The organism is Gluconobacter frateurii, from assembly GCF_002723955.1.
Classification (GTDB): domain Bacteria; phylum Pseudomonadota; class Alphaproteobacteria; order Acetobacterales; family Acetobacteraceae; genus Gluconobacter; species Gluconobacter frateurii.
Genome location: NZ_BEWN01000003.1, coordinates 1 through 230686 on the forward strand (window position 1 = coordinate 1; position 230686 = coordinate 230686).

At 55.8% G+C, this 230686-nt stretch carries 201 protein-coding genes, 4 tRNA genes and 1 riboswitch (1 of these 206 cut by a window edge); of the genes, 102 read left to right on the top strand and 103 right to left on the bottom strand.

Annotated features, from left to right (window positions below; all coding sequences use genetic code 11):
- Positions 1–428: MFS transporter (locus GFR01_RS08770; RefSeq protein WP_145994564.1), on the bottom strand; the 428-nt coding region annotated here is incomplete at its 3' end.
- 406 nt (positions 429–834) lie between these two features.
- Here GFR01_RS08770 and GFR01_RS08775 point away from each other — a divergent pair.
- Positions 835–2280, top strand: coding sequence for a sensor domain-containing diguanylate cyclase (locus GFR01_RS08775; protein ID WP_099182150.1), 1446 nt, complete (start codon positions 835–837; stop codon positions 2278–2280).
- A gap of 18 nt (positions 2281–2298) precedes the next feature.
- Here GFR01_RS08775 and GFR01_RS08780 read toward each other — a convergent pair whose 3' ends face one another.
- From GFR01_RS08780 to GFR01_RS08790, 3 genes are all read right to left on the bottom strand, one after another.
- Positions 2299–2913: a YitT family protein gene (locus GFR01_RS08780; protein ID WP_063903616.1), complete on the bottom strand. Its 615-nt coding sequence runs from the start codon at positions 2911–2913 to the stop codon at positions 2299–2301.
- 274 nt (positions 2914–3187) lie between these two features.
- A complete protein-coding gene (locus GFR01_RS08785) occupies positions 3188–3409 on the bottom strand; it encodes a hypothetical protein (RefSeq protein WP_176579573.1) in 222 nt (73 codons plus the stop codon).
- 258 nt (positions 3410–3667) lie between these two features.
- Positions 3668–3742: transfer RNA gene (locus GFR01_RS08790), tRNA-Val, on the bottom strand.
- A gap of 122 nt (positions 3743–3864) precedes the next feature.
- On the opposite strand from GFR01_RS08790, the gene GFR01_RS08795 reads away from it, so the two are divergent.
- Positions 3865–4989 carry an acyltransferase family protein gene (locus tag GFR01_RS08795; protein ID WP_244902220.1) on the top strand — a complete coding sequence of 375 codons (1125 nt, stop codon included), beginning with the start codon at positions 3865–3867 and terminating at the stop codon, positions 4987–4989.
- Here GFR01_RS08795 and GFR01_RS08800 read toward each other — a convergent pair.
- On the bottom strand, positions 4971–6845 hold the full coding sequence (locus GFR01_RS08800) for a hypothetical protein (RefSeq protein WP_099182153.1): 1875 nt from the start codon (positions 6843–6845) through the stop codon (positions 4971–4973). The two genes, GFR01_RS08795 and GFR01_RS08800, sit on opposite strands and share 19 nt — an antisense overlap.
- An 11-nt stretch (positions 6846–6856) precedes the next feature.
- Positions 6857–7789: a mitochondrial fission ELM1 family protein gene (locus GFR01_RS08805; protein ID WP_099182463.1), complete on the bottom strand. Its 933-nt coding sequence runs from the start codon at positions 7787–7789 to the stop codon at positions 6857–6859.
- Between GFR01_RS08805 and GFR01_RS08810 the strand changes: the two genes are divergently transcribed.
- Complete coding sequence (locus GFR01_RS08810) at positions 7773–9026, top strand: DEAD/DEAH box helicase (RefSeq protein ID WP_099182464.1); 1254 nt, start codon at positions 7773–7775, stop codon at positions 9024–9026. The genes GFR01_RS08805 and GFR01_RS08810 overlap by 17 nt on opposite strands.
- On the opposite strand, the gene GFR01_RS08815 is transcribed toward GFR01_RS08810, so the two are convergent.
- Both GFR01_RS08815 and GFR01_RS08820 read right to left on the bottom strand, forming a co-directional pair.
- On the bottom strand, positions 9023–10090 hold the full coding sequence (locus GFR01_RS08815; RefSeq protein WP_063903621.1) for a glycosyltransferase: 1068 nt from the start codon (positions 10088–10090) through the stop codon (positions 9023–9025). The two genes, GFR01_RS08810 and GFR01_RS08815, sit on opposite strands and share 4 nt — an antisense overlap.
- Entirely contained in the window at positions 10081–11286 is a 1206-nt protein-coding gene (locus tag GFR01_RS08820; RefSeq protein ID WP_099182154.1) for a glycosyltransferase family 4 protein, read from the bottom strand. The genes GFR01_RS08815 and GFR01_RS08820 overlap by 10 nt, the downstream gene beginning before the upstream one ends.
- Before the next feature lie 150 nt (positions 11287–11436).
- Between GFR01_RS08820 and argE the strand changes: the two genes are divergently transcribed.
- Both argE and GFR01_RS08830 read left to right on the top strand, forming a co-directional pair.
- On the top strand, positions 11437–12630 hold the full coding sequence (gene argE, locus GFR01_RS08825; RefSeq protein WP_244902222.1) for an acetylornithine deacetylase: 1194 nt from the start codon (positions 11437–11439) through the stop codon (positions 12628–12630).
- The gene (locus tag GFR01_RS08830) at positions 12627–13676 is read left to right on the top strand and encodes a M14 family metallopeptidase (RefSeq protein WP_099182156.1); all 1050 of its coding nucleotides are present in this window, start codon (positions 12627–12629) and stop codon (positions 13674–13676) included. The genes argE and GFR01_RS08830 overlap by 4 nt, the downstream gene beginning before the upstream one ends.
- Here GFR01_RS08830 and glyA read toward each other — a convergent pair.
- Positions 13673–14977: a serine hydroxymethyltransferase gene (glyA, locus tag GFR01_RS08835; RefSeq protein WP_099182157.1), complete on the bottom strand. Its 1305-nt coding sequence runs from the start codon at positions 14975–14977 to the stop codon at positions 13673–13675. The genes GFR01_RS08830 and glyA overlap by 4 nt on opposite strands.
- A gap of 92 nt (positions 14978–15069) precedes the next feature.
- On the opposite strand from glyA, the gene GFR01_RS08840 reads away from it, so the two are divergent.
- Genes GFR01_RS08840 through GFR01_RS08850 form a run of 3 tightly spaced genes read left to right on the top strand, consistent with a single transcriptional unit; the run spans position 15070 to position 17895 of the window.
- Complete coding sequence (locus GFR01_RS08840; protein ID WP_099182158.1) at positions 15070–16512, top strand: APC family permease; 1443 nt, start codon at positions 15070–15072, stop codon at positions 16510–16512.
- 16 nt (positions 16513–16528) lie between these two features.
- Positions 16529–17527: a porphobilinogen synthase gene (hemB, locus tag GFR01_RS08845; protein WP_167384232.1), complete on the top strand. Its 999-nt coding sequence runs from the start codon at positions 16529–16531 to the stop codon at positions 17525–17527.
- Between the two features lie 56 nt (positions 17528–17583).
- Positions 17584–17895, top strand: coding sequence for a YraN family protein (locus GFR01_RS08850; protein ID WP_264780570.1), 312 nt, complete (start codon positions 17584–17586; stop codon positions 17893–17895).
- Positions 17896–17898: 3 nt separating this feature from the next.
- Here GFR01_RS08850 and GFR01_RS08855 read toward each other — a convergent pair whose 3' ends face one another.
- The 9 genes from GFR01_RS08855 to purB form a co-directional block, all read right to left on the bottom strand.
- The gene (locus GFR01_RS08855; RefSeq protein ID WP_099182161.1) at positions 17899–18198 is read right to left on the bottom strand and encodes a hypothetical protein; all 300 of its coding nucleotides are present in this window, start codon (positions 18196–18198) and stop codon (positions 17899–17901) included.
- A gap of 191 nt (positions 18199–18389) precedes the next feature.
- Positions 18390–18725, bottom strand: a complete 336-nt coding sequence (gene grxD, locus GFR01_RS08860; RefSeq protein ID WP_007281919.1) for a Grx4 family monothiol glutaredoxin — start codon at positions 18723–18725, stop codon at positions 18390–18392.
- 90 nt (positions 18726–18815) lie between these two features.
- A complete protein-coding gene (locus GFR01_RS08865) occupies positions 18816–19046 on the bottom strand; it encodes a BolA family protein (RefSeq protein WP_015074089.1) in 231 nt (76 codons plus the stop codon).
- Positions 19047–19049: 3 nt separating this feature from the next.
- On the bottom strand, positions 19050–21254 hold the full coding sequence (gene purL / locus GFR01_RS08870; RefSeq protein WP_099182162.1) for a phosphoribosylformylglycinamidine synthase subunit PurL: 2205 nt from the start codon (positions 21252–21254) through the stop codon (positions 19050–19052).
- Positions 21251–21952: a phosphoribosylformylglycinamidine synthase subunit PurQ gene (gene purQ, locus GFR01_RS08875; protein WP_099182163.1), complete on the bottom strand. Its 702-nt coding sequence runs from the start codon at positions 21950–21952 to the stop codon at positions 21251–21253. Before purQ ends, purL begins: the two co-directional genes overlap by 4 nt.
- A complete protein-coding gene (locus GFR01_RS08880; protein WP_099182164.1) occupies positions 21949–22350 on the bottom strand; it encodes a Rap1a/Tai family immunity protein in 402 nt (133 codons plus the stop codon). The genes purQ and GFR01_RS08880 overlap by 4 nt, the downstream gene beginning before the upstream one ends.
- Positions 22347–22589, bottom strand: coding sequence for a phosphoribosylformylglycinamidine synthase subunit PurS (gene purS, locus GFR01_RS08885; RefSeq protein ID WP_099182165.1), 243 nt, complete (start codon positions 22587–22589; stop codon positions 22347–22349). The genes GFR01_RS08880 and purS overlap by 4 nt, the downstream gene beginning before the upstream one ends.
- On the bottom strand, positions 22586–23350 hold the full coding sequence (gene purC / locus GFR01_RS08890) for a phosphoribosylaminoimidazolesuccinocarboxamide synthase (protein WP_010501729.1): 765 nt from the start codon (positions 23348–23350) through the stop codon (positions 22586–22588). Before purC ends, purS begins: the two co-directional genes overlap by 4 nt.
- A 143-nt stretch (positions 23351–23493) precedes the next feature.
- The gene (gene purB / locus GFR01_RS08895) at positions 23494–24825 is read right to left on the bottom strand and encodes an adenylosuccinate lyase (RefSeq protein WP_063903633.1); all 1332 of its coding nucleotides are present in this window, start codon (positions 24823–24825) and stop codon (positions 23494–23496) included.
- A gap of 89 nt (positions 24826–24914) precedes the next feature.
- On the opposite strand from purB, the gene GFR01_RS08900 reads away from it, so the two are divergent.
- Genes GFR01_RS08900 through GFR01_RS08910 form a run of 3 tightly spaced genes read left to right on the top strand, consistent with a single transcriptional unit; the run spans position 24915 to position 27847 of the window.
- Positions 24915–25517 (top strand): YjbE family putative metal transport protein, encoded by a 603-nt coding sequence (locus tag GFR01_RS08900; RefSeq protein WP_099182166.1) that lies wholly within the window; start codon positions 24915–24917, stop codon positions 25515–25517.
- A complete protein-coding gene (locus tag GFR01_RS08905; protein ID WP_099182167.1) occupies positions 25498–27375 on the top strand; it encodes a lytic transglycosylase domain-containing protein in 1878 nt (625 codons plus the stop codon). The genes GFR01_RS08900 and GFR01_RS08905 overlap by 20 nt, the downstream gene beginning before the upstream one ends.
- Positions 27362–27847 (top strand): CinA family protein, encoded by a 486-nt coding sequence (locus tag GFR01_RS08910; protein WP_099182168.1) that lies wholly within the window; start codon positions 27362–27364, stop codon positions 27845–27847. The genes GFR01_RS08905 and GFR01_RS08910 overlap by 14 nt, the downstream gene beginning before the upstream one ends.
- A gap of 60 nt (positions 27848–27907) precedes the next feature.
- On the opposite strand, the gene GFR01_RS08915 is transcribed toward GFR01_RS08910, so the two are convergent.
- From GFR01_RS08915 to GFR01_RS08970, 12 genes are all read right to left on the bottom strand, one after another.
- Complete coding sequence (locus GFR01_RS08915; RefSeq protein ID WP_099182169.1) at positions 27908–28231, bottom strand: hypothetical protein; 324 nt, start codon at positions 28229–28231, stop codon at positions 27908–27910.
- Positions 28232–28324: 93 nt separating this feature from the next.
- The gene (locus tag GFR01_RS08920) at positions 28325–28795 is read right to left on the bottom strand and encodes a type II toxin-antitoxin system RatA family toxin (RefSeq protein ID WP_099182170.1); all 471 of its coding nucleotides are present in this window, start codon (positions 28793–28795) and stop codon (positions 28325–28327) included.
- Positions 28795–29763, bottom strand: coding sequence for a lipoyl synthase (gene lipA / locus GFR01_RS08925; protein ID WP_063903639.1), 969 nt, complete (start codon positions 29761–29763; stop codon positions 28795–28797). Before lipA ends, GFR01_RS08920 begins: the two co-directional genes overlap by 1 nt.
- A 5-nt stretch (positions 29764–29768) precedes the next feature.
- Entirely contained in the window at positions 29769–31175 is a 1407-nt protein-coding gene (lpdA, locus tag GFR01_RS08930) for a dihydrolipoyl dehydrogenase (RefSeq protein WP_099182171.1), read from the bottom strand.
- Positions 31176–31178: 3 nt separating this feature from the next.
- Positions 31179–32408: a pyruvate dehydrogenase complex dihydrolipoamide acetyltransferase gene (locus GFR01_RS08935; RefSeq protein ID WP_099182172.1), complete on the bottom strand. Its 1230-nt coding sequence runs from the start codon at positions 32406–32408 to the stop codon at positions 31179–31181.
- A gap of 6 nt (positions 32409–32414) precedes the next feature.
- A complete protein-coding gene (locus tag GFR01_RS08940; protein ID WP_099182173.1) occupies positions 32415–33782 on the bottom strand; it encodes a pyruvate dehydrogenase complex E1 component subunit beta in 1368 nt (455 codons plus the stop codon).
- Positions 33783–33787: 5 nt separating this feature from the next.
- Positions 33788–34792, bottom strand: a complete 1005-nt coding sequence (gene pdhA / locus GFR01_RS08945) for a pyruvate dehydrogenase (acetyl-transferring) E1 component subunit alpha (RefSeq protein ID WP_063903643.1) — start codon at positions 34790–34792, stop codon at positions 33788–33790.
- 170 nt (positions 34793–34962) lie between these two features.
- Positions 34963–35886 (bottom strand): indole-3-glycerol phosphate synthase TrpC, encoded by a 924-nt coding sequence (gene trpC, locus GFR01_RS08950; protein WP_034880261.1) that lies wholly within the window; start codon positions 35884–35886, stop codon positions 34963–34965.
- Positions 35883–36974, bottom strand: a complete 1092-nt coding sequence (trpD, locus tag GFR01_RS08955) for an anthranilate phosphoribosyltransferase (protein WP_099182174.1) — start codon at positions 36972–36974, stop codon at positions 35883–35885. The genes trpC and trpD overlap by 4 nt, the downstream gene beginning before the upstream one ends.
- Entirely contained in the window at positions 36971–37567 is a 597-nt protein-coding gene (locus tag GFR01_RS08960; protein ID WP_099182175.1) for an anthranilate synthase component II, read from the bottom strand. The genes trpD and GFR01_RS08960 overlap by 4 nt, the downstream gene beginning before the upstream one ends.
- A gap of 48 nt (positions 37568–37615) precedes the next feature.
- Positions 37616–39028 (bottom strand): anthranilate synthase component I, encoded by a 1413-nt coding sequence (gene trpE, locus GFR01_RS08965; protein WP_099182176.1) that lies wholly within the window; start codon positions 39026–39028, stop codon positions 37616–37618.
- Positions 39028–40965, bottom strand: a complete 1938-nt coding sequence (locus tag GFR01_RS08970) for a peptidylprolyl isomerase (protein ID WP_099182177.1) — start codon at positions 40963–40965, stop codon at positions 39028–39030. The genes trpE and GFR01_RS08970 overlap by 1 nt, the downstream gene beginning before the upstream one ends.
- A gap of 123 nt (positions 40966–41088) precedes the next feature.
- Between GFR01_RS08970 and tpiA the strand changes: the two genes are divergently transcribed.
- The 4 genes from tpiA to kdsA all read left to right on the top strand — a co-directional run bounded on the left by tpiA (position 41089) and on the right by kdsA (position 44751).
- On the top strand, positions 41089–41889 hold the full coding sequence (tpiA, locus tag GFR01_RS08975) for a triose-phosphate isomerase (RefSeq protein ID WP_099182178.1): 801 nt from the start codon (positions 41089–41091) through the stop codon (positions 41887–41889).
- Positions 41886–42236 (top strand): preprotein translocase subunit SecG, encoded by a 351-nt coding sequence (gene secG / locus GFR01_RS08980; protein WP_061510564.1) that lies wholly within the window; start codon positions 41886–41888, stop codon positions 42234–42236. Before tpiA ends, secG begins: the two co-directional genes overlap by 4 nt.
- Positions 42237–42298: 62 nt before the next feature.
- On the top strand, positions 42299–43930 hold the full coding sequence (locus GFR01_RS08985; protein WP_099182179.1) for a CTP synthase: 1632 nt from the start codon (positions 42299–42301) through the stop codon (positions 43928–43930).
- Positions 43927–44751 (top strand): 3-deoxy-8-phosphooctulonate synthase, encoded by an 825-nt coding sequence (gene kdsA / locus GFR01_RS08990; RefSeq protein WP_099182180.1) that lies wholly within the window; start codon positions 43927–43929, stop codon positions 44749–44751. Before GFR01_RS08985 ends, kdsA begins: the two co-directional genes overlap by 4 nt.
- Here the strand turns inward: kdsA and GFR01_RS08995 are convergent.
- Positions 44739–45308, bottom strand: coding sequence for a DUF3429 domain-containing protein (locus GFR01_RS08995; protein WP_244902224.1), 570 nt, complete (start codon positions 45306–45308; stop codon positions 44739–44741). The two genes, kdsA and GFR01_RS08995, sit on opposite strands and share 13 nt — an antisense overlap.
- 17 nt (positions 45309–45325) lie before the next feature.
- Between GFR01_RS08995 and eno the strand changes: the two genes are divergently transcribed.
- Positions 45326–46606 carry a phosphopyruvate hydratase gene (gene eno, locus GFR01_RS09000; RefSeq protein WP_099182181.1) on the top strand — a complete coding sequence of 427 codons (1281 nt, stop codon included), beginning with the start codon at positions 45326–45328 and terminating at the stop codon, positions 46604–46606.
- A 138-nt stretch (positions 46607–46744) separates the two neighbouring features.
- Positions 46745–47074 carry an FtsB family cell division protein gene (locus tag GFR01_RS09005; RefSeq protein WP_099182182.1) on the top strand — a complete coding sequence of 110 codons (330 nt, stop codon included), beginning with the start codon at positions 46745–46747 and terminating at the stop codon, positions 47072–47074.
- Positions 47075–47191: 117 nt separating this feature from the next.
- Here the strand turns inward: GFR01_RS09005 and rpmG are convergent, their stop codons facing one another.
- Entirely contained in the window at positions 47192–47359 is a 168-nt protein-coding gene (rpmG, locus tag GFR01_RS09010; RefSeq protein ID WP_007281888.1) for a 50S ribosomal protein L33, read from the bottom strand.
- A 307-nt stretch (positions 47360–47666) separates the two neighbouring features.
- On the opposite strand from rpmG, the gene lexA reads away from it, so the two are divergent.
- Positions 47667–48392 (top strand): transcriptional repressor LexA, encoded by a 726-nt coding sequence (gene lexA, locus GFR01_RS09015; RefSeq protein ID WP_167384243.1) that lies wholly within the window; start codon positions 47667–47669, stop codon positions 48390–48392.
- A 53-nt stretch (positions 48393–48445) separates the two neighbouring features.
- Here lexA and GFR01_RS09020 read toward each other — a convergent pair whose 3' ends face one another.
- From GFR01_RS09020 to GFR01_RS09035, 4 genes are all read right to left on the bottom strand, one after another.
- Entirely contained in the window at positions 48446–49051 is a 606-nt protein-coding gene (locus GFR01_RS09020) for a hypothetical protein (protein ID WP_099182184.1), read from the bottom strand.
- Positions 49052–49152: 101 nt separating this feature from the next.
- Positions 49153–49755 (bottom strand): CDP-diacylglycerol--glycerol-3-phosphate 3-phosphatidyltransferase, encoded by a 603-nt coding sequence (pgsA, locus tag GFR01_RS09025; RefSeq protein ID WP_099182185.1) that lies wholly within the window; start codon positions 49753–49755, stop codon positions 49153–49155.
- Between the two features lie 108 nt (positions 49756–49863).
- Positions 49864–51747: an excinuclease ABC subunit UvrC gene (gene uvrC, locus GFR01_RS09030; RefSeq protein WP_174694698.1), complete on the bottom strand. Its 1884-nt coding sequence runs from the start codon at positions 51745–51747 to the stop codon at positions 49864–49866.
- Positions 51748–52098: 351 nt separating this feature from the next.
- Complete coding sequence (locus GFR01_RS09035; protein WP_099182187.1) at positions 52099–53106, bottom strand: dipeptidase; 1008 nt, start codon at positions 53104–53106, stop codon at positions 52099–52101.
- A gap of 80 nt (positions 53107–53186) precedes the next feature.
- On the opposite strand from GFR01_RS09035, the gene GFR01_RS09040 reads away from it, so the two are divergent.
- Positions 53187–53984, top strand: coding sequence for an exodeoxyribonuclease III (locus tag GFR01_RS09040; RefSeq protein WP_174694699.1), 798 nt, complete (start codon positions 53187–53189; stop codon positions 53982–53984).
- A 17-nt stretch (positions 53985–54001) separates the two neighbouring features.
- Here the strand turns inward: GFR01_RS09040 and GFR01_RS09045 are convergent, their stop codons facing one another.
- Positions 54002–54736: a response regulator transcription factor gene (locus tag GFR01_RS09045; RefSeq protein ID WP_063903658.1), complete on the bottom strand. Its 735-nt coding sequence runs from the start codon at positions 54734–54736 to the stop codon at positions 54002–54004.
- Positions 54737–54891: 155 nt separating this feature from the next.
- Between GFR01_RS09045 and GFR01_RS09050 the strand changes: the two genes are divergently transcribed.
- A complete protein-coding gene (locus tag GFR01_RS09050; protein ID WP_063903659.1) occupies positions 54892–55401 on the top strand; it encodes a L,D-transpeptidase family protein in 510 nt (169 codons plus the stop codon).
- Here GFR01_RS09050 and GFR01_RS09055 read toward each other — a convergent pair.
- Positions 55398–57221 (bottom strand): cation:proton antiporter, encoded by a 1824-nt coding sequence (locus tag GFR01_RS09055; protein WP_099182188.1) that lies wholly within the window; start codon positions 57219–57221, stop codon positions 55398–55400. The genes GFR01_RS09050 and GFR01_RS09055 overlap by 4 nt on opposite strands.
- A gap of 98 nt (positions 57222–57319) precedes the next feature.
- On the opposite strand from GFR01_RS09055, the gene GFR01_RS09060 reads away from it, so the two are divergent.
- Positions 57320–57844 (top strand): GNAT family N-acetyltransferase, encoded by a 525-nt coding sequence (locus GFR01_RS09060; protein WP_099182189.1) that lies wholly within the window; start codon positions 57320–57322, stop codon positions 57842–57844.
- On the opposite strand, the gene GFR01_RS09065 is transcribed toward GFR01_RS09060, so the two are convergent.
- The 3 genes from GFR01_RS09065 to GFR01_RS09075 form a co-directional block, all read right to left on the bottom strand.
- The gene (locus GFR01_RS09065) at positions 57792–59120 is read right to left on the bottom strand and encodes an RsmB/NOP family class I SAM-dependent RNA methyltransferase (RefSeq protein WP_099182190.1); all 1329 of its coding nucleotides are present in this window, start codon (positions 59118–59120) and stop codon (positions 57792–57794) included. The genes GFR01_RS09060 and GFR01_RS09065 overlap by 53 nt on opposite strands.
- Positions 59121–59176: 56 nt before the next feature.
- Positions 59177–60670: an IMP dehydrogenase gene (guaB, locus tag GFR01_RS09070; RefSeq protein ID WP_099182191.1), complete on the bottom strand. Its 1494-nt coding sequence runs from the start codon at positions 60668–60670 to the stop codon at positions 59177–59179.
- 149 nt (positions 60671–60819) lie between these two features.
- A tRNA-Gln gene (locus GFR01_RS09075) sits at positions 60820–60893 on the bottom strand.
- Positions 60894–61050: 157 nt separating this feature from the next.
- Between GFR01_RS09075 and GFR01_RS09080 the strand changes: the two genes are divergently transcribed.
- From GFR01_RS09080 to GFR01_RS09090, 3 genes are all read left to right on the top strand, one after another.
- The gene (locus GFR01_RS09080) at positions 61051–62175 is read left to right on the top strand and encodes a Ppx/GppA phosphatase family protein (RefSeq protein WP_099182192.1); all 1125 of its coding nucleotides are present in this window, start codon (positions 61051–61053) and stop codon (positions 62173–62175) included.
- Positions 62172–62972, top strand: a complete 801-nt coding sequence (locus GFR01_RS09085) for an RlmE family RNA methyltransferase (RefSeq protein ID WP_063903664.1) — start codon at positions 62172–62174, stop codon at positions 62970–62972. The genes GFR01_RS09080 and GFR01_RS09085 overlap by 4 nt, the downstream gene beginning before the upstream one ends.
- An 83-nt stretch (positions 62973–63055) precedes the next feature.
- Entirely contained in the window at positions 63056–64417 is a 1362-nt protein-coding gene (locus GFR01_RS09090; RefSeq protein WP_099182193.1) for a sodium:solute symporter family transporter, read from the top strand.
- Here the strand turns inward: GFR01_RS09090 and GFR01_RS09095 are convergent.
- The 4 genes from GFR01_RS09095 to hpnD all read right to left on the bottom strand — a co-directional run bounded on the left by GFR01_RS09095 (position 64385) and on the right by hpnD (position 69254).
- Positions 64385–65017: a nucleoside phosphorylase-I family protein gene (locus tag GFR01_RS09095; protein WP_099182194.1), complete on the bottom strand. Its 633-nt coding sequence runs from the start codon at positions 65015–65017 to the stop codon at positions 64385–64387. The two genes, GFR01_RS09090 and GFR01_RS09095, sit on opposite strands and share 33 nt — an antisense overlap.
- Positions 65017–67005 (bottom strand): squalene--hopene cyclase, encoded by a 1989-nt coding sequence (gene shc / locus GFR01_RS09100; RefSeq protein ID WP_099182195.1) that lies wholly within the window; start codon positions 67003–67005, stop codon positions 65017–65019. Before shc ends, GFR01_RS09095 begins: the two co-directional genes overlap by 1 nt.
- 73 nt (positions 67006–67078) lie before the next feature.
- Positions 67079–68374 (bottom strand): hydroxysqualene dehydroxylase HpnE, encoded by a 1296-nt coding sequence (hpnE, locus tag GFR01_RS09105; RefSeq protein ID WP_099182196.1) that lies wholly within the window; start codon positions 68372–68374, stop codon positions 67079–67081.
- Between the two features lie 4 nt (positions 68375–68378).
- The gene (gene hpnD, locus GFR01_RS09110) at positions 68379–69254 is read right to left on the bottom strand and encodes a presqualene diphosphate synthase HpnD (RefSeq protein ID WP_099182197.1); all 876 of its coding nucleotides are present in this window, start codon (positions 69252–69254) and stop codon (positions 68379–68381) included.
- Positions 69255–69390: 136 nt separating this feature from the next.
- Between hpnD and GFR01_RS09115 the strand changes: the two genes are divergently transcribed.
- Together GFR01_RS09115 and GFR01_RS09120 are read left to right on the top strand one after the other, a co-directional pair.
- A complete protein-coding gene (locus GFR01_RS09115; protein WP_099182198.1) occupies positions 69391–69834 on the top strand; it encodes a cupin domain-containing protein in 444 nt (147 codons plus the stop codon).
- 83 nt (positions 69835–69917) lie between these two features.
- A complete protein-coding gene (locus tag GFR01_RS09120; protein ID WP_099182199.1) occupies positions 69918–71093 on the top strand; it encodes a pyridoxal phosphate-dependent aminotransferase in 1176 nt (391 codons plus the stop codon).
- Between the two features lie 41 nt (positions 71094–71134).
- On the opposite strand, the gene hpnC is transcribed toward GFR01_RS09120, so the two are convergent.
- From hpnC to hpnA, 3 genes are read right to left on the bottom strand one after another with little or no spacing between them, the layout of a single operon-like run.
- The gene (gene hpnC / locus GFR01_RS09125; RefSeq protein WP_099182200.1) at positions 71135–71995 is read right to left on the bottom strand and encodes a squalene synthase HpnC; all 861 of its coding nucleotides are present in this window, start codon (positions 71993–71995) and stop codon (positions 71135–71137) included.
- Positions 71992–73134 (bottom strand): glycosyltransferase, encoded by a 1143-nt coding sequence (locus GFR01_RS09130; RefSeq protein ID WP_099182201.1) that lies wholly within the window; start codon positions 73132–73134, stop codon positions 71992–71994. Before GFR01_RS09130 ends, hpnC begins: the two co-directional genes overlap by 4 nt.
- On the bottom strand, positions 73134–74129 hold the full coding sequence (gene hpnA, locus GFR01_RS09135; protein WP_063903674.1) for a hopanoid-associated sugar epimerase: 996 nt from the start codon (positions 74127–74129) through the stop codon (positions 73134–73136). Before hpnA ends, GFR01_RS09130 begins: the two co-directional genes overlap by 1 nt.
- Positions 74130–74267: 138 nt before the next feature.
- Here hpnA and GFR01_RS09140 point away from each other — a divergent pair, with 138 nt between their 5' ends.
- Both GFR01_RS09140 and GFR01_RS09145 read left to right on the top strand, forming a co-directional pair.
- A complete protein-coding gene (locus tag GFR01_RS09140) occupies positions 74268–75434 on the top strand; it encodes a lysylphosphatidylglycerol synthase domain-containing protein (protein ID WP_063903675.1) in 1167 nt (388 codons plus the stop codon).
- Positions 75434–76312 carry a prephenate dehydrogenase/arogenate dehydrogenase family protein gene (locus GFR01_RS09145; RefSeq protein WP_099182202.1) on the top strand — a complete coding sequence of 293 codons (879 nt, stop codon included), beginning with the start codon at positions 75434–75436 and terminating at the stop codon, positions 76310–76312. Before GFR01_RS09140 ends, GFR01_RS09145 begins: the two co-directional genes overlap by 1 nt.
- Positions 76313–76366: 54 nt before the next feature.
- On the opposite strand, the gene pyk is transcribed toward GFR01_RS09145, so the two are convergent.
- The 4 genes from pyk to GFR01_RS09165 all read right to left on the bottom strand — a co-directional run bounded on the left by pyk (position 76367) and on the right by GFR01_RS09165 (position 79985).
- Positions 76367–77797: a pyruvate kinase gene (pyk, locus tag GFR01_RS09150; protein ID WP_099182203.1), complete on the bottom strand. Its 1431-nt coding sequence runs from the start codon at positions 77795–77797 to the stop codon at positions 76367–76369.
- A 25-nt stretch (positions 77798–77822) separates the two neighbouring features.
- Positions 77823–78758 (bottom strand): SH3 domain-containing protein, encoded by a 936-nt coding sequence (locus GFR01_RS09155; RefSeq protein WP_174694700.1) that lies wholly within the window; start codon positions 78756–78758, stop codon positions 77823–77825.
- 79 nt (positions 78759–78837) lie between these two features.
- A complete protein-coding gene (locus GFR01_RS09160) occupies positions 78838–79215 on the bottom strand; it encodes a DsrE family protein (protein ID WP_099182204.1) in 378 nt (125 codons plus the stop codon).
- Positions 79212–79985, bottom strand: a complete 774-nt coding sequence (locus GFR01_RS09165) for a HesA/MoeB/ThiF family protein (RefSeq protein ID WP_099182467.1) — start codon at positions 79983–79985, stop codon at positions 79212–79214. Before GFR01_RS09165 ends, GFR01_RS09160 begins: the two co-directional genes overlap by 4 nt.
- A 99-nt stretch (positions 79986–80084) precedes the next feature.
- Here GFR01_RS09165 and GFR01_RS15960 point away from each other — a divergent pair, with 99 nt between their 5' ends.
- Together GFR01_RS15960 and GFR01_RS15965 are read left to right on the top strand one after the other, a co-directional pair.
- Positions 80085–80252 carry a DUF2939 domain-containing protein gene (locus GFR01_RS15960; protein WP_244902225.1) on the top strand — a complete coding sequence of 56 codons (168 nt, stop codon included), beginning with the start codon at positions 80085–80087 and terminating at the stop codon, positions 80250–80252.
- Positions 80253–80393: 141 nt separating this feature from the next.
- Positions 80394–80615, top strand: coding sequence for a hypothetical protein (locus GFR01_RS15965; RefSeq protein WP_244902226.1), 222 nt, complete (start codon positions 80394–80396; stop codon positions 80613–80615).
- Positions 80616–80623: 8 nt separating this feature from the next.
- Here GFR01_RS15965 and GFR01_RS09175 read toward each other — a convergent pair whose 3' ends face one another.
- On the bottom strand, positions 80624–80848 hold the full coding sequence (locus GFR01_RS09175; protein WP_007281855.1) for a DUF3126 family protein: 225 nt from the start codon (positions 80846–80848) through the stop codon (positions 80624–80626).
- 188 nt (positions 80849–81036) lie between these two features.
- On the opposite strand from GFR01_RS09175, the gene GFR01_RS09180 reads away from it, so the two are divergent.
- On the top strand, positions 81037–81636 hold the full coding sequence (locus GFR01_RS09180; RefSeq protein ID WP_174694701.1) for a hypothetical protein: 600 nt from the start codon (positions 81037–81039) through the stop codon (positions 81634–81636).
- A gap of 32 nt (positions 81637–81668) precedes the next feature.
- Here the strand turns inward: GFR01_RS09180 and GFR01_RS09185 are convergent, their stop codons facing one another.
- The 5 genes from GFR01_RS09185 to GFR01_RS09205 are packed head-to-tail and all read right to left on the bottom strand — an operon-like array spanning position 81669 to position 88604.
- Positions 81669–82370, bottom strand: a complete 702-nt coding sequence (locus GFR01_RS09185; protein ID WP_099182205.1) for a pyridoxine 5'-phosphate synthase — start codon at positions 82368–82370, stop codon at positions 81669–81671.
- Positions 82367–83365: a 4-hydroxythreonine-4-phosphate dehydrogenase PdxA gene (gene pdxA / locus GFR01_RS09190; RefSeq protein ID WP_099182469.1), complete on the bottom strand. Its 999-nt coding sequence runs from the start codon at positions 83363–83365 to the stop codon at positions 82367–82369. Before pdxA ends, GFR01_RS09185 begins: the two co-directional genes overlap by 4 nt.
- Position 83366: 1 nt before the next feature.
- Positions 83367–84785 carry a M20/M25/M40 family metallo-hydrolase gene (locus GFR01_RS09195; RefSeq protein WP_099182206.1) on the bottom strand — a complete coding sequence of 473 codons (1419 nt, stop codon included), beginning with the start codon at positions 84783–84785 and terminating at the stop codon, positions 83367–83369.
- Positions 84786–84789: 4 nt separating this feature from the next.
- Positions 84790–87996, bottom strand: coding sequence for a glycosyltransferase (locus GFR01_RS09200; RefSeq protein WP_099182207.1), 3207 nt, complete (start codon positions 87994–87996; stop codon positions 84790–84792).
- 47 nt (positions 87997–88043) lie between these two features.
- Positions 88044–88604: a protein-export chaperone SecB gene (locus GFR01_RS09205; protein WP_099182208.1), complete on the bottom strand. Its 561-nt coding sequence runs from the start codon at positions 88602–88604 to the stop codon at positions 88044–88046.
- A 536-nt stretch (positions 88605–89140) separates the two neighbouring features.
- Here GFR01_RS09205 and GFR01_RS09215 point away from each other — a divergent pair.
- From GFR01_RS09215 to GFR01_RS09240, 5 genes are all read left to right on the top strand, one after another.
- The gene (locus tag GFR01_RS09215) at positions 89141–89476 is read left to right on the top strand and encodes a lipopolysaccharide assembly protein LapA domain-containing protein (RefSeq protein ID WP_063903685.1); all 336 of its coding nucleotides are present in this window, start codon (positions 89141–89143) and stop codon (positions 89474–89476) included.
- An 8-nt stretch (positions 89477–89484) separates the two neighbouring features.
- Positions 89485–90195 carry an orotidine-5'-phosphate decarboxylase gene (gene pyrF, locus GFR01_RS09220; protein ID WP_099182209.1) on the top strand — a complete coding sequence of 237 codons (711 nt, stop codon included), beginning with the start codon at positions 89485–89487 and terminating at the stop codon, positions 90193–90195.
- On the top strand, positions 90192–90827 hold the full coding sequence (locus GFR01_RS09225) for a phosphoribosylanthranilate isomerase (RefSeq protein WP_099182210.1): 636 nt from the start codon (positions 90192–90194) through the stop codon (positions 90825–90827). Before pyrF ends, GFR01_RS09225 begins: the two co-directional genes overlap by 4 nt.
- A 40-nt stretch (positions 90828–90867) precedes the next feature.
- Positions 90868–90958, top strand: a tRNA-Ser gene (locus GFR01_RS09230).
- Positions 90959–91529: 571 nt separating this feature from the next.
- Positions 91530–92990 carry a PepSY-associated TM helix domain-containing protein gene (locus tag GFR01_RS09240; RefSeq protein ID WP_099182211.1) on the top strand — a complete coding sequence of 487 codons (1461 nt, stop codon included), beginning with the start codon at positions 91530–91532 and terminating at the stop codon, positions 92988–92990.
- A gap of 1191 nt (positions 92991–94181) precedes the next feature.
- Here GFR01_RS09240 and GFR01_RS09255 read toward each other — a convergent pair.
- From GFR01_RS09255 to GFR01_RS09265, 3 genes are all read right to left on the bottom strand, one after another.
- The gene (locus GFR01_RS09255) at positions 94182–95357 is read right to left on the bottom strand and encodes a serine hydrolase domain-containing protein (RefSeq protein ID WP_099182213.1); all 1176 of its coding nucleotides are present in this window, start codon (positions 95355–95357) and stop codon (positions 94182–94184) included.
- 97 nt (positions 95358–95454) lie between these two features.
- Positions 95455–96828, bottom strand: a complete 1374-nt coding sequence (locus GFR01_RS09260; protein ID WP_167384233.1) for a methyl-accepting chemotaxis protein — start codon at positions 96826–96828, stop codon at positions 95455–95457.
- Positions 96829–96987: 159 nt separating this feature from the next.
- On the bottom strand, positions 96988–97752 hold the full coding sequence (locus GFR01_RS09265; protein WP_099182215.1) for a GntR family transcriptional regulator: 765 nt from the start codon (positions 97750–97752) through the stop codon (positions 96988–96990).
- Between the two features lie 176 nt (positions 97753–97928).
- Here GFR01_RS09265 and GFR01_RS09270 point away from each other — a divergent pair, with 176 nt between their 5' ends.
- The 8 genes from GFR01_RS09270 to GFR01_RS09305 all read left to right on the top strand — a co-directional run bounded on the left by GFR01_RS09270 (position 97929) and on the right by GFR01_RS09305 (position 108193).
- Positions 97929–100280 (top strand): TonB-dependent receptor, encoded by a 2352-nt coding sequence (locus tag GFR01_RS09270; RefSeq protein WP_099182216.1) that lies wholly within the window; start codon positions 97929–97931, stop codon positions 100278–100280.
- Between the two features lie 5 nt (positions 100281–100285).
- Positions 100286–101638, top strand: coding sequence for an NCS2 family permease (locus tag GFR01_RS09275; protein ID WP_099182217.1), 1353 nt, complete (start codon positions 100286–100288; stop codon positions 101636–101638).
- 11 nt (positions 101639–101649) lie between these two features.
- On the top strand, positions 101650–102726 hold the full coding sequence (locus tag GFR01_RS09280) for a nucleoside hydrolase (protein ID WP_099182218.1): 1077 nt from the start codon (positions 101650–101652) through the stop codon (positions 102724–102726).
- On the top strand, positions 102719–104494 hold the full coding sequence (locus GFR01_RS09285) for an adenine deaminase (RefSeq protein WP_099182219.1): 1776 nt from the start codon (positions 102719–102721) through the stop codon (positions 104492–104494). The genes GFR01_RS09280 and GFR01_RS09285 overlap by 8 nt, the downstream gene beginning before the upstream one ends.
- Entirely contained in the window at positions 104494–105756 is a 1263-nt protein-coding gene (locus tag GFR01_RS09290; RefSeq protein ID WP_099182220.1) for an amidohydrolase, read from the top strand. The genes GFR01_RS09285 and GFR01_RS09290 overlap by 1 nt, the downstream gene beginning before the upstream one ends.
- Positions 105753–106412: a phosphoribosyltransferase gene (locus GFR01_RS09295; RefSeq protein ID WP_099182221.1), complete on the top strand. Its 660-nt coding sequence runs from the start codon at positions 105753–105755 to the stop codon at positions 106410–106412. The genes GFR01_RS09290 and GFR01_RS09295 overlap by 4 nt, the downstream gene beginning before the upstream one ends.
- A 115-nt stretch (positions 106413–106527) precedes the next feature.
- Positions 106528–107253 carry an IclR family transcriptional regulator gene (locus tag GFR01_RS09300; RefSeq protein WP_099182222.1) on the top strand — a complete coding sequence of 242 codons (726 nt, stop codon included), beginning with the start codon at positions 106528–106530 and terminating at the stop codon, positions 107251–107253.
- Between the two features lie 154 nt (positions 107254–107407).
- Positions 107408–108193: an SDR family NAD(P)-dependent oxidoreductase gene (locus GFR01_RS09305; protein WP_063903701.1), complete on the top strand. Its 786-nt coding sequence runs from the start codon at positions 107408–107410 to the stop codon at positions 108191–108193.
- A 17-nt stretch (positions 108194–108210) separates the two neighbouring features.
- Here the strand turns inward: GFR01_RS09305 and GFR01_RS09310 are convergent, their stop codons facing one another.
- On the bottom strand, positions 108211–109095 hold the full coding sequence (locus GFR01_RS09310) for a DNA/RNA non-specific endonuclease (protein ID WP_099182223.1): 885 nt from the start codon (positions 109093–109095) through the stop codon (positions 108211–108213).
- Between the two features lie 117 nt (positions 109096–109212).
- Positions 109213–110490: an MFS transporter gene (locus tag GFR01_RS09315; RefSeq protein ID WP_099182224.1), complete on the bottom strand. Its 1278-nt coding sequence runs from the start codon at positions 110488–110490 to the stop codon at positions 109213–109215.
- Positions 110491–110943: 453 nt separating this feature from the next.
- Here GFR01_RS09315 and GFR01_RS09320 point away from each other — a divergent pair, with 453 nt between their 5' ends.
- The 7 genes from GFR01_RS09320 (at position 110944) to GFR01_RS09355 (ending at position 122480) form a co-directional block, all read left to right on the top strand.
- Positions 110944–112236: an NAD(P)/FAD-dependent oxidoreductase gene (locus tag GFR01_RS09320; protein ID WP_063903704.1), complete on the top strand. Its 1293-nt coding sequence runs from the start codon at positions 110944–110946 to the stop codon at positions 112234–112236.
- A 373-nt stretch (positions 112237–112609) separates the two neighbouring features.
- Positions 112610–113281: a DUF3313 domain-containing protein gene (locus tag GFR01_RS09325; RefSeq protein WP_264780571.1), complete on the top strand. Its 672-nt coding sequence runs from the start codon at positions 112610–112612 to the stop codon at positions 113279–113281.
- Between the two features lie 430 nt (positions 113282–113711).
- Complete coding sequence (locus tag GFR01_RS09330; RefSeq protein WP_244902228.1) at positions 113712–114548, top strand: SDR family NAD(P)-dependent oxidoreductase; 837 nt, start codon at positions 113712–113714, stop codon at positions 114546–114548.
- Positions 114549–115057: 509 nt separating this feature from the next.
- Positions 115058–116452, top strand: coding sequence for a DUF2252 domain-containing protein (locus tag GFR01_RS09340; protein ID WP_099182225.1), 1395 nt, complete (start codon positions 115058–115060; stop codon positions 116450–116452).
- A gap of 106 nt (positions 116453–116558) precedes the next feature.
- Entirely contained in the window at positions 116559–117437 is an 879-nt protein-coding gene (purU, locus tag GFR01_RS09345) for a formyltetrahydrofolate deformylase (RefSeq protein ID WP_099182226.1), read from the top strand.
- A 109-nt stretch (positions 117438–117546) separates the two neighbouring features.
- Positions 117547–118773 carry an exonuclease SbcCD subunit D C-terminal domain-containing protein gene (locus tag GFR01_RS09350; RefSeq protein WP_099182227.1) on the top strand — a complete coding sequence of 409 codons (1227 nt, stop codon included), beginning with the start codon at positions 117547–117549 and terminating at the stop codon, positions 118771–118773.
- Positions 118773–122480 (top strand): AAA family ATPase, encoded by a 3708-nt coding sequence (locus tag GFR01_RS09355; protein ID WP_099182228.1) that lies wholly within the window; start codon positions 118773–118775, stop codon positions 122478–122480. Before GFR01_RS09350 ends, GFR01_RS09355 begins: the two co-directional genes overlap by 1 nt.
- Positions 122481–122499: 19 nt before the next feature.
- On the opposite strand, the gene GFR01_RS09360 is transcribed toward GFR01_RS09355, so the two are convergent.
- Positions 122500–122584: transfer RNA gene (locus GFR01_RS09360), tRNA-Leu, on the bottom strand.
- Between the two features lie 147 nt (positions 122585–122731).
- Complete coding sequence (locus GFR01_RS09365; protein ID WP_099182229.1) at positions 122732–123514, bottom strand: class I SAM-dependent methyltransferase; 783 nt, start codon at positions 123512–123514, stop codon at positions 122732–122734.
- 182 nt (positions 123515–123696) lie between these two features.
- On the opposite strand from GFR01_RS09365, the gene ypfJ reads away from it, so the two are divergent.
- From ypfJ to GFR01_RS09385, 4 genes are all read left to right on the top strand, one after another.
- The gene (ypfJ, locus tag GFR01_RS09370) at positions 123697–124557 is read left to right on the top strand and encodes a KPN_02809 family neutral zinc metallopeptidase (protein ID WP_099182230.1); all 861 of its coding nucleotides are present in this window, start codon (positions 123697–123699) and stop codon (positions 124555–124557) included.
- A gap of 130 nt (positions 124558–124687) precedes the next feature.
- The gene (locus GFR01_RS09375) at positions 124688–125206 is read left to right on the top strand and encodes a hypothetical protein (protein WP_244902229.1); all 519 of its coding nucleotides are present in this window, start codon (positions 124688–124690) and stop codon (positions 125204–125206) included.
- Positions 125203–126102 (top strand): cytochrome-c peroxidase, encoded by a 900-nt coding sequence (locus GFR01_RS09380; protein ID WP_099182232.1) that lies wholly within the window; start codon positions 125203–125205, stop codon positions 126100–126102. The genes GFR01_RS09375 and GFR01_RS09380 overlap by 4 nt, the downstream gene beginning before the upstream one ends.
- A 50-nt stretch (positions 126103–126152) precedes the next feature.
- Positions 126153–126611, top strand: coding sequence for a c-type cytochrome (locus tag GFR01_RS09385; protein ID WP_099182233.1), 459 nt, complete (start codon positions 126153–126155; stop codon positions 126609–126611).
- Between the two features lie 258 nt (positions 126612–126869).
- Here GFR01_RS09385 and zigA read toward each other — a convergent pair whose 3' ends face one another.
- The gene (zigA, locus tag GFR01_RS09390) at positions 126870–128069 is read right to left on the bottom strand and encodes a zinc metallochaperone GTPase ZigA (RefSeq protein WP_099182234.1); all 1200 of its coding nucleotides are present in this window, start codon (positions 128067–128069) and stop codon (positions 126870–126872) included.
- A gap of 96 nt (positions 128070–128165) precedes the next feature.
- On the opposite strand from zigA, the gene GFR01_RS09395 reads away from it, so the two are divergent.
- The 3 genes from GFR01_RS09395 (at position 128166) to GFR01_RS09405 (ending at position 131556) form a co-directional block, all read left to right on the top strand.
- Positions 128166–128780: a DUF1826 domain-containing protein gene (locus tag GFR01_RS09395; RefSeq protein WP_099182235.1), complete on the top strand. Its 615-nt coding sequence runs from the start codon at positions 128166–128168 to the stop codon at positions 128778–128780.
- Between the two features lie 4 nt (positions 128781–128784).
- Complete coding sequence (locus GFR01_RS09400) at positions 128785–129351, top strand: hypothetical protein (protein ID WP_099182236.1); 567 nt, start codon at positions 128785–128787, stop codon at positions 129349–129351.
- Between the two features lie 111 nt (positions 129352–129462).
- A complete protein-coding gene (locus tag GFR01_RS09405) occupies positions 129463–131556 on the top strand; it encodes a phosphocholine-specific phospholipase C (protein WP_099182237.1) in 2094 nt (697 codons plus the stop codon).
- Positions 131557–131606: 50 nt separating this feature from the next.
- Here GFR01_RS09405 and nadC read toward each other — a convergent pair whose 3' ends face one another.
- The 7 genes from nadC to GFR01_RS09440 form a co-directional block, all read right to left on the bottom strand.
- Positions 131607–132464 (bottom strand): carboxylating nicotinate-nucleotide diphosphorylase, encoded by an 858-nt coding sequence (gene nadC / locus GFR01_RS09410; protein ID WP_099182238.1) that lies wholly within the window; start codon positions 132462–132464, stop codon positions 131607–131609.
- On the bottom strand, positions 132461–133942 hold the full coding sequence (locus tag GFR01_RS09415) for an L-aspartate oxidase (RefSeq protein WP_099182239.1): 1482 nt from the start codon (positions 133940–133942) through the stop codon (positions 132461–132463). Before GFR01_RS09415 ends, nadC begins: the two co-directional genes overlap by 4 nt.
- 2 nt (positions 133943–133944) lie before the next feature.
- A complete protein-coding gene (gene nadA / locus GFR01_RS09420) occupies positions 133945–134928 on the bottom strand; it encodes a quinolinate synthase NadA (RefSeq protein WP_099182240.1) in 984 nt (327 codons plus the stop codon).
- Between the two features lie 80 nt (positions 134929–135008).
- A complete protein-coding gene (locus GFR01_RS09425; RefSeq protein ID WP_099182474.1) occupies positions 135009–135893 on the bottom strand; it encodes an NUDIX hydrolase in 885 nt (294 codons plus the stop codon).
- 98 nt (positions 135894–135991) lie between these two features.
- The gene (locus GFR01_RS09430; protein WP_099182241.1) at positions 135992–137062 is read right to left on the bottom strand and encodes an NAD(P)-dependent alcohol dehydrogenase; all 1071 of its coding nucleotides are present in this window, start codon (positions 137060–137062) and stop codon (positions 135992–135994) included.
- A 102-nt stretch (positions 137063–137164) separates the two neighbouring features.
- Positions 137165–138523, bottom strand: coding sequence for an amidohydrolase family protein (locus GFR01_RS09435; RefSeq protein ID WP_099182242.1), 1359 nt, complete (start codon positions 138521–138523; stop codon positions 137165–137167).
- Positions 138520–139527, bottom strand: a complete 1008-nt coding sequence (locus tag GFR01_RS09440) for an ABC transporter substrate-binding protein (protein ID WP_099182243.1) — start codon at positions 139525–139527, stop codon at positions 138520–138522. Before GFR01_RS09440 ends, GFR01_RS09435 begins: the two co-directional genes overlap by 4 nt.
- A gap of 317 nt (positions 139528–139844) precedes the next feature.
- Here GFR01_RS09440 and GFR01_RS09445 point away from each other — a divergent pair, with 317 nt between their 5' ends.
- Positions 139845–140855 (top strand): isopenicillin N synthase family dioxygenase, encoded by a 1011-nt coding sequence (locus GFR01_RS09445; protein ID WP_099182244.1) that lies wholly within the window; start codon positions 139845–139847, stop codon positions 140853–140855.
- A 12-nt stretch (positions 140856–140867) separates the two neighbouring features.
- Here the strand turns inward: GFR01_RS09445 and GFR01_RS09450 are convergent, their stop codons facing one another.
- From GFR01_RS09450 to GFR01_RS09470, 5 genes are read right to left on the bottom strand one after another with little or no spacing between them, the layout of a single operon-like run.
- On the bottom strand, positions 140868–142049 hold the full coding sequence (locus tag GFR01_RS09450; protein ID WP_099182245.1) for an MFS transporter: 1182 nt from the start codon (positions 142047–142049) through the stop codon (positions 140868–140870).
- Positions 142050–142107: 58 nt separating this feature from the next.
- The gene (locus tag GFR01_RS09455; protein ID WP_099182246.1) at positions 142108–143418 is read right to left on the bottom strand and encodes a lipase family protein; all 1311 of its coding nucleotides are present in this window, start codon (positions 143416–143418) and stop codon (positions 142108–142110) included.
- Positions 143415–144287, bottom strand: coding sequence for a methylenetetrahydrofolate reductase (locus GFR01_RS09460; RefSeq protein ID WP_099182247.1), 873 nt, complete (start codon positions 144285–144287; stop codon positions 143415–143417). Before GFR01_RS09460 ends, GFR01_RS09455 begins: the two co-directional genes overlap by 4 nt.
- The gene (locus GFR01_RS09465) at positions 144284–145138 is read right to left on the bottom strand and encodes a bifunctional 5,10-methylenetetrahydrofolate dehydrogenase/5,10-methenyltetrahydrofolate cyclohydrolase (RefSeq protein ID WP_099182248.1); all 855 of its coding nucleotides are present in this window, start codon (positions 145136–145138) and stop codon (positions 144284–144286) included. Before GFR01_RS09465 ends, GFR01_RS09460 begins: the two co-directional genes overlap by 4 nt.
- 26 nt (positions 145139–145164) lie before the next feature.
- Positions 145165–145746 (bottom strand): NAD(P)H-dependent oxidoreductase, encoded by a 582-nt coding sequence (locus GFR01_RS09470; RefSeq protein WP_167384234.1) that lies wholly within the window; start codon positions 145744–145746, stop codon positions 145165–145167.
- A gap of 150 nt (positions 145747–145896) precedes the next feature.
- Here GFR01_RS09470 and GFR01_RS09475 point away from each other — a divergent pair, with 150 nt between their 5' ends.
- Together GFR01_RS09475 and GFR01_RS09480 are read left to right on the top strand one after the other, a co-directional pair.
- Positions 145897–146652 carry an IclR family transcriptional regulator gene (locus tag GFR01_RS09475; protein WP_099182250.1) on the top strand — a complete coding sequence of 252 codons (756 nt, stop codon included), beginning with the start codon at positions 145897–145899 and terminating at the stop codon, positions 146650–146652.
- Positions 146653–146660: 8 nt separating this feature from the next.
- Positions 146661–147539: a bifunctional 5,10-methylenetetrahydrofolate dehydrogenase/5,10-methenyltetrahydrofolate cyclohydrolase gene (locus tag GFR01_RS09480; RefSeq protein ID WP_099182251.1), complete on the top strand. Its 879-nt coding sequence runs from the start codon at positions 146661–146663 to the stop codon at positions 147537–147539.
- Between the two features lie 36 nt (positions 147540–147575).
- Here the strand turns inward: GFR01_RS09480 and GFR01_RS09485 are convergent, their stop codons facing one another.
- Positions 147576–148934 carry an FAD-binding oxidoreductase gene (locus GFR01_RS09485; RefSeq protein WP_099182252.1) on the bottom strand — a complete coding sequence of 453 codons (1359 nt, stop codon included), beginning with the start codon at positions 148932–148934 and terminating at the stop codon, positions 147576–147578.
- A complete protein-coding gene (locus GFR01_RS09490) occupies positions 148931–149767 on the bottom strand; it encodes a creatininase family protein (protein WP_063904024.1) in 837 nt (278 codons plus the stop codon). The genes GFR01_RS09485 and GFR01_RS09490 overlap by 4 nt, the downstream gene beginning before the upstream one ends.
- Before the next feature lie 224 nt (positions 149768–149991).
- Between GFR01_RS09490 and GFR01_RS09495 the strand changes: the two genes are divergently transcribed.
- From GFR01_RS09495 to GFR01_RS09530, 8 genes are all read left to right on the top strand, one after another.
- Positions 149992–150516 carry a DUF2165 family protein gene (locus GFR01_RS09495; protein WP_099182253.1) on the top strand — a complete coding sequence of 175 codons (525 nt, stop codon included), beginning with the start codon at positions 149992–149994 and terminating at the stop codon, positions 150514–150516.
- Between the two features lie 124 nt (positions 150517–150640).
- A complete protein-coding gene (locus GFR01_RS09500; RefSeq protein ID WP_244902230.1) occupies positions 150641–151642 on the top strand; it encodes an ABC transporter substrate-binding protein in 1002 nt (333 codons plus the stop codon).
- Positions 151639–152436: an ABC transporter ATP-binding protein gene (locus GFR01_RS09505; protein WP_099182255.1), complete on the top strand. Its 798-nt coding sequence runs from the start codon at positions 151639–151641 to the stop codon at positions 152434–152436. The genes GFR01_RS09500 and GFR01_RS09505 overlap by 4 nt, the downstream gene beginning before the upstream one ends.
- Positions 152433–153197 (top strand): ABC transporter permease, encoded by a 765-nt coding sequence (locus tag GFR01_RS09510; protein ID WP_099182256.1) that lies wholly within the window; start codon positions 152433–152435, stop codon positions 153195–153197. Before GFR01_RS09505 ends, GFR01_RS09510 begins: the two co-directional genes overlap by 4 nt.
- The gene (locus GFR01_RS09515; protein ID WP_099182257.1) at positions 153194–154477 is read left to right on the top strand and encodes a cytosine deaminase; all 1284 of its coding nucleotides are present in this window, start codon (positions 153194–153196) and stop codon (positions 154475–154477) included. The genes GFR01_RS09510 and GFR01_RS09515 overlap by 4 nt, the downstream gene beginning before the upstream one ends.
- Positions 154477–156108: a CocE/NonD family hydrolase gene (locus GFR01_RS09520; protein ID WP_099182258.1), complete on the top strand. Its 1632-nt coding sequence runs from the start codon at positions 154477–154479 to the stop codon at positions 156106–156108. The genes GFR01_RS09515 and GFR01_RS09520 overlap by 1 nt, the downstream gene beginning before the upstream one ends.
- A gap of 5 nt (positions 156109–156113) precedes the next feature.
- The gene (locus GFR01_RS09525) at positions 156114–156539 is read left to right on the top strand and encodes a cupin domain-containing protein (RefSeq protein ID WP_099182259.1); all 426 of its coding nucleotides are present in this window, start codon (positions 156114–156116) and stop codon (positions 156537–156539) included.
- Positions 156536–157297, top strand: coding sequence for a cysteine hydrolase family protein (locus tag GFR01_RS09530; RefSeq protein WP_063903739.1), 762 nt, complete (start codon positions 156536–156538; stop codon positions 157295–157297). Before GFR01_RS09525 ends, GFR01_RS09530 begins: the two co-directional genes overlap by 4 nt.
- Before the next feature lie 358 nt (positions 157298–157655).
- Here the strand turns inward: GFR01_RS09530 and GFR01_RS09535 are convergent, their stop codons facing one another.
- Positions 157656–160061 carry a TonB-dependent receptor gene (locus GFR01_RS09535; RefSeq protein WP_174694702.1) on the bottom strand — a complete coding sequence of 802 codons (2406 nt, stop codon included), beginning with the start codon at positions 160059–160061 and terminating at the stop codon, positions 157656–157658.
- A 484-nt stretch (positions 160062–160545) separates the two neighbouring features.
- Here GFR01_RS09535 and GFR01_RS09540 point away from each other — a divergent pair, with 484 nt between their 5' ends.
- On the top strand, positions 160546–161457 hold the full coding sequence (locus GFR01_RS09540) for a LysR family transcriptional regulator (protein ID WP_244902231.1): 912 nt from the start codon (positions 160546–160548) through the stop codon (positions 161455–161457).
- A gap of 49 nt (positions 161458–161506) precedes the next feature.
- Here the strand turns inward: GFR01_RS09540 and GFR01_RS09545 are convergent, their stop codons facing one another.
- Positions 161507–162622, bottom strand: a complete 1116-nt coding sequence (locus GFR01_RS09545; protein WP_099182477.1) for a THUMP domain-containing class I SAM-dependent RNA methyltransferase — start codon at positions 162620–162622, stop codon at positions 161507–161509.
- A gap of 263 nt (positions 162623–162885) precedes the next feature.
- Here GFR01_RS09545 and GFR01_RS09550 point away from each other — a divergent pair, with 263 nt between their 5' ends.
- The 7 genes from GFR01_RS09550 to GFR01_RS09580 all read left to right on the top strand — a co-directional run bounded on the left by GFR01_RS09550 (position 162886) and on the right by GFR01_RS09580 (position 170931).
- Positions 162886–163908 carry an aldo/keto reductase gene (locus GFR01_RS09550; RefSeq protein ID WP_099182260.1) on the top strand — a complete coding sequence of 341 codons (1023 nt, stop codon included), beginning with the start codon at positions 162886–162888 and terminating at the stop codon, positions 163906–163908.
- A gap of 329 nt (positions 163909–164237) precedes the next feature.
- On the top strand, positions 164238–165884 hold the full coding sequence (locus GFR01_RS09555; RefSeq protein WP_099182261.1) for an FGGY-family carbohydrate kinase: 1647 nt from the start codon (positions 164238–164240) through the stop codon (positions 165882–165884).
- 32 nt (positions 165885–165916) lie between these two features.
- Positions 165917–167233 (top strand): ABC transporter substrate-binding protein, encoded by a 1317-nt coding sequence (locus GFR01_RS09560; RefSeq protein WP_099182262.1) that lies wholly within the window; start codon positions 165917–165919, stop codon positions 167231–167233.
- A gap of 12 nt (positions 167234–167245) precedes the next feature.
- Positions 167246–168154, top strand: coding sequence for a carbohydrate ABC transporter permease (locus GFR01_RS09565; protein ID WP_099182263.1), 909 nt, complete (start codon positions 167246–167248; stop codon positions 168152–168154).
- Between the two features lies 1 nt (position 168155).
- Entirely contained in the window at positions 168156–168983 is an 828-nt protein-coding gene (locus tag GFR01_RS09570; RefSeq protein WP_099182264.1) for a carbohydrate ABC transporter permease, read from the top strand.
- Positions 168984–169036: 53 nt separating this feature from the next.
- Positions 169037–170140: an ABC transporter ATP-binding protein gene (locus tag GFR01_RS09575; RefSeq protein ID WP_099182265.1), complete on the top strand. Its 1104-nt coding sequence runs from the start codon at positions 169037–169039 to the stop codon at positions 170138–170140.
- Between the two features lie 17 nt (positions 170141–170157).
- Positions 170158–170931 (top strand): SDR family NAD(P)-dependent oxidoreductase, encoded by a 774-nt coding sequence (locus GFR01_RS09580; RefSeq protein ID WP_099182266.1) that lies wholly within the window; start codon positions 170158–170160, stop codon positions 170929–170931.
- A gap of 43 nt (positions 170932–170974) precedes the next feature.
- Here GFR01_RS09580 and GFR01_RS09585 read toward each other — a convergent pair whose 3' ends face one another.
- From GFR01_RS09585 to GFR01_RS09595, 3 genes are all read right to left on the bottom strand, one after another.
- A complete protein-coding gene (locus GFR01_RS09585; protein WP_099182267.1) occupies positions 170975–173002 on the bottom strand; it encodes a phosphocholine-specific phospholipase C in 2028 nt (675 codons plus the stop codon).
- 12 nt (positions 173003–173014) lie between these two features.
- On the bottom strand, positions 173015–175381 hold the full coding sequence (locus GFR01_RS09590) for a TonB-dependent receptor (protein WP_099182268.1): 2367 nt from the start codon (positions 175379–175381) through the stop codon (positions 173015–173017).
- 185 nt (positions 175382–175566) lie between these two features.
- Entirely contained in the window at positions 175567–176919 is a 1353-nt protein-coding gene (locus GFR01_RS09595; RefSeq protein WP_099182269.1) for an inorganic phosphate transporter, read from the bottom strand.
- A gap of 383 nt (positions 176920–177302) precedes the next feature.
- On the opposite strand from GFR01_RS09595, the gene GFR01_RS09600 reads away from it, so the two are divergent.
- Positions 177303–178958, top strand: a complete 1656-nt coding sequence (locus GFR01_RS09600) for a phospholipase C (protein ID WP_099182270.1) — start codon at positions 177303–177305, stop codon at positions 178956–178958.
- A 155-nt stretch (positions 178959–179113) separates the two neighbouring features.
- Complete coding sequence (locus GFR01_RS09605) at positions 179114–180286, top strand: cytochrome-c peroxidase (protein WP_099182271.1); 1173 nt, start codon at positions 179114–179116, stop codon at positions 180284–180286.
- A 4-nt stretch (positions 180287–180290) separates the two neighbouring features.
- On the opposite strand, the gene GFR01_RS09610 is transcribed toward GFR01_RS09605, so the two are convergent.
- From GFR01_RS09610 to qhpR, 4 genes are all read right to left on the bottom strand, one after another.
- Complete coding sequence (locus GFR01_RS09610; protein WP_244902232.1) at positions 180291–182420, bottom strand: M3 family metallopeptidase; 2130 nt, start codon at positions 182418–182420, stop codon at positions 180291–180293.
- 81 nt (positions 182421–182501) lie between these two features.
- On the bottom strand, positions 182502–183047 hold the full coding sequence (locus GFR01_RS09615) for a DsbA family protein (protein ID WP_099182273.1): 546 nt from the start codon (positions 183045–183047) through the stop codon (positions 182502–182504).
- A gap of 14 nt (positions 183048–183061) precedes the next feature.
- Positions 183062–183484, bottom strand: a complete 423-nt coding sequence (gene arfB, locus GFR01_RS09620) for an alternative ribosome rescue aminoacyl-tRNA hydrolase ArfB (RefSeq protein ID WP_099182274.1) — start codon at positions 183482–183484, stop codon at positions 183062–183064.
- Between the two features lie 40 nt (positions 183485–183524).
- Positions 183525–184586, bottom strand: coding sequence for an AraC-like transcriptional regulator QhpR (gene qhpR / locus GFR01_RS09625; RefSeq protein WP_099182275.1), 1062 nt, complete (start codon positions 184584–184586; stop codon positions 183525–183527).
- Between the two features lie 182 nt (positions 184587–184768).
- On the opposite strand from qhpR, the gene GFR01_RS09630 reads away from it, so the two are divergent.
- The 6 genes from GFR01_RS09630 to GFR01_RS09655 all read left to right on the top strand — a co-directional run bounded on the left by GFR01_RS09630 (position 184769) and on the right by GFR01_RS09655 (position 191896).
- On the top strand, positions 184769–186151 hold the full coding sequence (locus GFR01_RS09630; protein WP_099182276.1) for an ethanolamine ammonia-lyase subunit EutB: 1383 nt from the start codon (positions 184769–184771) through the stop codon (positions 186149–186151).
- A 2-nt stretch (positions 186152–186153) separates the two neighbouring features.
- Positions 186154–186948 carry an ethanolamine ammonia-lyase subunit EutC gene (gene eutC, locus GFR01_RS09635; RefSeq protein WP_099182277.1) on the top strand — a complete coding sequence of 265 codons (795 nt, stop codon included), beginning with the start codon at positions 186154–186156 and terminating at the stop codon, positions 186946–186948.
- Entirely contained in the window at positions 186945–188309 is a 1365-nt protein-coding gene (eat, locus tag GFR01_RS09640; protein ID WP_099182278.1) for an ethanolamine permease, read from the top strand. The genes eutC and eat overlap by 4 nt, the downstream gene beginning before the upstream one ends.
- A gap of 55 nt (positions 188310–188364) precedes the next feature.
- On the top strand, positions 188365–189810 hold the full coding sequence (locus GFR01_RS09645) for an outer membrane beta-barrel protein (protein ID WP_099182279.1): 1446 nt from the start codon (positions 188365–188367) through the stop codon (positions 189808–189810).
- A 135-nt stretch (positions 189811–189945) separates the two neighbouring features.
- Complete coding sequence (locus GFR01_RS09650) at positions 189946–190683, top strand: DeoR/GlpR family DNA-binding transcription regulator (RefSeq protein WP_264780572.1); 738 nt, start codon at positions 189946–189948, stop codon at positions 190681–190683.
- Positions 190676–191896, top strand: a complete 1221-nt coding sequence (locus tag GFR01_RS09655) for a multidrug effflux MFS transporter (protein WP_063903762.1) — start codon at positions 190676–190678, stop codon at positions 191894–191896. The genes GFR01_RS09650 and GFR01_RS09655 overlap by 8 nt, the downstream gene beginning before the upstream one ends.
- A 14-nt stretch (positions 191897–191910) precedes the next feature.
- Here the strand turns inward: GFR01_RS09655 and GFR01_RS09660 are convergent, their stop codons facing one another.
- Positions 191911–193506, bottom strand: a complete 1596-nt coding sequence (locus GFR01_RS09660; RefSeq protein WP_099182280.1) for an alkaline phosphatase D family protein — start codon at positions 193504–193506, stop codon at positions 191911–191913.
- A gap of 173 nt (positions 193507–193679) precedes the next feature.
- On the opposite strand from GFR01_RS09660, the gene GFR01_RS09665 reads away from it, so the two are divergent.
- The 3 genes from GFR01_RS09665 to GFR01_RS09675 all read left to right on the top strand — a co-directional run bounded on the left by GFR01_RS09665 (position 193680) and on the right by GFR01_RS09675 (position 197894).
- Positions 193680–194168, top strand: a complete 489-nt coding sequence (locus GFR01_RS09665; RefSeq protein WP_244902234.1) for an RNA polymerase sigma factor — start codon at positions 193680–193682, stop codon at positions 194166–194168.
- Entirely contained in the window at positions 194165–195103 is a 939-nt protein-coding gene (locus tag GFR01_RS09670; RefSeq protein WP_099182282.1) for a FecR family protein, read from the top strand. Before GFR01_RS09665 ends, GFR01_RS09670 begins: the two co-directional genes overlap by 4 nt.
- A 100-nt stretch (positions 195104–195203) precedes the next feature.
- A complete protein-coding gene (locus tag GFR01_RS09675; RefSeq protein WP_099182283.1) occupies positions 195204–197894 on the top strand; it encodes a TonB-dependent receptor plug domain-containing protein in 2691 nt (896 codons plus the stop codon).
- 43 nt (positions 197895–197937) lie between these two features.
- Here GFR01_RS09675 and GFR01_RS09680 read toward each other — a convergent pair whose 3' ends face one another.
- Positions 197938–200295: a TonB-dependent receptor gene (locus tag GFR01_RS09680; RefSeq protein WP_099182284.1), complete on the bottom strand. Its 2358-nt coding sequence runs from the start codon at positions 200293–200295 to the stop codon at positions 197938–197940.
- Positions 200296–200448: 153 nt separating this feature from the next.
- On the opposite strand from GFR01_RS09680, the gene GFR01_RS09685 reads away from it, so the two are divergent.
- From GFR01_RS09685 to GFR01_RS09725, 9 genes are all read left to right on the top strand, one after another.
- Positions 200449–201777, top strand: a complete 1329-nt coding sequence (locus GFR01_RS09685) for an LLM class flavin-dependent oxidoreductase (RefSeq protein WP_099182285.1) — start codon at positions 200449–200451, stop codon at positions 201775–201777.
- Positions 201778–201851: 74 nt separating this feature from the next.
- The gene (locus GFR01_RS09690) at positions 201852–203252 is read left to right on the top strand and encodes an ABC transporter substrate-binding protein (protein WP_244902235.1); all 1401 of its coding nucleotides are present in this window, start codon (positions 201852–201854) and stop codon (positions 203250–203252) included.
- A complete protein-coding gene (locus GFR01_RS09695) occupies positions 203249–204199 on the top strand; it encodes an ABC transporter permease (protein ID WP_244902236.1) in 951 nt (316 codons plus the stop codon). Before GFR01_RS09690 ends, GFR01_RS09695 begins: the two co-directional genes overlap by 4 nt.
- Positions 204196–205029: an ABC transporter permease gene (locus tag GFR01_RS09700; RefSeq protein WP_099182288.1), complete on the top strand. Its 834-nt coding sequence runs from the start codon at positions 204196–204198 to the stop codon at positions 205027–205029. Before GFR01_RS09695 ends, GFR01_RS09700 begins: the two co-directional genes overlap by 4 nt.
- Complete coding sequence (locus GFR01_RS09705; protein WP_099182289.1) at positions 205026–205859, top strand: ATP-binding cassette domain-containing protein; 834 nt, start codon at positions 205026–205028, stop codon at positions 205857–205859. Before GFR01_RS09700 ends, GFR01_RS09705 begins: the two co-directional genes overlap by 4 nt.
- The gene (locus tag GFR01_RS09710) at positions 205856–206629 is read left to right on the top strand and encodes an ATP-binding cassette domain-containing protein (RefSeq protein WP_099182290.1); all 774 of its coding nucleotides are present in this window, start codon (positions 205856–205858) and stop codon (positions 206627–206629) included. Before GFR01_RS09705 ends, GFR01_RS09710 begins: the two co-directional genes overlap by 4 nt.
- A 13-nt stretch (positions 206630–206642) precedes the next feature.
- Positions 206643–207683: a P1 family peptidase gene (locus tag GFR01_RS09715; protein ID WP_099182479.1), complete on the top strand. Its 1041-nt coding sequence runs from the start codon at positions 206643–206645 to the stop codon at positions 207681–207683.
- On the top strand, positions 207676–208539 hold the full coding sequence (locus GFR01_RS09720; RefSeq protein ID WP_099182478.1) for an alpha/beta fold hydrolase: 864 nt from the start codon (positions 207676–207678) through the stop codon (positions 208537–208539). Before GFR01_RS09715 ends, GFR01_RS09720 begins: the two co-directional genes overlap by 8 nt.
- Positions 208536–209753: a tetratricopeptide repeat protein gene (locus tag GFR01_RS09725; RefSeq protein ID WP_099182291.1), complete on the top strand. Its 1218-nt coding sequence runs from the start codon at positions 208536–208538 to the stop codon at positions 209751–209753. The genes GFR01_RS09720 and GFR01_RS09725 overlap by 4 nt, the downstream gene beginning before the upstream one ends.
- On the opposite strand, the gene GFR01_RS09730 is transcribed toward GFR01_RS09725, so the two are convergent.
- Positions 209745–210743, bottom strand: a complete 999-nt coding sequence (locus tag GFR01_RS09730) for an LLM class flavin-dependent oxidoreductase (protein ID WP_099182480.1) — start codon at positions 210741–210743, stop codon at positions 209745–209747. The genes GFR01_RS09725 and GFR01_RS09730 overlap by 9 nt on opposite strands.
- Positions 210744–211156: 413 nt before the next feature.
- On the opposite strand from GFR01_RS09730, the gene GFR01_RS09735 reads away from it, so the two are divergent.
- Positions 211157–212497, top strand: coding sequence for a GntT/GntP/DsdX family permease (locus GFR01_RS09735; RefSeq protein ID WP_099182292.1), 1341 nt, complete (start codon positions 211157–211159; stop codon positions 212495–212497).
- A 40-nt stretch (positions 212498–212537) separates the two neighbouring features.
- Entirely contained in the window at positions 212538–213293 is a 756-nt protein-coding gene (locus GFR01_RS09740; RefSeq protein WP_099182481.1) for an SDR family oxidoreductase, read from the top strand.
- Between the two features lie 7 nt (positions 213294–213300).
- On the opposite strand, the gene GFR01_RS09745 is transcribed toward GFR01_RS09740, so the two are convergent.
- Genes GFR01_RS09745 through GFR01_RS09760 form a run of 4 tightly spaced genes read right to left on the bottom strand, consistent with a single transcriptional unit; the run spans position 213301 to position 218226 of the window.
- Complete coding sequence (locus GFR01_RS09745) at positions 213301–214296, bottom strand: FecCD family ABC transporter permease (RefSeq protein WP_099182293.1); 996 nt, start codon at positions 214294–214296, stop codon at positions 213301–213303.
- Positions 214293–215204: an ABC transporter substrate-binding protein gene (locus GFR01_RS09750; RefSeq protein WP_240284010.1), complete on the bottom strand. Its 912-nt coding sequence runs from the start codon at positions 215202–215204 to the stop codon at positions 214293–214295. The genes GFR01_RS09745 and GFR01_RS09750 overlap by 4 nt, the downstream gene beginning before the upstream one ends.
- A gap of 35 nt (positions 215205–215239) precedes the next feature.
- Positions 215240–215998, bottom strand: a complete 759-nt coding sequence (locus tag GFR01_RS09755; protein WP_099182295.1) for an ABC transporter ATP-binding protein — start codon at positions 215996–215998, stop codon at positions 215240–215242.
- Positions 215999–216000: 2 nt separating this feature from the next.
- The gene (locus tag GFR01_RS09760) at positions 216001–218226 is read right to left on the bottom strand and encodes a TonB-dependent receptor (RefSeq protein WP_099182296.1); all 2226 of its coding nucleotides are present in this window, start codon (positions 218224–218226) and stop codon (positions 216001–216003) included.
- 95 nt (positions 218227–218321) lie between these two features.
- Positions 218322–218523: riboswitch (cobalamin riboswitch) on the bottom strand.
- A gap of 342 nt (positions 218524–218865) precedes the next feature.
- On the opposite strand from GFR01_RS09760, the gene GFR01_RS09765 reads away from it, so the two are divergent.
- Positions 218866–221181 (top strand): TonB-dependent siderophore receptor, encoded by a 2316-nt coding sequence (locus GFR01_RS09765; protein ID WP_099182297.1) that lies wholly within the window; start codon positions 218866–218868, stop codon positions 221179–221181.
- An 8-nt stretch (positions 221182–221189) separates the two neighbouring features.
- On the opposite strand, the gene GFR01_RS09770 is transcribed toward GFR01_RS09765, so the two are convergent.
- The 3 genes from GFR01_RS09770 to glgP form a co-directional block, all read right to left on the bottom strand.
- On the bottom strand, positions 221190–221390 hold the full coding sequence (locus tag GFR01_RS09770) for a hypothetical protein (protein WP_099182298.1): 201 nt from the start codon (positions 221388–221390) through the stop codon (positions 221190–221192).
- Positions 221391–221498: 108 nt separating this feature from the next.
- Complete coding sequence (locus tag GFR01_RS09775) at positions 221499–222992, bottom strand: CYTH and CHAD domain-containing protein (protein WP_244902237.1); 1494 nt, start codon at positions 222990–222992, stop codon at positions 221499–221501.
- A gap of 49 nt (positions 222993–223041) precedes the next feature.
- Complete coding sequence (gene glgP, locus GFR01_RS09780) at positions 223042–225549, bottom strand: alpha-glucan family phosphorylase (RefSeq protein WP_099182299.1); 2508 nt, start codon at positions 225547–225549, stop codon at positions 223042–223044.
- A 366-nt stretch (positions 225550–225915) separates the two neighbouring features.
- Between glgP and GFR01_RS15730 the strand changes: the two genes are divergently transcribed.
- On the top strand, positions 225916–226092 hold the full coding sequence (locus GFR01_RS15730; protein WP_167384231.1) for a hypothetical protein: 177 nt from the start codon (positions 225916–225918) through the stop codon (positions 226090–226092).
- A 2-nt stretch (positions 226093–226094) separates the two neighbouring features.
- On the opposite strand, the gene GFR01_RS09785 is transcribed toward GFR01_RS15730, so the two are convergent.
- Positions 226095–226556 (bottom strand): histidine phosphatase family protein, encoded by a 462-nt coding sequence (locus GFR01_RS09785; RefSeq protein ID WP_167384235.1) that lies wholly within the window; start codon positions 226554–226556, stop codon positions 226095–226097.
- Between the two features lie 86 nt (positions 226557–226642).
- Entirely contained in the window at positions 226643–227680 is a 1038-nt protein-coding gene (gene cobD / locus GFR01_RS09790) for a threonine-phosphate decarboxylase CobD (protein WP_099182301.1), read from the bottom strand.
- Positions 227681–227716: 36 nt separating this feature from the next.
- On the opposite strand from cobD, the gene cbiB reads away from it, so the two are divergent.
- Positions 227717–228709 carry an adenosylcobinamide-phosphate synthase CbiB gene (cbiB, locus tag GFR01_RS09795; protein ID WP_099182302.1) on the top strand — a complete coding sequence of 331 codons (993 nt, stop codon included), beginning with the start codon at positions 227717–227719 and terminating at the stop codon, positions 228707–228709.
- A gap of 6 nt (positions 228710–228715) precedes the next feature.
- Here the strand turns inward: cbiB and GFR01_RS09800 are convergent, their stop codons facing one another.
- Both GFR01_RS09800 and cobO read right to left on the bottom strand, forming a co-directional pair.
- Positions 228716–230158: a cobyric acid synthase gene (locus tag GFR01_RS09800; protein ID WP_099182483.1), complete on the bottom strand. Its 1443-nt coding sequence runs from the start codon at positions 230156–230158 to the stop codon at positions 228716–228718.
- A 29-nt stretch (positions 230159–230187) separates the two neighbouring features.
- Positions 230188–230686, bottom strand: partial view of a cob(I)yrinic acid a,c-diamide adenosyltransferase gene (cobO, locus tag GFR01_RS09805; RefSeq protein WP_099182303.1) — the 3' portion only. It continues 110 nt past the right edge of the window; 499 of the gene's 609 nt are visible here — the last part of the coding sequence; its start codon lies off the right edge, out of view; its stop codon occupies positions 230188–230190.

Consider the following 230686-nt stretch of genomic DNA (forward strand, 5'->3'; position numbering starts at 1 on the left):
CCAAGGCCCGTCACCATTCTGGAGAGAGCAAAACTGACGGTCCCCCATGCACAGGCCGACGCCCCGACCCCGAGGACATATAATCCAAGGGTAAGAAAGAAAATCTGTTTACGCCCTAGACGATCCGTCATCCAGCCAAAAACAAGAGCGCCAAGAACGGCACCTGTTACATAGGCAGAAGACGCAAGGCCAACCCCTTCTGCGCTGAGGTGAAGGGTGTCTGCTCTTTGCAGCGATGGCCCGAGAGAGCCAATGACGGTGACTTCCAGTCCGTCAAGGATCCATGTAATACCCAGGGCAATGACGATGAGCATGTGAAATCGGGACCAGGGCAGCCGGTCCAGCCGTGCAGGAATATCCGTCTCCAATGGTTTTCCATCCTGAAACGCCCGGATGGAAGAATGGAAATCCTTGATATGTTTCTGCAAGGCCGTCTCCTTTTTGCCCGTTTTGAACTTTAGGTGGGTGTAAGGAAACGCAGGGAGTTTGACGTCGCCGTGGCAAAGGCAGGTTTGCAGCGCTCACATTTTCTCGATTGGTATCGGTGGGACCAGATCTGCCTGCTCGTCAGGCATGTATCCACTTAGTAAGGCACGGATTATGGGAAGAAAAAGAAAACTGAATACGTCTTTGCTTCTGGCTGTACAGGCCTTACGAAATTATGCACTGTTTGTTACGATTTACTTTATTGGTCTTTGTTCGGGGCTGAACTATCGTAAATTATGATCGAATCTCCATTCATGTCTTGTTAATATTTCAAGGTTTTAGAACAAATTACTGAGGCAGATTTTACTGGGTCTGTTACTCGCCATCCCAGGAATAATTCGAAATCCTATGTTTTCCCGTATTGCAGAAAAATACCTCCCTGCACTTGTCGTTGCCGGAGTTGTGTTTTTCGCGGCGGTAATAGGTATTTATTCCAGACACTTTGGTCAGCTTGCGCAGATCTGGCCTGCCAATGCGCTTCTTCTGTGGCTCATGATTACCTATTCCCGATTTGCCAGAATGTCTGGCTGGCTTGGGGCCTGTGCGGGTTATCTGCTGGCAGGCTGGGTGATGGGTGACACGCTTCTGATCAATGTCTGGTTGGGAGCAGCCAATCTGGCGGGTGTGTGTGTCGGATATGTGCTCTTCAAGGCTTTGAAGGGGGACAGCGAAGGGCTTATCGGTCCTAAGTCAGTTCTTTACCTTCTACTTGTCTGTAGTGGGGCCGCCGGAGCATCCGCTGCGGTCGGAACAGGCCTTTCCATGCCCCTTCCCGGAAGTACGGCATGGAGCCGCTTTATTCTGTGGTTCAGCAGTGAACTCAACCGACATCTTGTTCTTCTGCCGGTGTGTTTTGCAGGACGGGAATGGTTTTCCCGACAGAGGCTCCCCCATTGGCGCAGTATTTTTGCCATTCGAAATGTAAATGCCGCACCAGTGGGAAGTCTGGCCGCATCAGTTGGTCTTGCGGCCATTACAGGCGGTCCGGGCGCTATAGCGTTTCCGGTTCCTGCGCTTCTATGGTGTGCTTTGAGCTATACGGTACTGCCCTTGTGTCTCATTGTACTGGTTTTCAATGCGACCGTCATGGGTATGGTTGAGGCTGGGCTTCTGAATTTTGATCAGATGAACCAGCGGACAGGCGTGATTGTCTCTTTCCGTCTGGGGTTATCTTTTCTGGTTTTGGGTCCATTGACCGTAACTGCGATTATGACAACCCAGCGGGCTCTCGTAGAGCGTCTTAACCAATCGGTTACATGGGACAGTCTGACGAAGGTTTTGAGTCGGCAAGCCTATCTTGAGCGAAGCCTCTCTCTTATTGCGAAGGACGTTCCGCGATCGGGATCAGGGATTGCCATTCTCATGCTGGACATTGATCACTTCAAAAGGATTAATGACACATACGGGCATTTTATCGGTGACAACGCTCTGATGGCAGTTGCAGACGCAATGTCGAGTATTCTTGCGGAAGGCCAGATCTGTGGGCGCCTGGGTGGTGAGGAGTTCGCTCTTACTATTTCGGCCCGCACTCCCGAAGAAGCGACCTGTCTCGCTGAACAGATCAGGCTCGCTGTTGAAAAAATATCCATTCCTTTGAATGAAAACACATTTATTCAGATGACGGTCAGTATCGGCGTGGCATTTCAGCGTCTTACGAAGAATTTGAAGCTGCGTGTCCTGCTGGCACAAGCGGATGCGGCACTCTATCTGGCAAAGGCGAACGGCCGAAATCGCATTGAGTTGTCGTCGACTGTATCGGGGCAGCGAAGTGTGAACGCGGCCCCGCCCCTTTAGATGAAAATACGTCGCTTGTTAGTGGCCAATGTAACGGCCAGGCCTGTGGAAGACCATCAGAACGCTACTCATGGCAAAAGCACTCACAGCGGAAAGAAGCGCTTTTTCCCAAGGAAGAAAGAAAGCTGACGTTGCCAGAATGGCAGCATCAATCATGATCTGGACCCGCCCAGCATTGATCCCGCGGCTCTTCTGAAGCCAAAGCGTAATGACGCCTGTGCCGCCGACGCCCGCCTGATGACGTGCCAGCGACAGAATACCCATGCCGATAACCGTTCCGCCGAACAGGGCTGCGAAGAGCGGCTGAACGTAAGAAAGCATGAGGACGTTCGGGAGCAGGCTGGCCAGTGCCGTGATGCCGAAGCTCGCAATGGTTGTCTTGAGTGCGAACTGCGGTCCCATCGCTCTGATGGCGAACAGCAGAAATGGAATGTTGATGATCGTGAAAAGATTTCCGGGCGTCAGAGGCACAAGATAGGACAGTAACAGGGCAATGCCCGCGACACCCCCTGTTACCAGACCTGCTTTGTGAAGACACATCAGGCCCATGACAATCAGGGAACATCCGATCAGAAAGGCGTAGACATCTTCTGCGTGAGAATGACGCAGCCCAGGCCCGTATGGCGAAGTCATATTCGGAAAATCCAGCCATCCATTCGAAAACCCCTGTCTGTCGCTCTGGAGCAGATTTATGGGAATTCGAGCCAGATAGTTCAGCTGCGCCCCACTGCCCAGCCTCTTTCATCAGAAGAAAATATTGTTTCAAGAATACCATCTCAGCTTTACTTGAAGCTGCTTTTGACATGCCCCGGTCGGGTGTTTGAGAAGGTGTCACTGCCAAGCTACGATTCTCAGAACCACTTGCTGGCAAGGCAAAAGAAAACCCGGCCTGAGCCGGGTTCCAAAATCACATTCTGCCGCCTGGGCCACCATTGCCCATACCGCCCATGTTGCCACCACCTTGGCCGCCTCCGCCGCCACCTTGGCTATAACCGCCCGGTCCACCCTGGCCGCCACCATGATGACCGTGATGACCGCCGCGACCCATGCCATCCGGGCCTGGGCCCCAGCATGCAGAGAGAGCGAGGGCCAGACCAATACCTGTGCCGATTTTAATGATCTTGTTCATATGTTCCTCCTGAGATGCATAACGCAGAACTGAACAAGCCAGATCATGGCAATATTGAAACAAAAAGAAACGAGTTTCTTAAAAGACGGAAAATCCTGAGGAAAAGTCGAATTCGTTTGCACAGCGAAAAGTATGTGCGATACCAGAGCTGACAGGCCCCACTATATCTACAGTCAGTTCTGAAACGAATTTTGCTGTGAATACAGGTTCGGAAGCGTTTTCGCTGGAAGAATACTGCAGATTTTCAGAAAATTCGAATGGTGGGCACGACAGGGATTGAACCTGTGACCCCTCCCGTGTGAAGGGAGTGCTCTACCGCTGAGCTACGCGCCCATTCGATGGACGGGCTTTTATCAGTGGGCCAACTCCCTGACAAGACGCTTTTTTCGCCATCCCCTCGCCTTTCTTTGAACTCATTGCGCCGCCAGAAACACTTTGTCTGACAGGGAATGGCAATGACACGGAATGCGGCTCTGGATTGTATGCGCGGTGCTGCAATCCTTCTCGTGCTTGGAAACCATCTCGGGATCCGTATTCCCCTTGTTCATACGGCTTTGGGTGATTTTCTGCCGCACTGGCTTCTGGTCGGCGTGAATTACAATGGCGGGGAAGGTGTCAGCATCTTTTTCGTGCTGTCGGGCTTCCTGATTGCATCGCGCGTCATTCAGCGCTTTGGGTCGCTGGACCAGATCCAGCCCCTGCCCTTCATTGTCCATCGTGCCGCACGCATTCTGCCCTGCCTTGTTGCCCTCGTCACGGTTTTGGGGCTGCTCGACTATATCGGTTTCGAGGACTACCGTTTTGTTAAGCCAGGTCAGACGTTTTCTGGTGCAGCAATGGCTGCGTTCGGTCTGTACTTCAATGTCTGGCAGGCACGGCATGGCTGGAGCGTGGCGGGCTGGACCATACTCTGGTCCCTCTCGATTGAAGAACTGTTCTATCTGTTTTTCCCGTTCTTCTGCCGCCTGAACAGTCGTATTCGGGTTGGGCTCCTTGTTGCTCTCGCCATCACCGCGCCGATTTATCGGGCGACACTGCATGGCAACGAAATCTGGCGCGAACAGGCCACGCTGACGGGCGTCGGAACCATCGCGATGGGTGTGCTCATGGCGATTGTTGCTACCAACTACAGACCCAAAGGGCGCTGGCCTGTTGTCATGGGGGCTGTTGGCTTACTCATGATGCTGGCGGAGATGTGGGGCCCGATGTCTTGGTGGCACCTGCTCCCGAATGGCCTGATCGCTATCTTTTACGCCGGGATTGCCATGCTGGTGCTGGCCTGCGGCTGGAAGTCTTTCGAAGGAGGTGCAGGAAGCTGGTGGGTCCGCCGGATGGGGCAGTTGTCCTACGAGGTCTATCTGACGCACATGTTCGTGGTCATGGCTGCTGTGCGGGTCTGGAAACACAACCATTGGCCACAAAGCATGGGCTGGATCGTCTATCCGATCTGTCTGGTGCTGATCTGGGGGCTGGGAGAAGCGGTCTCCCGTTTCTTCTCCCGCCCGGTTGCTCTCCTGCTGGACCGGGAGGTCGCCTCCCGGTTTCGGCGAAGGGTGCTGGTTCAGAACCCGAACATGTGATCGAGGGAGAAGCCACCCTCGCCATTTTCGAGGCCATGATAGCCAAACAGCCTGCATGTCAGATCGCGGATCAGCACATATCCGCCAACGCCAGCCCGCTCCAGATGCGCGCCTTCGAACAGTTCGTGTGGGCGGACCATGAACGAACCTGAAGGTTGAATGTGGATGGCGGTCTCAGCGATGAGACTGCCATCTGCCGCATGAAGATGCAGAACCGTCTCGGACGGACTGGTGCCTTCGATGGAGGCCGGATGGATCAGGCAGCAGAAACTCCGCAGCGCATCATGGCCAAGCTTCAGGAACAGGCGCGTCGTCAGGCCCGGAGGTGGCCCGGAATAGGACTGCGGCTCGGAGCGCCATGTCATCAACGTGTTAAAGATGTGGGCACCAAAGCTGGTCTCGGCGGCATGATCCGTGTCGCGGTTGCGATAGCGCATCAGGGCATGAAGCCAGCCATCCGCCTCCCCGCCATCGCGGAAATCATAGACCAGATCTGCGTGACCCGGACGATCGGTCAGATCGTGCAGGGCAATGGCCGTGGAATGGTCGCGGGGCAGATTTCCGAGGAAATGCGAACCAACGGGCTGACCGGCCTCATCGAAAATATCCAGTCGAACAGGCAGCGTTTCCAGAGCCTCTGACATCGGGTTGGGCTGAACGAAGCTCTCGAACTTTGCGGGATCCAGAATGGGGAATGGCAAAAGGAACCCACGGCCCAGCGAGGGGGCGAAGTTCCGGATAGCTGGGTCTGGGCGAATATTGTCCCGCTCGACATTTAGATGCGCGATACGCGTGCGGCCACGCTGCTCGATTTCGTAGCGTGGACGCACAAGATGGCGGCCTGAACGCATTTCAAGCTGGGATGGCCATGAGAGATCCGGGAAAAGTGCCCCGACATTGACGGCCACCGTCTCAAATGGCCCGATCGTACGATCAACGCCGCGATGCTCGTCCACGCCCATTGGATTGAACGTAATGGCACCAGCCGGAATGGTCGTGGCGTGGCTGTTCTGCACCCAGACCGTCAGGGTTTCGTCAGCTTCTGGAGCAGGAAGCGTCGCATAGCGCACGGACGGCCAGGCGTTGGCATCGTGTGTGACCGAAAGGCTCGGATCGCCGTTCTTGCCCCACACGTCGAGCGCATATTTCACCACGTCATGGCCACGGGCGCCAATGACGTGGATGAACAGCTGCCCCATAAAGGCAGGTAGACCAAAGCGTTTACGGACATCTGCACTGTCGATGGTGATGCCAGCGCCTGCGTGTTCAACGGGCTGTTCCCACTGCGCGATGATCTTCCCTGTTCCGTCATAGAGACGCAGCCAGTAGCGCAGGTTCTGCGCGCCGTAATTGGACCAGTAGTTCGCCGTGACGATCCGCGTAGAGAAGCGATCATCGTCGCGGAAAAATGCGAAATTCGTCGCGAAATTAAGTTTGTCGAGATATGGACGGCCACGAACGATCATATCGTCCGGCAGGCGTGCAGGCGCGAGTGTGTGAAGGTCACGACCGTTCAGGAGCGAGCCCAGTCGGCCACGCATTTTTGCATCGTCGAAGGACAGCGCGAGGATGATATCCGCATCCACATGCGGCAGGTCCACGAGAGCCTTTCGTTCGCCGCCAAATCCGTCCGGTTGGCCAACCTGTTCCGTATCATGAACCAGAACCACGGAGGGACGCAGGCCAGGATAAAGGGCCACCAGCGTCCGGACCGTATCTTCGGGATCATAAATGGCGATCGTCTGCCCGGCGAAGTCCTGCTCCATACGCGTCAGCGCCTCGGCGGCAAGCGGGTGGGCCAGCGCCTTGTAGAGCACATTGCCACCCTGTGGACCGAACGTGCGGATATCGAGCATAGAGGGCCCTTTCAGAGCTTCAGTCGTTGGCGCATTTCTCTCGCCGCAGCAGGGGTGTCGTCAAGCGGGTGGACGGACCAGGGTTCAAGACCGGGGCTGAAGGGCCGGATACGCCCGGCGTCCTGAAGGGTTTCGACAAACCTGCCAATCCGGGTGGACTTGCCGGGCAGCGGCAGGATCATGACCGGAGCGGTCGTCGCCGCTGCCTCCGAAATCATTGAGACACTGTCTGTCGTGACGGCAATGACGTCCGCGCAGGCCAGCATCCCCAGATAGGGGTTATCGTCACCCTGCCCTTCCAGAATCCGTATTCCCGCCGGGATGAGCTTGTCCTTCAGAACAGCCAGCGCTGCTACATCCGTTCTGCGGGATGGTGTCAGAACGGCCTGCATCCCATTGCGGCTGGTGAAAGCGATCAGTCCATCAGCCATCTCTGCTGCTTCGGTGGCTCCAAGAGAAAAACGTCCATTCGTTCCGCCGATCAGGATGGACAGGAGTGGTCTGTCATCGAGTTTCAGGCGGCTTTCCCACGCGGCGCGTGCGACCTCCAGCTTTTGCGGTGTTACGGGGTGAAGCGCATTGCGAGAAATCAAAACATTCTCGCCGATGATGCCATCATGTGTGTTTGCAATCACAAGATCGAATTTGGAGAGCGCCGTTCTGGGGTTCTGAATCTGGACGACCGGCAGCCCTTCCCGTCTTGCAACCGCAGCGCCAGCAATCCCCCCGGTTCCACCAATGCTGATGATGAGGCGGCTGTCGGACGCAATACTGATCGGGGTAATCCGCTTCAAAGGAGACGGCCAGTAGCGGGCCGGAAAATGGTTCCAGTGTTTATGGATGAAGACCGGGCGGAACTCCCATTCCAAACCCGCCTTTTCAGCAAGGCCTGCCCCCTGTGCCCGCATGCCGGCGAAGTCTTCTGCGATGATTGTCGCCTTCATGGCGGGCCTCCTGAAAAAAGAGCTATTTCCCGAAACGGAAGAAATTTGGCAAGAAGCGCATATGACGATGCCAGAAACACCCTCGACTGACACACCTTCGACCGACGCACCTGATGGCTTTGCCGCATTTGGACTGATCCCTCCTCTGCTGGCCACGCTGGAACAGGTGGGACACAAGCGGCCCAGCACGATTCAGGTTCAGGCCATCCCGCCTTTGCTGAAGGGGCGCGATGTTCTTGTGGCATCCCAAACGGGAAGCGGCAAAACGGCTGCTTTTGTTCTTCCCATGCTTCAGATCCTGTCCAAGGGTGAGAGTGCCCATGGCCCGCGTGCCCTGATTCTGGAGCCGACCCGTGAACTGGCCGCCCAGACAGCGTCGGTCTGCCGCCAGCTCGGCCGTCGCCTCTCCCTGAAGACACGTGTGATCTGTGGCGGAACATCACGTGAACAGCAGGTGCGTTCCATTATCGATGGTGTTGACATCGTTGTCGCGACGCATGGTCGTTTGCTGGATCTCGTCATGCAGGGTGATCTGGTTCTGGAATATCTGACCTACCTTGTTCTGGATGAGGCTGATCGTCTTCTGGATGAAGATTTTTCCGAGAGCATGACGGCCCTGACGCCTTATTTCCCGGATGTTCCGCCCCAGACGGTCTTTTGTTCCGCCACCTTGCCGGAGCCGGTCATGGATCTGGCCAAGCGTGTGACGCGTGATCCTGTCCGGGTCGAGGTTGCTGCGGAGACTTTTACGCCCAAGAAGATCCGCCAGCGTGCGATGTTTGTGGAAAAAGAAGACAAGCCTGAGACTGTGGCTCGTATTCTGAAACGTTTTCCCGGTCGCAGCATGGTTTTCGCACGGACGAAGGTGAACGTGGATCTGATGGCGAAGGTTCTGCGCCGCCATGACATCAAGGCTGAAACCCTGCACGGTGACCGGACCCAGGGGGCACGTAACAAGGCGCTCGATCTGTTCCGTCAGGGACGCGTGCCGGTTCTGGTGACTACGGACATTGCGTCCCGCGGACTGGATATTTCTGACGTAGATCTGGTGATCAACATGGATATGCCTGAGACTCCGGAGGCCTATGTTCACCGTATCGGGCGTACAGCGCGGGCTGGCAAAAAAGGCGCGGCTTTCTCATTGATCAATATCGACGAGCGCCTGTCTCTTCGGGATATCGAGAAACATATCGGCTATCGTATCCGGATTGCCACCGAAGACGCGCTTGATACCTAACGGCCTGCTGCGCTCAGAATTTTCTGTCCCAGTTCCTGCCACGCCCTGGCGCTATCTGGAACTGGGGCAATCGGCGGAGGAGCCTCCAGAAGCTGCGTGATGGCTACTGCTATGGACGCAGCATCCGGCTCGCAGAGTACGGCCTGAGGGTTGTCAGAGAATTGTTCAGCCAACCCGCCGACATTGGTGGCTACCACATAACGTCCCCCTGCTGCGGCCATTGCGCCCACGCCGCTCTGTGATGCTTCCCGGTAAGGGAGAAGCAGCACATCTGCCCATGCAATCAGCCGTGAGAGTTCGTCCTCTGGCACCCATCTGTTTTCGACGGTTACATCCCTTATTCCGGAAAGCTGGGTAAGTTCAGGACTTTTCGGTCCTTTCCCTATCACTCTGCAATCTACGGCAGTTTCCAGTTGCGGAAGAGCTTCGGCTAGTAGGTCTAGGCCCTTGTAGGGAAGCAGCCGACCAAACATCAGTAGTCTTGGCTTTCCTCCGTGGCTGAAAGGTGGAGGAGCTTCTGTTCCAACGAACGGTGGGTGCGAAAGGGAAAGAACTGGTTTCCCACGGCAAATCGCATCACCTGACAACACACTGGCGACGTGCTGGCTGAACGTCACCAGAAGGGACGACTGGGTGATGAGTGCTTTTTGCAAGAGCATCTGAAAGGGATAGCCGTCGCCCGGATGTGCCCGTGCATCATGAACAATCGTCACGACTTTGACGCCGGCTCTTCGCAGGGCATGAGCCATGAGGACATCGAGCGGAGCTGGCATCGCGCAGATGGCGATGTCCGGCTTGTTACGGAGCATCATCAGGAACAGCTTCGTGATGATCAGCGGTGCTTGTAGAAACCTGCCAAACAGCCCTAGGGCCGATCTGTAGGTCTTGAACACCAGAGCATCTTGCGGAGCGTGGTGGCTGTGAAGAATTTCAGCCTCGTCCGAGAGCGACAGCCGTACGGAGATGTCCGGTAAGGATGCCAGTCCATTAGCCAGATCAACCGCAATGCGCGGTCCCGCCCCTCTTTTCCCCCATTGCCAGACGAAGACACTCTTTACCGCCACGCTTTAACTCCTGCCGCGTGGATGGCGTTCAAAAGGCTTGTCCCGTCAAGACGTTCCGCAATGCGTTCTTGAGCGGATTTACCTAAACGGTTTCGAAGATCAGGATTGTCCGCTGCCAGACTAAGCGCCTGCACGGCCGAGTGCCTGTCCGGAAGTGCCCAGCATGTTTGGGGCATGTCCAGCACGCCCCGCGGATCATGAGCTGGCACGAGGCTATAAGCAACAGGGAGGCCACAGGTAGCATCCATGAATTCTGCTGTGGCAGACCAGTCGGTCGCGATCACACATCGACCCAGAGCCATCGCCTCGGCCACAACAAGGCCGAAGCCTTCACTGCGATGCAGAGACAGCACAATGTCGCAGCAGCCCATCAAGGCAAGTCGGTCGGCACTACTGTAGTGGTGCGTATCTATGCGGATGTTGATGGAATTTCCAACGGCTTCCCGGATAGCAGCCATATCTTCAGGATAATTGTCGATATGGCCGATCTTTAGAATCAGCATTCGGTCCTGACGGTCACCGAATGCTTCGCGAAACGCCAGAATTGTATCGATCGGGTTCTTGCGCACCATGCTTGATGCAAGATTGAAAGAAACCAGAATAACGACGGCGTTTTCTGGGAGCCCGAAGGATGCCCGGTCGCGCCCGGAGGGTACCTGATCTGCCACTCCAACCGGGTGTTCCACCACCCGCACAGGCCGCCCCAAGGGGATTAGGGCATCAGCGGTAAAACGTGAGGGAGCCCAGATTTCATGAACGTGCCGTCTGGCGTGTTTCCAGGTGTCTGGAACGACTGGGAGTTCCCACGCCCAGTAGCCGATGATTTTTCGTCCCGTTCGAAGCGTACGTGGCATTCTAAGCAACGTAGCAGGGAGCATCGGTGCGTTGACATGAACGATCAGCGGCGCCCCCGGGCCGACAGCGTCACCGTCCAGGCGGCACGTATCAATATCCCATGTGGCACACAGAATGCCGAGCTTGCGAAGAGCCGACACCATAAGACGTGCGCCTTCGCCGAGACCAGAGCCCCGGCTGAGCTCGCCTGCGATAATGACGCCGCAGGCATGCCGCGGGTAACTGGCTCTGACGCCGGGCGTTACGCCTGCTGTAGCCCATGCAAAGAAACGCCGTCTCTGTTGCTGGGGAAGTTTTCGCCACAACCTGTGAAAAACAGATAGGCCCGCACTGCGACTCACAGAAATTCCTTCAAGGCGTCTCTCGAGAGAGACGAAAACTGTTAGAAACTAAAACCACAGTTTTCGTGTCTCATTTTTTACAACGTGTTTCGGGCGTACACATCGTCACTCCATCACTGTTTAAAGTCTCTATGGTGGGGAGCAAGGAACGTGCTTACAGTACAATTTATGACGGATCAGCGCCCCATTTCCCTCAATGCAGAAACGATTCTTTCGGTATTGATATCGTTTGATACAACGAGCAGCCGATCCAACCTGCCGATCATTGAATGGATTGAATCCTACCTCGCCTCACATGAGGTCTCGTTCGTCCGTTATCCAGGTGGAGACGACGGGAAATGGAATCTGCATGCTATTATCGGCCCTCAGAGTGCCGGTGGCATAGCGTTCTCCGGGCATGTGGACTGCGTGCCTGTCGATGGGCAGGACTGGTCATCTGATCCATTTGTTATGCGTGAGGAAAATGGCCTTCTTTATGGGCGCGGTGCAGCGGATATGAAGGGGTACGTGGCCTGTATGCTGGCCGCTATTCCTGATCTCAAGGCGATGGAACTTCCCAAGCCGGTTCATCTTCTCTTCACGTGTGATGAAGAAATTACCTGCGATGGTGCGCGGTATCTGATTGCGGATATCCGCCGTGCTGACCGTCTACCGGAGCTTTGTGTGGTGGGAGAACCGACCATGATGAGCCCCGTGATTGCGCATAAGGGGCGTTTCGCTGTTCGAGTGCAACTAACGGGGAAGCCCGGTCACTCCTCTCTTCCGGAAGGTGGTCGAAACGCTCTGCATGCCATGGGGCGTGCCATTGCGTTGTGCGCTGATGAAGCGGACCGGTTTGCTCTTGAAGGGCGCCGGGTTGATGGATTCACGCCCCCTTACACCACCATGCAGGTCGGGCTGGCCTCAGGGGGCAGTATTCTCAATATCATTCCCGAGCAAGCGCAGTTCGACGTGGAATGGCGGAACGTGCCGGGAGATGAAGGCGCTGAAGAGTTTGAGAAACTAAAGGAAGCTCTTGCGCCTCTGGACGCGGATCTCAGGAAGGACAACCCCGATGGCGGGATCAGTTATCTCCAACTGGTAGACCTTCCGCCCCTCGCGTTGCCTGTGAATCATCCACTGACAGATATGACCTGTCAGATCACTGGCCGAAACACGACTGGCATGGTTTCATACGGAACCGAGGCGGGCATCTATCAACGGGGCGGTATGGACAGCATCGTCTGTGGGCCGGGCGACATCGCGCAGGCCCATCGCCCGGATGAATTTGTCGCCAGAGAGCAGTTGGAGCGCTGTGAAAAGGCGCTTCGGGACTTTGCACGGAGGGTGAGCGGGACGGCATGAGTTGTAAGGCTGGTCAGAGACATCATCCGATCAGGATTCGTCAGCCTCGCCTGACGGAAGACCTGCCCGGATGTGGTCGTCCGGCTTATCCTTTGGATGTGTGCCTGGACCCTCCCGATCTTGCCGCCTGGCGTAATCCCGCGTCAGGCATTCCCGGCGTCCAGATTTTTGATTCCGGCCTGAGGGGGCCGGACCTTGTCATTGTCGGCATGGTGCATGGCAACGAGTATGCAGGCGGCCATGCTCTCGAAATCCTCCGTCGAAGCAATCCCGTCCCACTCACCGGACGGTTGACCCTGCTTCTTGCAAATCTGGAAGCTTTCGATCGCTTCGATCAGGCAGCCCCGATGAACTCACGCTATCTGACCGAGGATCTGAACCGCCTGTGGCACCCATCGCGGTTGCAGAGTGACGAGCATTCCAGGGAACTGGATCGGGCTCGGGAAATCCTTCCCTTTATCGAGCGTGCGGACCTGCTGCTGGACCTTCATTCCACGCTCTGGCCGTCCGATCCTGTCTTTATCGTTCCACCACGTCGACGCTCCAGCGATTTTGCCTGCATTCTGGCCTCCGAAGAGCATCCGGCCGCACTGGTTCTGACGGATCTCGGGCATCACGGTGGTTCGCGCTTGATTGAACATCCACGGTTTATGGCGATTGGTGGAACTGGCCGCGCCTGTCTTCTGGAAGCCGGTCTGCACTGGCAGCCAGAAACCGTGGATATGATGGTGAAGATTTCCGAGCATTTCCTGAAAGACGCGATGCGGATTCATTTTCAGGGGCGCGGAACGGACACAAAGCAGCCGGCGGAAATGGCTGTCGTGACGGATAACGTCATGGCTCGGAGTGGGGATTTCAGATTTGTGGAGCCATGGGTTGGCAATACTTGCATCCCGAATGCGGGAACCGTTATTGCCCGGGATGGCCATGACCTGATCTGCACACCTTATGACAAGTGTTTGCTGATCGTCCCGAATTTGCGCCCCAGACAGGGGCAGCTTGCGGTGCGTCTGGCCAGACGCACCGCAGTCCACCTCAACTCTTAGGCGGAAGCGCGATCATAGATCGGGAAGCGACGGCAGAGTGCCTTCACCTCTTCATGGACACGGTTGGTCGTGTCATTGACGTCGCCCTCTTCCAGAGCTGCCGTCAGAACTTCGTCCATCATGCGGGCAATGGTGCGGAACTCGTCTTCGCCGAACCCACGCGCCGTTGCAGCTGGGCTGCCCAGACGAATGCCAGACGTGACGAACGGCTTTTCCGGATCGAACGGAATGGCGTTCTTGTTAGCCGTGATGCCAGCGCGCTCCAGAATTTCTTCCGCAAGTTTGCCCGTCACTTTCTTGGGGCGAAGATCAACCAGCACCAGATGGCTGTCCGTGCCACCCGTCACGATGTCGAAGCCACGTAGCTGAAGTTCGTCAGCCAGTGCCTTCGCATTGGCCACCACACGCTTCTGGTAATCGCGGAAGTCGTCCTTCAGGGCCTCACCGAAGGCAACGGCCTTGCCAGCGATGACATGCATTAGCGGACCGCCCTGTAGACCCGGGAACACGGCGGAATTAACCTTCTTGGCGAGCTCGGCGCTGTTCGTCAGGATGATGCCGCCGCGTGGACCCCGTAGCGTCTTGTGGGTCGTCGACGTCACGATGTCAGCGTACGGAAGCGGGCTTGGATACAGGCCAGCTGCGACCAGACCGGCAAAATGCGCCATGTCCACCATCAGATAAGCGCCAACTTCGTCAGCAATCTTCCGGAAGCGCGGGAAGTCGATCACGCGCGGATAGGCGGAGCTGCCTGCGACGATAATCTTCGGCTTGTGCTCACGAGCCAGCTCTTCCATCTGATCGTAATCGATCAGGCCGTCCTGCGCGCGCACACCATACTGAACGGCGTTGAACCATTTGCCGGAATAGTTCGGAGCTGCGCCGTGGGTCAGATGTCCGCCAGCCGCGAGGCTCAGACCCAGAATGGTGTCGCCCGGCTTTGCCATCGCCATGAAGGCGGCCTGATTGGCATTGGCGCCGGAATGCGGCTGCACGTTTGCAAATTCTGCGCCAAACAGCTTCTTAAGGCGTTCGATGGCGAGGGTTTCAACGCGGTCCACGTCAACGCAGCCACCATAGTAGCGCTTGCCCGGAAGGCCTTCAGCGTACTTGTTGGTCAGAACAGAGCCCTGCGCTTCCATCACGGCAAAAGATGCCATGTTCTCGGACGCGATCAGCTCGATACCATCCTGCTGACGGGTCAGTTCGTCATTCAGGATTGCGGCAACTTCGGCATCAGCCTCTTTCAGAGGCGCGTGGAAAAAAGGATTCAGCGTGGACTGGCTGGCGTGTTCCGACATCGTGGTCCATTCTCCAGGGTGAGTTCGCCCCGTCACTACCGCAGAATGCGCGCGTCGGCAAAAACAATCCGTGTTTCCAACGAGGATCTTTCATGACCAATCCGCTCTGGCGGACCAAGCCTGTGTCTTCCGCTGCGTCTGACAATACAGGCCTGAAACGTGTTCTTGGCCCCTGGCATCTGATTGCACTCGGTGTGGGTGTGACCATCGGTGCCGGCCTGTTCTCGCTGACAGGCGTTGCAGCGGGCCAGAATGCAGGCCCGGCTGTCACGCTGTCCTATCTTATTGCCGCCCTCGCCTGCGGATTTGCCGGCCTCTGTTACGGCGAACTGGCTGGCATGATCCCGTCTGGCGGCTCTGCTTATTCCTACGCCTATGCGTCCATGGGCGAACTGATCGCGTGGATCATCGGCTGGGATCTTGTGCTGGAATATACAGTGGGTGCGGCCGCTGTAGCCTCAAGCTGGTCGGGCTATGTGTCCTCCCTGCTCTCAGGCTGGGGCGTTACGATCGATCCGCGGCTTCTGGCAACACCCATGACACCTGTGACACTGGCGGATGGGTCGGTGGTCAGTGCCTGGTTCAATTTTCCGGCGGTTCTGGCCATCTGGGTCGTGACAGCCTTGTTGATGCGTGGTGTCAGCCAGTCCGCCGCAGTGAATAATGCCATCGTGGTGGTAAAGCTGGCGGTGATCGCGTTGGTGCTGGTGTTCTGCATCCCGCATATCAAGCTGGCAAACTATCATCCGTATATTCCGCCGAATGAGGGCACCTTCGGGCATTTCGGCTTTTCGGGCGTGATGCGTGCCGCGGGGATGGCATTCTTTGCCTATCTGGGATTCGATATCGTCTCCACAACCGCCCAGGACAGCAAAAACCCGGCTCGCGATATTCCTGTTGGGATTATCGGCAGCCTGCTGATCTGTGGTGTCGTCTATGCTGTGTTCTCGGCGGTTCTGACGGGGGTCGTGAACTATAAAGGCATGGCGAATGATCCGAGCCCGGTAGCAACGGCGATTGATGCTGCCGGTGCCCCCTGGCTCGCCAGCCTTGTAAAGCTGGGAATTACAGTAGGGTATGTTTCTGTCCTGTTTGGGCTTCTTCTCGGTCAGGCGCGCGTATTTCTGGCCATGTCACATGACGGGCTGCTCCCGAAAATCTTTGCGAAGCTGAACACGCGCACGCATACACCCTGGACGTCCCATCTCTGCTTTGCTGCCCTGACAAGTGTTCTGACCGCAGTGCTGCCTATTGGTGAGCTAGGCAACATGACATCCATCGGAACCCTACTCGCGTTCATCATTGTCTGCGTCGGTGTTCCGCTTTTGCGGATGCGGGAGCCTCAGGCGCCACGTCTCTTCCGTGTGCCAGGTGGCCCGATCATTCCGGTTCTGGGTGTGCTGTCCTGCGGTGCGGTCATGGTGTCTCTGGATCTGCTGACCTGGGTTCGGCTGGTGGTATGGCTCGTGATCGGGCTGGGGATCTATTTCTGTTACGGAGTACGTCACAGCCTGCTTTCCAGACGCGGAATATAGGAGCATGATCGGGGGCATGACGAACGCATCATTCCCCCTCTTCCGCCCGCGGCGTAATCGCCACGATGCCTTTACACGTCGGCTGGTTCAGGAAAATCGACTGCACGTCGATGACCTGATCTGGCCGATTTTCGTTTGTGAAGGCGAAAACCAGCGCCAGAAAGTGTCTTCCATGCCCGGTGTTGAGCGCGTCAGCCTCGACAATCTGGTGGAGCATGTCCGCCCGGCCGTTGAGCTTGGCATTCCGGCGGTTGCCATTTTCCCGATCACGCCAGTCGAACTGCGTGATGCAACGGGTACCGAAGCCCTGAATCCGGACAATCTGATGTGCCGCGCATCCCGCGTCATAAAGGAAGCCTTCCCGGAGCTTGGTGTCATTGGTGACGTGGCGCTCGATCCTTACACGGATCATGGCCATGACGGTGTTATCAAGGACGGCCGTATCCTCAATGACGAGTCTGTCGAAATCCTGCGTCAGCAGGCACTCAATCAGGCTCGCGCTGGAAACGACATTATTGCGCCGTCCGACATGATGGATGGTCGTGTGCAGGCAATCCGCGAGACACTTGATGCCAACGGCTTCGAGACCGTCCGCATCATGGCTTACACCGCAAAGTATGCTTCTGCCTTCTACGGCCCATTCCGTGATGCGCTGGGATCAGGTGGCCTTCTGACGGGTGACAAGAAAACCTATCAGATGGATCCGGCCAATTCTGACGAAGCTCTGCGTGAAGTCGAGCAGGATATCCGTGAAGGTGCGGATATGATCATGGTCAAGCCCGGCATGCCGTATCTGGATATCATCCGCCGTATTCGTGACCGTTTCTCGGTGCCGACCTTCGCTTATCAGGTGTCCGGTGAGTATGCGATGCTGGCCGGTGCCATCCAGAATGGCTGGCTTGAGCGGGATCGCACCATCATGGAGAGCCTGATCGCTTTCAAGCGTGCTGGCTGTAACGGCATTCTGACGTATTTTGCGATTGATGCTGCCCGTCTTCTGAAAGAAGAGCACTGATTAATCGTCGCGCGAAAGGCGTTCAGGCTTATTATGGAGGCCTGAACGCCGAAGAGATCGCTAAACGCCATATGGTGGAAGCAGGGCTGGAAATTCTGGCTCAGAGGCTCAGAACACCCTATGGCGAGATTGATCTTCTTGTCGCGGATGAGAACTGGATTATTGGGGTAGAGGTCAAAAGCCGCTCTACGCTTCGAGATGGCGCAGAGGCTCTGGCTCCCCGTCAGGCAGAACGCCTGATGGCGTCATTCGGTTATGTTCTGGAAACCAGACCCGAATGGTGTCGTCCCAACACGAGGTTCGACGTTATTGTCGTTGATCGCGAGGGACAGGCGCGACGCATCATGGATGCGCTACGCCTTACATAGAGATCAGGTGCGGCGGCTGCGTGTATGACGATGAGCTGCCGTCGCAACAGATGCGTGCGGACGGTAAGCCACGTTACGGATCACGGCGCGATGTCCGCTCCACGCCATGGAATGGCTTGCAGAATGACGAGCGAAATGAACAACAGGGCGATGATAGACTGGTGCGGCAGTCAGAGCGTCGAATGTGAGCTTGCTGGCTTCGAAATCAGTAATCGCTGCACGGGCATGAGCTTTTCCGGCTCCCATGCAAAGACCAATTCCCATAATGCCGAGAGCAATTCGGCCAGCCCACTGTCGCGCCATTGACGTGATCCCATCCCTGTTCTGATAGGTTTACCGTATGACGTAAACGCAGAGTTCGACAACCCCGTTCGGGTAAGTTTTAGAAAAAATCAAGGTCTTGCCATTTTTGGGCGGAACATGGCTGAATTGTGGCGACCGCAGAGCTTGCAAAAGGTTGAATTCCGGCCATTTTACAGGCCGGAATTAACAAATCAGGCATTCGCCGTAGCGATTCCCTTTTCCGTCAGCAGCGTTTCAAGTTCGCCGCTCTGGTACATATCCGTGACGATATCGCAGCCGCCAACAAACTCACCCTTGACGTAGAGCTGCGGAACGGTTGGCCACTGGGAGAAATCCTTGATGCCCTGACGGAGTTCAGCACTCTCAAGAATGTTGCAGGTCTCGAACGGAACACCAAGATGGGTCAGAATCTGCACAACACGCGCAGAGAAGCCGCATTGTGGGAAGAGCTTGTCACCCTTCATGAACAGCATGACCGGGTTTGCGTCGATCAGGTTCTGGATGTGCTGGAACACGGTCTCGGACATTGGGTTTTTCCTCTTATGGGCAGAAGAGAGAGGTTGTACCTCTCTCCCACTGTCGGCAGTCACTTCAGAAGGGAATGATCCCCCTGGAGTTCAAGGGGTCAGGGTTTTGAGAGCCATCGCGTGGAGCTCTGTGCCCATTCGATTTCCGAATGCATCATAAACCAGTTTGTGCTGGCGTACACGGGAAAGCCCCTGAAAGGCTTCACTGACGACCGTGCAGGCGTAATGATCGCCGTCTCCGGCAAGATCCTGGATCGTAATCTCGGCATCCGGGATCGCTGCAAGAATCGTACGTTCGATTTCAGCGGCACTCATCGGCATAACTCAGGCCTCCTCACCCATGAATTTCGGGAAAAAGGCGGCGTTGATCTTGCGCAGCCTGCTGGCTTCCAGGGAAATCCCGTCAGCAAGGTTCAATGCTGTACCGCCCGAACGGCCCAGCTTGCGTGCCGGAACATGGGCTTTTTCAGCCGCGGCAAGAAGCTTCTGGGCATCTGGCGTTGCCACGACATAGCAGGCCTGATCTTCACCGAACCAGAAGGCATGCAGCGGCAGATTGGATGGAGGCGGATTGAGTGTACAGCCGACATTCCCGGCCATCACCATTTCGGCAATCGTGACCAGAAGTCCACCATCCGCGATGTCATGACAGGCTGTCACGGCACCGGCTTCGATCTGACCGCGGACAAAGTCGCCATTCCGGCGTTCAGCCACGAGATCAACATGCGGTGGGGCGCCCTCTTCCCGATGGCAGATTTCACGCAGCCATAGGGATTGACCCAGTTCGCCGCGGATTTCACCTATCAGGACAAGACCATGGGCATCGGGCATCGCAAGCCCGATCGAGCGTGAGGCATCTGCCAGGACGCCAAGGGCACCAATGGCCGGCGTCGGTAGAATAGCCTGCGCCAGACCTGTCGGAGAGCGCGTTTCATTATAGAGCGAGACGTTGCCGCTCACGACCGGAAAGTCGAGCGCGCGGCAGGCATCGCCCATGCCTTTGATGGCGTCTGCGAACTGCGCCATGATTTCCGGGCGTTCCGGGTTGCCGAAGTTCAGGTTGTCTGTCACGGCAAGTGGCTTGGCGCCTGTTGCCGTGATGTTGCGCCATGCTTCGGCAACGGCCTGTGCACCGCCAACTTTCGGGTCCGCCTGACAGTAGCGTGGTGTGCAGTCCGTTGTCAGGGCCAGCCCCAGACGCGACCCTTCCACGCGAACAACCGCAGCATCGGCTGCACCCGGGCGACGCGCCGTATTGCCACCAACCGAACCGTCATACTGGTTCCAGACCCAGGCACGAGAGGCCAGGTCAGGGCAGCCGATCAGTGTCAGAAGAGCATGTTCAACACCTACCGGGTCAGCGGGAGGCTGAATGTGGCGCGGCTTTTCCAGCGGCACGGTCGGACGGTTATAGATCGGAGCTTCGTCGGCCAGCGGTGCCAGTTCGATGTCAGCTTCGACCACGCCCTTGTGCTTGACCGTGATGCGTCCGGTATCAGTCAGATACCCGACAACAGCGAAATCCAGCTCCCATTTTTCGAAAATGGCGCGGGCCTGTTCGGTGCTTTCCGGCTTGAGGACCATGAGCATCCGCTCCTGGCTCTCAGACAGCATCATCTCATAGGCGGACATGTTGGGCTCGCGCTGTGGAACTGCATCAAGATCCATCTCGATGCCAACGCCCCCCTTGCCTGCCATTTCAACCGCAGACGACGTTAGGCCCGCAGCACCCATGTCCTGAATAGCCACGATCGCATCGGTCGCCATCAGTTCGAGGCATGCTTCAATCAGAAGCTTCTCAATAAACGGGTCCCCGACCTGCACGGTCGGACGCTTGGACGCGGCCTCTTCGTCAAACTCAGCGGATGACATGGTAGCGCCATGAATGCCATCGCGGCCCGTCTTAGACCCGACATATACCACCGGATTGCCCACACCAGCAGCGGCGGACAAGAAGATTTTGTCCTGCTTTGCCACGCCAACCGTCATGGCATTGACGAGCGGATTGCCGTCATAGGCCTTATGGAAGTTGACTTCGCCACCGACAGTCGGAACGCCAACGCAGTTGCCGTAGCCACCCACGCCGCGAACGACACCGTCAACAATCCGGCGCGTTCCCGGTGTTTTTGGATCACCGAAACGCAGGGCATTCAGATTGGCGACCGGACGGGCGCCCATGGTGAACACGTCACGCAGAATACCGCCCACGCCTGTTGCAGCGCCCTGATAGGGCTCGATGAAGGATGGGTGGTTGTGGCTTTCCATCTTAAAGACGGCTGCCAGACCTTCACCGATATCGACAACTCCTGCGTTTTCACCTGGACCATGGATGACCCATGGAGCTTTGGTGGGCAGCGTCTTGAGATGGATGCGGGAGGATTTGTAGGAGCAGTGCTCCGACCACATGACCGAGAAGATCCCAAGCTCAGTGAAGCTCGGGGTCCGACCCATAATGGTCAGGACCTTCTCATATTCCTCGACCGTCAGACCGAAGGACTGAGCCAGTTTGGCGTCGATTGTCACACTCATCCGACGAGAGCCTCCACAAGGCCTTTGAAGAGCGGCACACCATCGGTGTCACCGATTTCCGGGTCAGTCAGGTTTTCCGGGTGCGGCATCAGACCGCAGACACGGCCGTTTTCGCTCAGGATACCCGCGATAGAACGAGCGCTTCCGTTAGGGTTCGTATGACGATCATCATGCGAAATCTCTCCACCAGCACCCGAATAACGGAATGCAACACGGCCTTCCCCTTCAAGGCGCGCAAGCGTCTCGTCAGAGGCCGTGTAGTTGCCGTCTCCATGAGCCAGTGGCGCACGGAAGACGTCCCCAGAAGACCAGCCTTGCGTGAAGGGAGACGATGCGTTCTCGACCTTCAGGTGGCAGTCTTGTGACAGGAACCGCAGCCCCGCATTCCGAAGCAGCGCACCCGGCAGAAGATGGGATTCCGTCAGGATCTGGAAGCCATTGCAGACACCCAGAACGTGACCGCCCTTTTCTGCGAAGGCTTTGACCTCGCGCAAGATGGGTGAGTGAGCCGCCATGGCGCCACTGCGCAGGTAGTCCCCGAAGCTGAAGCCACCCGGCAGAACCACGAGATCCAGATCACCGAGAGACGTCTCGCGGTGCCAGATCATTTTCGGGGTCTGGCCGGAGACCAGCTTCAGGGCATGCACCATGTCGCGCTCCCGGTTCGTGCCGGGAAATACGACGATACCTGCCTTCATTTCTGGCCCTCCGCTGGAGCCGAAGCTGCTGCATGGCAAGGATAAGCCTCGTGCAGCGCGCGATAAACGGCCTTGCCGCCCGACTGGGTCAGAGCATCATTATGAGCGTGCAGCCATGAAATCAGCTTGCCGCGGACCTGCGTTGTCGTTTCGCTTACCGGAACGCAGAACGCGACTGGAGCACCCGCATCATCCGCGTAGCTGTCGTATTTTTTGGCCCAGACTTCGCTGTCCATGACGCCTGCGAGATAGGCATCGCACAGAGCGGTGGACTTGCTGGCCGAGCACATATTGCCCAGAGCCTTGCCGGAGACCTTGGAGACGCGTTGTGCGTGAGCAGGAACGGCAGTTGCGGCCAGAAGGCCAGTTACCAGAAGGGTTGCGGAGAAGAGCTTCATGCTGCCACCTCGACGCTGAAATCCTCGATCACTTCATTGGCCAGAAGCGCATGGGCCATGGCTTCGCCCTGCTTGACCGCTTCGGCCTTGTCCGTTGCAGGAACGTCTAGCTCGACAACGCGGTTCACACGGACTTCACCAACACCTTTGAAGCCAAGGGACTCAAGGGCATGGCCGACAGCCTTGCCCTGTGGATCAAGAACGCCGTCTTTCAGGGAAACAAAAACGCGGATCTTCACTGTACTGCCTCCGGACCCTTGAGGTCTCCATTGCTGGCTTCGGGAAGGATCCCGAGACGCCGTGCGACTTCCTGATAAGCTTCCTCGACGCGGCCCATGTCCCTGCGGAACCGGTCCTTGTCCATCTTTTCGCTGGTTTTCGCGTCCCACAGGCGGCAGTTGTCCGGAGAGATCTCGTCAGCGACGATGATCCGCATCTCCTCGCCTTCCCATAGACGGCCAAATTCCAGCTTGAAATCAACGAGCGTGATGCCGACACCCATGAAAATTCCCATCAGGAAATCATTGGTCCGGAGCGCCAGTGTGTTCATGTCATCCAGGTCCTGCGGCGAGGCCCAGTCGAACGCGGCGATATGCTCCTCCGAGACCATCGGGTCTCCAAGGGAATCATTTTTGTAATAATATTCGATGATGGTGCGTGGCAGGCGTGTTCCCTCAGGAATGCCCAGACGCTTGGCGATGGAGCCAGCCGCCACGTTGCGGACGACAACTTCCAGCGGGATAATCTCGACTTCCCGGATCAGCTGCTCGCGCATGTTAAGACGGCGAATGAAGTGCGTGGGGATGTTGATGTCATGCAGCTTCATCATCAGGTGTTCGCTGATGCGGTTGTTCAGCACACCCTTCCCGGTGATGATGCCGCTTTTCGCGCCGTTTCCGGCGGTGGCGTCATCCTTGAAATACTGCACGAGTGTTCCGGGCTCTGGTCCTTCAAAAAGAACCTTGGCTTTGCCTTCGTAAAGCTGGCGGCGGCGGGCCATGAGCAATCCTTACTGCGTTGCGCCGTCCCGGTTCATAGGGATGCGGAAACGGCTGGTCCAGCGACGGTTTTCCGGTTCCATAGCATTACGGAACCGGAACCGCGAGAGTGCGGGAAAACTATTCCCGCCCAGATTTGTCCAGATTAGCCGAAAACGCGGCTGTAGATACGATCAATCTGCTTGAGATGCTGCGCCGGATCGAAAGCGCGATCCAGAACCTCGGCACTCACACGGCCTGACACTTCCGGGTCGGCCTCCAGATTTTCGCGGAACGTGCGGAAGCCCGGCTTACCCAGCTTCGTCCATGTCTCCATGGCGTTGCGCTGCACGATCCGGTAGGCGTCTTCACGGGAAATACCGGCACGGGCCAGAACCAGCAGAACTTCGCCGGAATGCACCACGCCACCGAGGCTTTCCATGTTGGCAATCATCTGATCCGGATAGATCACCAGCTTTTCCATCATGCCAGCCAGACGGATCAGTGCGAAATCAAGCCCGATTGTCCCATCCGGGCAGATGTTTCGCTCTACGGAAGAATGGCTGATGTCCCGCTCGTGCCACAGCGCCACGTTCTCGAGAGCCGGAACGACGTGCGAGCGGATCAGACGGGCAAGGCCGGTCAGGTTTTCGGAAAGAACCGGATTCCGCTTGTGCGGCATCGCGGAGCTGCCCTTCTGCCCCTTGTGGAAGAACTCTTCCGCTTCCCGGACTTCGGAGCGCTGGAGGTGGCGCACTTCAACGGCCAGGCGCTCAATGCCACTCGCAATGACGCCGAGCGTACAGAAGAAAGCAGCGTGGCGGTCACGCGGGATGACCTGCGTAGAGACGCTTTCTGCAACAAGACCGAGCTTGTCGGCGACATACTCTTCAACAGCCGGGTCGATATGCGCATAGGTGCCAACTGCACCGGAAATGGCGCAGACGGCGATTTCCTTGCGCGCCTGCAGCAGACGCTCTTTGTTACGGGCGAATTCAGCGTAATGACCAGCCAATTTCAGGCCGAAGCTCGTCGGCTCGGCATGGATGGCGTGGCTGCGGCCGATCGTGACGGTCAGCTTGTGCTCATAGGCGCGTGTCTTGAGCGCTTCCAGAACGCGATCCAGATCTTCAAGGAGAAGATCGGCAGCCTGCGTCATCTGAACGGACAGGCAGGTGTCCAGCACGTCGGAAGACGTCATGCCGAGATGCACGAAGCGGCTATCCGGACCGACTTTTTCTGCAAGCCAGGTCAGGAACGCAATGACGTCATGGCGCGTTTCCGCTTCGATCTCGTCAATCCGGGCAAGATCAGCGTCAGAGAACGCAGCCATGGCGGCGTCTCCCTTTTCGCGGATGGTTTTGGCTGATTCGGCAGGCATGGCGCCCTGCTGGGCCATGGCTTCACAGGCCAGAGCTTCGATTTCGAACCAGATCCGGTAGCGATTGGCGGGCGACCAGATTGCGGTCATCTGGGGGCGGCTGTAACGCGGAACCATGAGAACTCCGGGAGCGAGTGGGGCTTTACGGAGGCTGCTTAGACCAAATACGAAGAGATTGCACGGACCCCTTTTGGAAGAATGACCCTTTGACGCCTGATACTCTTACGCATGCCCTGATCGCTCTTGCGCAGGTCACGCTCATCGACATCACCCTGGCTGGAGACAATGCGGTTGTCATTGGCATGGCAGTCCGTAGTCTTCAGGGGCGACAGAGGCGTCTGGCCATTCTCATTGGTACGGCCTTTGCAGCACTGCTGCGTATCGCTCTGGCCCTTGTCGCAGCCCGCCTTCTTGCAATTGTGGGACTGACACTCGCCGGTGGCTGTCTTCTTTTGTGGGTGTGCTGGAAGATGTACCGCGAATTGCGCCATAGCGATGGGGAGGCCGAGGTTGATGCCCCATCCCGGCTTGGTCCTGCCATTCTTAAGATTGTCATTGCCGATCTCTCCATGAGCCTCGACAATGTTCTGGCCGTCGCCGGGGCGGCAGTCGGTCATCCATGGATTCTTGTTGGCGGCCTGGCTTTTTCTGTGCTGCTGATGGGGGTCGCAGCGTCTTTCATTGCGGGGCTTCTCGCCCGTTACCGCTGGATCGCCTGGTGTGGTCTGCTTGTTGTACTGGCCGTGGCAATCGAACTCATTATCCGCGGCGGAGGAGAAATCTTGCATCATGTTGTGCTGCCGAGCTAAGCGCCCTGTTCTTCTAGCTGCTGCCCTGTGTCTGGGGGCAGCCGCGCCTCCTCCGAATACTACGCCCCCTGTCCGGGACAGGCTCGTCCAGTGGCTGCAACTGGTAACGCCCGGTGCAGGAAATCTTCCTGCCGAAACCTACGAATCCTTTCTGGTCCAGGCGCCTGTATGGCCGCAGCGGGCAAAAATCATGTGGCGGTATCAAACCGCCCTCTCCCACACGTCTGATCCGGCAACACTTGACCAGCTCTGTCCGACGGTGCCGCTGACGATGGTTTCAGCCTTTCTTGCCTGTTCTGACCATCTGCCCGATGGGGCTACGCTGGCTCGCAATCTCTGGGTTTCAGGGGCTGGCAATGCTCAGGAAGAGGCGACGTTACTGGGACTGTACGGCGCGGCCTTCACGCCAAGTGACCAGTGGCGTCGATATGAGCGCCTTGAAAGCTCGGGCCAGATTGCGGCAGCAAGTCGCCAGATTGATCGCCTGCCTGTTGATCGTCAGGCCCTCGCAGAAGCCCGTATCGCTGAGCGTGCGGCATCGCCAGACGCGGATACGGCTTTTAATGCTCTCTCATCTGCAGAGCGGTCCGACCCCACACTGATACGCTATCGCCTGAAAGCATTGCGTCGTGGCAATCGTCTGGATGAGGCCCTGGCTCTCTGGACCTCCGCGGGTTACGCCCTTCAGGCGACCGCCCCATCGCATGACTGGTCCAGCGAAAGGGGCAGTTTGGCACGGGCCTTTCTTCTCGCAGGGCGGACTCAAGACGCTTATGCGCTAGCACAGGACATGACGCTTCCTCTGACCGAAATTGATCGTCAGGAGGCGCAAAACCTTTCTGGTTTCATCGCGCTGCGTTTGCTTGATCAACCCCGACAAGCCGAGCAGTTCTTCCTTCCGCTACAACAGGCGACATCCCTCGCCATGCAGGCGCGCGGCTGGTACTGGGTCGGGCGTTGCCGGCAGACTGCGGGAGATTCCGAAGGCGCACAGGCGGCCTTCCAACAGGCAACACGCTTTCCTACGACATTTCACGGTCAGCTTGCTCAGGCATCGCTGACCGGAGAAAAGTCCTTTCTCGTCGCAGGCGCGTCTTCGCCAGATTTTGATCACGCTCTCCAGCAGGAGTTGCAGGCGCTTCCGTCTCTTTCCGCCGGTGCGTTACAACGTCAGGATCTGGTTGAGGCCGCCACGGAGCTGGCTCAATCAGGTGATCTGGAGCATGCGAAAGACTTTCTCCTTCTGCTTCAGATCGCCAATCCTTCCCCGGAAGGCCAGAAAGCCGTCGCTGATCTGGGCCGACGCCTGAATGTTCCTGCTGCTGAAGTTTTCGCGGCGCATGCTTTGTCCCGAAAAGGCGTGGCGCTTTATCCGCAGGGTTTTCCGGATCCCTGGCCTGAGGCTTCCACCGTGCCAGAAGGTCTTTTACCGGCTGTTATCCGGCAGGAAAGTGGATTTGATCCAGCAGCGATCAGCAGTGCGCACGCCATCGGGCTATTACAGATTCTTCCCGCAGCCGCAAAGGATGTTATCCGTCGCGCACATATGGGCAGCCTGAACGTCTCTGCCGCTGCCCTGCTTGATCCGCATACTAATCTGATTGTCGGCAATGCGTATGTGTCGCAGCTTTTGACACGATTTGAGAATACGATTCCCTATGCATTGGCTGCTTATAATGCGGGACCACATAGAGTGGATCTCTGGCTCCAGGCAAATCCACCCGCAAGCCCCATGACGGAAGATGGACTTCTGGACTGGATCGAACGTCTGCCCTACCGGGAGACACGCATGTATATTGAGAATATTGAAGCCAATATGATGGTTTATCGCGTGAGTGCTACCAATGTCAGAAACTGATCTTCGCACCCTGTCGGAGAATGTGCTGAAGCATCTCTCTGATCGAAACATGCGTCTCATCACGGTTGAAAGCTGCACCGGGGGGATGATCTGTGCCGCCCTGACAGGCATCCCGGGCTCGTCAAGTGTGATTGAAGGTGGTCTTGTCACATATTCCAATGCCTTGAAGTCGAGTGCTGCAGGCGTTCCTGAAAGCATTCTGGCGCGTTACGGAGCTGTCAGTGAAGAAACTGCGCGAGCCATGGCTGAAGGGGCGTTATGTCATGCGGCAGATGCAACAGTCGCCATATCTGTGACAGGGATCGCTGGCCCCGATGGCGGCACGACTGGCAAGCCCGTTGGTACAATCTGCTTTGGAATCTCAGTATTCCAAGGGATGAGCCATACGGAGCGACATATATTTTCAGGCGATCGGGCGGATGTGCGGAATGCAACAGTTCGGCACGCGCTCGAGATGCTTCTGAAAATCTGACATAAAAAAAGCCCCTGCCAATTTAGCAGGGGCTTTTTTATCGGCGAAGAGCCTAAAAGCTTATTGCCCGTCGTTCGGGGCCGTCGCTGGCATTGTGGATGCAGGCGGTGCTGGCGGAACAGGGGCCGTCGGCACGACAGCAGACGTTGGCGCGGTTGCAACCGGCATTGGCGCTTGTGGAGCCTGTGCCTGAACCGGGGTCTGGGCCTGCTGAAGAGAGCGGGCGTTCAGAGCATCCGTAGCGGAGGCTTCATCAGACTTCTGAGCATGCTCACCAGACTTTTTGTGATGGTGATGATGGCCGTGCTGTTCGGCCGCCAGAGCAGGAGATGCAGCAGCGATCAGAGCCGAGAGGGCAAATGCGCCGAAGGAAAGCTTCTTCATTGCGTAATCCTTTCATGACACCATTCGGTGGTTGGGCCTGAAACGGTCCGTACGCCGAATGGTTCATAACATATTACGAATTTTATCTTTTGCTCAGGACAGTCCAGGCTGTGGCGCACGGCTCTGGGCAGTCTGCACGCCATAGGTGTCACGAGCCCGCTTGATGAACGCAGACACCATCAGACGAACACCCTCGTTGAACACCACGCCCATGGCATTTTGCAGCAAACGGGAGCGAAATTCGAAATCCACGAAGAAGTCCACAAGGCAGCCTCGTGGGTCCGGCGTGAATGTCCAGACGTTATTCAGGTACCGGAAAGGCCCCTTCTCATAGCGCACCCGAATGCGCGATGGCCGCTCGAGTGTAACGCGGCTGGTGAACGTCTCGCGAAAAGGCCCGAACCCGATGGTCAGATCTGCCACAAGTTCCTGCTCTGTCTGTGACTTGATGGTCGCTTTGACGCACCATGGCAGGAACTGCGGATATTTCTCTACATCTGCCACCAGATCAAAAAGCTGTTCCGGCGTATAGGCGATCAACCGTTGCTCGGCATGTGTCGGCATCAGAGACTTTCTTTCAGACGGCTGTTCCGCGCGGCCTGGAGCTTCGCGAAATCGCTGTCCGCATGATAGGAGGATCGTGTCAGAGGGCTTGCGCTGACCTGAAGAAATCCTTTTGAACGGGCAGCACCAGCATAGCCGTCAAACTCTTCCGGGGTAACAAACTTTTCGACAGCCGCATGCTTCACGCTCGGCTGAAGATACTGTCCCAGCGTTAGGAAATCCACGTCGGCAACCCTGAAATCATCCATGACCTGCCATACTTCCATCTTCTCTTCACCCAGGCCAAGCATAAGGCCAGACTTGGTGAAAATGGATGGATCGAGCCTCTTCACACCGTCCAGCAGGCGCAATGATTGGTAGTATCGCGCACCCGGCCGGATTGTGGGATAGAGACGTGGTACAGTCTCGATATTGTGATTGAAAACGTCTGGCCGTGCTTCCACTACGATCTCAAGTGCCCCCGGTTTTCGAAGAAAATCAGGTGTCAGGATCTCAATAGTCGTTTCCGGAGAAGCTGATCGTATGGCCTGAATGACCCGCGCGAAATGATGTGCGCCGCCATCCGCAAGGTCATCACGGTCAACCGACGTGATGACAACGTGCTTGAGGCCCAGCTTTGCTACAGCTTCCGCCACCCGACGCGGTTCGTCCGTGTCCAGTGCTTTTGGAAGCCCCGTCGTCACGTTGCAAAAGGAGCAGGCCCGCGTGCAGATTTCCCCCATGATCATCATGGTCGCGTGACGTTGGGACCAGCACTCCCCGATATTCGGACAGGCTGCTTCCTCACAGACCGTGACCAGATTAGCCTCCCGCATCAGCGCCCGTGTCTCGTGATACACGGGATGATTGGGCGCCTTTACCCGAATCCAGGACGGCTTACGCTGGATCGGGTTATCGGGACGATGTGCCTTCTCCGGATGGCGGAGAGCGGACATCTCACGGTGATCTATGGTGATGCGCTGGGACATGGTGCTCAGATATGGAGCGGCCCGTCGAAGGCCGCCAGAGTGGCTTCGTGCATCGTCTCAGAAATTGTCGGATGCGGGAAAACCGTCTCGATCAGTTCTGCTTCCGTCAGTTCGCCTGTCCGGGCAATGACGTAGCCCTGAATCATTTCCGTGACTTCCGCACCGATCATGTGAGCGCCCAGAAGCTCCCCGGTTGTGGCATCAAACACGGTCTTGACCATGCCTTCCGTCTCACCCATCGCAACGGCCTTGCCATTCGCCATGAACGGGAAGCGGCCAACACGAACTTTGTGACCGGATGCGATGGCTTTCTCTTCACTTAGACCGACCGAAGCGATCTGAGGACGGGAATAGGTGCAGCCCGGAATGTTCAGCGCATGCAGAGGCTGTGGGGAACGACCGGCAATCTTCTCGACGCAGAGAATACCTTCATGGCTTGCCTTGTGAGCGAGCCATGGAGCGCCCGCAACGTCACCGATGGCATAGATGCCCGGCTCTGCCGTGCGGCAGAAGCCGTCCGTGATGATATGAGTGCGATCGACCTGAACCTTGGTTCCCTCGAGGCCCAGATCTTCAACGTTTCCAACAATTCCAACGGCGCAGATCACGCGATCCACGGTCAGATCAATTGTGCCGGATGCGCTTTCAATGGTGGTGGAAACCTCGTTCTCGCCCTTCTGAAGCGGACCAACCTTTGCTCCGGTGATGATCTTCATCCCCTGCTTCTCAAAGGCCTTGCGAGCGGCGGCGCTGATCTCGGGATCTTCGGCAATCAGAATTCGGTCCGCAACTTCCGCAATGGTCACTTCGCTGCCCATATTGCGATAGAAGGACGCAAATTCGATACCAATGGCACCAGAGCCGATGACCAGCAAACGCTTCGGCAGTTCAGCCGGGGTCATGGCTTCACGCGCGCCCCAGATCAGCTTGCCATCTGTCTCCAGACCCGGAAGCTGACGGCCGCGTGCACCAGTCGCCAGAATAACGTTGGGCGACTTGATGACCGCAACCTCGGCACCATCCTTGGTGATGGAAACCTTGTGCGCTTCCCCTGCCCGGCCAGCCAGTTTGGCACGACCGTCAAAGGTCGTAACTTTGGCCTTCTTGAGCAGATGAGCAATGCCACCCCCCATACGGCGTGCAATTCCGCGGGATCGCGCAACAATCTTGGGCAGATCAAAGGACACATTTTCGGCCGAGAAGCCGAAGGTCCCCAGATCATGTAGGAGGTGATGAATCTCGGAAGACCGCAGGAGCGCCTTGGTTGGAATACAGCCCCAGTTGAGGCAGACACCGCCAAAATGCGTGCTCTCCACGATGGCAACGCTCATCCCGAGCTGGCTGGCTCGGAGTGCTGCAACGTAACCGCCAGGACCGCCACCAACAACGATCAGATCGAAAGTATCGGACATGGATCAGACCACCAGAGTGTAAGGGTTCTGTACGATGTCGCGCAGGGCGTTCAGCCACTGTGCGCCAAGCGCGCCATCAACGGCACGATGGTCAACAGAAAGTGTCGCCGTCATGACGGTTGCAATCGCAAGCTGGTCTCCCCGAACCACGGCACGTTTCTCACCTGATGCAATGGCCAGGATGCCAGCCTGCGGAGGATTGATAATCGCAGCAAAATCGCGGACTCCAAACATCCCCATATTCGAGATGGAGAACGTCCCGCCCTGGAATTCTTCCGGCTTAAGCTTGCCTGCACGGGCGCGCTTCGCCAGATCTTTGGCTTCACGGCTGATCTCGCGCAGGGACTTCAGGTCCGCATTCCGGATGATTGGCGTGATGAGGCCTTCCGGAATGGAGACGGCCATCGAGATGTCCACATTCTCGAAATGCAGTGTCTCCGCATCAGTAAACTGCACATTGAGACCGGGCTGCTTCTTCAGCGCGAGACCGACCGCCTTGATCATCATATCGTTGACGGAGATCTTGAAGCTGTTGTCCTCAGCCGTCGCGTTCAGTTTCGAACGAAGGGCCAGCAGGGCATCAAGTTCGATGTCCACGGATACATAGAAGTGCGGAACCTGAGTCTTTGATTCCGTCAGGCGCCTCGCAATAACCTTCCGCATCGTGGAGTTCGGAACACGCTTTACATCGCCCTCAATAGCAACGGCGGTCGCGGGAGCGGCTTTCGGCGCGACTGGTGCAGCGTTTCCGCTCTTCTCCACATCCCGCTTCAAGATTCGTCCGTTCGGGCCGGTTCCGTTTAGGGATCCAAGAGCAATTCCGCGGTCTTTAGCCATGCGCTTTGCCAGCGGAGAGACGAAAATACGCTCGCTACTCTCCTCTCTCGACGCGGCTTTGGCGCTTGCCGGAGGTGTACTTGCAGCAACAGGCTCAGCGGCCGGAGCAACAATAGCAGGTGTTTGGCCGGAAGATGCAGCAGGGACATCTTCGCCTTCCTCAACCAGAACGGCGATAGGGGTGTTGACTGCAACGCCCTCTATACCTTCCTGAACAAGAATGCGGCCAAGAATACCCTCGTCCACGGCCTCGACTTCCATCGTGGCCTTGTCGGTTTCGATTTCAGCGATCACATCGCCGGCTGAAACCTTATCGCCCTCATTCTTGAGCCAGCGGGCCAGTTTGCCTTCAGTCATTGTCGGCGACAGGGCCGGCATCAGGATATCAGTTGCCATTGTCGGTCAGTCCCCGAACTGCTTGCGGACTGCTTCCACAACCCATTCAGGTTTTGGAAGTGCCAGTTTTTCAAGATTGGATGCGTAAGGCAGCGGCAGGTCAAGACCGCAGACGCGTGCTGGGGGGGCATCGAGCCAGTCAAACGCCTGCTCAACGGCAACCGTGCAGATTTCCGCACCTATACCTGCAACCGGCCAGCCTTCCTCCACGGAAACAATCCGGTTCGTCTTCTTGACGCTCTTGATGATGGTCTCGGTGTCTAACGGACGTATAGTGCGCAGGTTGATGACCTCTGCGTCGATACCTTGTTCGGCCAACTTGGCAGCCGCGTCCAGCGCTACGCCCACCATGATGGAGAACGCCACCAGCGTCACATCCTTGCCTTCCCGTTCGATCTTGGCTTTCCCGATCGGCAGGATGAAATCTTCATCCGTGGGGCATGGGAATTTCTGGCCGTACAGGATCTCGTTTTCCAGCACCACAACCGGGTTCGGATCACGAATAGCCGCGCGCAACAGACCCTTCGCATCAGCAGCAGACCACGGAGCGACAACTTTCAGGCCTGGAATGTGAGCATACCAGCTCGCAAAGCACTGGGAGTGCTGAGCGCCGACGCGTGCCGCCGCACCATTCGGGCCACGGAAGACAATTGGACAACCCATCTGACCGCCCGACATGTAAAGCGTCTTGGCTGCGGAATTAATAATATGATCAATGGCTTGAAGAGAGAAGTTCATAGTCATGAACTCAACGATCGGCTTCAGTCCCGTCAGGGCCGCACCGACTGCCATGCCGGTAAAACCATGCTCGGTGATCGGCATATCGATGACGCGCTTTTCACCAAACTCATCCAGCAGACCCTGGCTGATCTTGTACGCACCCTGATACTGGGCAACTTCTTCACCCATCAGGAACACATCTTCATCGCGACGAAGTTCGGCAGCCATTGCATCGCGCAGAGCTTCACGGACGGTGATGTTCTTCGTCTCGCCCCAGTCTTTTTCTTCTTCCGCCTGCTTGATGGCGGGAGCCTCAACAATGGCAGGAGCGGACGGTGTTTCAATCGCGACTGTCACACCTGCAGCCGGATCAGCTGAGCGTGTCACGCTCTCTGCGGCTGCGGCATCCTCACCCTCTTCAAGCAGAACGGCGATCGGTGTGTTCACGGCGACGTTTTCGCTGCCTTCAGGGACCAGAACTTTGCCAAACACGCCGTCTTCGACAGCCTCGACTTCCATCGTGGCCTTGTCGGTCTCGATTTCGGCGATTACATCGCCGGACTTCACGGCCTCACCCGGCTGTCGGAGCCAGCGTGCAATCGTACCTTCGGTCATGGTCGGCGACAGGGCCGGCATCAGAATCAGAGATGCCATGGAACTCAGGCCTCCACCAGAATGTCAGTCCAGAGTTCGGATTCATCCGGCTCCGGGCAAGTCTGTGCAAATTCGACAGCGTCCGCCACAACGGCTTTCACGTCAGTTTCGATGTCCTTGAAGACCTCTTCGCCAATGCCGTTACGCAGCATTTCGGCTTTCAGGTTCTCAATTGGATCGCGCGTGCGACGCATTTCCTCGACTTCAGTCCGCTGACGGTACTTGGCCGGATCGGACATGGAGTGCCCGCGATAGCGATAGGTTTCCATTTCCAGTAGGAACGGTCCCTTACCTGCGCGGCAATGCTCCATCGCTTCCTGTGCGGCCTGATGCACAGCGAAGACATCCATGCCGTCAACCTTACGGCTCGGAATACCCCATGGCTCTGCATTGCGAGACAGATCCCGGGATGCAGACGCACGCTCAATGGACGTGCCCATGCCGTAGCGGTTATTTTCGATCACATAGATGCAGGGAAGCTTGTGAAGAGCGGCTAGATTGAAGCTCTCGTAGACCTGTCCCTGTGCAGAAGCACCTTCGCCAAAATAGACGATCGAGACTTCGTCTGTGCCGCGATAATGGTTGGCAAAGGCCAGACCTGTACCAAGCGCAACCTGCGCGCCAACGATACCATGGCCACCGTAGAACTCCTTTTCACGGGAGAACATGTGCATTGAGCCGCCCTTACCGCGGGAATAGCCACCGGAGCGTCCCGTCAGTTCAGCCATGACACCACGGGCGGTCATGCCGGCTACCAGCATCTGACCATGATCACGGTATGACGTGATGGACTTGTCACCCTGCTTCATGTTCAGGCCGATGCCGACCACAACGGCTTCCTGCCCGATATAAAGATGGCAGAAGCCTCCGATGAGCCCCATTCCGTAGAGCTGCCCAGCCTTTTCCTCAAAACGTCGGACCAGCAGCATGTCCTTGTAGGCACGCTTCATTGTCTCCGGCGAAAGGGCCGGACCGTTGCTCCGGTTGGAAGCGGACGTTGTCTCGTCCATGGCGGTCTCCTGGAAATGCACAAATCTGGGGAAGCTCTTACCGATACTTGGCCTGGAAGGCCAGAGTGACCCCAGTTACATCTCCGAAAGGAAAAGCAGGGTCCGGAAGCTTGATGGAACCGACCTGTTGAAGGGATCCGCGAATGCGACACCTTCAACAGGACCGGATGTCAGGTAAAGCCAAGAAGGCGACGGGCAGCTGCCCCCGGATCATCTTCACGGAGAAGGCTTTCGCCAACAAGTACGGCGCTGGCACCCACCTCTCCAACCTTGAGGAGATCGTCCTGCGTCTTGATGCCGCTTTCAGAGACAACCAGACGATCGGGTGGCACCATGGGGGCCAGATCTAGGGTCGTCTGGATGTCTGTCTTGAGCGTGCGGAGATTACGGTTGTTGATACCGATCAGGGACGTATCAAGAGCCAGCGCACGGTTCAGTTCATCTGCGTCGTGCACTTCCACCAGAACGTCCATATCCAGACCACGGGCAATGCCGATCAGTTCAGATGCTTGCGTTTCCGTCAGGGCCGCCATGATGAGCAGGATACAGTCCGCGCCAATCAGGCGGCTTTCATGAACCTGCCAGGGGTCAAGAATGAAATCCTTACGGAGGATTGGAAGGCTGCATGCTTCACGAACAGCACGAATATCGTCCGTGCTGCCATGGAAGCACGATCCTTCTGTCAAAACGGACAGGCAGGTCGCACCCGCTGCCTGATAGGCCTGTGCAATACCAACGGGATCGTATGTCGGGCGAAGAACGCCAGCTGAAGGAGAGGCTTTCTTGATCTCGGCAATCAATCCAACCTGTCGGTCGGCCGTCAGATGCTGGAGAGCCTGTCCGAAACCGCGTGTTGGCGTCGTAACTTCACGTGCTCGGAGCGTAATGTCTTTGAGGGACATGATCTGGGATCGCTGCTCCACGTCCACACGGGTACGCGCACAGATACGGGCCAGAACATCGCTCCGGTCCGTTGTTTCGACCGAAGGGTCCTTGATGGGTGGCGTGGTCGTTTCCGGCACTTCCGGGTCAGGAAACTGCTCTACCCCTTCAGGTGCATAGGTCATCGCTGGTCGCTGATGCATGAAGGTCATGATAGTCCTGCATTTGTCTCTGTAAGGGAGGCCATGGCATTGCGTGCCCGCGTCAGGGCTGTGCGTGCGTGCCCATCGTCGATGGAACGGGCTGCCATTGCCATATTGTTACGGAACGCCTGAGCGTCAATCGTGCCACTATGCACAACATTTCCGCGTCCAGCCACATGAAGCGCAGCTGCGGCATTCAAAAGAACGGTATCACGGTAAGGTCCGCGCTCCCCATCAAGAAGCGCGGTGAGAGCTCTCGCGTTCGCATCCGAGTCTCCGCCACGGATGGCAGAGATGGGAGCTGACGCAATGCCTGCCATATCGGGGTCGAAGGTTAGTCGGCTGATCGTTCCATTTTCAAGGCTCACGATTTCAGCGGGACCCGCAAGTGTCAGTTCATCACTGCCGCCCTCATCTGTCGTGCCATGCACAGCCCAGACATGCGTGCTGCCGAGGCTGTCGAGAGTTCGAACGACCGGTTCACACCAAAGAGCGTCAAAAACACCAATAAGCTGACGTTTTACCTCAGCAGGATTGCAGAGAGGTCCAAGCAGATTGAATAGTGTTCGAAATCCTAGCGCCTTCCGGACCGGAGCCGCATGACGCATGGCTGGATGATGGAATGGTGCGGCAAGGAACGCCAGGTGGTTCTTCCGTAACTGGGTACTTTGAAAAGCCGGATCGTCGATCGGCGGAATTCCAAGCGTTTCCAGAACATCCGTCGCGCCCGACCGGGACGAAAGCGCGCGATTGCCATGTTTGGCGACCGGAACCCCCAGCCCTGCCAGAACGAAAGCAACGGCGGTCGAGACATTAAGCGTGCCAAGGCCGTCCCCGCCCGTTCCACAGACGTCCAGCGTATCGACTGGAACATCTGGCAAAACCGTCATATAGCGACGGACGGCCTGCACTGCTCCCGTCAATTCATCAGCAGCTTCACCGCGCATCTTGAGCGCCGTGAGGAAGGCTGCGAGTTGAGCAGGCTCCACGTCTCCCGCCATGATTGCCGAAAATGCTTTTTCAGCATCACCGGCAGTCAGAGTGGCACCATCAGCAACACGGCGTAGAATAGCCGGAAAATCAGCTGCTGCCGTCATGCCGCCTCTACGGCTTTATGTGGAATACCGGCGATCGTTAGGAAATTCGCGAGCAACTCGCGGCCCGCTGTAGAAGCAATGCTCTCCGGGTGGAACTGAACGCCATGCACATCGTGGTCCCGGTGGCGGACGCCCATGATGATACCATCCTTCGTGGACGCATTGACGATCAGTTCTGGCGGAATGCTCGCAGGTTCCAGCGTCAGGCTATGATAGCGCACGACGTTCACCGGGTTGGGGAGACCCGCGAAAACGCCAGTGTCGTCATGGTCGACCGCGCTGATCTTGCCATGCATCGGAACAGGTGCGCGGACAACTTTCGCGCCAAAAACCTGTCCGATCGCCTGATGGCCGAGGCAGACACCGAAGACTGGTACTTTCCCGGCGGCTTCCTGGATCAGATCACAGCAGATCCCTGCACCATCAGGTGCGCAGGGACCAGGGGAAATCACGATGGCGGAGGGCTTGAGAGCAAGAGCCTCCTCGACACTCAGCGCATCATTGCGCCGTACGTCACATTCAACACCCAGTGCGCCCAGATGATGCACAATGTTGAAGGTGAAGCTGTCGTAGTTGTCGATGAGCAGGATCATGGCAACAGGATGGCCTTCACGTTTCGTTACGTCAAATGCAACATTGTTTCAGGATTTTGCTGCGTTGGAGACAGCGACTTCCGCAGCCCGGAAAAGTGCTCTCGCCTTTGCCTGCGTTTCCCGGAATTCCGAGTTCGGATCACTGTCCGCCACGACGCCACACCCCGCCTGAACATACATCTGACCATTTTTCAAAACGGCCATCCGAAGCCCTATGCAGGTATCCATTTCTCCATCCGCACCGAAATATCCGACGCAGCCGGAGTACGGTCCGCGGCGGGTCGGCTCCAGCTCATCAATAATTTCCATGGCACGGATTTTCGGTGCGCCCGTGAGGGTTCCGGCCGGGAATGCGGCAACAAGCGCATCCATGGCGGTTTTTCCAGCCTTGATCTGTCCCGTGACCGTCGAGGAAATATGCATGACGTGGCTGTAGCGTTCGATCACGAACTGATCGGGAACCTGCACGGTGCCCAGTTCCGAGACGCGGCCTACGTCATTCCGCCCCAGATCAATGAGCATGAGATGCTCGGCGAGTTCCTTCTGATCCGCGAGCAGTTCTTTCTCAAGCTCCAGATCATGTGCCCGGTCGTTGCCACGCGGACGGGTGCCAGCGAGGGGGCGAACCGTGACTTCTCCTGCCCGCAGACGGACGAGAATTTCCGGCGACGAGCCAACCAGTGCGTAATCTTCCAGCTCCATCAGGAACAGGAACGGCGCCGGGTTGATGCGACGCAGGCTCCGGTACAGCGCAAGCGGAGACAGCGGGAATGGTGTTGTGAAACGCTGGCTAGGCACGATCTGGAACGCATCTCCGGCCGCGATGTAATCCTGCGCGGTTCGGACATTCGCTTCGAACTGCTCCTGCGTCATATTCGATGATGGTGGAGCAAGTTCAGTGCCAGCAGGCAGAGTTTCCGTCGCATCTTCCAGAGGGGCAGCCAGTGCAGCCCGTGCCCGATCCAGCAGGGCATGAGCTTCTGCGGTCGTCATGGCACCGCGAACCGGCACAGCCAGGGTTAATTCATCACGGACCGAATCAAACACGGCAAAAAGCTGAGGACGGATCATGATGCCTTCCGGCAGATCCACATCATTAACCGGAGCGTTCGGTAGGAACTCCATCTGGCGGACCATGTCGTAGCCCAGCACCCCGAAAACACCGCCAATCATGGGCGGCATATCAACCGGAAGGTCCATCTGGCTCTGATCGATGATGTCCTTCAGCGTCTCCAGTGGTTTGCCTTGAAGCGGCGTTCCATCAAGCGTTACCTCTCCGTTCCGGCACTTCCAGACCAGATCAGGCAGAAGGGCAATCACGGAATAACGGCCCCTCGCCGCGCCGCCTTCCACGCTCTCCAGCAACATCCGGTAAGGATCATCGGAAAGACGGGACAGGCGCAGATAGGCTGAGACCGGAGTCAGAAGGTCAGCGGCTTCAATACTGTGAACAATCGGCATCACTGCGCTCCGTTAGCGGCCGCCGGGGATGTCGAGGCGACAACCTGATTGAACAGGTTCATGTTCATGTGTGAGACGGGAACGGTCTTTTCCAGCGCTGCGTCCAGAGCCATCGGAATGTCAGCCTGCAGGGACTGAACATACTGAGCGTCCAGATCGTGGCGCAGGGACTGACTATCCCCGGCATCGCCTAGCTTCTGCGCGGTTACGTTGACCAGCCAGAACGCATCCGGGCCTTCATACATGCCCGTGGTGCCGACCTTTAGGCCGAAGGCAGCCCGCAGGACGTTCTGTGGAAGGGACTGATCAGGATGAACACGGGAAACAGCAACGTCCTTGCGCAGGCTTGCTGCTTCCGGCTGGTTTTCCAGAGCCTTGGCCAGCGTGCCCATCTTGGCTTCAGTGAACAGGGCTGTGACGCGTGCATCAGCGGCATGACGCTGCTGGTCTGCGGTCCACGCCTGAACGACTTGATCGCGGACTTCCGTGAAAGGACGCAGCGTGCCAGGGTGAATTTCGTCAACGGCAACCGCAAAGGCAGAGCCGTCCGGACCGTTCACGACAACCGGTTGTGCATCCTTCTTATGGGAGAAGATGTGCTGGATGATGGACTGGCGCAGACCAGCATCGCCCGGGATCGGAGCCGGTGCGCCATCCTGAGTCAGGCCACGAGCATCAAGCGAGCCTGCGGCCGGTATAGCGCCGAGGTTGGACGGAATTTTCTCAAGCGTTGTTGAAGCTGCAATCGCGTCCTGAAACTGCGTGAGTCGAGCCTGCAGGGCCTGCGGGGCTTCCTGCTTCTGGACCTGATCGCGCAGATCGTTCTTGGCCTGCTCGAAGCTTGTCTGATGCGGTGCGACAACGGCCGTGACGTTGAACACTACCCAGCCTGCTGACGTTTTCGTCGGGCCGCTAATCTGGTTGGCTGGGGCGGCAAATGCCAGCTTAGCGAGTTCCGGGTTCGGGATGTCGCTCTGACGCACATGGGGAAGAGCGACGGCTGCGGCGTCCGGGTAGGCCTTCTGGATGGCATCCCACGCATTCGTGTTGCGCCATGCTGTCGCAGCCGCGTTGGCTTTTGCCTCGTCCTGGAAAGTCAGAACCTGAAGTGTCCGTGTTTCAGGAACGTTGTAGGTACGGGCCTGGAAATCATACAGCTTGTGCAGGACGTCATCCGGAACTTCGATCGTCTTGGCGACGCTGTCTGCCGTCATGACGACCATCTTGGCATGACGGTATTCCGTGGTGCGGAAATCCTGCGGATGGTTGTCATAATAGCGGTGAAGCTGCTCGTCTGTCGGTGCGGCAGGAACCGTACCCGCCGTGAACGGCACGCGTAGAACATCCAGAACACGCTGGTCTGCATCAAATGCAAACAGACGATCCATCAGGGACGTCGGTGCCTGTACCGATGCGCCCATGCCCTGAAGCAATCCACGGGAAATGATGTCCTCGCGAATCATCTGGATCAGACGCTTTTCAGTAATGCCGATGCGCGTCAGGCGGTCATTAAGCATCGCGCGATCGAACTGGCCAGCAGCATTGTGAAAGGCCGGGATCGCAAAAATTTCTTTCCGGATCAGGTCATCAGGTACGTTCATCCCTGCCCGCTCACCTGCAAGCTGGACTTCGTTTTGAATCACAAGATTGTGAAGAACCTGCCGGGCGATCTGCTGTTTGGTTCCATCCGGAAGGTGGGACGCATCTGCCAGACCCATCTGCTGCGCTGCGGCTGGAAGCTGGGTGGAGAGCGCCCGTGCCAGATCATCGGGTGTGATGCTGCGGCTTCCGACCTGCACGATCGTATTGGAGCTGCTGGTCCCCATATTGGAGTAAACATCCCCTACGCCCCACCCGATAAAGGCCAGGAAGATCAGGATTGCGGCGGCGCGGCCGGCCCAGGAGTCAACGAGGAGATGGCGTAGGGTGGTAATCATAGGGTCAGGACGGATCCGGATGGCGGGATGGTGCAGGCGCGGAAGGCCCGCTAAACTTGCGGCACCATAATGTCGTGAGCCGCGCTTGACCAGTAAGCGGACGGCTCACCCTCAGGAGGACGCATGGACGTATCGCCGAAACTCGTAATCGGTAACTGGAAGATGAATGGCTTGCGGGACCAGACCGTACAGCTTGCAACTGCCGTAGCCGAAGGCGCACGCTCCCTGCCTGACGACGTCAAACTGGTCATCTGCCCGCCCTTCACCCAGCTTGAGCGGGTGTCTGATATTCTTGGCAAACTCGGCCCTGATCCGAAGCTTCAGTTAGGCGCGCAGGATTGCCACACCGCGTCATCCGGTGCGCATACGGGTGAAATTTCAGCGGATATGCTGGCGGATGTCGGTGTTAAGTACGTTTTGCTGGGGCATTCCGAGCGGCGCCAGAACTTCGGTGAAACAGACGCTCTCATTCGTTGCAAGGTGCAGGCGGCTGAAGCGGCCGGGCTGGTGCCGGTTGTCTGTATTGGCGAAACCATGGCCGAGCGTCAGGATGGGCGCGCGGCGACTGTTCTGGCCAGTCAGATCGATGGATCTCTGACCGATAACTTCAACGGCGTTCTGGCTTACGAGCCCGTCTGGGCCATCGGGAGTGGCGTTACGCCGTCTCGCGATGAACTGGAGCGGACGCTGTTTCTTCTGCGTGGATTGTTGCAGTCCCGCCTCAAGATGGATGACATTCGCGTGCCAATCCTGTATGGCGGCTCCGTAACACCGGCCCAGGCGCCGACCATTCTTTCCATCGGGGTGCTGGGCGGAGTGCTGGTTGGCAGTGCGAGCCTGGAAGCAAAAAGCTTCCTGCGCATTGCTGAAGCCGCATCGCTCCGCCTGTCCTCCCAACCATTGTCCGGACCCTATCGTTCATGACCACTTTCCTGCTTGTCATCAATCTGCTGGTCACCCTGGCCCTGATCGGTACGATCCTGATCCAGCGCAGCGAAGGCGGCGGCCTTGGAATCGGCAGTAGCCAGGGCATGGGCTCTTTCATGACCGGCCGCGGAACGGCAACGCTTCTGACGCGTGCCACCTCCGTCCTTGCTGGCGTTTTCATGCTGCTCTGCCTGGTACTGGCGCTTCTGAACCGTGGTGCGTCTTCGGGGGTTGGCGGTCATGATATTCTTGCTGATCCGCCGGCTCCGGCCGCTGCAACAACAGCTCCTGCTGCGCCTGCAACCCCTGCCGCTCCGGCTCCTGCCGAGACGCCTGCTCACTAAGTGAATTGGGAAGCATCTCGACGCTTCCCCTCGCCCCCACCTTCGGTGTATGAGGAGCGCCCATGACGCGCTTCGTATTCATCACCGGCGGTGTGGTATCTTCTCTCGGCAAGGGTATCGCTTCTGCGGCTCTTGCTGCCCTTCTCCAGGCACGCGGCTACAAGGTCCGCATGCGCAAGCTGGACCCCTACCTGAACGTGGATCCGGGCACGATGAGCCCGTATCAGCATGGTGAAGTGTTCATCACCGATGACGGGGCTGAAACAGACCTCGATCTCGGTCATTATGAGCGTTTCACGGGTGTTCACGCCCGCCGTGCTGACAACACCACGACAGGCCGTATCTATTCCGATGTCATCGCCCGCGAACGCCGTGGCGATTATCTGGGCGGAACCGTTCAGGTCATTCCGCACATCACGGACGCCATCAAGGACGTCGTGGTGGCTGGAACGGAAGATTATGACTTCGTTCTGGTGGAAATCGGCGGAACGGTTGGCGACATCGAAAGCCTTCCTTTCCTTGAAGCCATTCGTCAGCTTCGCAATGATCTGGGTCACAACCAGACCATGTGCGTTCACCTGACGCTCCTGCCCTATATTCCATCAGCAGGTGAACTGAAGACGAAGCCGACGCAGCATTCCGTCAAGGAACTGCAGAATGTCGGTATCCAGCCTCAGGTTCTGCTCTGCCGTTCCGATCGTCCGATTCCGGAAAACGAACGCCGCAAGATCGCCAATTTCTGTAACGTGCGCCCGGAAGCTGTGATTGCGGCACTGGATGTGGACACGATCTATGCGTGCCCGATTTCCTATCATAACGAAGGCATGGACCGTGAAGTCCTGCGTTATTTCGGTCTACCGTTCGAAGGTTCGCCGGATCTGACACGCTGGGAAAAGATCGTCCACGCGATTCGCGAGCCTGAGGGCGAAGTGAATGTTGCTGTCGTGGGTAAGTACACAGCCCTGCTGGACAGCTACAAGTCGCTGGCCGAAGCGCTGCTGCATGGCGGGATCGCGAATAATGTTCGTGTGAAGCTCGACTGGATCGAATCGGAAGAATTCGAAAAGACGGCCGACATTGCTGAGCGTCTGAAGGATGCGGATGCCATTCTGGTGCCGGGCGGCTTCGGTGAGCGCGGTGCGGAAGGTAAGGTTCAGGCCGTTCGCTATGCCCGCGAAAACGGTATCCCATTCCTTGGAATCTGCTTCGGTATGCAGATGGCTGTGATCGAATGCGCGCGTTCCCTCGCCGGTCTGCCCAAAGCCTCTTCAACTGAATTCGGCCCGACGAGCGAACCGCTGGTTGGTCTTATGACGGAATGGGCAAACGGCAATGAACTGATGCGACGTCGCGAAGGTGGAGATCTTGGTGGCACGATGCGTCTGGGCGCCTTCCCGGCCAAGCTTGCTCCCGGGTCCCGCGTTGCGGAAATCTACGGCAAGACGGAAGTGCGGGAACGCCATCGTCACCGTTGGGAAGTGAACCTGCATTACAAGGATCGTCTGGAAAAGACGGGCCTGCGCTTCTCCGGCATGTCTCCGGACGGCGTTCTTCCGGAAGTTGTGGAATACCCCGATCATCCATGGTTCATCGGTGTGCAGTACCATCCGGAGCTGCTGTCCAAGCCATTTGATCCGCACCCTCTCTTTGCAGGCTTCATCGGTGCAGCCCACAAGCGGACGGAAAGCAAGTGAGCTTCCGCGTCGGGGAACTCGAGATTGGTCAGGACCGGCCGTTCACCCTGATTTCAGGGCCGTGCCAAATCGAATCCCGGGACCACGCCGTGGAGATGGCGGATGCTCTCTCCACGATCTGTCGGGAGCTTGAGATCGGCCTGATCTACAAGAGCAGCTATGACAAGGCGAACCGCAGCTCCGTGAACGCGGCGCGCGGAGTGGGTATGGAAAAGGGGCTGGATATTCTGGCCTCTATCCGTGAGCGCTTTAATGTTCCGGTTCTGACAGACGTTCATTCTGCCGAGCAGTGCGCCATCGCGGCGCAGGCCGTGGATGTTCTGCAGATCCCTGCTTTCCTGTGTCGGCAGACAGACCTTCTCCTTGCTGCGGGTCAGACGGGCCGGGCCATCAACGTCAAGAAGGGCCAGTTTCTGGCTCCCTGGGACATGGCCAATGTTGCGGCGAAGCTGGCTTCGACGGGGAATGAGCGCATCATGCTCTGTGACCGTGGGACAAGCTTTGGGTACAACACGCTCGTCAGCGATATGCGTGGACTGCCGATCATGGCCCAGACGGGTTATCCCGTTGTTTTTGATGCCACCCATTCAGTCCAGCAGCCGGGTGGTCTTGGGGCTTCGACCGGTGGGCAGCGGGAGTTCGTTGAACCCCTCGCCCGGGCTGCATTGTCGATCGGTGTTGCTGCGGTCTTTATTGAAACGCATCAGGACCCTGACAATGCCCCGAGCGATGGCCCCACCATGGTTCCGCTTGCGGAAATGCGGGGCCTTCTGACGCGCCTTAAAGCGTTTGACGCGCTGGCGAAGTCTTACAGCGTATAGTTTTGCAACGGTGCGAGGGCTGCCATAAGGAGACTTATGACAGCCCCCACTGTCAGAACGGCCCGCAAGGGCATGTAACCGGGTGGGAGAGCGCCATGCTTCCAGGCTACCCGTTCCACAGCAAATGTGGAAATGAAGCCGATGACTTCCAGTAGGTATCCGGCACGCAGACCTCCCAATAGCCCGACGCATAGTGAAAGCCATGCCCAGAGCGCAGGGCAGACTCCCAGGAGGAGTCTCTGACGATCACGGTCTGTCGTTCCCTGAACTGTGATGATGTCGGGCCGTTCCATGGCCAGCCCCCAATGAACCGCCCCCAGAAAAGACAGGATGCAGGCGCCATATGCCAGAAGAATGATGGTCAGGTGCGGCAGTGGAGAAAAGAGCCCGGCCAGAAAAATCCAGCCTCCCAGTGCCATGAACGGGATGAGTCCCGCGAGGCCAAGGATCAGGGCGAAGAAAGGAAGACGCATGTCGTCGATTGACCTTATGTTCTGATTTTGAGACGAAACGGTGATCCGTCCCGAACGGTTATGAGCCACCCCCGGTTCACGCATATCCAGGAGAGCTTCCATTGAGCGCCATTGTTGATATCACTGCCCGCGAGATCCTGGACAGCCGTGGTAACCCGACCGTTGAGGTTGAGGTTGAGCTGTCGTCTGGTGCCCGCGGTCGCGCCGCCGTTCCCTCTGGTGCTTCTACTGGCGCCCACGAAGCTGTCGAGCTGCGTGACGGGGACAAGTCCCGCTACAACGGCAAGGGTGTTCTGAAGGCCTGTGGGTTCGTTGAAGACGAAATCCTTGAAGTGCTGCAGGGCGCCGAATCTGAAGACCAGATCGCCATCGATAACGCGATGATCGAACTGGATGGCACGCCGAACAAGTCCCGCATCGGTGCGAACGCCATCCTCGGTGTTTCCCTTGCGGTTGCCAAGGCCACAGCAGAAGAGCTGGAACTGCCGCTCTACCGTTATGTCGGTGGCGTGTTTGCACATACCCTGCCCGTTCCGATGATGAATATCGTCAACGGTGGTGAGCACGCAGACAACCCGATCGACATCCAGGAATTCATGATTCAGCCCGTTGGTGCGCCAACGATCGCTGATGCTGTGCGCATGGGCTCTGAAATCTTCACCGCGCTGAAGAAGGGTCTGTCTGCTGCTGGTCACAACACGAATGTTGGTGACGAAGGTGGCTTCGCTCCGGGTCTGAAGTCCGCTGACGAAGCCCTGAGCTTCATCATGAAGTCCGTAGAGGCTGCGGGTTACCGTCCGGGTGATGATGTCACGTTCGCGCTCGATTGCGCCGCGACTGAATTCTATGCCGATGGTCGCTACAATCTGAAGGGTGAAGGCAAGGAATTCGATTCTTCAGGTATGATTTCCTACCTGGAAGAGCTGACGAAGAAGTACCCGATCGTCTCCATCGAAGACGGTCTTGCAGAAGATGACTGGGAAGGATGGGCAGAACTGACCGCGCGTCTGGGCGGCAAGCTTCAGCTCGTTGGTGATGATCTGTTCGTAACGAACCCTGAGCGTCTGCGTCGTGGCATCAAGGCTGGCACGGCCAATTCCCTACTCGTAAAGGTGAACCAGATCGGGACGCTGACGGAGACGCTGGAAGCTGTCGAGACAGCTCATAAGGCTGGCTACACCTGCGTGATGAGTCATCGTTCGGGTGAGACGGAAGACGCCGTGATTGCGGATCTGGCCGTTGCTACAAACTGTGGTCAGATCAAGACGGGGTCTCTCTCCCGCTCTGACCGTACAGCCAAGTACAACCAGCTGATCCGCATCGAGCAGCAGCTCGGGAGTGCGGCACGTTATGCAGGTCGCAGCATTCTCAAGAGCGCCTGATTAGGCAGCCGGCCCTTCTTGGGCCGGCTTTTTTTTGCCAAAATAATCTGGTGTCTTTTGACATGAATGATTGTTTCGCTCTGTCTCTCTGAGGTAGGCTGCCAATACGTTTGAAAGCCAAGGGAGACTGTACACCGCGTGAGACCTCTTCGACTCATCAAGCGCGCTATCCGTACGGTTGCGCCCCCTGTCCTGTTCCTCTCGCTGACGGGTTATTTCGGCTGGAACGCTCTGCATGGGGCGCATGGTATCCGTGCTTATCAGGATCAACTGGTTCTTCAGCAGCAGGCGATTCAGTCGCAGCAGGATGCCAAGGATGAGCAGGCCGTCTGGCACCGACGCGTGCTGGCTCTCAAGGAAAAGGCGTTAGATGCTGATATTCTCGACGAGCGGTCACGTGCCATGCTGAACCTGACCCGGAATGGGGATATCGTTGTGCCTTATGGTCCGCACGACAAGCTTTTCTGAGGTCAGTTTTTGAAAGAGCCGTTTAGTCGGCTCTTTTTTTGTGCCGATTTGGGGCTGGAGCAACAAAAAAGGCGACCCGAAGGTCGCCTTTTTCAAACTCGTATGATCCGCGAGATCTTACTTGATCTTGGCTTCGCGGAAGGTCACGTGCTTGCGAGCGACCGGGTCATACTTGCGGACTTCCATCTTGCCCGTAGCAGAACGTGCGTTCTTCTTCGTAACATAGAAGTAGCCGGTGTCAGCCGACGAGACGAGACGGATCTGAATAACGTTGGTTTTTGCCATGATACCCTCGGGCTTGCGCCGTCCTGATGCCGCTCGCAAGTGCCAAAGCAGCAGGTTGATCTAGTTCGGCGCACCATGCTGATTTGTCTGTCTCAGGTCAAGGCTTTCTCGTGAAAATCCGCTGATAACGTGTCTTTTTCCGAAAAAATCATTGTTTTGGCTTGGTAAAAGCTTCGTTTTCAGGGTGTTGATCTCCTTGTGGTCCGGTAAAGGGGAACCTATAAGGAACAAAAGGGAGATACATGCTGGTCATGTGTCTTCCGGTTTTCAGGATCATGCCTCCACCGAGGCGCATGGGAGCGCCTGTATGCTGACGCGCAAGCAGCACCAGCTTTTGCTATATATTGACGAGCACCTCCGCCGGACGGGGTATTCCCCATCTTTCGACGAAATGAAGGATGCGCTCGAACTTCGCTCCAAATCCGGTATTCACCGTCTGATTTCCGCTCTTGAGGAACGGGGCTTTTTGCGTCGGCATCACCATCGTGCAAGAGCGCTCGAAGTCCTGCGTTTGCCTCACATGGGCACCGATGCGCCTCATGCTGACGGAGCCGTTCCGCAGGCGCCGTTTGTTCCGACTGTCGTTGAGGGTGGGCGGCAGTCGATGGAGGGCACTTTTTCCGAGGCCCCCCGGTCGCCTGTAGAGGATATGAGCGTCCAGATCCCTTTATACGGACGGATCGCAGCCGGTCTTCCGATCGAGGCCCTCCAGGATGAGAGTGCTCACATTCAGGTACCATCTTCCCTTTTAGGAACAGGCGAGCATTACGCCCTGACTGTTGCTGGTGACTCGATGATCGAAGCGGGAATTCTGGATGGTGATGTTGCTATCATTCGTCGGGGAGAACTGGCGGATAATGGTCAGATCGTTGTGGCACTGATTGATGATCAGGAAGTGACGCTCAAGAAACTGCGTCGGCGCGGCTCCACTATTGCTCTTGAGGCTGCTAACCGGGATTACGAAACCCGTATTCTGCCTGCCTCCCGTGTTCGTATACAGGGGCGCCTGGTGGCGCTCTTTCGGCAGTATTGATTTATCCCGTCCCTGCAAGCCTGTGAGGTTACTTGCAGGGACGAGAACACCGACTATTTTTTCGGCGCGGACGGGACGCCGCGTACAACGCGCACCGTTCCGTCCGGTGCTATCAGCGTGCTCGTTCCGTCACCGTTTGGAATAGTGATCGTCTTATCGGGATTTTTCGACAGGAAGCGCGATGCATTGTCCGGAACACTTGTCGGGAGTGCTGGGATCAGATTGCTGCGATCCTGAGAAACGCCGAAATGTGTATCGGAACTTTCACCGGCTGAGATGCTCTCGCCCGGTTTCATTTGATGGCCCATCGCCCCCAGCGCGCCGGTACCAGCAATTCCACCCATGAATGTCTTGTCGATTGCTGCGCCCCCAAAGTAGGTCGCAGGATCGCCCAGAGCGCGGTTAAAGACGCTATCAGGATTTTCAACGTCTTTCAGCGTTGGTAGCGGCTGTGGTGAACCTGGCCACATGTTGCCGCCTTCTGGAAGAATTGGCGTTGAGGCTACAGTTTCACCGCGTGCACGGCGCAGGTTCTCGCTATCCCCACGTGGTGCATTAGGATTACTCCCTGACCACAGAGACGTGTCGTTAATGAACTTGCCCATGCCCGAACAGCCACTCAGGGCGAGAGGTAATGCCAATAGAGCGGCCTTACGCATTGCGTACTCCCATAAGGTCGATCCTTGACCTTTAGCGGTCATTGCATGAAAGCGCCAGATGATGGGCTGATAACTGCAATAATAATCACGCACAGTCCAGATCAGGAGACGATCTTCGAGGACTTGCGTGGATCAGATGCCATCATTCTGGAAAAGCCGGCTGTAAGGTAACCCCACCCGCTAAGAACTGTCGGAATAACTGAGATCCAGAGCAGAATACCACCAATGAGCGTAGCGGGCAGGAAGGAAAGATGGAGTGCGACAGCGGCCTTGTCGCCACCAATCAGGAAACCGATGGCGACCATTTGGATGCCGGTTTTCCATTTTGCCAGACGGGTGGACGGCAGTGTTTCCCGCTGGGAGGCCATATATTCACGCAAGCCACTGACGAGAATCTCGCGCAGCATGATGATGATTGCGGCGTACAGCGAAAAGACAGGAAGAACTGTCAGGCCAGCCAGAGCCAGGAGGAGTGCTCCCACCAGAAGCTTGTCTGCGATGGGATCCATCATCCGCCCTAGCTCGGACAGCATCTGCCACCGACGGGCCAGAGCGCCATCCAGATAGTCCGTGATGCAGGCTGCCGTATACACAACACATGCAGCTACATTCCCGAGTGCGGAATGCAGTGCCAGCAGAGCAACCAGAACTGGGATGGCCGCTATGCGAAGCAGGGTCAGGACATTTGGCAGATCAGTAAGCATCGAGGACAGTCTAGAACAGTTTAGCTGGTACCGGTATGCGCCAATCTGCTCAGAATGTGTGTATTTTTTGTGCCCAAGGAGACTTGGGCCGCCGTCCTCACGGAATTGTCAGCTTTGGGTCCTGAGCCATTCGGGATGAAAATGCCCGTAGATCGCCCGAGCGATGCCCGAGCTGATTCCGGGGGCAGTTTCAAGCTCTTCGAGACTGGCTTGTTTCACACTTTTCGCTGAGCCAAAGTGATTGAGGAGAGCTTTTTTGCGTGCTCCCCCGATTCCAGCGACATCATCCAGTTCAGATTTCCGCAGTCCTTTGGACCGCCCTGCCCTATGCGTCGTGATGGCAAAGCGATGAGCCTCATCACGCAATCTCTGGAGGTAGTAGAGGACCGGATCTCGTGGCGGAAGCTGGAATGGTGCCTGCGTTTCTGTAAAGAACCACTCCCTGCCCGCATCCCGATCCGGACCTTTGGCGATGGCTACAATGGGAATATCTGTGACGCCCAGATCCGTCAGTACGGCACGAACCGCATTGAATTGACCCAGACCGCCGTCAATGAGCAGAAGATCCGGCCAGTCTTCCGGCCTCTCGCCATCTTCACGGTTCTTGCCGAACCTGCGTTCCATGACTTCCCGCATCATGCCAAAGTCATCTCCTGGCGTAACCGGGCCTTTAATGGCGTATTTTCGGTAGGATTTTTTTTCAAATCCTTCCGGGCCGCCTACGACCATCACGCCATAGGGTGCCTGTCCCATGATGTGTGAGTTGTCATAGGTTTCGATGCGTTGAGGGGGCTCTGGCAGGTTGAAGACTTTCGCGACGCCTTCAAGCAGCTTTTTCTGACCGGTATTTTCGGCAAGTTTCCGTTCCAGCGCTTCTCGTGCGTTCAGGGCCGCGTGATCAACAACACTTTTCTTTTCGCCACGCTGCGGGAACAGAATCTCAACTTTCTGTTCGCGGCGAATAGTCAACGCCTCTTCCACGAGTTTCTGCTCGGGCAACTCATGATTCACCAGAATGGACGGCGGCGGCGGTTTGTTATCGTAAAACTGGAGAAGGAATGCTGACAGCACATCCGCTGGCGCTTCTTCTTCGGCATGAACGGGATAAAAAGCCCGGTTTCCGTTGTTTCTGCTGCCACGGATGAAGAAGACCTGAATGCAGGTCTGGCCAGCATTCTGCCAGATTGCCACAATATCCGCGTCATTGATCGACGTCGGGTTGATGGTTCCCGAGTTCTGGATGCCTGCAAAACCGCGGATACGATCGCGGATAGCGGCTGCCTTCTCATACTCCATGGCTGCGGAAGCCCGCTCCATCTCAATGGCCAGTTCCTGTTGCAACTCGGTATTTTTGCCTGACAGGAACTGCTTCGCCTGCGTCACCAGTTCGGCGTAATCAGGCTTGGAGATACGGTCCACGCAAGGTGCAGAACAGCGCTTGATCTGAAACAGCAGGCACGGCCGCGTCCTGCTGTTCAGAACGGAATCTGAACATGACCGAAGAAGAAAGGTCTTCTGCACTAGGTTGAGCGTCTGATTGACCGCCCAGGCTGATGCAAACGGTCCCCAGTAAGTCGCACCCTTGACCGGCTTGCCGCGCTGCTTGGTAAGCTGTGGAAATTCATGATTTTCCGTCAGCATCAGCCAAGGATAGCTTTTGTCATCCCGTAGCAGGATGTTGAAGCGTGGCTTCATACGCTTGATGTAGTTGGCTTCCAGCAGAAGTGCGTCTGCTTCCGTTCTGGTGATGACAATCTCCATGGAGACCGTCATAGACACCATCCGGCGCAGACGTTCAGGAAGCTGGTTGATCCGCGTATAGGACGACACACGTTTCTTGAGGCTCAATGCCTTGCCGACATACAGGACCTCCCCCTTCTCTCCCAGCATGCGATACACGCCAGAGCTGTAGGGAATGGTCTTCAAGGCCTCACGGATTGCGTCCACACCCTGTTTTTTAACAGTCGGAACAGGGACTTCCTCAGCCGTCATTCTTGTTTTCATCTCCTTGGGCGTGAGGTCATTCATGCCGGTTCTTCAGTCATCCACTGAACCTGTGGACAAGTCTGTGGGTTGCTCCATGACAGAATCATGAAGGCCAAGGTTTGCAAGCCCTGCCATCAGATTGCCTAATTTTTAATCAGTAAACGTAAATAATTGAAAAGACTTATAAATTCTTTCCGTTGCGTGGATGGGCAAGAAATTTTCCCCATCCTCGGCTTTAGTTGAACGGGACGTCTTGACTCTTAAAAGCATGGTGGACGAGTGCACTCCACTTTAAGTCTTCATGGTCCCGTTCTGTTCCCGTTTGAGAGAACTTTTTTGCTGAGCTGAAAGCGATTTTCAGGCTGAAATTGATGCTTGTTCGGCCTTTTCCATCAGTCGCAGCATATTACCACCCCAGATGGCAGAAAGGTCTTCCTTCCCGAAGCCGACAGCTTCCAGAGCGCGGGTTACATTTCGCGTTTCAGTCGCGTCCTGCCAGCCCGGAATGCCTCCCCCCCCATCGAAGTCAGACGAGACGCCCACATGCCTTACGCCGATGCGCTCCGCGACGTAGGCCACATGGCGTGCCAGATCTTCGACGGTTCCCCCGCCGCCTTTGCGAAGGAATGACCCCATGGCCGTAATCTGGATCAGGCCATCCGTTTCTTTGAGACGATCCAGCTGTTCATCATCCAGATTGCGGGGATGATCGCAGAGACTGCGGACGCATGAGTGGCTGGCAAAGACAGGCGTCGTGGAGACTTCGGAAGCCTGCATCATTGTGGATTTCGCAGCGTGAGAGACATCCACCAGAACGCCATGCCGATTCATCTCACGAATTGTCTCACGGCCAAGTTCTGACAGGCCTCCATGAAGCGCTGGCACATCGTTGAGGTTCTTAAGGGGAATGGCCGCATCCGCCAACACATTGTGCCCGTTATGGGTCAACGTCATGTATCGAACACCATAGTCCCGGGCCAACTGCCCGATTCGAGCGGGGACACCTCCAAGAGCGTGGCCATTCTCAATTGCTGGCACAATGGCGAGGGCATTGTTCTCAAAGGCTAAGCGGACGTCCTGAGCAGTCCGGCAGACGCGCGCCGTCACTCCATCCTGCTCTCCTCCCAGAGAATCAATGACTTTCAGCATCGCCTGCACGCGCTCCCACGCCTCTTCATGCCCGGTCTCATCGCGTGGGCCTTGTGGGATGTAGGCTGCAAGGCAGACGGATCGCAGTTTGCCTTGATGGCACTTCCGAACATCCACTTTCCGCGGGTTATCCGAAGACCAGGCATCGGCCATGTCAGGCCATGGAATGTCGATATGAGTGTCGAAAGTGAGAAGCGTGTCGTGAAGGTCAGTCATGATCCGTCCTAGATCGGGTGCAGGCTTTCTTGACGCAAGAGGTGCTTGTCAAAGAGGGCAATTCAGTCGATCCAGAGGTGATGCGTCTGATTACATGGAACATCAACTCCCTCCGGCTTCGGCTGCCCCTTTTGCAGAAGCTGGTTGAGGAGGAAAATCCGGACATCGTCTGCCTTCAGGAGACGAAAGTTCCCGATCCGCTCTTTCCGGCTGAAGCGCTGACGGCGCTGGGGCTGCCCCATCAGCTCTATCGCGGCATGAAGGGGTACAATGGGGTAGCGATTCTTTCGCGTCTGCCTCTGACATCCGTCGCGAATACCCCGAACTGGTGTAGCCGTGAGGACTGTCGGCACATCGCGGCCTCCATCGAAACTCCTGGTGGCCCGGTTCTGCTTCATGATTTCTACGTGCCGGCAGGCGGCGATATTCCTGATCCGGAAGAAAACGAGAAGTTCGCCCACAAACTCGCATTCATAGAAGAAGCTACCGCTTGGTTTTCAGAAACGCCCCCTGCCCGCAGTATCGTGGTCGGAGACCTCAACATTGCGCCTCTGGAGCATGACGTCTGGAGTCACCGTCAGCTTCTGAAGATTGTCAGCCATACGCCACCGGAGACGGAGCGGCTTAACGCCTGGATGGCAACAGGTTTTCAGGATGCAATGCGGCGTCTCACGCCTGAACCGTCCAAGCTCTATACGTGGTGGTCTTATCGTAACAAGGACTGGAAAAAGTCTGACCGTGGGCGCCGCCTTGATCACGTCTGGATGACGCCTGACCTGATGCCGGGACTACGCGATATCCGTATTCGTCGGGATGTGCGGGACTGGGAAAGCCCGTCAGATCATGTGCCGGTCGTGCTGGACTTCGATCCAGCCTGACCGGCTTGCTCCCGGTTTCAGGCCGGGAGCGATTCCGCTGTGGCGACTGTCTTGCCTTCCGGATCAAGGCGATAACCGCCCCCTTCCGTGATGAGCAGAGATGTCTTGGTTGGATCTGGCTCGATCTTCTGACGCAGGCGATAGATATGCGTCTCAAGCGTATGCGTGGTGACGGCGGCGTTGTAGCCCCAGACTTCGTTCAGAAGAACCTGCCGCGCTACTGGACGGTGGCCTGCGCGGTAAAGATACTTAAGAATCGCAGCTTCCTTTTCCGTCAGGCGGATCCGGCGGTTACGTGCAGTCTCGACCAGAAGCTTGGCAGAAGGTCGGAATGCATACGGGCCAATCTCAAAGACGGCATCTTCGCTGTTCTCGAAAATCCGCAGCTGTGCGCGGAGGCGCGCTAGAAGTTCGCCAATCCGGAAAGGTTTGGCCACGTAGTCATTGGCGCCGGCATCCAGGCCACGCACAATATCGCTCTCATCATCTGAACCGGTCAGAATGATGATTGGCATCCGAACGCCTTCGCGGCGCAGTTCTGCACAGAAATCGCGTCCATCCCCATCTGGAAGGGTGATGTCCAGCAGCATCGCATCATAGCGTGCCCCCGGCTTCTTCAGCAGTTCCCGAGCGGTTGCGACAGAAGTCGCTTCAATTGTCTCAAGTTCGCCACCGTGCTGGAGCTGTTCCGCCAGCAGATGCCGCAATGTGTCGTCGTCATCAACTACGAGGATGGGGCGGGGACCTGCCATAATACCTGTCTCGTTTTATCTGAGCGGAAGCGTCACATCCGCGTGGGTTCGCGTTGATAAGCCACGCATCCAATTCTTCTCTTCCCATTGCTGGAAAGCGAAGCAAACTTGCAACATGAGGTATGACAAATGCAAATTGAAAAGAAAACAGGCAGATGACTAAAGCTAATTTGAGAATCGCTGAAAACCGCGCTTTTCTTCACTTCCGAAACGAAGTTATTCCGGCTCTGATTGGATCGGGCGGCATAAGTCTTGACAAACGCGAAGGCGATCATGCGACGCCTGTTGGAGAACTGCCTCTCCGGCGTATTCTTTATCGTGCTGACCGTACTGAAAGGCCGGTTTCCGGCGCTGGTCTGCCCATTGAGCCAATAGCCCCTTCAGATGGATGGTGTGACGATGCGGACGCTTCCGATTACAACCGTCCGGTTACTCTTCCGCACCCTGCTTCATGTGAAAAAATGTGGAGAGAAGACCATGCTTACGATCTCTGCATTGTGATGGGATGGAACGATCTCAAACCCGAGTCGGGTCGTGGGTCAGCAATTTTTCTGCATTTGCCGACTGTGACGGGGTTCACGGAAGGGTGCATCGCTTTACAGGAACGCGATCTCCGTCGCTTGCTCGCACAGGGGTTGACCTCGATCATTGTGGAAGCGCCTTAAGACGCTTCCCTTTCTGCTCTGGTTTGATCGGTTGGTGGAACCATGGAAATCATCAGATCTCCCGCCATCGGCATGACCGTTGCGGGGTCTTCCGCTGATCGAATGAGAATGGCTGTCCTTCGACTGACAAGGATATCCAATCGGTTATCATCCGTTCCGAAGCTGTCGGCATTCGCTTCCGTGGCAACGCGGGATGTAAAACGCCATCCCTGCTCGAACAGCGTGTCGAACAGCGTGTAGTTCCAGGCAGGTTCTCCAAGAACCTTCCCGCGCGAATCACGGGACAGGCCGTGATAGAAATCCAGTCTCGCCACGCCCGGGCTGATCTGAAACACGCGCTCCCGTCCCATGGCCGGGGCCAGATGGCCACAGATCATGCCGTTATAAATACCATCCCCCGTCGTCGCGATCAGGTAATCAGCAGGGCGCTCCTCAAGGGCCTCCTGCCCGTGCTGGGACAACAGTTCAGTGCGCAGAACCGGAATATCCATCTGTGCCGCTGGCATCAGGGCACTCGATCTGTTGTCCACGAGAAGGACCGGAATACCTTCCCGGTGCAGGCACGCTGCAAGATCAACTGACCATCCGCTGGCACCCAGAATGGCAATGGCAGGATCGTTTGAAAGGGTCAGTTTGAGTGCTCTTGCAATGGGCCGGAGCGAGAAGCCATGCAGGATCATCGTTACCGCTATGACAGCAAACACGGCTGGCATGATAAGGTCAGCGGACTGATAGCCGGTTTCCTTCAGGCGAATACCTGCCGCACCTGCGACGGCGGCGGCCACAATACCGCGAGGTGCGATCCACCCGACGAAAAGCCGTTCTTTCCACGGCATGCTCGTTCCAAGTGTGGAAAAGAAAATCCCTACGGGCCTGACAACAAACAGAACGACCAGTGTCAGCATCAGAATTGGGATGGAAAGATGTTTGAGCACATCACGATGCAGGTCGGCCGTCAGCAGGATAAACAGCACTGACACCACCAGAACCACCATGGATTCCTTGATGCGGCGAAGTTCTGCGACGCCGGGAATATGAAGGTTGGTCAGCGCCATACCAAAGATGGTCACGGCGACCAGTCCTGCACCTTCCATCTCCAGATTGCAGGCTGTGAAAATCAAAAGCGCCATGGAAATGAGAACCGGCGTTTTGAGGATTTCCGGCATCATGTCCCGCGTGAAAAGATAGCGGATCAGATAAGCCGGAAGAATGCCTGCCGAGATGGACTCAGTTGCGGCAGCCAGAAGGTCTGGCAGCGTGTGAGTAAAGAAAACGCCGGTATGCAGATCGACATGCAGGAGCATGAGCTGCAGAACGACCGCAGCAAGAATTGCGCCCAATGGATCGTTAACGATGGCTTCCCATCTTAGGAAGGCTGCGACCCGGGGCTGAAGCTTGGCGCTGCGCAAAAGTGGCAGCACGACGGTCGGGCCTGTCACAACGATGATGGCCCCGAAGAGCATCGCCGTTCCCCACTCAAGATGGGCAACATAATGAGCTGCAAGTGATCCCAGGACCCAATTTATGGGCAGGGCGAGCATCGTCAGGCGTGCGACGCCTTCCCCGGCTTCCCGAAGCTGGCGAATGTCCAGCGCCATCCCTCCCTCGAACACCACGATGGCAACGAGGAGCGAAACCAGTGGCCGGAAGACCCATCCCATCGTCTCGGATGGGTGGAGAATACCGAGCCCAGGCCCGAACAGCAGCCCCATGGTGAAGAGAAGGACGATCGCTGGAAGGCGGAACCGCCACGCGACCCACTGGGCCAGCATTCCGGCCCCGAATGTCAGGGCTATGCCGAGGAAGATATCATACTGCATGTGTAAGAGCGCGTCTGTCCCGTTCTGACTTGGAAACCGGTATCATAACCCGGATCATGGTCCGGGCCTAACCGTCTCACTTTGCAGGGAGTATCTGCGTGTCAGAATCGAAACTGGTCATCCGTCCCGCGCAGTCGCTGGATCGGGAGGGCATCTGGCGTGTTCTTGCGCCTGTTCTCAAGGCTGGGGAAACATATGCCCTTCCGAGAGCATGGGGCCGCAGACAGGCACTCGGGTACTGGATGGCTGTCGAACATCGCGTGTTTGTGGCGGAAAGTCCTGAAGGTAAAATCGTCGGAACTTTTTATCTTCAGGACAATCAGTCAGGTGGCGGCCGACATGTCGGGAATGCGGGCTTCGTGGCATCTCCCGGATACGGTGCTGGCCGTCAAATGGGCGAGTTCGCCCTGAAAGAAGCACAGGCCTTAGGCTACCGGGCTATGCAGTTTAATTTCGTTGTCAGCACCAATGAACGCGCAATCGCTCTTTGGAAACATCTCGGATTCCGGGTGGTTGGAACGCTCCCTGGGGCGTTCCACCACCCGCAAAATGGCTATGTGGATGCTCTTGTTATGTGGAAGGAACTTCTTCCGTCTGAGAAACAGGCTCCAGACGCTGCATGACGCAGGCAAAGAAGCCGTCTGTTCCATCACGAAGTGGTGTGAGAGAGAACTGGGCCTTCTCACGCAGCTCAGCAGGTAGAAGCTCGGGCAGTTCTTCCGTTGGAACCCGAACGAAATCCGTCCGGCGCTTAAGAAACGCGTCAATCTGCTGTCCATTTTCAGCCGCCAGAAGAGAGCACGTCGCATAGATCATCCGGCCGCCGGGTTTGACCAAAGATGCTGCACGATCAAGGATTTCGGACTGTTTGATAACAAGTTCCTGAATATCCTCCGGCGTCAGGCGCAGGCGTGCATCTGGGTTGCGGCGCCACGTGCCCGTCCCTGAACATGGTGCGTCCACCAGAACACGATCGAAGCTTGCTGCACGCCGCTTGGCCCATTTGTCTCCCGTCACCAAAAGGTGGCGTTCGACATTGTGGACCCCTGCCCGACGCAGACGCTTCACGGCGCCTTCGAGGCGTTTTTCGTGAACATCGCAGGCCACGATATGGCCCTTGTTTTCCATGGTCATGGCAAGGGCGAGCGTCTTGCCGCCAGCCCCGGCACAGTAATCAAGAACACGGTTGTCTGGCCGGGCGTCGGCTGCCGCCACAACCAGTTGCGATCCTTCGTCCTGAATTTCTACCAGGCCATCCTTGAACGCCTGTGCGGCCGTGACGGGCTGGCGCCCATCCAGTCGCAAACCCCAAGGGGAAAGCTTTGTCGGAACAGCATTCAGCCCTTCCCGCTTCAGCGCGCGCAGAGCATCTTCCCGCGTGCCTTTCAGCAGGTTTACGCGCAGATCCAGCGTGGGAGTGCCTAGCATGGCTTCCATTTCATCCGCCATGCGAGAACCGAAGGTCTCGCGAAGCGCAGGTTCGATCCAGTCCGGATATTCCAGGCGGATGGCGATTGGCTGCTTCTGGCTGGAAAGTTCTTTTCCTTCCAGATGCTTGAGGTTGATATCCTCACGCGGCGTCAGAGGGTTTTGGGCATAGCGCTCTCCGCTGAACATCATCCGGACCTGATCCATCGTCGTGCCAGACAGCAGCATGGAGGCCGCACAGAGCAGGCGTGGAGAGATATCGCCCTGGCTGCCTTCCAGATGCCAATGCAGCCGTCTCCAGCCACGCAGCACATCCCATGCCAGCGTGGAAATGGCGCGTCTGTCACCGCCACCGATATAGCGGCGTTCACGGAAGAAAGCGTTGGCGGTAGCGTCTGCGGGACGGCGGGGCGCATTCTGGATCGCACAAAGCAGATCAATGGCGCCGGAAAGGCGAGCTGCGGGGGTCATATGGCCCCCGTAGCCGGTTTGGCCTCTCAAAGCGAGAGGCCAATGTGTATGAAATGTCAGTCCCGACGGTAGTTCGGGGCTTCGCGCGTGATTGTCACGTCATGAACATGGCTTTCACGCAGACCAGCATTTGTGATGCGACGGAACATGGTGCGGACCTGAAGATCAGCAACTGTGGCAGATCCGGTGTAGCCCATGCCTGCTTTCAGGCCACCAACGAGTTGGTGCACGACCGGGGCCATGCCACCCTTATAGGGAACCTGTCCTTCGATACCTTCCGGCACAAGCTTCAGCGTGTCGCGAACTTCCGCCTGGAAATAACGATCCGCAGAACCACGAGCCATGGCACCAAGAGAACCCATGCCACGATACGACTTATAAGCACGCCCCTGATACAGGAACGTCTCCCCCGGGCTCTCATCCGTGCCTGCCAGCAGCGAACCAACCATCACGACGTCAGCACCAGCGCCGATAGCCTTCACAATGTCGCCGGATGTCCGGATGCCACCATCCGCGATAGCCGGGACGTCAAGTTCATGACAGGCTGCAGCGGTTTCCATAACAGCGGAAAACTGAGGGACACCAACACCCGCAACAACACGTGTCGTGCAGATGGACCCGGGACCAATACCCACCTTGATGCAGTCGGCTCCGGCTTCAATAAGAGCGCGCGCGGCCTGGGGGGTGGCGACGTTACCGGCAATAACCTGCAGGCCTGGATGACGCTCTTTCAGCGTCCGAACCGTGTTCAGAACGCCGTGGGAGTGACCATGAGCCGTATCAACAACAATGACGTCTACGCCCGCTTCAACGAGCGCCGCAGCGCGGTTCAGGCCATCTTCACCAACGCCGACAGCAGCAGCGCAGCGCAGACGCCCCTGTGCATCCTTGATGGCGAGCGGGTGAGTGGTGGCCTTGTCCATGTCCTTGACGGTGATCAGGCCGATGCAGCGACCGCCCTCATCAACAACCAGCAGTTTCTCGATGCGGTGACGGTGCAGCAGTGCGCGAGCTTCTTCCGGCGCGGCACCGTTCAGAACCGTGACAAGGTTCTCTTTCGTCATCAGATCGCGAACGCGGGTATTCAGATCCGTCGTGAAGCGGACGTCACGATTGGTCAGGATACCAACAAGAACGCCCGTACCTTCTTCAACGACCGGCAGGCCCGATACACCATGGCGGGCCATGATGGCATTGACGTCTGCCAGTGTCTGGTCCGGACCAACGGTGACGGGGTTGACCACCATGCCGGATTCAAAGCGCTTGACGCGGCGAACCTGCTCCGCCTGCTCTTCAATGGAAAGGTTCTTGTGAATGACGCCCATGCCGCCCTGCTGAGCCATGGCAATCGCCATGCCATCTTCCGTCACCGTGTCCATGGCGGAGGACATCAGGGGAATGTTCAGCTCGATTGTGCGTGTAAGGCGTGTACGTGTCGATGTCTGGGCCGGAAGCACGGACGATTCAGCCGGCTCGACGAGAACATCGTCGAATGCCAGTGCCTCGCGAATGCGTGCGCTTAGATCAGTTGTGCAGGAAGAATATGTCATGCCCGCTGGCCCCCGTTGGTCATGCGTCGTGAGACGCTGAAATCAGAACCGGGAGCCAAAAGGCCCGACCGGCCGTTGGCGGGTCCTCATAGACTAATTCCCCCCTGGAGGGGAAGTCTCTTTTTTGCGGTAGATTTTAAGGAATTTGTTGGCTGGGAGACCTGGATTCGAACCAGGGCTGACCGGGTCAGAGCCGGTAGTTCTACCGCTAAACTATCTCCCAAGCGGTGAGTGGGTGTTTACCCATCACGCCTGAGTGACGCAAGGGGGTATTTCCATTTTTTTTAGAAAAACTGATATTTTTCTTGCGGTAAGACGTTTTCCCGTCTCATGCTGCTTATGCAAGGTCCCAAAACGGGCAAATCGGGAGCCTAAACAAGATGATGAGGCAAGGAACGGAGCACAGGCTATCAGGTCAGGCGTCAGTACGGACGTCTGGAACCCGTCAGGCCGGACCGTTCTTTGGTGCCATCGACCTTGGAACCAACAATTGCCGTCTCATGATTGCTGCGGGAACAGCCAATGGTTTCCGTGTGGTCGACAGCTTCAATCGCTCCGTTCGCCTCGGCGAAGGACTGCGTCTAAGCGGCCGTCTGGCGGAAGAGTCCATGACGCGTGCGCTGGATGCCCTGCGGATCTGTGTGGAACGCATGAAGCAGTGGCCCCTCTCCCATGTCCGGGCCGTTGCAACCGAAGCCTGTCGCAAAGCAGCGAATGGCCGTGAATTTCTTGAGCGTGTTCAGAGCGAAATCGGTCTGACCATTGATATCATTACAGCTCGCGAAGAAGCTGAGCTGGCTCTTGAAAGCTGTTCCCCGCTTTTTCGTGTTCCCTCTCACGCACCTGCACGGGCTGAGCGCGGCGTTCTGTTTGATATTGGTGGCGGCTCAACGGAAGTGGCGTGGGTCCGGGTGGATCAAGCACGCAAGTCCCAGACACTGATTGGCACGACCAGCATGCCTGTCGGCGTCATTACCCTTCAGGAAATGTTCGGAGAGGGACATGGCTCTTCTTATGAAGAGATGGTGTCCTATGTGCAGAGCCATCTGTCAGGCTTTGAAAATATTCACCGTATCCGGCGGGAAATCAGCCAGGGCAACGCCTGCCTTCTGGGAACATCCGGAACGGTTACGACACTTGCCGGTGTGGCGCTCTCCCTGCCCCGTTACAATCGCGCCGCGATTGATGGCCTTACTCTGCCTGGTGCTGTGATGCGTGAAGCCATCGCTACGCTGCGTGGACTTTCGAGGGATCATCTTTCCGCACATCCGTGCGTGGGCGAGGATCGTGTAAAATATGTTCTCCCGGGTTGCGCGATTTTCGAGGCAATTCATCGCGCATGGCCTATAGAAGAGGTCACGATTGCCGATCGGGGGTTGCGTGACGGCATGCTGCTGCGTATGGCCCGCGATCATGGCCAGCGTTTCACACGGGAACGCCGCAGGCCCCATCGTCATGTCACGCCCCGTTCAAGGGGCCCTCTCGGGAATTACGCCACGATATGAAGCCGCCCAGATCCCGCTCCGGTTCTTCCAAGAAGGATACGGGACCCAAGCGCATCCCTGGAAAAGCTCTTAAGAGCGCAGCTGCACCAGGGGCAGCAGATGCAACACAGGACGCCTCGACGTCACAGACGGCCCGTAACAAGGTCGTCACACTGCGAACGGCTCGTGGTCGCACCACTGCCCAGCAGCGCTGGTTGAACCGTCAGCTCAATGACCCTTATGTGGCTGCAGCCCGAAAGCAGGGCTGGCGGTCTCGTGCCGCCTTCAAGCTGATCGAAATTGATGACCGCTTTCACATCATCAAGCCGGGCGCGCGCGTCATTGATCTTGGTGCGGCGCCGGGTGGCTGGTCGCAGGTTGCGGTCAAGCGTGGTGCGGGCAACATTGCAGGCGTTGACCTCCTGCCGGTTGATCCGGTGAGCGGAGCCGAAATCATTGAGGGTGATTTCACAGATCCGGAAATGCCGGATCGCCTTAAGGAAATCCTTGGCGGCCCTGCGGATCTGGTGATGTCTGACATGGCTCCGAACACGACGGGCCATGCAGCAACAGACCATATGCGCATCATGGGTCTCGCCGAAGGTGCGCTCGATTTTGCCATGCAGGTTCTCGCTGAAGGCGGCAGCTTCGTTGCCAAGGTTTTCCAAGGCGGCTCTGAAAAGCAGATGCTTGATTCCATGAAGCTCGCCTTCGCTTCCGTCAAACACGTCAAGCCGCCTGCTTCCAGAAAAGAATCAAGCGAGCTGTACGTCATCGCCACCGGATTTCGTCCCGAGCGTCTGGCCGAAGAAGGCTGAGCTTTTCCTGATGAGTGCTTTTCAAAAGTGCTCATCAGTTTGCGCGCTTGACCGGAACACGTTGCGGCTACAGAACGGACAGGATGATCCAGAGCCTGACTGTAATCCTGCTGTACTTGGTGTCCCTGCCCGTTTTCGCGCTTACACTGGCACGTCAGCCCCATAAAGACTTGCCGCCCTGGGCCATATGCCTTTCCCTGGTGGCCACAGAAACATCAACGCTCACAATCGTTAGTGTTCCCGGCGTTGCCTTTCTTAATGGCTATGTCTTCTTGGGGCTGGCTCTGGGATACCTGTTTGGGCGCGTTGCCGTTGCGATATGGTTTCTGCCACTTCATGAGCGCGGCGCCACATCCATTTACCGGTATGTCGGGCAGCGTTTCGGGCATCGCCTTCAGAAGCTTGTCTCAGGCACATTTCTCCTGACACGTCTTTTGGCGGAGGGGGTGCGCCTTTATGCAGGCATGGTCCCCGTCTCCCTCCTGTTTGCGAGTATTGGATACCCCGTCCCTGACTTCGTTTTGCTCATGGGCATCGTAGTGCTGACATTGGCTTATACGTTGGCGGGTGGTCTGAAGGCTGTGGTGTGGTCCGATACGCTCCAGCTTGTTCTTTATCTGGGTGGAAGTGCTGCCTGTGGTATTGTGCTGTTTGACCGCATTGGTTCTGCGGTCTTCCATGCCGCCCCACTCTTCACATCCGGTCTGCCCGCTTTCACCAACCCTTTCTCGGTAACGGGTGCTGTTGTTGGTGGCGCGATCCTTTCCCTAGCGTCTCATGGTACGGACCAGTTGATGCTACAACGTTGCCTTGCCGCCAGAAGTCTTGGAGGCGCGCGTGCTGCGATGATCGGAAGCGTCTTTGTCGTGGCGCTTCTCTTTGCATTGTTGTCTTTTATCGGGGTTGGGCTGCATGTTCTCTGGCCGGAGTATCATGGCGCGCCAGATGCGCTTTTCCCGCAGTTCATCCTGGCGTTACCGCCAATTCTTCGTGGATTGCTGATCGCGGGTATCCTGGCCGCGACAATGGGATCGCTTTCCAGCGCCATGAATTCCATGGCCGCGGCAACGAGAAGTGACTTCTTTCCCAAGAACACGCTTTCCCTGCGGACGGCGACATCGTTCTGGGCTGTGCTATTGGTCGCAACCGCTTTGCTGTTCTCGCACCCGACCGGATCTGCTGTGGTGTTCGGTCTCTCCATAGCATCCTATAGCTACGGTGCGACGTTAGGCATTTTCCTGCTGGCCATGCTCGCACATTCTCGCGACGAAGCGAGCGGAATTGCTGGCTTTCTGGTATCGATTGCCGTGTTGGGTCTGTTGGCGATGGTGCGTCTTGATGGGCACCCCATCGCCTTCCCGTGGCTCGTTCCGGCGGGTGTTATCGCCGCGTTTATCGGTGCGAGCGTTTTCTCAAAGCTGCGGCGGATAGGTTTCCAGAAATAAGGCGATGGCCTTCTGGGCCGCTGCTGCGTCTCTTCCAAGTCCCATCAGGGCTGGAATCTGCTTGGGATGCCTCACGAGAGAGCTAAGCAATCCGGGAAGATATATCGCACCATCTTTCAAGCCATCACGAGCAGCGGGCGGCAGATCTCGGTCCGAATCATCGCAGACTACCCGTAGAACAGCAAAGGTCTTGCCCGTCTGGGCAACCGCGCCACTTTCCATATCGACCGCCACGCAACGGGTCTGGCCGTATAGACGGCTTTTTTCTTCTGCTGTTTCGATCAGGCTGTTGCTGTGCAGAAGACCTCCACGTCGCGCATGATCGGCCCCGAAGCTTCTGCTCAGGGCAATGTCTGCGTTGTAGGACGTGTCTTGAACAACAACCCGGTCTGCAACGATGATCGTTCCCGGCATAACGCTGGACGATAGACCCCCGGCACAGCCAAAGGATAACAGTCGTGTTGCACCCGCTTGAACAAGCCGCGCGGCTCCCTCCACTGCACCTGAGGCTGTCGCGTTGCTCAGGGCAATGGGGGCATCAGGCAGGAAGCGGCGGATAATGCGCGCTTCCTGCTTCATTCCAACCAGGACACCGAGCATCAGAAACCGTATTCCACTCGGCCCGTGTTGCTGGTGCCCAGATTGCGATATCGGGACAGGGCCTGGAGCGGGAAGAACTGCTTGTAGCCGTGATAACGAAGGTAGAAGACTTTCGGGAAGCCTACGGCATTATAGGCTTCTTCCTGCCATTCCCCGTTTTCGTCCTGCCGGGACATCAGGAAGTTGATACCGCGCTTCACGGCCTCACTGTCCCTGCGCCCCACAGCCATGAGGGCCAGAACGGCCCAAGCCGTCTGAGACGGCAGGCTTTCCTTGTAAATTCCCGGTGGTGCGCCTTCATAAGTGGCGCAATCCTCGCCCCAGCCACCGTCCGAACGTTGAATATCCTCCAGCCAGTTCACGGCGCGCTTCACCATGGGATCGTCATAGGAAATGCCGGCAATGTTGAGGGCGCAAAGAACGGACCAGGTTCCATAGATGTAATTCGTTCCCCATCGACCGAACCAGCAGCCCTCTTTTTCCTGCTCTTTTCGCAGGTAATCCAACGCCTTGTCGATCACCGGGCGATCTTCCGGATGACCAAGCTGGCACAAGAAGGAAATGCATCGTGCCGAGACGTCTGCCGTAGGAGGATCAAGGAGTGCGCCATGATCCGAGAACGGGATATGGTTCAGCATCTCAAGGTCATTATCGACGTCGAACGCGCCCCAGCCTCCGTTCGTACTCTGCATCCCGATGATCCATTCGCGGGCGCGCTCAATCGCCTCACGGTTTTCTTCGGGGTCAACACGGTGAAGCAGCATGCCGACGACGGCAGTGTCATCTACGTCTGGATAATAATCATTTTCATACTGGAAGGCCCATCCCCCCGGCCGCAAATCGGGGGTGTTGATTGCCCAGTCGCCCTTGACGTCCAGAATCTGGCGATCCCGCAGCCACTCAGCACTTTTCTTCAGCTTCGCGAGTGTTTCATCACGTTTTGTCGGATGGGCCCCGGATGCGGCTTCCATCATGGCCAGACCGGACAATCCTGTGTCCCAAACGGGAGAAACGCAGGGCTGGCAGTAAATTTCGTCTTCTTTTTGAACAAGAAGATCCTGAATGGACTCCCAGGCCGTCACAACGCGAGGGTCGCTGTCGGGCACGCCAAGAGCGCGATACAGCATGACCACATTAGCCATGGCAGGATAGATCGCGCCGAGGCCGCCCCGGCTCAGGCGGGGTTCGATAAAGCTGATGGCCGCCTTGAGGGCTTTGTCATGAATTTTCTTGGGAATGAGCGGCAGAACTGGCCGTAGTGCCGTATCCAGATGTTTGAAAGCGCGGCCCCACATAGAGCGGTAAGGCCCGCGGATCCAGTCCTTGACCTCGGAAGGCGGCTTAACGAACAGCTCTTGTATGTGAATGTCCCGCGGATTGATGGCCTGTGGTTTCAGGGCGCCCACAGCCAGCATGGGAGCAAGCACTGCGCGGGACCAGTAAGACATGTTCCAAACGGAGAAAAACGCCGTCCGTGGGAGCAGCATCAGCTCAACCGGCATGACAGGCGTCGCATCCCAGGGAACTTCACCAAACAGGGCAAGCTGGATCCGCGTGAAGACATTGGATCGCGCAGCCCCGCCGTGGTCCAGAACAGCTTCACGCGCGCGCCGCATGTGAGGCGCGTCAATGTTGTCACCAATGGCTTTCAGAGCAAAATAGGCTTTTACCGTCGCGGAAAGGTCAAAGCCGCCGCCAAAATACAGAGGCCAGCCGCCGTGTTCGCCCTGAATGCGGCGCAGATAAACGCCGATCTTGTTCTGCTTGTCCTGATCGATCCGGTCCAGATAGTGTTCCAGAAGAACGTATTCGGCTGGAATGGTGGCGTCGGCTTCAAGCTCGAAAACCCAGTGGCCATCGTCTTTCTGACGTTTGCCAAGAGCCGCATGGGCGCCTTCGATCGCACGAGTGACGTCGTCTCCCTCAATGGGCTTGCGGGAAAGGGCCTCGCTCACGCGGTCCTCCTTTTCATCTGGATAAATCAGCATTGTTCAGCTCTCCCGGGACATGTAGCCCTCATCAAGGGGAGTGGTGCTACAGACATAATTTTGCGAGATCGCATCACGATTCCGTGTGCTTTACAGCTGAACGAAACCCCAGCGCACTGACGGCAGCCAGCCCGGACTGGATTGCGCCTTCAATCGTCGAGGGAAGACCCGTATTCGTCCAGTCCCCAGCAAGCGCCATGTTTGCGATGTCTGTCTTCGCAACAGGGCGACGGCGGTTCTGCTCGGGGGTTGCGGCAAAAGTAGCCCGCTTTTCGCGCAGCAGACGGGCTGGCGGCATCCCGACAGGTAATGGCTGGGGAAGAACCGGATCGAGCGCACGCCGGATTTCCGACCAGATCGTGGCCAGCATTTCGTTGCTGTCGCGGTCAGCATATCGGTTGGCAGCACTGACCGTCACGGAAAGCACGTCGCCCTTGAGGAAGATCCACTCCGAAATGCCTCCGACGAGACCAACAAATCGCGCCTGAGCGACCACGCCTCTCGCCTTGACGGGGGCAGGAAGCTTGAAATGTGCGTTTGCAATGCTCTCGAAAGCGTCAGGAACGACAAGTTCTGGAAGCAGAGTTTGAGCTACAGGCCCCGGCACAGCAACGATGACATGATCTTCCGGTCCAAGCTCGATCCGTCCCTCAGTGGTCTCGATCGCTGTAACGCGACCCTTGTCACGGACGATTGCACTGACGCGTACGCCGGTTCGGACATCACCATGATAGCGGCGCAGATACGAAAGAGCTGGATCCACGAGTGTTTCGGAAAGCCCGATTTCAGGGAACCAAGGGCAACAGGCCATTCCACCCTGCGCCAGAGACTTACGGATCACATTCCCCAGCAGAAGAGCGCTTCCGGTATGGAGATCCGTGTTCAGAACCGAAATGGCAAAGGGTTCGAGAAGGCGGCGGCTGAGTTGACCTGGCTTGAGACAATCCTCGACAACCGTATTGTCATTGGCTTTCAGGAAGCGACCTAGAGACGCAAGCTCTGACAGCTTCATGCCTGGAACGCGACGGCCCCCTGGAAGCGCCCAGAACGGTATCTTTCCCTTGGACAGGCGAAGCGTCCAGGCGAGATCGTCCTGCAGATCATAATACGGGAAAATGGGGATACCGGGGCCGCTCAATGTGTGGCGGGAGCCGAGAATGTCAAGATAACGGAAAGTCAGACCGTTTGCGGACAGGATCAGGTGGTTGCCGTTATCGATCAGCGTGTCGAGTGTCTTGTCATGGAACGACCGTGCCCGACCCCCACATGCTGGACCTGCCTCGTAAATTGTGACCTTGGCCTGCGCGGCGAGTTCGACGGCTGCAGAAAGGCCTGCAAGGCCGCCGCCAATGATATGAACGTGGCTCATCAGCTTACTTCACATAAGCCGCCAGAGCGCGAACAGCACGCCAGCCCTTGCTGACTTTCGGCGCAATCTCGGGGTTCTTCCATCCTCGCTTTTCAAGCGCATTCAAAACGGGCTCATAGGAGGCTGCCATCATGCGCGCTGGCCGCATTGCGGTATGATTGCAGTCTTTCATTGCGCGGCGCGCATCCCGAAAATGATCGTGCGCGCGGCGGGCGAGAATATGGGCCACGCCATCAAGGCCATGGGCATATATGGCTTCTTTCGGATTGCTTGGAACGTTGAAGCGCTCCAGCAATTCCGACGGCAGATAAAGGCGGCTGCGTTCAGCATCCTCAGCAATATCCCGAAGAATATTTGTGAGCTGAAGCGCTCTTCCAAGATGCTTCGACACGAGGTCTGCGGCCGGGGACGCGTCTCCGAACGCACGGACGGACAATCGACCAACAGCGGAGGCAACGCGATCACAGTACAGATCAAGCGTCTTTTCATCTGGTGCAACGATGGGGGCGCCGCAGTCCATGGCCATGCCATCAATGATGGCGTGAAAGTCTGCTGCCCGTAAATCGAAGCGGAAAATGGTTGCTACAAGAACACGATCCAGAGCGTCCTGCGTCTCGCCCTTGTAGAGGCGGTCGATGCGGTCGTGCCATTCCTGAAGCGCCTGCAACGGATCTTCAACACCGGCATCGCCGTCGGCAATATCGTCCACTTCACGGCAGAAGGCGTAAATTGCGAACATGGCCTGACGTCTTGCCGTCAGCAGAACCTTCATGCCACGGGCAAACGACGTACCGGATGCAGTGACGATCTGCTCGACATGGTCAAGATCGGCCTGCGCGCAGGGAAGGCCGGAAGAAGCACGCGCCCTGCTGAAAACCATGTCTGTCCCCTGTCCTGTTTCAGAAATTCTGCGTTCTAGCCGCAAACGGGCCTGTCACAAAGTCGGCACGAACGGAATGGGATGCCATACGTTTGTATGGTGCCAAAAGGCAACACCCTTCCCCAAGGAGGATCCCATGAAGTTCCGTCTCTTTCTCGCCGTTGTCGCTGCCTGTTCGAGTTTTTCAGTCGCCGAAGCAGAGTCGTCAGCTAGCAAAGCACATGCAGATCATCTTCTGAACGCCACGCATTCATGGAACGGCGTATCTTACACCCCGTACACGACCTCGCAGCCAGAACTCAGCATGATTCGCCTGACAATTCCGGCACATACTGCCCTGCCCTGGCATACGCATCCCTTCCCGAATGCGGGATATGTGCTCCAGGGTTCTCTGACAATTCAGGATAAGGAAAGTGGCAAAAGCCGGACCTTCCATCAGGGAGAGGCCTTTGCTGAGTCCGTCAACGATGTTCATCGGGGTGTAGCGGGAGACGAACCGACTGTTCTTCTCCTGACATATGCGGGTGCTGAGGGACAGCCGACGTCGATCCCGGTGGATAAACAAAACCCCGAATATTGAAATCGGATGGCAATTGGGCCTTTGACAGACAGATCGTTTCGTTTTTAGTATGTTTTCAGACACTCTAGGAGCGTGAGCCGAGCATGACCGACTGCCTGTCCCCCGAAGCAAAAGATGATCTCCTCTCACGCGGTTATTCCCGTCGTAGTCTGGGCCGCGTCGCTGCACTCATGAGTGCAGGTATGGCAGTACGGTCTATCGTCGGACGCGCTGAAGCGGGCCCTCTTACCGCCCTCCCGCCCGGTGACGTTACCAAGATGGTCCGCATTGGCAGCAATGAGTGCTGGACTGGCCCCTTCCCGGCTGCTGCCAAGGCGGGCGCAGCTGCGGTTTTCGAAGGCAATCGATATGACCCTACGGGCCATACGCGCGAAGATCTGATCAGCACGGCTGCCAAAATTGATAACGTGCCTGAGAACTGCATCCTGCCGTGGGGCGGATCATCTGATCCGCTTTGTCGCACGATCGTGACGTTCTGCTCCCCGACGCGCGGCCTGGTTACGGCTGATCCCAGTTACGAAGCTGGCTGGGTCGCGTCCGAATGGCTCAAGATCCCGCTGAAGAAAGTCCCTCTGGATGCTTCCAACGGTTACAAGACCGATGTGAAGGCAATGCTGAAGGCTGATCCGAACGCTGGTGTCTATTATATCTGCTCGCCAAACAATCCGACCGGTACGATCACGCCGCTGGAAGATATCCGCTGGCTCGTTGCCAACAAGCCCAAAGATTCCATCGTTCTCGTTGATGAAGCCTACATCCACTTCTCCAATGCCCCGAGCGCAGTTTCGCTTGTTGCTGAAGGGCGCGATGTGGTTGTTCTTCGCACGTTCTCGAAGATGTTTGCGATGGCCGGTCTGCGTCTGGGCTTCAGCATGGCTCCGCCGGCGCTTCATGAGAAGATGATGCGCTATGACGGCGTGAATCAGACGCACATGCTGCCAGTTCCAGCGGTGGTTTGCGGGACAAAGAGCCTGACCATGAAGTCAGACATTGATGCTCGTCGTCGCGAAATGATCGCAGCTCGCGCCATGACGTATGAACACCTTCAGAAGAAGGGAATCAGCTTCATTCCTTCTGATGCAAATATGTTCGTTATCGACTGGAAGCGCCCCGCCGGCCCGATCAAGGATGCGTTCCTGAAGGAAAACATCATCATTGGCCGCTCCTGGCCGATCTGGCCAAATGCGTCCCGCATCACGGTTGGGTCGATGAGTGAAATGAAGAAGTTTTGCGCGGCACTGGACCGCATCATCGGCTGATATTTCAAACGGGAGGCTCTCTGGCCTCCCGTTTTTTTTATTCAGTGTGTTGGCCAGTAGCGCATTGCCAGAAGCAGAGCTTTTGCTCCGTCGGCTTTAGTCAGCGCAACCCGTTCTGCCACCGGGTCCTGACGTCGCAGACGTCGTGCCAGAATATGTGACAGTTCAACAATCACAGCGGCCTCAAGCCGCATCCGCCTATCCCGGATCAGCATCGGAAGACCGCGAGCTTCGCGGTTTAGTGCATCTACCCCGTCCAGCATTCTGTCAAAAACCCGTCGCAGGCCGGGCTTGCTGCGCACCAGCCTTAGATCGTCGATTGTGACGCCCTCTTCCGCAAGCCAGGGCAGTGGAATGTAGCAGCGGTCCAGAACCTGTAGGTCCTCAGCTGCATCCTGTAGATGATTGATTACCTGAAGCGCCGAGCAGAGAGCATCTGAAGGAGCGAGTGTTTCGTGCCCTTCTGCATGAAGCAGCAGCAGGAACCGGCCAACAGGATTGGCGGAATACCGGCAATAATGCAGGAGTTCCTGCCAGCTGTCGTATCTTGTTTTTTCTGCATCCATGCAGAACGCTTCAAGAAGATCCGTCGCTGTTTCCAGGGGAACGCCCGTCTTGAGAAGAACCTCTCTCAACTTCACCGCCGTTTGAGCGTCAGCTCGCTGCGGAGCCTGTAGTTCTCCCCTGATGACGGCAGCCATGCCACGCAGGCGGGAAATTTTCTGCTGTGGCGTCAGCTCAGATGTATCCACCATATCATCCGCCACGCGGGCGAAATTATAGTAGGTATGAACATACGGCCGCAAATGTCGGGAAATCAGCAGGGAACCAACGGGAAAATTTTCGTCGGTTTTGCCTTTTTCAGAGGTGACGTCTTTCGTCCCCCAGATGTCTTCTGTCACGATGCCTCATCCGTATAGGAACGATTTTTCCAGCGTACGCCGACGCCCCTGTGATGGTCGATCGCCGACCCGATGGTTGCGGCCATGTAAAAGGCAGCAATCAGCGGCAGTGGCAATGCGCGCCAGAGAGGAAGTCCGAACCGTCGCAGGGTTGGAAGAAATGTAGCGCAGGACAGGAGATAGGTCAGCAGGCCAACCTTTCTCGTACGTCCTTTGCCAAAAAGGGCCAGCCCAACCGGGAGGAGCCAGATCAGTATCATCCCAAGAATAGTTGCGAGAAGCAGGACGGGCGATTGGCGGAGCTGGACATACGCCGTCCGTGCAATCATTTCCCAGATATCTTTTGCACCCCGATACGGTCGGACTGACCAGGCCAGTGCGCTATGGCCAAGATAGAGACGTCCGCCTGAGCGTTTGACGTGCGCTGCAAGGGTGCAATCGTCGATCAGTGCACCCCGGATAGCCTCGATGCCACCAATTCGCTCAAGTGCGCGCCGACGGAGTAGAATGGTTCCACCTGCGGCGCCTGCGATCCTGGACCGCTCATTTGCTGTCCAGGCAAAGGGATAAAGCATGGCGAAAAAGTAAACGAATGCCGGGACCAGAAATCGCTCTGCGGAACTCTCGCAGTTCAGGGCCACCATCTCGGAAACAAGATCCAGATTGTCTTCACGTGCCTTGGAGAGAAGCGTCGAAAGATGCTTCGGCGCGTGCATGATGTCTGCATCCGTGAACAGGATGTAGCCATAAGGCCCAATATGGTTGAGAGCCTCCTGCGCGCCCTGATTGACTGCCCAGAGCTTGCCACTCCATCCGGCAGGGCGCGAAGCGCCCGTCAAAACGGTGAGACGCTTCTGTGGGTCAGATAGAGCACGGGCCAGATCTCCTGTCCCGTCGGTGCTGTTGTCATCCACCAGGATGACTGACAGCTTCCCGTCATAGTCCTGCTCAAGCAGAGACGTCAGGCAGGCTTCAATTGACTCAGCCTCATCCCGTGCTGGCACAACGATGGCTACGTCCGGGGCACAGGGTGGCGGAGAACCGGGCTTGAGGATTGGTCCGCCCTGCCAGAATTTTCCATGGAAGAGCGTCAGATAGATCCAGGCGCCAAGGCTGGTGAGTGCACTTCCGTAGAGCATTATTTCATCCGTCCATGCAGACGGAACCATGAAATTGCGTCTGCTATGGCGTCTCTTGCAGGTCGAGGGGCATAACCAAGTTCCCTCTGGGCTTTGAGCGACGAGAAGAACATCAGCTTCCGGGACATGGCAAGAGTTTCACGCGTAACACGCGGCTCGATGCCAAACCCACGGGCCAGCCATTCGGACACAACAGCCACCGGATAGAGCCAGGACTGCTTGAGTTTGATGCGGGGTGGTTTGACGCAGGCGATCTCGCTGGTGAGGCGAAAGAGATCGCCCAGCATCATGTTTTCCCCGCCGAGAATATATTTCTCGCCGATCTTGCCGCGTTCAAGCGCCAGGACATGCCCTTCGGCAACGTCATCAACATGAACGATGTTGAGGCCCGTTTCCACATAGGCTGGCATCCTGCCAGAGGCACAGTCGAGGATCATCTGACCTGTCGGCGTGGGCTTGATGTCCCGCGGACCAATAGGAGTCGAAGGATTGACGATGATCGCGGGAAGCCCTTTTTCACGGACCAGCTTCAGCACTTCCTGTTCTGCCCTATACTTCGAGAGCTTGTAGGTCCCGATAACGGTGCTTTCCGTGACGTAGGTTTCTTCGTCTGCCGGCGTTCCGTCCTTGTTAAGCCCGAGCGCTGCCACGGAAGAGCAGTACACGATCTTTTCCACGCCTGCGTCGAGTGCGGCCAACATCAGGTTTCGCGTTCCCTCCACATTGGCTTTCATCATCACTTCCGGGTCTGGAACCCAGAGTCGGTAATCAGCGGCAACGTGGAAAAGAATTTTTACGCCCTTCAGAGCCTCAGGGAGAGTTGAGGGATCTGATAGATCTCCGATGGCGAGCTCCGCGTCGAGTTCTGCGATATTGGATCGGTCCGAGTTTTCCCGAACGAACAGACGCAAGCGGTGCCCACGTTCCCGGAGCACGCGGGCAACAGCAGAACCGACGAACCCGGTAGCCCCTGTAACGAGTGTGACATCGTTCATGGTGGCAATCTTCTCCTTGGCTCATCAGCAACAGGTTGAAATTTTTCAGGTACCTTACTGCCGGTGGCTTTCGGGGGAAAGCGTCTGCAAGGCTGGAATATTGGAGAACTGTGCGTTAGAGCGTGTTGCAAACGACATGTGACGAAGACGTTGAAAAAAACCCTCCCCATCATCCTCTCCCTTCTGGGCGTGGCTCTCTTCACATTCATCGCAGCCAAGGCAGGCATTCATCCTGTCATGGAAGCACTCGGAAAAGTTGGCGTCGGAGGGTTCTTCCTTCTGGTGCTGGTCCAGATCGTGATCGATATCGGACTCGGCATCGCATGGAAGTCGTCCGTTCCTCAGATCGGGTTTCTGAGACTGACCGCTGCTCGTCTGGTGCGTGATGCAGCGGGTGCGTGCCTCCCGTTCTCCCAGCTTGGGGGAATGGTGCTTGGTGTACGCGCCACGCTTGCCGGGCGCAGTGCGCAGGCAGTGGATGGAGAAGATCTGCATTGGCCCGAGGGTGTCGCCGCCAATCTCGTCGATATCACTACTGAGGTTCTGGGACAGATCGCGTTCATTCTGGTCGCCATTCTCTGTCTTGTTGGCCATCAGGGAGCGGCACGTTTCATCTGGCCCCTGATGGGTGGCATGGTTCTTCTGTCACTCGGGATCGCGGGGTTTATCTGGACCCAGCACCGCGGTGGTTCGATGGTCCGTAAGGCAGCGATGTTCTTCGGGCGCCATATTGCCGCCGACTGGCGTGAAAGCCTCATTGGCAATACGGAGATTTTTCAGGCTCGTCTGGAGTCTCTCTGGAGCCGCCCTGATCGTATCATGATGGGAGCCCTTTCCCATTTCGTCTGCTGGGTTGGAGGTGCGGCCGCAACGTGGATCGCTCTGACCCTGCTGGGCGCGCATGTTGGGTTCCTGTCTGCTCTCGCTATCGAAGGTGTGGTGTGTGGCATCATGTCAGCAGGCTTCCTTGTTCCCGCAGCGCTTGGAGTGCAGGAAGCAGCGTATGTTGCCCTTGGTCTGATCTTCGGTATCGACTCACAGATCTCCCTGAGTCTTTCCCTGCTACGTCGCGGACGGGACATTCTGATTGGAATTCCGGTTCTGTTAGGCTGGCAGCTTGTTGAGATGAGCCGTCTTCGCAAGCAGAGTGCTCCTGTCCCACCACGGGAAAAGACCGTTACATCCGTTCTGAAGAAAACCAAAACGTCCGTCATGTCGGGAAGTGTCAAAAAGGACGTCTCCGCAAATCGCGACACCGAGGATAAGGACGACGCGGCATTCGCGACTGCGCCGCGTGTTCTCTGATGGCACTTTTTAAATCTCTGGCAGTTATCGGGCCGGGACTGATTGGCTCGTCTGTTCTACGCCGCGCATGCGAGACAGGCCTTCTGGCGGACCAATTGATTGCAGCAGATATCAGCCCTGCAGTTCTGGATCGTGTCCGTGAGCTGAAGATCGCGGATCTCGTGACTAACAACATGGCTGAGGCTGCGCAGGCTGAATGTGTCATGCTCTGCGTGCCGGTTGGAGCAGTTGAGGCAACGGCCCGTGCCGTGCTCCCCTCTATGCAGCCTGGCTCCATCCTGACAGATGTGGCTTCTGTTCGTGGCAAGCTGGGTCCCACAATTCAGGCCCTGCTTCCGGCTGGCGTGGATTATGTTCCTGGTCACCCAATGGCTGGGACGGAACATTCAGGGCCAGACGCAGGGTTTTCCACTCTTTTTGAAAATCGCTGGTGTCTGCTTGTTCCCCCTGAAGGCGCACATGACCATGCCGTTCAGAAGATCCAGAAGCTTTGGGAACTCTGTGGTGCAAGAACGAAAATTCTGCCCGATGACAAGCATGACCGTATCTGCGCCATGGTGAGTCACCTACCCCACCTGCTGGCCTTTACCATTTGTGATACGGCCGACAATCTTTCCGAAGAAATCCGGGCCGCCGTTCTTGATTATGCGGCCTCAGGATTTCGAGACTTTACGCGGATTGCTGCCTCAGACCCGGTGATGTGGCGGGATATTTTCATCGCCAACAAGGATGTTCTTCTGGAAACCCTTGATCGTTTTGTGGCGGATGCTCAAGGCATGGCGCAAGCGATCCGGGAAAGCGATGAGGCGGCGATTACAACCCGTATTGAACGCGGGCGCCGGATCAGACGAACGCTGATTGAAAACCGTCAGGCCTGAGGGGTTGAGTTTCTTCCATCCAGTCAAGGTCCGGATGGAAGAAATAATTCAAAATCAGGCAGTTATGATGCGAAGCGTATTTGTGCTTCCAGCAACGCCGTAAGGCAGGCCAGCCAGAACAATTACGTGATCGCCGGCGCGGCAAAGCTGCATGGAACGCGCCATGGCTGCAGTAGGTTCAGCCAGTTCTTCGATGCTCTGGGCGATGTGCTCTTTTTCCACGACCTGCGGGAACACACCCCACACGACGCAAAGGCGACGGGCGACTTCCTGATGAGGCGTAACAGCCAGGATCGGGCAATGGGGCCGCTCACGCGCCATGCGTAGCGCGCCCCCGCCACCCTGCGTGCGAACACCAATGGTTTTTGCGCTGAGAGCCGTACTGACCTGCCATGCTGCCTGAACGATGGCATCCTGAACGGTACCTTCAGGCTTCGGACGGGCACGATCCATCCGCAGGCGCCACTCGACGTCCTGCTCCACGCGAGAGGCGATGCGGGCCATGATGGAAACGGCTTCGATCGGGTATCTGCCGGCGGCGCTTTCAGCTGAGAGCATGACAGCATCTGCGCCATCATAAACAGCGTTGGAAACGTCCGAAACTTCAGCGCGTGTCGGGGTCGGGCTTTCGATCATGCTTTCGAGCATCTGCGTTGCCACGATGACAGGGCGGCACTGGCGTCGTGCTTCAGCAATCGCGCGCTTCTGGGCGACTGGAACTTCCTCAGGTGGGAGCTCCACGCCGAGATCGCCTCGAGCCACCATGATGGCATCGGACAGGCGTACGATACGCTCCAGATCTTCCATCGCCTGTGGTTTTTCAAGCTTGGTGACAATCGCAGCACGGCCCTTGGCGATCTCGCGAGCTTCCTCGACGTCCTCGGGGCGCTGCACAAAGGAGAGCGCAATGAAGTCAACACCCAGCGAAAGCGCAAAGTCGAAGTCCTTGCGATCCTTCTCCGTCAGGGCCGGGATTGGCAGCGTTACGTCAGGAACATTGACGCCTTTGCGCTCGGACAGCTTGCCCCCGATAACAACTTCCGTTTCGAGCGCACCTTCCAGAACCTTGACCACGCGCAGCTTGAGCTTGCCGTCGTCAAGGAGGAGATGGCTGCCCGGCTTGGCAGCGGAGATAATTTCCGGATGTGGCAGGCAAACGCGGTTTCCGTTGCCAGGAGTTTTATCCAGATCGAGGCGGAAAGGCTTGCCCTCTTCAAGGACAACGGGTCCGTTCTCAAATACGCCGACACGCAGTTTCGGCCCCTGGAGATCAGCCAGAATAGCGAGTGGGCGCCCCACTTTCGTCTCCGCCGCGCGGATCGCTGCATGACGTTCGCCGTGATCCTCATGGGCACCATGAGAGAAATTCAGGCGGAAAACGTTTACCCCGGCTTCAGCCAGAGACAGGATCATCTCGGGTGAGGATGAGGCCGGGCCAAGAGTTGCGACGATCCGCGTACGACGATGGTGGGAGCTGGATGTCATGGAGTGGCGTCCTCGCTATGAAAAATCAGTTGGATTGAATCGTCTCGCCAGGGAGAAGTCCCCAGAACAGACGACGTGGCAGCCATCCCTCGTAGCCTTTGACGACGACGTGGCACCATTGAGAACTTTGTGGGCAGGCCTTGATGTTGCCCACGGTTCCCCGCTGAAGGACAGCAACCACGCTGCTGTCTTCCTCCGGATGGCTCATGAGGAGAACATCACTTTTATGCGCGCGGGCTTCATCCTGCGTTGCGACATGACCCAGAACGCGCGCATCAGCACGGCCGATATGGTCGCCGTCCTTTTCGGAAGCCTCACCGGATTGTGCTTTTACGCCCTCGGGAGGAAGACCCGGGATCACGAAGGTACGGCTGCCATACAAGGTGGCCTGATGAACCCAGCCCTTCTGCCCATCGGAATCTTCGACCAGACGCCACACATCGAATTCGCGTTCGATTTCAACAGGCAGACCACGCCGGTGATAGACCCAGTCAATTGGATACCGATCACCGGGCCCGCGGCGCATATAAACCTTGTCTGCTCTCAACGCGGCATAACGTGGCAGAGGCAGGCCCGTATTGCTTCCCTTGTCTGTTGGCGCGTCGGCTGGTGGAGCATCCGGTGACGGCGCTGGCGTCTGGGCCGCATTGGCGGCAGCAACTCCGGCGGCGCCTGCTGCTGCACCGGCTGCAAGAGGCGCAGCGTGACGCGTGACGGTCGTATGCCGCGCAGCATGATGCGCTTTTTTGGAAGAACTGGCCGTGTCACCCGTGTTTTTTGAAGGCTTTTTCTTTGCATGCGCAGCCTTGGCGGTTTTCGCATCGGCCTTGGTCGCATGATCATGCTTATGATGGGCCGCTTCTGCGGGTGAAATGACCATCAGGGCCGTTGCCGCCGCGAAAGACAGCAGAAGCTGACGGCAGCGCAGGGGTCGGGACAGAGGAGTGACAAGCGTTCTCATGAGCGCATCCCTGCCAAGGGTGGAGAGTTTCGGCAAGTCACCAAATGACGAAAATCGCGATTTGGATGCGGGAAATAGGTCACAGTGCAAGGATTGGTCGGTCTCCGGCCTGTTCCAGAAAGGTGACAATTCCCCGGACAGAAACTGTTTCGCACAGAGTGTCTGGTGTCAGGTCAGTCAACGCAAGCCCTGTTTCGCACACCATTAGATGTGCTCCGAGGTCGATGACCGCGTCCCGAAGGTCCCTGAAGCTGGCAACGCCTCTGCTGTCGAGTTCGGCATCCGGGATGATGTCTTTTAGACCCGACCAGTCTTTTGCCAGAGCATGGACGCTTTTGCCGCCTGCAAAAATCGTTACCGTACGTCCCAGAGACAACGCGCCAGCCGCGACAATCAGCGCGTAATGGGCGCGCTGCCAGGAATCGTCTGCCAGCGTGATGAACAGGGACATTGTCATGCGGGTTGATCCAAATGGGATTGGTGAACCGGGCAGCTAGGATCTCTCGAGAGTGGAAAGCTGCGCAGCGTGCCCCCCAAGGCATCCCACATCATGAAGCGTGTTTCTTCCCTGCCCTCAAGGTCCATGATTTCTCTCATGACTTCCACGGCCATCATGCTTCCCATGACGCCTGTGGCAGCTCCCAGAACACCGGACTGACCGCAGTTGGGGGCCTCCGTTTCTCCGGCTTCCGGGAAAAGGCAACGGTAGCATGGTCCTCCGCATTGCGGACGAAAAACGGCAAGCTGTCCCGCGAAACCCTGCACAGCGCCAGACACCAGTGTCTTTCCATGCCGGACACATGCATCCGAAACTGCGAGGCGTGTTTCAAAATTATCAGTCCCATCACAGATGAGATCATATTGTGGAACAAGCGCGTTCAAGGTGTCAGGTATGGCCCGGACGGCGTGGGTCTTTACCGTGATCAGTGGGTTGATGGCTCGAAGGTGGTCTGAGGCGGCATCTACTTTCAGGCGACCAACGTCCTGGGTGGTGTACAGAACCTGTCTCTGAAGGTTGCTGAGTTCCAGAACATCATGATCCATCAGGCCAATATGACCGATTCCTGACGCAGCCAGCTGTTGGGACAGCGGGGCGCCCAGCCCGCCAGCTCCAATGATTAGAACGGAGGCATTTTTCAGCCGTGCCTGTCCGGTGGCACCGACCTGAGGAAGCAGGATGTGGCGTGAATACCGCTCGAGTTCGGCGTCAGAAAAATCAAGGGTCATGTCCGTCAAGATAATTGCTGACTTTTCAGACGGAAAGACGTTAGATTCAGCATTGTCCACCTTCCCCCGGATTTTCGGGGCCTGTGCGGAGGCTTGATCATGCAAAGTTCATTCTGGAAAATGTCTTCCCGGACACGGCAGGGCCTTGGCGTTGGCCTCGGCGCGACATTGGCTGCCTATGCCATTTCGCCCTATTTGGCGCTTTGGGATATCGATCGGGCCATGAAGGGTAATAATCCTGCCCGTCTCGTCCCCCATGTCGACTGAACGTCCCTCACCCATTCCCTCAAAGAACAGTTCAGACCGCCGGCGCCGGCATCGGACGATGAGCTTCCGGATTTCGGGAGTTCTTTTGCGGGCAATGCCATATCGAATGCGATTGATACCGAGCTTTCGCCTGGTACGCTGATGACGACAGCCCATCAGCTTATGCCTGCTGGCGGCGCAGCATCTTCTAGTGGTGGCTGGCCCGTCTGGGGCGGTTTGCACGCCCACTTCGTAAGCCTGAACAAGTTCGAGGCTCAGGTGGACCAGCCGGGGCAGACGCCTTTCGTCCTGCACATGAAATTCGAGCACTGGGGCTGGAAAATCACGCGCTTTGAACTGCCGCAGCCTGCCCGCCGGGCCTGAAAAAGCCGTTAGGCCGGAGGAAGATCTTCCTCAAGAACAGTGATGTGAATGGCGTAGGACACTTCGCCTTCATCCTCGTCACGGTGAACCGTGCCGATTACTTCGCCTGCAACGGCGAGTTCAACACTCATTCCCTTACGGGCTGGCTTGGTCACAGTTAGTTTCGGTGAGCCGAGCAGACGCTGCAGTGTCGTCTGGAGGCGTGTCACTTCGGAAGGGGTCATGTCGGCCATCGGTGGCACTCCTGAGTTTGGCAAGGTCTTGCCCTGTAGCTCATCGTTACCCTGAAAGAAACCCATCACCCCTACCCTGAATAGTATTCCTGTTGTAGAAACCGGGCTCTTCCAATCTTTCGCCCTGTTCCTCGGCTTTATCCGGAGGTGTAGGGCGGGTCATCCTGACCTTGCGCAAAGGAGACAGAATGCGCCCCTCCATCCTCCGTGTTTTTGGAGCACTGGCTACTACCGTAACGCTTTCCGGCTGCGGTTATTTCGATTCTCGGAGTGCTCATAAAGCTCAGTTCGAGATGGTCGGCATGACCGGCTACGACCTTCAGGCCTGTGCAGGTCTTCCGGGCAGCACCAAGAAGCTGAATGATACAACGGAAATCTGGCAGTATGACGGTAGCCAGAGCACGCCGACGATTTCTACGGATTCAGGCCTGATCCCTGCCCAGTCGATCATCAGCATCTATCAGTCTGCTTTTGGTGGCGGTGGTACGACGTGCCGCATGGTACTGCGTCTGGACCATGATCGCGTTTCCGAAGTGCACTACACCGGGAATGATGATGAGTATATTGGAACAGACGGTATCTGCTCCATCATCACGCGTGGTTGTGCCCGTCAGCGTGAATCGACGATGCATCATGTAAATGCTGGCCCGTTTGGTCCCGTTTCTGCTTTCCATCCGCCTGCTACGCCTGCGCAGAGCAGCTCGGCCACATATTCGGACCAGTCCGGAAAGTATGTGCCGCAGTTCAGTGGAGACAAGACGCAGCCAGTTATCCAGCCTGCCAAGTAAATTGAAGAGCCGGGAGTTTTCTCCCGGCTTTTTTATGGGCAGTTAATAAGATATTTCATTTTGCGGACCGTGGGACCAAGCCCATCAAATACGGCCTGGCTTATCAGAAAGTGCCCTATGTTCAGTTCCGCCAGGCCCGGCAGTTTCGCGATGGACTGTACATTGTCATAGGTCAGGCCATGACCGGCATGCAGTTCAAGCCCGCAGTTCGTGGCCGTGCTTGCTGCCTGATAGAGACGTTCCAGCTCTCCCTCTTTGCCATGGGCGTAAGCACCCGTGTGTAACTCGATAACGGGGGCTCCGAGCTCAGCGGCAGTTTCGATCTGTCGTGTGTCAGGGTCAATGAAGAGCGAAACCCTAATTCCGGCATCTTTCAGGCGAGCAATCTTGGGGGCCAGAATTTCTTTATGCGCGGCAACATCAAGCCCCCCTTCGGTTGTGACTTCAGCGCGTTTTTCCGGCACAAGGCAGCAGGCATGAGGATGCAAAAGGCAGGCAATGCGGACCATTTCCGTTGTTGCGGCCATTTCGAAATTAAGTGGTGCTGCCAGAGCCTTGAGTCGCGGCATGTCGGCGTCGCGGATGTGCCGACGATCTTCTCTCAGGTGGGCTGTAATTCCGTCTGCGCCCCATTGGATTGCCAGTTTCGCCGCTTCCACGGGGTCCGGATAAACATCGCCTCGTGCATTTCGCAATGTGGCAACGTGGTCAATATTAACGCCAAGCCGGATCATTGGCCGTCTCCCCTTCTGTGCTGGGACATGAAATCTGCCAGTCTGAGTGCTGCCAGAAGGCTGGATGGATCTGCCCGGCCAGTGCTGCGTCCAACCGGGCTTGCAATGTCAAAGGCCGTTCCATGATCCGGGGAGGTTCGGATGATCGGTAGGCCCAGGGTGACATTGACGCCTTCCGCCATATCGAGCGTTTTAAGCGGAATTAGGGCCTGATCATGGTACATGCAGATCGCAACGTCATATTTCGGACGCGCTGTGGCGCTGAACATGGTGTCGGGGGGGAATGGTCCGGATACGCACAACCCCTCGTTCTTCAGGCGGGCGATAGCGGGACCGATGATGGTCTGCTCTTCTGTGCCCATGAGTCCTTCTTCCCCCGCATGAGGGTTCAGGCCCGCAATGGCAAGCCGGGGTGACGTCAGCCCGAAATCCCGTCGCAGCGCGGTATGAGTTGCTCTGGCAACGGCAATAATGCGGTCTGTCGTGAGGTTTTCGAGCGCCTGCCGGAGCGAAATATGAATTGTGACCGGAACCACTTTGAGCTGAGGTGACGCCAGCATCATCACTTCCCGGCCTATTGTATGACAGAGAGCTGCCAGGAACTCCGTATGTCCCGGATACGCAAATCCTGCTGCTGCCAGAATATGCTTGGCAATAGGGTTGGTCGTTACCCCGCCCGCGCGACCCTCCTGAACGTAGCTGACAGCGCGTTCGATGCTCTCAATGACGGCAGACGCATTTTCTGACGTGGGCTGTCCAGGCGTAACGTTCACTGGGCAGGTGATCGGGATGACAGGTAATGCGTCTGGAAAGGTCTCAGCCGCATCCTCCGGCTTTTCAATAAGCCGGAATGGGATGGCATCGTTCAGTAGCAGAGGATCGCCCAGCCAGAAGAAGACTGGCCCGGTGTCTCGCATAGCCTGCCATGCGGCAACAGCGAGCTCCGGGCCGATCCCGGCCGGATCACCGAGGGTCAGGGCGATCGGTGCCTTCATATCAGCCTGCATCAGCCAAAGCAGCGAGGATACGGACCCAGGAGCGGATACCTTTGTGGAACGCTTCCAGACCGTATTGCTCATTGGGAGAATGAATGCGGTCATCAGCTTGGGCGAAACCGACCATCAGTGCGTCCAGTCCAAGTGCGTCCCGCACTTCGCCTGCCACTGGAATGGATCCGCCGCATCCGATCGTCGCGGCCGGAACATTCCATTCATCCGTCAGGGCTTTGAGCGTAGGCGCAAGGAACTGGCTATCACGTGCAACCTCAAACCCTGGCGACCCACCGTGCGCTGTAAACGTAACTTTCGCGTCTGCTGGAAGTGCTGCGTTTATATGCGCCCGGAATGCTTTGCGGATTTTATCAGGGTCTTGCCCTGGAACCAGCCGGAAAGAGACCTTTGCCATGGCTTTTGCCGGAAGAACGGTTTTGAAGCCCTCACCTTCATAGCCGCCAGAAATGCCGTTAATTTCGCAACTCGGTCGGCACCATGTCTGTTCAATAGCGGTATAGGCCTTTTCGCCCGCAGCGATGGACAGTCCAGCTTCCTCAAGGAGCGCAGCATCATCCGGGAAAAGGGTTTTCCACTGGGCGCGGGTTTCCGGGGAAGGATCCAGAATGCCGTCATAGAAGCCAGGAAGTGTTACTCTTCCACCTGCATCCCGAAGAGTTGCCAGGATCTGGCAGAGAAGCGCAATCGGGTTTGCGGCCGCGTTTCCGTAAATGCCTGAATGCAAGTCATGCGATGCACATTCAATGACGATCTCTTCCGCCATCATGCCTCGTAGTGAGGTGGTGATGCCGGGTGTCGTGCGGTCCGCCATCGACGTATCACAGACAAGCGCGACGTCTGCTTTCAGTTCGTCCGAAAACTCTTTGAGGAATGGCAGCAGATTGGCGCCCCCACACTCCTCCTCTCCTTCAAGAAGCACGCTGACCTGAACTGGAATGGAGCCATGGACGGCTTTCCAGGCGCGGCACGCTTCAAGGAAGGTCATAACCTGTCCCTTGTCATCACTGGCACCGCGCGCCACGATAACTTTTCGACCTGTAGCATCTTCCACGAGACGGGGCTCGAAGGGGGGCGCTTTCCAGAGATTTTCTGGATCCGTCGGCTGAACGTCATAATGCCCATAAAACAGGACATGTGGTTTGCCAGCCTGCGTGGCATCGTGTGCCACGACCATCGGATGCCCCGGTGCTGCCCAATGCACGTCCCTGACGTCCGCAGAGAAACCCATTGCACTCAGATCCTGACGAAGCCATTCCGCAGCCTTGCGGCAGTCGGGTGCATGGACAGGCTGTGTGGAAATGCTAGGGATGCGAAGCAGGTTGAACAACCGTTCCACGGCGCTGTCCAGTGAGCTGTCAACGTGAGCCAGAACGGTATCAAGAGGGATTGGTGTCGAAGTCGTCATGAGGTCAAAGTTCCGAAAACGGTAGTGAAATTCCGACGCGGGGAGCCAGTGTCGTAGGAGTTGGGGCTTCTTCCTGTGGCGTAAGCTTGGACAAATCTTCAGGCTCTGCGTGTGGGTCTGTGGTTTTACGAGGTTGAAGTCGAATGGGCGCGGGCGCCACAGGACCATTGGGTTTGTCCTGTCTGATCAGTCGAGGTGCATATTTTGGAGGCGCAACCGGGATCTGTCCCGCAGCGAGCGCCAGAATATCCTCAAGCTGCTGATCAAAGGTTCCAGATTCAGAAAATGTTGCTACAAAATTTTTGGCATTATGACTGACACGGTTCCAGAGCTCTTCATCTTCATAGAGGCGTATTACCGCCTCTGCGAATAAAGCTGGATTGCAGAAACCACCCGCAACGCAGTTTTCTGAATCTCCTGACCAGCCAAGTTGCTGCATGGTTGTTTCTGTCAGGACTGCTGGAAGACCCCATGCGGCGGCATCCAGAATTTCCTGGCCAGGCGCGCTCATGACGCGGGACGGATCGACCATGATCCTGCGTGAGCGATAGAGCGCGTTCATGTCAACGCTGTCTGGTAGAGGCTCAACCCCGGGTGCCCTTGCATAGGGTGTCAGATCAATGTCGCTACCACGATGGCCCGCAAAAAGGACTGTCGCATCTGGCGGCAGACGTCCGGACAGTTCATGAAGAACCTGATGGACAAACCAGTCGAGTCCATCATGTGCGGCATTGCCTGCAGCTTCACAGGGCAGTGCGAAAAGGATGCCGGTACGATCATGAAAGCCGGGGACTGTAGGGGTGACTGAGCGAGGGGGATGGGTCAGCGTCCGTACATTGCCGTAGCCCAGCATTCGAAGGTTCTCAGCTTCGCCGGCATATGAACAGACAAGTGCCTGACACATCCATGCATCTGTCAACTCACGATCAAGATCATCCAGCATCTGTTCACGATCATCGAGCAGACCAACGCGCTTTCGGAGGTAGCTCTCTTCGGCAGCCGTTCCAGCAAGATCCAGAACCATATTCAGTCTGGGAAGCACACCCGAATGCGCCCGTAGAAGGGCACCCGTACGGTGAAGAGTACTGCCCCCAGAGATCCAGACGAAATCAAAGGATGCAGCGCGATCATTCAGAAACTCTGGGAGTTCAGAGATGTCGCTCTCATTCATGATTTCCACGTTTGAGGGGAAATCGAGTGCAACGCTCACCGGATCGGTTACTTCCCCGTCGAGTGGGAACACCGTGACATGATAACCCTTTCGACTGAGCGCAAGGATCAGTTCCTGCGTCCGAAGATGGGGTGATCCGAGGAAGCGGTGGGGTAATTTCTCACACAGGATAAGGACAGTCGGTACACCAGAAGCAAAACGTGCTCTGAAGAGAGATGTGCCAGCCATCGGATATCGGGACAGCAGGGCCGAGAACCGACGTTTCAGCCAGGCCTGATTCCGCTGCAGAAACTCTGCGGGTAAGGTGGTAGGGGGTCGCGTCCGATCAAGGATGGAAGGATCGTAAACAATCTTGCCTCCTGCCTGCCGGAGCGCGAGGCAAAGGGAAAGAAGGCGCGCTTCAGAACCGATACAGAACCGATCAATGCCCCCACACTCAAGCAGTTTCTCACGGCGACAGAACAGCATGCCGACTGAAATCGCATCGACCTGGCGGCAAAAGCCAATCTCAGGTTCATTGGCCCGCTGACCTGTCCCAAATCTGAGTGTCGATGCATCTCGCCAGACAATTGTACCCGCTTCCAAAACTCGACCGTCGAGACCAAGAGACTGTCCCCCCACAGCCCACACATCAGGGGAATTGAACGCATGCAGTGCAGCTTGCAGAGTATTGGGGAACGGCTGCGTGCCTGGTTCCATCAATAGGACGATACTGGCTTGGGCGAGTTCTACGCCGTGCCCAACCTGCTCCGTACTGGTGGTTCTGGATGTGGGCCGTATAACCCGGATACCTCTGACAAGACGCTCAATCTGGGCCGTTTCATCAGTTGATCCTGTGTCGACAATAATGATGTCGAGTGCCCCTGCCCCATTCGCATGTAAAGCAGACAGAGTGGAAAGGATTTCCAGAAACTGATTGGTTACGGGAATGACGACGCTGATCTCTGGCGGTCTTATCAAACGGAAATCCAGAGGAGAACGCACAATGGACGGAATGAGGGTCCCTGCCCGTTGCAAATCCAGATTTCTGTACTGTTCCGGCGAGGCGTCAGGAATATTCTGCTGGAGGGCTATGTTACCCTGGGACTGGACCCAGAGTGCAAAAACGTCCCGGAACTGCCCTTCACGCAGCTTGCGCTGAATTCCAGGCTGTTCGGAGAAAGCTCTCAGATCGACATCCACCTGGGGTGTCCGCATTTCGCGGGCGCCATAACGCACGAAATGATCGTATCCGTTTCGAAAGCCGCCAGCTGCAACGATTTGCGCGACGTCCGGATAAAGATGCGCATAATGGGCTTCGCTAAACCACTGGTTAGGGTTGTAAGCCACTGGATCTGAATTTGTCAGATAATGATGCAGGGCATTGAGAAAGGTGCCGTCCTTGATGGCATTCTCAACGTCCGGGTATGTCGCGAGATACCATTCTGGATCAAAATACCACGAGCTTCGGCACAGTCCGGCTTCTGACGATGTCAGGAACTGACGGAAGTCACCTTTTCCGAGATCGTAGGAAAAGCCCCGCGTTAAACTGGCCATACGAAAAACGGACGGCTTGAAGAAGGCGTGAGCCTGCCTCTGTTCCTGTTCACCGTCTGTCAGGTAATGATCATATCCGTTGCTGAAGCCCTGAGAAATCAGGACGGGAAGACTCAGATCGGTATTGCGGGTGAAATATTCAGTTTCTGAGAAGAGCCAGTGGGGGGAGCGGCTGCGAAAGCCACTTTCACAGTAATGCAGGAAACCGCAACTGAAGACCCCATAATTAATTCCATCGCGAACGTCGGGATTTTGCCTCAGATACCATTCTTCATCGAAGAAACGGTTGGGCGATAACCCTTGGTTTGCCCCTTGCTCCAGCCAATGTGTTTCCATCGCCTCGTTGCTGAGATCGAGAGCAGAACCATCACTTTTGAGAAGCTTTTCCTCACGAAGGAGACGCGCATACCGGGTCCGATACCATTCGGCATCGAAGCGGCCCCAGACCGGAGGCCTGCTGCCCGAAAAGGCCGGGGAAGCGAGGATATAGTCTTTCAGGCTCATGAGGACCTTTTCCTGTGCGCGTCTTGGTCTTGGAATGTCAGGTGTTATCAGCCCTGCTGGAGCCGGCGGCTCTGCCAGAGGTCATGAAAATTGATGGGCTGGATATTGCCGACAGGGAAGCCTGCTTCCCGAACGACATTCAGCATCGCTGCACGCGCCGAGGGGAACAGATATTTCGGAGCCTCGACCAGAAGAAGCGGCTCTGCTGTCGCCTGTGAGATTGCGCCTGATAGTCCGAAAAGACCTGCGTAGGCGATATGCACCTCATAGAGCACACGGGGTGCAGGCGCATTCTCGACAGGAGCGGCATCCAGACCCTGGGCGCGGATGACGAGCGTGACTTCGAAGCTTGGCTGTCCACCCGGTAGCTGGCGAGCAGTCACGTCAACTGTCATGCCGACATGGGGCTGCGCCGGAATGTCACGATAGATATCAGGCGTATTCTGCACATCGATTGACAGGGTACGAAGGTACTGGGAACCAACAACCAGCGTGGGGCTGGCCTCAGAGGAGGCAGTGCCTGATGCGCCCTGAAGTGTATCTGCGTGATTGTGATCGTTCATCCTGACCTTACCTGTAAGCTGCACAAGAACAGTCTGCGTTGTCATTTGAAAACGCAGGGAAATGACATAAGGCTATCTTGTGTCATGAGGGTGACGCTTTGGCTACCCAGGGCTTTTTGAAACAGACTATATGAATCGTCCACGCAGCATCCCGAGAGCAGGTAATGGGGCCCATCGTCTCGGAAGCTCGGCCCGGGCTATCCGCCGGACATGATAGCTGGGTGGGGGCTGCTGTTCTCCCATTAAAAAGTGAGCATAGGCTCTGACCTGGGATGTGCGCCATTGGCAGTCTGATTCTGCAGCGTCCCGTGACAAATGAATATCAGCAATGACTGTACGCTTTCCCTGAGAAGCAATGACCGCCCATAATGTGTCGGCTTTTGGTAATGATGGACGCAGTGGTATGACTTCAGACACGGCGGTCCCTTTCAGTAAGATACTGGGAATGTTATCGCCTTAACGGAACGTCAGCATCGGTGCTTGGTTATGTCCGAGACAAGAGCACACCATGAGTGCTGACAGGAAATCAATCCTCTTGCGGGTGTCTTGTCGCCCTGCAGGCAGCACGATAGGACCTCCCTATGCTGAGACTTCTTTTTATCGTTATTTTCCTGGCCGCCCTGATCGTTTTTGCCCTGAGCAATACCGATCTTGAGCCAATCTGGCTGATTTCCTTCGGCTGGCATCTGTCTGTCGGAACGCTTGCACTCGGTATCGGTGTTGTGGGGCTGATCTTTGGCTTCCTGACCGGTTGGGTGGGAGAACTGCGTCAGCGTTCACGCGCCCGTCGTTCAGAAGCCCATGTCCGCACACTGGAAAGCCAGTTGGTTGAACTGCATCAGCGGCTTGACCGTCTCCAGACCCCACCGGTTGCTGCACCAGCAACAACGGTCTCCTCACCTGAAAACCGGATCTGATCATTACCATGTCCAAGCGCACCAAGCTGATTGCTGCTTTTGATACGAACAGCCGATCGCAGGCAGAAGAGTGGTCTTCAACACTTGGCAATACGGTTGATGCCATCAAGCTTGGGCTTGAATTCACCTATGCCTGCGGTCTGGATGCAGTTCGGGAAGTATCCGCAGGCCACAAGCTTTTTCTGGACCTGAAGCTACACGATATCCCGAATACCGTAGCGTCAGGTTTGTCAGCGCTTGCACCATTGAGGCCCGCCCTCACAACGATTCATGCCTGTGGCGGTGCCGAGATGATCTCTCGCTCTCGCGAAGCTCTGGAAAAATCCTTTCCAGATGAGGCACAGCGCCCTCGCCTGCTCGCCGTTACCGTGTTGACCAGTATGGATGATGCTGGCCTGCGGGAGACGGGTGTGGACACTACGCCACGGGAGCAGGTGCTGCGCCTCGGGAAGCTGGCGATCGCATCGGGCGCGGATGGGTTGGTCTGTTCCGCTCATGAAATCGGGCTTCTGCGTGATGCTTTGGGTGATAAGCCTGTTCTGGTGGTTCCTGGAATTCGCCCTGCCGGTAGCGCATCCAATGATCAGAAACGGATCATGACGCCTACGCAGGCTGCTCAGGCGGGTGCAGACTGGATCGTCGTAGGACGACCTATCACACGTGCAGTCAATCCCGCCTTGGCGGCCCAGGACATCATGGCTGAGCTTGCCAGCGCATGACCGGCATCAAGATATGCGGTGTGCGGGATGTTGCAACTATGCAGGCCTGTGCTGATCTGCGTGTCGACTGGGTCGGTTTGGTCTTTTATCAGGCATCCCCTCGTTACGTGACGCCTGAGCAGGCGCAGGTCCTTACCCGCAGCATTCCATCCCACGGCGATGGTGGACCTGCCCGTGTTGGTCTTTTTGTTAAAGCAGATGATGAGACAATCGAACGGACCCTTCAGTCCGTGCCGCTTGATATCCTTCAGATCTACGATACGGAAGAACGGGCTGGGGCAATCAAAAGCCGGTTTGGTCTTCCGACCTGGCTTGCGCGAGGTGTGTCATCCTCTTCGGACCTTCCATCCCGTGCTCAATTCGATGGCTATGTCATTGAGGCCCCTCACCAGAAGGGCGACGATCGCCCCGGGGGGCTAGGGCGAACATTTGACTGGACGTTGACCAAAAACTGGACTGCCCCAGTGTTCTGGATGCTGGCGGGTGGGCTAAATCCGTCGAACGTTCGCGACGCATTGCACGCGAGTGGAGCGCCTGCTGTCGATGTCTCTTCAGGTGTCGAAGACAGGCCTGGTCATAAGTCTCACGACTTAATCAAAAAATTTGTTGAAAAAGTTCGTTTGGGGGGTTGATCTCCGAAAGGCCTTTTCGTAAACACCACCTCGCTCGACAGGAGAGATGGCCGAGCGGCTTAAGGCGCACGCTTGGAAAGCGTGTGTACGTTAATAGCGTACCGAGGGTTCGAATCCCTCTCTCTCCGCCATGCATCGAGAAATCCAGTAAACTCAGTAAGTTACTTTTCGGTGAGTAATTTTTTGTCACTAGGTTTGTTGCTCTTTCGTGATAAAGCGGCGCCAGTAATAACCTGCCAAGGGACGAAAGCCGCTTGATTACGGTAGATCTGGACACCCAGGAAAAAATAAATTCAAGACGGCGGCAATGTGCGCGAGTGCGATTTGCAAATGACCAGCCTGATAGCGGCGAACCCAAGTTTGGTATGCTTACCGTGGGGGCTGGTTTGTGATGACTGCAGATATGTCCTCTACCCGAAAAACAGTACGACAGCGGCCGCCCTCGCCTACTCCAAAATGGATGGGCAGAGGGTTTTTGAGTCTCGTTTTGGCTTGGGTTTTTGCTCATTTGGTAACCTTGGGATCTCCTCACTGGGGACCTGGTACGCGACATGACGCTGTGATTTTCGGTCAGATGATTGCAATCGCACTCTTTCCCATATTGTTTCTGGTCGCTTTCGGGACAAAAAATCCTTTGCGAGGTGCCGTTTTCGTCGGAATTACCTGCATCGTCGCCGCCTCTGGCTTACTGTTTCATCGCTGATGCAAGATAATCTCCGTACCCGCATGGGATGGCTCCATGCATGGATTGGGTTTGTTGCTGGTCTTCTTCTTTTCTGCGTTTTTGTGACAGGAAGTCTGGCAGTCTTCGATACCGAACTGACACGATGGCTTCAGCCTGAGGTTCCCCCGCAAGCCCCGCCTTTCTCTGCACACGCCCTTGATAGCACACTGCCGGCTGTCCGCAGTCTGCTGCTACAAGGAGAAAAGCCCTTTATAACACTGCCTTCCACGCGTGATCCGTTCATGCGCGTGCAGCATCACGACGGTTATGAATTTCTGAATGTGCCGTTCAACCCTCAGACTGGTAAGCAGATTTCTGCTCGCGCAACAGCAGGAGGCACATTTTTTTATGACCTGCATTATACAATGCGGACTGGCCTTTACGGCGAAACAGTTATTGCCGTTGCGGGGCTGGCGTTATTGGTCACGCTGGGTTCTGGCATCATCATTCACCTGAAAGGGCTGATTCCTGATCTGCTACTGCTGCGGCCGTTTGGTGCCAGGCTGAGGGCGTGGCTGGACGTACATGTTCTGGCCAGCGTCCCTTTTCTGCCTTTTGTAATTATGATGGCCTATACAGGGACCTTCATACGTGCACGCACCGTTTTCCCACCGGTGCCTTATGTCGCTTCGTTTGAAGCCCTTTTTATCGCCAACTCCCATCCGGATGTACCCGCGGAAGAAGAGAAACCAAGTGTACCGACTTTGCCTTCCCTACCTTCGTTGTTGTCACAAGCTGAGCAGACATTAGGAAGCGGCCAGGTCGGCCACATCCTTTTTCTGCCAGACAGCATGCTCTTTACGCGGACGGATATGTCTGGCCCGCTGCTAACGCGCGAACATATAGATTTCAGCCCGGTTGACGGGCGTTTCCTTCGGCATGTTCTGCTACCGACGCCTGTGACACATGCGCAGCAGTTGATGGAGGGCATTCATTATGCACGATGGACGGGATCAGGACTGCGATGGATGTATTTTCTGTCAGGCGTCACGGGAGCTGTCATGTTTGCGAGCGGCTCAATCATTTTCCTGATGAAGCGCCGTAAGCAATCGGGAGAGCGGGCTATATTCCGTATTGCGGAAGGTTTGGCTATCGGGTCGATTCCGGGTTTTCTTCTGGCAACACTCGCTTTTTTCTGGGCTAATCGCCTTCTGCCGGTCTCTCTCTCATCCCGTCCCCTGGCCGAGGTCCATAGCTTTTTTGTCGTGTGGGCTATAAGCGCGATAGTCGGACTCTTGGCATGTTTGTATGGACGTCAAATGCTGGGATGGAAAATACAGCTGGGTATTCTTGGTTTCTTGTCGATATTTCTCACGCCCCTCGATCTTCTTACACGGTCCGGCGTGTCCATTCTTCATCTTCCAACTGTTTTTGCTGCAACTGATCTTTGTGCCCTTATGCTGGGATTGGTGTCGCTTCAGATTGCTCGTCGACTATGATGCTATGTCTCTGCCTGTTGTTGTGTAGCTGCGGCTTGGTCATGCATGCTCTATGCGAGCCCAAAATGCTTCGCTTCGCCAAATTACATCACAATGAGCCATCACCTTTTATGCGGATTGGCCGTTTTGCGTGTCTCTTCCTTGCGTTTCTCTTTCCACTATGGACTCAGCCAAAGACCGCTATTTTTATATGGTCAGGTGCGTTTTCATTGGGTGCGGTGGCAGTTTCCCTAAGTTGGGCTGCTTTCGCCCGTTTCCGTGAAGTCCAACAGACGCGCATTCGGTCAGGCGAACAGGTCCGTAACTAGGGAATGTTTTGCATGGGGGCGCCGTACGGGACGCGCTTTTTCTACCCCTTAGTGGTAGACCATGGATTGAGAAGGTAGCGCCGAACTGCATGTTTGTTCACGTTCTCTGAAGAGAAATAGAGAGGCTGAATTTCCCCATTCCCTAACGTCACAAACCATTAGAAAACTGGCCCTGCCTGTTGTGGCATAGGGGTTTTCCTTGGAGTGAGAGGGATCATACCAACGTGCCATTACCGTGTACGGGTCTCCTTCGCTTCTTAGAGGCACTTGGTAAGTGTCTCGTCCTTGGTAATTCGCTCACGATGTCCAAAATGCTTTTCCGGAGACCGGAGTAAGGTAAGTTGAACGGAGGGACTTAGAGGGCCTTGAAGTAAATTATGAAGGTCTATTGGAATGATGGCGGCATGAACATTAGCGCAGATATGTGTCCATCAGACCTCGTAAAGTGCAGATGCCGGTCTAGCCTGATCTACTCTGCCATTATAGTTTCTCAGAAGACGATATTCAGACTTTGTTTCTTCGGGATTCTCTTGAAAAATCTGAATGATCTCTAACGCCACTTATGAAAATTTATAGTATTGCAAATCTATGCTGTGATGCAAAGATGCATGATGAACTGCGTCAAGAACGTGCGTTGCCCGCTTATAACGGGATAGTTCACTCCATTCATAGCTGACTTTATATTTATTTAGTGAATAGGCAGCGAGTAGATTCATTTGGAATGATAGAAATGCCTATGATCATGATGCACAAATGCGCTTCAATCGGGTCCCAGTCTCTGTATATCGAACGGTTATTTCCCTCGGGCAAGTGGGAGCGTTAAGTCTCAAGGTCAGACATACAGAATAGAACCGTTAGAGAAGTCGAAATCTCATGCCCTTGATCAGGAAGGAGATATTAGACCTAAATCGCGCGCTGCTTCGGTTGCGATGTCATGGCGTAGCTTTACGACACTGTGTCCGCCGGAAGGATGAACGCGGTTTGTGAGGATCAGGACATAACTGTCACTCTCCGGGTCGATCCACAGAGACGTTCCGGTAAAGCCCGTATGCCCAAAAGAGTTACGCGAGAAAATATCGCCGCGTGGAGACGAATAATGCGTCGAAATGTCCCAACCTAGGCCCCTGAGATCAGTTTTTGCAGTCGGCTGCTGCGGCGTAACCATGAGGACAAGTGTCTCACGTCTCAAAGGGAATGAGCTCGGGCGCCCAGCTAGTCGATCAAGGAGTGCCTGCGCATAGAGGCACATATCATGAGCATCTGAAAAAAGCCCGGCATGTCCCGCTACACCCCCCATTCTTCGGGCCGTCGGGTCATGGACAACACCACGCAGCAGTATTCCCTTTTCGTCGTATTGCGTGGGGGCAATAATTGGCGTCAGGGACGCATCAGGAAGATAGCCGGACTGCGTCATTCCCAATGGGAAAAGAATATTTCTGCGGACATAATCGTTAAGAGCAAGGCCGCTCACTTTTTCGACGATGAGGCCCAAGGTGATGAAATTGATATCACTGTATACAAATTTCTCGGCAGGAGGATTGGCCAGCGGCGAGGTCATGACGCGGCGAACAGCCTCGACTTTTCCGTTCCAGGCGTCTTCCAGAGGGAGGTCTGGTGGAAGGCCGGAATAGTGTGTCAGAAGAAGGCGGAGCGTGATGCTGCTTTTGCCATTGGTACCAAATGCAGGAAGATAGCGCGTTACAGGATCATCAAGGTGCAGTTGCCCCTCCTCCACTAACTGCATGACGGCCAGCGCTGTCATGGTTGGCTTGGTCAGGGAGGCCATGTCGAAATGCGTTTCCCACGTCATGGGTTCCTGGCGAGGAACGAGGACCTGATGGCCATAAACGTATCGATGAACGATTTGCTCATTATGGCCGATTGCGACAACAGCGCCCGGGGCCTGCCCGTCCAGTATGGCGTCTCTGACTAACCGATCTACCCCTGAGAATTGATCGTGCGATGGGCGGGCGCATGCTGTGAACATCGAGCAGGTAAGCGCCATACCACCGGCCAGAAAAGATCTTCTGCCTGAAACTTGTTGGCGCAACTTCATCATGCCCGGTTCTCCAGCCTCTAATTCTTACGATCCCGAAAGAAGGTGCGAGAGTAGCCGGGTTATGATGAAGCGCAAGTGCCAATAAAATTGGAAATTCTCAACGTTCCGCGCGGTAGGTAAAATGCCCTACCACTTTATGAAGCTGTTGCGCCTCGTGCTTGAGATTATGGCTGGCTGTCGTGGTTTCTTCGACCATAGCTGCATTGTGCTGTGTGGCCTGATCCATTGCGCTGATCCGGGTATTGATATCGGACAGACTTTCGGCTTGATCAGTCGCAGCTGACGAGATGCTCTCAACCAGAGAGGTAATACGACCAACATTCGCAGTGATCGTGCTGATTGCCTGATTGGCTTGAGCGACAAGTCCCACTCCTTCGGAAACTCGTGTGCCAGAAACGGAAATAAGGGCACGGATCTCTTTTGCCGAAGTGGAGGACCGATGGGCAAGATTGCGGATCTCAGTTGCAACGACGGAAAAGCCAGCCCCGGCCTCCCCGGCGCGAGCAGCTTCGATGCCGGCATTCAGGGCGAGAAGATTGGTCTGAAACGCCATTTCTTCCATCAGTCCGATTGTTGCCCCCACCTGCCCTGACGAAGCCTTGATGCCTTCCATGGCGCCATTGGCCAGCTTCATGACTTCGGCTACTGCTACGGCTTCATCTCGAGCGCTGGAAGCAGCCAGCCTGGCGTCCTGAACAGCCTGAGCAGTGTCACGCACTGTCGCTGTAACAGAACTGACTGCCGTAGCAGCCTCCGCAAGATTGGCCGCCTGCTGCTCTGTCCGAGCGGCAAGATCGTCTGATGCGGAAGATATTTCTGCTGTACCGCTGGCGATGACTGATGCGCCATCGGCGATTTGCTCCACGGAAGACCGGTAGTTGGCAATGAGAGCATTGAAATTCACCCGGAAATCTTCGAATTTTTCTTGAAATGGCTCGGGAAAAGAAAAGGTCAGGTTGCCAGTTTTGACGATCTCCATACCGGCACAGATCTGTTCTATTGTTTCACTCTGGACCTGCCGGATCCGATCACTCTCTTCAGAAAGGTGCTTTTGAGCCTCAGCGGCTTTGCGGGCTTCGTGTGCAGCCTCTTCCTGGGCCCGGATCCGGTGTTGGCTACTGTCGATGAACTTAAGAAGGGATTTGGCGAGCCGCCCGGCGTCATCCAAGCGGTCGCCATAAGGAACACGGGATTTGAAATCCCCGTCTGCAACCTTTTCCGTTGCTTCCGTAATTCGTTCAAAAGGGACCGCGATGATGCGAATGGCAAAGCTGCCAATCACCAGGGTCAAAATAATCTGCAGCAGAACACCGAGCAGCTGGGTAACGATCTGCGCCCCTGCATAGTGAACAAGAAACCTCTCGCACACTTCATCCACAACAAACTGAACGGCAGAAACAACGAGAAGGGCCGTGATGATGACCCGAAGTTTCTGTCGGATCGGAGCTTTCGTTTCAATCCAACGGAGCAAGGGAAGTTTCTCCCGAAAATATAATGGCAGCCGTATGCGGGTCAGAACGGCTTCCAGAACCCGGAAGAAATCTAAAGGCAGTTTCTTAATTTATCCTGAATGGCCCAATGGACGCTCAACTTGTGATGCGCGCGAGTGCGTGGCGTCACAGGAAGCCCGTCAGGTCATACCTTCAGCCAGCATTTCGCCATCTGCGTTGATGCGGAAATCCGCGCTTCCTTCGGTAACAAGAAGCCGACTGTATTCACACACACCATGGCCAGTACATGTCGTCACACGCTTTATCCGCATTAATGGAGCGCCTGTATCCACTTTCAGCCACTCCGCAACGTCTTGAGACGCCCGTGACAGGCCGATGGAAATGTCTGCATGACTGATGCGTAGCTTGAGCACGTCCTGCAAAATGGAGGCAGATGTTGTGCGGGCAGCAAGTTCTGGCGTGACAAGCTCAGCGAGCGGTCCCGGATAGAATACCTCCGTCACGCCCAACGGCCCTTCTTCTGAGCGATAGCCACGTCGAATGAAGAGCGTATCGCCTGTCACGGAAAGTGCCTTTGCAACCTCTTCGGGTGGCTGACGCATTCTGTAATCCAGAAGCGTCATCTCAGGGCTTAAACCCTTGCCTGCCAGAATTTCAAAAAATGAGTGAATGGTCTGCTGTCGGCCCGGCCGATGCAATGCCCCGACAAACGTGCCCCGGCCATGCTGGCGCACGACGACATCACGCTCCGCGAGATAGGACAGTGCCTGGCGGACCGTGATGCGACTGACGCCATACATCTGGCAAAGCTCCGCCTCTGAAGGCAGGCGCTCCATGAACCGGCTGTCCTTGCCAATCAGCCCGGAGATATGGTGCCCCACCTGAAGATACAGGGGGGTTGGACCATTCGGATCCAGATCTGATGAAAAGACGGCATGACGCATAAGGAAAAAATCCGGGGAACGTTTCACTTTTGGATTGAACGAAAGTCGATGAGACGATACTAAGACGTCTTATAACAACCTAATACGTCTTTGCCGATTCATGTGTCGCCTTTACGGCCGATCCATGGGGATCTGTGTCACTTCGGGCGTCTCCGTATCGTTTGAGAGCTTCTTCCATGCGCGCTTCGACCTTCCTGAGTACAGCCGTTATCGGCAATCTGTTTTGGGTGGCAGCGTACGCTGCTCCCGTTGCAGATACAAAACACGCTGCGGAGAAACGTCATTCTCCTGCATCCCGCAAGACTATAAAACCGGCGCCGTCACGGCCAGAAGTGATCCGGGTGGCGGCTGAGGCTGTCGCTGGTGGGCGTATGGTCCCGCAGAATGGCACAAAATCACGCAGCGAGATTACTCAGGCTTATATCGCCAAGCAGGCCCCTACCCCGAACGTTTTCAAACTTCTCGGTAACCTGCCCGGTGCGAATGTCGCGAGTGCTGATCCCTTTGGTATGGTCAGCGGAAACATGACGATCCGTGGCATGAACAGTGACCAGATCGGTTTCACGGTTGAGGGTGCCCCCCTCAACGACATCGGGTCGTACATGGCATTTCCCACAGAATGGGTAGATTCCGAAAACCTCAACGAAGTCACGATGCAGCAGGGTTCTGCCAACCTTGATTCGCCGGTCATTGGTGCGTCGGGCGGTATCGTGTCCATGAACCTGATCGATCCGTCCCATAAGATGGGTGCAACGATCGCTGGTTCATTCGGATCATACAACACTCATCGTGAATATGTCCGTCTCCAGAGCGGTGACATTGGCAATACGGGCATGCGAGCGTTTGTGGCCTGGTCTCATCTTGAAGAGCCGCATTTCCGTGGTGCGGGTGATGATCACAAGCAGCATATTGATGCCAAACTGGTGAAAGACTGGACCAATGGCAGCCGTAGCACGGTCGCCTTGACGTTCGATGATTCCATGAAAGTCGCGTATCTGAACCCGACGCTTTCAGCCTGGCAGCAATACGGACGTGGCGCCAATTATACCGAGGCATTCTCGCCGACAGATACGAAATACTGGAAGCTTCATCAGAGCCCCTATCGCGTGCTGATCCTCAGTGCCCCGCAGAATATTGTGGTGAATGACAAGCTGGGTTTTGACTTTACGCCGTATTTCTACTGGAACTCCGGCACGATTGCTTCGGCGTCCCTTCTGTCTGAAAACGCTGTTTATTCCGGCACACAAAAATACAGCATTGATCTGAATGGAAACGGTACCACAACTGATAAGGTCATGATGTACACGCCATTTGGAACCCCTTATGTTTATCGACCGGGTCTGGTGTCCAAAGTCCATTACACCATGGGCAGGCACACGCTTGTCTTCGGATACTGGTTTGACTGGTCCCGTGAGCGGATGGTCAACCCCTACAGCGCGGTTGGCGAAAATGGCGGCCCGGCGAATGTGTGGGGGTACCTGGGTAATGTGAAGCTGTCTGACGGCACTCGTCTGGCCAGCTATGACAACCTGACGATCACACGCGTCAATACCCTGTTCTTTGGTGACACATTCAACGCATTGCATAATCGTCTGCGTGTTGAAGCCGGGATCAAGGAGTCCATGGTAACCCGTATCGGCTATAACTACCTACCTGGAGCACAGTACCGCACCAGTATGAACGCCGCCGTTGCTACGCCCAATCTCGGCGCGCGTTACCGGATCGACAGCCATAATCAGATCTTCGCAGATGTCGCGACCAATTTCCGTACCCCAACGCTGAACGCGCTTTACAACACTTACAGCGCGACGACAGGCAAGGTGGCGACGCAGGCCAATCCGTCTCAGAAGACTGAATATTCCATCTCGGAAGAGCTGGGATATCGGTATCAGGGCGATATTCTCAACGGATCCATTACGTTCTTCAACTACAACTTCACGAACCGTCAGGTATCCACACAGGTTACGATCAATAACGCGCAGATCACCCAGAATATCAACGCGGGCGGTCAGACGTCCCGGGGTGTGGATATCGAAATGGGTCTTCGTCCCTGGCACCATTTCCGTCCGTATATGTCTGCGGAATATCTGCATGCCACGATCGACAACAACTATCAGGTCGGCTCGGATTACCTTCCAACCGCGGGTAAAACTGCTGTTCGTAGTCCGAGCGTTCAGGCCTCTGTCGGATTGGACTATGATGATGGAACATATTTTGCGGGCTTTGCCGTCAAATATGTCGGTCGTCAGTTCTCGACGTTCATGAATGATCAGGCCATGCCGGGTTATGTGAACGCCGATATGAATTTCGGCTACCGTGCGCCAAAGATCTTTCACACGCATCCGGAAATCAGGCTGAACCTCATGAATGTCGGCAACAACAAGTATCTTTCCGGTGTCGCTGGTGTTGCTGCTTCATCCAGAGCAGCTCAGGGCATTTATGGCAGCACCATCGCAGCGCAGGGCTCACCAACATATTACGTCGCAGGCAGCTTTGCAGCTCTCGTGACAGCAAAGATCGATCTTTGACCGGCATGTGGCGAGAGCATCTGGATCGTTTTTTCAACCTCACGGCCAGCGGGACGACTGCTGGCCGTGAGGTTGTTGCGGGCCTAACGACCTTTGCTGCGATGGTTTACTGCGTGGCGGTCAATCCGATGATCATGGCCGAAGCCGGGATGGATCGGGCCAGTGTTCTGACGGCGACCTGCCTCATCGCGCTCTTCAGCACGACGCTGATGGGTCTGCTGGCCAATCTGCCTCTCGGTGTTGCGCCCGCCATGGGCTCGAATGTCGTTTTCGCGATCATTCTCGTCAAACAGATGGGCGTGCCCTGGCAATCCGCACTGGCGCTGGTCTGCCTGACGGGTGTGATCTTCATGATCATGAGCCTGACGCGCCTTCGGGAGCGCATCGCCCACGATATTCCTGATACGCTGCGGATCGGTATTCAGGTCGCGGTCGGGCTGGTCATCATGTTTATCGGAATGCGGAATTCCGGTTTCGTCGTCCCTAGTCCCTCGACATTCGTAACCATGGGGCCGATCACCAGCCCAAAAGTTCTGATGACGCTGGCCGGATTCATTTTGACGCCCGTTCTCGTGGCTCGACGTGTCCCTGGCTCCCTGATCCTGTCCATCATCGCCCTGACGATTGTGGGGCTTTTCCTGCCGGATGGAAAAGGCAGCACCATCACGCGCTGGCCAGCGCATATTTTCGCTCTGCCTCAGTGGCCACATGCCACGGCCTTCCAGTTGCAGCCGCTCTATCTCGTGCAGCACATTCTGTATGTGCTGCCGATGCTGTTTTTCTTCCTGTGTACGGAGCTTTTTGGCACACTGGCTAACCTGCTGGGGGTTGTTACGGCCACCGGGATGGTCTCGAAAAGCGGTCGTATTCCTCGTGCCCGGGAAGCGTTCATCACGGACGCGGCAGGCAGCATTCTGGCGCCATTGCTGGGGACGTCCATCGTGACTGTCTATTCTGAATCCATCACGGGCGTGCATGCCGGGGGGCGAACCGGCCTGACGGCTCTGGTGATCGCGGGCGGATTTCTGGCATCCCTGTTCCTGTGGCCGCTATTCATGATTATTCCGCCGCAGGCGACGGCACCCTCTCTGCTCATGGTCGGGATGATGATGTTCCAAGGCGTTCGTCACCTGGACCTGTCCGACCTGCGAGAGAGCGCACCAGCCGCGTTGACGTTCATTATTGCGCTCCTGACGGGCAATCTCATCAACGGCATGGCTATCGGAACATTTTCCTACACGGCCATGGCTCTCGCTACAGGACGCGGACGTGCGATCCCACCTGTCGTGTGGGGGCTTTGTGTCATCTTCATTCTGTTCTTTGTCGTTTCCGCCCGAATGCACGGCCATCACGCCTGAGAGGACCCATCATGTTTTTAAAATCCGGCCTTCCGGCCCTTCTGCTTGGGCTTGCCTCTCTTCTGCCATTTCGTGCCGAAGCGGCCACTGATCCGAATTACATCATTATCGACAATGATTTTGCGGGCCCGGGCGGCACCAATATCCAGTCCGTCATTCCGCTGCTGGGACAGGCAGACAGAGCAACGCTTCTTGGCTTTACGGTCGTTATCGGCGATGGCTGGGAAAATGAGGCCGTAGCTCATCTCTCCCGTTTTCTGGATATTGCGAACGCGCCCTCCAGCATTCCCGTAGTGCCTGGTGCCACACAACCGCTTGTCAATTCACGGGCGCGGCTGCTGGCATGGGAAAAATCAAACGGAAAAATGCCGTGGAAAGGGGCCTGGCGCGGAGATGCACCGGATCTTCAACCTCCCGTAAAGTCTCTGAAAGAAGGCGCTACGGAGCGGAAAACTCTCCCTGAAACGGCGGCTCTCTTCCTCATCAGACAAGTGCATGCGCATCCGCATCAGGTCACGGTTCTCGCAGCGGGTCCCCTGACAAACATCGCTCTGGCTATCAAGCTGGACCCGGATTTCGCCTCCCTTTGCCGTCGTCTGGTGTTCATGGGCGCGATCGTGGATGGAAATCTGGCGCAGGTGACGGAAAGCGCGGATTATTACACGGACTTCAACCTGATGTTTGATCCGGAAGCCGCCAGCATTGCGCTTGAAGCGCCCTTCCCGGAGGTCATCTCCGTGGGGGCTGTCGCGAACCCGATCCGCATGACGGCGGAAATCCGGGACAAGGCGACGCAGACACCCGGCCCGGTTTCAAACTATCTACGTCAGTATTTCCATCCTCAGCCCATGTGGGATGAACTTGCCGCGGCCATCGCCGTAGACCCGGCACTCATCACAAGCAGCGTCACAGCCTATATGGACGTCGATCTCACACATGGTCCGAATTATGGCTACGCACATGTCTGGCCGGAAAGCACGCGCCCCCATATCGGGGAGCGTCCCGTGAAGATCGTGACGGGAGTTGATGCGCCACGCTTTATTCAGACTTTCGTGGATGCCGCCAACCGGATGAACACGCATGGTTGATGTGAACTGCTCGCTGGCAGATCCCCAACTCCGCAGGCGCGCAGTCGATGCGGCTATGGGCCGTGCGGAGTTTGATGTTCTGCTTTGCAACGGCCTTGTTGCGGATGTTGCGACGGGCGAGCTTCGGGAAGCAGATGTCGGGTTGGTTGGCCCCCTTATTGCCAGCACGCATCCCAGAGGTCAGCGGCAGGACGCCCATAAGGTCTTTGACCTTGAGGGAGCCGTTATCGCTCCTGGACTCGTCGACGCCCATATGCATGTCGAAAGTTCGATGGTTACCCCTCGGGTCTATGCTCAGACCGTTGTTCCTCAGGGCACGACGACCATCTGCTGGGATCCTCATGAGATCGGAAATGTCAGCGGTCTTGAAGGTGTTCGCTGGGCCATTGAAGCGACCAGAGGGCTTCCCCTGCGCATTCTGGTCGAAGCTCCATCCTGCGTTCCCTCAGCTCCTGGCCTGGAACGGTCCGGCGCTGTTTTTGACGTTACGGCCATGGAGGAGATGCTCTCCTGGCCTGAGGTGATTGGCGTCGCTGAAGTGATGGATATGCGCGGGGTCGTGAATGGCTCGCCGCGTATGAGCGGGATTGTTAATGCTGGCTGTGCCAGCGGAAAGCTGGTCTGCGGGCATGCTCGCAATCTCGCAGGCAAAGATCTGCAGGCCTTCATGGCGGCGGGCGTTGAGTCCGACCATGAACTGACCAGTAAGACTGACATTCTGGAAAAACTGCGCTCGGGCATGACGCTTGAGCTTCGTGTCTCCCACGAAAACATCCTTCCAGAAGCTGTCGCTGCGTTTGAAGAGCTGGGTTGCGTCCCACAGACTGTTACCCTGTGTACGGACGACATCTTTCCGGACGATCTGTTGCGCCGCGGCGGAATGGTTCATCACCTGAGATGTCTGGTCGCGTTAGGCATGAAGCCGCTGGATGTTCTGCGGTGCGCCACTTTGAATGCGGCAATGCGCCTTGAGCGGCGTGATCTTGGGTTGGTTGCCGCCGGACGCCGGGCCGATCTGGTTGTTTTCGACAATCTCCGGGATTTTACGCCACTGGAAGTTTTTACATCCGGTGCACATTCGGCGTCCCGGGGAGCGCTTCTTGCAGATCTGCCGCCCGAGCTTCCGGGCCTGCCGCTTCATACTGTCCGACGCTCTCCTGTAACTGCGGCGGATTTCGAAGTCCGTGCCCCGGATCGTCAGAGAGTTCAGGTCCGTACGGTGCATACGCCCCGTGCGACCCGCTGGGGCCAAAGAGAGATGGACGTTCAGAATGGCCATCTGGTCCTTCCCTCCGATACGGCTCTGATGGCGGTTTTCAATCGCTATGGGGAGGAAGGCCCTCCCGGGCTTGGGGTGCTTGAAGGATGGGGAGACTGGTCCGCTACCATCGGCACCACCATTCTCCATGACAGCCATAATCTGGCGATTTTTGGCCGTAATGCGGAAGAAATGGCGCTTGTAGCAAACACTCTCATCGCCAGTGGCGGTGGAATCGCAGTCGCTCGCGGTGGCAAGATCGTTGCTCATGTTCCTCTTCCCGTCTGCGGGCTCCTGTCTCCTGAAAGTCCCGAAGTGGTGAGCGAGCAGTTTGCTGCTGTCCGCCGGGCTGCTGCGGCTGCCGCGACGTGGGATGGTCCGACCTCCATGATCAAGCTCGTAACCGGGGCATCCCTTGCCTGTAATCCTGGCCCGCACGTCACGGATCTTGGAATTGCAGATGGAGGCACGGGAGACATTTTTACTGACATGATTATTGAGAGCGTCTGATGCAGTTTCCCCGTGACGTCGTGGGTATGCGCCGCGAACTGCATCGCTTCCCGGAAACAGCTTTTCTGGAATATCGGACTGCTTCCGTCGTGGCGGAGCGCCTGTTCGATCTTGGATATACTGTAAAGGCAGGCGCGGAGATCATGTGCATGGACGATGTCCGTGGCATTCCGTCGGCCGGGGACGTTGAGGCAGCAAAGGAAGCGGCGCTTCAGGCTGGGGCCAGTCCAAAATGGCTGGACAAAATGTCTGACGGGCAAACGGCTATTTGCGGCGAAATGCGACGTGGGGATGGCCCGGTTCTGGTGCTCCGCTTTGATATGGATGCCCTGCCCGTTCATGAATCTGATGCCGGTGAGCATCGCCCAGCCAATGAAGGGTTTGCCTCCCAGTGTGAAGGTCGCATGCACGCCTGTGGCCACGATGGTCATACCGCGATCGGTCTGGCTGTTGCGGAACGGCTCTCACAAATAGATGCGAAATGGGCCGGGACGCTCCGTTTCATTTTTCAGCCGGCGGAGGAAGGTGGGCGCGGTGCACAGCCTGTCGTTGCTAGCGGGCTACTTGATGACGTTGATATCTTTCTGGCCTCGCATCTTGGTTGCCAGCTCCCAAGTGGGCAGATCGCTCTTGCTGCTGATGGCTTCCTCTGGGCCGAAAAATGGAACGTCACCTTTTCCGGTACTGCGGCTCACGCGGCGATGTGCCCCGAAGAAGGTCGGAATGCCCTTCTCGCGGCATCTATCGCCGTCCCTGGTCTCTACGCTCTTCCGAGGGACGGTCAGTCTGATACCCGTATCAATGTCGGGCTGCTCCACGCTGGCCGGACCCGCAACGTCATAGCCGATCGTGCTTATCTGGAGCTGGAACTGCGCGCCTCAGCCCATGAAGGGCTACAACGCCTGACTGAAGGAGCAAGGCGAACGCTTGAAGGCGCCGCTTTGAGTCAGGGCGTGCATGTCGAGATCGACGTCTATGGAACGGCCATCAGCGCACATTCGGACGAATCGATCATGAAGCGTCTGGAGGCTGCGGTTCAGGAAACACAATCTGGAACGGTGGTTCGGAACTGGCCTATCGGTGGGGGCGACGACGCAACTTTCATGATGCAACGTGTTCAGGACCGGGGCGGACAGGCAGGATATTGCCTGATTGGAGCTGATATCGCCGCGCCTCATCATGCAAGCCTGTTTGATTTTGATGAGACTGTTCTTGAAAACGCAGTGAACCTGCTGACAGCCTTCGTCGAGAGGTCCGCATGAGTACCCTGCCCTTCTGGCAGAATTTAGCACCGGATGAGGATCTCTCCGCTCCTTACACGGATCGTTTCCGTGTCCGGTTCGCGACTCACAGGCTGGATCTGCCGTTGCGTGTCCTTCCAGATGACCAGCAGGCCGTCTCATCCTTACTGGTGAATCAGGCCTCATTCCGGGTAATGGATGCGCTGTCCGAAAATCTGGCTGAAATCGCTCGTTCCTTAGCCCCCGACCTCATCGTCGGAATGCCAACTCTCGGGCTGGTGCTCGCCGCAACGATTGCACGGGCCTGTCGTCATGAACGCTATGTCCCGCTGAGTACATCGCGCAAGTTCTGGTATGATGAACGCCTTTCGGCACCACTGTCCTCGATTACCAGCCCGGACAAAACCAAGCGGCTTTACCTGGACCCGAACCTGCTTCCGTTGCTTCAGGTAGCAAAGCGGATTGTCATCGTGGATGATGTTGTCAGCACAGGGGTGTCTCTGGAAGCTGGCGTCAGAGTTCTGGCCGAAGCCGGTGTTTCTCCTTGTGCAGCACTTTGCGTGATGACACAGAGTGAATGCTGGCAGGGTAAATTTTCGTTTCCTGTTATGAGCTGCTTTTCGTCTCCTCTCTTCCAGCGAAGTCAAGGTGGCTGGGTTGAGCAGGATGGACCATGAGTGCAGAGGCTTTTTGATAATCCCCATACAGCACTGCCGTTCATTAATGCTGAACACTTTCACATTTTTCCCGTTCGCTCTTTACGCTGACAGTGCCGCCAGATGACATTGCGGCATGGGAAAGTCACCAAAACTCGTTCAGTCCATCGAGCGCTCTGCCGCACTGCTTGAAATCATCGCGCAGGAAGGTGGCGGCGCACGTCTGCGAGATCTGGCTGCGATTTCCGGCCTCGGGAAAACGACAGCGCACAACATTCTGCAAACCCTTGAATATCTCGGATATGTTCATCGTCGACCGGGAGATATGCGCTATCATCTTGGGGGCCGCATCCTGAATCTCGCTCGCATCTTGGGAGACGATCATCTTCTGAGAGACAAGGTGCGACCCATCCTCGAAGCAATCGCTCGAGACAGCAAGGCGACTGTTTATCTGGGCGTTCCTAGCGGAGATGAGACGGCCTATCTGGATATCGTCGATCTGGAAGAGCCAAATATCGCCGCCTCGCGCCTGAGAAATCGCGAAAAACTGGAAGGTTCTGCGGTTGGTCTCGTATTCCTCGCCTTCGTTCCGGGCCTTGGGACGCGTGTTCTCACAACGCGGGCCAACGCCTTGAATGACCACACGCTGACTGACATCGAAAACGTGCGCATCAAGGGATATGCTCTTGATCTTGAAGCATACCATCCCGGTGTAAATGCGGTTGCCATTCCTTTGCGGGAAAGCGGCGAAGTGCGTGCCAGCATAGCAGTGGCCGGACCCGCAGCGGATTTCCCGCGCCACCGCCTCATCCGCCTGGCCTGGATTATGATGAAGCACGTGGAAGATGCAAATATCCAGTAATGCTGAACAGCTAAGGTTTGATGAGAAGCTGCGTTCCTTTATTCATCGCACGCTCAAATATCGTGTCCTCAAGACAGTTCGTAGCCCAGCCAGCTGATCGAATTCCCTTCGAGCACGTCCAAATCTTGAATTCATAAGCAGCAATGAGGCCATTATGGATCTGAAACTCACAGGTAAGACTGCTCTGATTACGGGCTCAACATCCGGGATCGGTCTCGCAATAGCCATGCGGTTCGTGGCTGAAGGCGTCAATGTCGTTATTTGCGGTCGGAGTCCGTCAAAGCTTGAGGCGGCAGCGGCGGAACTGAATGCACCAGCGCAGGTTCGTGCCATTCAGGCCGACGCTGGAACGCCAGCAGGTGCCGCCACTCTGATCGACGCTGTGCCTTCCGTGGACATTCTCATCAACAACCTTGGTATTTTCGAGCCCAAGGCGTTTGGCGATATCGCGGATGAAGAGTGGACCCACATTTTCGAAGTCAACATCATGAGCGGTGTCAGGCTTTCCCGGCATTACTTCCCGAAAATGATCGAGCAGAACTGGGGGCGCATCATCTTCGTCTCCAGCGAATGTGGTGTGGTGACGCCGGGTGACACCATTCACTATGCCATGACCAAAACAGCTCAACTTGCTGTGTCACGCGGTCTGGCGGAAGAAACCAAAGGAACGGGTGTTACAGTCAACTGCGTTCTCCCCGGCCCCACAAAATCCGAGGGCAGCACCGCCTTCATTAAGGCTGCCGTCACGAACAAAGAAGCGTCTGAAGAGGAGCGTGAAGCGGAATTCTTCAAAACCATGAGGCCTCTTTCGCTTCTTCGGCGTCTCATTCACCCTGACGAAATTGCTGCGCAAGTCGCCCTGCTCTCCAGCCCGCTCGGAGCGGTCACCAATGGTGCGGCAATCAGGTGCGAAGGCGGGATCGTTCCAACGATCCTGTAAGCCTCAGCCCATCTGCACTACGGCCTGAGAGCTCGGACAAGAGCTTTCAGCGCCTTCTGGGCCGCCTTGCTCCCCCATGCTTTCAGGAGTTTCTGCCCGTTTGACCGGTGAGCGAGCGCATACGGGCTCTGCCGGACAGGCGGCATCGCTGACACATGGTCTTTGAGGGATGCCGGTAGTGATGGAAACGGGTCAATATTCACAAGCTGTGTCAGCGTAGCCACGGATGTGATCTTGCAGGTCGGATGGGAGGTATTAAGGCACACGTAGGCGCCTGTCCCACTCCCCGCCGGATCATAGACGGCTTTCCATGTGACGGCTGGGACAGGAATACGACTGGTTCCAATGGTTTTCTGGATATGGTCCGGATCATATCCAGGCCCCGTTACAACGAAGATTTCGCCTTCCTGTTCAGCCCAGCCTCTTACCGCACTTTCCACTCCTTCCCATGCGCCACGGTTCAATTCAGCTGTCTGAGGAACGATGTTGGAAAGCAGAAAGGACTGATCCTGCGCCGTGGCACCCGGCTCATCTCCGCTCGGCGTCATGTGGCCGCGATCATATCCGGAGGAGCGATAGTCCGTTAGGAGTGCCTGCATGGTCCGAGGCAAGCGCGCGTCGGGTTGGAAACTGTCATTACGCTGCGTCTGACGTGCAATAGAAACGTTCTCTTCCGTCAGATCTTCGGCAGACCAGAGGGGATCTTTGGTCTGTTCGGAGACGAGAACAGCATAGTCATCGTTGCAAAGCAGGACTGTCCCGATCCGCTGTGTTTCAGACAGCACGGCGGGCGGAGTACCGCCAGCAAAGAACTGTGGGCAGCTTGCGGCCTGTGCTCTGCACAGCATTGTCAGCTCAAGCAGCGCTCCAAAAATGATACACGGCCCAAGCCTCTCTCTCACAGGTCAATGATCCCTTCAACATCTCATGGATGCGGAAAGGGATAGTGAGTTTATCCTTTTAAAACAACATTATAACTTATCGTACGCAGCTAGAGTGGCTGGAGGCTGATCTGTCTCTCAGGCTCTTTCCGGGGAACACCAAAGTGCGATGGTACCGATCAGGGCCGTGAACGCGACGTAAATCGCTGGGGCTAAAGGCGTATGCGGCGTCAGCGCGGATATGATCGCGGGCGTCAACCCACCAAACACCGCATAGGAAATGTTGTACGACAGGGAAAGCCCTGAGAAGCGGACCATGGCAGGGAATGCACGAAGCATCCCGATAGGCACCAGCCCCACAAACCCACAGCACAGACCACTAAAGCCCGCCCACACCGGCAGCATGTGGGGGAAGTTTGGAGACACCCCGTAGAGCCCAAGAGCTCCTGCCGCCAGCGCCAGACCACTGATCACACCAAGGATCCTTAGGGGAAAAATATCCGTCAGGCTACTCATCACAATAACCGAAAGCGTCAGGCAGAGAGTTGCCGCCAGACTGGCGATCATCGTTTCAGAGGGCGAGACGTGATGAAGCGTTTGCATGAGTGGCGGCATCATCAGGACGAGAACTACAATGGCCGCTGTCAGCGTCCACGTCGTCAGCATGGAACACAGAATGCCACGGCGATGATCGCGGAGAAGGATCTTCGCGGGCAGCGTACCAGCGGTTTCTGCGCGATCATGCATTTCCCGGAAGACAGGCGTTTCTTCCAGCCACCGACGCAGGAACATCGCCCCAAAGCCGAAAACGCCACCAATCACAAACGGAATACGCCAGCCCCATGACGAGACAACGTCCGGTGCGAGGATGGCATGCAGACTCAGAATAATAATGGAGCCAAGCAGGATACCGCCAGTCAGCCCACCCGTCAGAAGCCCTGTGGCCAGACCGGTACGGCCCGCAGACGCATGTTCGGAGACAAAAACCCAGCCACCCGGTGCTTCGCCACCGATCGCTGCCCCTTGCATCACCCGCAACGCGAGAAGGATCAGGGGTGCTGAGACGCCAAGTGTTTCATATCCTGGCAGCAGGCCCATCAGCAAAGTTGGAACGGCCATGAGAAGAACACTGAGGGTAAAAACCTTTTTGCGGCCTGACACGTCTCCAAAATGCGCCATGACGAGGCCACCAAGGGGCCGTGCCAGATACCCTGCCCCGAAAAGGCCAAATGCCTCGGCCTGCCTTAACCATTCGGCCTGACTTGCAGGAAAGAAATGAGCTGCAATCAGTTTGGCCAGAAAGGCGAAAATAACAAAATCGTAAAATTCCAGCGCGCCACCGAGAGAAGCAAGAGCAAGAATGCGAAGCTGGGACAGGCTGAGTGAAGCAGGCACAGCTTCAGGGCGAGACAACATGAAAAATGATCCCTGAATCTCTGGGAATGACCGATAGCCCATTCTGAGCCGCTGAAGATGGGTGGTTATGATAACTGTTTCTGGAAGTCTATAATTTATGGAAGATAATATCCTGAATTGGTTATTTTTTATCGAAAAATTTTCTCTGCGATTAATTTTGAAGGTTCAAAAAATATCATTTCTGAATTGTATTTGGCTCTATCGATAAGAGATCAACGGGATATGCAGGACGTCCTATCTTATTCAGGGGTTGGAGCGTACAGTTTCTTCTTGTTTTCAAGTAATATCTTTATATATTCATAAATAAATACAGATTAGTTCTCATTAATCAATTTTTCGATACCTTATTATCCTCATGAAAATATTATTATTATTTCTTATGAAAATCTGTATTTTTTGTTGAAGTTCTTTAGCAGCCCAAGATTCAGTCTTTGGGCGGAGGCTTTGAAATTCATGAAACCACAGTCAGAAATTCTGATCGTTGGAGGTGGTGTCGCTGGTCTTTCGCTGGCTGCCAGTCTTGGAAAAACCTTGGGAAAGCGCCGCAAGGCGCGCATCACGTTAATCGACAAAAGCTTTTCCCACGTCTGGAAGCCGATGCTGCATTGTTTTGCCGCAGGGACGGTCGCCAATGAAAATGACAGGATCAGCTTCATTACCCAGGCCAGTGAACATCATTTTGAATTCTGGCCGGGCGAAGTTGTCTCGATTGACCGTGAAAACCGTCAGGTCGTTCTCAGCCCCTTCCATGCCACAGACGGCTCTCTGGTTCTTGAAAGTCGCACAATCCAGTATGACACGATCATTCTTGCGATCGGCAGTTGCGCAAACGATTTCGGTACGCCTGGGGTCAAGGAACATTGTCTCTGTATCGATAACCTCGTTGAAGCGAATGTTTTCAATGAAAAATTTCGTATGGAACTGATGCGGGCCTTTGCCCATGGGTCGGAACTGGACATCGCTATTGTCGGTGGTGGCGCTACGGGTACGCAACTGGCTGCGGAACTCCATAAAGCTCTGGATATCGTTGATCCCTACAGTCTGCATGCTTTTGGAAAAACGCCTCCAAAACTGAGAGTGACGTTGCTCCAGTCTGGACCTCGTATTCTACCCGCCTTTCCTGAGTCCGTTTCGCTTGCTGCGCAGCAGGAGCTTGAACGGATAGGTGTAACGGTAAGAACGTCCGCCCGCGTTGCAGCAGCGGATGCTGAAGGCTTCATTTTGAAAGACGGGACCCATATTCCTGCCAAGCTTCGGGTATGGGCTGCAGGCGTGAAAGCGCCAGAAGTCACCCAGACTTATGGAAATCTATCCCTGAACCCAACCGGCCAGATCCTGACCCATTCGAATCTGTGCTCTATTGATGATGATCGTATCTTTGCAGTGGGAGACTGCTCCTTCATCAAGGATGACCCTCTCCCCGCAACCGCTCAGGTTGCCCGTCAGCAGGCGCTTCATCTGGCTCGCCATTTACCCGCATTCATTGAGCGAGGCGTGAAGGTTCCGGGCTGTGTTTTCAAGAACAAGGGCGCCATTGTTGCTTTGGGAAAATATAATGGATGGGCAGCTCTTCCTGGTGGAACAGTCTGGGGAGGAGGCTTTTTCCATGGTTTCTCTGCCCGCATGGCCCATCTGTTTATCTACCGGCGACATCAGATTGAATTGTTCGGTTTTTACAGAGGACTGATCTCGCTTTATTCGGATTGGATCGAGACTTTTGTGCGGCCCTCTGTGCGGCTGGATTAGAGTTTTAATATAAATAAATATCGAGTGTAATTTGAGGTTATTTTTGTATTCTCAAATATAAATTAAATACATATTCCGTTCGCCATGGCGCCTTGAAACCTTCCCGTTTCAGGGCGTTTTTTTGCCGATTGGTATTTTTCCTAATATTTCAGAATTGGCATATTTGAGACACACGCTGGAAAAGAACCCCTTCTAAGAACGGCTCTAATACGGAGCGCCGCCAGAAGCGAAGCATCCGTGAATTTGGATACATCTCCTTTTTCAAAGAGAGCTAGTCATGATTTTTCCAGTTCGGCCGCCCGCGCCAGGTGCTTTCCCTAATATGCATTTACGGCGCTTCTCTGTTGCGGGAGCTCTGATGTCCTGCGCGTTCATGGTTTCGCTCTCAGGATGTGCCGGGCAGAAAACTACTGAGACTGGTTTTATCCCTCAGGATACATATCGGGAAATGGCCCATCAGAAAAACCACACGAGAGACCTCGTCTATGTCTCCCCCAAAATTGACGTCACCAAATATCATTTCGTGGTGGTCGATCCAGTAGTCTGGCATCCGGTGGCAAAGGCTCCCAAACTGAAGCCTCAGGTTGAAGCGCGGATGACCCAGGCGTTCCATGATGAGCTGGGGAAAGCGCTGGGCCACGACTTTCAGATTGTCTCAGCTGATAACTGCGCTACGTCCTGCGCGGGAACCATCCGGGTCCGCGCGGCAATTACCAACATCCGGCGCAGCAAGTGGTACTACAATGCTATTCCTGTCGTTGTAGGCTTTGCGGCTGGTGCAGCTGGTGGCGGTCTGCCCCCGATACCGCCGCCGTTTCCCGGTGGAGCAAGCGAGGAGCTGGTCGCTACAGACGCAGAGACGGGCGAAACCCTGATTGCCATTGCAACCTATAATAACGGGATGCCTTGGAATCCTCTTGGGCAATGGCTTCCCTATGCGCATGCCAAAAGAGCTTTTCATCTCGCATCACAGCTGCTGGACGAGGAATTCCGGAAAATCAAAAAGGATGAGAACACCCAACTCGCTTCCCAACAGCCATCCTGATTTTATAACGACGTGGAGTTTGAGCCATGGGACGGCTAAGAACCCAGATCAGAAAGCATTGGCCCCTTCTGGGGTTCGTCGTGAACCGATCAATCCTGACGGTTCTCGAAACCTACCTGCCTCTCGCAATCCAGTGTTGCGCGAGGCGCTCCTTGCGAGGTCCCCAGTTGTTTGACTGACCATCATAAATGGGTTTTACGAATAGGTGAGCGTACTGCTGCTATAAGTCCACTGTACGTCATGTGCCGATATATAATTTTTTAAGAGAAAATATCGCTCATCTATCGCTGGATATCGATAAGTAAACTAGCCAGTTTACTGGGAAGAGACGTAAAAAAGTGCAATTTCGTTGCAGTTAAAGAAATGCGGCATTTTATTTCTTTCTGCATGAGGATATAACCCGATTATGTCCTCACAGATTGTTTCATAAATGTTTCACTCCACGCGACACATACCACAAGCCGCAGGCAGAAGTCCAAGAACCGCTATTGTGACAGGGGCGTCCGGGGGGATCGGAGCGATTGTTGTCCGCTCCCTTCTGAATGAAGGATACAATGTCGTTGGGTTGTCGCGTTCACGTCCAGATATTTCGCATGACTCGTTTACGTTTGTCCCATTCGATGCTTCGCAGGCCTCGGAACTTGAGCGGGTTTGCGAGAATGTTAAGAAAAATCTCTCTTCCGTTTCAGTGTTGATTCACTGTGCTGCAATCATAACCCCGACAGATGTCGAAAGCATGGCTACAGACGATGTGCTGAGCCAGATTTCTATCAATTTGACTATGCCCGTCGTGCTGACATCCACGCTCCTTCCGCTTATGGAAAAAGGCAGTCGGATTGTTTTTGTAAACTCCATGGCCGCGACGATGCCTCTGGCGGGCAGCAGTATCTATGGTGCGACAAAAGCTGGCCTTCGGAACTTTGCCCTCTCCCTCTCTCAAGAGGTGGAAGGTCGAGGGATTGCTGTGTCGTCTATTTTTCCAGGGGCAGTCTTAACTGAGATGCTGCGTCAGGAAATGGCGTCAGGCGGCTCCGTTCTGAACTTTGTGAGTTGCCCTGCCCGTCCCGAAGCCGTCGCTCGCGAAATTCTCTCTCTTGTAAATAAACCCAGGCTTGAGCGCTTTCTTCCAGCACTGGATGGGATTTTCGGTGGTCTGTGTATGCTCATGCCCGGATTGCTAAGGATTTCGATGCCCGCACTGACATATTTCGGGAAACGAGGGTATGCCCGGGCCATTCGGAAGAATATTTTCCAGAGCAGGGTCTGAACGTCTACCCTATCCCGGCGCAGGTGTGGGCAGACCTACCGGGACATGCAGGTGCAATAAATATGGACCGCGGAAAAGATTATAAACCCTGACATCCAGAACAGGTTTGCATGGACATGACCCGCGGAATCCAGGGTCGTTGTCATGCAGGCGATGAGGAAGAAGCCGGTCATCAATGCCCCGGACAAAACAATCCATATAAGCCGCTTCTTGTTCATCTGCGTTGTTACTTTCGTGATTGCCTTAAGTCAGGAGGCGAAAACTGGACCCAAAAATTGACCTACGCAAGCCGTACCTCCTCTGAACTAGCAAAAAAATTTCTAAAATGAGCAAATTTCCTGTTTAAGTAATTGTTTTTATTGGTATTATTTACTTTATGAAATGATAAAACTTTATAGCCTCTTACCCAGCTAAAAATCAGGATTAAGAGTCTCACATCTGAATTTTCCGGATTATACTTTTTGCGTCTATGATCAGGCAGTCTGCACTCTCAATGAGCAGTGAGAAGAATGTCTGATAAAGTTTCCTTGGCCGCTGCAAATCACGATCTCCTATCCCGGCAGGACAGCCGCTGCATGGGAGCAAAATTGCGGAAATCCATGCCGCGTGCTGCACAGGCGGAATGGGCTCCTCCCAAAGATCGTGCAGATCCGGTTGAGATCTTGAAACAGCAGGGCAAGACGCGTATCGCCTCGCTGTTGCCCGTTCGCTATGATCGTATGAAAGTCTCTCCCTTTACCTTCTTGCGGGGGGCGGCAGCAGTGATGGCGCAAGATATGGCCCAGGCTCCGGTTTCAGGTCTTCGTGTCCAGTCCTGTGGAGACTGTCATCTCGCCAATTTCGGCAGTTATGCTTCTCCGGAAGGTGTGCCCGTCTTCGACATCAATGATTTCGACGAGACGCTTGATGCGCCCTTCGAATGGGACGTCAAACGCCTTGGAACGTCTTTCGTCTTGTCTGGGTTGGAAAGCGGCCTTTCCCCCAAAGCAGCGCGCCACCTCGTTAGGACCATGTCGCTGTCCTATACGCAGCAAATGACGCGACTGGCAGGAATGACGCCCTTGCAGGTTTGGCTCGATCGCATCGACCTCATGTCGGCGATTTCAGATTTTGAAGATTCGAAGGTCAGAGCAAAAGCGGAAAAGCTTCTGTCCGATCGTCTTGATGCAGCCAAGGGATATTTCGGGCTTGTCAGCAGCGATAAAAGCGGGCCGTCTCTCAAAGAAAAGCCTCCCCTCGTTATGCGTATGCCGGACCAGGAAGAGACCATCCGGCTTGCCTTTGCGCGTTATATCGCTACGCAACCCCCTGAGCGTGCCATCCTGCTGAAGCGTTACAATCTCCGAGACGTCATTTTCAAGGTTGTGGGCATCGGTAGTGTCGGCACGTTTTGCGCTATCGGTCTGTTTGCGACGGCCGACGGCGAGACCATGCTTCTTCAGATCAAAGAGGCCCAGACCTCAGTCCTTGAGGCCGGTGCTCCTCCCTCACCGTTCAAAAATCAGGGAGAGCGCGTCGTCACGGGGCAGCGGATCATGCAGGCGGTCTCAGACACGTTTCTTGGATGGACGCACAGCAATGCGTCCATCGGGGGCGATACACCGGATATGGCTGGCGCAGGACGGCAGTTCTACGTGCGCCGCGTCAAGGACAGTCGTCTTGCCGCGATCGGTGCCGATGTTGCTCAGGAAGGATTGGAAGATTATGCGCGCCTGTGTGGTCGCACCCTGGCGCGCGCTCATGCCCGCTCTGGAAATGCCAGCATGATTTCCGGCTATCTGGGAAAAGGTGCAGGATTTGCGGACGCGATGGCCGAATTCTCAGAAGCCTACGCCCAGCAGACCGAGACAGACTGGAAAAACTTTGTCGACGCTCTGGAACATGGAAAGCTGGCCGCTCAATAGAGGCCGTTCCTAACCCGGCAGGGTTTTACCTGATGTGGATCACCGACTATAGGAAAGCCAGATTCACCGATACGCCCGGCGGCTTTCCTCAAGCGGACTTCCCTTCATGATACGTCAGTCATCGTCTCTCACAACCTATATCGTCACATTCAGTTGCCCGAACCGCCCGGGTATCGTCGCCGCGGTCAGTCAGCGACTTTTCGAGTTGGGGGCGAATATCACTGAGGCACAGCAGTTCGATGATATGGCCAGTACCCAGTTTTTCATGCGGATCGTTTTTGAACTTCCGAAGGATGGTCTTTCAGAAGATGCGCTGAAGACGGAGTTTGCCGGGCTGGCTAACACTTTCTCGATGAACTGGTCCATCAGCGATCGGTCAAAGCGTCTCAAAGTCCTTCTCTTCGTTTCCCGCTTTGATCATTGTCTCGTCGATCTGCTTTATCGCTGGCGGATTGGCGAACTCCAGATCGACCCTGTGGGCATCGTTTCCAATCATCCGCGAGAAACCTACGCGGATCTGGACTTCCATGGCATCCCTTTCCACCATCTGCCGATCACGAAAGAGACCAAGGCGGACCAGGAAGAGCGCATCTGGACCGTGTTTCAGGAAAGCGGAGCAGAACTGGCTGTCCTTGCCCGCTACATGCAGATCCTCTCGAACGAAATGGCGACACGTCTTTCCGGACGTTGCATCAACATTCACCACTCGTTCCTGCCTGGTTTCAAGGGCGCCCGTCCCTACCATCAGGCGTTCAGTCGCGGCGTCAAACTGATCGGGGCTACCGCTCACTATGTGACCAGTGATCTCGATGAAGGTCCAATCATCGAGCAGGATGTAGAACGCATCTCCCATGCGGATGACCCGGACGATCTGATCCGCAAAGGCAGAGACATCGAACGCCGGGTTCTGGCCCGTGCCGTCCGGTATCATGTGGAGCGTCGGGCCATTCTGAACGGAAACAAGACAATCGTTTTCACCCCCTGACACAGTTCGACGATCACGCAGGCTTACATACCGGAAGCGCTTGGACAGGCCTTTTCCGATGTGTCAGCATGGCGCGTCATGTCCTGAGCAGTTCCGGTAGAAACAGTCTTTGAAACCTGTCAAAATCCTCCACACATCCGACTGGCATCTCGGTCACGAACTTGCGGGCCATTCCCGTGAGGCAGAACACGATGCTTTCCTCGCCTGGCTGCTGGATGCAACTGAAGAACAGTTCTGTGACGTCCTGCTTGTCACGGGTGATCTGTATGACATGGCGAACCCGCCCGTCTCGGCCCAGCAGAGGCTCTATACTTTCATAGCGAACGCCAGAAACCGGTTGCCGCATCTCCAGATCATCATGATCGGGGGAAACCATGACAGTGCCCTGCGGATCGATCTGCCTGGCGCTCTAGTTGATGAGCGGGTTTATCTTGTTGGCGGCCTTCCGAAAAAGAACCGTCAGCCGGATTTCGAACGGATCTGCATCCCGCTTGAAAACTCAGATGGTCAGGTTGCCGGCTGGCTCGGAGCAGTCCCTTTCTGTCGCCCCGGCGATCTTGGAAAGGAAAGCCTAGAAGAGCTTTACGCGGAAACAACCCGGCAGCTTCTGGCTCGGGCAAACGGCCTTCCCATTGTTCTCACCGGGCATCTGCATGTTGCGGGCGGCGATGTGTCAGAGCTGTCAGAGCGCCGGATCGTTATAGGGGGCGAAGAAGCCCATGCCGCGTCCCTGTTCAGCGCGGACGTGACCTATGGTGCACTTGGACATTTGCACCGCCCTCAGCGGATCACTGGACCATCGCTGATCCGATATGCTGGCTCTCCCTTCCCGCTATCCGTAACGGAACGGAACTATCGACATTCCGTCACCCTTGTAACGATGACACCCGGTGAGCCAGTGGCGGAAGAGCTGCTCATTCCCCGCACCGTTCCGTTTCTGCGTGTGCCAAATGGCGGGCCGCGTTCTCTTGATGATGTCGTGAAAGAGCTTGAGGCTCTTCCTGTGAAAACACTCCCGCGCGATCAGCAGCCGTTTCTGGAAGTTTCCGTTCTTATGGAGACTGCCGAACCTCATCTGCAAGCCCGGATTTTGAATGCGTTAGAGGGGAAATCCCTCAGGTTGACGCGGATCAACCGTGTTGTTCAGCAAGGTGGGCACTTGGGATCACTTGCAGACCAAAGGCAGGAACTCGCCGATCTTCATCCCGAAAAGGTTTTCGCGGCACTTCATGAGCGGAGGTACGCCAAGACCCCGGATACAGCGCTGGAACGTGCCTTCGCCGAACTTCTCCTTTTGGCAGAAACCGCTGATCCAACTCTTACAAAGGGCGACTGATGCAGATCCTTGCTATCCGAGGCAGTAACCTCGCCAGTCTCGCGGGATCATTCGAGGTCAACTTCAGCACGGGGGTTCTGGCCGATGCTGGTATCTTTGCGATTACCGGCCCTACAGGGGCGGGAAAATCCACACTTCTCGATGCCATAAGTCTAGCCCTCTTCGATACGATCCCTCGTTTGGAAAGTGCGCCCAAAACCGGACAGATCACTCAAGATGACATTGGTCCGCAGGATCCGCGGGCTATTTTGCGGCATGGCGCGGGTCATGGCTTTGCAGAGCTCGACTTTATGGGGCGGGATGGCAGGAGTTATCGTAGTCGCTGGACGGTCCGCCGCGCCCGGGAACGCGCAGATGGTAAGCTGCAAGCCAGTACGCTTGATCTGGAATGTCTCGATACCGGGGAGCGACTGGGCGGGAAAAAGACCGAAACCAAAGCGGAAATTCTCCGGCTGGTTGGCCTGAATGCGCAGCAGTTTGGCCGTGCGGTTGTTCTGGCGCAGGGAGAGTTCGAGGCCTTCATCAAGGCTGATGGCGATGAACGGGCACAACTGCTCGAAAAACTGACGGGCGCTGATATCTACAGCCGTGTTGGCCGGCTCGCTTTTGAGAAAGCCCGAGACGTCCGGGCGGGATACGACAGTCTAGAGAGGCAGATCGCGGCCATGAATGGCCTCGATACTGAGGCTCGGGAAGGACTGGAGGAAGAGCAGCGAGCCGCTCAGACCGCCCATGACGAAAAACTGGCCGTCTATGAGCAACTCCAGAACGCTCAGAACTGGCATAACAGGCTGGCCGATCTGAAAGCCAAACGTGATGAGGCAGTTCAGGCTTGTGAAGCTGCGCGAAAGGCGTGTGAGAATGCTGCTCCTCGTGTCATTGCCCTGAACCGTCACAAGCAAGCTTTAACCCATCTGGGCGCCTGGGGAAGATTGAGGGATGCTGAAGAAAGGGTCCGCCAGGCCGAGAGGGCTGCGCTTCAAGCCCAACAGACCGAACAAAGCGCCATTCATGCACTGACGAACGCCGAAAATACGCTTGAAACTGCCCGGCAGGCTTTAGATGCTGCCAAGGCTACCCAGCAGAACGCGGCCGCTGATATTCAGATAGCTCGCCAACTGGACATGGAGCTAAAACACGTCGCTGAAAGCCTCGATCTCGCGAAGATCACCCTCCAGAATCAGGCCGAGAAATCTCAGATCGCCGATGCGACGCTGACAAAGGTCATGCAGGCCGTTCGTGAGGCTCAACTCAAGAAAAATGAACTCACTGGATGGCTGAATGAAAGGTCTGAGCTTGCAAAGCTGGTTCCCTTTGAGGCGGAGTTAGTCTCTGATTTCAAGGCTCACAAGCGCCTGTTTGACCAGTTGTCGGAGCTCACCGAGACAGAGCATCTCGTTCGCAGTCAGCATGCTGAGGCTGAGGCACAGGTTCAGCGCACTAAGGATACGTTCGATAGTGCTGCTCAAACGCTGAAATCGTCAGAAAACGCGACAAGACAGGCAGAAGCAGACGCTCCTCGCCCGGAAAAATTTGAAGACCTGACCTCACGTATTCGAGCGATCGAAAACATTCAGAGGAAAAATCTGGAGGTTCAGCGTTTCCACGAAGATCTGCAGACTGCTGAGGCAACTTACGCAAAGACAGTTGATGACATTCAGCGACTGACTGCTGAACAGGCAGAACATCAAAGTGAACTCAAGCAGCTTGATGCGCAGCTCCCAACCCTTTCGGCTATTTTGAAAGAGGCAAGGCGTTCGGAAGAGCATTGTCGCAATACAACCAGTGATGCAGCAGTATTGATGCGAGCCGCATTGGTTGACGGAGAAGCTTGTCCCGTCTGCGGCTCTATAGAGCACCATCTCAACGCGCTGGATGCGATGCTGGGCAGTGCACTCGAGATAGCACAGAAAAGGACAGCCGACGCGACTAACGCGCTTGAAACTGCGCGCGAACGTGTCACGGTTCTAAAGACCTGGGGCGAGAACGCACGCCAGCGCCTCTGCCAGTTGCAAGCGCAACAGGACGACCAAAGTAAGACAAAAGAGGCCTGTCGTGCTGCGTGGCAATCAGGGGTGGATCACTTGGCGCATGACTGTCAGGCCTATGGTCTGAACAATCAGCTTTCCGGCGTCACACTCACCGATGAAACGGAAAAGTGTCTTACGGCTCTGGAGCAGGAACAGGCTGCGTTTAATACGAAAATAACTGCTCTGGATGCTGTTAGAAAAGCAGAACGCACCGCCCGGACAGATTGCGACACGGCCCGTCAGTCTTATGAAGCGGCCGAAAGTCATTGTCGGGCTTTAGAAAACGGGTTGAAAGAAGCGGCGCATAAGCTTCTGCACGCAGAGACAGAGCAGAAGCGGCTGGAAAAACAGCTGGATGACAGGCTTTCCGGAATGGTCGCATGGCGGGACTTTTCAGAAGATCCGGCTGTATGGCTGTCTCGCACCCTTGAGGCATGGCGCCAAAAAAATGATGCACTCCTCCAGTTGGAAAACGACTGGCCCAGCCTGCACGCCGCACAGGTATGCGCTGAAAGTGAGGTACAGTCCGCCAAATCGGCACTGACGGACGTTCAAACGGACTGGCAGACAAAACAGGATGTCCATCAGGCGCTTTCCCAAAAGCGTTTGAGGCTTCTTGAAGGGCAATCGGTTGAAAGCGTCGTTGAGAGACTAGGGGGAGCGGTTAAAGCTGCTGAAGACGCATTCCAGGCAGCGCTTGGCGTCAGAAATACGCTTTCAGAGGACGCGGTGGGTGCAAAAACACGTCGTGAAGGTGCGGAAAAACTCTTTGAAGACACACAGAAAGAGTTGATTCGTTTCTCCGAAGGTTTTGATGCACAACTGGCGATGGATGGGTTCGGTAGGTCAGAGATCCAGGACGCAGAAGGTCTTGGGCCTGAATATGTTGCTGCTGAAGAAAAAATTCTGTTCGAGCTGACCAAGACCCATAGCGATGCCTGCGCTACTCTGAAGCCGCGTGAAAGTGATTACGCAGAGCACGAAGCCAGCAGGCAGGCGGCTTTTGATATTGCGGATCTGGAGCCGCAGCTTTTACGCGCAAAAGCAGCCGTTACGGATGCCAAGACCGCGTTGACCCGGCTGGAAGCAAGGATCCTTCAGGATGACGAAACGCGCTTTCAGACAGCCGAACTCCGGACGCAACTCGATGCGAAACGTGCTGAAGGTCACGTCTGGGAGCAATTGGGAGATATGCTGGGCGATGCTCAGGGCAAACGGTTCCGTAATTTCGCCCAGAGTCTGACGCTTGATCACCTTCTCGATTTTGCGAACGAGCGCTTGGCAGACCTTAAGCCCCGTTACACCCTGCAACGGGCCCCTGCAGGGGAAATGCTGATTGAAGTTATTGATAACGACATGGGCGGTCTCGTCCGTGGGTTGCAGAACCTCTCTGGCGGTGAACGCTTTCTTGTCAGCCTGGCGCTCGCATTAGGGCTTTCGGAAATGTCCACAGGGCGTGGCATCCGGATCGAGAGCCTGTTTATTGATGAGGGGTTCGGGGCACTGGACTCTGCAAGTCTCGGACAGGCGATTGCCGTGCTCGAACACCTGCAGGCACAGGGACGCCGCGTTGGCGTGATCAGTCATGTGGAAGAACTGAAAGAGCGCATCCCGGTAAAGGTCGAGGTGACGCCAGTGTCGGGTGGAAAAAGCCAGATCGCAATTGTCGTCGATTAAGAACTGACACTCTATGCGATGGTACGGGCAGAGGGACTTGAACCCCCACAGCTTGCGCCACCAGAACCTAAATCTGGCGTGTCTACCAATTCCACCATGCCCGCGGACTGTGGGGTGGATCTATACGATGTCCCCGATCTCGGCAATGGCATTTATCGCCATCAGTCTGAAAATATGTGCCTATCATGCCTGATGCAGGCAAGACGAGCCTGCATCAGGTTTTTCGAGAAAGGACGACTGAAATTTAAACCTCAGTCCTTAATCTTCTGGAACTTGAGAACAAAATTGTCCCCTTCCCCGATGGCTTCATACTTCTCATGGTCCTTGGCCCCGAGTGCGTAAGTCGGAGGCAACGTCCACACGCCTTTGGGCCAGTTGGCTGTATCTTTCGGGTTGGCATTGATTTCAGAACTGCCCACCAGTTTAAAGCCTGCCTTCTGAATCAGATCGATCGCATAGGCCTGGCGAACGTATCCGTCTTTTGCCTTGGGATCCTGCGGTGCAGTCGTATGCCCGCGATGGTCTTCAATCCCCAGAATGCCCCCTGGCTTCAACGCTCGATGAATGGCGGCAAGCATCTCCGGCGCGTTCCCGGCTTCCATCCAGTTGTGCATGTTGCGAAACGTCAACACGAGATCCACACTGTTTTCTGGCGCAAAATCCAGATGTTGCGCATCGAATTGGGTCGTCTTGATCCGTCCGTAAATTTCAGGATGCTCGCTCTGAAATGTACTGATGGTGTGTTTCTTGAGATCAAACGGTCCTAATGCGACGGTATATGTCCCGTGATCGTAGAGATATGGCGCCAGAATTTGCGTCCAGTATCCTCCGAAGGGCCAGATTTCCACGACATTGGCATCTGGCTTCAATCCAAAAAAAGTGAGCTCTTCAACGGGATGACGCACGACATCGCGTGATACGAAAGCGATTGTTCTCCCAGGGGACTGCACAGCCTGATCCAGGGTAGGATCAGCAAGTGCTGGAGCGATAGAAATCAGGGAAAACATACACAGGAAGGCAGATTTCGACAGCATGGAAACGCTCCGGTCATGAAGCCAGAGACTGTGACTGCAAATTCGGGAAAAGTCTTCAGTTTTCCAAGGCAATTTCCTGCGAGCAGAGAAATTATCCCGCTTTTGCAAGCTCATCTTCAAACCTGCTACGATCGGGGCAGTTCAAGCCGTGAACAAGCAATAAAAAACGGGACACTCTATCCATGCGTCTGGACGATCAGCGGGAAAGTAGCAACATCGATGACGTACGGGGTTCCGGCGGCGGAGGGGGGCGTACCCCTTTGCGAATTGGTGGGATCGGCGGCGTCATCCTTGTGATTGGCGCGCTTTACTTCGGTGTCGATCCCCGGATTGTCCTGAATCTTTTACAGACTGGCCCCTCTTCCAGCAGCCCGACGGTGGCTCAGGTGCAGCGGCCCGCGAACGATGCAGGAAAACAGTTTATCGCCCGTATTCTCGGCTCAACGGAAGATGTCTGGACAGCTTATTTTCAGCAGATGGGCCGGACATATCATGACCCTCGCCTGACGCTCTTCAGCGGTGGCGTACAATCCGCCTGTGGTTATGCCCAAACCTCGGTTGGACCGTTCTACTGCCCTGCTGATCACAAGGTGTATCTGGATCTTCAGTTCTTCCAGGAATTGCAGAACCGTCTTGGTGCTGGTGGCGACTTTGCCAAAGCGTATGTCGTTGCTCATGAGATCGGCCATCACGTTCAGAATGAGCTTGGCATCATGCAGCAGGTCAGTCGCCAGGGAGATGCTGCGCAAAAGGGTGCCAACGGGCCTTCTGTGCGTGTGGAACTTCAGGCTGACTGTTTTGCTGGCGTCTGGGCCAAGCGAGCCAATGACGCAAAGCATCTTCTTGAAACAGGAGATATTGAAGAGGGCATGAACGCCGCCGCCGCTGTAGGAGACGATCGGCTGGAGCGTCAGGCCAGAGGATATGTTGTTCCCGACAGCTTCACGCATGGGACGTCTGCCCAGCGCGTCAGCTGGTTCAAACGCGGCCTGAGCAGCGGCGATATCAACCGTTGTGACACATTCAGCGCACCAAGCCTCTGATTTTTCGTAATGCAATTTGGAAGCTGCTTTTTACAGGATGAAGTGACATTTTCCGATGCCGTTATGGCTCTGGAAAAGTCCGTAAATCTGGTGCTTCATGATGAGACTGCTGCTGATCAGGACATTCATCATGAAGCGTATCTTTGTTCCCCTGTCTCTCGCTCTGTTTGCCTGTTATGGAAGTTCAGCACGGGCCGACGACGCAAGTTGCAAGAGTGGCCCGCATCCCCTGCCCGCAGGATATGAAGGATGGAGCAATCCCTCCTCTTTGAACGCCGCAACTCAGGCTGACGGTCTTCCTGCCAGCACACTAACATTGGGCCACGCCGCCAAAATCCACCTTGCTCACACGCCGGAGGTGCATTTCGCCCAGCGGCCGGCTGAGCCGGGAGGAAGTGTCAGCTACAGTGGCATGGTGGCGTTTGAGGTCCCTAAAGACGGGACATACCGGGTGATGCTCCCAAACAAGACGTGGATTGATGTTCTGGGTGGCACTGCTCCGGCAAGCTCGACCCATCATCAACATGGTCCTGACTGCTCCGGCATTCGCAAGATGGTTGATTTCTCACTCAAGACAGGGACCTACATCCTGCAGCTTGCTGGCAGTGGCCAGCAGGATATTCCGGTGATGGTGTCTGCTGTTCCGTGAAGTTCTCTGGTCTGACTCTGCTGGTGGCCACATTGAGTTGGTTGCCAGCGCCAACTTTCGCTGCTTCCCTGTCTCCGGAGACAGCAAAGAGAGAACTGGGCCATCGTCTCTTCTACGATGCGGATCTGTCTCTGGATGGCAGTATGTCCTGCGCCACATGTCACGAGCAGAGACATGCCTTTTCTGACGGAAATTCAACACATCCTGGCGTTACAGATGAGCAGGGCATCCGAAACGTCCCCGCTCTTGCCAATGTTGGGGCATTTCAGAGCCTTACGTGGATAGATCAGCATGTCACCTCTCTTGAAAAACAGCTTTTCATCCCTTTGAGTGGTCATCATCCGGTTGAGATGGGGATGACTGATATGGCGGAACTCTCCCGGCGTCTCTCAGGAAATTCCTGTTACCGTGCTCTGTTTGCAATCGCCTTTCCGGACAAATCCAGCGTCATAGATGCTGAACACGTGTCTCAGGCAGTAGCAGCGTTTGAGCGCATTCTGGTCTCAGAGAGCGCACTGTGGGACCAGCCCGGGCACAGAGAGACACCTCAGCAACAGCGGGGCGAGGAACTGTTTTTCGGAAGAGCGAAATGCAGTTCCTGTCATGCGCCTCCTCTGTTCATGGATCAGCACTTTCACGTGCTTTCTGTTAGTCAGAACGGCCCCATAAGAACGCCGTCTCTTCGCAATGTGGAAGTCACGGCTCCGTATTTGCATGATGGATCTGCACCAACACTGGTTGCGGCCATTCAGGCACACGCGGGTGCAGGCGATTTATCGAAGCTGGAAATAGAAAGTATTTCTGATTTTCTATCTCTTCTGACAGATCATACGTTTCTATCGCGTCAGGACTTCGCCTTGCCTGCCGAACAATGCCCTGTCAGGATTGCGCCCTGAAGGATCTCACATCTCCACGATTTGACGCTATGATATTTCGGATCGCACCTATGTTTAAATTTAACGCCTTCCTTCTGACCGCTGCATTAGGGGCGTTTTCTGTCGCGCAGGCAGAAGACGGTCTGGCGATTTACAACAGCCGCTGTAGCGTCTGCCACCAATCGGCGGGAATTGGCTCTCCCAGCCAGTTTCCTCCGCTCAGTGGTCGCATCGGTAAGATCGCCGGTTCTCCCGAAGGTAAAACCTACCTGACCCATGTTCTGCTGAATGGACTTCACGGAGCTCTTGAAGCGTCGGATGTGAGCTATATGGGCTATATGCCGCCCTTCAAGTCCTTGACTGACGCAGAACTCGCTGCGGTTCTGACCTATGTATCCTCGTTGAATACCCCCGGTACGTCCCCTGTCTTTTCTGCAGACGAGTTCAAGGTGCAGCGTTCTAAGTCGATGAAGGCCAATGACATCCTGTCGGAACGTGAAGCGCTGGATGCTCTGCATCCCCTGCCCTGATCCGGGATACAGCTCTTTCGTTTTGCTCAGACATAATCATTTGGGAGCCAACACCAGGATGGTCAGGCATGACAGGACAAACATTCCTGTTCGATGCCTGAAAGGCTCCTGACATCATGCGCTAGCTGAGGAAGTATCGGGTCTGCTCCAGCGGAATATTTGATGGAGCGGTAGAAATATCGGCCTTTTATAGGTTGAGCCGCATGACAACACCGCCCTTACGGGAGAGCATTCAGTAAGACTTAGGGACGATTGGCATTATTCCCAGACAGGAAATGGATCTGGAAGACTGTCAAAGTGCCAGGACATAAAAATGCCGTCTATAGCATCTGGCATCAGGCAATTATCCAGCGCTGCCCGAATATCTGCTTCCTCCATGTCCGCGCCAATAAAGACAAGTTCCTGCCGCCGATCGCCATATGTGTCGTCCCAATATTTTGCGAGTGTTTCTCGCCAAGCGGCATCATCAGGCCAGGACTGCTGCGGCACGCTGCTCCACCATCGGCCTGCGGCCTGATTTCGGGCCAGCGCACCTGCAATGCTCAGTTCACCGACCCAGTCCGGTCGCGTCGCCAGCCAGAAATAGCCTTTGACGCGCACGACACCTGGCCATGACTGTTCAATGAATTGTGCAAAGGCTTGGGGTGAGAACGGACGACGGGCTCTGTAAACAAAGCTTGAAATTCCGTATTCCTGCGTTTCCGGAGCATGGTCTGCATGACCATAGAGTTCCTTGAACCACATCGGATGCTGATGAGCCCGATCAAAGTCGAAATGGCCGGTGTTGAGGACCTTGTCCAAAGAAACCTTGCTCTGATTGGTTTCGATGACTTCTGCGTCCCTGTTGAGCGATCTGATGATGAGGCGAGCTGCTTCCCGCTGTTCGGGCGTTGCCGTGTCCGTCTTGTTCAGAAGCACGACATCGGCGAACTCGATCTGCTCCACAAGAAGGTCAACAAGTGCCCGTTCGTCATCTTCTCCCGCAACTTCGCCGCGGTCTTTCAGGAAATCCGTCGAACCGTAATCGCCGAGCAGGTTAACCGCATCCACAACTGTCACCATGGTATCGAGGCGCGCGATATCGCTGAGGCTACGGCCGTCCTCGTCCCGAAACTCGAAGGTTGCCGCGACAGGAAGTGGTTCTGCGATGCCCGTTGATTCGATCAGCAGATAATCGAACCGCTGTTCACGAGCCAGTCGATCGACTTCCTGTAGAAGATCATCCCGTAAGGTGCAGCAGATACATCCATTACTCATCTCGACAAGCTTCTCGTCGGTGCGGGAAAGATCACTCCCTCCCTGTCGCACCAGATCCGCATCAATGTTTACTTCGCTCATATCATTGACGATGACTGCGACTTTCCGACCTTCGCGGTTGTTCAGGATATGATTGAGGAGTGTAGTTTTTCCAGCACCGAGAAAACCGGAGAGAACGGTAACGGGCAATCGGTCATCCATGATGACTAAAGCTCCTTGATGGAATGAACGGTCTTGCGTGAAAGGCTTATATTGTTATGATATAACATATCAATATGTAAGAGCGATTTTGTTGAGATGTCCTCATGCCCAACGCGCCACCAGATGGTCAGCCAATTGTCTTTCTCGGCAATACTCTCCCCGGAACGCACGATTGCCGTTCATTCTCAAACCCTTGCTGAGTCTGTCAGGAGAGCCTCCGAGAGTCATCTCCGGCATGGCGCACGGCTGGTCATGGCTCAGGGGACGCTTGAGACTATCAGTAGCGTTCTGGCCGAAGCTTTTCCGGATGAGACCTTCCCCTTGTTGGCAGATATGATTGACCTGGCAAGTCGATATCAGGAGGTCTCCGGGCATCAGGCGTTACGCGTTCGCCTTGAAAAAGTGACGACTGACAGTTGCCGGAAATTCCATGTTGACTGTGTGGGGCTGCGATTGCTCCGCGCGTATGTCGGCCCTGGTGTTGAATGGACGACAGATGGAGGTTTGAACATTCATCAGCCCCCGGAAGGAGCCGTTGTCTTTCTCAAAGGAAAGCATTTTCCGGGATGGTCTGAAGCAACCAGTGTCCGCCATCGCTCGCCACGTTTATCGGCTCTACCGCTGGAGAAACGCTACAGGCTTCTTCTGACGATTGACGAAGCTGATACGTGTGGAGCGTCCATGGACGCTCCTGTGATGATTGCGACCTAACATCATGTTTGTGATTGAAAGCTGGCCTGATCCTGTCCTCGCCGATGCCCCGCGTGTCAGGGCCTCAAGTCGACCGGAAATTCTCGTAGACATCGCCAGGACCGATCTGGACATGGTTGTCTGGACCCGGAAAGTGCCGAACGACTGGCAGCAGAGATTGCAGGTTCATCAACTTCCTGCGGAAGATCTTTTTCTGGACGGGACACTCAATGATATTCTGAGTCAGTTGAAGGTTTCCGCCATCCGTGAGCGCTATCCGGCCTTCATGATTGAAGATGTGGAGCAGACGGCAGCTCTGGCTGCAGCATTTGCTGTCTCGGACAGGATGGTCTTGCGGCTGACATCAGACAAACAGCCAGAGCAGCAGTTCGGGAAAGCCAAACTGCGGGCGTTTTGCTGCTATGGAGCTGGGCAACTCTATTGGAAGTCGGGAACGTTTAATGGTTACGATCCGACCAATAGTCTGGCTCCTTTTGATCTTGCGTTCGTTCCTTCATGGAGTGGGAACAGGGTGCGCGTCAGCTGCGATGCCAGTCCACAGGCTGTGTATCTTGCGTTGTCTGTTCTCTGAAAGCGCATGTTCACAAAACAAACATAAAATATCCTGCTCTTGCCTCGTGATTTCCTGAAGGCAGACTGTTAATCGTTCCCCCAATTCTGACTACTCGAGAGAGATGATCCGGTGACCGTAAAACTCGACCGTCGTGGCCTTCTGGGCCTTGGTGCCGGCTTTTCCCTGAGCGCCCTCCTGCCCTCAATCCAGCGTGCCCGCGCCATTCCTGCGCATCGTGAGAGCGGAACGCTTGAGGACGTGCAGCATATTGTCGTGCTGATGCAGGAAAACCGTTCGTTCGACCATTACCTTGGCCATCTTTCAGGCGTTCGCGGTTACGGAGATCGGCACGTTGTTCGCGGACCGGGCGGTGAATCCATCTGGTGGCAGCAACGGCAAAAGGCGGAAAACGGCTGGATAACCCCGTTTCATTTGCCAACCCAGACGTCAAGCGCGGAATGCGTGATAGACCTCGACCATAGCTGGTCGCCAACGCATGCAGCGATCAACAAGGGCTGGAACAACCAGTGGCCTCGTCACAAAAAAGATATGACGATGGGGTACTACACGCGCGAAGATATTCCCTTCCACTACGCATTGGCGGACGCCTTCACAGTCTGCGACCACTACTTCTGCTCCACACCAACCCAGACGCATCCAAACCGCTTCTATCTGATGTCCGGGATGGTGGATCCGAATGCGACGGGTGGCGGTCCCATTCTCGATAACGTGGACTGGGTGGACCGGGAATTTTACCCCAAGGTGCCAGATCCGTTTACCTGGACAACCTATCCGGAGCGTTTGCAGGACGCTGGCGTCTCTTGGCAGGTGTATCAGCAGGGTCTTTCTGGCGCGGATATTGAAAACGGAAATTTCGGCACGAATGTGCTGATGTGTTTCAAGAAATTTGCTGAGGCACAGCCGGGCTCCGCGCTTCATGACCGCGCCATGACGGCCCGGACACTGGATCATCTCAAACAGGATGTGCTGGCCGACAAACTTCCACAGGTTTCCTGGATTTTACCACCCGCCGCGTATTCCGAACATCCGCGCTGGACGCCCGGATATGGGGCGACGTTTATCGCGCATGCTCTTGATGCCCTGACGGCAAATCCCGAGGTCTGGGCCAAGACCGTCTTTCTGGTCATGTATGACGAGAATGACGGCTACTTTGATCACATGCCGCCGCCACAGCCTCCGACCCCGGTCCTACCCGGCATCAGCACGGTTTCAACCGAAGGAGAGATCCACAGGCATCTTCAGAACTTTGAAACGCAGCGCTATAAGCCCGACAATCTACCTTACGGCCTTGGCCCGCGCGTTCCTGCATTTGCGATCTCGCCTTGGAGCACAGGCGGTTTTGTCTGCTCGGAAGTCTTTGATCACACATCGGTCATTCGCTTCATTGAGAGCCGGTTTGGCGTCAGGGAAACCAACATTACGCCTTGGCGTCGTGCGGTTTGCGGCGATCTGACCAGCGCGTTTGACTTCTCTCGCAAGAGCCATGTGAAAGTCCCGCTCCCCGATACGGCTGCATACAAGAAAATCGCAGATGCCTCCTGCAAGCTGCCCAACCCTGTCATTCCTCATCAGAGCACATTGGATGACATCGGAGATCAGGAGCGTGGTGCGCGCCCTGCCCGTCCGTTGCCATACAATCTGACTGTAGATCTGGTTGAAGACACCTCTAATGCGATGGCGTTAGAGATCCGAAATACGGGGACAGTCGGTGCCAGCTTCTATGTCTATCGGGACGGCACAACTGAGACGCCTCGCCGTCACACGGTAGAGCCCGGTAAATCCATCGTGGATCGTTGGGATATCTCGCATAAAGACCAGCATGACTTCACGGTGCTCGGCCCGAATGGCTTCGCGCGGTATTTCAAGCGTGCTGTCCCGTCAACGCTAGTCGTGCGGGCTCACAATCAGGGCGAGACGGGCCATCTTGTTCTTGACCTGAAGAATACTGGCACGACCGATAAAAACGTGCTGATTAAGGATAACGCTTACGGTACAGAAGACAGGCTCCTCTCCTTAGCAGCCGGACAGACACTGACTCTGTCTCTCGATCTGAGCTCAAGCCATCAATGGTATGATGTGAGCGTATCGGCCGATGATGAAACCGGTAATCGCCAACGCTTCGCAGGTCATGTGGAAACTGGTCGCGCCAGCATTACAGACCCTGTCATGGGTGCAGTCATGGCCCATCAGACCGCCGGCTGAGTTTGAAACCCTGAGGGCTACTTTCGAGTAGCCTCAGAAGGCCGCCAGTTTTAGCCCTCAATATCCAGCCCGATATCGAGAGCCTTGACGGTATGCGTTAGCCAGCCGAGGGAAATGATATCGACACCGGTTTCCGCAATCGGGCGAACTGTTTCAGGGGTGACGCCGCCTGATGCTTCCGCGATACCTCGTCCATCTATTAACCTGACAGCCTGACGCAACTGGTCCGGGCTCATATTGTCGAGAAGATACGCGTCTGCTCCCCCGGCAGACAGGGCTTCGTCAAGCTGCTCTAGTGTATCAACCTCAAGCTCGATTTTCACGAGATGCCCCGCACGGTTACGGGCTCTGGTCAGGGCAGCAGACACACCGCCACACAGTGCCAGATGGTTGTCCTTGATCAAGATGGCATCATCCAGTCTGTAGCGGTGGCTGGATCCTCCACCGGCCCGAACTGCATATTTCTGAACGGCCTTCATCCCGGGGAGTGTCTTGCGCGTACAGCAGATGCGCACGCCGGTCCCATTAACCGCATCCACAATTTCGCGCGTGGCTGTTGCAATGCCACTGAGATGAGACAGAAGATTCAGCGCGGTTCGCTCACCAGCGAGAACGGTTCCAGCCCCTCCTTCGACAACTGCCAGAACATCACCGGCAACGATCTGCTCCCCATCGCTCTTCTGAGGCAGGAACCGAACGCTCTTATCCAGGAGAGTGAAAGCAAGTTCAGCCCCTTTCAGGCCCGCAAGCACACCCGTTTTTCGGGCACAGAAGATGGCCTGCAATCGTCGTTCGGGGTCTAGAAGTGCCTGCGTCGTGACATCGCCTCCTGTTCCCAGATCTTCCAGAAGTGCAGTACGGACCAGAGGCTCCCAGAGAAGATCTGGCAGAAAAGTCTGGAATGTCATGAGAGTAATCTTTCAGGAACAGGGAGGTCTGAGAACGTAAGAGTTGTTCGGTAAGGATCTGTTATTTCAGGATAATCTGTCCGGTAATGACTTCCTCGGCTCTCGCGTCGTTTGAGCGCGGACTGAGCGACAAGGGCCGCCACGAGGGCACCGTCGTTTGTTTCGACGTCCGGTAGAGCTGCATGAAGGAGCGTCTGAAGGCCGGTTTCGTCTCTGAGAATTCCAGCATACTCACTCATGAGTTTCGGTATCTGACCTGAAAACTGCGAGTGAGCCTGACGGGTCGGTACAGAGCGAAGGAGTATGTGCTGATAGCCGACATGGTCGATATCTTCCGCTGCCCATTGTCCCGTCAGGAAGGCTTCCAGCAGGGAATTGCTGGCCAGACGGTTTGCACCATGAAGACCGGTGCAGGCTGCTTCACCTGCCGCCCAGACGCCGGAAACAGAGGTGCGTCCGCGCGCGTCCACGTCTAGGCCGCCCATGTGATAATGCATCGCGGGGCTTACCGGGATGGGGCTTTTCTCTGGATCGACGCCAATGGCATGGCAGGCTGCGGTAATGGCCGGAAACTGCTGACTGAACACTGTCTCCCTCAAACGCCGCCCATCCAGAAAAACGTCATGTCCTTCGCGGATATGAGCAAAAATCGCTCTGGCCACGACATCCCGAGATTGTAGCTCGTCCGTAAAGCGCTCGCCTTTTTCATTCACAAGAATGGCCCCGGCACCTCGAACGGCTTCACTGACAAGTGGGCGCCGTCCCGTCATCGAACCAGTTTTCAGGGCCGTAGGATGGAACTGGGTGAACTCCATATCAGCCACCCGCGCGCCCGCTCGAGCAGCGTGAGCAAGACCTGATCCGCTCACTGTGGATGGACTGGTGGCCTCGCTGTAAAGTGCTCCTATTCCTCCAGAGGCTACAAGACACGCAGATGTGGGCAGGAAACCTGCGGATGTATGGACGCCTCGCAGCCGGCCATCCTGAACCATGAACCCCTTCAGGCTGGTGTCTTCCAGCACTGTAATGTTCTCCCGGGCCAGCACGCGTCTGATGAGCGTCTGCATGATGGCCGCGCCGCTCCCATCGCCTCCGATGTGCAGAATGCGCTTGCGGGAATGCGCAGCTTCCAGATGCAGGTCCAAGACGCCGTTTTTCCGCGCGAATGGAACACCCCAGTCCAGCAGTGTCTGGATGACCTGCGGCGCTGCGGTTGTTACGCGCCTCACAACTTCAGGCACACTCAGACCCGCGCCAGCAGCCAACGTATCCGCTGCATGCAGCTCTGGGAAGTCATCCGAACCGATGGCTGCCGCGATCCCTCCCTGTGCCAGAGAGCTGGCGGCCTCCAGCCCCAATGGTGACGGTGTGAGGATGACGCAGGGTTGGCGCAGATGGAGTGCAGCGGACAGGCCGGCCAATCCTGCCCCAACAATCACGGGCTGACCGGCGAGAGCGCTCAGAAGAGCCTTGCTCATAGCTAGATCGCCAGCATCCGTTCTACGGCCGCTCGGGCAGGTGCTTCAAGAGCGGAGGGAATGGTGACGGGTGTCTCCATATTTTCCAGAGCGCGACGAATGCCAGCCAGCGTGATGCGCTTCATGTGTGGGCACAGGTTGCACGGGCGCACAAACTCTGTCTCCGGATTGAGTGTCGTCAGATTGTCGCTCATCGAGCATTCGGTCACGAGCAGCACCTTTTCCGGCTTCTGTGTGGCCACATAGTCAATCATGTTGGCTGTCGAGCCTGAATAATCGGCTTCAGCCACCACCTCGGGCGGGCATTCCGGGTGGGCTATGATCGTCACGCCGGGGTGCATGCGCCGATACTGGCGAATTTCCTGCGGCGTAAAACGTTCGTGCACTTCGCAGTGGCCCGGCCACGTGAGCATTTCAATGCCGGTTTCGTTCTGGATGTTCTGTGCCAGAAATTCATCCGGGATCATGATGACGCGCGGCACATTCAGGCTTTCGACAACGCGTTTCGCGTTTCCGGATGTGCAGCACACGTCTGTTTCGGCTTTCACGTCAGCGGTGCTGTTGACGTAAGTCACGACCGGAACGCCGGGATAACGCTCTTTCATTTTCCGCACGTCTTCGGCCGTAATGCTCTCTGCTAACGAGCAACCTGCCCGCTCGTCGGGGATCAGAACGGTTTTGTCGGAATTCATGAGCTTGGCGGTTTCCGCCATGAAGTGAACGCCCGCCATGACGATTACATCGGCTTCAAGATCCTGAGCGTCACGCGCGAGAGCAAGGCTGTCTCCGCGGATATCGGCCACGCAATGAAAGATTTCGGGTGTCTGATAGTTGTGAGCGAGAATGACTGCGTTGCGTTCCTGCTTCAGGCGCAGAATGGCTTCGATATCATCCGCATAAAGACGCTCCCAATCCTCCCGGGCCATCAGGCGGGAGACGGGTTCGTACAGCCTGTCTCGGCTTTGCAAGGCACTTGGACCGCCCATGATGGACTCCATAAACTATTATGCTCTTATTGAGCATATATTATCTTACTCCATCAGCAACACGTCCATGCAACACATTTTCAGGAGATCTCCCCCAAGGGGAGCTTGGCACCCGAAAGATAACAGTTTTCAGAATTCTCCCGGCGGAACCTGTAAAGCCGCGCAGGACGTCCCTGCACACCGCTTTCGTAGCGGTCCGTTTCTTCTACAAGTTGTTGATTTTGCACAAGGCGTCGGAAATTTTGCTTGTGCATGAGACGACCCGACAGGGCCTCCATGGCTTGCTGAAGATGTAGGAGTGTAAACTCTTCGGGAACCAGTTCGAAAACGGCTGGCGTATAGCGAATTTTTGCGCGCAGCCGTGAAAGCGCTGTCGCGAGAATGCGTCGATGGTCCCAAAGCATCGGCTGGCCATTGATCTGCGATACGGTTTCTCGCCCTGCCTCCGGTACCAAACCTGCTTCCCAGAGTAGTTCATATCGCTCCAGAACCGCATCGTCATTCCAGTTCTCACCATTCAGCCCAAATGCCTGATTGCAGCGTTCAAGCCTTGCGGGTTGATCGCCAGCCCAGCCTTTCAGCCGATCTTCAATGGTCTTCAGGACCGTAAGGCAGGCATTGGTCCGGCGATCTTCCCATGGGAAATAATTATACCAGCTCTGCCAGCCACCCTGCGTCTGTCCGTCCCGGGTCAGGGCCATGTAGGAAATACGAACCAGCCTGTCTTGCTGAGCCAGTGCAGCATCCCCGAACGTATAAAGCTGTTCCACATGCCCCAGTCGAAAGCCTGTCTGCTGCTCGACCCAGTGCCTCAGGCCGCGCTGAAGAGACGTGTGCTCGGTTTCCAGCGGCCCGGCTGGCAGGCAACGCCCATTTTGAAGAGTCAGAACTTCTGGCATGCCGTTCCGCAATGTTGTCAGAACGGCAACCAGTTCGGCACGGCAGGTTGCTACGTGGTGATCCATGCTGAGATCGTGCCTTTTTACCACAGGATCAGTCTTTACACTCATAGAGTTCGTTTTCTGCGAAACAGGCTGGAAATCATCTGTTTCGCAGAACGATATCAGTCTTCGAGTGTTGCTGGCATGGAGGCCATGTCGATGACGAACCGGTACTTCACATCGGAGCGAAGCACGCGGTCATAGGCTTCATTGATTTCATCCATGCGAATGACTTCAATATCGCTGGTGATGTTATGTTTTCCGCAGAAATCAAGCATTTCCTGCGTCTCCTGGATCCCACCAATGGCCGATCCTGCAAGGCTGCGGCGCTTGGCGACAAGGCTGAAAGCCCCGATGGACATTGGCTTTTCTGGAAGGCCGACCAGAACCATGTGTCCGTCCTGCTTCAGAAGCGCGAGATAGGCGTTGATGTCGTGGTCGGCGGAGACGGCATCCAGAATGAAGTCAAACCGGTTCGCTTCTGCCGCCATGGCATCGGAATCACGGGAGATGACAACCCGGTGTGCGCCGAGACGCTTGCCGTCTTCGATTTTGCCAGGCGACGTCGTGAACAGCGTCACTTCTGCCCCCAGCGCTACGGCAAATTTGACGGCCATATGCCCAAGCCCGCCAAGCCCAACGACACCAACTTTGTGGCCTACGCCGATCTTCCAGTGCGCTAGCGGAGACCAGGTTGTAATGCCCGCGCAGAGCAGAGGTGCCGCAGCGGCTGGATCCAGATTTTCGGGAATGCGAAGAACAAATCCCTCATCCGCGACAACCGCACGAGAATAACCGCCATATGTGTGGGCGCCTTCTACGGGAAATGACGTGTCAGGGCTGTTGTAGGTCCAGGTCGGACCAGCATCGCAATACTGCTCGAGTCCCGCTTCGCAGGACGCACAGGACCGACATGAATCAACCATGCAGCCGACGCCAACCAGATCTCCAGCCTTAAAGCGGGTGACGTCACGTCCTACGGCACTGACACGCCCGACGATCTCGTGACCCGGAACGACCGGATATGAGGCAGGGCCCCACTCGCTTCGGGCCGTATGAATGTCCGAATGGCAGACCCCGCAATGCGTGATGTCAATCTGAACATCCAGAGGGCCGCAGTCACGGCGTTCAAAAGCAAATGGCGTCAGCGGTGACGTCGGGCTGGAAGCGGCATAGCCAACGCAGGTCAGCATGGAATTTCCTTTTCTGGGAAGACAGCTGGGAATTCAAACGAGACAGGCACGAATACCAGAAGACGAGCTTCAGCCATAGGTCATGCCCTGCATTGGTTCCTGTCACGAAACTGCGAGGCACCCCACAACGCTTCTCGCCTCCGCCAGAAGTGCCTCGAGATCCAGTCCTGGAATCATTCCATCTACAACAACGGGCTTCCCATCCATCAGGACGTGCCGGACGGTTGTGGCTCCAGAGACAACTGGTGCAATCAGCGGATCATGCATCCCTGCACATCGTGGGGCATCCAGACTATGAATGACCAGATCTGCCGTTGCTCCGACTTCTATCCGGCCCACATCTGGAAGCCCCAGAATGGTGGCTCCTTCTGACGTGGACCACCGCATGACATCTTCGGCTGTTACAGCCCCTGCTCCCTGAACCGCGCGATGGACCATCCAGGCACAGTGCATTTCTGCACTCATGTCACAGGCTTCATTCGACGCTGCCCCATCGACAGCCAGAGAGATGCGCCCTCCCAAGGCATCCAGAGCGGGTGCGGGCGCAATTCCTGAACCAAGTCGACAATTACTTTGCGGGCAATGCGCCATGCCGGTGCCCGTCTGGGCAAGGAGCTTGAGTTCGCTCTCATCCAGATGGACCAGATGTGCGAACCACACGTCATTTCCGACCCAGCCATGCTCCGCTACGAACTGGACGGGCCGCATATTGTATGTTTCCAGGCAGAACCTGACGTAATTATCCGTCTCCGACAGGTGCGAATGCAGTGGAATGCCCATACTTCGTGCCGCCACGGCCATCTGCCGCAATTCGTCCGGCGTGACGCCCCATGTGGGCGTATTGGGCGCCAGAGCAATCCGACGTTTCGCGTTCGGCCCGGACTGATGATACCGGCTGACAAGCGCATCGACGCGCTTGAGCATGACATCCAAAGTTTCGGTCGGGGCAGGAATAACTTCGTCCGTATCGAATTTTCTGGCCCGTGTTGTCCCTCCTCGCGCCAGAACGTACCGAAGGCCCAGATCTTCGGCAGCATCGAACAGAACAGAAGCCGGGTCGTAAGCATACATGTCTGCAAACAGGTAATGATGGTCCGCAACCGTGGTACAGCCTGAGAGGAGCAACTCCACCATCCCGACCCGCGCGGCGACATTCAGGGCCCGCTCGTCGATGCGGCTCCAGTAGGTGTTGGGAACAAGGCGCAGCCAAGGCTCAAGCGGCTTGTTGATAGCAGTCGGGACGGCCTTGAGAACACTCTGGAACAGATGATGATGCGTGCTGATCAGGCCGGGCGAAACAACGCCGCCCTTGGCGTCAAGCACTGTTTCTCCGTCCCGTGGAGACAACTCGCCAATTTCGACAATTTTCCCATCGCGGATGCGAAGACTTCCCTTTCTTCTGGCTGGTTCACCTTTCAGGCCCGTCAGAATACCGCAGGTGTTGTGGATAAGGAGCGTCATGTGGGCATGATCCGGAGGTTGTCTACAAATTCTGTTGTGAAGGCGCTTTTCCAGTCTGCATCGGCTGGGAGAAGGTTTTGACTGACCATGAAATCCCGTGTCGCCTGCCATCGGGCAGTCGTCATCGCGCCCAGTCCTTTTGTTCGGACATCGTCCGACAGAAGAACGTCCGCTTTCTTCAGCCCTTCGTAACCGAATGTCAGGTGTTCTAGCGTCATGTTCGGATTGGCTTTCAGGATTAAGCTATTTCCTGGTGTGGGGTCTTTAAAATAGTCGTTCCAGCCCAGCAGAGACGCCTTTACGAAGCTGTTCACCTTGCCTTTGTCTGTCTTCACCATCTGCTGGGTGGTGACCATCGGGGCGCCATAAGGCGGGTATCCCAGATCCTTGAACAGGAAGAACTCGACCGCCATTCCTTTCAATTTCGCATCCCACAGCTCAGATGACGCGTAAGCCTGCACGGCCATGGTTTTATCGAAAAAGAAAGGTTGGAGATTGAAAGAGTAAGGCCTCGCCTGCTCTTCCGCATAGCCAGAGCGTTTCCTGAGCCATGGCCAGAATGTCGCATGTGAAGATGATGCAATCAGGATTGGATGATTTTTGAGCTGCTGAAGATCAGTAACGCCAGCATGCGTCATCAGCCCTTGCTGGTCATGCTGAAACGTACTCGCTACGGCAACGAGGGGAATGCCAGACGCGACAGCAGAGAGAAGCTGGAAGTCATATCCGGTGATGAAGTCGGCTCGTCCCGCGGCAAGGAGCTGTGGGACATTCATCTGCGGACTGGCTGCCTCGATTGTGACGTCCAGCCCTTCCCGCTCATAATACTCTTTGGCAAGCGCCTGATAAAAACCGCCGAATTCTGCCTGTGCGTACCAGGATGTGACGAGCTTGACGGGCGTCCCAGCAGCGCGCGCTGTTTGAATAAACGGCATAGAAAGCGCGCCAAGACCGGCGGTCAAGCCAAGCAGAGACTGGCGACGACCAAGCATGTTTCTGGACATAAGGGGACATTCTCCCGTTTCTTTGTGGGTACAGTTTATGAACCGAAATGAATTTTCCGGAAGTCTCTATTTGCGATTGATCTGATGCTGTTTTGACGACGACATTTTGGAATTGACAGCTCATGCTTCGATATGATTTGAATTCAGAACGAGTATAAGCGGTCGGGATCTCCAAGAAGATTTTGGGCATTGCTCCAGCAGGTCTGCGCAACAGGCTTGGATGGAGGAATATGTTCGGAGCCACCCCCGTTTGTCCCCCATCCATTGTACGCGTGGTCCTTGCTGTCTTTCGTCAGGCATAAGGAGAGACTGAGCAGATGAGCACCTCAGCCACGACATCCATGAGTGAAATTGAGACCGAGCGTCGCATTGGCGGAGCTGGAACCAATATCGTCAGAGACATTCCCAGAATTGACCTGTCGTCATTCGAAGAGCGTAAGAAGGAAATCGCCGACGCTCTATGGTCGGCTGCGACTGACATTGGATTTTTCCAGGTCTATAATCACGGCATTCCGCAGGACGACATTGACCGTGCATTTTCTCTGGCCGAGCAGTTTTTCGCTCTTCCGACAGAGACAAAAGCAACTCTTCCGTTGAAGCCAGGCACCAATGCTGGTTGGGAGTTTCGGGAACAGGTCAGACCCTCAACAGGTACCCCCGACCATAAAGAATCCTTCCAGATCACTCTTCCGCGCATGAAGGGGCTGTGGCCTCAGGATGCGGATATTGCCGGTTTTCAAGGATTTCTCACGCAGTTCGAACATCAGAACTGGCTGCTGGGAATGAAAATCCTGTCGTGTTTTGCGATGAAGCTCGGCTTCGATGAGGATTTTTTCACATCGCGGCATGAGCCGTCTTCGCCGGATTATCAGTGTACCCTGCGCCTCATCCACTACATGAGCATGGAAAATGCCCAACCCGCAGACTTTGAAAACTGGCGCGCCGGAGCACATTCAGATTTTGACTGCCTGACCCTGCTCCATCAACGTACTGGTGAAGGCGGATTACAGGTCTGTCCGGGTAAGGATGTTGATAGTGGGGCTTGGACGGACGTCGAGCCAGCCACCGGTTACGTGACTTGCAATATCGGGGACATGCTGATGCGCTGGAGTGATGACAAACTCCTTTCCACTCTGCATCGTGTCCGGATGCCGAAAGCCGGTGAATATCTCGGAGAACGGTTGTCCATCCCGTTTTTCTGTCAGGCCAACCGCGATGCGATCATTCAGGGGCCAGACAAGAAATACGCGGCTATCTCGGCCCAGAATTATCTTCTTGAACGTCTTCAGGCCAATTTCACCGCGTTGCAAAAAGCCAAGTCTTCATAACACGGCGGAACGTCAGGCTACGACGCGATGCTGCCTGACCTGAAAAATGGTCAGGCAGCCCATGCTCAGGGCGCAGAATGCAAACAGGGCGTAGCTGGTCCAGAGCGTGGTGGAAAAGTAAAGATAAGGCATCAGGACGGCCGAAACAGAAATGAACTGCCCGACTGTGCCTGCGACTGCGCCACGGGTTTTCCGGTCTGTCGCAACGACGGGTAGCAGGGACATCCCTGCTCCACTCAGGCCGCTATAGGCGAAAGTCCAGAGGAACAGTCCGAGGGAGGCCACAACCATCGTGCTGCCGGGGAAAAGTAGCATCCATTGCGCGGCCATGCCGATCGCCGCCATGACGCAGAACATGACGCGGGAGCGACGTTCCGTGCCTACACAAAGACTGACGATCAGACCCCCAGCCATCATCACGACGATTTTCATGATTGCCACTTCAGCAGCAGACGCTGCCAGACTGACATGATGCACACGTGCCAGATAGGATGGCGCAATCAGGCTTGTCCCATATGCAATCCCATTTGGGAGCGTGACTGAAAGGCCAAGTGCAGTTACCAGCCAAGGCGAAAGTTTTTTAACAGGGCCAGAAGTCATTTCCGCTGTTAAGGGCTCTTTCAGTCTGGCCAGGGTCAAAATGCCGACGGCGAGAATGACCAGCATCAGTGCCATATGGGACAGGCAGGCTGCCTGCCACCGGCTGCCTGCAAGGAACGGAATGGCGAGGAGCAATCCCGCAGAATATCCCGCGGGAGCGAAGGTGGACCAGAACGCCAGGGCACGGGATCGGTTTTTCTCCGGCAAATACCGCATAAACAGAACAGGAGAGCCCGCAGTCGCAAAGGCAAACCCGCATCCGCAAAACATCAGACCAGTCCGAAGGCTCCACAATGTAGTGGTGGACAGCAGAAGAGTGTCACCGACCAACGTCAGTCCAATAGAAATCGGGAAAGCCTTTTTTACCCCGATGCGATCAACGATCATGCCGAAAAGAAACGACGTGAACGCTGCTGGAACGGAGAAGAATGACAGGCTCGTTCCGACTGGCCCTGGCGAGACGTGCCTTGCTTCCGCAATGGCGCTGATGAACGGAACCACCAGCCCCACGACAGCCATGGATACGGCCGAGTAGACATAAATTATCAGAATGAGAAAAAGGTGATAGCCTGATCTGTCATCCGTGGTCTGCATGGTCTCGTATCCTAGAAAGAGCCGGCCACCGGCCTGGCTACAGGGCGTTTTCAGGCTCTCAATTGTTCCATGGAATGTTTGGTAATGGCTTTTCGATAGGTCCGGGAACCGTTACGGCGGAGCAGTTTTGTGGAGGCTTTCGCCCAGCCAGAAGGCTCTTCACAAAGGGAACAGAATCCTTCAGCGAGACATTGACCGCGCCATTATGCGTTACGCCCGGATAACGCTTCCACAGAACATGCGTCCCGGCGTCGCACATCGCTGCCACAGCATTGTACTGACCATTCACACCCGCCTCGCCGTCCGCCAATCCGGTGCCAGCAAAGACAGGAAAATTGATCCGGGCGTCAGGGATGGTGAACGCGGTGTCATGTCCGGTCTCAAAAGCGGGTAGCTTGTCATTGAACAAGACATCGCTTTGCACCTTCATCTCGTCGGCTTTGTCGAAAAGAGTGTGCAGACAGGCATGCCGTGCAATTTCAGACATCTTGCGACCAGCATCGGTCATGACGGTTTGGCTATCCGTCTCCGGATGCAAAGACTGATCCGACCCCTCCACCCGGAGCATGGCAAAAGCAGAGTCCATCTTCGTCGCGTCGGTGTAGACTTCCGGGATGGGAGAGTGTTTGGCCGTCGGCGAAGGCGTAAAGCCTGTGACGAGACCGGTCGCGACGACACCATGGATTTTCAGGTCTGGAGCGTAAGAAGGAGCCAGCCAAGCCGTGCCCAATGCTGCACCGGAACCCTGAGACTGGCCAACCAGAACAATCCAGTTCCTGATCTGTCCCGGAAACCCGCTTAAAGATGCGCGCAGACCATCCAGAACGCTGTACCCTTCCGGTCGATACAGAAGATAAGGATGTGGCCCTGAAGTGCCCAGGCCCTGATAGTCGCTGGCGACCACGGCAAAACCTTCAGAAAGCCAGCGAGACAGATAGGCCTTGTCACGGCTGGAATATCCCCGCCAGGACGGGGCGCAGACGTCAGCAACGCCTGTGGTTCCATGCTCCCAGGCGACAACGGGCCACCCGTGTGTGGGCATCTTGCCTTGTGGCAGTAGAATTTGTCCGGAAACTGCAACCGGGGCACCCTTCCCCAGACCATTCGTCGAGGAATAGAGGATCCTGATTCCGCGACTGGTGCCTTTGGGGAGTTTTGTCAGATCCATATCTTCCTGTTGGATCAACTGGCCCGGCATCGACGGAATGGCTGTCTGGGGACGATAAAACGCGCTGACGCCGCCGTCTCCGTAGAGATCACTGCTACGTTGTGCGTCATGAGACACAGGGGCCTTGTTTCCCGTCTCCGAACATCCTCCTAATATGAGGAGTGCTGCCATGGATGTGAGAACGAAAGGTCTATGCATCATGACGGTTCTCCAGTGCCTGAACAGGACAGGTTACGGCGCCATTCGAGCGTCCGGGCGATGGCTCCAAACGGATAAAAGTGCAATCCGTGGAAGAGTGTATCCGGCGTTTCAGCAATGGAGCCGGCGATCGCATCCACCAGATCTTTCGGATTGCACGGGGTGAACCAGCGATGCAGTTTCCAGCGTTGTTTCTGCATGAATCGCAGGGATTGTCCGACACCGCAGGCCAAACCGTAACGAACCAGCGTCTTGGGTGTCGTCAGGCCATACACGCCGAGATTGATTGGCAATCTTATTCCAGCAGTTCGTAGGCGCTTTTCCCAATCCAGAACCGGCGTTGCATCAAAGCAGAACTGCGTGACAATCTGCATGTTCAGACCCTGCGCCCGGGCCAGTTCCTGTTTCCGGAGCAGATACTGTTCCAGTTGCTTCTCCGAGGCCTGTGGGTGCCCCTCTGGATGGCCTGCCACATAGACCGTTCTAATCCCGGCCTGGGCAGGAATTTCCGTTTCCAGAACCTGAACGGTGTCTGTGAAAATCCCGGCCGGTTTGTCTGCCCCGCCCGCGATCAGAAGCATGCGTGGAATGTCGCGTTCGATCAGTGCGGCGCAGATGTTCCTGAGATGCTCAGTGTCTCTTATCGAACGAGCTGCAACATGTGGGACCGAAAGATACCCGCAGAGTTTCAAGAGGTCACAAGCGGCGAGAACCTCGGCGAACGGTACGCCGGGCAGCCATGTCACAAAGACCCGGGAGCCGCGGTCAAGGTCCGGCAAAACCCCTGAGAGTTCAAGAATACGGGACGGCAAAAGCTCGATCGAGCTTTCTGTCATCAGATCTGCACGAACCTGTCCGATCGACCTGATCATGTGGCGGCCTTCTTTTCAGCAAGATCCAGAACGGTTTTCAGAAGCATCATACGGGTCATGACGCCAAAGCTTCGGTCAGGGGGTGTCATCCATCCTGCAACTTCGGCAACATCCGGATGAACATCTCCACGGAGCGTGCCCTCCGGCCAGCTCATGCCGACATCAATCACAATAGCTCCTGCCCCGACCATATCCGGTGTAACCAGATGAGCGGAGCCGGCGGCCGCAATGATGATATCGGAATTTTTCAGGATATTCCCCAGGTTTTTACTTTTACGGTGCAAGATCGTAACGGTTGTATTGCGCGACTGTCCAGAGAGCAAGAGGCTGGCGGGAAGACCAACAAGCGTGCCTCTTCCAAGAATGGCAACACGCGCTCCGTCAAGTGCAAGACCTGTCTCTGAGAGCAGAGCATCAATGCCTCTCACTGTGCAAGGAATGACGGATGGCTCAGAGGCGGTCAGGGACAACAGATTGACGGGATGAAGCCCGTCAACGTCTTTATGGGGGCTGATGGCCTGAATGACCGCGTCTTCATCCAGATGAGATGGCAGAGGGAGCTGCACCAGAATACCACTAACAGTGTTATCTGCATCTAGCATCTGGACCTGCGTCAAAAGCTCGGATTGCGTGACAGACTGTGGAAGAACCACCTTCTGCACGTCGATTCCAACCTTCTTACAGTCTTCGATCTTGCGAGTAACATAGGTTGCGCTCTGGGGATCGTCCCCCACTTCAACAAGAGCAAGACAAGGGACGATACCGTGCGCCCGGAGTGCCACTGCCCTGTGACGACTGTCTTCCAGGAGCCGCAGCCCCGTAGCCTCCAGATCAAAGAAACGAGCAGTCACTGCATGTCCTCCTGCAAATAGCCGGTTCAGATGGCTTTCAACTTGCGGATCACTTTTTTCATGAAGCTCCGACGCGCATCCAGTGTCGTGTTGTTCATGTTGTAAAGTCCCAGATAATCCACGCTAACACGACGGTTCATCACGGCGCGCAGAAAGCGGGTTCCGTTCTTCCGTGGCGGATCTCCCAGAACAAAGGCCCTGTGGCGGGGGCATCCATATGTCGTGACGGTCATGACTTTCTTGATGTTCGTGAAGCCAGGTGAGAGTTTGCCGTCAATCAGCTTGAAGGACACATCCGGCAGGAACACGCGATCAAAATAGCCCTTCATGATCGCGGGCCAGCCAAAGTTCCAGACTGGATGACACAGAACCAGCGCATCCGTGCTTTGCAGGCGCTTCACATAATCGGCCACGCGATGCTGATTGATCGTGACGTCATGATATTCGATGCGATCCTGCGGGCTGAGCACAGGGTCGAAATTGTCCCGATACAGGTCCAGGCTATCGACTTCGTGCCCTTCCGCTTCCAGTGTCTGGGTCACCAGTCTGAACAGGGCAGCGTTGAAGCTGTCTTCCAGAGGATGGGCAAAAATGACGTGAACTTTCACAAGGCACTTCCTGATCAGGGACTTTAGTCTGGAACATTTGGTTCGATATTCGAACACTTGTTCGATTTATTTATTTTAGGCATAATCGTTTTCAGCCTGCAATGACATTCGCAACATCATGCATGGTTTTCTGCCAAGGACCGTCTTCCCATGGATCAGCCCCTACCCATTCCTGAAACGGAAATTTCCCTGACTTTCGCCAAAGGCCTTGAAGTTCTGAGGGCATTTGATGGCGGTCAGACGGACATGACTGTTGCCGATATTGCCCGGCAAGTCGGGCACACGCGGGCAGCAACGAGGCGTCTGGTTCGCACGCTCGAATCTCTCGGTTATGTCAAAGGAGTAGAGCAGCGATATCGTTTGACGGCGCGGGCTTTGAAGCTCGGTCTTGGATTTCTGCAAAGCCGTTCAATCGGGCACCTCGTCGGTCCGGTCCTGCGGGCAGAATCTCTCGCACTTGGTGAATCGATCTCTCTCGCACTTCTTGATGCGATGGAGGCGATCTACGTGTTTCATAATCCCGCAGATAAAGTCGCAGAAATGGCAGGCCATACCATTGGCAGTAGCATGTCCTTGGCAACGACGGCGACGGGTCAGGCAATATGTGCCTTTCTGCCCTCAGCGGTGCAGGAACAGGTTTTCAGGACCTCCAAACTTTCCGAAACAGAGCATGACGAACTGACGCGTCACCTGACGAAAATTACAGCGCAGGGCTTTGCTCTCAAGGATATATCGCCGCAGAGCGATCTGCGGGCTCTGGGTGTGCCCGCATTCAATCTTGATGGAGAGGTTGCTGGCGCGCTCAGCATTGTCTTCCCAGCCAGCCGCTACGACGATGCACAGATCCGGCATTCTCTCGTTCCTCACCTTCAGCGATGCGCGACGTATCTCGTCAGCGCCCTGTGAGACCGCATATGACAACCATTCTGCATACGTCTGACCTGGCTGAACACTATCTGGGAATGCTCAAAGCCCAGATCGGCAGTTATCCAGGCACAAAACCTGCTCTTGCAGTGATCACGGGGTCTTCAGAGGCCGGCCCACAGGCTTATATCCGGCGCATTGCGGCGTTAGGAGAGCTTGGGGGTATCACTATTCAAACTGTTGACGCTACCGGACAGGATGAGAATGCCTTCTGTCAAACGGTTCGTGAACTTGGCGTAAATCCGCAGATAGACGGCATTCTGGTGCTCTTTCCTCTGCCCGAAGGGATCTCACGCGATGCGGTTCTCGCTGCGATACCCGCCGAAAAGGATGTGGATTGTCTTCACCCGCTTAATCTGGGGAAAGCGACGGCTGGAACTCCCGGATTTCAGCCCTGCACTGCCACCGGAGCGCTGATGGCGGCAGAATATCTTGCAGGAGACCTTCGCGGAAAGAACTGCGTGATTATCGGAAGTTCAGCAGTCGTCGGACGCCCCTTGGCAATGTGTTTGCTGGATCGGGGTGCGACAGTTTCCGTGGTTCATATTGATACGCAGGATATCACGTCTCATTGCCGCAACGCTGATGTGCTGTTCTCGGCCGTTGGGAAGGCCAGACTTGTAAACAGTGCGTGGATCAAGCCGGGAGCTATCCTGATTGATATCGGGATCAGTTATTGCCCGGCAGAGGGACGCGTTGTGGGGGATGTAGATCTTGAGACCGTCGATCACATCGCATCGGCCGTTACAGCGGTTCCAGACGGTGTCGGTCCGCTCACGACGTGCACCCTGCTGGCTAACACAGCCAAGAGCGCCTTTGACCGTATGGGGTTGAGCTTCACCTTCCCGACCTTGCCTCGTCAGGTATGAAAAAAGCCGGGAAGATGATTTTCCCGGCTCTCTGTCTCAGTCCTGAGGCTCCAGCGTTTTGGCGCTGAGCATCTTGCCCGGATTGAGCAGAAGCAGCGGATCATAACGCTTCTTGATGGCAGCCAGATCCGGCGATGCCACTCGATGCATGCCGCCCTCCTCGATCGTCACAACATGAGGGTTGGCGATGTTCACGCCACGCTTTTCATGCTCTGCAATGATGTGATTGAGGCGGTCTTCATCCGTAAAGCGAATGACCGGAAGAGCCGCACAACTGACGTGACCACCCATCGGGAAAAATTCCAGATGCATCATCAGTTCATCAGGGAAAAGTGCCCGGATTTCCGCAACCTTGTCGAGTGTGCCGTCTGCCGGATAGCCGCACTGGAGATAGGTATATCCACGGTCCTTCTTCAACACCTGAAGTGTCGTGTGATTCCATGTCAGTTCATATAGCGGCGTTGCGCCGGACGTATTTTCCATGTCCCGCGTGTTGGCTTCGTAACAAAGCTGGCCGCCTGCCTTGGTTGCCAGAAGCTTGACTGTCTCTATTCCTGCCGGAGCAATCATGAGAATCACGAGGGAAGCTCCCTCTGGGACGTGCTCGCGCACAGAGGCAAAAAACGGCGGTAGGTCGCCATCCACAACAGAGACGAGCTTCTTCTGAATGCCGCTCTGCAAGGCGATGTCTCTTGCGAACACAGCGGCTTCCTCGAATGAACCGAACGAAACGGCCATATCCTGCCAGTTCACGGCAGGTTCCACACCGATTTCGAGCTCGGTAATCAGCCCGGTCGTTCCGTAAGTATGCAGAACGCTTCGGGCATCCTCGCCCCGGAGCTCTACAACTTCCGGCTCTTTACCAAGTGTCATGAGGCGCAGGGCCAGAACGTTTCCAGGCGATGACAGACCGCCCCATCGAACTGACCCGATGCCGCCGGAACCACCCGCAATGAAGCCACCAATCGTGGCTGTCCGCTTGGTGGACGGATACATTCGGACTTCCCAGCCCTGCTCCTGCAAAGCCCGATCCAGATCCAGCATATTCATGCCGGCCTGTACGCGTGCAACGCCGTCCTTGACCCAGAGCAGCTTGTTCAGCTCCGTCATTTCAATGACAGCCCCGCCCTCCATCGGCACAGCCTGACCATAATTGCCGGTGCCGCCTCCACGTGGGGTCAAGCGTGTCTTCGTTTCGCGTGCCGCAGAGGCAATCTTGAGAAGATCCTCTTCATTGCGCGGCATCACGATACAATCGGCAAAACAGCTATCGAGCTGGCGCTTCAGAACCGGGCTATACCAGTAGAAATCGCGGCTTTTACGCTTTACGAGTGCTGGAACCGTCTGAACAGGAACGTCATCGAGTAGCGAGAGGAAGGTATCGATACCGCTCATCGGCCAAGATCCTCAGTGATGGGGCGAATGCGGTCGAGCGGGTATTCTGCAATTTCTGCAAGAAGCTCAAGGAAGCCTTTGATCCATTGGTTGGCAACTGCCTCGCCCTTCTCTGCCGTCGCAATGCCTGCATTGCCAGCAGCCCCAGAGGGATGAATGTCATGGGTCAGCCAACCAAAGCCGACGCGGCCTTCTGCTTCCAGCCACTTTGCTGTCTCGGCCAGCTTTTGCGGCCAGGGCTCGAAATTGTCTGCGCGGCTCATATCCACGAGGTCGGGCCGAAGATGCAGCATCAGAGAGGTTTCGATGTCGCCGCCATGAATGCCGTACTGGCGCTCGTCGGCTGTGAACATGCCATCCGGCACGCCAAACCGGGACCAGCCCACACAAACAACAAACATTCCATGCGTCCGGCGCAGCGTTCGTGCAACAATATCAAGGATCTGCGGCTGACCGCCATGGGAATTCAGAAGAACCAGTCGCTTCACGCCCGAACGCGCAACACTCTCGCCAATCTCGATCAGAACCTGCGTCAGGGTCTGGGCGCTCAGTGTCAGTGTGCCGGGATAAGCCACATGCTCTTCACTTTTTCCGACAGCCTGAATCGGAAGCGCGGTTGCGGGAACTGTTGAAGGAAGAGCCTCCAGAGCCTTGTCGAGCAGCATCTCGTTGATGCAGGCATCCACATAGACTGGCAGATGCGGGCCATGCTGTTCAACGGCAGCCACCGGCAAAATCGCCACCGTTTCTGGCGGAAGATGGCGGAACTGGCGTGAAATCATGTCACACCAATATTTCTTGGGCCAGAAAACCGTCTCGGGGCTGCTTGTCATGGGTTGGCTTCCGTTGTTCGTCGTGTGGAATGACGCATCCCGGTCGAGCCGGGCCGACAAATTTCCTGTTCCGATATGATATTATCCCGGAACGAAAAGATAGGAGAAACAGGAACTTTGCAACTTTTAAAGCATCTATTTTCGATCATATGAGTGCAAAAAAAAGCGCACAAACTACTCAGACATTCCGTTAGCGTTCCTGAAAACCCCTTGGAAGACCACGCATGTCACTCTCTTCTTCACCCGCGCTTCCCACTCGGGCTGTTCTCCTGAGTCGGGTATCCAAAACCGTTATGGTCGCGTCTCTTGGAGTGTTCGGACTCCTGGTTGCCGTGAATAATATGACGGATTACGGATCAAACTATGAGTTTGTCCGACATGTCCTGTCTATGGATACGACATTTCCGGGCAACGCGCTGAAATGGAGAGCCGTCTCTTCTCCTGTGCTCTGGCATATCTTTTATGTCCTGATTATCGCGGCGGAATTCCTGACTGGCGCCCTCTTCTCCTTCGCTGCGCTGCAAATGGCACGGGCCGTCAAGGTGCCTGCTGAAGAGTTCCGCTCTGCCCGTGCGCTGGTTCCTGTCGCGACTGCACTGGGCTTCATGATCTGGTTCTTCGGGTTCTCTGTTGTCGGTGGCGAGTGGTTTGCGATGTGGCAGTCCCATGTCTGGAACGGGCAGGAAGCCGCGTTCCGTTTCTTCATGGCAATGCTGGGGGTATGTGTGTTCACGCTGCAGGGAGACTGAGTGCATCCTTTTTGCGTGCACAAAGAGGTGAAAAAGGTATCGGTCTGGCAGCAGAATAAGTCTTCACAGCGGAATGAAAAAGCCGTTACGGTCTGATTATAAAAATCAAGTCGGGAGGCAGCGCATGACATTACCAAGGCTCAACCGCCGCAGCATGCTTCAGGGCATCATGGCTGCGGGAGCTCTGTCTTCCCTGCCTACCACAAGAGCCAAAGCTGCGACGAAGCCGCTCAGTCTCCTGACTAACTGGTATGCCCAGGCAGAGCATGGCGGCTACTATCAGGCAGCAGAAGACGGTCTTTACGCCCAGCAGGATCTGGATGTCTCCATTCAGATGGGCGGCCCCCAGATGAATATGACGCAGCTTCTGATGGCTGGTCAGTGTGATATCGCCATCATGCAGGGCGAAGAAGCGATCCGCTGCGCCATTCAGGGTATCCCGGCCGTCGCTATCGGCACGACCTTTCAAAAGGGTGTCGGCGGCTTGATGACCCACCCGGATATCCACGATATCTCGCAGCTTAAGGGCCATCCTATTCTGATCAGTTCAGAAGGTCGCGCCAGCTTCTGGGTATGGCTCAAGAAGCGTTATGGCTTCACTGAAGATCAGGTTCATCCCTACACCTATAATCTCCAACCTTTCGCCTTCAATCCACAGATGGCCATGCAGGCATTCGTCTCGTCCGAGCCTTATGGTGCGAAAAAAGCCGGTATCCCTTTCAATTTCTTCCTATTGGATGACCTGGGATATGCGGCCTACGGAAACGTTCTGATGGTTTCGCGGAAGACACTTGAAGAGCGCGGACCGGAATTGCGGAAGTTCATTGCGGCCAGCAGTGAGGGCTGGAAGCGCTACATCTTCGGGGATGCGAGCAAGGGTGACGCGGCTATTCGCAAGGCTAATCCGGACATGAGCGCCGATCAGCTCGTCTGGTCCCGGCAGAAACTGCGGGACATCAAGGCTCTTGGCGCGCCTGGAGCCCCGATCATGACGATGAATGATGAACGCTGGAAGCGCATTTACGATATTCAGCTCGCAGCTCAGCTTGTTCCAGAAAACCCGCAATGGAAGAGTGCCTACACGCTGGATTGCGTACGCGATGGCCTGGCGACGGTACCGGCATGAGCAGCCCTGTCCTCTCCCTCGCTGGCATTGAAAAAGTTTTCCCAAATGGCGTCCGCGGACTCTCTCCCGTCGATCTCACAGTCGAAAAAGGAGACTTTGTTACGCTCATTGGTCCATCGGGGTGTGGAAAAAGCACCCTTCTCAAGCTGATCGCCAATCTGCACACCCCATCGGGTGGCAAAATGAGCTGGTGGGGTGGAAACTTTGGCGATGTCGGCCGGAAGGGCCGCCGCATGGCGTTCGTTTTTCAGGACGCCACGCTGATGCCCTGGGCGACCATCGCGAAAAATGTTCGCCTTCCCCTCGATCTGGAAAAAGTAGACCGGGCCACGGCGGACAAGCGCGCTTTGGCCGCTCTGGAACGCGTAGGCCTCGGGCACGTCACGGAGCATTATCCCGCCCAGCTTTCCGGCGGCATGAAAATGCGTGTGTCCATCGCTCGGGCGCTTGTCACGGAACCTGACCTTCTCCTGATGGACGAACCCTTCGGTGCTCTGGATGAATTCACCCGCAATCGTCTCGACGAAGAAATGGCGCGGCTTTGTTACGAAGATGGCCTGACAACACTGTTCGTGACTCATGCTCTACATGAAGCAGCTTTTCTCTCCAGCCGCGTCATGGTGATGGCCGCCCGGCCGGGTCGTATTCATGCCCAGTATGAGATTGATCGGTCCATCCTCCGCAATGAAGAGTTCCGCCTGTCGGATCAGTTTGCGGGGATCAGCCGTGAACTGGCCATTCTTCTGGAAGATGCCAGTCGGGAAAGTATGATTCAGCAGGAGATGCGCGCATGATGTCCTCCCGCACGTTCTCTCTGTTGGCCCCTGTCACGCTCGGTATCATTATTCTCGGGATCTGGGAGGGTATCTGCCGTTTCTGGCATATCCCGCCCTATCTGATGCCGTCTCCCTCGGCCATATGGCGCGCCCTGATGCTTGATGGTGTGGCTCTACTCCATGCCCTGCTCATCACGCTGGAAATCACGTTCGCTGCCTTGATCGCTGCCGTTGTAGGGGGCGTGCTCGTCGCATTCCTGCTTGTGCAGAGTCCTCTCATTGAGCGTTGCCTGATGCCTTATGTGGTCATCATGCAGGTCACACCGATTGTCGCGATTGCCCCTTTGATCATCATCTTGATCCACAACACGCCGTTGGCTTTGACGGCCTGTGCGGCATTGGTCGCCATTTTCCCGGTTATTTCCAACACGCTCCAGGGACTACGGAGCGTTGATCCTGATCTGGCTGCATACTTCCAGATGCACAAGGCTTCGCGCCTTCAGACACTGAGCCGCCTTCGCATTCCCAGCGCGCTTCCCATGTTCATGGCGGGGCTGCGAATTGCCACGGGCCTCTCCTTGGTCGGCGCGATTGTTGCCGAATTTGTTGCGGGAACAGGCGGTAACTCAGCCGGTCTGGCCTATCAGATCCTTCAGTCGGGTTTTCAGATGGATATCCCGCGTATGTTCGCGGCGCTTTTCCTCATTACCGTCGCTGGCCTCGTTCTTTACGCCGCCGCCGCCAGCCTGCAACGCTTCGCCCTGAGACACCGCTCATGACCTTTCCTTTTCCCGTCGGCCAATCTCCTTCCGGCCTTCTGAACGCGAGCATTCCGAAAGATCTGCTTCCTTCAGCACTCGCAGGCAGCAAGCTCTGCGATATCGCGCTCGAAAACGGACACATCGCGGAGATCGTCCCGGCAGGTCAACTCCCCCATACCTTCGGCAACGTCGACCTGAAGGGCCAAATGGTCTGGTCCTGCTTTGCCGATAGTCACACCCACCTGGACAAAGCCTTCATTTGGGATCGGACGCCCAATCCTGATGGAACATTCATGGGTGCGCTTCAGGCGACGACCCAAGACCGGGAGGCTTACTGGACGGATGCGGATGTAGAACGCCGCATGGAGTTCAGTCTGAACTGTGCTTATGCCCATGGCACAAGCGCGATCCGGACCCACTTGGATACGTTCGGTGTTCATGGAGCCCGGGTCTGGCCCCTTCTTCGCAGACTCCAGAAGAAATGGGCTGGAAAAATCGCGCTCCAGGGCGTCTCCCTCACCATGCCGGAACGCTATATGGGCGAAGACCGGGACGGTATTGTGCGGAGTGTCGCGGAGACAGAAGGCGGCGTTCTAGGAGCCGTCCTGATGAAGCACAATACGACAGAAGACGCGTTGGACGTGCTGTTCGGTCTGGCGACGGAGTACGGGCTGGAACTGGACCTGCATGTCGATGAAAATGGCGAAACAGGTGGCACCGCGCTCGAACTGGTGGCTCAGGCAGCACTCAGGCATCGTTTTCGCCAGAAAATCCTGTGCGGGCATTGCTGCAGCCTGACAGTGCAGGATGACGCCGATCAAACGCGTATCATTTCGCTTCTGGCCGAAGCCGGGATTGGTATCGTCAGCCTCCCCCTCTGCAACATGTATCTTCAGGATCGGACTGCTGGCCGAACCCCGCGCTGGCGGGGCGTGACACTGTTGCAGGAACTGGATGCCGCAGGCGTGCCGGTCATGCTGGCGAGCGACAATGTGCGCGACCCCTTCTACGCCTACGGGGATTTTGACATGCATGAAATCCTTCAGGGAGGCACACGCATTGGGCAACTCGACCATACCAGCCGACCCTGGGTGCAGTCCGTCACCAGCCGTCCGGGAGACTGGATGGGACGCAACCATCGTCTTGAGAAAGGTGCTGTAGCTGATCTTATCGTTTTCCCGGCCCGGAACATGAACGAGTGGATGAGCCGCAATCAGACAGGTCGTACGGTTCTCCGAGCCGGGCGCGTCATTGACTCTGTACCCCCAGCCTATGAAACCCTTGGAGGGGAACTCTAATGGTTGCTCTCAAGCCGCGTCGTACGGAAACCATGCTGACACGGGACGGTATCCGTCTCGTGGCAGATATCTGGGAGCCAGAAGGAGAAGGTCCCTTCCCCGTTCTTCTCATGCGTCAGGCGTATGGTCGCCGGATTGGCACGTCACTGTGTTATGCGCCGCCAGAATGGTATGCCCGTCACGGTTATATCGTCGTCATGCAGGACGTCCGGGGCCGTGGAGACTCAGGCGGTGAGTTCATTCTTTTCGAGCATGAAGCAGAAGATGGCGCTGACACGATTGCCTGGGCCGCTTCGCTTCCTCGAAGCAACGGCCGCGTCGGCATGTTTGGCTTTTCCTTCCAAGGGAGCAATCAGCTACTGGCAGCCGGCGAAAAGCCTGAGGCGCTGAAGGCGATTGCACCAGCCATGATTGGCTGGCAACTGGATCGGGACTGGGCGTACGAGAATGGCGCATTCGCGATGCGTGCGAACATCGGATGGGCCACACAGCTCGCGGCCGAAACTGCCCGTCTCAAAGGAGACTACGACACACAGCAGATCCTGTTTGCTGCCAGTCGCGGGACGTCCTTCAACGGACGTCAGCCTACCGTTCCCGCCCACGACGCCCTACTGGCCAAGTATAGTCATTACACCCGCTGGCGGGACACGCCTCCCGGTGATGCGTACTGGGACAAAATCTCACCTGCTAGCCGCTTAAGCAATATCGCCGAACTTGCTCCAGCGGTCCTGCTCATCGGTGGGTGGTATGACAGTCATCTTCCTGGAACGCTCGAAGCCTATCGCGCGCTTTCCTCCCATATGCCGACCCGGCTCATTGTCGGACCATGGGCTCATTTCCCCTGGGACCGCCATATCGGGGATGTGGATGTTGGCGACGATGCGATTACGGACATCGATCAGCAGCAGATCAGGTTCTTCGATCACTGGCTGAAATCAGAACCTGAGCAGCAGGTCGCTCCTGTTCGCCTTTTCGATATGGGAGCTTGTCAGTGGCAGGATCTGCAAGACCTGCCGGAAGGGAATACGCAAGCGTTTCCGTCTGGTAACGGCCGTGCTGCCATTGATACCCGAGATGGTGCCTTGGCTCCTAGGGTGCCGGATGATGCACTGGCTTTGTCTGAAGAAAGCCTCACTCTCGACCCATGGCGTCCGGCAGCGCCTTGCGGTGGGAGTTTCGGCTTTCCTGGAGGGCCGGTGGATCGGGCCCGGACCGATGCACGCTCAGACGTTTTAACTTTCACGACTGCTCCTCAGACATCAGACAGGCTTCTGGCGGGCACCGTCACAGGATGCTTCGAGTTCGAAGGCGAATACGAAAGCTTCGATATCCACGCCACTCTGTCCCGTGTGGATGGGCAAGGAAAAGTCCACCCGATGGCCGAAGGCTATGCCTTGGCTAAGCCCGGTCAGACTCTCCTTCCGATGCGCGGCACATGCCTGACCCTCCAAAAGGGTGAACGGCTCAGGCTTTCCCTCTCCCTCGCCTGCTTCCCGGTCTTTCCAGTCAATCCCGGCACAGGCGGCAGCCCAATCACAGCGACGCTGGATCAGCAGCGGGTCACAACAGTTCACCTGAAATGCGGTTCCGGCACCTATCTTCTTCTTCCTTGGCTCAAACAGGAAAGCTAATTCTCATGCCTTTTGCAAAATGCAGCCCCGATAGTGTGGAAGCCTTCCGGATTGCGCCGGACTCAAGCAATTACTTTGCCATCCTGTTTGACAGGAAAGCTGGGGATTATTCTTCCATCGCTGTCGTGGAAATCTTTGAACCCGGAGGAGCTACACCTCCAAATACCCATACAGATGCTGACGAAATGTTCTTCGTCCTGTCGGGTACTGGTCGCGCCTGGTGTGACGGCAAAAGCTGTGAACTGAAAGCTGGCGATGCGCTTCTGGTCAAACCCGGCTCGGAACATGTTCTGGAGAATACCGGCACCAGCAAGCTTTATACGCTGACGGTCATGACACCAGACGAAGCATTCGGAGACCTGATCCGGAGCGGCATTCCGGTCAAGCTGGATGCTGAAGACCTCGCCGTCCTCTGTGGAGGGAGTCAATGAGACGTCTGGGCAGTACTTATGCCAACAGTTGGGGCGCAACAGAGAATTCCATCAGTCTGCTGCGACCAGAACGTAAGCCCAAGCCTATTAGTGTTCCGTCTGCGCCCCAGACATTGACTTTCGATCTCGCTCGGACGGCAATCATTGTCATCGATATGCAGAACGACTTCTGTCATTCGGATGGCTGGCTCGCGTCCATTGGTGTGGATATTGCTGCGGCCCGCCGCCCGATCAAGCCCTTACAGACGCTCCTTCCGATCCTGCGCGAACATGACGTGCCCGTGGTTTGGCTGAACTGGGGAAACCGTCGGGATAAACTCAATCTCCCACCATCTGTTCTGCATGTTTATGATCCGGCAGGAGAAGATAAAGGAATTGGATCACCGGTTGGTGCTGCGGACAGGAAAGTTCTTGAGGATGGAAGCTGGAATGCTGCCATCGTCGATGAACTGGACGTCGAGGCTGAGGACATTCATGTCTCGAAATACCGGATGAGTGGCTTCTGGGATACGCCTCTTGAGGGCATCCTCCGGAACCTGCGTGTGGATACCCTGCTTTTTGCCGGTGTGAATAGCGATCAGTGTGTTCTCAGCACCCTCACTGACGCAGGCTGCCTAGGATATGACTGTATTCTGCTGAATGACTGCGCTGCAACAACGTCTCCTGAATTTTGCGAGCAGGCTACAATTTATAATGTCCGGCAGTGCTACGGTTTTGTGGCAACGGGATCAGATCTTGTGAAGGCTTTGAGAAAGTAAAATTTTCCCAATTTATATCTGAACGTAAAAAGGCCTAATACCCAGTTTGGTATTAGGCCTTTTTACGTTTGTACGACACTCTAAGATTCTATCTGGGCTTATCAAGAAACAGTTTTTAGCGAGTGCTATTTATTCACAAAGCCTTCAGGTACGCCAGTGCGTCAGGGTTACGGATGCAGTCTATGATGAGAGATGGTGTCGGTTGGTTCAGCAGCACAGCGACAGGCTGAGTGGCCAGAGCGCATAGATGATGAAAGATATACCTTCATCCGGCTCCATACCTGGCGTTGCCAAATACAAAAAAACCCTCAGAAGCGGGTGAGCTTCTGAGGGTATAAATCGAACTAAAAGGCTTTGATCAGAACGCCGTAGAAATCGTTCCGGTCATGCTGAACCGTGGAGTAACGTAGAATTGCGCGCCTGACGTAGCTGCAGCAAGATTGCCATTCATCAAGCGTACTGCCGATGCATTTGTACCTACGCCAGCAACGCCTGTCCGAACAATCGAACCCGTCAAGTTCGTAAAGTTTAAGCGGATCGTTGGCGACTTAGCATACCAGACGGGCTTGAAATGGTAACCAAGAGACAGCGTATCAGTCACGTAGCCCGGGATACGCTGGTCACCAGCAATAGTAACCGATTGTGGGCCAGTATAATGAACCGTGGCATTAGCAAAGAAGCCCTGATTTACGTATGTCAGACCAAAATTGGCCATGACATGTGGTGAAAGAGGGGCTTGTGTTCCCTTGGTTCTGTACGCTGTCAGGTTTCCATCAGCATCGGAGGCGGCAATATTGCTATCCATCCGGGCATTCAGATACTCAAACGATACATACGGGCTGAAACCGTAGATCGGCTGGGTAGAGAACATGGCGTCAAAGCCACGTGCTGTCTGGTTGCCCGCATTAACGACGCCAGTCTGATTGTTACCGACATAGGTCGTCAGCAGCCGATTGGTGATGTTGTAGTTAAACAGGTCCAGATCAACAATGACGTACTTGTCATTATAGCGGTAACCAAGTTCTTCCTTGATGGAATACTGATTTTTCGGAAGCGTACCGGTATAAGCGGTGTTTCCAAGTGCCGAGGCAGATGGCTGACGGAAATCACCCTCTGCATTCACATACACCTGGTGATGTTCATTAAAGTGGTAGCTGATGGAGAGATGAGGCAGTGGCGCCGTCAGGTTTTGACCCATCTGGCTGTGGCCCGGATATGTAATGTACCAGACATTGGACATGACATATTTGAACCCACCAGCAACCTGAAGCTTATCATGGAAATACTTCGCGGTATCCTGCAGGAACAGGGAATGGATTTCGTATCCGGTCGTGTTACCGTAGTAGGAGCGGCTTCCGCCAGAATAGACCTGATAGGCAGCATCATTCGGGCTTGGGTTTGAGCCGTCCGCCTTCGTCACGCTGACTGGGAAGTGCTGCGTATAGTCCTGATTTTCGTACCAGTATCCGAGCTCAATATGGTTATGCTTGTCGATGTCATAACCCAGCTTGGCCGTCGCGCCGACGTCAAGAGCTCCGTTTTCTTGGAAGTAGCTTGTTAGCGGCGTCCCTGCTGCGATTGTTTGTCCGGACTTGTATGTCGTCGTTCCGTCAGCAAAGTCACCCGAGCTACCGTCCCAACCTTGACCCCAGTTATAATAGGGGCGCAGGTCGAACTGTAGCTTGTCCGTGAGGACTACGTGAATAGGAGCACTCAGGAAAAGCTGATTCCAGTGATCGATATTGTTCTTCCAATAATCGTTTCCGATTGCGTCAAAGCCAGCTTTGCGGCCGTATCCCTGTCCGGTGCTCTTGTATTTGTAGAACTCAGCAGCAGTCGGATAATTGTCGATTGTGAAATCTTCATTATTCCAGGACATAAAGAGCTTGGCATAAGATCCGTTTTGCCAGTCTTTACGGATACCGAAGTCAAGATGGCGTCGCTCGTTGATGCCTGCTCCCATCCAGGAGCGGGCATGACTGTTGGAAAAGGAAAGATAGCTGCGAACGCCTGTGTTTCCGATTTCACCAGATTCAAGACGGATAAATTCACGCGACAGATTGTTTGTGCCGTATGAAAAATCAACCAAGCCACCGAACGTATGCGATGGGTCATGAGATGTTTCATTCATGACGCCAGCCGCAGCAGATGTCGCTGGCAGATCAATCGGCGAGGACCCAGGCATCATGCTGACGCTGTCCAGGTTTTCTGAATCGATATCCTCAGCCATATAGGACGCGCTTGCCGCCGGTGCGCCATCCACCATCAGAGCCATATCAGCATCTGTCAGGCTTCGACTCTGGATGGTACCACCCTGCATGCCTGACGTATCTGGCGTAGAGACGCTGACACTCGGCAGGTTCTTGATGAGATCAAGTGCCGTGCTGGTTGGGCTCTTGGCTTCAATAAACGCTTTTGTGATCGTCTGGATAGCGTAGGGAGCCGTTTCGACACGCATCATCCCGCCGCCGCGGCTCCGCGCCAGGCGGGAGGTGGAAACCGTTACGTGTTCGTCACCCGTAGAATTGATCGACGATGGCCGACGCATCTTGGGACGCTCTGGAACAGTCGTAGCGACGGCATTGCGGGATGCCTTCTGGCTGTGGGCCGCTACACCGTGAGCGTGAGACTTGTGTTTTACAGCAGTGGCCCCGGTCGCCGCCTGTGCTGGTGCAGCCAGAGATGCTGAACCAAAACCTGCCAGACACGTTACAAGAAGAAGGGCCTTCCTGGACGACTGCTTTTCAGATCGATACGGACACATAACCTGCTGGCTTCCCCTGCTGCAAGACACTCGACGTTCCCCACAGGACCTGGTCTCCGATCAGAAGACCCTTCCCATAACGAAGTCGTAACATAATCGACCACTGCCTCAAAAGGCGAATAATTGCCTCGGAGTGACATCAAAAATAGATCACTCGCGAAATCGGACACACTTGTGGATCTTTCTACACACTTACAGAAATGCTTTGCAATCCGATCCTCTTCCGAAATCAGATCTGTGTCATCTCGAAAAACTACATGTATAACAATCACTTATCGGAAAACCGAAGATATAAAAGCATATTTGTCGCGATGGATTTTTTTCCTATGGCACCATAAGGACCTGCAATGTGTCTTTTGTGCCACACGAGCTTTGCGAAAAATGAACTGCCCATAAACAGGTAGGCTCAGTTCGAAATCGGTACAAAATCTTGATGGTGCCGCAAAATGTTCTTATCGTGCATCTTTTGGGCGAGAGTTCGGTCATGCTGCACAGTCGACTTCTAACCTATCTGGATACGGTCGCCCGTTGCGGTTCGATAAGGAAAGCTGGCGAGCATCTGAACGTCGCGTCCACGGCTATCAATAGGCAGATCCTGACGTTGGAGCAGGATCTCGGCACGCCAATCTTCCAGAGACTGCCCAGAAAACTCGTTCTTACGGCCTCAGGTGAAATCCTGCTCGCGCATGTTCGCGAAACCCTGAAGAACATGAACCATACAAGGCAGATTCTCGAAGACCTGAAAGGATTGAAGCGCGGAGAATTCTCCATTGCCACGATGGTAGGTCCTGTTTCTACCTTTCTTCCCCTAGCCCTTACAGATTTCCATAATACGCATCAGAATGTCCGCACGCATGTCAGTACCTATGGTACGCATGATTTGGTCGAAGCGGTTAAGAACGGGCAGGCCGATATTGGAATAGGCTTCGATATCCCACCCGAAAACGGGTTGGTGGTCCAAGCGTCCAGAAGCGTGCCCTTGGGTGTTGTGATGAGTGCCCAGCACCCCCTCGCCCATCAGGAGTCCATCAGTCTTGAAGACTGCAATGCATGGCCGTTGATAGTCGCAGATGACAGTATGGCGATCCGCCCGCATCTGGAAGATCTCTATACTGCCAAAGGTCTGACCCTGGCACCTTCTCTGGAAACCAATTCCATCGAACTTATGCGGCAAATGGCACTCGTACCGGGCAACATCACGTTTTTAACCCCACTCGACATCATTCAGGAACAGTCCGAAGGCAAACTTAAATTTCTTACATTAAGAGAGAATGGCATTCACCCACAGACCGTTTCCATTGTCGCACGGTCCCGAATTTCAAATCCTTTTACATCTCTCTTTATTGAGAGGGTTGAATATTTTCTTCAGGAATACAGTTCCGCCCATTTTGTATGAATCTTAAAAGAACGGAATTCGAGATAATTCCGAGATCCGCACTTCTTGACTACTTAAGAATGTCTGTCTGGAATAGAAAGACCTTCAGCCCTCCATGAGGGATGGGCGCACCAGTCGGTAGAAATGGCAGACCAGTCGCGTGAGCAAGGGACGTTTCAGTGGTGATGATCCCAACGCGCCAGCCTTTAAAATGCTCAAGCATCCGCTGCCCAAGTGCTCGATACAAGGCTGAAAGTTTCTTTTTGTCACCAATACGCGTTCCATAGGGAGCGTTCAGGATCACCAGACCGGGAGGCCCTGCCGGAGGCAGGATGTCACTCACCGTCGCCTGATTGAAGGTTGTATAGGCTGTGACGCCAGCGCGTTCAGCGTTAGCCCGGCTCATGGTGATCGCCCCTGCATCGCGATCACTTCCATAAAAATGAAATTCCGGAGCACGTTGGCTCTTCACCGCCCGCATCTGTTCCCAAGCTTCCGGATCAAATGTGGCAAAATGCTCGAATGCAAAATGTCGAGACCGGCCCGGATTTAGACGCGCGGCTACTTCTGCCGCTTCGATAACGAATGTCCCAGACCCACACATCGGGTCGAGGACAGGCTCCTGCCCATTATATCCGCATTTCCTTAGAAACAGGGACGCCATCGTCTCTCGCATGGGAGCCCGGTTGACGGCTTCTTTATGTCCGCGACGGTGTAGAAGGTCTCCAGACGTATCAAGACTGAGCGTGCAGAAATTGTTCTCAATCCGTGCGCGAACGATGATATCCGCAGTTTCGGATCTCGGAACTCCCAGTGTCTCGGTAATTGCTTTGGCAATGCGCTCAGCCGCAGCGCCGCTGTGATAAATTCGGGACGTAGAGCAGGAAACCTCAACCCGAAATGGAACATCCGTCCGCAAGAGTTCCCCCCAGGAGACTTCCTTAGCCCGGACCTCAAGCTGGTTCAGATATTCCGCCCGGAACTGTCCGATACGAGCGAGAACCCGGCTGGCCCCCCTGATCCAGAGGTTTGCGCGCCAGACTTCAGGCCATCCTCCCCGCAACGTTACTCCCCCAGGCACAGCTTTGGGTTGGCGGAACCCCTTCAGCTTCACTTCGGCGCAGAGCATGTCCTCAAGACCGGGGGATGTTGCGAGAAAAATTTCAAAGTGCCTGTTTTTCGTCATGGCGCCTCCATGGCAGGAAGCGGCCAATTGAGCAATCATTTCTGACAGATTTGGGGATAGGAGGGACTTATTTTTAGTAATGTTTTGTCAAGTAACCAGATACGATTGTAAAGTTATCGTGGCATCGTCACTCCTTTCATGGATCGGACGTAAGTATCCATACTCTTGGAAGCCCCCTGCGTTGGTCACAGAGGTGAAGCCAGCGGCCTTTCCGTCATATTTCGTCCCATGTCGTGAAAAGAACCCCATCGGGAGGATCGACGATGAAGCCATCAGAAACACGCAAGTTTGGCCGCAACGACTTTAGCGTTACAGCCTTCGCTTTTGGAACTGCTCCGCTCGGAAATTTTCTGCAGGAAGTGTCCGAAGAAGACGCCGCCCAGATGATACAGCATGCCTGGGATGCAGGTATCCGGCTTTACGATACGTCACCCATGTATGGTCATGGGTTAGCTGAACTCAGGCTGGGACAGGCTCTCAGATGGAAAAACCGGGACGACTTTGTCGTTGCCACAAAAGTTGGGCGTACACTGCACGCGGCGCCTCGCGCCGAAATAGATTTTGCTCCCTGGGTCAACGCAGCACCCAACCGCATGACATTCGACTATACTTATGACGGAACAATGCGATCATTTGAAGATTCATTGCAGCGATTGGCCCTTGAGCGTATCGACATGGTGTTCATCCATGACATTGACCGGTTTACACATGGGCAAAACCAGCCGGAAGTTTTCAAACAGGCAATGGATGGTGCGTGGCGAGCCCTGGAAAAGTTGCGCACCGAGGGCGTCGTCAAGGCTATAGGGGTTGGTGTGAATGAATGGGAAGTTTGTCACGCTGCTCTTCAACAGCATGATTTCGACTGCTTTCTTCTCGCAGGTCGTTACACCTTGCTTGAACAAGACGCCTTGCGGGATTTTCTGCCGCTTTGTGAACAAAGGAATGTTACGCTGCTTGTGGGTGGCGGCTTTAATTCTGGTATTCTTGCTACCGGTGCTGTGAAGGGCGCCAAATATAATTACGCCCCTGCCCCTTCGCATATTCTCGATCGGGTTTCCCGTATCGAGGCTGTTTGTAAAAGGCATCATGTCCCATTACCTGCAGCGGCTTTGCAGTTTGTCGTGGCGCATCCGGCGATTTCATCTTTTTGTGCCGGGACCCGCAATACCAGTCAGCTCACGCAAAACCTGGCATGGTTCAGCCATCACATTCCGGAAGAGTTCTGGAACGACCTTAAAGCCGAGCACCTTCTGGCTGAAGAAGCGCCTGTCCCTGTTGCTGCATAGCGTAATGTATGGAGGACGGGGTGTTGAGTGCCGCGTCCTCGCAAAACATCCGTGGCATTCATCTTTTTGCGATCTGTACGTTTTCCTTTCTGAATTCCATTTCGCGCTATGGACAGCCGGTAAGCTATATGTAACATAAACACTGTTATATATTCTGGATTGTGCGTTATCTTTGGAAGTGACATAACATAGCGGTATCGGGATTTTTTAAGGTTGCCCATGGTTCTCAGAGGCAATTTTTGGTCACGGACGCTTGGTATGACACTGGAGAGATAGCTCTCCCGAAATCTCGGCAATCTATCTGCACGATACAACCTGGGTGTGGCCTTATGGATCTGGTTCTTGGAGTTGATGTTGGAACAGGGAGCGCCCGGGCCGGTCTCTTCACCCTCGATGGGGAAAAGAAGGCCTCTGCCGTCCAGCCGACCCGGACATGGACACCTGCAGACAATTACGCCCAGCAGTCTTCCGCCAATATCTGGGAGGCTGTTTGCACGGCAACCCGAACGGCGCTTTCCATGCTGGACCAGCCTTATCGAATTGTAGGTATAGGTTTCGACGCAACCTGCTCTCTTGTTGTCCTTGATCCAGAAGGCCGTCCGTTATCCGTCGACCCTGACGGTGCGGATGGGCAGGATGTTATCCTTTGGGCGGATCATCGCGCCCTGAAGGAAACCGCCGAAATCAATGCAGGTGGCTACGAAGTCCTGCGTTACGTAGGAGGCAAAATCTCCCCGGAGATGGAGACGCCAAAGCTTCTCTGGCTCAAACGGAACCTGCCGGACATTTTCGCCAAGGCTGGCCATTTTTTCGATCTGCCGGATTTCCTGACTTGGCGAGCCACAGGGTCCCTGTCTCGCTCGGCGTGTTCCACGGCCTGTAAGTGGACCTATCTGGCCCATGAAGATCGTTGGGATGATACGTACTTCAAAGCCATTGGCCTCGAAGAGCTGACAGAAGACAACTATGCCCGGATTGGCAATGACATTCGGGCGCTGGGCGGCGTTGCTGGAGACGGTCTGAGCGCTCAGGCTGCAGCGGAACTTGGTCTTGAGCCAGGGATTCCTGTCGGAGTGTCCGCCATTGATGCTCATGCTGGGGGTATCGGCGTCCTCGGTATTGAGGCAGCCGGTGCGCTTTCAGACGATGTACTTGAGCGCTCAATTTCGCTAATCTGCGGTACATCCAGCTGCCATATGGCAGCCTCCAGAGAGGCCCGCTTTGTTCCGGGAGTCTGGGGACCGTACTGGAATGCCATGGTGCCTGACATGTGGCTCAATGAAGCGGGCCAGTCTGCAACAGGCGCCTTGATCGATTTTGTTATTTCCAAGCATTCGGCGGGTCCTGCCCTCAAGCAGGAAGCAGAACAGTCAGGGACAAACATCTACGCTCTGCTGAACGATCGTGCGGATGCTCTTGAGCAGGACCAGCTTCCAGGAACGAGCACTGCGAACCTGCATGTGCTGCCGGATTTCCACGGCAATCGTTCGCCTCACGCTGACCCAGACCTCAAGGGCGTCGTCAGCGGGCTAAGCCTGTCCGCCAGTGGCGATGATCTGGCAAAGCTGTATCTGGCGACGTTGCAAGGCCTTGCCTATGGCACCAAAGACATCATTGATGCGCTTAATGCCCAAGGCTACCGGATCGACACGATCCTCGCCACGGGTGGCAGCACCAAGAACCACGTCTTCCTGCGTGAGCACGCCAACGCAACAGGTTGTCGCATTCTCCTGCCCGAAGAGCCGGACTCAGTCCTTCTGGGGGCAGCCATTCTTGGCGCCGTCGCCAGCGGAGAATACGCAGATCTTCGCACCGCCATGGCCCGGATGAGCCATGCCGGAACCGAAATCCTGCCTGATGAGCGAACAGGCGCCTATCACGCAGCCAAACGTTCCATCTGTCATGACATGCTGAACAGTCAACTCGCATGGCGTCAGCAGATGCGGGACGTCCTTGAGCCTGTCCCTTCCCACTGATCCTGCTTCCTTTTTCGAAAGGTCTGAGTTTCATGTCCCGTCTAAAGTCACTCTGCGCACTGACTCTTCTCTTGAGCGGTTCAGTGCTCTCTTCAGCTCATGCTGCTGGCACCCTGACAATCGCCACCGTGAACAACGGCGACATGATCGTCATGCGACAGCTTTCCTCGGAATTCGAGAAAGCCCATCCAGATATTCACCTGAACTGGGTGACGCTGGAGGAAAACGTTCTCCGCCAACGCGTCACGACCGATATCGCCATGAAAACCGGTCAGTTCGACGTCGTGACCATCGGCAACTACGAAGTACCCATCTGGGCCAAGCAGGGCTGGCTGACGGAACTCAAGCCGGACGCAGCCTATGACGTAAACGACGTCCTCCCGTCCGTGCGTGATGCCCTGACATCTGACGGCAAGCTGTACGCCCTGCCCTTCTATGCAGAAAGCGTCATGACCTACTACCGCAAGGATCTGTTCCAGAAGGCTGGTTTGACCATGCCCGAGGACCCGACTTACGACCAGATCCGACAGTTTGCTGACAAGATCACGGACAAGTCCGGTCAGGTCTATGGCATCTGCCTCCGCGGAAAGCCCGGCTGGGGCGAGAACATGGCCTATGTGGACTCCCTGGCAAACACCTATGGCGCACAGTGGTTCGACATGTCCTGGAAGCCCCTGCTGACGTCTGATGCCTGGAAGAAGGCACTCACATGGTATGTTTCTACCCTCAAGGAAGATGGCCCTCCAGGAGCGACGTCCAACGGTTTTAACGAAAATCTGGCTTTGTTTGCTAGCGGACATTGCGGAATCTGGATTGATTCCACCGTTGCTGGAGGCCTGCTGTTCGATCCAAAGCAGTCTCAGGTGGCCGACAAGGTTGGCTTTGCGACTGCTCCCAAAGGCCCTTATGGCAAGGGACCGACGTGGCTCTGGGCCTGGAGTCTCGCCGTTCCGGTCAGTTCCCATCAGAGCGCCGATGCCCAGACCTTCATTACATGGGCGACGTCCAAGGAATACGTAAAACTGGTTGCCGACCGTAAGGGATGGGTTGCCGTCCCTGCCGGAACACGTGCTTCTACTTATGCTACGCCTGAATATCAGCAGGCCGCACCCTTCGCTTCCTTCGTGCTGAACGCCATCAAGACAGCCGATCCGAACGGGCAGACGGCCCAGCCTCGCCCCTACACTGGTGCGCAGTTTGTCGGCATTCCCGAGTTCCAGGCCATGGGCACACAGGTTGGCCAGACGGTCGCTGCGACGCTCTCCGGCCAGATGACAGTCGATCAGGCTCTCGCATCCGCACAGTCTTCCGTAACCCGTTCGCTGCGCCAGTCCGGCCGCGCCAGATAAGGCTCCCATGCCATGCAGGCCGTTGTCGAACATAGCCCCACACCGGGAGCCTCCGCACGGAAGGGAAAAGGAGCAGGTTTCCTGCTTCTTTCCCCGGCTGTTCTGATTCTTCTGGTCTGGTCGCTCGTCCCACTGGGAATGACCCTGTGGTACTCCCTCCTGAATTACAACCTTGTAGACCCGACGCTTCACGGCTTCGCAGGCTTCAGTAACTACTGGTACCTGCTAACCGATCCTGATTTCCTGCACTCCCTTCTGAATACATTCATTCTCGTGGGAGGGGTGCTCGTCATTAGCGTTGGCGGCGGTACATTACTCGCCGTCCTGTACGATCAGGAATTCTTTGGGCGTGGCATTGCCCGCGTACTGGTGATTTCCCCGTTCTTCATCATGCCAACGGTCTCCGCCCTGCTGTGGAAGAACCTGATGCTGCACCCGATCTATGGCGTCTATTCTGCCATGATGCGGGCTGTCGGCCTCACGCCAATCGACTGGCTGGCACAGTTCCCGCTCCTGACCGTCATGATGATCGTCGCCTGGGAATGGCTGCCTTTCGCCGTGCTCATTCTTCTCACGGCAGTCCAGTCACTGGACAGTGAGCAGAAGGAAGCCGCCCGTATGGATGGCGCAGGCCCTGTCGCACAGTTCCGGCATATTATCCTGCCCCATCTGGGACGTGCGATCAGTGTCGTCGTGATGATCGAGACGATCTATCTGCTGACGGTCTTTGCCGAAATTTCCGTGACGACGGCCGGTGGCCCCGGCGTGGCCTCTACCAATCTGGCCTACCTCATTTACTCCCGCGCCCTGCTCCAGTTTGACGTCGGTGGTGCCTCCGCCGGTGGCGTTGTCGCCATTATCATCGCCAATATCGTTGCGGTCTTCCTCGTCCGCTCCGTTGCTCGCAATCTGGAGGTCTGAGATGGCCGTTAAAACAAAACGCAGCACTCAGATTGCCGTCACCCTTCTGGGGTGGGGCATCGCGCTGTGGCTGTTCTTCCCGATCTTCTGGATGATCCTGACCGGCTTCAAGGGCGAAGTGGAGGCTGTCTCTTCACCACCCAAACTGCTCTTCATGCCGACCCTTAGCAGTTACGCGGAAGTCTTTGAGCGGGCCAGCTATTGGCACTTTGCTCTCAACACCGTCGTTGTTTCGGTCGGAGCGACGGTCGCTGCCCTGTTGCTGGCTATTCCGGCAGCCTATTCAATGGCGTTCATGCCCTCGAAGCGGACGCGTGGCACGCTGCTCTGGATGCTCTCGACCCGGATGCTGCCTCCGGTCGGTGTGCTGGTTCCGATCTACCTTCTGGCCCGCAACACCCATCTTCTGGATACCCGCACCGGTCTGGCCATCGTGGACATGCTCACGAACCTGCCAATCATCGTCTGGATGCTCTTCACGTTCTTCCGTGAAGTCCCCGCTCCCATTCTGGAAGCTGGCCGGATGGATGGGGCCACGCGCTGGCAGGAAATGACAATGGTTCTGCTGCCTCTGGCGTTGCCTGGCATTGCATCCACGGCCCTGCTGTCGCTGATCCTGTGCTGGAACGAGGCTTTCTGGTCCTTGAACCTGACGTCCTCCAACGCGGCTCCGCTGACGGCATTCATTGCCTCCTTCTCCTCCCCGGAAGGACTGTTTTTCGGCAAGCTTTCCGCCGCCTCGACCCTCGCTGTTGCGCCAATCCTCATCTTTGGCTGGATCAGCCAGAAGCAGCTTGTCCGCGGCCTGACGTTCGGAGCCGTAAAGTGACCGACCTTTTCCTTCCTGCCGTTGCCCCCACGCTTACAAACGGGATCTGACCCATGGCTACGCTTGAACTCAAGAACATCCGCAAGACGTACCTTACGGAAGAAATCATCAAGGGCATTTCCCTGTCGATCGAGAACCAGGAGTTTGTGGTGTTTGTCGGGCCATCTGGCTGTGGCAAATCCACCCTTCTGCGCATGATTGCCGGCCTCGAAGACATTACATCCGGAGATCTGCTGATTGATGGCCAGCGCGTCAACGACGTTGAGCCCGGCAAGCGCGGTCTGGCGATGGTGTTTCAGTCTTATGCGCTCTACCCGCATATGAACGTCTACAAGAACATGGAATTTGGCCTGAAGCTTGCCGGTATGCCGGAGGCAGAGCGCCGGCAGAAAATCGAGCATGTCGCCCGTACGCTTCAGCTTGAGCCCTATCTGAACCACAAGCCCGGCCAGCTTTCAGGCGGACAGCGTCAGCGTGTAGCCATCGGGCGCGCCATTGTGCGGAACCCGAAGGTGTTCCTGTTCGACGAACCGCTGTCCAATCTTGACGCCGCTCTGCGTGGCCAGATGCGTGTGGAGCTTTCAGCTCTGCATCGCAAACTCGGTGCTACGACGATCTACGTGACCCACGATCAGGTCGAAGCCATGACCATGGCAGACAAGATCGTCGTGCTCCAGAAGGGCGTCGTGGAGCAGATCGGTTCTCCCTTGGAACTGTACCATCACCCGCGCAACCTTTTCGTGGCGAAGTTCATCGGCTCCCCTCCCATGAACTTCTTCTCGGCCATTTTCCAGGATGGTGATGCGGAAGGCTCGACGGTCCAGCTTCGGGACGGAACAATCCTCAGGGTTCCTGTCGCTCCACCCGAAGTTCTGCCCGGTACGAAACTTACGCTTGGTATCCGTCCAGAGCATCTGGAACTCGCAGCACCCGGCCCGAATAGCGGCGGCGTTGAAGTCATCGAACGGCTTGGTGCCACCACGCTTGTTCACGTTCGTCTGGAAGACGGGCAGAGCGTCGTCGTCCAGACGGATGGCTTTACAACCATTGAGGTTGAGACCCGCGTCAGCCTGAGAATGCCTCCTCAGTACTGTCATCTTTTCGCCCCTGATGGACTGGCCTTCGAGGCTTGCCGTCGTCATCCCCTCGCCGCCTGATTTCAGGAATATTCAAGATGTACATGGAAAAACTTCGCCTTGATGGCCGCACCGCTGTTGTCACCGGCGGCGCACAGAATATCGGTCTGGCATGCGTAACGGCTCTCGCTGAAGCGGGTGCCCGCGTTGTGATTGCAGATCTGGATGAAGCTCTGGCTGCAAAGTCCGCTGAAGGCCTTCGTGCGGAAGGGTTGGACGTCGGCAGCATCCGCATGGATGTCACGAACACGGAAAATGTTCAGGCCGCAATCAAGACCGTGCATGAGCAGGAAGGTCATCTGGATATTCTGGTTGCCTGCGCCGGGATCTGCATTTCCGAAGTGAAGGCAGAAGATATGACAGATGGCCAATGGCTCAAGCAGGTTGATATCAACCTGAACGGCATGTTCCGCTGCTGCCAGGCCGTCGGTCGCATCATGCTTGAGCAAAAGAAAGGCGCGATTGTTGCAATCGGTTCCATGTCCGGGCAGATCGTCAACCGCCCGCAGCAGCAGGCCGCCTATAATGCCTCGAAGGCGGGTGTGCACCAGTATATCCGCTCACTGGCGGCAGAATGGGCCCCTCACGGCATCCGAGCCAATGCCGTTGCTCCAACCTATATCGAGACGACCCTGACGCGCTTCGGCATGGAAAAGCCGGAACTGTATGATGCCTGGATTGCAGGGACGCCAATGGGGCGCGTGGGACAGCCCGACGAAGTGGCCTCTGTCGTACACTTTCTAGCCTCGGAAGCTGCGAGCCTGATGACGGGTTCGATCGTCAACGTGGATGCTGGCTTTACCGTCTGGTAACTGACTTCCAAAAAAACCGGGCCTGTCGTCAGGTCCGGATATTTCAACTCCGGCGGCTCATCAACGGATCAGTCCGGCTTGGTCGCCCGGTTTCTACATGCCCGGCAACCTGTATATGCCCCGCAGCGCTGCCCTTGCGGTTTGTGACTGTCAGATCATACCAGAAGTCGCTGCCTTCTAGCGGATAAAAGCGGGACAACTCCTGCTCCGGCCTCAGAAGAGCAGTCCAGTCAGCCGTCGCACCATAGGCGTCTTCAACAACCAGTTCCGCCTCTTCCGACGCGATGCTTTTGAGAAACAGAGTCGCGCCTTCGGTCTCTTCACGAACCCGGACCTGCAAGCCTGAAATGTTCTTGCCAGAGCGGTAAAAGCCGTTGGGTCCAGAAAGTGTGAAGTCATCATGAGGATGGAGCGAAATACTCAATGTGGCTCCCTCACCAACAGTATAGTGGCGCGACGGTCCTTGCCCCGAAAAGCGGAAAACCGCTCCTTTCCGGCCCATATTGTTGAGAAGGAGCTCAGCTTTCTCGGTGTTCACCATCAGGTCTGCTGTTAGATGATACGGAAGAGCACACGTCACTCTCTGCCCTTCCTCCTGCCGGGGCAACGTCTGGTATTGTGGAACCAGAGGTAGGGGCAACATGCAGGACTTGCGGGTCTGCGGCATGTAATCATCTGTGTTGGGAAGATCAGCCTTCCAACTGGTATCTTTGGCTGAAAAGTCAAAAGCGGATGTCAGATCCCCGCAGACAGCACGCCGCCAGGGTGTGATATTGGGAGCCCGAACGCCAAAGCGCTTTTCAAGAAACATCAGAACAGATGTGTGGTCGAACACTTCCGAATTCACACGTCCGCCCTTGCTCCATGGGGAAATCAGGATGGCAGGAACGCGCGGCCCAAGACCCACGGAAACTCCATGATAACTCTCGCCTGTCACTGAGACAGTGCTGCTCCCCTCGTCTCCGTAAAGGGCGGGAACCGGGGGTGGAACATGATCGAAGAAGCCGTCGTTTTCATCGTAATTCAGGATGAAAACCGTTTTGGACCATACGTCCGGATGGCGGACAAACACATCCATCAGGCGTGAGATCAGATGCTCGCCGTATCCGGGCGGTGCGTTCGGGTGTTCAGAGAGCGCAGCAGCAGGCACAATCCAGGAAACCTGAGGCAATGTCCCAGCGGCCACATCCTTTTCAAATGCCTCAATCAGGAAGCGCCCTTCGGATGTCGCAGCGTTTTCAGCCGTAGAGCCTTCAACAATCCGGCGCCCCTGCTGATACTGCCAGAACTGTTCGGAAAGGCCCCGAAAGGCGGCAAAGCCTGCGAGAGCGTTGTCTCCGAAATTGTCGTATTCCTGATAGACCCTCCAGGACACGCCCGCTTTCTGAAGCTCTTCGGCGTAGGTCGTCCACTGGAAGGACTGAAATTTCGGGTTGTCGTGGCGCATATCAGCCGAGACGTTTCCGTCATCGACGTTCTCGACCGCCTGTTTGCCATCGTGCCCGACGCTCAATCCGTTCGTACCCGAGAACAGGAACAGCCGGTTGGGGTTAGTCGGGCCAAAAATCGAGCAGTGATAGGCATCGCAGATCGTGAAAGCGTCTGCGAGCGCGTAGTAATAGGGAATATCCCGACGTGTAAAATGGCCCATCGTCATGGCGGTCTTGTGCGGGATCCAGCAGTCCCACTCGTTCCAGACTTTCTGGCTGCCCTTCCAGCTATGATCCAGACTGGCAATGCAGGCACTCGACGTATGCACGGTGTTCATGCGGAACGGCAGAACCGTGGAGCCGTCAGCCTTTTTTTGTGCGAAAACAGATGTTCCGCCGGGCTGCTGTGCGGCGCGCGGGTCTCCATATCCCCGAACGCCGTTCAGGCAGCCGAAATAATGATCGAATGAGCGGTTTTCCTGCATCAGGATCACCACATGTTCGACATCCTGGATCGTCCCGGTCTTTCGGTTGGCCGGAACCGCCAGAGCCTGTCGCAAATTGCCCGGCAATGACCCGGCAGCAGCAAAAGCTGCTCCCAGTTCAAGAAATCTGCGTCGGCTGGAAAGCGGTCCGGTCATGATGTGATCCGATCAGTCGAAGTGCTTGCGAAGCGTGAAGAAGACCATGCGGGGTGCGCCAGCCTGAAGTGTCTGGAAAGTGCCGGACGGATCGGAGTTGACGAAGCCGTTGCTTCCAACCGTTGCCACATATCGCTTGTTGAACAGGTTTGTGACGTTGATCTGGGCGTCGACACCACGTAGGAACCAGTTCTGGCTCTGGAAGCGATAGCCGACATTCAGATTGAAGATCGCATTGGCCGGAACGGACGCATCATTGGTATAGGTGTAATAACGCTTGTCCTGAAACTGCATCAGGACGTTGCCCCAGATCGCGCCATCGTCATATCCAAGTTCTACGTTAGCGAGGTTGGCTGGCATCCCGACGGTGTGCTTGCCCTTGATGCGGGCAGAGATCACGCCGTCTGCGTAAACGTTGTTATCATACAGCGAATTGTTGAACGCGTAGGAGGCAAAGAGCGACCAGTTCCGGGCGAACTTCCAGTTCGCGGCAACGTCCACACCGCGTGCCGTAACGCCGCCAACGTTACTCAGAATGGAGGCATTACCCTGAATGCCGACGCCCTGTGTCACAGCCAGAAGTCGGTTCTGGAACTCCACATAGTAGCCCGTAACCGAGGCCTGGAATGTCCGGTTATGGAAGCGATATCCGAGCTCTTCGGTGTTGGACATTTCAGGCTTCAGCTTCTTCTGAAGAACCTCAAAGCCTGCGATTGTCGTGGAAAATGGACCCGAAGTCTGGGCACTGTCGTAGGCCGCCATGTTGCGAGCAAAATCAGCGAAGATTTCGTTATGCTGGTTAATGCGATAGTTCGCACCGATCTGCGGAAGGAAGCCGTTTGAAGCGCTGAGTGAACCTGAGGGATAGGTCGTGCCGGTCGGTGTGCCCAGAAGATTGCCGCTAAGGGCCCGCGCAGAGTTATCCACGATGAGGGATTTGAAACCATAAGTCAGCTTCAGGGCTGGCATGATCTGCCATGTATCACCCAGATGGACCTGATAGGTCTTGGTATTAAATGTGCTCTGCCACTGGGTGTAGAAGGCATTGCCCTGATACCAGTGAATGGATGACGGAGATCCGCTGTCCTGAAGCGCATAGAAACGCCGCGCCTGCTCGAAATTGTTGTTTTCGAACCAGAAGCCCCAGTCAATGGTATGGTTTGCGATCTTGTATGTCAGGCCCCCAATGAAGCCGGCACGATGAATGTCGTATTCTGTAGTTCGGGTTGTCAGCGGTGATCCGCCGAGAGCTGCCGGGGTGGCGAGATAAGGTGTGACCCATGCGCCCTCACCCGTATTGGTGTGGCCATATCCGGTCACGAAGCCTTTAAGGCGGCTCGTGATGTCAAAATCCAGACGGCCGTATCCCATAGCATCTTCACGCAGGCCAGCTGCGTTGTAATAGACGGTATCCTGATCCTGAACGCTGGAAGGAAACGCCGTACCCGTCTGGTAGGCTGTGGCGATCTGTTTGGCGAGCGCGTAGTTGCCAGTAATATTATCGAGATTGTATCCGTACTTCTTGATCTGGGCGAGCGAGAGATCCTGGTAATCGTTTTCCTTACGCTTGGACCAGTCTCCATAAACCGTGAGCTTTACATGCTCGCCGAATGGCTGAACGTACTTGGCATTCGCCTGGTCCTGAACCTGGACACCATCGCCTTTCCACTTGTTTGCGTCCTGATGATTGTAGGACACATAGAAGCGGCCACCGCCTTTGAGTTCGCCGCTGTTGATGCGGGCGAAGGTACGCCAGGTCGATGCCGAGCCGATCGTTCCAGCTACGTCCACACCGAATTTCTTGGTCGGATCGACAGAGGTGAACTGCAATGCCCCGCCCAGATCGTTCGATGCGGCAACGCCTAGAGCACCTGCGCCCTGCGTCAGGGTTGAGGGGCCATTGTTTTCGGTTTCAAGCGCACGGCCGATGGAAAGACCGTTATCGTTACCATAGGCCAGATTGCCTAGTGGAATGCCATCCATTGTGAAGCCGAGGCGACTTTGGTCAAAGCCACGAATGATGATCTGTTGCGACCACTCGTAAGACCCCAAGGGATCGGAGGACGTAAACATTACGCCAGGCAGTTTTGAGAGCGTCTTGAACGGGCTTGTTCCCGGTGTCATTTCCTGAATGGCCCGACGAGAAACAGTCTGCGTCTCGCGAGCTGCGCCTGCCCCGAGGACAACAACGGATTCTGCGGAGGCAGCTTCAGTAGATTGTGGAACGCTCTTTTTAGAGGATGCTTTTCTGACCTGTGCATGAGGCGTGGCTTTGCGCGGAGAGTGAATGGAAGCCGGATTTGCCGCAAACGCAAACTGAGAGGCTGAGAGAGCTACAATTCCGCTTAGACAGGTCGTCAGGGCAAGCATCGTTTTCATGAGTGTGTGTTCCTGCTGGGGCTGGAGCCGTCCGTTAATTTGCAGGGACGTTATGAAGGCGGTTCCTTTCTGTCGTGTTATTGTTTCAAGACACTGCAATATGGTTTTCACATTTGCCGGGACCATAAAAAAGGCCCGCCATTCAGCGAGCCCTTTTCGAAAAGAACGAATTTTACGTTGCGCTTTCAGGCGAGAATGTAGAACAGAAGTGCGGAAACCGTGATCGTGACAGGCAGGGTAAACAGCCACGCCAAAGCAATCTTGGTCAGCATCTGCATGTTGATGCCTGACCCGGACGCCACCATCGTTCCCGCCACGCCGGATGTGATGATGTGCGTCGTGGAAACCGGCAGGCCCGTATAACCGGCAGTCATGATGAGGCCGGCGCCTACGACTTCAGAGGCGGCACCCTGAGCCGGGGTTAGATGGGTCTTGCCAATGCCCTCACCCAGCGTCTGAACGATACGGCGATACCCGATCATCGTTCCAACGCCGAGGCAAAGCGCACTGAGGAGACGAACCCAGAATGGTGCGTATTCCACAGTCGGGCGCAGCTTTTTGGCTAGGGATGCAGCTTCTTTCTTCTGCTCACCAGAGGCCGCCGGGTTGGAGCTTACGGAGCGCAGGCCGGACAGAACCTGATAGATGTCCCCACGCGTCTCTGCGGGACTTGCGTGAATTTCCGCACCTTTTTCAAGGCGATTAATAGACGCCATCGCGTCAGCCTTGAAGGAGTAGCGATCAAATTCTGCCACCAGTGGACGTGCGGCCTGAACCTCCTGACGAATCATATCGTACTGAACTGGAACTTCCGGGTTCAGAGCAAAAGCAGCAGGCATCAGACCAATGATGGTAAGCATAATGAGACCAATGCTCTTCTGCCCATCGTTGTTACCATGCGAGAAACTGACCAGCGTACAGGTTGTGATGAGGAGCGCCCGCACAATCGGGTTTGGTTTGTGATGTGGCTCCGGGCGCTGATAAAGAGCTGGCAGGTGCACTGTCTTCCGAATGATCAGGAAGAGAATACCGGCTCCAATGAAGCCAAGCGGCGGTGAAACGGCCAGTGTCGTCAGAACCTTCCAGATCTGGTTCCAGTCCACGCTATGCCCAAGGTCACGGGCATGCAGGAATGAATCCCCGATTGCAATACCGACGAGCGAACCAATCACACAGTGGGAAGACGAATTTGGAATACCGAACCACCAGGTCAGGAGGTTCCAGGCCAGAGCGGTGCCGAACAGGGACACCAGCATAGGCACCGCAGGATTTCCGTTTGGCGGAGACAGCACATCCGGCGGCAGCAGTTCAACCAGCGTGTAAGCCACGGCAATACCGCCGAGCAGCACACCCAGAAGATTCATCAGGCCGGACCAGACAACAGCGACCTTGGGCTTGAGGGAATTGGTGTAAATGACTGTCGCAACAGCATTTGCCGTGTCATGGAAGCCATTGGCAAATTCAAACACGCAGACCAGCAGAAAGCAGAGTCCAAGCGCGATGATTGACCAGATAGATTCTGGGGCGAAGTGCAGCATTCTGAATGCCAGCTCCTAGTAAAGGGTAGGTTAATTCTCGTAGCTGTATTCATGTGTTTGCCAAAGACTGTCAGAACGCCTTTCATGAAAATTTCATCAGTGGGAATTATTCCCATCATTTAATGGAACAATCACATTTCTTTCCCGGACATTGGGATAAGAGAACGGTGGCTCTATCGCCTGCTTCACTCAAAAGGCTATCCGATGAACCAGCCCGAAAAAAAGCAGCCCCATGAATTATGGCGTGAGACACTCATGTCGGCCTGGGACAACAGACCCAAACCAGAGAAAAGTTCTGGCCTCCATGTTATTTTTGCCGGTACAGAACAGACAGATAGCCGCCCGTCCTCCTATTCCCCAAAAGATGCTAGATTTCCGCCTGCATGACTTTTCGCGCCACTCTCCTTCTCTCTGCCCTCACGCCTTTTCTGCTGGCTTCAGCCTGCGCAGAAGACGCTCCTCGGAAAACAGAAACCACGACGCCTATTCGGCATCTGGTGGTGATCTATCAGGAAAACGTCTCCTTCGATCACTACTTTGGGACGTATCCATCTGCCGTAAACCCACCAGGTGAACCGGCATTTCAGGCGCGCTCCGATACGCCACGCGCCAATACGCTCGTCACCGCTGACCTTTTGCTGAAGAACCCGAATACACGCGCGGAAAACGGAAAAGACGCGTCACTGCCCTTTCGGCTGGATCGCACCCAAGCCAGCACGGCGGATCAGAACCATGCCTACAGCGCCGAACAGCAGGCGTATCACCATGGTCTGGCTGATCTGTTCCCGCGGTATACAGGACGTGGAACGCCCGGTGGTGTAGGTGCTTTTTCAACCCGTGGGCAGGTTATGGGGTATTTTGACGGCAACACCGTCACAGCCTTCTGGAACTATGCGCAGAACTTCGCCATGAGCGACGCGGCTTATACCGATACATACGGTCCATCCACACCGGGTGCGCTCGAAGTGGTGTCAGGCCAGACGAACGGCATGAAGATCGTGAAATCTGCCCAGAAGCGCTCCACACCCGAGGTCCAGTCTCCGTTCATCCCGGATGGTCAGGGTGGCTGGACGATGGTCAACGATATTGATCCGGCTGGAGATGTCTGCTCCGTCCCGACCGAACAGGTCATGATGACCAGTCGCAATATTGGAGACCTTCTGAACCAGCAGCATGTCAGCTGGGGTGGTTTCATGGGGGGCTTTGATCTGACGCTGCGTAATCCGGATGGAACGACGGGCTGCAAACGCCAGACCTATTCCACAGTGGTGGCGCAGAACATTCCCGACTACATCCCCCATCACAACTGGTTCCAGTATTACGCGAGCACGGCCAATCCGACCCATGCGCGCCCTTCATCATCCGATGTCATTGGTCAGACTTTTCAGAAAGACGGGATTCATAAAGACCCGGCCAACCATCAGTATGATCTGAAAGATTTTTACGCGACTGTGAGGGCGGGTCATCTTCCGGCTGTATCGTTTCTCAAAATGCCCGCTCTTCAGGATGGGCACGCTGGGTATTCGGACCCTCTGGATGAGCAACGCGGCGTTGTCAGTGCAATCAATCTGATCCAGAGTAGTCCGGACTGGCGTGATACGGCCATTATCATCGCTTACGATGACTCAGATGGCTGGTACGATCATGCCTATGTCACGCCAACACATGGCTCTTATGACAACCCGGCTGATCAACTGAACGGTCCCGGCCGTTGTGGAACGGCTCCCGCTCCAGCCGGGGTCTCCGGTCAGCCTGTAAACGGCCGATGCGGTCCAGGGACGCGGACGCCACTGATCGTGATCTCCCCATGGGCCAAGACCAATTTCGTCAGCCATATTCAGATTACGCAAAGTTCGATTACACGCTTCATCGAAGACAACTGGCTGCATGGTCAGCGTCTTGGCCAAGGCTCTTTCGATGCGGATGCCGCAGCTCTGAGGGACCTGTTCGATTTCAGCCGCCAGCCGCGTCTGTCTCCTGTTTTCCTGAGCCCCAAGACGGGTGAGCCTGCCTCACAGCCACCCCCGTCCGCGCTTTGACCTCACGAACAGTCTGGGGAGCCCTCTATTCCGGGCTCCTTCTGGGCGTAATTTTGCCGGGACAGCTCCGTGCTCAGGATTGTCTCCCGACAGCAGACGGCAGCAATCCCTGCCCGGTTTCCCTGCAACGGCCTAGAATAGAGCCATTGTCGGAAATGGCCCTGATCGGGCGGGAGATCTTTTACGATCCGCTTCTTTCTGGCTCTGGCCGCCTGTCCTGTGCGTCCTGTCACGACCCACATCACAACTACGGCCCTTCGAATAAGCAGTCCGTTTTCATGGGTGGAAAAGTCCTTAAAAGCCCCGGGAAACGCGCCATTCCGTCTCTCGCCTACCTGGAGCATGTGCCTAATTTCAGTATTGGACCCGACAATCCCGAGAGCGAAACGGCTCCTGTGCTGCCTGTCGCCGGTGCTACTGCCTCACACGTAGCAAAAAGTGCAGCCACCAGTTCTGCCACGGCTGTTGTTCCCCAGGGCGGTCTTTTCTGGGACGGGCGCGCGGATACCCTTCAGCAACAGGCCTCCGGCCCACTTTTTGATCCGGCGGAGATGGCCTCTACGCCGTCAATAGCGCAGAATCGCATCGAAAACGCGCCTTATACCAAACGCCTCAAGGCTCTCGCAGGTCCAGCAGCAGAGACATCCCCGGATCTGCTGCTGTCTGAAGCCATATTCGCTCTGGCACGGTACCAGATCGAGGAGCCGTCTTTTCATCGTTACAATAGCAAGTTCGATGCGTGGCTTGAGGGGCAGGCTCGTTTCACGCCGCAGGAAAGCGCAGGATATCGTCTTTTCAACGACCCTATTAAGGGCAACTGTGCCGCGTGTCACCTTGATCGCCCTCTTCCCGGAAATCTGCCGCCGCTGTTGACTGACCGGCAATACGAAGCCCTTGGTGTTCCACGCAATATGGCCCTCATGGGTCCATATGAGAACGGTCATTTCGATCTTGGGCTGTGCGAAGTCATGCCTGGTGGGTCGAAACAGTCAGGTGCCTATTGTGGAATGTTCGCCACCCCGACCCTCAGGAACGTGGCAGACCGCAAGGTCTTCTTCCACAATGGCATTTTTCACGATCTCAGACAGGTTCTGGATTTCTATGTTCTGAGAGACATTCAGCCGGAGCTATTCTACAGCCATGACACACACGGGCGTGTTCGAAAAGCGGACGATTTACCGGCGCAGTATCAACCAAACCTTGATCGAACCGATGCCCCAATGGATCGTAAACCGGGCGATCAGCCTGCACTGACGCCCGAGGAGCGGACAGCTGTCATCGGCTTCCTCCAAACCCTGACGGACGGATGGTCTCCCACCCGTCCGTAAGTTCTTACTTCTGGCTGTCAGCCGTCAGGCCACGATGGGCCAGCATCGGTTCAATATCCGGTGCCTTGCCATAAAAAGCTTCAAACATCGGGCCGTAATCCATGGTGTGACCCCTCGACAGGATCATGTCACGGAAGCGCTGGCCGTTTTCACGCGTCAGGCCACCATGCTGCGTGAACCAGGCGAACACGTCCTGATCCAGCATTTCCGTCCACAAATAGGCATAATAACCGGCCGAATATCCGTTGGACCAGATGTGCAGGAAGTAGCTGGACCGGTAGCGCGGCGGTACGTTCGCCACATCAAGGCCCATGCTGTTCAGGGCATTGGCCTCGAACTTGTCTGCATCCTGACGCGGTGCGCTCGCCGGGAGAGCGTGCCACTTCATGTCCAGTTCAGCAGCCGCGACGATTTCGCCCAGATCATAGCCCTGGTTGAACTTGGCTGCCTTCTTGATCTTGTTGACCAGCTCCTGCGGCATCGGTGCGCCCGTCTTGTAGTGGCGGGCGTAATGCGACAGCACCTTCGGATCGAGCGCCCAGTTTTCGTTAAACTGAGACGGAAATTCCACGAAGTCACGGGCAACGTTCGTACCGGACAGCGTCGGGTAGGTCTGGCTCGCGAACAGACCATGCAGCGCATGACCGAACTCATGGAACATGGTCGTCACATCATCAGACGTGATGAGCTGTGGTTGACCTGGTGCAGCTTTTGTGAAGTTCGCAACATTGTAAATGACGGGCTTTGTGCCAAGGAGCGTGGATTGGCCAACAAAGTTGGACATCCAGGCGCCCCCCGACTTCGTGTCGCGCTTGAAGTAATCGAAATACATCAGGCCAAGCTGTGAACCGTCCTTGTCGAACACCTCAAACACCATGACGTCCGGATTATAGACCGGAATATCCGTGCGCTGCTTGAATGTGACTCCGTAAAGCTGATTAGCGGCGAAAAACACGCCATCCGTCAGAACTGTTTTCAGTTCGAAGTATGGCTTCACATCATCCTGATTCAGCGCATATTTCTCATGACGGACCTGCTCCGCATACCGGTTCCAGTCCCAGGGCTTCAGCGTGAAGTTTTCACCGTCACGATGGATTGCATCCTGAAGAACGGCACCTTCCCGCTTCTGCTCGGCAGCCACGGCCGGAACGAGCTTCTGCATGAAATCTTCGGCAGCTTCAGGCGTCTTGGCCATCTGGTCGTAGAGCGTGTAGGCGGCGAAGCTCGGATATCCGAACAGCGCGGCCTTCTGGGCGCGAAGCTGTGCCAGTTCGGAAATCGTGGCGCGGGTGTCGTTCTTGTCACCCTTCTCCGCACGGTTCCAGCTCTGTTCGAACAGGGCCTGACGGGTCTCGCGCTTGCTCAGGTTTTCCAAGGCGGGCTGCTGGGTCGTGTTCTGAAGCGGGAGAACCCACTTGCCGGTCAGCTTGCGGCTTTCCGCGTCCTTCTGAGCCGAGGCGATGGCACCGTCATCAAGACCGGCCAATGCATCCTTGCTGTCAACGACAAGGGCGCCGTCTTTCGCAGCGGCAATCAGTTTCTGCTGATAGACGGATTCAAGATTGGCCAGCTTGGTGTTGATGGCGCGCAGCTTGACCTTGTCGGCCTTCGACAGCTCTGCACCGGCATGAACGAACTGCTGGTAATACACATCCAGAAGCTGCGCCTGCTCGGCATTCAGGTTCAGGCTGTCACGGGTGTCATGCAGTTTCTTGACGCGCGCGAAAAGGCGTTCGTTAAGATAGATCTCGTCTTCATGCTGAGAAAGGCGCGGCGCTTCGCGGCTTTCAACCTTGTCCAGTTCTGCATCGCTATTGGCTTGATAGACGCCAAAGAACGTTTCCTGTACGCGATCCAGAAGACGGCCGGCCTTTTCCATGGCAACGATCGTGTTGTCGAACGTGGGCGCAGCCTTGTTGTTCGCAATGGCCGTGATTTCGCGCAGATGATCCGCCATGCCACGCTCAAAAGCGGGCGCGTAGTCACTGTCCTTGATCAGATCGAAGCGTGGAGCCTGATAAGGAAGCGTGCTGGCCGTAAAGAAAGGATTAGTTGCGGCGGCTTGTGCTTCAGTCCCCGCAAGAGAGACCATAGACAGGGCGAAAGCGGCCCTGATCCAGAGGTTGGAAGTCATTGAAACATCCTGAATGTCATACGTTGGCGCGACTGTATGGGAGAAGCCGCGCAACGTCCAACCCCCCGTTTGGTCTGGTCTTTATGGGAACAGACGGGCCGCCCAGTCTTCCACGCTGTCTCCGCTGCTGAACGCCGGATCAATCAGCCCGTCCACCATGAAGGTTGGAGAAACGTGAATGCCGTTCTGCCGCGAATATTTCGCATGCCACTTTACGGCTTTTGTGACGTCTTCGAACGTAAAAGCCTCAGCAAGCGCGACACCGCTATAAGTCTCGAGACGTGCGAGGATTTCAGCTGGAGTGGTGTTCATATTCGGGCCAGAACAATGGTCGGTGAACTCGAACTCTTCCCGATGGTTCGCCACGGCTAGCATGACATCATGCGCTCTGTCCCGTCCCTGCTCCAGCGTGGACGCTGCAAGAATGGCGCGGACGATCACGCCGGAAAACATGTGCCATGGCTGCGACTGAAGGCGGATATGAACCGTTAGCGTCTCCTCTCCAACCCTTTCAAGAAGGGGCGGAATTTTACGAAGCGCCTTGACGGAAAACGGGCACGTCGGCTCCAGAAACATCTCAAACGTTCTGGTGCCTGCTCCCCATTTCAGTGCGGACAGATGTGCCATCATGTCTTTCCTTCCTAATCGTCCAGACGTACCTTGCGGTTGCGCTTGATCCCCGCCCGATGGGATTTTCCGTCCATTCGCCTTTGACGGGCCGCTTTGCCCGGGCGCGTCGGAACACGGAATGCCTGTCGATGCGCGGCTTCGCGGATCATAACCGCCAGTCGTTCGATAACGTCTTCCCGGTTGCGCTGCTGCGTCCGGAAGCGCCGTCCCGTCAACACGATTTCCCCGTCACGGGTTGCGCGACTGCCTGCAATTTCGAGCAGGCGCGTCCGTACGCGCTCTGACAGTGCCGGAGAGCCTGCTGCGTCAAAACGAAGCTGCGCGGCTGTTGCAACCTTATTGACGTTCTGTCCACCCGGGCCAGACGCAAGGATATAGGTCACTCTTAGATCTTCGTCTTTGAGGATCAGACCGGGCATGACTTCAACACTCATGCATGCGTTCCTACACGAGGCGGTCTCTCACAGGAAATGCCTATCGACTGGGTTGTCCGTTATTCTGTTGTTGCCAGACCCGGGGAGACATTCCGAACCAGCGACGGAAAGCCCGGCTGAAGGCACTTGTTTCGGTGTAACCCAGCAGAATGGCAATTTCGCTGATGTCTCTGGTGGCTTCCGCCAGAAGGCGAATAGCGTCAATTTGACGCACTTCATCCAGCAGCGCGGAATAAGAAAGTCCAATTTGACCCAATTTGCGCTGAAGCGTCCAGGGAGAGAGGGCAAGTTTCTCCGCGATTTCCCAAAACTCACATCCCCCATGCGGCAGGCTGGCCCTGATCTGCACGATAACCTGCTGCCTCAGAGACGGCACCTGTGACGACGCAGTATTCTCTGGCCCTCGGGTCAGTGTCACCAGAGACGATTTCATGACCTGCAACAGGCCAGCATCTGCTCCCGGCATCCGCGTCTCCAGCCTGTCTCTCCGGAAGATCAGCGCATTCCGTCCTGCAGAAAAACGGACATCGGACTGAAAAGCATCGCGATGTTCTCCTGCCTGCTCCGGCTGGTCGTGGGCGAACAGAACAGCCTGTGGGGTCCAGGCCGGACCCAGCGCCGTCCGGAGGATATTGGCAAACATGCCCATTGTCAGTTCGGCATCATGGCGGCGATGCTGAATGGTCGGGTCAGTGATCATGTAGTCGAGTTGAAACGTCTCTGCGGTTTCGGTCAGACATGTCACGGTCGAGGCCTGATGATACCCAAAATAGGCAGCCAGATTGCGGACGGCCTGTTCTACGGTCTCTGAACACAGGGCGATGTAGCCGATGAGGCCAAGTTGGTGGGGTTTGAACTGCTGGCCGAAGCGCAAACCAATATTTCCATTGTGCGTCTCTGTTTCGGCTTCGGCAAACAGGCGGCAGTAGGCTGCAAGGTTCAGTGCGTCTGTGGGTAAGGCAAATTGCTGCGTTGAAAGGCCTGACCGTCCGGCAATACGCTCCATGTCTCCGCCCTGAGATGTCAGAAAATCTTCTACCCCCGCTGCTGCGGCGGCGAGAACATGGGCCTCTGATCCAGGAGACTTTGAAAAGGATGACATCGCATCTTCGTGTTGCTGCTCACTCAACGCGAAGTGTTGGGCGGATTGTTGTCAAATGTCAAAACCTTGTCGTCTGGCGTCAAGTCAGGATCAATCCGAAAAAGATATAATTGCGCTAACGGACAAAACCTTGAACGTCTTCTGATAGAGTTCGGACAGATCAGAGAAACAGGATTGTGGCCATGGCTTACGGATGCACCCTGAGAGGGGAACATTACACATTCGGGGATCTGAAAACCCTGATGGCCAAAGCCTCCCCAGCGCGTTCCGGCGATGAACTAGCTGGCCTCTCGGCCAGCTCTGACGCTCAGCGGATTGCAGCCCGCTATGCCCTCGCCGACCTTCCACTCAGCACGTTTCTGCATGAAACGCTCATCCCTTACGAGGCAGATGACGTCACGCGCCTGATTATGGATACATATGATGGTCAGGCGTTTTCGCCTGTGGCGTCTCTGACCGTTGGCGGCTTCCGGGACTGGTTGTTGTCCGATGAGGCCACATCTGAAACGCTGTCTTCCATCGCTGCTGGGATTACGCCGGAAATGGCGGCTGCTGTCAGCAAGATCATGCGCAATCAGGATCTCATGACGGTCTCCCGCAAGATCCGGGTCATTACGAAGTTTCGAAACACCATTGGTCTGGAAGGCTGTCTGGCGACGCGCCTTCAACCCAATCACCCGACCGATGATCTGAAGGGAATTGCGGCTTCAACTCTGGACGGCCTTCTGCGCGGGATGGGGGATGCCGTCATTGGTATTAACCCCGCGACCGACAGCGTCTCGAACGGCCTCGCTCTTCTGGAGATGCTCGACCACGCCCGACAGCGTTATGACATTCCGACCCAGACCTGCGTTCTGACACACGTTACGAACACTATTGAGATCATGAACCGCGGCGGCGCGGTCGATCTCGTCTTTCAGTCCATTGCGGGGACACAGAAAGCCAATGAAGGCTTTGGCGTCAGTCTCGGGATTCTGAAAGAGGCTTATGAGGCAGCGCTGGCTCTCAATCGTGGCACTCTTGGCAACAACGTTATGTATTTCGAGACGGGCCAGGGCGCCGCGCTTTCTGCCGAAGCCCATCACGGTGTGGACCAGCAGACTGTGGAAGCCCGCGCTTACGCCGTAGCACGGGCCTATAATCCCTTGCTGGTGAATACGGTCGTGGGCTTTATCGGCCCTGAATATCTTTACGATGGCAAACAGATCATCCGGGCCGCGCTGGAAGATCATTTCTGCGCCAAACTGCTCGGCGTGCCGATGGGCTGTGATGCCTGTTACACCAACCACGCCGAAGCCGATCAGGATGACATGGATAACCTGATGGTCCTTCTGGGGGCAGCAGGCATCACGTTCCTGATCGGAGTGCCCGGCGCGGATGACATCATGCTCAATTATCAGAGCCTGTCCTTCCACGATCTTCTAAGTCTCCGCAAGCTTCTGAACCTGAAACCAGCGCCGGAATTTGCGGGCTGGCTGGAGCGAATGGGCCTGTATGATGCACGGCACGACCGGGTTCTGGACATCCCGCCCGGACAGACTCTTCTTGGTCAGATGGTGCGCTAATCATGACGGATGACCGCATCGCCTCCACGCCATCCCGGATACCAGATCCATGGCAGGACTTGCGCCAACTCACCCGCGCCCGGATTGGATTGGGTCGCACAGGAAACGCCCTGAAAACCGACGATGTTCTGGATTTTCAGGCGTCCCACGCCCAGGCACGGGATGCCGTTCATACGCCTCTGAATATTGAAGCTCTGACAGGTTCTCTAGGGAACGAGCCATACTATTGCGTTCAGAGCCGTGCGCCCGACCGTTCTACCTATTTGCGCCGCCCGGATCTCGGACGGCGGCTTGACCCGGAAGCAGCTGCCACGCTTCCAAAAGGTGACTGGAATGTGGTTTTCGTCGCGGCGGACGGCTTGTCGTCCTTTGCCACACAACAGAGCGCTCTCCCCCTGTTTCGGACCATGCAGGCCTGGCTTTCTGACTGGACCGTGGCGCCTCTGGTCATCGCCACACAAGCCCGTGTTGCTTTGGGGGATGAGATCGCTGTGACGCTTGGCGCGAGGATGGTCGTCATGATGATTGGCGAGAGACCCGGCCTCAGCGTTGCAGACAGCATGGGCGTTTATTTGACCTACGCGCCCTATGTGGGCTGCCCCGATTCATCCCGGAACTGCCTCTCCAACATCCACCCACACGGCATGACCGTCCCGGCCGCAGCGGTAAAGCTTTCCTGGCTGATGCGGGAAGCCACGCACCTGAAACTCACAGGCGTGGGCCTCAAAGATGCCGCTCCTGAAACCGCGGCCTTGGAAAATTCCAAAACCCTTCTGGAAAAGGACAACGATCAATGAGCAATGCGCCCACGCATCTCAACAAGTCCCTGAGTGCATTTCATCTCTGGGGTATTGCCGTTGGTCTGGTCATTTCCGGGGAGTATTTCGGCTGGAGCTATGGCTGGTCAACAGCCGGAACGCTTGGCTTCCTGATCGCTACCGTGTTTGTCGCGCTGGTCTATACGAGCTTTATTTTCAGCTTCACGGAACTGACCTGCGCGATCCCACAGGCTGGTGGCCCGTTCGCCTATAGTCATCGTGCCCTTGGTCGATGGGGTGGGCTCATTGCGGGTCTCGCCACTTTGGTCGAGTTCATTTTTGCACCGCCGGCGATCGCTCTCGCGATTGGTGCTTATCTGAACGTCCAGTTTCCGCATCTCTCGCCCAAAGTCGCGGCTCTGGGCGCTTATGTGATCTTCATGGCACTCAACATTATCGGCGTGCATATCGCGGCAACGTTCGAACTGTTCATTACCATTGCCGCTATCGTTGAGTTGCTCGTCTTCATGGGCGTCGTTGCCCCTGCCTTTTCATGGAACAATTTCCTGCATGATGGCTGGGGCGGGGCGCCTCATTTCGGCTGGGAAGCTATGGGAGGCATCTTCGCGGCCATCCCGTTTGCCATCTGGTTCTTCCTTGCCATCGAAGGTGTGGCTATGGCGGCTGAAGAGGCCAGTAATCCGCGCCGTTCCATCCCGATTGCTTATGTCGCGGGTGTTCTCACGCTTGTTATTTTGGCCTTTGGCGTCATGGTTTTTGCTGGAGGGGCCGGAGACTGGCATGCTCTTGCCAATCTGAATGATCCCCTCCCACAGGCGATGAAGCATGTCGTGGGCGCGCATAGCGGGTGGCTGCATATGCTGGTCTGGCTGGGACTATTCGGCCTTGTGGCTTCCCTGCATGGCATCATCATGGGTTATGCAAGGCAGATCTTTGCCATGGCACGTGCCGGTTTCCTTCCGGCAGTTCTGGGAAAAGTTCATCCACGTTTCCACACGCCTTATACGGCTACAATCGCCGGCGGTGTCATTGGGATTGCAGCCATTTTTTCCGATGACGTCATCTCAATCCACGGTCAGTCCCTGACAGCAACACTTGTAACCATGGCCGTGTTTGGCTCTCTGACGATGTATATCCTCAGCATGGTCAGCCTGTTCCGCCTTCGCCGAACAGAGCCTTCCCTGCCGCGCACTTACCGCGCACCATTCTATCCCGTTCTGCCTGGTATTGCCCTGACTGGCGCGGTCATCCTTCTTGTGGCCGTGACGTACTGCAACCCAGAAGTCTGCGCGCTCTACATGGTATTCATGGCAGTTCTGAGTGTTTTCTTTATGCGGAAATATCAGAACGCACAGGCTCGGATCCCGTCAGAGGTCTGAGTCTACCTCCCCTCTATATTTTGCTCCTCCCGAAACTTTCAGGAACGGATTTCGCGTGTCGGACAAACACGTCCTGGCAGTCTTCTGGCTGCTTGTTGGAACTGCCCTCCCGTCTTTCGCGCACGCTCAGGCGGCAGCTACGTCGAACACAGCCATTACGCCTGATGGGACACCCAACCCCAATCCACCGACCACGCTGCCGTCAACGTCCCATCAGGCTGACAGCACTGATCCGGATATTCCGGCCCTGAAAGCGGGAAACCTGTTCTCACCCAAAGCCGGGCATTCCCTTTCCTACTGGGATGGTCTGATTGGGCATCTGACTGTTGAAGCTGGCATCACCGGCAATCCGTGGACACGTTCAGGAAGGAATTTCGGCCAGTTCTATCTGGATCGCGCCAATACCGTGACGCTCAACCAGATCATGGGCTCGATCTCTCATCCCATCACGTCCGTAGGTGGCGGTTACGGGATCGGCTTTGTGGCTGAAGTCATGTACGGGTCAGACGCGCGGTTCGATCCCACAATCGGCATGGGAGACGGTACGCTTACCGGCCTTTATCAGTGGGCGCCCACACAGGCGCATATCGACGTCCACACGCCGTGGATCTTCCGTCATGGCATCGATTTTCAGGCTGGGCAGATGTATGCCCTGATCGGCGCTGAAGGCACGCCTGCCCTCGCCCGTCCGTTCTACTCCTTCAATTACGCATCAGACTATATCGTTCCTTTCGAAACGGTTGGCGTCATTGCGACAATGCATCTCAGCCAGCATATGGACTGGATCCTCGGTATCGACGCAGGCAATTCCACGACGTTTGGTCAGGCCGGAAACAACAGTCGCCCCAAAGGGTATTTCGGCTTCGCCTGGAACAATCTGATGGGCGGTAAACTAAATCTGCATGCCATCGGTCATTTCGGACCACAGGGAAACAATGGTGCAAGTCGAACCTCCCCCGCCGGCTGGACCAGTTCGGGGATCGGCAAGGCCGCAAACGGTCTCATGCAGTACAATGCAAGCCTTCTGGCCACCTATCATGTCAACAAAACGCTCTCATTGATGGCGGAAGCACTTTACCTTCATGATGATGCGTCTCGCGATGATGCTTACGGTGTCACGTCCTACCTGTCGTGGGACATTCATCCGTCTCTGACGTTGAACGTTCGCGGTGAAATTTTCCGCGACAATACCGGCGGCATCATCAATCAGTATCCCGGCAATATGTCTTACACGAATGCCCTGAGAAACCGGCCCTATTTCTATTACGGTGCTCCTCCCACAACCTATGGAGCGCTTACGGTCGGCGTGGCCTATCGACCGCCCTTCATCAACCGACACCTCGGCACTGGCACATTGACTGTTCGGCCGGAAGTTCGTCTGGATAAGTCCCTGAACGGAACTCACCCCTTCAATCAGGCTGCCACAACGTCTGGGACCGCCGTCAATAACGGGACCAGCAACATGCTCTGGTTCAATCTGGATGCGGTGCTGAGTTTCTGATCTGCCACACTTGACGCTTTCGGGAGCAGTCAAGCACGAAATTTCTTGACAGGTTGTGCGTGTTTATGACGGTTTGCGCGTGTTTTACGCCCTCCCGGAGCAAATCCCATCCTCAAAGACGAACGCCTGAGCCAGATTCGTGCTCGTTTGCAAAGCCACGGACGCGTCCTTGCGTCTGATCTGGCCACTGAATGGCACGTGCCGGTGGATATGATCCGGCGTGATCTGCGCGAACTTGCGGAAACTGGCGAATGCCGTCGCGTGTATGGTGGCGCGTTGCGTTTGCAGCCCGATGCATCCCATATCCGCGCGCGAATGGGTGAAAATATTGCCCTCAAAAATGCTCTTGCCCAGCATACCGCGGGCCTTTTCAAGCCCAAACAGGTGGCCTTCATTGATACAGGCTCCACCAACATTGCTCTGGCGGCCTCTCTTCCACGGGATATGCCTCTTACGGTCGTAACGTCCAGCCCGGCGGTGGCGGTGGCTCTGAATGATGCAAGCCAGATCGAAACCATCATGATTGGCGGGCGTCTTGATGGCGCGACCGGAGGAGTCATCGGTTCGGTGGCTGTCCAATCGCTCCAGCATTACCGGTTCGATCTCTGCTCCCTCGGTGTCTGGGCGATTTCCGCCGAGGGGCCAAGCGTGTGGGACCCCGAAGAAGCTGCCTTCAAACGTGAAGTTCTCAGCAGGAGCGAAAGCGTCGTGGTGATGGCCGAGGGCAGCAAGATCGGTTCAGGTGGCCGTTTCCCGGTTGCGCCGCTGGATGCCGTTCACACTCTCATTGTCGCGGAAGATGCCCCTTCCGACGAACTCTCCCGTATGACCGCCTCGGGCGTGTCCATTCTCAAGGTTCCAGTCCATGACTGATGCGTCAGCCGAAACAGCTCGTCCCGCCCAGCGTGACCTCATCATCATTCTGGGGCTTCTGACGTGCCTGGGGCCGCTCAATATCGATATGTATCTGCCCGGTTTTCCAAACATCGGGCATGACTTCCAGGCCAGTGAAACGGCCGTTCAGTTCAGTCTGACCAGTACGCTCATCGGGCTTGCCGTCGGGCAGCTTATGGTGGGTCCCTTCAGTGACTCCCGCGGGCGGAAAATCCCGCTTCTGGGGGCGATGGCTCTTTTTGCCCTGTCGTCCTTGTTCTGTGCGGTGTCATCCAGCATCACTGCCTTCATCATTGCGCGCTTCCTGCAGGGCCTGACCGCTTCGGCGGGGCTGGTGCTCTCTCGCGCTGTGGTCAGGGACGTGTTCAACGGTCCGGAACTCGCACGATTTTTCTCACGTCTCATGATTATCAACGCTGTGGCTCCCATGGTTGCGCCTATGCTGGGTGGAGCAATTTTAGCTTTACCTTCAGCTACATGGCGAACAATGTTCTGGTTCCTTACCGGGTTTGGTATTCTCGCGCTGGGGCTGGTCGCTGCCCGACTCACCGAAACTCTTGAGTTGCATAGACGTCTTCCAAATTCAGCCCGCGCTACAATGGAAACGTTCCATAGCCTGCTGACCGATCGGGAGTTCATTGGCCATGCTCTGACCGTTGGCCTTATCCATGGCGGCAGCTTCGCCTATGTCGCAGGAACCCCCTTTGTCTATCAGGACATCTACGGTGTAACGCCCCAGACATTCAGCATCCTTTTTGGCATCAACGGTCTGGCACTGGTAGGCGGAAGCTGGCTGATCGGGCGCGCTGGCAGCATGGAACGCACCAGTACGTTCCTGCGTGCTTCCGTCATCTGCATCACTGTCGCAGCCGCTCTCATTACACTGATTGCGACCCTTAAAGGTCCGCTCTTTTTGCTGGTGGCTGCGATCTTCCTCTATATGACCTGTATCGGGATGATCCTGACAGCAACCTTCGTTCTTGCCATTGCAAAACAGGGACATCGCGCAGGAAGCGCCAGCGCGATCCTTGGGTCTCTGAACCTTCTTGTAGGCGGTGTGGCTGCACCGTTAGTAGGCCTGAGCAAAACCAGCGCTCTTCCTATGGGGCTGGTTCTGCTGCTGACGTCACTGGCCGGACTGTTCACCTGTTTCCGGCTGGCTTCCCGTCATCAGGATGAAGTAACATCCTGATAATACAAGTTATCTCAGGCTTTCTCGAGCCCCGGATGTCCACGCTCGACGGCGAATCTTGCATAGGTTGAAAGCTGCCCCTCATGGCTGCTCACCTGATCCAGCGTCTTGAGATCTGCATGCCAGATATCTCGGCCGACATCACAAAGGACATAGCCACGCCTGTCGGTCGTGGCCTTCAGATGCGGGTTTTCACGACGAACGGACTGGCTATGTGCATCATTATCCCCGACACCGTCACCGCCTGAAGAGATGGACGTCGCCAGAAACTCTACAGAGACTGGCTTCTGCCTGTCTGGATCAATCACGAGATTGCCCGCGTAATGCCGGTGCGCATCGCCCGTAACATTGACGACGTTGCCGGGACAATGATCCCCGATGAACTGAAGTAGCCGGTTTCGGCTGTACATATACCCCGACCACTGATCCATGCTGTAAAGCAGCTCGGAATGGGCCGATTTCCGGTGAGCAAGATCCATCACCATGACCTGATGCGCCAGAAGGTTCCAACGGGTGTCGGACTTGCTTAACCCGTTGAAGAGCCACTCTTCCTGTTGAGCCCCCATCATCGTGCGGTTTGGAGACCAGACATCCGGCCCCTGTGGAGCATCCTTGTCGCCATACACCTGGTCACTGCGGTACTGGCGCGTGTCCAGTACGAATGTGTTCATCAGATCACCAAAGCGGAAGCTGCGGTATATCTGCATGTGGCTCCCATCAGGCAACGAACTCGCGCGTAACGGCATATTCTCGTAATAGGCCTGCATGGCTGCGGCGCGGCGCAGGCGGAACAGGTCTGGCGGGGTCCCGTCCTGATCCGTGTCCCCTGCCCAGTTATTATCCACTTCATGATCGTCAAAACTGACAAGCCATGGGGCGGCGGCGTGAGCCGCCTGAAGATCGGGGTCCATCTTGTACTGTGCGTAGCGCCGACGGTATTCGTCCAGCGAGTAGATTTCCGGGCCGAAATGGCGGCGAACTGCCGTAAAGGGCTTGCCGTACACCGTGTGAACGCCAGCGCCAATATCCGCGCCTTCGTAAATGTAGTCGCCGTAATGGAAGATAAAATCGACGCTCTCATTAGCGATGGCACGCCATGCGGAATAATACCCGAACTCATAATGCTGGCAGCCCGCGGCCACAAACCGGATGCGCTGAACCGAGGCACCTGGAAGAGGCAGCGTCCGCCCGCGGCCGACCGGGCTTTCATACCCGGCGATGCGAAAGCGATACCAGTAGGGACGATCGGGCTGTAGCCCCTCGACCTCGACATGAACGGAATGCGCCAGTTCAGGGTGAGCGATGGTCTGGCCTGTGCGGAGAACCGTGGAGAACTTCGGGTCTTCGCTGATGTCCCAGTCCACCAGAACAGGCTTGAGATGCTCAAGTCCTCCCGCTTCTTCCATCGGGCGAGGTGCAAGGCGCGTCCAGATGACGAAGCCGTCCGTTGCCGGGTCTCCGGACGCCACGCCAAGCTGGAACGGAGACACGTCAAACGCGGGTTTCTTGTCCAGATTATGGGGGGACGCGGCGGAAAGCTGCCTAAGGCGATAGGAGAACAGAAGACCCGCCCCAAGGCCGGTCAGTACGCGTCTGCGGTTCAGAAACATCGTTCAGGATCTTTCGCTGAAATCGAGCGGTGATTGTTCACTCAAGACAGCGGATCGGTTCGTTTGCCCATGCCCTGGCATCGTTCTTCATGAAACTGTCACAGACCTGCCGACACAATTTCCGTAATGCATCGCCGCACGCTGTCCATCTTTCGAACGGAATGAGACGACCCTTGGCGGAAAACTGGTTTCCCTGTCAGCAGGAATGGCTGCGTCTGCGCCGTCGCATCAGGACCTTCACGCATCGTGATGATGCCGAGGATCATCTTCAGACCGCTCTTGCGAACTATTACGAGCGTTCGCAGGGGCAGGTCACGCACCCGGAGGCCTACATCACCAGAAGTGCTCTTAATCTTCATTTGAATGATCTGAAAAAAGCCGCCTCAAGCACTGTGTCGACCACCGGAGAACAGGAACAGATCCTGGAGCTGCGGGACCCTGCGCCTTCTCAGGAAGAGACTTATGCGTCCAATCAGCGAATGGCGCGCTTTCATGCGGGGTGTCAGCAGCTTCCAGAAAGGACGCGTCAGGCATTTCTGCTGAATCGTGTTGAAAAAATGAAATATCGTGAGATTGCCGCAGCCCTAGGAATAAGCGAAAGCAGCGTTGAAAAACATATCGCCAAGGCTCTCGTCTTTCTTTCCTCATGGATGGACCAGTGATCCCCTCTGAAAATCTGCTCGCCACCCGCGAGCGTGCAGCGGAGTGGATTGCGCGTCTGCATGCGGATGACTGCACCGACAGTGATCGCACCGAGTTCGTTCAATGGATGCGCGTGGACACACGTAGAGCGGACGCGGTGGAGCTTCTCACAGAATACTGGGAGCTGGGTGGTGGGGTTCAGGCAAAAGGCATTCTACAAACTGCCATGGTTCCGGAGGTACGCCCGAGCCAGATGCGGCGGCGTGTTTTGCTGGCTCTTGCGTCTGTAGGGGCTGTTGCTCTGTTTCCCATGAACAGGAGTGCAAAGGCTTCCCGCATTCTACAGACCACTGTTGGCCATACGCTTCGAACCCCTTTGCCAGATTACGGGACCTGCCTGCTGGATTCCGGAAGCCGGATGGTTCTGTCTCAAGATGGAAGCCGGGCACGGCTGGATCAGGGGCAGGTTCTTCTTTCACCTCGCGGCCGTAACGCGTTTCATTTGTCAGCCCGGAACATTACGGTTCATTTGCCGGAGCAGACATCAACGAATATCCGCACAGACAGTGCATGCACCGACATCACTGCGGTTCGAGGGCAGGTTCTCCTGCGCAAGGGGGCGGCCTCATCGAACGATGTGTGGATCAAGACGGGTCAGCGGTTACGGATTTTCCAGAACGGCCGGATGAGTGTCGATTATCCCAATATTGAATCCCTTTTATCGTGGCAGACAGGGAGGCTCATTTTCCGCAATACACCCTTGTCGGATGCCATTTCCCAGATCCAGCGATACACAACCCGACAGATCACCATTGCTTCTCCGGCACTGGAAAATCTCAAGCTGAGTGGGGTCTATTTCGTCTCGCAAGGCGACATGTTTTTACGCATGTTGCCGCGCCTGCTCCCCGTCAGGCTGGAAGAGCACGGCAATCTTTACACGCTTCGGCCATTGTGACGGTTTCATGAAAACGCCGGAAATGTCCTGAGGTTTTTCGAATTGTAATTGTCTTTCTGTGGAGACCGCCTTCTGCGATCGCCAACAGGATAGAGAATACATGGCCGTGACCGCCCGGTGCCCCCTTCGCGCAGCTTTGCTCCTGACTGTGGGAATGACCATTCTGACCCATACTGCCGTTGCTGCTCCCGCAGTGGCTGCAAATGTTCATATTGACCGGCAGCCAATGGCACAGGCGCTGGAATCCCTGAGCCGACAGACCGGGCAAAGCATTCTTTTCTCTCCTGATCTGGTCGAGCATCTTCAGGCCCCTTCTGTCAGTGGCTCACTGACACCGGATGCGGCGGCGGGAAAGTTGCTCAACGGAAGCGGACTGACGGTGGAAGTCGCTCCGGGTGGCGGTATGATTGTCCGGCGAGCCGCGGGCGCAAAGCGGCCCTCCAAAGCAAGACGTGCCCCGCGCGTCCGGGAAGCAAGCGATATTGAGCAGATTGTTGCTACGGGCCACAGAACACGGTCTGTCCTGAGCATCAGCGGTGACCAGATGCAGGAGATGATGCCGGGTCAGAACCCTATGCAGGCTCTTGATCTTCTGCCGGGCGTGACATTCACCAATGTCGACCCATGGGGCAATAACGAGCAGAACTCCAGCATCTACGTGCATGGATTTTCCAACACGCAGATCGGGTACACGCTGGACGGCGTTCCTCTGGGAGCTGGCGCTTACGGCAATTACAACGGTCTTTCTCCGCAACGTGCTGCGATCAGCGAAGATATCGGCCAGACGTCCCTCTCGTCGGGTGCTGGTGCCCTCGGAACTGCGTCGACCAGTAATCTCGGCGGAACAATCGAGTTCAATACCCGCGATCCAAAAGCCAAGGCAGGTGCCACGATCCGTCAGACCTTCGGAAGTTATTCAACGTTCCGAACTTATGCCCGGCTTGATACCGGAAACTTCGGGAATGGCAATTCTGCATACGTCTCTTTTTCACGACAGGACGCACGACCGTGGAACCTTGGCGAAGGAAACCGGCAGGGTGGGTATCAGGTCGATGGAAAGTTCATCCACAAAGGTGAGAACACAACCATCACGGCTTATTTTGACTGGCAGAACAAAGCCGAACCGAACACACAGGGCCTGACTGCTCCAACGGATCTCTATGCCCGCGGTGCATTTTACCCGGACCTGAACGCCGCGATGGCCAATTATCCTGCCATGACCTCAAAGTCCGCTGCACCTGGAACGCCAAATAACAAATACTATTACTCAGCAGCTCAACGGACGGATTACCTCACCTATCTGAAAATCTCACATCGGTTCTCTCCGAACCTGACATGGGATAACCAGCTCTACTTTCATTATGATGATGGTGCGGGCGTCGTCGCAACATCGATCCGGACAAACGCAATCCTGACTATTCTTGGAAGTTACCTTGATCCGACAGGCTCAAAATATATCAAGAACGGTCAGTTCACCTACAGTGTCGCAGGTATTGATCCGAAAGTCTGGAATGCAACAGGTGGGACCGGGTTTGCGGTCCGTACTACTGAATACGAAGATTATCGCGGCGGTCTGACCAGCACCCTGCACTATCATCTTGGCCACCATAATATTGAAGTTGGTGGCTGGTACGAGCGCAATAACAACACGCAGGGACGCCTCTGGTATCCGCTGACGGCAACAGACACGTTGACACCCTACAAGCGTGCGACCAACCCGCTTTTCACGCAGTGGATGAATGCGTTCTATACCAACACGTTCGTCACGCACTTGCAGGATAGCTGGAAGGTTACGCCTCATCTGACCCTGACAGCAGGGTTCAAATCCGAAATGGTTTATACGAACGGGACGCTTCCGATTGCGGCCCTCCCGCAGTCTCTGGCATCGTCAGTTTCCGGCGCGAAAACCATCGTTGATACCAGCACCCATACGGTTGCTGGTGGGACGATACCCTCTTACAAGCCGTTTCTCCCGGCTTTTGGCGCTCTGTGGAATTTCACACCTCATGAGCAGTTCTTCGCCAATATTCAGGAAAACATGAATTCCTTTGCCCAGACGGGCTACAGCACCACCTCACCCTGGGCCGTTACAAGTCAGGAAGCCTTTGAAGACTTCAAGAAAACCGGGAAGCCGGAAACATCCTGGACCTACGAGACAGGCATTCGTACCAATCGCCCACTGTTTCTAGGCCCGCTGACGGGCATTAGTGGCCAGCTTGAATATTACCATGTTGATTTCTTCAACCGTCTTGGTGCGATCAAGCCGCCCAATCAGGGTATTTCAGGCGTGGGCGGGACGGTTGCCAATCTTGGCAGCGTTTCAACAAATGGCATGGATCTGTCCTTCACCCTACGCTTCGGGCAACACTTCTCCGTCTATGATGCGGTGTCTTATGTCAGCAGCATCTACGGAAGCGATTTCATGGATGGGTCGACGCTTTACGCCACAAAGGGCGAAAAAGTCCCGGCTATTCCTGTCTGGTCTGACAAATTTGCTATTAATTACAATCAGGCTGGCTTCAATGCCCAGCTTTTCGGAACCTATATGGGCGTCCGGCCCGGCACCATCACGAACACCGTTATGGTGCCGCCGCGGTTCCAGCTGGGCTTTAGTTCGGGATATACCTTCAAGCATATTCCCCACATGCAGAGCCTCAAGCTCCAGTTCAATGTCAGTAACCTGACGAATACCCGCTCCTGGTCCACGATTACCGCCGGGGATGGATCAACCTATGTGGGTTATCCAACCCCTCCCCGTATGTTCTTTGGAACAGTAGCGGCCTCGTTCTGAAGACGCCAACAAGGGATGGCTTTTATCGCCATCCCTTTTCAACTCAGAAGTCTGCGCGAACGCGGACTTCCCAGGTTGCCGGACGGCCAGCGACAGCAATGTTGTCGCCGCCTACAAAGTAACCCCGCGTCACGTCGTAGTGCTTGTCAGTAATGTTGCGGCCAATGCCCTCAATTTTCCAGTGTCCCTTATGCGGTGCGAAGGAAATATATCCGCCCCACAATGTGTACCCCGGAATGGTATTGGCGGAGTTCAGAGCCGTGCTTGTGGTGCGAAGGCTGTAATCCACACCGGATACAAGATCATATTTCCCGACGCGCCACGTATAATCGACGGAACCGTTGGCCGTGAAATGCGGCACTTCGATACCACGCCCAGAAACGTCCTGCGTCACGCCGACCCATACGCCATTGACCTGCTTTGAACTCGTGACAGCACTGAACTTGTCGTACGCGCCCTCAACATAGGCTCCGGATTGCGCCACATGCAGTCCGGGGATCGGGGACCATTCGATCTCGTACTCGCCACCGAACATGTGGGAGCGCGGTGCGTTTACGAACAGACCAATCGCAGAGCCCGTCGTCGGGCTGTAGGCGATGGACTGAACCTGACGGTCAAAATAGTCATAGTAGAAGAAGTCAGCATTCACCCGCAGGTTATACCTTGGCAGGATCAGCTTGTTTCCGACTTCGAAAGAATAAAGCTGCTCGGGCTTGAAGGGATTGGTCATCTGCGTGACGTCAGATGAGTTGTACACCGTGAAGCCACCGGATTTCACACCTTTGCTGAAGGTGAAATACGTCATGTCATGGCTGAACGGATGGTACTGAATGCTGAATTTTGCAGACGGCAACGTATAGGACTGAGACTGCTGGGCGATGGAATTCTGTGGGTTGGTAACCACTCCGCCGACAAGATAATGCGCATAAACGTTGTCCAGAGTACGTTTTTCATGCTCCAGTCGAATTCCGCCCACAAGTTGCAGTTTGGGTGTCAGATCGTATGTCACCTGACCGAAGCCACTGATGGTATTGACCGTCTGAGAGTAACGAACGTCCCCGTCCGTGTTGTATAGTGCCTGAAATCCTGACTGGTATCGGTCATTCAACCATTGGTGACCGTAATAAATGCCGCCGATCCAGTGTAGCCGCCCCGATGTGTTGGATGAGAACCGAAGTTCGTCAGCTACGACGTTTGCACGTGTGTTGAACTTTACGTCTGCCAGCGACAACGATGAGTCATCGAAGTTGTCATATTCATCACGCTGCATGTAGTCGTAACTGGCGAGATTCGTGATGGTGAAATCACGAAGATGCTTCTCTACCCGCAGGCTGCTACCACCCGTATCGATGTGGCTGTACGGCTTCTGATCTGGCGTTAGACCCGTTTCCTTGGCAAACTGCTCGGACGTTCCCCAACGCGTATTATAGCGGCTGCTGGATGCGGGCATGGGATTGGTGGAACTCAGGCTGGTAATCGGCTCCCAGGCGTACACACCCGTTCCGTCAGACCGGTCCCGACTTCCATGCAGGTTCCACTCCAGTTTCCAGCTCTCTGACGGCGCATAATCGACCAAAAGTCGTGCAGCGCCCCGGTCAACATTACCGAGATGGGCCTTCGCTTCCGGATTATACTGCCATGCGCCGCCCTGCTGGGTTTCTCCAGACAGGCGGAACTTGAGTTTGTCGTTGATTGGGCCGGAAATATAACCGTCAATTTTGCCGCTGTCGAAGCGACCATACTGAACAGCCACGCCCCCTGCCAGCTTATCGGTTGGCTTGTTCGTGATGTAGTTGATCGCCCCGCCCGTCGTGTTACGTCCATAAAGCGTGCCCTGAGGTCCGCGCAGGACTTCAACGCGCTGCATGTCAAACATCATCCCGTTAATGCCGAACGGAACAGGATTGGCGACTTCATCGATATAGATGCCAACAGTCGGGGAGTTGTTGCTGGCATAGTTGTTAAATCCGACGCCTCGGATCGTATAAGTATATTGGCCGCTCCCATAAGACGGCTGGATCTGAAGCGACGGGGTAGCATACTGAAGATCGAACACATTGTTGATGTTCCGATTTTCCAGCATCTTGGCGGAAACGACGCTGATGGACGTTCCGATATTCTGCGGACTGTCTGCACGTCGTTCAGATGTCACGACCACATTTTCTACACGTGAGGCTTCGTGATCCTGGGTTTTTGGTGCCGGGCGCACATGAGCGGTTTTGGAGGGAAGCGTCTCCCCTTTTCGCGTGCTAATCTGCGCGGGCTTTTTGGCTGGAGCGCTATCCTCCGCAGCTGCCGCAACATTCCAGAATGGCAGCAGTGCTACACTGGAGATAAGGGCAACCCGCCCACGGACAAGGAGGGCATTTCTGCGGTACGGAGCAGTGTGAACGTCGTGCATCGGTTCCGCCTAATAACTAATATTTATCGTTGTTATATAAAACAACTATCTATTTGCGTTTAAGGGATAGAAAAACGATTCACAACAGGTTATGCTGTGAACGCAACATTTTTTTGTGTTTCTGATCGTGACAAAGCAAGAGATCGAACGTCCATGGCTCCCCAGATGAAACTCGCCGCATTCCTTCTCCCAACCGGCCATCATGCGGCAGCCTGGCGCCATCCTGGTTCGGCCCCGGACGCTGGCAGCAACTTTCAGCGGCAGCTCGAACAGGCGCGCCTTGCCGAGAGTGGGCTCTTCGATGCAGTATTTATTGCTGATTTTACAAGCTCCATCGACGAAGCCACCCTCGATGGTTTCCGCCGCATGACCTATGCCGCGTCCTTTGAGCCTCTGACGCTTCTTTCTGCTCTCGCAGCCACCACCAACAAGATTGGGCTGATCGGTACGGTCAGTACAACCTATTCCGTACCCTATCATCTGGCCCGACAGTTTTTGTCTCTGGACCAGATCAGTGGCGGCCGTGCGGGATGGAATCTTGTCACAACCGCTAACGTCAAAGAGTCCATCCATTACGGCCGCCCAAGCCACGTCCCTCACGCAGATCGCTATCGGCAGGCGCGCGAATTTGCTCAAATCGTGCAGAATTTCTGGGATAGCTGGGACGATGACGCTTTCCTGCGCGACACGGACAGCGGAGAGTTTTTTAAGCCACAAGGCAGACGTCCCTTCGAGTTCAAGGGGGAATTCCTTTCAGCTGCAGGGCAGATCGATATTCCCCGCTCTCCGCAAGGTAGGCCTGTGCTCGTTCAGGCTGGATCTTCCGAGCCGGGCCGTCAGCTTGCCGCGGAGACCGCTGAAATGGTCTTCACGGCCCAGCAGACCCTTGAAGAAGCAAAGGCATTCCGCCTCGATCTGCATCGTCGTATGCGGAACATTGGCCGAGATCCGGCATCCCTGAAGGTCATGCCCGGCGTCTACCCGCTCGTGGGACGTACACAGATGGAAGCGGAAGATCTGCGGGCACAGCTCGATGATCTGACACATCCGGATGTCGGACTATTTCTTTTGGGTGGCATGACTGGCACTGATCTTCGCGGATTGCCTCTTGATGGCCCGCTCCCGGACGCTCCGGCCGACTTCAATGGAAATCGCAGCCGGCAGACGCTTCTGGTCGAGATGGCAAAGCGCCGGAACATGACATTGCGTGACCTGTATCTGGAAGTCAGCGGTGCACGCGGGCACTGGTCCATTTATGGTGGCCCGAAGGAGATTGCGGATCAGCTTGAAGAGTGGTTTGTGGAGGGTGCAGCTGATGGCTTCAACGTGATGCCGCCGATCCTGCCGCAGAGTCTGGAGATCTTCGTGGATCATGTCGTGCCTGAGCTACAGCGTCGCGGTCTCTTCCGCACGGCTTATGAGGGCTCGACCCTGCGCGAGCATCTGGGCCTGAAGCGCCCGGCACCCGGCGAGACCCCATGAAATCAGCCTGCGTTCTGTTGGCCGTAGCGGGCCTAAGATTTGTATCATCAGCCTCAGCTGATCCGCGAGAAACCATGAGCATCGGTGTTTCCATCGAGCCGCCCGGCCTGGACCCAACCCGCACACCGAGTGAGGCGGTGGGTACGATCACATATAACAATATCTACGAGGGCCTGACCCGCCTGGACCGGGAGGGGCATGTGCAACCACTCCTCGCCCGTGAATGGACTGTCTCCGACGACGGGCGCGTCTATCACTTCACCTTGCAGGATAATGTTCATTTTCACGATGGGTCCCTCTTAACCTGCGAGAATGTCCGCTTTTCGCTTCTTCGTGCGGGCGCATCCACAAGCACCAACCCGGATCGCAGTTTCTTCACGAATATTGTGGACGTTGCCTGCCCGGATGCATCACATGCGGACGTCACGCTGAAGAAGCCTCATGGCAGCTTTACCTATGAGCTGGCATGGAATGACGCTTCCATTCTCTCACCGGCATCGGCAGACAAAAACGTCAGCCACCCGATTGGAACCGGTCCGTTCCAGTTTCAGGAATGGCAACGGGGAGATCATGTCACCCTGTCCCGAAATCCGGATTACTGGGGCAAAGCCCCGCTTTTAAAGACGGTGATATTCCGGTTCATGCCTGACCCGCTGGCTGCGAGTAATGCCCTTCTCGCCGGAGAACTGGATGCCTATCCGTCTTTTCCCGCACCAGAGGTTCTGAGCCGTTTTATCGATCATCCGAGTATCCGGATCGTTCGCGGCACATTTCCGTTCAAGGCCATTCTGGCTCTGAACAACGCCCGCCGGCCCTTTAACGACATCCGGGTCCGTCAGGCAGTTGCCTACGCCATTGATCGCAAGGCCCTTGTTCAGGCAGGGGCAGACGGTGAAGGCACGGTTCTGCAATCACATATGGCGCCTAATGATCCGGATTATGCAGCGCTACCTGACCGTTATCCTTACAATCCTGAAAGAGCACGCGCGCTTCTGAAGGAAGCGGGTATACGGCCGGGGACGCAGCTCACCCTCTCCTATCCGCCCATCACTTATGCGCGTGATACCAGTGAAATCGTCGCCGCGTATCTCGAACAGGTCGGGCTGATCGTGACGTTACAGCCGCTTGAATGGCCAGCCTGGCTGGGTCAGGTCTTCGGAAAGGGTAAGTTCGACATGACGGTCATTGCCCATACGGAGCCCCATGACATCGGTATCTATGATCGGGAGGCCATATACTTCCACTACAAGAGTCCGGAGTTCCACAGCCTCTTCGAACAGTATGAGGCGACGGAAAATCCCGAAGAGAGACATCGTTTGTCAGTTGCCATGCAGGACCGTCTTGCACAGGATGAACCCAATGTTTTCCTGTACTCCCGCCCGCGGGACACGGTCATGAACAGTCACATCTTAGGTCTCTGGACAGATCAGCAGATCGCCGCTTGCCCCATGGGTGATGTTTCCTGGGAACCATGATGATTGGTCTTGCTCAAACCATTTTTGGACGGCTCGCCGTACTGGCGATTGCCAGTGTGATTGTTTTCGCCCTCCTCAGCGTCCTTCCGGGTGATCCCGCGACTGTGATGCTGGGTCTGGACGCCAGCCCTGAAAGTATTGCTGCTCTTCACCATCAGCTTGGCCTCGATGCGTCTCCCATCACCCGCTATTTTCGCTGGATCTTCGGCCTTTTCCGTGGAAACGCAGGAACGAGTTACGTCTATGACGTACCGGTTTCTGGTCTGATCCTTGAGCGCTTTCAAAGCACTTTGCCTCTCATCATCCTTGCGACCATTCTGGCGCTTCTGATCGGCCTTCCGGTTGGAGCTGTTGCAGCAACCAACCGTGGAAAACGGCTGGATCTGACACTCATGGCAACACTCCAGCTCCTGAAATCCATTCCGGATTTCTGGCTGGCCATGATGATGACGTTTCTTTTTTCTTTGACCCTGCACTGGTTTCCCGCTGGTGGGTTCAGTGGTTGGAACAATGGCGTTATTTCCGGCCTTCGTGCCCTCACCCTGCCAGCAATTGCTCTCGCCATTCCACAGGCTGCGATCATCGCCCGGTTTATGCGATCATCCCTGATCGATACACTGGAACAGGACTTCATCCGCACTGCTCGTGCCCAGGGTTATAGTCGCCAAGGTATGCTGTGGCAGGTTGCAATCCCGAATGCGGTTATCCCGGTTCTGACGTTGATCGGAATTCAGCTTCCTGTTCTTGTAACAGGCTCGATCATTGTTGAAAATGTGTTCAACATTCCCGGCTGCGGAAAGCTGCTTCTGGAAGCCGTCAATCAGCGGGATATTCCGGTTGTGCAGAACCTTGTCATGCTGATTGTCGCTGGCGTGCTGCTGTTGAACCTGGGTCTTTCGGTTATCATCCGCTGGCTGGACCCGCGCTTGGCAGGAGGCAACACATGACGTTGCATCGCGCTCCAAAGAGCCTGCTCGCCGGGAGTGTCCTGCTTCTTGGGTGCCTGATTCCGGCAACGATTGTCTGGATCTGGCACGGCGGTCATGCACCGTTCATCGATATTCCGAACCGTTATGCTCCGCCCTCTCTGACCCACCCTCTGGGAACCGATCCCTTCGGACGAGACCTTGCCAGCTATGTTCTGACCGGCGCGTTCAATACGACGGCGATTGCAGTGCTTTCCGTCGCACTTGCGACGGTTATCGGAACCATTCTCGGACTGGTTGGCGCGAACGGTGGAAAACGAGGCTGGGCCGTGATGAGCGCTGCCGATCTTGGCTTGGCATTCCCCCCTATTCTTATCGCGGCCATGCTCGTGACCGCACAGGGCGCCTCTGCGACAGGTGAGATTCTGGCGATCGCTCTGTTCGGTATTCCCGCACAGATCCGCATTACGAAGCAGGCCGCGCAGTCCATCCTTGTGCTGGATTACATCTCCGCCGCGCGCATGGCGGGCTTTGGCTCCGTCGCTGTGACAATCCGCCATGTTCTTCCCAACATCGCGCCGATCCTGATTGTTCATGCCTCGACGTCCCTGGCTCTAGCTATCCTGTCTGAAGCAGGTCTGTCCTATCTGGGTCTCGGCGCTCCTCCGCCGCAGCCGGATCTGGGACGGGCTTTGGCGTCCTATCAGATCCACATTTTTGATCATCCCTTTCTGGTTGCTGCGCCCGGTGTCACGGTCATGGTGCTCGTTCTCGGCTTCAACCTCCTTGGAGACGGTCTGAGGGACCTTCTTGAGCGCCCCTTTGCCCGTAACGAGGAGAGCCTGTCATGACAGCATGCCTTTCTGTTCGGGATCTGTCGGTTCTGGCAAGTGCGAAGCCCATTCTTCATCCCATTTCCTTTACGGTAAGCCCTGGCGAGACAGTCGCTGTGACGGGTGAATCCGGGTCCGGAAAATCGACGCTGGCCCGTGCGCTGATGGGGCTGCTTCCAAACGGTTTCAAAACCTGCGGACAGATTATTTTTGAAGGGAAGGATCTTACCACCCTGCCCGAGAGCGCATTTCGTGATCTCCGTGGTTGTCGCATCGCCATGGTGTTTCAGGAGCCCATGACCGCGCTTAACCCGATCCGCCGTATTGGCAAACAGATCAGTGATACGCTCAGACTTCACGGCGCGGTTCCATCGCGCGACATTGCGCCGCATGTCCAGCAGTTGCTGGATCGTGTTGGCCTGCGTCGCGCTGGCGTGTCGGCACAAGCCTATCCACACGCACTGTCAGGTGGGCAACGTCAGCGTGTTCTTCTGGCAATGGCAATTGCCTGCAAACCTGCCCTTCTCATTGCCGACGAATTCACGACCGCGCTCGATAGCAGGACGCAGGCAGAGATGATGGATCTTGTGAAGGAGCTTGCGGTCGAACATGAGATGGGTGTTCTGATGATTTCTCATGACCTCGGTGTCATCAGGCGTCAGGCGCAGCGCGTTCTGGTTCTTCAGCAAGGCTATCTCGTTGAAAGCAACGAGACAGAACAGCTATTTGATGCCCCCCGACATCCCTACACGCGTGCGCTTCTCAGCATGTCCCTGCATGGGACCAGCCATCCTCCTTTGACCCGTATTCCTGTTCCCACGGATGTTTCTAAAGGCGTTCAGCGATGAGTGCTCTACTGGAAGCAAAGAACATCGCATACAGCGTGCCCGAACGTGGCTCTTCTGTTTTCGGTTCTCGCAAAAAAACAGTTCTGCAGGACGTCAGCCTTCATGTGGCTGAGCGCGAAACATTGGGCATCGTCGGGTCTTCCGGCAGTGGAAAATCCACCCTCTCCCGTATTCTGACCGGGCTTATAAGGCCGGAAAAGGGTAAGATCCTGTTTCAGGGTCAGGATCTGCGCGATGCTAACAGGCAGGTCAGGAAAGACATCCGGCCCAGCATTCAGATGATTTTCCAGGACCCTCAGGGGGCGCTCGATCCTCGCCAGACCGTGCGGCAGATTGTGAAAGAGCCGCTCCATCAGATGGCCCTGAGCAACGACGAAAAAGAACGTCGGGTTCTTGAGGCGCTGGCAGATGTTGCTCTTCCTCAGGATGCTGCCGATCGGTACCCGAGGATGTTCTCCGGTGGCCAGAGACAGCGGATTGCCATCGCCCGTGCCCTCGTGACACGTCCCTCAGTCATTGTCGCAGATGAGGCAGTCTCCGCTTTGGATGTCTCGACGCAAGCTGTGGTTCTGAACCTGCTGCTGGACCTTCAGAAGCGGCATGGCCTTTCCTATATTTTTGTTAGTCACGATCTGGCAGTTATCCGCCATATTTCCCATCGTGTTGCCGTCCTTGACGAGGGCAAGATTGTGGAAACCGGTCCTACCCTGTCAGTGATGGATCATCCTCAGCATGCCGCCACCCAAGACCTTATTGACGCCAGCCTTTGAAACGACGCCAATCATGATTTCCAGACCACGCAATAACCTTATTACAGACGTGCCGGGCATCCGCGTCGGTAATGTTCAGAACCTTGACCAGAGAACGGGGGTGACAGCCCTGCTTTTTGATCAGCCAGCAGTCGCATCCGGAAGCTTTCCGGGAGGTGCCCCGGCATTGCGGGAAAGTGCATTACTGGAACCGGAAATGATCGTGAGTGGCATTGATGCGGTCGTGCTGTCAGGCGGATCTACCTACGGCCTGGATGCGACTTCGGGTGTGCAGGCCTGGTTACGGGAACAGGCGGCACATCTGCCCATCCCCGAAAAACAGGTCCGCGTGCCCATCGTTGTTCAGGCAAGCCTGTTTGATCTCGTGAATGGCGGTGACAAAGACTGGGGCCGGTACTCCCCCTATGCAGAACTGGGCTATCAGGCCGCTCAAGCCGCACAAAATGGCGATTTTGCACTTGGAACCACAGGAGCCGGAACCGGGGCGACCACCACGCCGCTAAGGGGTGGTCTGGGGTCTGCGAGCGCAATGACGCCTTCAGGCCATACCGTTGCTGCCCTGATGGTGGTCAATGCGGTCGGGACGGCGACAATCGGCGATGGACCACATTTTTGGAGCGCCCCTTTTGAGCAGGATAATGAATTCGGCGGCTTAGGCTTTCCATCACGCCTGACAGAAAATGATCTTCGTTTGCGCATGAAGCCGAACTATGTGGCGGGAACGACGATCGGTGTCATCGCTACCGATGCGATTTTGACAAAAGCTGAGGCCAAGCGTCTTGCCATTCTGGCGCAAGATGGCATCGCGCGCGGGGTCTTTCCAGCTCATCTGCCGCAGGATGGCGATGCGGTCTTCGGTGTCTCAACGGGCCATGCGCCAGCGCCAGCGTCTGTAGAAGTATGGACGGAAATTCTGCACGCAGCGACGCAGGTCACGGCCCGCGCCATTGCCCGGGGTGTCTATGAAGCCTCGCCCTTGCCGGGAGAGCCGTTCCTTCCGACATGGAGCGAACGGTTTGGTGCCCTGAAACAGGGAAATGCGAATCATGGCTGATGTTCTTCCTGCGCCTACGGCTTTCTTCCGTGTTCCGGGGCGTCGTCTGGCACTTTCCACGCTTGAAAAAGGCAGTGACACGACGCTGGTCTTTGTTCATGGGCTAGGAGGAAACCGGCAGCAATGGCGGTTGCAATGGGAGCGTTTTTCTCAGGAAAACGTCAATCTTGTTGCGTGGGATGCGTACGGTCATGGCGAGAGTGCGCGCTCCCAGCATGAGCAGGCTTTCCTCAGCACCTATGTGGTTGAGGATCTCGCTACGATCCTGAAGGATCACCCGTCTTCAAAACGCATTCTGGTGGCTCATTCATTCGGTTGCCGAGTGACGCTGGAATGGATTGCGGGTCTGCTCCAGGCTGGAAAGACTGTCCCTGTCGATGAACTCATCCTTCTCGGGCCAGCGTCTCTCACGCCGTCCCTTAAAGGGCCGATGTTTGGGAATTGGATGGACCGGCTGCCCTTCTGGCTGGCCTCTTTCGCACGACCTTTCCTGCAGAAGCGCTTTGAAGCTCTGGCGTGGGGGCCAAATGTTGATCCGGCCATTTTGAAGGCCGAACGCAAGGCAACGAAACGGAACAGCCTGTTCATGATCAATGCGGTCCGCTCAGGTGCCCAACCCATTGATACCCAGATTTTGCGACAGTTCGGAAAGCCCGTGCATATTCTCGCGGGACAGGACGACGGTATTGTCCCTCTCGCAGAAATACAGAAAATTCATGACCTTATTCCGGCAAGCTCTCTCGATGTCCTTTCCGATTGCGGGCATCAGATCATGCTGGAGCAACCTGCCATCGTGAACCACGTCATCGAAAGTGCCCTCAACCGCCTCTCCTCTGGGCAGGATACGCATTCATGAGTCAGGACGCTCTCGGGAACGAAGTTTCGACAACCGATGAGAAGACGCTGCAAGGGATCAACGCCTTTATCCTCGGCTATCTAGGCTATGATCTCAGACTGGTGGAAATCCTTGGTATTGCAGATCAATCCGATGATTGTCTGGCGAACACCTATGCCGGGCTTCTCTGGATGCTGTCTGAAACTGGAGATATTCCTGCCGAAGCGCTTCGCTATCGAGACCGGGCAAAAGCTTCGTATGATCAGGCCCTGCCGCGGGAAAAACTGCTTTTCGCCGTGCTGGAAGCATCCATTGCAGAAGATCCAGACCAGATTGTCGAACTGACGGATATCATTCTGTCGCAGTGGCCACGCGACTTGGTAACGCTGAAGCTCCGGCAATATCATGATTTCATTCGTGGGCGCTTCACGGACATGCTGGCTATCGCCCAGAACAGCGAGGAGGCTGCCGGAGATGTGGCCGCGCTGCATGGAATGCTCGCGTTCGGTTTCGAGCAGTGTCATGACCTGGACGCGGCTGAAGGGTCGGCCCGACGCGCACTTGAAATGGACCCGTCCGAGCCTTGGGCGCAACACGCACTGGCGCATGTGTTCCTGACGCAAGGGCGGATCGAGGAAGGTATCGCGTTTCTGGAAGCCCGATCAGCAGGCTGGGAACGCCTGACGTCTTTCATGTACACGCATCTCTGGTGGCATCTCGCCCTGTTCTATCTGGCTCAGAACCGAGTAACAGACGCGCTTAAGATCTATGATGAGCACTGCTGGAGCAGAGAGCGCAGTTTTTCACAGGATCAGGTGGGCGCGGTGTCCCTGCTCGTGCGACTTGAGCTTGCAGATGCAGATGTGGGACAACGTTGGGCAGATCTCGCAGACTGGCTTGCTCCCCGACAGGACGATGTTAGCCAGCCCTTCCTGAGTTTGCAGTATCTCTATGGCCTGCTGAAAGCTGGCAGGCCGGAAGGAGAGCATCTGCTCCAGCGCATTGAAAATCTCTCGGGCAAGAACCTTCCCGATCAGCGGGCCTGGGATCTTGTCGGTATTCCACTGGCGCGTGGCTTGAAGGCTTATCTGGGCCATGATCCCCTTACGGCTCAGGGATATTTTGAAACGGCGCTCCCTCACCTTCAGGATATTGGGGGAAGCCATGCACAACGTGATCTCTTCCTGCAAATTCAAAAGGATATCACACGTCAGCTATCAGGGCTGTCAGACTGAAATCTCGGATTTGATTTTGGCAGCCAACTCCAGCGAGCGGCAACGGCTGTCATGGTCATGAACAGGGACAGCGATCATGAGTTCATCAGGTCTGTGGCGGTTTACAAACGCCTGGATCTGCTCAGAGACGGTCTCCCTTGAGCCTGCAAAGGTGTAGGATAATGTCTGTTCAAGCATGATCTGCTCTTCAGCAGACCAGAGGGACAGAACATTGCTGACGGGCGGAGGAAACGCCATCGGCCGTCCGCGCCTTAGTGCCATGAAGTATTGATAAAGCGACGTAGCAAGGCGCTTCCCTTCGGCTTCTTCATCAGCGGCGATGACGTTTACTGTTAGCATTACATGGGGTTTGGCACAGCGTTCTGAAGGCACGAAACGTGAGCGATAAAGCGTAATGGCCTCTTCCATCTGTGCCGGCGCAAAGTGGGAAGCAAACGCATATGGGAGCCCCAGTTGCGCTGCCAGAACTGCGGAAAACAACGAAGAGCCCAAAATCCAGACGGGGACACGCAGGCCCATACCCGGGACCGCCTTTATCAGATGAGTATCGTCGTCAGTGGCAGGCTCAAAATAGTGCAGCAGTTCCACGACATCTTCGGGGAAACGATCAGGGGCAGCAGGATCACGACGCAAAGCACGAGCGGTCTTCTGATCGGCACCGGGGGCGCGGCCCAGCCCAAGATCTATCCGTCCGGGAAACAGCGTTTCCAGCGTTCCGAATTGTTCGGCAATAACAAGTGGAGAATGGTTGGGAAGCATGATGCCGCCCGATCCTACCCTGATGCGGGTGGTCGCGCCTGCAACCTGCCCGATCAGAACAGCGGTCGCAGCAGATGCAATTCCCGGCATCGCATGATGCTCGGCCAGCCAGTATCGATGGAAGCCGAGACTTTCAGCACGTTTTGCAAAATCTATCGAATGGCGGAACGCCTCCCGTGGACCAGAACCCTGCGTAATGATCGACAGATCAAGAACAGAAAATGGGATCATGGTCATTGTCCTTGAAAGCTAAGGTTCCGGGCCCTTGAGGGTAACATGGAATAACCAATAGCACGGCATGATGTTGGCTTCTTCAGAGTCCTGACGCCGGGTAATCGCGTATGTTGCGTTCAAAATCCTGTCATCGTCAGGTTTTCCCGACTGACGAAATAAATGAAGAGAAATGCAGGAAGAATTTGAGAAAACTCGCCTCTTCCATATTTCCCGCCTTCCACTCTTCCGTCATTGAGAAAGCCGTGTTCAGGCCTCTACGGCGTTCATGACGCAGACTTTACAGCAGAATTTTCAGGTATTGGGCGTATGGGTCTGAGAATGATGCTGGCAATGTTCGGGAGATCTGATTTCGCTGTTCTTTTACTCTCGTTTCTGAACCTCTTTCTCGTTCTGACAGGGCTGCGTTCCATATGACAACAACCTTTGCCATTCTGCTGGCGACAGCCGCAATCATTGCTGTGGTCGTCCTTATTGCCCGTTTTCGTCTGAATCCCTTTATCGTTCTCTTTAGCGTTTCACTTCTCCTCGCCCTATGCGCTGGAATGCCTCCCAATCAGGTTGTGGCCTCCTTTGAAGCTGGTGCGGGGCATGTGCTGGGTCACGTTGGCACCATCATCGCTCTGGGCACCATGCTTGGAAAAATGCTTGCAGAGTCTGGCGGTGCAGACCGCATTGCTCTCACCATTTCCGAACGGGCCGGCCGGCAGAGGATTGACTGGGCCATGATGGTCATCGGGCTATTGGTCGGGTTGCCGGTCTTCTTCGAAGTTGGCGTTGTTCTGCTGTTCCCACTGGCCTTTGTGCTGGCTGCGCGAACCGATACGTCCATCCTTCGGGTTGCACTTCCAATGGGGGCGGCGTTGTCTGTCACGCACGCCATGATCCCCCCGCACCCCGCTACACTTCTGGCGCTCTCCGCCTATCATGCGAACACAGGAACGACGATTTTCTGGGGTGTTCTCCTGGGAACACCTATCGCCGCTATTGCCGGCCCACTTTTTGCGCGGTTCATCAGCCCGCGGGTAGCAATTACCGAAAAGAACGCTTTGGCAGAACAGTTTGTCCGACGTGAAATTCCTACTGACCTGCCTGGGTTCACCATCACGGTTCTTACCATCACCTGCCCGGTCATTCTTATGCTGATCGGATCGGCAGCAGACCTTTTCACGACGCCGAAGGGCACGCTCAACACGTTCCTGCATTTCATCGGCAACACTGACATCGCACTGCTTCTGGCAACGGTCATGTCCTTTTATGTGCTTGGGTTGGCACGCGGCTTTTCCCGCGAAACGATCCTGCGCTTTACCAATGAATGCCTTGGTCCGACTGCGCTTATCATGCTGCTAGTTGGTGCAGGCGTTGGCTTCGGACGCGAACTGATCGACAGCGGCGTTTCCAAGGCCATTACCGATGCGGCTGTCAGTGCGCATGTGCCCCTGCTGGTTCTGGCATGGCTTCTGGCAGCAATCGTCCGTGTAGCTTGCGGTTCGTCCACCGTTGCCATGAGCACGGCCTCCGGTATTGCGGGACCAATTCTTGCTCATTCACAGGGTGTGTCACCTGAACTGATGGTTATTGCTACCGGCGCGGGCTCGGTTGCTTTTGGTCCGATGAATGATGCCGGCTTCTGGCAGATGAAGGAATATCTGGGCCTGACCGTCCCTCAGACGATCAAGACATGGTCGGTTCTGGAAACGATCATTGCCGTTCTGGGGCTGACATTCTGTCTCGGTGCGTCACTGGTCATCTGACGGCGGCTCTCATGAACATGGACAGGGAGAAGATTTTGCGATGAGTACCTCTCTTTTTGATCTAACGGGCCGTCGGGCCCTTGTGACGGGTTCATCTCAAGGCATTGGTTTCAGCCTCGCACAGGGCCTTCAGGCAGCGGGAGCCGAAATTGTTCTCAATGGTCGGGACCCTCAAAAACTGACCGCTGCGGCTGAAAAATTGGGTGGAGTGAAAACGCTACCTTTTGATGTGACAGATCATGCTGCCGTTAAGGCTGCCATTGATCGCTTTGAAGCGGAAACTGGCCCGATCGACATTCTCGTCAACAATGCCGGAATGCAGTACCGTGCGCCGCTGGAGGATTTCCCACCGGAGATGTTCCAGAAGGTTCTCCAGACAAATCTGACCTCCATCTTCAATGTTGGTCAGGCTGTTGCAAAGCACATGCTGGGCCGGAAGAGTGGTAAGATCATCAATGTTGCGAGTGTACAGACAGCCCTCGCCCGCCCGAATATTTCGCCGTACACCGCGACCAAAGGGGCCGTGGGCAATCTGACCAAAGGTATGGCCACCGAGTGGGCAAGGCATGGCCTGCAGTGCAACGCGATTGCACCGGGGTATTTTGATACCCCTTTGAATGCCGCTCTCGTCAATGATGCAGAGTTCTCACAATGGCTGGAGAAGCGCACTCCCGCCGGACGCTGGGGTCAATTGGAAGAACTCACCGGAGCATGCATTTTTCTGGCATCCTCGGCATCCTCTTTTGTAAACGGTCACGTCTTATATGTTGATGGCGGGATCACCGTCTCTCTTTGAGAGAGCATTATCGGCGCAGTAGCAGAACCAGTAGAAACGCTGCGCCGATTGCCGAAATAACGATCCCGACTGGCAATTCCTGAGACGGCAGCACGCAGCGGCTGAGGATATCTGCCATGACCGTCAGCATGCCTCCGGCAACCATCGCAGGCATGAAGCTCCCTTTCAAAGAGCTACCCCAGATTGGACGGACAAGATGCGGTACAATCAGGCCTACAAAACCGATCGGGCCACAAAGGGCGACGGTCATGGCGCAGCCAAAGGCACAGAGCGCGAGAACGCATAACCTGAGCTTTTGAATATGGATCCCCAGAGAAGCGGCCGTCTCTTCGCCGGCCATCAAGGCATCAAGTTCTCTTCGATAGGCAAGGCCACCCAACAATACCGGCAGGAAGCCAAGACCGACAACAGGAAGCGCTGACCAGGACGCTCCTGAAAAACTTCCCATTGTCCAGAACAGAACCGACTGCGCCGTATTTCGATCCCCCCAGAAGATCAGGAGGTTGGTCAGTGTTGAAAAAATAAACGACACAGCAAGCCCCGACAGCAAGACGCGTTCTGTCGAAACGGCAAGGTTGTTCTTTCGTCTGAACACAATCAAAAGAAGCAGTGCGCCTGTTGCGAGGAAAGCTCCCACTGAGGCACCCACAGCAGCCGTCCAGATCCCCAATAGATCGCCACAGAGTACAATGACTGCGACGGCCCCTGTCGCGGCCCCGGAAGACAGGCCGAAGAGAAAGGGATCTGCCAGAGGATTGCGGGTGGCAGCCTGAAGAAGAGCCCCTGCGCCGGCCAGAGTAGCGCCGGTCAGGAAGGCAAGAAAAAATCGGGGTATTCGCAGAGACCAGAGAATACGAGCGGCGATATCATGACTATGCGGGCCAGCCCAGAAACCTGTCTTCAGTGCTCCCCAGGACATGGAAGCGCTGCCAAGCACAGTTTCGAGCACACCCAGCCCCACAATGACGGGGATGGCAACATAAAGACTGATCTGCCGGATCACGGTTTGGTCTCTGGATGCAGAAATACAGATATTTTTTCGATTGCATCAATGTTGGCCGGAGACGGCGTCATCTCATCATAGCGTACTGCCAGAATGCGATTGGCTTTTAGGGCAGCATTCTCGATCAGAAGAGGATGGCTCCGCAGAAACGCCAGGCTCTCTGAAATGCCACTGCCGTAATCCACGATGAGAATAGCCTCAGGGTCTCTGACAGCCACATTCTCCCAAGATGCTGAACCCCAGTTTGTCGGTAGATCGCTGAAGATGTTCTGGCCGCCTCCGAGCCAGATCAGCTCCGTTGCCAGAGCATATTTCCCGGCCGTAAAGGGACGATCACGTCCGCTATCGTAGAGAAACACGCGCAAAGGGTGATGCCCAACAAGCCGGCTCTGGACTGCCCGAACGCGATTTTTCCAGCCTTCTACAAGACTCTGGGCTTCTGCGGTGCGGTCAAAGACCTGCCCCAGACGCTCCTCATCGTCATAGAGTAAGTCTAGCGTGGGGCGTCCAGAAGTCTGTCCCACCCTCATGCAGCTTTCGGAGAGAACAAGGGTTGGAATCCCTTGTGCGGCCAGCGTTTCCGGTGTGACGTCTCCTCCGACATGCATTCCGTAGTTCCAGCCGGCAAAGAAGAAATCCGTTCCAGCATTCAGAAGCTGCTCAAGCGTCGGGTAATGTGTAGCGATCTCCGGAAGAGCGCCGAGTTTTTTTTGAAATGCAGGTGTGCGCTTGTTCCAGCCGGAAATGCCCGTCACCCCTGCCATGAAAGGCTGCAAGTGAAGCGCAAAGGCCATTTCTGCCATGTTGACGTCGTGAATGACGGCGTGGGTCGGTCTGTGGGTGATCGTCACAGGCTTGCCGCAGCTCTGGATCGTTATCGGGTAAGAAAAAGCATTCTGAACACTCAAAAGCGCTCCCAGGCCCATAGCCCATAAGGAATTTTTCAAGGCTTTACGGACCTGAACAGGAGCGACACGTGCCCATCGTCGAGCGTAATCTGATGCGTGTTCAACCTGAACGTTTCTTCAAACATTTTTGAAAACAAGATCTGGCGGGACGGTCCATCCATGAGCAGGTGGCCATTACTCAAAAGAAGCGTTCTGGCTGCGAAGTCAGGAATGAAAGACAGATCGTGTAGGACCGCCAGAATAGTCATAGGGAGTGTTCGTAACAGAGTCAGAAGCTCTGATCGTGCCGCGAGGTCCAGATGATTTGTGGGTTCATCCAGCAGCAGGATACGGGGTGTCTGTGCCAGACATCGCGCCAGCATAACCCGCTGACGCTCCCCGCCTGAAAGGCTTCCCATGGTGCGCTTCATCAGCGAACTGACACTACAATGGTCAACAGCACTTTGTATTGTCACGTCATCTTCGACATGAGTGGACGTCCCCTGAAATGGGAGGCGCCCAAGCGCAATGTAATCAGACACCAGAAACTCGGACGCAACGTCATCGCTCTGGGACAACCACGCGATCTGACGGGCGATCTCACGCCGCGAAAGATTTTTGAGTGGCTGACCCACCAGCGCAACATGCCCCTGAGAGGGTGTTAGCAAGCCTGCCAAAAGTTTCAACAGAGTGCTTTTTCCGGCTCCGTTCGGGCCGATAACCGCGATATGCTCGCCAGCTCTGACGGAGAGATCCGCCAGAGCCAGCGCGCCGTCATATCCCAACTCTTTAGCCTGTAATATGACGTCCGACACTGTCAGAAACCGGCCTGAAGACTGATTGAGAAAGACCGTGGTGCGCCCAGCATCACTTCGCTCGGGTAGCTGGTATCAGCCCACTGGATGAAATGCTTGTTCCCCACATTATCAATCCGACCATACACCGTAATGCCCCGATAGGCATGCCAGGCGGCGAAAAGATTGACCAGAGAATAATCTTTCAAACTCAATGTGTTAGCATAGTCTCCTTTGCGTGCGGAGACATAGCGCATCCCGGCACCCAGATCGACAGGTAGATCAGCCACGCGGGACCAGACGCCCCAGAGATTGGCTGTCACCGCCGGGACGTTCGGCACTTCGTTACCTGAGGCATTAACCGTCGCCGACGGATAGAAAGACCCATACCGGGACCATGTATATGCGACGTTCCCGGAAAGGCTCCAGTGCTTACCGAGCGTCAGATCACCCTGCCATTCCACACCGCGCGACTTCTGCACCCCCGCCGTGGCAACGGTATCAACCCCGGTTGCCACCAGAACCCGCGTTCGTCGGATATCGTAAAGAGACAACGTCGATGTGAGATGCCCTTTCCAGAATGACCCTTTGGCCCCGATCTCACCCTGTCGAGAGCGGCTCAACTGGCTGAACTGACCTTTGTTAACAAGGAAAATGTTGGAACCTGGCGGATCTTCAGCAGTCGTGTAAACGCCGTAGAGGCTAATGTTGTCCGTCAGATCATAAACCGGGCCAATCCGGAAATTGGCGGGATGATAGGTTCCTTTGAAGCTTGTCCCTGCGTTGAAGGTACCATTCTGATTGTAGTTCTGCCGGTCCAGCTTCAGCCAGTCATACCGGAAGCCGCCTACAAGGCGGAGGTTGTCGCGGATTGTCAGGACGTCTTCCATGAAAATGCCGGCATCCAGCATTGTCGTGGGTGACTTCGTATAGGGATACTCGCCAGCAAAGCTTCCCGTAGATGTCTGCTCCGGATCGGCCAGCGAGACGCTGTCCGCATAATCGGCGCTGGGAAACCCGCGGTTTCGGATCAACCGCACGTAATAGGCATCTCCACCCACAACCAGACGGTTCTTCATTCCGAACAGACGGAAATCGAACTGTCCGTCCACGGTGTCTCCAACCTGATGCTGGTTCATGTAAACATAGAACCTGTCACGACCTACGCGCCCCGGAGCGATCGCATTTCCAGAAGCATCTGTCTGACCCGGAGTGCTGATGTAGCTGTAGGACTCAGCGTTGTTCCAGCTACGATTGGCATACACGACGTAGGTCTTGTTATGAAAAGCCGTATTTACAGTGGGTTGCCACGTTAAATGTAGGGTGGGTGTTACGTTGACTGAGCCTGCTTTGGCGTCCTTGGTATTATAATATCGCCATAGTGAAGACCGGCTAACCCCAAGCCCTTTGGAGGAAGACAGGAGGCCGCCGACCCCATCATGCACCTGAGAGAGTGGGACAAGAGGCGTTCCGTAATAGGTTGAAAGCCGATCTGTCAGATAGTCCACGCCAAGGCGGGCGGTGAATTTGCTTGACGGGTGCCAAAGCAGCGTTGTTGTAAAATCGTTACTGTGCGGGTCCGCCCCCGACACATATCCATCTGAAGATGTTCGGCTGAAATCACTGCGGATCGCCAGAGTATCGGTGATGGGGATAGAGCCGCCAACACCTGCGTTCCAGGTATTGAAGCTGCCATAGGACACGAGCGCGTTGGCATGTGGGCCATCGAACGCAGGATCGCGTGTTCGCATATCCACGGTTCCACCTACGGCGCCCTGTCCATAAAGAACCGACGACGGGCCCTTGAGAACCTGAACGCTTTCCAGATTGAAGCTGTTGAGCGGCCGGTTCACCATTGTCGTCGGGCCGTAATAGATCCCGTCCCGCAGGATCAGAACCTGATTGCCACTAAATCCACGCATCATCATTTGAGCGGGGCTGCCGGGAGAGCCGCCGGATGACACACCCGGGGCACTATCGGCAGCGTCTTCAGCATGAACATAGCCCCGCTGCTCCATGACACTCCGCTGGATCACGTTGATGGTCGCGGGATTATGCTGGACTGTGAGCCCAAGTCGGCCGCCGATCGCTGCTGTGTCCTTAAGAGACTGCACCCGGCCATGCGCGGTGATGTGCTCTTCTTTGGCTCTGGTGCCAGCCTTGCGGACGTCGTCAGTCTGGGCAAATGCCGGTTGAAATACGGTGAGCGCCGCAACAGGCAGAACACCGACAAAACTCTTTTTCCTCATGGATAACGCAAACTTCACTCAACAATGCGTCACTACGATGAGTGAGAGCAAAAAGACCCTCACTGCGTCCGGTGCACCCCGCCCTTCCGCCTCGTCTGTAACCATTTTCGATGGCAGGTCTCCTGGCTCGCGGATCAATGACGGGTCACAAACCTTCCCAAAGCAAGCGCTTCAGTGGTCGGGCGTAAAAGCCTCCGTGTGACACGTCTCACCACTTACAGTTGCGGGGGCAGCCACAGCATTTCACTGCGTTCCCTTTTCATCCTCTTTCGAGGAACCATCCGTGAGCAAAGGACATAACCAAAACTCTCAAACAGTCAAACACGTATGTTATAACATATCAATAATTTTTCTTGGTTTCGTAAAGCAACATTACGGTTACCAAACGGTTTCAGGTGCGCTAATAGCAGTTGGTCACCAACGATTCCCCCATGGGGTATATATAACAAAGGTTTTCTGCGGTTTCTGACTTCATAGGAAATGCGTGAAAAATCTTGTCGTTGCGTTTTGATATTGAAAAAACATTTAGTTTTGATATTGCGGTTTCTGCAAGTGCGTATCAATCTCACAAAAAGTTCCGGAAACATATATAACTTTTCCGCGAACTGTCATTCTCGCTGGAGGTAGTCAGACCATTCCATGAAATCTGTGTTGTCGGGTTCGTCACCCCGGAAGAAGCTCTATCCTGCGGTGTTCACGGCTATACTGCTGTCCGGGTCATGGACAGGCGCATTTGCCGCTACGTCTGACGATACGACGGCGTCTGAAGAAGGACGCAAAAAGGCGCTCCTTGCACCCTCTTCCAAAACATCCTCTGTTCCTCCGGATCGGCACGCCCACCCACATCCCAGGCATCAGGATGACAATCAGACCCCCAGCAGCATCGAACAGCTTCTTGTTGAAGGGCACCACCGGAATGCCTCGACGGACGGGACTGGCACTTACACTGTATCGGCTGTCTCGACGACCAAGATGCTTCTCAAGCCCATGGATGTTCCGCAGTCCATCTCGGTGCTGAGCAGCCAGCAGATGAAGGATCAGAACCTCAACACGGTCGATGCGGCGCTCAAGCAGGTCGCAGGCGTTAACGTCAACCTGTACGGAGACGGCACCGGCGGCTACACGGCCCGTGGCTTCACCCTTCAGGCACAGTATGACGGGGTCCCCTCAACTGGCGGCCTGTCGTTGAGCCAGCAGTACGATCTGGCGATCTACGACCGGATTGAGGTGCTGCGCGGCCCCGATGGAATGCTTCAGGGCTCCAGCACACCAGGCGGTAGCGTTAACTTCGTGCATAAGCGACCGACTGACGACTTTCAGGGCAATGCCTCTTTCTCAGCAGGGTCCTGGAACAACTACCACGCCACACTTGATGTCGGCGGCCCTATCGCGCATTCAAAGATTATCTCCGCTCGTCTTGTTTTTGCAGGAACAGATCGCAATCAGTTCTATAACAACGCCTATGATCGTCGCTGGACAATCTATGGCGTGACAGACGTCCACCTGAGCCGACGCGACACGCTAACTGTCTCCGTCACATCCCAGACCAACGACACGACGCGCTACATGGGCCTTCCCCGCGCAAGCAATGGTGCGGATCTGAACCTGCCAACCAGCACGTTCGTGGGGGCCAACTGGGGCAAGTCCGAAGTGCCCATGACTGAAGTTGAAGCCCAGTTGGAGCATCTGTTCTCACACGGATGGCGCGGACGCATTAACTACCGTCACCGGACGGCAGATACGACGCTGCAATATGCGTATCTCAACGCCTATAATGCCACAGCCAAAACCGGGAATTTCGTAGCGGCCAATACCCGATATGACGAAACCAATGATGGTCTGGACGCATACGTCACCGGCCCGCTTCACCTGTTCGGGCAGCGGCATGTTCTGATGATGGGCGCCAATTATGACCGTTACGTCTATGAAGGCGGCGGAGCCAGCGCGAACTCCCGTACCTACGCCGCTTTGGGTGGAATACCGCTGACAGCGTCCGGGTCCGTTCCGTCCCTCGCCTTGCCTGCCATCAGCACCCGCTATTGGGAGCCTTCCACGCAATGGGGTGTCTATGGGCAGGCGCAGATCAAGCCGATTTCGCCTTTCGCTATTCTGATTGGTGGCCGTGTCAGCGGTTATGTCAGCAAGACACGACGTATTTCACCGACCGTTGGCGCAACCAGTACCGACATCGACCAGCAAGGCATTCTGACGCCCTATATCGGCGGGGTCCTGCATCTGCGGCCAAACGTAACGGCCTACGTCAGCTACGTTTCGACTTTCTCGCCGCAGTCAGCTTTCGACACAACCGGTCGGCTTGCCCCTGTCCGTGGCAACCAGCTTGAGGGTGGCATCAAGGGCGAGTTCTTCAAAGGCCATCTTGGCATGACGCTGTCAGGCTACAAGATCATCCAGAAGAACGAAGCGCTCTATAACAGCACCATCGGTGCCATCTGTGGCCCCGGAGGCGTGGATGACTGCTACGTCGCTACTGGCAAAACCCGCAGTCAGGGCGCTGAGGCTGAACTGATCGGTCGTCCGCTGGAAGGCTGGGATATTAACGCCAGCTATACTTACAACGACAACAGGATCGTCAATAACGGCAGCGCGACCCAGGCTGGCCTGACTTATGCTGGCAACTCGCCCAAGCACCTGTGGAAGCTCTGGACGCATTATCGCTTCGAGCCCTACCACGGCGCACAGAAGAATATCTGGAGCATTGGAGGCGGTCTGAACGCCCAGACCAGCACCTTCGGGACGAACCGTACCGTTACGCAGGGTGGCTACATTATTGGTTCCGTCCAGGTCAGCTACCAGTGGAACAAGTACCTGTCTCTCTCCGCGACACTGAATAATATCGCTAACAAGCGTTATTACCAGCGCCTCGGAAATCTCTATTATTACAACTACTACGGAGAGCCCAGAAACTTCATGTTCACGCTCAGATCCAACTTCTGATGTGACTTTCAGGCTGCTTCGCAGGGAGACTGGATAACAGCGTGGCTCAGTGGATAGGGAGCCACCATGTTCAGTGCCTGTGGGGCAGTTTTCTCCGTATGCGTATCTGGGCCTGTGGTGCCGGGATCGGTTTGTCTGGACCACAGTAACAACATGATGAGCGCGGCAAGGACGATAACGATCGTCAGAATAACCCAGCGTTTTTCCATGATCTTTCTCCACGCAGTCCTAAAGCACAAAGGATGTGCTGCGACCGCTTGGAATCAGAAACCAGCATAGGGTTAAGGGTTTCCTTCACACAGAAGGAAATAAGCTCGCTAGCTCCAGAATGGTACAGTTTTCGAGAAAGCTTTCCACTTTTTGGGAAGCTTGGTCAGGATTTTCTTTTTTGAATGGTGCGCGGTCTTCACGATTGTACGACCCGTTTCTGCAAGCTCGGGAGCTTTCTTCACAGCTTGCTCGACAAGCCTTTCTGCAGTCGCAGAATCATTAAACTGGCCGAAGATCTCCTGTAGATCCTTACAATGCTCTATATAGGCTTCCAGCCGTTTCCCTGGATAAAGTCCTGCGACACCGTCAACGCTGTATCGCAGTCCTTTTAACGCCTTGCGGACACCGTGAAGATGCCGGTCCGAAAGCCGGGTAATATGCTCACCTCGATGCTGAACCTTTCGGGCCATCCGATCCAGCAAGTCCGGGGCGTGCTCTTCAAGCAACGAGGAAGACACATCTTTTCCAAAGAGGTCGTCTACCTTTTCTATACTGGCCCCAAGAGACAGAATTGCCGCTGTGACAGACGGATCTGTCATGCGCTGGCACATCTCTTTTCGCGCTTCATGGCGGCTATTTTCAGCAAATATCCTGAAGGTCTCAGAAGCTGGCGGTTCAAGAAAGTCAGGAAGCATTTCTGCGAGGAAAACATCCCAGTCCCTGACGTTTCCAAGGCTTTGTCCCAGTTTTTGAAGCGTTATGCCTTCGTGCGCGAATGCATTTTTTGGCAGAATGGGGCGGAAGAATTTCAGGACAGTCCGAATGCGCCGGATCGCCACACGCATTTGATGCACCCCCTCGATACTTCCGTGCGCGGCCATCGCCTGATGGCGCAACAATGCATTCAGTGCGGAAGTCACCGATAGCGCCCACGCGGTCCCCACCGTAATATCTGCTTTAGGCAGATTAGGTTTGGACGTTGTTAAAGAGGGTAATTTCGCATTGGCCAGTCGGGCACCCTGCATGGAAATGCTCTCGCCAATCAGCCAGATCGGAAGATCTGCAAGCCTTTCTGCCATTTCATACAGACCAGAAACCTGACCGTCCGCCAGTACGAGGTCCAACATGCAGACTGTTTCAGAGTGCTTTCCCGCGAGTACGGATCCTCGCGAAAGTGTGAGCTGTATGGCACTCTTGCCGGTGCTCTGCTGTCCTCTCAGCTCCCAGAAATCAGAGTGATAGATCGGAAAAACATTTGCCCCGAGGTTCATGTCGGCCAAGGGTGTCTGTTTCAGCAAAACCGGATCAGGCCGCAGGCCCTTTCGAAACCAGATCCAGTATTCAGAGGGTTTGGTGTCCGGTAATCCCCCCCAAAAAGCGGGTAACAGTTTCTGAACTGACTGGCGGCCGTTACGCCCGGTGCATAAAGCCCAGCCATGGAGAGACAGATCGGCCGCGGGAGTATCGTAAAAAGTCCAGACCCGGTGTCGCGGCCTGACACTTTTTAAACAGGGCGCGATTGCCACATGATAGCGGATGGCTGGCCATGCCTCTGGCAGAAAGCGGAATGTCAGGCGTGCCGGCATAACATTTCGAATCATTCTTTTCTCCCGCCCTGGATGACTTTCGACCAATCATGAACCCGTGTTTCTAGCGTTGCCAGAGAATAAAAGGTGCTTCCAGAGGTACGTACAGAGTGCCCATCGCGGGAATGATACGAAGCGTATAGTCAGAGGCCTCCCCCTTCAGATCAGCGTCCGTTTCGTAGGCGATCCAGCCTTCCTGAAGATTTTCAGTACGGCGAAGAGATACGACACGCGCGCTGCCCTCCAGGGGTTCGGCGTAAAACTGAACATCGAGCCAGGTCGGGTCGAGCGATCCCGGATGTATGAACGCGTGAGCAACTTTTCCGCGTCCAGCCTCGGGAATGACGACTTCTCCAATCTGCAGACTTTTCCACCCTTCCCTCAGTTTCTTGACCTGATCAAGAATGTCGATGGGAACGTTCCCCATGCCCGCACAACGGTCCCTGTAGCGTTGTGACAATGGTAGATAAAACGTCTCGGTATACTCGCGTACAGTGCGGTTGGCAGAAAACTGGGGTGTAAGGCGTGCCATGCTCTCACGGATTTTTGCCACCCACGCATGCGGAATACCGTTGTCATTCCGGTCGAAGAATTCTGGCAAAACATGCTCTTCCAGCAGACGATACAGTTCCTGCGCATCACTGTGATCAAAAGCCGGGTCGCCTCCATGCTCCAGACCGTCTCCCAGTGCCCATCCAACCTCTGGCGTATACGCCTCGGCCCACCATCCATCCCTTTCAGACAAATTAAGGCCCCCATTGACCAGAACCTTCATCCCGCTCGTGCCACTGGCTTCCCATGGGCGACGCGGGGTATTCAGCCAGAGATCAACGCCCTGCACCATTTTTTGGGCAAGAGCCATGTCGTAATCTGCAAGGAAAACGACTTTCCCAGCGATGTCCTGACGCTGGCAGAAATTGATCCATCGCGTAATCATAGCCTGCCCCTCCATGTCTTTCGGATGGGCCTTACCAGCAAGAATGATCTGCACCGGACGATTGGTGTCTTTCAGGAGACGGACAAGGCGTTCTTCATCATGCAGAAGGAGATCCGGGCGCTTGTAAGTCGCAAATCGCCGCGCAAAACCGATCGTCAGGGCATCCGGCCGGAGGGCGGGACTTGGCAGGCACCACAACCCGTTCTCTCCGACCGTACATTGCCGTGACCTGAGTTCCTCTGACAGCGCCTGTATCAACCCACAACGCGACGCACATCGCATTTGCCACAACGCATCATCATCCAACTGCCGAATAGCATCTCCCAGACCTTCAAGTGTTCCCTCCCAGCGCCCCTTTCCTCCGGCCTTTGTCCAGAGTTCATCAGCCGCAACGCAATCCCACGTCGGCGTATGAACGCCGTTTGTTACAAAGGACACCGGAACTTCCGCTTTGGGCCACCGTGGAAACAAAGGAGCAAACAGGGACCGGCTGACCTCTCCGTGCAACTGACTGACTCCATTCACGGCACAACTGCTTCTCACGGCGAGATAGGCCATGTTGAAAAACTCATCCCTGTTCGACGGATCGAGCCTTCCAAGTGCCAGAAACTCCTGAATGGGAAGGCCCAGGCGTTCTTCGGAGTAGAACGTCAAATGGCTTTCGATCAGTTTGGGTGGAAAAAGGTCAAATCCGGCGGGGACAGCCGTGTGCGTTGTGAAAAGAGTTCCCGCTCTGGCGATGACCTGCGCCTGTGAGAACGGGATGCCTAACTCTTCCGCGAGACATCTTGCTCTTTCCAGCGCAGCAAAGGCTGCGTGTCCTTCATTGAGATGGCAGATTTCCGGCCGATGCCCGAGAGCGTACAAGAGCCTCCAGCCGGCAATACCCAACACCATTTCCTGCCGCAGCCGTAGCTCCGCGTCTCCACCATAAAGCTGGGTGGTAATGCAGCGGATGGCAGGTGGATTGGAAGGATCGTTCGTATCCAGAAGATACAGGGTTGCGCGCCCTATGACCGCTTTCCATGCTCTGAGCCAGATTTCACCGGTCGCTGTCTGGACCGACAGCCGAAACCAGTCACCTTCCGGGGTCAGAACCGGCTGAATGGGAAGATGAGCCGGATCATTGAAGGGATAGAGGGCTTTCTGTGCGCCCTCTGGCGTAATTTCCTGCCGGAAATAGCCCTGGGCATACAAAAGTCCTACCGCGACAACCGGTACACCCAAGTCACTGGCCGCCTTCAGTTGATCTGCGGCCACATTCCCCAACCCGCCCGAATAGATGGGAAGCGCTTCGCTCAGCATGAACTCCATACTGAAATAAGCAACTTCGGACAGGCTGCTTTCCGGATACTTCTCACCAAACCAGGTGGAGCGTTCAAGTTCATACTTTCGTCGCCCCATGCCGGCCTTTATCAAGGCCTTTGTGTCCGGATCAGCCAAGGCCTTGGCAAGGTCGGATCTGGCCGTTCGGGTCAATGTAATCCACGGATTACGGGTTTTCTCCCAAAGGTCAGGATTAATGCTTTGCCACAGAAGATCGGCTTCATGATTCCACGTCCAGTGAAGATCCAGAGCCAGCGTTTTCAAGGCAGTTTCTGTAGCCCGTAACGGGCGGGATGATGTTGTAGCCATTAGACCGGAACTCCCATGGCTTTGACCTGAAGGTAATCACCGCAGGAGACCGCGTTGACCAGAGGCATAACGCACCAAAGATGGAGAAGGACATTTTCAAGGCTACATAGACATACTTCGTGACATTACAATTGATCGTGATGCTACCAATGCGTCTGGTAGACGTCTCGAAAAAAGCTGACTTGCTTACATCTCTCCAAGTGCGGTCCGCGAGAGGCGAATGCCAGATACTGTCTGGATCGAAATCTGACGGAGCCAAAAACGCGTGACGGCTGCTCCAAGAAGAAGCAATAGGAAATAGCGCATGGTGTTCCCCTTTTCAGAGGCTATCATGAAGCACAAATCTGTCAGATATGCGCAGGAAACGTGGCAAACGTGCTTCAAAGCGTAAAAGTTTCCCGTTTTAAAATGGAGAAAAGCAATATGTCGTTTGGTGTTATTATTTTGATAGGAATTGTGGCCGCGCTTTTTATTCTTGGTCCAATTCTTGTTGCCGTGGGAGCTGCGGCATGGATCAATGATCGTTTTCTGAGCCGGAAATAATTTCAGAAAAATACTTTATCTGGCGGCAGGGATAATGCCTGAAGCCGCCAGCTCCGGACATAAGACAGGATGCTCCAGCTCGACGGCAGGATATCCAAGCGATCTGCCAATGTCACATCAAGCCCGAGGCAAATCAGAACAAGAATTCGAACGATATCGGCGTCGACAATCAGAATGACGGTCTCATTTTCGATGCCAGAATTTCTAAACCAGTGGGCAACACGATCAATCACCATAGAGCGGCTTTCTCCGCCCGGCGGGACAAATTCCGGATCACGAAGCCAAAGAGACAGATCTTCTGTAGGAACCGCCTTCAGGGAACGACCGCTCCATTCTCCGTATTGGCACGCAGCCAGCTCAGGCACGACCGTAACCTGTTTTCCAATAAGCGTTTCAAGCCGGTCTGCATCTTCAATATTTCCAGCAACCCCGCGATCAGCCTTTGGCCATCTGATAATATTCATCCCTGAGAAATTGCGATGCGGCTCTGGACCCGGAAAGACGCCCTGCTTCATGCAGAAATATGCTGGCAACGCGAAACAGAGAAGCTTCATCGGAAACAAAGTGCCCATTCAGAGAGGGCATTTTCAAGTCGCGTCCAGCCTTCCTGACTCCGGGGTAAACCAAATCTCAGTTCTGTAGGCCGTTCGGGAAAGGCTCGCGTGACGATCCCTTTTCTGCATAGAAATATCCAGAGGTCGGACGCCCGTTCCGACCTGACCAGAGTGAACAGACGCGTATATCCGTGTACGACAAGTCCAGCCTGCGTCAGAGCGTCATTGAGCCTTATACTGTCAGCTTCAAGGCGTGTTTTGATCTGGCCCAGCCACGTCGCGTCCGCCAGCGCCTGACGCCCCGCAGAAAGCGCAAGCGCACTGACAGCCCAATCTCCCATCATTGTCCGCATCTGGCGTGCCACTCCACTGGATGCAGCCAGAAAACCTAACCGTACCCCTGGCAATCCATAGCTTTTGCCAAAAGACCGTAGAACGATCAGCCCACGTTCCGGAAGAAGCGACATAGCCGTTTCGGATTCAAAGTCGGCAAAGGCCTCATCCACGATCAGGTACGATCCTGATCGTGCACACCTGTCCAGAAGCTTCGGAAGCTGTTCAACAGAAAGACGCCGCCCGTCCGGGTTGTTAGGATTGCAGACCACACAAACATGGTCTTTCTGATCGGCTGAATCTTCGAATGTCTGGAAATCTGTCACGATCGAGACGTCTATCCCGGCATTGCGCCAGGACTGCTCATGCCCGGAATATGTCGGGCCAAAAATCGTGACGTGTTCGACTTTTAGCACTAGCGGCAGAAGCGCAATGAGCATCTGCGTTCCCGGCCCCGCAACAATCATGTCCGGAGACGGAACACCGTAAGTCTTGGCTGCGGCCTGGCGGAGCGCCTCTTCTTCCTCAGCTTCCGGTAGTCGTGTCCAATCTCCCATTTCCACGTAATCCACAGGGTATGCGTATGGGCTGATCCCTGTCGAAAGATCGACGAACGGCTGGGGAGCATCCGGAAAATGCTGCATTACCTCACGGACCTGCCCTCCATGGGCCGGCATGTTTTTCAGCATGGTGAACGTCATGCTAGATCACGACATCCGGATGAAATATGCAGGTCCATGAGCGTCTCCTTCCTGTCCCACACGTTTTTCGTTGCCTGTCTCGCCTGTGTTGCCGAGGTTGTCTTTGGCTATCCGGCCTGGCTGTTTCGTCTGATCGGCCATCCCGTGACGTGGGTAGGCGCTCTTATCGCCCGACTGGACCGCGGGCTCAACCATTCCAAGGACACTTCAGGGCGACGAAAGCTCTACGGCGTTATTGCTCTTGGCGTCCTGACGGCCACACCGGTCCTGATCGTCTCACTGTGCCTCAAGCTTTTGAGCTGGATGTTCACACCTCTGGAAACCCATATTATGGAAGGGCTGGCTGCGAGCACACTGATTGCTCAGAGATCCCTTTGGGAACACGTCCGCGCTGTTCTCGATGGCTTTGAAAGCAATGGCCTGATGGGGGGCAGACACGCTGTTTCCATGATCGTGGGACGTGACCCGGAGCAGCTGGGCGAAGCCGGGGTGGTCAGGGCCGCCATCGAGAGTCTGGCTGAAAATTTCTCGGATGGGATTGTCGCCCCCCTGTTCTGGGCGGCTCTTGGTGGCCTTCCCGGGGCTACAGCCTACAAATCCATCAATACGGCTGACAGCATGATCGGGCACCTAACATCCCGTCATGCCGCATTCGGTTGGGCCTCCGCAAAGCTGGATGATCTGGTCAACCTCCCTGCTTCACGCCTGTCTGCGCTTTGGATTATCCTCGGAGCGATGACAATGCGCGGTGCCAGCCCGTCCCGCGCCTTTCGCGCTGTCAGGCGAGATGCCCGTCATCATCGCTCACCCAATGCGGGCTGGCCCGAAGCCGCCATGGCAGGTGCATTAGGGCTCAGACTTGCAGGTCCCCGCGTTTATGCTGGCGTGAGGGTTGAGGATCACTGGATGGGCGATGGCCGGTCTGAGGCCACACCGGACGACCTTGCGAAAGCACTCCGGCTTTATCGTCGGGCTTGCGTTGTTCAGGGCGCCGTTCTTATCAGCCTGACTTCGCTGCTTTGGCTCTGACGGGTATCAAACAGGCTGAGCTAGAGACAGAAGCGCTTCCAGATCCAGACATTTTTCCAGATGATCGGCCCACTCATCGAGGGCAGCTTCAACACGTAAGTCCTGATCCTGCAAGGGACTGAGCGGCATCCCGAGACGTGTAAGAAGTGCCGCACGGGCCTTGCCGCCCGAAAGCAGGCCATGCAGATAGGTTCCCCAGACCTGCCCGTTTGCAGAAACAGCGCCATCAGGCTGTCCGTCAAGATCAGCAAAGGGTCTACCGCAATCGGGGCCTGTTGTACGCCCGATATGAATTTCATAGCCAGACATCGCGATCTTTTCGGGTAAGAGCATCCCGCGCACTTCAGTGAGACATTTATCTTTTGTCAGAACCGTCTCAACGTCCAGCAGACCCAGTCCTTCTGTTATTCCAGAGGGGCCTTCAATCCCCTCGCGATCTTCAATCGTCCGGCCAAGCATCTGGTAGCCACCACAGATCCCGAGAACACGTCCTCCCCGCCGCACATGGGCTTTGAGATCAATATCCCATCCCTGCTCCTTGAAAACCTTCAGGTCAGAGATGGTCGCTTTAGATCCTGGGAGGATCACGAGATCACAGACGGGTAAAGGCTGACCCGGAGGAATAATGTCCAGAGAAACGCCCGGATCAGATTTCAAAGGATCGAGATCATCAAAATTGGCAATTGTCGGCAGATGCGGCACGACAATCCGGAGCCCACCGGAGACATTGATGCTGGCAATGAGATCTGAGGCATCTTCTGCGGGAAGGTCTCCCACACGCGCCAGATGCGTGACAAGCCCAAGGGGAGCCCACCCTGTCTGTTGAGCAACAACAGCCATGCCTGCTGAGAACAGCGAGGCGTCTCCCCTCATTTTGTTGACAATGAATCCCTTGATACGAGCGGCATCTCCATCAGGCAGAACAGTGTTAGTCCCCACCAGACTGGCAATCACGCCGCCACGATCTATATCGCCAACCAGAATGACATTGACATTCGCCGCTTCTGCAAAGCCCATATTGGCAATATCGTTGGCCCGGAGGTTAACTTCCGACGCTGACCCCGCCCCTTCAATCAGAACGATATCCGCCTCAGCCGCCAGCCTTCGAAAGGCGCCTAAAACCTCAGGCATGAGGGCTTTCTTGACGTCCTGGTACTCGCGGGCGCGAACGGTTCCGCGCACCTTTCCACAGACGACCAGTTGTGAGCCGGTTTCGCTCTGCGGTTTCAGCAGAACGGGGTTCATGTCAACCGTCGGTGCGACGCCGCAGGCCCGGGCCTGAAGAGCTTGTGCCCGCCCGATTTCGCCTCCATCGCGTGTCACGGCGGCGTTATTGGACATGTTCTGGGGCTTGAAGGGTCTTACCTTGAGGCCGCGCCGCGTCAAAGCGCGGGCAATGCCCGCAACCAGCACCGATTTTCCAACGCTGGAACCGGTTCCCTGAAACATCAGAGCCCGCGTCTTCGGTGCAGTATCCATCAGAATTCGAACCCGGCCTGTGCTTTCACACCTGCGCTGAAATGATGCTTCACCAATGTCATTTCCGTCACAAGATCCGCCGCTTCCACCAAGGCGGGTTTAGCGTTTCGGCCTGTAATCACGACGTGCTGCATGGCTGGTCGGCTCTTGAGATCAGCCAGAACCTGCTCCAGCGGCAGGTAGTCATACCGCAGCGCAATATTCAGCTCGTCGAGAACCACCAGACCGACATCGTCCCGCGCGAGGGCAGCTTTCGCAACCTCCCAGGCGCGTTCACAGGCCGCGACATCCCGTGACCGATCCTGCGTCTCCCATGTGAATCCTTCGCCCATGGTGTGCCACTCAAGAAGGTCATCAAACCGCTCCAAAGCAGCGCGCTCCCCCGTGATCCAGGCCCCCTTGATGAACTGCACCACAACTACCCGCTTGCCATGGCCCAAAGCTCTCAGCGCAAGGCCGAAAGCCGCTGTGGACTTGCCTTTTCCGGGCCCGGTGTGA

What these genes read in the sequence shown, in the direction of transcription:
- GFR01_RS08910 (WP_099182168.1), top strand. Translation starts at nt 27,362, where the DNA reads ATGTCAGAAACTGATCTTCGCACCCTGTCGGAGAATGTGCTGAAGCAT.
- GFR01_RS09195 (WP_099182206.1), bottom strand. Translation starts at nt 84,785, where the DNA reads ATGACGACTTCGACACCAATCCCTCTTGATACCGTTCTGGCTCACGTT.
- rpmG (WP_007281888.1), bottom strand. Translation starts at nt 47,359, where the DNA reads ATGGCAAAAACCAACGTTATTCAGATCCGTCTCGTCTCGTCGGCTGAC.
- qhpR (WP_099182275.1), bottom strand. Translation starts at nt 184,586, where the DNA reads ATGTCATCCTTTTCAAAGTCTCCTGGATCAGAGGCCCATGTTCTCGCC.
- GFR01_RS08795 (WP_244902220.1), top strand. Translation starts at nt 3,865, where the DNA reads ATGACACGGAATGCGGCTCTGGATTGTATGCGCGGTGCTGCAATCCTT.
- GFR01_RS09155 (WP_174694700.1), bottom strand. Translation starts at nt 78,758, where the DNA reads ATGAGAACGCTTGTCACTCCTCTGTCCCGACCCCTGCGCTGCCGTCAG.
- GFR01_RS08915 (WP_099182169.1), bottom strand. Translation starts at nt 28,231, where the DNA reads ATGAAGAAGCTTTCCTTCGGCGCATTTGCCCTCTCGGCTCTGATCGCT.
- eutC (WP_099182277.1), top strand. Translation starts at nt 186,154, where the DNA reads ATGACGGATGACCGCATCGCCTCCACGCCATCCCGGATACCAGATCCA.
- cobD (WP_099182301.1), bottom strand. Translation starts at nt 227,680, where the DNA reads ATGACGTTCACCATGCTGAAAAACATGCCGGCCCATGGAGGGCAGGTC.
- GFR01_RS09690 (WP_244902235.1), top strand. Translation starts at nt 201,852, where the DNA reads ATGAGCATCGGTGTTTCCATCGAGCCGCCCGGCCTGGACCCAACCCGC.
- GFR01_RS09630 (WP_099182276.1), top strand. Translation starts at nt 184,769, where the DNA reads ATGGCTTACGGATGCACCCTGAGAGGGGAACATTACACATTCGGGGAT.
- GFR01_RS09605 (WP_099182271.1), top strand. Translation starts at nt 179,114, where the DNA reads ATGGCCCTGATCGGGCGGGAGATCTTTTACGATCCGCTTCTTTCTGGC.
- GFR01_RS09305 (WP_063903701.1), top strand. Translation starts at nt 107,408, where the DNA reads ATGGATCTGAAACTCACAGGTAAGACTGCTCTGATTACGGGCTCAACA.
- trpE (WP_099182176.1), bottom strand. Translation starts at nt 39,028, where the DNA reads ATGCCGATTGTTCACAGTATTGAAGCCGCTGACCTTCTGACTCCGGTC.
- GFR01_RS09500 (WP_244902230.1), top strand. Translation starts at nt 150,641, where the DNA reads ATGACATTACCAAGGCTCAACCGCCGCAGCATGCTTCAGGGCATCATG.
- GFR01_RS09615 (WP_099182273.1), bottom strand. Translation starts at nt 183,047, where the DNA reads ATGGCACATCTGTCCGCACTGAAATGGGGAGCAGGCACCAGAACGTTT.
- GFR01_RS09265 (WP_099182215.1), bottom strand. Translation starts at nt 97,752, where the DNA reads ATGCGTCATGCCGTCTTTTCATCAGATCTGGATCCGAATGGTCCAACC.
- pgsA (WP_099182185.1), bottom strand. Translation starts at nt 49,755, where the DNA reads ATGCTTACTGATCTGCCAAATGTCCTGACCCTGCTTCGCATAGCGGCC.
- GFR01_RS09255 (WP_099182213.1), bottom strand. Translation starts at nt 95,357, where the DNA reads ATGATGAAGTTGCGCCAACAAGTTTCAGGCAGAAGATCTTTTCTGGCC.
- GFR01_RS09730 (WP_099182480.1), bottom strand. Translation starts at nt 210,743, where the DNA reads ATGATCCCATTTTCTGTTCTTGATCTGTCGATCATTACGCAGGGTTCT.
- GFR01_RS09115 (WP_099182198.1), top strand. Translation starts at nt 69,391, where the DNA reads ATGAAGTTCCGTCTCTTTCTCGCCGTTGTCGCTGCCTGTTCGAGTTTT.
- GFR01_RS09085 (WP_063903664.1), top strand. Translation starts at nt 62,172, where the DNA reads ATGAAGCCGCCCAGATCCCGCTCCGGTTCTTCCAAGAAGGATACGGGA.
- GFR01_RS09090 (WP_099182193.1), top strand. Translation starts at nt 63,056, where the DNA reads ATGATCCAGAGCCTGACTGTAATCCTGCTGTACTTGGTGTCCCTGCCC.
- GFR01_RS09225 (WP_099182210.1), top strand. Translation starts at nt 90,192, where the DNA reads ATGACCGGCATCAAGATATGCGGTGTGCGGGATGTTGCAACTATGCAG.
- GFR01_RS08960 (WP_099182175.1), bottom strand. Translation starts at nt 37,567, where the DNA reads ATGATCCTGCTCATCGACAACTACGACAGCTTCACCTTCAACATTGTG.
- GFR01_RS09205 (WP_099182208.1), bottom strand. Translation starts at nt 88,604, where the DNA reads ATGACAACGCAGACTGTTCTTGTGCAGCTTACAGGTAAGGTCAGGATG.
- pdhA (WP_063903643.1), bottom strand. Translation starts at nt 34,792, where the DNA reads ATGGACGAGACAACGTCCGCTTCCAACCGGAGCAACGGTCCGGCCCTT.
- trpC (WP_034880261.1), bottom strand. Translation starts at nt 35,886, where the DNA reads ATGACCTTCATGCATCAGCGACCAGCGATGACCTATGCACCTGAAGGG.
- GFR01_RS09720 (WP_099182478.1), top strand. Translation starts at nt 207,676, where the DNA reads ATGGCTGATGTTCTTCCTGCGCCTACGGCTTTCTTCCGTGTTCCGGGG.
- GFR01_RS09425 (WP_099182474.1), bottom strand. Translation starts at nt 135,893, where the DNA reads ATGGATCACCACGTAGCAACCTGCCGTGCCGAACTGGTTGCCGTTCTG.
- GFR01_RS09295 (WP_099182221.1), top strand. Translation starts at nt 105,753, where the DNA reads ATGAGTACCCTGCCCTTCTGGCAGAATTTAGCACCGGATGAGGATCTC.
- GFR01_RS09045 (WP_063903658.1), bottom strand. Translation starts at nt 54,736, where the DNA reads ATGGCAGGTCCCCGCCCCATCCTCGTAGTTGATGACGACGACACATTG.
- GFR01_RS09545 (WP_099182477.1), bottom strand. Translation starts at nt 162,622, where the DNA reads ATGACGAAAAACAGGCACTTTGAAATTTTTCTCGCAACATCCCCCGGT.
- cbiB (WP_099182302.1), top strand. Translation starts at nt 227,717, where the DNA reads ATGAGCGTCTCCTTCCTGTCCCACACGTTTTTCGTTGCCTGTCTCGCC.
- purQ (WP_099182163.1), bottom strand. Translation starts at nt 21,952, where the DNA reads ATGAAGGCAGGTATCGTCGTATTTCCCGGCACGAACCGGGAGCGCGAC.
- shc (WP_099182195.1), bottom strand. Translation starts at nt 67,005, where the DNA reads ATGCTGATTTATCCAGATGAAAAGGAGGACCGCGTGAGCGAGGCCCTT.
- GFR01_RS09180 (WP_174694701.1), top strand. Translation starts at nt 81,037, where the DNA reads ATGCGCCCCTCCATCCTCCGTGTTTTTGGAGCACTGGCTACTACCGTA.
- GFR01_RS09510 (WP_099182256.1), top strand. Translation starts at nt 152,433, where the DNA reads ATGATGTCCTCCCGCACGTTCTCTCTGTTGGCCCCTGTCACGCTCGGT.
- GFR01_RS09595 (WP_099182269.1), bottom strand. Translation starts at nt 176,919, where the DNA reads ATGCTGCACTTCGCCCCAGAATCTATCTGGTCAATCATCGCGCTTGGA.
- GFR01_RS09020 (WP_099182184.1), bottom strand. Translation starts at nt 49,051, where the DNA reads ATGCGTAAGGCCGCTCTATTGGCATTACCTCTCGCCCTGAGTGGCTGT.
- GFR01_RS09175 (WP_007281855.1), bottom strand. Translation starts at nt 80,848, where the DNA reads ATGGCCGACATGACCCCTTCCGAAGTGACACGCCTCCAGACGACACTG.
- GFR01_RS09685 (WP_099182285.1), top strand. Translation starts at nt 200,449, where the DNA reads ATGGCTCCCCAGATGAAACTCGCCGCATTCCTTCTCCCAACCGGCCAT.
- GFR01_RS09160 (WP_099182204.1), bottom strand. Translation starts at nt 79,215, where the DNA reads ATGACAATGTCCCTGTTCATCACGCTGGCAGACGATTCCTGGCAGCGC.
- GFR01_RS09240 (WP_099182211.1), top strand. Translation starts at nt 91,530, where the DNA reads ATGCAAGATAATCTCCGTACCCGCATGGGATGGCTCCATGCATGGATT.
- GFR01_RS08985 (WP_099182179.1), top strand. Translation starts at nt 42,299, where the DNA reads ATGACGCGCTTCGTATTCATCACCGGCGGTGTGGTATCTTCTCTCGGC.
- guaB (WP_099182191.1), bottom strand. Translation starts at nt 60,670, where the DNA reads ATGACATATTCTTCCTGCACAACTGATCTAAGCGCACGCATTCGCGAG.
- GFR01_RS09495 (WP_099182253.1), top strand. Translation starts at nt 149,992, where the DNA reads ATGTCACTCTCTTCTTCACCCGCGCTTCCCACTCGGGCTGTTCTCCTG.
- GFR01_RS09785 (WP_167384235.1), bottom strand. Translation starts at nt 226,556, where the DNA reads ATGAATATTATCAGATGGCCAAAGGCTGATCGCGGGGTTGCTGGAAAT.
- GFR01_RS09395 (WP_099182235.1), top strand. Translation starts at nt 128,166, where the DNA reads ATGTCCTCATGCCCAACGCGCCACCAGATGGTCAGCCAATTGTCTTTC.
- GFR01_RS09055 (WP_099182188.1), bottom strand. Translation starts at nt 57,221, where the DNA reads ATGCAGTATGATATCTTCCTCGGCATAGCCCTGACATTCGGGGCCGGA.
- GFR01_RS09120 (WP_099182199.1), top strand. Translation starts at nt 69,918, where the DNA reads ATGACCGACTGCCTGTCCCCCGAAGCAAAAGATGATCTCCTCTCACGC.
- pdxA (WP_099182469.1), bottom strand. Translation starts at nt 83,365, where the DNA reads ATGAAGGCACCGATCGCCCTGACCCTCGGTGATCCGGCCGGGATCGGC.
- GFR01_RS08800 (WP_099182153.1), bottom strand. Translation starts at nt 6,845, where the DNA reads ATGCTCGATATCCGCACGTTCGGTCCACAGGGTGGCAATGTGCTCTAC.
- lpdA (WP_099182171.1), bottom strand. Translation starts at nt 31,175, where the DNA reads ATGTCCGATACTTTCGATCTGATCGTTGTTGGTGGCGGTCCTGGCGGT.
- GFR01_RS09775 (WP_244902237.1), bottom strand. Translation starts at nt 222,992, where the DNA reads ATGATTCGAAATGTTATGCCGGCACGCCTGACATTCCGCTTTCTGCCA.
- GFR01_RS09655 (WP_063903762.1), top strand. Translation starts at nt 190,676, where the DNA reads ATGACTGATGCGTCAGCCGAAACAGCTCGTCCCGCCCAGCGTGACCTC.
- GFR01_RS09585 (WP_099182267.1), bottom strand. Translation starts at nt 173,002, where the DNA reads ATGACCGGACCGCTTTCCAGCCGACGCAGATTTCTTGAACTGGGAGCA.
- purU (WP_099182226.1), top strand. Translation starts at nt 116,559, where the DNA reads ATGATACGTCAGTCATCGTCTCTCACAACCTATATCGTCACATTCAGT.
- GFR01_RS09530 (WP_063903739.1), top strand. Translation starts at nt 156,536, where the DNA reads ATGAGACGTCTGGGCAGTACTTATGCCAACAGTTGGGGCGCAACAGAG.
- GFR01_RS09475 (WP_099182250.1), top strand. Translation starts at nt 145,897, where the DNA reads ATGGATCAGCCCCTACCCATTCCTGAAACGGAAATTTCCCTGACTTTC.
- hemB (WP_167384232.1), top strand. Translation starts at nt 16,529, where the DNA reads ATGACGAACGCATCATTCCCCCTCTTCCGCCCGCGGCGTAATCGCCAC.
- GFR01_RS08905 (WP_099182167.1), top strand. Translation starts at nt 25,498, where the DNA reads ATGTTGTGCTGCCGAGCTAAGCGCCCTGTTCTTCTAGCTGCTGCCCTG.
- GFR01_RS09455 (WP_099182246.1), bottom strand. Translation starts at nt 143,418, where the DNA reads ATGATGCATAGACCTTTCGTTCTCACATCCATGGCAGCACTCCTCATA.
- GFR01_RS09540 (WP_244902231.1), top strand. Translation starts at nt 160,546, where the DNA reads ATGCTGCACAGTCGACTTCTAACCTATCTGGATACGGTCGCCCGTTGC.
- purC (WP_010501729.1), bottom strand. Translation starts at nt 23,350, where the DNA reads ATGGCCCGCCGCCGCCAGCTTTACGAAGGCAAAGCCAAGGTTCTTTTT.
- GFR01_RS08830 (WP_099182156.1), top strand. Translation starts at nt 12,627, where the DNA reads ATGAGTTGTAAGGCTGGTCAGAGACATCATCCGATCAGGATTCGTCAG.
- GFR01_RS09385 (WP_099182233.1), top strand. Translation starts at nt 126,153, where the DNA reads ATGTTTAAATTTAACGCCTTCCTTCTGACCGCTGCATTAGGGGCGTTT.
- GFR01_RS09740 (WP_099182481.1), top strand. Translation starts at nt 212,538, where the DNA reads ATGAGTACCTCTCTTTTTGATCTAACGGGCCGTCGGGCCCTTGTGACG.
- zigA (WP_099182234.1), bottom strand. Translation starts at nt 128,069, where the DNA reads ATGGATGACCGATTGCCCGTTACCGTTCTCTCCGGTTTTCTCGGTGCT.
- GFR01_RS09765 (WP_099182297.1), top strand. Translation starts at nt 218,866, where the DNA reads ATGAAATCTGTGTTGTCGGGTTCGTCACCCCGGAAGAAGCTCTATCCT.
- GFR01_RS08880 (WP_099182164.1), bottom strand. Translation starts at nt 22,350, where the DNA reads ATGAAGCTCTTCTCCGCAACCCTTCTGGTAACTGGCCTTCTGGCCGCA.
- GFR01_RS09660 (WP_099182280.1), bottom strand. Translation starts at nt 193,506, where the DNA reads ATGTTTCTGAACCGCAGACGCGTACTGACCGGCCTTGGGGCGGGTCTT.
- GFR01_RS09555 (WP_099182261.1), top strand. Translation starts at nt 164,238, where the DNA reads ATGGATCTGGTTCTTGGAGTTGATGTTGGAACAGGGAGCGCCCGGGCC.
- GFR01_RS09570 (WP_099182264.1), top strand. Translation starts at nt 168,156, where the DNA reads ATGGCCGTTAAAACAAAACGCAGCACTCAGATTGCCGTCACCCTTCTG.
- GFR01_RS09130 (WP_099182201.1), bottom strand. Translation starts at nt 73,134, where the DNA reads ATGCTCTACGGAAGTGCACTCACCAGCCTTGGCGCCTGGATCTATCTG.
- purL (WP_099182162.1), bottom strand. Translation starts at nt 21,254, where the DNA reads ATGAGTGTGACAATCGACGCCAAACTGGCTCAGTCCTTCGGTCTGACG.
- GFR01_RS09320 (WP_063903704.1), top strand. Translation starts at nt 110,944, where the DNA reads ATGAAACCACAGTCAGAAATTCTGATCGTTGGAGGTGGTGTCGCTGGT.
- GFR01_RS09270 (WP_099182216.1), top strand. Translation starts at nt 97,929, where the DNA reads ATGCGCGCTTCGACCTTCCTGAGTACAGCCGTTATCGGCAATCTGTTT.
- GFR01_RS09675 (WP_099182283.1), top strand. Translation starts at nt 195,204, where the DNA reads ATGGCCGTGACCGCCCGGTGCCCCCTTCGCGCAGCTTTGCTCCTGACT.
- GFR01_RS09375 (WP_244902229.1), top strand. Translation starts at nt 124,688, where the DNA reads ATGAAGCGTATCTTTGTTCCCCTGTCTCTCGCTCTGTTTGCCTGTTAT.
- glgP (WP_099182299.1), bottom strand. Translation starts at nt 225,549, where the DNA reads ATGGCTACAACATCATCCCGCCCGTTACGGGCTACAGAAACTGCCTTG.
- GFR01_RS09340 (WP_099182225.1), top strand. Translation starts at nt 115,058, where the DNA reads ATGTCTGATAAAGTTTCCTTGGCCGCTGCAAATCACGATCTCCTATCC.
- GFR01_RS09400 (WP_099182236.1), top strand. Translation starts at nt 128,785, where the DNA reads ATGTTTGTGATTGAAAGCTGGCCTGATCCTGTCCTCGCCGATGCCCCG.
- GFR01_RS08775 (WP_099182150.1), top strand. Translation starts at nt 835, where the DNA reads ATGTTTTCCCGTATTGCAGAAAAATACCTCCCTGCACTTGTCGTTGCC.
- GFR01_RS08805 (WP_099182463.1), bottom strand. Translation starts at nt 7,789, where the DNA reads ATGAAGGCGACAATCATCGCAGAAGACTTCGCCGGCATGCGGGCACAG.
- glyA (WP_099182157.1), bottom strand. Translation starts at nt 14,977, where the DNA reads ATGTCGGAACACGCCAGCCAGTCCACGCTGAATCCTTTTTTCCACGCG.
- GFR01_RS09590 (WP_099182268.1), bottom strand. Translation starts at nt 175,381, where the DNA reads ATGAAAACGATGCTTGCCCTGACGACCTGTCTAAGCGGAATTGTAGCT.
- hpnD (WP_099182197.1), bottom strand. Translation starts at nt 69,254, where the DNA reads ATGGTTTTCAGCAGGGCGCGTGCTTCTTCCGGCCTTCCCTGCGCGCAG.
- GFR01_RS08810 (WP_099182464.1), top strand. Translation starts at nt 7,773, where the DNA reads ATGATTGTCGCCTTCATGGCGGGCCTCCTGAAAAAAGAGCTATTTCCC.
- GFR01_RS09705 (WP_099182289.1), top strand. Translation starts at nt 205,026, where the DNA reads ATGACAGCATGCCTTTCTGTTCGGGATCTGTCGGTTCTGGCAAGTGCG.
- GFR01_RS09145 (WP_099182202.1), top strand. Translation starts at nt 75,434, where the DNA reads ATGGCACTTTTTAAATCTCTGGCAGTTATCGGGCCGGGACTGATTGGC.
- GFR01_RS08785 (WP_176579573.1), bottom strand. Translation starts at nt 3,409, where the DNA reads ATGAACAAGATCATTAAAATCGGCACAGGTATTGGTCTGGCCCTCGCT.
- GFR01_RS09355 (WP_099182228.1), top strand. Translation starts at nt 118,773, where the DNA reads ATGCAGATCCTTGCTATCCGAGGCAGTAACCTCGCCAGTCTCGCGGGA.
- GFR01_RS09800 (WP_099182483.1), bottom strand. Translation starts at nt 230,158, where the DNA reads ATGTTTCAGGGAACCGGTTCCAGCGTTGGAAAATCGGTGCTGGTTGCG.
- GFR01_RS09185 (WP_099182205.1), bottom strand. Translation starts at nt 82,370, where the DNA reads ATGATCCGGCTTGGCGTTAATATTGACCACGTTGCCACATTGCGAAAT.
- GFR01_RS09680 (WP_099182284.1), bottom strand. Translation starts at nt 200,295, where the DNA reads ATGCACGACGTTCACACTGCTCCGTACCGCAGAAATGCCCTCCTTGTC.
- GFR01_RS09325 (WP_264780571.1), top strand. Translation starts at nt 112,610, where the DNA reads ATGGTTTCGCTCTCAGGATGTGCCGGGCAGAAAACTACTGAGACTGGT.
- GFR01_RS09445 (WP_099182244.1), top strand. Translation starts at nt 139,845, where the DNA reads ATGAGCACCTCAGCCACGACATCCATGAGTGAAATTGAGACCGAGCGT.
- GFR01_RS09040 (WP_174694699.1), top strand. Translation starts at nt 53,187, where the DNA reads ATGCGTCTGATTACATGGAACATCAACTCCCTCCGGCTTCGGCTGCCC.
- pyk (WP_099182203.1), bottom strand. Translation starts at nt 77,797, where the DNA reads ATGACATCCAGCTCCCACCATCGTCGTACGCGGATCGTCGCAACTCTT.
- GFR01_RS09565 (WP_099182263.1), top strand. Translation starts at nt 167,246, where the DNA reads ATGCAGGCCGTTGTCGAACATAGCCCCACACCGGGAGCCTCCGCACGG.
- GFR01_RS09710 (WP_099182290.1), top strand. Translation starts at nt 205,856, where the DNA reads ATGAGTGCTCTACTGGAAGCAAAGAACATCGCATACAGCGTGCCCGAA.
- arfB (WP_099182274.1), bottom strand. Translation starts at nt 183,484, where the DNA reads ATGAGTGTTGAAGTCATGCCCGGTCTGATCCTCAAAGACGAAGATCTA.
- GFR01_RS09435 (WP_099182242.1), bottom strand. Translation starts at nt 138,523, where the DNA reads ATGACGCTCCTTATCCACAACACCTGCGGTATTCTGACGGGCCTGAAA.
- GFR01_RS08865 (WP_015074089.1), bottom strand. Translation starts at nt 19,046, where the DNA reads ATGCCGATGAGTGCCGCTGAAATCGAACGTACGATTCTTGCAGCGATC.
- secG (WP_061510564.1), top strand. Translation starts at nt 41,886, where the DNA reads ATGACCACTTTCCTGCTTGTCATCAATCTGCTGGTCACCCTGGCCCTG.
- ypfJ (WP_099182230.1), top strand. Translation starts at nt 123,697, where the DNA reads ATGCGTCTGGACGATCAGCGGGAAAGTAGCAACATCGATGACGTACGG.
- GFR01_RS08840 (WP_099182158.1), top strand. Translation starts at nt 15,070, where the DNA reads ATGACCAATCCGCTCTGGCGGACCAAGCCTGTGTCTTCCGCTGCGTCT.
- GFR01_RS09280 (WP_099182218.1), top strand. Translation starts at nt 101,650, where the DNA reads ATGTTTTTAAAATCCGGCCTTCCGGCCCTTCTGCTTGGGCTTGCCTCT.
- GFR01_RS09610 (WP_244902232.1), bottom strand. Translation starts at nt 182,420, where the DNA reads ATGACTTCCAACCTCTGGATCAGGGCCGCTTTCGCCCTGTCTATGGTC.
- GFR01_RS09315 (WP_099182224.1), bottom strand. Translation starts at nt 110,490, where the DNA reads ATGTTGTCTCGCCCTGAAGCTGTGCCTGCTTCACTCAGCCTGTCCCAG.
- uvrC (WP_174694698.1), bottom strand. Translation starts at nt 51,747, where the DNA reads ATGACGGCTGAGGAAGTCCCTGTTCCGACTGTTAAAAAACAGGGTGTG.
- GFR01_RS09525 (WP_099182259.1), top strand. Translation starts at nt 156,114, where the DNA reads ATGCCTTTTGCAAAATGCAGCCCCGATAGTGTGGAAGCCTTCCGGATT.
- GFR01_RS08995 (WP_244902224.1), bottom strand. Translation starts at nt 45,308, where the DNA reads ATGCGTGAACCGGGGGTGGCTCATAACCGTTCGGGACGGATCACCGTT.
- grxD (WP_007281919.1), bottom strand. Translation starts at nt 18,725, where the DNA reads ATGTCCGAGACCGTGTTCCAGCACATCCAGAACCTGATCGACGCAAAC.
- GFR01_RS09165 (WP_099182467.1), bottom strand. Translation starts at nt 79,985, where the DNA reads ATGACCCTTGATTTTTCTGACGCCGAACTCGAGCGGTATTCACGCCAC.
- GFR01_RS08940 (WP_099182173.1), bottom strand. Translation starts at nt 33,782, where the DNA reads ATGGCATCTCTGATTCTGATGCCGGCCCTGTCGCCGACCATGACCGAA.
- GFR01_RS09600 (WP_099182270.1), top strand. Translation starts at nt 177,303, where the DNA reads ATGACTTTTCGCGCCACTCTCCTTCTCTCTGCCCTCACGCCTTTTCTG.
- GFR01_RS09700 (WP_099182288.1), top strand. Translation starts at nt 204,196, where the DNA reads ATGACGTTGCATCGCGCTCCAAAGAGCCTGCTCGCCGGGAGTGTCCTG.
- GFR01_RS15965 (WP_244902226.1), top strand. Translation starts at nt 80,394, where the DNA reads ATGACGACAGCCCATCAGCTTATGCCTGCTGGCGGCGCAGCATCTTCT.
- lipA (WP_063903639.1), bottom strand. Translation starts at nt 29,763, where the DNA reads ATGTCCCAGCGCATCACCATAGATCACCGTGAGATGTCCGCTCTCCGC.
- GFR01_RS09285 (WP_099182219.1), top strand. Translation starts at nt 102,719, where the DNA reads ATGGTTGATGTGAACTGCTCGCTGGCAGATCCCCAACTCCGCAGGCGC.
- GFR01_RS09215 (WP_063903685.1), top strand. Translation starts at nt 89,141, where the DNA reads ATGCTGAGACTTCTTTTTATCGTTATTTTCCTGGCCGCCCTGATCGTT.
- GFR01_RS09080 (WP_099182192.1), top strand. Translation starts at nt 61,051, where the DNA reads ATGATGAGGCAAGGAACGGAGCACAGGCTATCAGGTCAGGCGTCAGTA.
- GFR01_RS09515 (WP_099182257.1), top strand. Translation starts at nt 153,194, where the DNA reads ATGACCTTTCCTTTTCCCGTCGGCCAATCTCCTTCCGGCCTTCTGAAC.
- GFR01_RS08970 (WP_099182177.1), bottom strand. Translation starts at nt 40,965, where the DNA reads ATGATTACCACCCTACGCCATCTCCTCGTTGACTCCTGGGCCGGCCGC.
- GFR01_RS09300 (WP_099182222.1), top strand. Translation starts at nt 106,528, where the DNA reads ATGGGAAAGTCACCAAAACTCGTTCAGTCCATCGAGCGCTCTGCCGCA.
- GFR01_RS09485 (WP_099182252.1), bottom strand. Translation starts at nt 148,934, where the DNA reads ATGAGCGGTATCGATACCTTCCTCTCGCTACTCGATGACGTTCCTGTT.
- GFR01_RS09200 (WP_099182207.1), bottom strand. Translation starts at nt 87,996, where the DNA reads ATGAGCCTGAAAGACTATATCCTCGCTTCCCCGGCCTTTTCGGGCAGC.
- GFR01_RS09770 (WP_099182298.1), bottom strand. Translation starts at nt 221,390, where the DNA reads ATGGAAAAACGCTGGGTTATTCTGACGATCGTTATCGTCCTTGCCGCG.
- nadA (WP_099182240.1), bottom strand. Translation starts at nt 134,928, where the DNA reads ATGGGCGGTCCAAGTGCCTTGCAAAGCCGAGACAGGCTGTACGAACCC.
- GFR01_RS09290 (WP_099182220.1), top strand. Translation starts at nt 104,494, where the DNA reads ATGCAGTTTCCCCGTGACGTCGTGGGTATGCGCCGCGAACTGCATCGC.
- purB (WP_063903633.1), bottom strand. Translation starts at nt 24,825, where the DNA reads ATGGTTCCGCGTTACAGCCGCCCCCAGATGACCGCAATCTGGTCGCCC.
- GFR01_RS09095 (WP_099182194.1), bottom strand. Translation starts at nt 65,017, where the DNA reads ATGCTCGGTGTCCTGGTTGGAATGAAGCAGGAAGCGCGCATTATCCGC.
- GFR01_RS09735 (WP_099182292.1), top strand. Translation starts at nt 211,157, where the DNA reads ATGACAACAACCTTTGCCATTCTGCTGGCGACAGCCGCAATCATTGCT.
- GFR01_RS09430 (WP_099182241.1), bottom strand. Translation starts at nt 137,062, where the DNA reads ATGCTGACCTGCGTTGGCTATGCCGCTTCCAGCCCGACGTCACCGCTG.
- GFR01_RS09580 (WP_099182266.1), top strand. Translation starts at nt 170,158, where the DNA reads ATGTACATGGAAAAACTTCGCCTTGATGGCCGCACCGCTGTTGTCACC.
- GFR01_RS09330 (WP_244902228.1), top strand. Translation starts at nt 113,712, where the DNA reads ATGTTTCACTCCACGCGACACATACCACAAGCCGCAGGCAGAAGTCCA.
- GFR01_RS09480 (WP_099182251.1), top strand. Translation starts at nt 146,661, where the DNA reads ATGACAACCATTCTGCATACGTCTGACCTGGCTGAACACTATCTGGGA.
- hpnA (WP_063903674.1), bottom strand. Translation starts at nt 74,129, where the DNA reads ATGAACGATGTCACACTCGTTACAGGGGCTACCGGGTTCGTCGGTTCT.
- GFR01_RS09520 (WP_099182258.1), top strand. Translation starts at nt 154,477, where the DNA reads ATGGTTGCTCTCAAGCCGCGTCGTACGGAAACCATGCTGACACGGGAC.
- GFR01_RS09275 (WP_099182217.1), top strand. Translation starts at nt 100,286, where the DNA reads ATGTGGCGAGAGCATCTGGATCGTTTTTTCAACCTCACGGCCAGCGGG.
- GFR01_RS09535 (WP_174694702.1), bottom strand. Translation starts at nt 160,061, where the DNA reads ATGTGTCCGTATCGATCTGAAAAGCAGTCGTCCAGGAAGGCCCTTCTT.
- GFR01_RS09415 (WP_099182239.1), bottom strand. Translation starts at nt 133,942, where the DNA reads ATGAGCAAGGCTCTTCTGAGCGCTCTCGCCGGTCAGCCCGTGATTGTT.
- GFR01_RS15960 (WP_244902225.1), top strand. Translation starts at nt 80,085, where the DNA reads ATGCAAAGTTCATTCTGGAAAATGTCTTCCCGGACACGGCAGGGCCTT.
- GFR01_RS09550 (WP_099182260.1), top strand. Translation starts at nt 162,886, where the DNA reads ATGAAGCCATCAGAAACACGCAAGTTTGGCCGCAACGACTTTAGCGTT.
- GFR01_RS09715 (WP_099182479.1), top strand. Translation starts at nt 206,643, where the DNA reads ATGATTTCCAGACCACGCAATAACCTTATTACAGACGTGCCGGGCATC.
- trpD (WP_099182174.1), bottom strand. Translation starts at nt 36,974, where the DNA reads ATGACGGCAGCAGCTGATTTTCCGGCTATTCTACGCCGTGTTGCTGAT.
- lexA (WP_167384243.1), top strand. Translation starts at nt 47,667, where the DNA reads ATGCTGACGCGCAAGCAGCACCAGCTTTTGCTATATATTGACGAGCAC.
- eat (WP_099182278.1), top strand. Translation starts at nt 186,945, where the DNA reads ATGAGCAATGCGCCCACGCATCTCAACAAGTCCCTGAGTGCATTTCAT.
- GFR01_RS09050 (WP_063903659.1), top strand. Translation starts at nt 54,892, where the DNA reads ATGACTAAAGCTAATTTGAGAATCGCTGAAAACCGCGCTTTTCTTCAC.
- pyrF (WP_099182209.1), top strand. Translation starts at nt 89,485, where the DNA reads ATGTCCAAGCGCACCAAGCTGATTGCTGCTTTTGATACGAACAGCCGA.
- GFR01_RS08935 (WP_099182172.1), bottom strand. Translation starts at nt 32,408, where the DNA reads ATGGCAACTGATATCCTGATGCCGGCCCTGTCGCCGACAATGACTGAA.
- GFR01_RS09505 (WP_099182255.1), top strand. Translation starts at nt 151,639, where the DNA reads ATGAGCAGCCCTGTCCTCTCCCTCGCTGGCATTGAAAAAGTTTTCCCA.
- nadC (WP_099182238.1), bottom strand. Translation starts at nt 132,464, where the DNA reads ATGACATTCCAGACTTTTCTGCCAGATCTTCTCTGGGAGCCTCTGGTC.
- GFR01_RS09725 (WP_099182291.1), top strand. Translation starts at nt 208,536, where the DNA reads ATGAGTCAGGACGCTCTCGGGAACGAAGTTTCGACAACCGATGAGAAG.
- GFR01_RS09490 (WP_063904024.1), bottom strand. Translation starts at nt 149,767, where the DNA reads ATGACAAGCAGCCCCGAGACGGTTTTCTGGCCCAAGAAATATTGGTGT.
- hpnE (WP_099182196.1), bottom strand. Translation starts at nt 68,374, where the DNA reads ATGAGCCACGTTCATATCATTGGCGGCGGCCTTGCAGGCCTTTCTGCA.
- GFR01_RS08855 (WP_099182161.1), bottom strand. Translation starts at nt 18,198, where the DNA reads ATGGCGCGACAGTGGGCTGGCCGAATTGCTCTCGGCATTATGGGAATT.
- GFR01_RS08780 (WP_063903616.1), bottom strand. Translation starts at nt 2,913, where the DNA reads ATGACTTCGCCATACGGGCCTGGGCTGCGTCATTCTCACGCAGAAGAT.
- GFR01_RS09065 (WP_099182190.1), bottom strand. Translation starts at nt 59,120, where the DNA reads ATGACCCCCGCAGCTCGCCTTTCCGGCGCCATTGATCTGCTTTGTGCG.
- GFR01_RS09760 (WP_099182296.1), bottom strand. Translation starts at nt 218,226, where the DNA reads ATGAGGAAAAAGAGTTTTGTCGGTGTTCTGCCTGTTGCGGCGCTCACC.
- GFR01_RS09035 (WP_099182187.1), bottom strand. Translation starts at nt 53,106, where the DNA reads ATGACTGACCTTCACGACACGCTTCTCACTTTCGACACTCATATCGAC.
- GFR01_RS08920 (WP_099182170.1), bottom strand. Translation starts at nt 28,795, where the DNA reads ATGCCGACACATGCCGAGCAACGGTTGATCGCCTATACGCCGGAACAG.
- GFR01_RS09460 (WP_099182247.1), bottom strand. Translation starts at nt 144,287, where the DNA reads ATGATCAGGTCGATCGGACAGGTTCGTGCAGATCTGATGACAGAAAGC.
- tpiA (WP_099182178.1), top strand. Translation starts at nt 41,089, where the DNA reads ATGGACGTATCGCCGAAACTCGTAATCGGTAACTGGAAGATGAATGGC.
- GFR01_RS09695 (WP_244902236.1), top strand. Translation starts at nt 203,249, where the DNA reads ATGATGATTGGTCTTGCTCAAACCATTTTTGGACGGCTCGCCGTACTG.
- GFR01_RS09450 (WP_099182245.1), bottom strand. Translation starts at nt 142,049, where the DNA reads ATGCAGACCACGGATGACAGATCAGGCTATCACCTTTTTCTCATTCTG.
- GFR01_RS09575 (WP_099182265.1), top strand. Translation starts at nt 169,037, where the DNA reads ATGGCTACGCTTGAACTCAAGAACATCCGCAAGACGTACCTTACGGAA.
- GFR01_RS09365 (WP_099182229.1), bottom strand. Translation starts at nt 123,514, where the DNA reads ATGCTGTCGAAATCTGCCTTCCTGTGTATGTTTTCCCTGATTTCTATC.
- GFR01_RS09560 (WP_099182262.1), top strand. Translation starts at nt 165,917, where the DNA reads ATGTCCCGTCTAAAGTCACTCTGCGCACTGACTCTTCTCTTGAGCGGT.
- GFR01_RS09440 (WP_099182243.1), bottom strand. Translation starts at nt 139,527, where the DNA reads ATGTCCAGAAACATGCTTGGTCGTCGCCAGTCTCTGCTTGGCTTGACC.